217 protein-coding genes, 1 tRNA gene, 3 riboswitches and 2 other annotated features (2 of these 223 only partly in view) are annotated in these 230686 nt (G+C 30.7%); of the genes, 50 read left to right on the plus strand and 168 right to left on the minus strand.

The window, feature by feature from the left end; translation table 11 throughout:
* Window positions 1-807, minus strand: the 5' portion of a protein-coding gene (locus bsdtw1_RS10665; protein ID WP_183277556.1) for a glycoside hydrolase family 1 protein. 594 nt of this gene lie to the left of the window's left edge; the window shows 807 of its 1401 coding nt (coding positions 1-807); it begins with the start codon at window positions 805-807; its stop codon lies beyond the left edge, outside the window.
* A gap of 354 nt (window positions 808-1161) precedes the next feature.
* Here bsdtw1_RS10665 and bsdtw1_RS10670 point away from each other — a divergent pair, with 354 nt between their 5' ends.
* Window positions 1162-1851: a GntR family transcriptional regulator gene (locus bsdtw1_RS10670; RefSeq protein WP_183277557.1), complete on the plus strand. Its 690-nt coding sequence runs from the start codon at window positions 1162-1164 to the stop codon at window positions 1849-1851.
* 111 nt (window positions 1852-1962) lie between these two features.
* On the opposite strand, the gene bsdtw1_RS10675 is transcribed toward bsdtw1_RS10670, so the two are convergent.
* The 4 genes from bsdtw1_RS10675 to bsdtw1_RS10690 all read right to left on the minus strand — a co-directional run bounded on the left by bsdtw1_RS10675 (window position 1963) and on the right by bsdtw1_RS10690 (window position 5269).
* Entirely contained in the window at window positions 1963-2469 is a 507-nt protein-coding gene (locus tag bsdtw1_RS10675) for a hypothetical protein (RefSeq protein WP_183277558.1), read from the minus strand.
* 507 nt (window positions 2470-2976) lie between these two features.
* Entirely contained in the window at window positions 2977-3534 is a 558-nt protein-coding gene (locus tag bsdtw1_RS10680; protein WP_183277559.1) for a beta-class carbonic anhydrase, read from the minus strand.
* 169 nt (window positions 3535-3703) lie between these two features.
* Entirely contained in the window at window positions 3704-4354 is a 651-nt protein-coding gene (locus bsdtw1_RS23410) for a CPBP family intramembrane glutamic endopeptidase (RefSeq protein WP_205245280.1), read from the minus strand.
* 474 nt (window positions 4355-4828) lie between these two features.
* Complete coding sequence (locus tag bsdtw1_RS10690) at window positions 4829-5269, minus strand: YiiD C-terminal domain-containing protein (RefSeq protein ID WP_183277560.1); 441 nt, start codon at window positions 5267-5269, stop codon at window positions 4829-4831.
* 618 nt (window positions 5270-5887) lie between these two features.
* Here bsdtw1_RS10690 and bsdtw1_RS10695 point away from each other — a divergent pair.
* From bsdtw1_RS10695 to hflX, 3 genes are all read left to right on the plus strand, one after another.
* On the plus strand, window positions 5888-6814 hold the full coding sequence (locus tag bsdtw1_RS10695) for an AEC family transporter (protein WP_183277561.1): 927 nt from the start codon (window positions 5888-5890) through the stop codon (window positions 6812-6814).
* 200 nt (window positions 6815-7014) lie between these two features.
* Entirely contained in the window at window positions 7015-7443 is a 429-nt protein-coding gene (locus bsdtw1_RS10700) for a hypothetical protein (RefSeq protein ID WP_183277562.1), read from the plus strand.
* A gap of 788 nt (window positions 7444-8231) precedes the next feature.
* Window positions 8232-10028 (plus strand): GTPase HflX, encoded by a 1797-nt coding sequence (gene hflX, locus bsdtw1_RS10705; RefSeq protein ID WP_183277563.1) that lies wholly within the window; start codon window positions 8232-8234, stop codon window positions 10026-10028.
* 158 nt (window positions 10029-10186) lie between these two features.
* Here the strand turns inward: hflX and bsdtw1_RS10710 are convergent, their stop codons facing one another.
* Window positions 10187-10399, minus strand: a complete 213-nt coding sequence (locus bsdtw1_RS10710; RefSeq protein WP_183277564.1) for a hypothetical protein — start codon at window positions 10397-10399, stop codon at window positions 10187-10189.
* A 157-nt stretch (window positions 10400-10556) separates the two neighbouring features.
* On the minus strand, window positions 10557-11108 hold the full coding sequence (locus bsdtw1_RS10715; protein WP_183277565.1) for a GNAT family N-acetyltransferase: 552 nt from the start codon (window positions 11106-11108) through the stop codon (window positions 10557-10559).
* 421 nt (window positions 11109-11529) lie between these two features.
* Between bsdtw1_RS10715 and guaC the strand changes: the two genes are divergently transcribed.
* Both guaC and bsdtw1_RS10725 read left to right on the plus strand, forming a co-directional pair.
* Window positions 11530-12513, plus strand: coding sequence for a GMP reductase (gene guaC / locus bsdtw1_RS10720; protein WP_183277566.1), 984 nt, complete (start codon window positions 11530-11532; stop codon window positions 12511-12513).
* Window positions 12514-12746: 233 nt separating this feature from the next.
* The gene (locus bsdtw1_RS10725; RefSeq protein WP_183277567.1) at window positions 12747-14066 is read left to right on the plus strand and encodes an FAD-binding oxidoreductase; all 1320 of its coding nucleotides are present in this window, start codon (window positions 12747-12749) and stop codon (window positions 14064-14066) included.
* Window positions 14067-14283: 217 nt separating this feature from the next.
* On the opposite strand, the gene bsdtw1_RS10730 is transcribed toward bsdtw1_RS10725, so the two are convergent.
* From bsdtw1_RS10730 to bsdtw1_RS10790, 11 genes are all read right to left on the minus strand, one after another.
* Window positions 14284-15132 (minus strand): (Fe-S)-binding protein, encoded by an 849-nt coding sequence (locus bsdtw1_RS10730; protein ID WP_183277568.1) that lies wholly within the window; start codon window positions 15130-15132, stop codon window positions 14284-14286.
* Window positions 15133-15226: 94 nt separating this feature from the next.
* Window positions 15227-15664, minus strand: a complete 438-nt coding sequence (locus bsdtw1_RS10735; protein ID WP_183277569.1) for a MarR family winged helix-turn-helix transcriptional regulator — start codon at window positions 15662-15664, stop codon at window positions 15227-15229.
* Between the two features lie 180 nt (window positions 15665-15844).
* The gene (locus bsdtw1_RS10740; RefSeq protein ID WP_183277570.1) at window positions 15845-17590 is read right to left on the minus strand and encodes a sensor histidine kinase; all 1746 of its coding nucleotides are present in this window, start codon (window positions 17588-17590) and stop codon (window positions 15845-15847) included.
* Between the two features lie 299 nt (window positions 17591-17889).
* Window positions 17890-19167, minus strand: coding sequence for a serine--tRNA ligase (gene serS / locus bsdtw1_RS10745; RefSeq protein WP_183277571.1), 1278 nt, complete (start codon window positions 19165-19167; stop codon window positions 17890-17892).
* Between the two features lie 342 nt (window positions 19168-19509).
* Window positions 19510-19716 (minus strand) — a binding site (T-box leader).
* Between the two features lie 155 nt (window positions 19717-19871).
* On the minus strand, window positions 19872-20480 hold the full coding sequence (locus bsdtw1_RS10750) for a YkgJ family cysteine cluster protein (RefSeq protein WP_183277572.1): 609 nt from the start codon (window positions 20478-20480) through the stop codon (window positions 19872-19874).
* 134 nt (window positions 20481-20614) lie between these two features.
* Window positions 20615-21889, minus strand: coding sequence for an MFS transporter (locus bsdtw1_RS10755; protein ID WP_183277573.1), 1275 nt, complete (start codon window positions 21887-21889; stop codon window positions 20615-20617).
* 446 nt (window positions 21890-22335) lie between these two features.
* Window positions 22336-24588, minus strand: coding sequence for a glycoside hydrolase family 3 protein (locus tag bsdtw1_RS10760; RefSeq protein WP_183277574.1), 2253 nt, complete (start codon window positions 24586-24588; stop codon window positions 22336-22338).
* A gap of 29 nt (window positions 24589-24617) precedes the next feature.
* The gene (locus bsdtw1_RS10765) at window positions 24618-25247 is read right to left on the minus strand and encodes a non-canonical purine NTP pyrophosphatase (protein ID WP_183277575.1); all 630 of its coding nucleotides are present in this window, start codon (window positions 25245-25247) and stop codon (window positions 24618-24620) included.
* Between the two features lie 386 nt (window positions 25248-25633).
* The gene (locus bsdtw1_RS23505) at window positions 25634-27796 is read right to left on the minus strand and encodes a chitobiase/beta-hexosaminidase C-terminal domain-containing protein (RefSeq protein ID WP_244638148.1); all 2163 of its coding nucleotides are present in this window, start codon (window positions 27794-27796) and stop codon (window positions 25634-25636) included.
* Between the two features lie 489 nt (window positions 27797-28285).
* Entirely contained in the window at window positions 28286-29800 is a 1515-nt protein-coding gene (locus bsdtw1_RS10785) for an ABC transporter permease/substrate-binding protein (RefSeq protein WP_183277576.1), read from the minus strand.
* A complete protein-coding gene (locus bsdtw1_RS10790) occupies window positions 29800-30777 on the minus strand; it encodes an ABC transporter ATP-binding protein (RefSeq protein WP_183277577.1) in 978 nt (325 codons plus the stop codon). The genes bsdtw1_RS10785 and bsdtw1_RS10790 overlap by 1 nt, the downstream gene beginning before the upstream one ends.
* Window positions 30778-31097: 320 nt before the next feature.
* Between bsdtw1_RS10790 and bsdtw1_RS10795 the strand changes: the two genes are divergently transcribed.
* Window positions 31098-31277 (plus strand): H-type small acid-soluble spore protein, encoded by a 180-nt coding sequence (locus tag bsdtw1_RS10795; protein WP_183277578.1) that lies wholly within the window; start codon window positions 31098-31100, stop codon window positions 31275-31277.
* Between the two features lie 391 nt (window positions 31278-31668).
* Window positions 31669-32601 carry a DMT family transporter gene (locus tag bsdtw1_RS10800; RefSeq protein ID WP_183279786.1) on the plus strand — a complete coding sequence of 311 codons (933 nt, stop codon included), beginning with the start codon at window positions 31669-31671 and terminating at the stop codon, window positions 32599-32601.
* Window positions 32602-32845: 244 nt separating this feature from the next.
* Here bsdtw1_RS10800 and bsdtw1_RS10805 read toward each other — a convergent pair whose 3' ends face one another.
* The gene (locus bsdtw1_RS10805; protein ID WP_183277579.1) at window positions 32846-33160 is read right to left on the minus strand and encodes a nucleotide pyrophosphohydrolase; all 315 of its coding nucleotides are present in this window, start codon (window positions 33158-33160) and stop codon (window positions 32846-32848) included.
* Window positions 33161-33233: 73 nt separating this feature from the next.
* Window positions 33234-33419, minus strand: coding sequence for a PspC domain-containing protein (locus tag bsdtw1_RS10810; RefSeq protein ID WP_183277580.1), 186 nt, complete (start codon window positions 33417-33419; stop codon window positions 33234-33236).
* 383 nt (window positions 33420-33802) lie between these two features.
* On the opposite strand from bsdtw1_RS10810, the gene bsdtw1_RS10815 reads away from it, so the two are divergent.
* Window positions 33803-34354 (plus strand): hypothetical protein, encoded by a 552-nt coding sequence (locus bsdtw1_RS10815; protein WP_183277581.1) that lies wholly within the window; start codon window positions 33803-33805, stop codon window positions 34352-34354.
* Between the two features lie 80 nt (window positions 34355-34434).
* Here bsdtw1_RS10815 and bsdtw1_RS10820 read toward each other — a convergent pair whose 3' ends face one another.
* A complete protein-coding gene (locus bsdtw1_RS10820) occupies window positions 34435-35076 on the minus strand; it encodes a TetR/AcrR family transcriptional regulator (protein ID WP_183277582.1) in 642 nt (213 codons plus the stop codon).
* Complete coding sequence (locus bsdtw1_RS10825; RefSeq protein WP_244638149.1) at window positions 35069-36271, minus strand: MFS transporter; 1203 nt, start codon at window positions 36269-36271, stop codon at window positions 35069-35071. The genes bsdtw1_RS10820 and bsdtw1_RS10825 overlap by 8 nt, the downstream gene beginning before the upstream one ends.
* 342 nt (window positions 36272-36613) lie before the next feature.
* Here bsdtw1_RS10825 and bsdtw1_RS10830 point away from each other — a divergent pair, with 342 nt between their 5' ends.
* From bsdtw1_RS10830 to bsdtw1_RS10840, 3 genes are all read left to right on the plus strand, one after another.
* Complete coding sequence (locus bsdtw1_RS10830; protein ID WP_183277583.1) at window positions 36614-37096, plus strand: YsnF/AvaK domain-containing protein; 483 nt, start codon at window positions 36614-36616, stop codon at window positions 37094-37096.
* Between the two features lie 151 nt (window positions 37097-37247).
* Window positions 37248-37946 (plus strand): YsnF/AvaK domain-containing protein, encoded by a 699-nt coding sequence (locus bsdtw1_RS23510; protein ID WP_244638150.1) that lies wholly within the window; start codon window positions 37248-37250, stop codon window positions 37944-37946.
* A 157-nt stretch (window positions 37947-38103) separates the two neighbouring features.
* On the plus strand, window positions 38104-38265 hold the full coding sequence (locus bsdtw1_RS10840) for a hypothetical protein (protein WP_183277584.1): 162 nt from the start codon (window positions 38104-38106) through the stop codon (window positions 38263-38265).
* Here bsdtw1_RS10840 and bsdtw1_RS10845 read toward each other — a convergent pair whose 3' ends face one another.
* The 5 genes from bsdtw1_RS10845 to bsdtw1_RS10865 form a co-directional block, all read right to left on the minus strand.
* Window positions 38266-39354: a GerAB/ArcD/ProY family transporter gene (locus tag bsdtw1_RS10845; RefSeq protein WP_183277585.1), complete on the minus strand. Its 1089-nt coding sequence runs from the start codon at window positions 39352-39354 to the stop codon at window positions 38266-38268.
* Window positions 39355-39377: 23 nt separating this feature from the next.
* Entirely contained in the window at window positions 39378-39596 is a 219-nt protein-coding gene (locus bsdtw1_RS10850) for a hypothetical protein (RefSeq protein ID WP_183277586.1), read from the minus strand.
* Complete coding sequence (locus bsdtw1_RS10855) at window positions 39593-40789, minus strand: Ger(x)C family spore germination protein (RefSeq protein ID WP_183277587.1); 1197 nt, start codon at window positions 40787-40789, stop codon at window positions 39593-39595. The genes bsdtw1_RS10850 and bsdtw1_RS10855 overlap by 4 nt, the downstream gene beginning before the upstream one ends.
* A gap of 9 nt (window positions 40790-40798) precedes the next feature.
* Window positions 40799-42385, minus strand: a complete 1587-nt coding sequence (locus tag bsdtw1_RS10860) for a spore germination protein (protein WP_183277588.1) — start codon at window positions 42383-42385, stop codon at window positions 40799-40801.
* Window positions 42386-42849: 464 nt separating this feature from the next.
* Window positions 42850-44820: a hypothetical protein gene (locus bsdtw1_RS10865; RefSeq protein ID WP_183277589.1), complete on the minus strand. Its 1971-nt coding sequence runs from the start codon at window positions 44818-44820 to the stop codon at window positions 42850-42852.
* 145 nt (window positions 44821-44965) lie between these two features.
* A riboswitch (cyclic di-GMP riboswitch) is annotated at window positions 44966-45049 on the minus strand.
* A gap of 477 nt (window positions 45050-45526) precedes the next feature.
* Here bsdtw1_RS10865 and bsdtw1_RS10870 point away from each other — a divergent pair.
* On the plus strand, window positions 45527-45763 hold the full coding sequence (locus tag bsdtw1_RS10870) for a TIGR04540 family protein (protein ID WP_183277590.1): 237 nt from the start codon (window positions 45527-45529) through the stop codon (window positions 45761-45763).
* Between the two features lie 77 nt (window positions 45764-45840).
* Here the strand turns inward: bsdtw1_RS10870 and bsdtw1_RS10875 are convergent, their stop codons facing one another.
* The 3 genes from bsdtw1_RS10875 to bsdtw1_RS10885 form a co-directional block, all read right to left on the minus strand.
* Window positions 45841-47325 carry a carboxylesterase/lipase family protein gene (locus bsdtw1_RS10875; RefSeq protein ID WP_183277591.1) on the minus strand — a complete coding sequence of 495 codons (1485 nt, stop codon included), beginning with the start codon at window positions 47323-47325 and terminating at the stop codon, window positions 45841-45843.
* Window positions 47326-47626: 301 nt separating this feature from the next.
* Window positions 47627-48613, minus strand: coding sequence for an HD-GYP domain-containing protein (locus bsdtw1_RS10880; protein ID WP_183277592.1), 987 nt, complete (start codon window positions 48611-48613; stop codon window positions 47627-47629).
* Between the two features lie 109 nt (window positions 48614-48722).
* A complete protein-coding gene (locus bsdtw1_RS10885) occupies window positions 48723-49595 on the minus strand; it encodes an SDR family NAD(P)-dependent oxidoreductase (RefSeq protein WP_183277593.1) in 873 nt (290 codons plus the stop codon).
* A 122-nt stretch (window positions 49596-49717) separates the two neighbouring features.
* Between bsdtw1_RS10885 and bsdtw1_RS10890 the strand changes: the two genes are divergently transcribed.
* The gene (locus bsdtw1_RS10890) at window positions 49718-50176 is read left to right on the plus strand and encodes a MarR family winged helix-turn-helix transcriptional regulator (RefSeq protein WP_183277594.1); all 459 of its coding nucleotides are present in this window, start codon (window positions 49718-49720) and stop codon (window positions 50174-50176) included.
* Window positions 50177-50426: 250 nt separating this feature from the next.
* Here the strand turns inward: bsdtw1_RS10890 and bsdtw1_RS10895 are convergent, their stop codons facing one another.
* The 6 genes from bsdtw1_RS10895 to bsdtw1_RS10920 all read right to left on the minus strand — a co-directional run bounded on the left by bsdtw1_RS10895 (window position 50427) and on the right by bsdtw1_RS10920 (window position 55795).
* Complete coding sequence (locus tag bsdtw1_RS10895) at window positions 50427-50819, minus strand: iron chaperone (RefSeq protein WP_183277595.1); 393 nt, start codon at window positions 50817-50819, stop codon at window positions 50427-50429.
* 172 nt (window positions 50820-50991) lie between these two features.
* Window positions 50992-52014 carry a spore photoproduct lyase gene (gene splB, locus bsdtw1_RS10900; RefSeq protein ID WP_183277596.1) on the minus strand — a complete coding sequence of 341 codons (1023 nt, stop codon included), beginning with the start codon at window positions 52012-52014 and terminating at the stop codon, window positions 50992-50994.
* Window positions 52015-52398: 384 nt separating this feature from the next.
* Window positions 52399-53301, minus strand: coding sequence for an AraC family transcriptional regulator (locus bsdtw1_RS10905; protein WP_183277597.1), 903 nt, complete (start codon window positions 53299-53301; stop codon window positions 52399-52401).
* Window positions 53302-53380: 79 nt separating this feature from the next.
* The gene (locus bsdtw1_RS10910; protein WP_183277598.1) at window positions 53381-54364 is read right to left on the minus strand and encodes a D-isomer specific 2-hydroxyacid dehydrogenase family protein; all 984 of its coding nucleotides are present in this window, start codon (window positions 54362-54364) and stop codon (window positions 53381-53383) included.
* Between the two features lie 354 nt (window positions 54365-54718).
* Window positions 54719-55207 carry a GNAT family N-acetyltransferase gene (locus bsdtw1_RS10915; RefSeq protein ID WP_183277599.1) on the minus strand — a complete coding sequence of 163 codons (489 nt, stop codon included), beginning with the start codon at window positions 55205-55207 and terminating at the stop codon, window positions 54719-54721.
* A 93-nt stretch (window positions 55208-55300) separates the two neighbouring features.
* Window positions 55301-55795, minus strand: a complete 495-nt coding sequence (locus tag bsdtw1_RS10920; protein WP_183279789.1) for a prolyl-tRNA synthetase associated domain-containing protein — start codon at window positions 55793-55795, stop codon at window positions 55301-55303.
* Between the two features lie 568 nt (window positions 55796-56363).
* Here bsdtw1_RS10920 and bsdtw1_RS10925 point away from each other — a divergent pair.
* Complete coding sequence (locus bsdtw1_RS10925; protein WP_183277600.1) at window positions 56364-56768, plus strand: hypothetical protein; 405 nt, start codon at window positions 56364-56366, stop codon at window positions 56766-56768.
* A 114-nt stretch (window positions 56769-56882) separates the two neighbouring features.
* Here the strand turns inward: bsdtw1_RS10925 and bsdtw1_RS10930 are convergent, their stop codons facing one another.
* From bsdtw1_RS10930 to bsdtw1_RS10940, 3 genes are all read right to left on the minus strand, one after another.
* Window positions 56883-57830 (minus strand): glycoside hydrolase family 43 protein, encoded by a 948-nt coding sequence (locus bsdtw1_RS10930; protein WP_183277601.1) that lies wholly within the window; start codon window positions 57828-57830, stop codon window positions 56883-56885.
* Window positions 57831-58234: 404 nt separating this feature from the next.
* Entirely contained in the window at window positions 58235-59497 is a 1263-nt protein-coding gene (locus bsdtw1_RS10935; RefSeq protein ID WP_183277602.1) for a dicarboxylate/amino acid:cation symporter, read from the minus strand.
* 15 nt (window positions 59498-59512) lie between these two features.
* Window positions 59513-60976, minus strand: a complete 1464-nt coding sequence (locus tag bsdtw1_RS10940; protein ID WP_183277603.1) for a UDP-N-acetylmuramoyl-L-alanyl-D-glutamate--2,6-diaminopimelate ligase — start codon at window positions 60974-60976, stop codon at window positions 59513-59515.
* A gap of 229 nt (window positions 60977-61205) precedes the next feature.
* Between bsdtw1_RS10940 and bsdtw1_RS10945 the strand changes: the two genes are divergently transcribed.
* Window positions 61206-62069: an AraC family transcriptional regulator gene (locus bsdtw1_RS10945; RefSeq protein ID WP_183277604.1), complete on the plus strand. Its 864-nt coding sequence runs from the start codon at window positions 61206-61208 to the stop codon at window positions 62067-62069.
* A gap of 174 nt (window positions 62070-62243) precedes the next feature.
* On the opposite strand, the gene bsdtw1_RS10950 is transcribed toward bsdtw1_RS10945, so the two are convergent.
* Window positions 62244-62528, minus strand: coding sequence for a ribosomal protein L7/L12 (locus bsdtw1_RS10950; RefSeq protein ID WP_183277605.1), 285 nt, complete (start codon window positions 62526-62528; stop codon window positions 62244-62246).
* A gap of 722 nt (window positions 62529-63250) precedes the next feature.
* Between bsdtw1_RS10950 and bsdtw1_RS10955 the strand changes: the two genes are divergently transcribed.
* Together bsdtw1_RS10955 and bsdtw1_RS10960 are read left to right on the plus strand one after the other, a co-directional pair.
* On the plus strand, window positions 63251-65158 hold the full coding sequence (locus tag bsdtw1_RS10955) for an acyl-CoA dehydrogenase family protein (protein WP_183277606.1): 1908 nt from the start codon (window positions 63251-63253) through the stop codon (window positions 65156-65158).
* 70 nt (window positions 65159-65228) lie between these two features.
* The gene (locus tag bsdtw1_RS10960) at window positions 65229-66428 is read left to right on the plus strand and encodes an FprA family A-type flavoprotein (protein ID WP_183277607.1); all 1200 of its coding nucleotides are present in this window, start codon (window positions 65229-65231) and stop codon (window positions 66426-66428) included.
* Window positions 66429-66559: 131 nt separating this feature from the next.
* On the opposite strand, the gene bsdtw1_RS10965 is transcribed toward bsdtw1_RS10960, so the two are convergent.
* Complete coding sequence (locus tag bsdtw1_RS10965) at window positions 66560-68494, minus strand: Cache 3/Cache 2 fusion domain-containing protein (RefSeq protein ID WP_183277608.1); 1935 nt, start codon at window positions 68492-68494, stop codon at window positions 66560-66562.
* Window positions 68495-68920: 426 nt separating this feature from the next.
* Here bsdtw1_RS10965 and bsdtw1_RS10970 point away from each other — a divergent pair, with 426 nt between their 5' ends.
* Complete coding sequence (locus tag bsdtw1_RS10970) at window positions 68921-69454, plus strand: biotin transporter BioY (RefSeq protein WP_183277609.1); 534 nt, start codon at window positions 68921-68923, stop codon at window positions 69452-69454.
* Window positions 69455-69549: 95 nt separating this feature from the next.
* Here bsdtw1_RS10970 and bsdtw1_RS10975 read toward each other — a convergent pair whose 3' ends face one another.
* From bsdtw1_RS10975 to bsdtw1_RS10990, 4 genes are all read right to left on the minus strand, one after another.
* Window positions 69550-70050 carry a peptide deformylase gene (locus tag bsdtw1_RS10975; RefSeq protein WP_183277610.1) on the minus strand — a complete coding sequence of 167 codons (501 nt, stop codon included), beginning with the start codon at window positions 70048-70050 and terminating at the stop codon, window positions 69550-69552.
* Window positions 70051-70301: 251 nt separating this feature from the next.
* Entirely contained in the window at window positions 70302-71171 is an 870-nt protein-coding gene (locus tag bsdtw1_RS10980; protein WP_183277611.1) for a PHP domain-containing protein, read from the minus strand.
* Between the two features lie 158 nt (window positions 71172-71329).
* A complete protein-coding gene (locus tag bsdtw1_RS10985; RefSeq protein WP_183277612.1) occupies window positions 71330-71923 on the minus strand; it encodes a hypothetical protein in 594 nt (197 codons plus the stop codon).
* A 213-nt stretch (window positions 71924-72136) separates the two neighbouring features.
* Window positions 72137-74128, minus strand: coding sequence for a methionine--tRNA ligase (locus tag bsdtw1_RS10990; protein ID WP_183277613.1), 1992 nt, complete (start codon window positions 74126-74128; stop codon window positions 72137-72139).
* Window positions 74129-74349: 221 nt separating this feature from the next.
* Window positions 74350-74595: a binding site (T-box leader), on the minus strand.
* Between the two features lie 348 nt (window positions 74596-74943).
* Here bsdtw1_RS10990 and bsdtw1_RS10995 point away from each other — a divergent pair.
* The 3 genes from bsdtw1_RS10995 (at window position 74944) to bsdtw1_RS11005 (ending at window position 76798) form a co-directional block, all read left to right on the plus strand.
* A complete protein-coding gene (locus bsdtw1_RS10995) occupies window positions 74944-75123 on the plus strand; it encodes a hypothetical protein (RefSeq protein ID WP_183277614.1) in 180 nt (59 codons plus the stop codon).
* A 630-nt stretch (window positions 75124-75753) separates the two neighbouring features.
* On the plus strand, window positions 75754-76473 hold the full coding sequence (locus tag bsdtw1_RS11000) for an AzlC family ABC transporter permease (protein ID WP_183277615.1): 720 nt from the start codon (window positions 75754-75756) through the stop codon (window positions 76471-76473).
* Window positions 76463-76798: a branched-chain amino acid transporter permease gene (locus bsdtw1_RS11005; RefSeq protein WP_183277616.1), complete on the plus strand. Its 336-nt coding sequence runs from the start codon at window positions 76463-76465 to the stop codon at window positions 76796-76798. The genes bsdtw1_RS11000 and bsdtw1_RS11005 overlap by 11 nt, the downstream gene beginning before the upstream one ends.
* Before the next feature lie 123 nt (window positions 76799-76921).
* Here the strand turns inward: bsdtw1_RS11005 and bsdtw1_RS11010 are convergent, their stop codons facing one another.
* Window positions 76922-77677 (minus strand): AIM24 family protein, encoded by a 756-nt coding sequence (locus bsdtw1_RS11010; RefSeq protein WP_183277617.1) that lies wholly within the window; start codon window positions 77675-77677, stop codon window positions 76922-76924.
* Window positions 77678-78056: 379 nt separating this feature from the next.
* Between bsdtw1_RS11010 and bsdtw1_RS11015 the strand changes: the two genes are divergently transcribed.
* Window positions 78057-78908: an aldo/keto reductase gene (locus bsdtw1_RS11015; protein WP_183277618.1), complete on the plus strand. Its 852-nt coding sequence runs from the start codon at window positions 78057-78059 to the stop codon at window positions 78906-78908.
* A 228-nt stretch (window positions 78909-79136) separates the two neighbouring features.
* Here the strand turns inward: bsdtw1_RS11015 and bsdtw1_RS11020 are convergent, their stop codons facing one another.
* From bsdtw1_RS11020 to bsdtw1_RS11030, 3 genes are all read right to left on the minus strand, one after another.
* A complete protein-coding gene (locus bsdtw1_RS11020; protein ID WP_183277619.1) occupies window positions 79137-79826 on the minus strand; it encodes a YjjG family noncanonical pyrimidine nucleotidase in 690 nt (229 codons plus the stop codon).
* Window positions 79827-79970: 144 nt separating this feature from the next.
* Entirely contained in the window at window positions 79971-80453 is a 483-nt protein-coding gene (locus tag bsdtw1_RS11025) for a DMT family transporter (RefSeq protein WP_183277620.1), read from the minus strand.
* Window positions 80454-80595: 142 nt separating this feature from the next.
* Window positions 80596-81018, minus strand: coding sequence for a DMT family transporter (locus bsdtw1_RS11030; protein WP_183277621.1), 423 nt, complete (start codon window positions 81016-81018; stop codon window positions 80596-80598).
* A 104-nt stretch (window positions 81019-81122) separates the two neighbouring features.
* On the opposite strand from bsdtw1_RS11030, the gene bsdtw1_RS11035 reads away from it, so the two are divergent.
* The 3 genes from bsdtw1_RS11035 to bsdtw1_RS11045 all read left to right on the plus strand — a co-directional run bounded on the left by bsdtw1_RS11035 (window position 81123) and on the right by bsdtw1_RS11045 (window position 84559).
* Complete coding sequence (locus tag bsdtw1_RS11035; RefSeq protein WP_183277622.1) at window positions 81123-81812, plus strand: Crp/Fnr family transcriptional regulator; 690 nt, start codon at window positions 81123-81125, stop codon at window positions 81810-81812.
* 423 nt (window positions 81813-82235) lie between these two features.
* Window positions 82236-82886 carry a pentapeptide repeat-containing protein gene (locus bsdtw1_RS11040; RefSeq protein ID WP_183277623.1) on the plus strand — a complete coding sequence of 217 codons (651 nt, stop codon included), beginning with the start codon at window positions 82236-82238 and terminating at the stop codon, window positions 82884-82886.
* A gap of 329 nt (window positions 82887-83215) precedes the next feature.
* Complete coding sequence (locus tag bsdtw1_RS11045; RefSeq protein ID WP_183277624.1) at window positions 83216-84559, plus strand: ABC transporter permease family protein; 1344 nt, start codon at window positions 83216-83218, stop codon at window positions 84557-84559.
* A gap of 141 nt (window positions 84560-84700) precedes the next feature.
* On the opposite strand, the gene bsdtw1_RS11050 is transcribed toward bsdtw1_RS11045, so the two are convergent.
* Window positions 84701-85858 (minus strand): DUF362 domain-containing protein, encoded by a 1158-nt coding sequence (locus bsdtw1_RS11050; RefSeq protein ID WP_183277625.1) that lies wholly within the window; start codon window positions 85856-85858, stop codon window positions 84701-84703.
* Window positions 85859-86765: 907 nt separating this feature from the next.
* Between bsdtw1_RS11050 and bsdtw1_RS11055 the strand changes: the two genes are divergently transcribed.
* Window positions 86766-87770, plus strand: coding sequence for an RICIN domain-containing protein (locus tag bsdtw1_RS11055; RefSeq protein ID WP_183277626.1), 1005 nt, complete (start codon window positions 86766-86768; stop codon window positions 87768-87770).
* A 266-nt stretch (window positions 87771-88036) separates the two neighbouring features.
* Here the strand turns inward: bsdtw1_RS11055 and bsdtw1_RS11060 are convergent, their stop codons facing one another.
* The 19 genes from bsdtw1_RS11060 to bsdtw1_RS11150 all read right to left on the minus strand — a co-directional run bounded on the left by bsdtw1_RS11060 (window position 88037) and on the right by bsdtw1_RS11150 (window position 111063).
* Window positions 88037-88915 carry an aldo/keto reductase gene (locus bsdtw1_RS11060; protein ID WP_183277627.1) on the minus strand — a complete coding sequence of 293 codons (879 nt, stop codon included), beginning with the start codon at window positions 88913-88915 and terminating at the stop codon, window positions 88037-88039.
* A gap of 116 nt (window positions 88916-89031) precedes the next feature.
* Window positions 89032-90816: a cache domain-containing sensor histidine kinase gene (locus bsdtw1_RS11065; RefSeq protein ID WP_183277628.1), complete on the minus strand. Its 1785-nt coding sequence runs from the start codon at window positions 90814-90816 to the stop codon at window positions 89032-89034.
* A 396-nt stretch (window positions 90817-91212) separates the two neighbouring features.
* Window positions 91213-92217: a galactofuranose ABC transporter, permease protein YjfF gene (yjfF, locus tag bsdtw1_RS11070; RefSeq protein ID WP_183277629.1), complete on the minus strand. Its 1005-nt coding sequence runs from the start codon at window positions 92215-92217 to the stop codon at window positions 91213-91215.
* The gene (locus tag bsdtw1_RS11075; RefSeq protein WP_205245281.1) at window positions 92198-93241 is read right to left on the minus strand and encodes an ABC transporter permease; all 1044 of its coding nucleotides are present in this window, start codon (window positions 93239-93241) and stop codon (window positions 92198-92200) included. Before bsdtw1_RS11075 ends, yjfF begins: the two co-directional genes overlap by 20 nt.
* A complete protein-coding gene (locus bsdtw1_RS11080) occupies window positions 93228-94763 on the minus strand; it encodes a sugar ABC transporter ATP-binding protein (RefSeq protein ID WP_183277630.1) in 1536 nt (511 codons plus the stop codon). The genes bsdtw1_RS11075 and bsdtw1_RS11080 overlap by 14 nt, the downstream gene beginning before the upstream one ends.
* A 292-nt stretch (window positions 94764-95055) precedes the next feature.
* Window positions 95056-96060 (minus strand): ABC transporter substrate-binding protein, encoded by a 1005-nt coding sequence (locus bsdtw1_RS11085; protein ID WP_183277631.1) that lies wholly within the window; start codon window positions 96058-96060, stop codon window positions 95056-95058.
* Window positions 96061-96412: 352 nt separating this feature from the next.
* Window positions 96413-97390: a substrate-binding domain-containing protein gene (locus bsdtw1_RS11090; protein ID WP_244638151.1), complete on the minus strand. Its 978-nt coding sequence runs from the start codon at window positions 97388-97390 to the stop codon at window positions 96413-96415.
* Entirely contained in the window at window positions 97383-98594 is a 1212-nt protein-coding gene (locus bsdtw1_RS11095; protein WP_183277632.1) for a response regulator transcription factor, read from the minus strand. The genes bsdtw1_RS11090 and bsdtw1_RS11095 overlap by 8 nt, the downstream gene beginning before the upstream one ends.
* A gap of 23 nt (window positions 98595-98617) precedes the next feature.
* Window positions 98618-98758, minus strand: coding sequence for a hypothetical protein (locus bsdtw1_RS11100; RefSeq protein WP_183277633.1), 141 nt, complete (start codon window positions 98756-98758; stop codon window positions 98618-98620).
* 83 nt (window positions 98759-98841) lie between these two features.
* Window positions 98842-100485, minus strand: coding sequence for a hypothetical protein (locus tag bsdtw1_RS11105; RefSeq protein ID WP_183277634.1), 1644 nt, complete (start codon window positions 100483-100485; stop codon window positions 98842-98844).
* Window positions 100486-100488: 3 nt separating this feature from the next.
* The gene (locus tag bsdtw1_RS11110; protein ID WP_183277635.1) at window positions 100489-101271 is read right to left on the minus strand and encodes an ABC transporter ATP-binding protein; all 783 of its coding nucleotides are present in this window, start codon (window positions 101269-101271) and stop codon (window positions 100489-100491) included.
* 561 nt (window positions 101272-101832) lie between these two features.
* A complete protein-coding gene (locus bsdtw1_RS11115; protein ID WP_183277636.1) occupies window positions 101833-102819 on the minus strand; it encodes a methyl-accepting chemotaxis protein in 987 nt (328 codons plus the stop codon).
* A gap of 12 nt (window positions 102820-102831) precedes the next feature.
* Window positions 102832-103932 (minus strand): FIST signal transduction protein, encoded by a 1101-nt coding sequence (locus bsdtw1_RS11120; RefSeq protein WP_183277637.1) that lies wholly within the window; start codon window positions 103930-103932, stop codon window positions 102832-102834.
* Window positions 103933-104140: 208 nt separating this feature from the next.
* Window positions 104141-104596: a PIN domain-containing protein gene (locus bsdtw1_RS11125; protein ID WP_244638152.1), complete on the minus strand. Its 456-nt coding sequence runs from the start codon at window positions 104594-104596 to the stop codon at window positions 104141-104143.
* Window positions 104597-104704: 108 nt separating this feature from the next.
* Window positions 104705-106084 carry a sensor histidine kinase gene (locus bsdtw1_RS11130; RefSeq protein ID WP_183277638.1) on the minus strand — a complete coding sequence of 460 codons (1380 nt, stop codon included), beginning with the start codon at window positions 106082-106084 and terminating at the stop codon, window positions 104705-104707.
* 52 nt (window positions 106085-106136) lie between these two features.
* A complete protein-coding gene (locus tag bsdtw1_RS11135; protein WP_183277639.1) occupies window positions 106137-106823 on the minus strand; it encodes a response regulator transcription factor in 687 nt (228 codons plus the stop codon).
* A 216-nt stretch (window positions 106824-107039) separates the two neighbouring features.
* Entirely contained in the window at window positions 107040-107798 is a 759-nt protein-coding gene (locus tag bsdtw1_RS11140; protein ID WP_183277640.1) for an ABC transporter ATP-binding protein, read from the minus strand.
* A 134-nt stretch (window positions 107799-107932) separates the two neighbouring features.
* Window positions 107933-110248, minus strand: a complete 2316-nt coding sequence (locus bsdtw1_RS11145) for an ABC transporter permease (RefSeq protein WP_183277641.1) — start codon at window positions 110246-110248, stop codon at window positions 107933-107935.
* A 443-nt stretch (window positions 110249-110691) separates the two neighbouring features.
* Window positions 110692-111063, minus strand: a complete 372-nt coding sequence (locus bsdtw1_RS11150; protein ID WP_183277642.1) for a zinc-ribbon domain-containing protein — start codon at window positions 111061-111063, stop codon at window positions 110692-110694.
* A gap of 281 nt (window positions 111064-111344) precedes the next feature.
* Here bsdtw1_RS11150 and bsdtw1_RS11155 point away from each other — a divergent pair, with 281 nt between their 5' ends.
* A complete protein-coding gene (locus bsdtw1_RS11155) occupies window positions 111345-111680 on the plus strand; it encodes a hypothetical protein (RefSeq protein ID WP_183277643.1) in 336 nt (111 codons plus the stop codon).
* A gap of 169 nt (window positions 111681-111849) precedes the next feature.
* On the opposite strand, the gene bsdtw1_RS11160 is transcribed toward bsdtw1_RS11155, so the two are convergent.
* The 4 genes from bsdtw1_RS11160 to bsdtw1_RS11175 form a co-directional block, all read right to left on the minus strand.
* Window positions 111850-112476: a DUF2812 domain-containing protein gene (locus bsdtw1_RS11160; protein ID WP_183277644.1), complete on the minus strand. Its 627-nt coding sequence runs from the start codon at window positions 112474-112476 to the stop codon at window positions 111850-111852.
* Between the two features lie 195 nt (window positions 112477-112671).
* A complete protein-coding gene (locus bsdtw1_RS11165) occupies window positions 112672-113925 on the minus strand; it encodes an Nramp family divalent metal transporter (RefSeq protein WP_183277645.1) in 1254 nt (417 codons plus the stop codon).
* The gene (locus bsdtw1_RS11170) at window positions 113922-115178 is read right to left on the minus strand and encodes a magnesium transporter (protein WP_183277646.1); all 1257 of its coding nucleotides are present in this window, start codon (window positions 115176-115178) and stop codon (window positions 113922-113924) included. Before bsdtw1_RS11170 ends, bsdtw1_RS11165 begins: the two co-directional genes overlap by 4 nt.
* Before the next feature lie 134 nt (window positions 115179-115312).
* On the minus strand, window positions 115313-115453 hold the full coding sequence (locus bsdtw1_RS11175; protein WP_183277647.1) for a hypothetical protein: 141 nt from the start codon (window positions 115451-115453) through the stop codon (window positions 115313-115315).
* A 263-nt stretch (window positions 115454-115716) separates the two neighbouring features.
* A riboswitch (M-box (ykoK) riboswitch) is annotated at window positions 115717-115903 on the minus strand.
* A gap of 215 nt (window positions 115904-116118) precedes the next feature.
* On the opposite strand from bsdtw1_RS11175, the gene bsdtw1_RS11180 reads away from it, so the two are divergent.
* Window positions 116119-116194 (plus strand) — tRNA-Met (locus tag bsdtw1_RS11180).
* Between the two features lie 179 nt (window positions 116195-116373).
* On the opposite strand, the gene bsdtw1_RS11185 is transcribed toward bsdtw1_RS11180, so the two are convergent.
* The 3 genes from bsdtw1_RS11185 to bsdtw1_RS11195 form a co-directional block, all read right to left on the minus strand.
* Window positions 116374-116961 (minus strand): GNAT family N-acetyltransferase, encoded by a 588-nt coding sequence (locus bsdtw1_RS11185; RefSeq protein WP_183277648.1) that lies wholly within the window; start codon window positions 116959-116961, stop codon window positions 116374-116376.
* A gap of 459 nt (window positions 116962-117420) precedes the next feature.
* Complete coding sequence (locus bsdtw1_RS11190; protein ID WP_183277649.1) at window positions 117421-118047, minus strand: HAD family hydrolase; 627 nt, start codon at window positions 118045-118047, stop codon at window positions 117421-117423.
* Between the two features lie 347 nt (window positions 118048-118394).
* Complete coding sequence (locus bsdtw1_RS11195; protein WP_183277650.1) at window positions 118395-118874, minus strand: hypothetical protein; 480 nt, start codon at window positions 118872-118874, stop codon at window positions 118395-118397.
* Window positions 118875-119152: 278 nt separating this feature from the next.
* Here bsdtw1_RS11195 and bsdtw1_RS11200 point away from each other — a divergent pair, with 278 nt between their 5' ends.
* Window positions 119153-119779: an HAD family hydrolase gene (locus bsdtw1_RS11200; protein WP_183277651.1), complete on the plus strand. Its 627-nt coding sequence runs from the start codon at window positions 119153-119155 to the stop codon at window positions 119777-119779.
* 276 nt (window positions 119780-120055) lie between these two features.
* On the opposite strand, the gene bsdtw1_RS11205 is transcribed toward bsdtw1_RS11200, so the two are convergent.
* The 7 genes from bsdtw1_RS11205 to bsdtw1_RS11235 form a co-directional block, all read right to left on the minus strand.
* A complete protein-coding gene (locus bsdtw1_RS11205; protein WP_183277652.1) occupies window positions 120056-120577 on the minus strand; it encodes a hypothetical protein in 522 nt (173 codons plus the stop codon).
* 72 nt (window positions 120578-120649) lie between these two features.
* A complete protein-coding gene (locus bsdtw1_RS11210; RefSeq protein ID WP_183277653.1) occupies window positions 120650-121615 on the minus strand; it encodes a phosphatidate cytidylyltransferase in 966 nt (321 codons plus the stop codon).
* The gene (locus bsdtw1_RS11215; RefSeq protein WP_183277654.1) at window positions 121608-122258 is read right to left on the minus strand and encodes a hypothetical protein; all 651 of its coding nucleotides are present in this window, start codon (window positions 122256-122258) and stop codon (window positions 121608-121610) included. The genes bsdtw1_RS11210 and bsdtw1_RS11215 overlap by 8 nt, the downstream gene beginning before the upstream one ends.
* Window positions 122259-122310: 52 nt before the next feature.
* Window positions 122311-123102 carry a gluzincin family metallopeptidase gene (locus bsdtw1_RS11220; RefSeq protein WP_244638153.1) on the minus strand — a complete coding sequence of 264 codons (792 nt, stop codon included), beginning with the start codon at window positions 123100-123102 and terminating at the stop codon, window positions 122311-122313.
* Between the two features lie 97 nt (window positions 123103-123199).
* Window positions 123200-123373: a DUF1646 family protein gene (locus tag bsdtw1_RS23615; protein WP_183279794.1), complete on the minus strand. Its 174-nt coding sequence runs from the start codon at window positions 123371-123373 to the stop codon at window positions 123200-123202.
* Window positions 123374-123454: 81 nt separating this feature from the next.
* Entirely contained in the window at window positions 123455-123832 is a 378-nt protein-coding gene (locus tag bsdtw1_RS11230; RefSeq protein ID WP_183277655.1) for an MmcQ/YjbR family DNA-binding protein, read from the minus strand.
* Window positions 123833-123847: 15 nt separating this feature from the next.
* A complete protein-coding gene (locus bsdtw1_RS11235) occupies window positions 123848-124321 on the minus strand; it encodes an HD domain-containing protein (RefSeq protein WP_183277656.1) in 474 nt (157 codons plus the stop codon).
* A gap of 396 nt (window positions 124322-124717) precedes the next feature.
* Between bsdtw1_RS11235 and bsdtw1_RS11240 the strand changes: the two genes are divergently transcribed.
* Window positions 124718-124897, plus strand: coding sequence for a hypothetical protein (locus bsdtw1_RS11240; RefSeq protein ID WP_183277657.1), 180 nt, complete (start codon window positions 124718-124720; stop codon window positions 124895-124897).
* A gap of 177 nt (window positions 124898-125074) precedes the next feature.
* Here bsdtw1_RS11240 and bsdtw1_RS11245 read toward each other — a convergent pair whose 3' ends face one another.
* The 3 genes from bsdtw1_RS11245 to bsdtw1_RS11255 all read right to left on the minus strand — a co-directional run bounded on the left by bsdtw1_RS11245 (window position 125075) and on the right by bsdtw1_RS11255 (window position 127264).
* Entirely contained in the window at window positions 125075-125470 is a 396-nt protein-coding gene (locus tag bsdtw1_RS11245; protein ID WP_183277658.1) for a hypothetical protein, read from the minus strand.
* A 46-nt stretch (window positions 125471-125516) separates the two neighbouring features.
* Window positions 125517-126566: a hypothetical protein gene (locus tag bsdtw1_RS11250; RefSeq protein ID WP_183277659.1), complete on the minus strand. Its 1050-nt coding sequence runs from the start codon at window positions 126564-126566 to the stop codon at window positions 125517-125519.
* 167 nt (window positions 126567-126733) lie between these two features.
* On the minus strand, window positions 126734-127264 hold the full coding sequence (locus bsdtw1_RS11255) for a hypothetical protein (RefSeq protein ID WP_183277660.1): 531 nt from the start codon (window positions 127262-127264) through the stop codon (window positions 126734-126736).
* Between the two features lie 427 nt (window positions 127265-127691).
* Between bsdtw1_RS11255 and bsdtw1_RS11260 the strand changes: the two genes are divergently transcribed.
* Window positions 127692-128381 (plus strand): hypothetical protein, encoded by a 690-nt coding sequence (locus bsdtw1_RS11260; RefSeq protein WP_183277661.1) that lies wholly within the window; start codon window positions 127692-127694, stop codon window positions 128379-128381.
* Window positions 128382-128546: 165 nt separating this feature from the next.
* On the opposite strand, the gene bsdtw1_RS11265 is transcribed toward bsdtw1_RS11260, so the two are convergent.
* The 5 genes from bsdtw1_RS11265 to bsdtw1_RS11285 form a co-directional block, all read right to left on the minus strand.
* Complete coding sequence (locus bsdtw1_RS11265; RefSeq protein ID WP_183277662.1) at window positions 128547-129170, minus strand: hypothetical protein; 624 nt, start codon at window positions 129168-129170, stop codon at window positions 128547-128549.
* 276 nt (window positions 129171-129446) lie between these two features.
* The gene (locus bsdtw1_RS11270) at window positions 129447-130634 is read right to left on the minus strand and encodes an Acg family FMN-binding oxidoreductase (protein WP_183277663.1); all 1188 of its coding nucleotides are present in this window, start codon (window positions 130632-130634) and stop codon (window positions 129447-129449) included.
* A gap of 145 nt (window positions 130635-130779) precedes the next feature.
* On the minus strand, window positions 130780-131427 hold the full coding sequence (locus bsdtw1_RS11275; protein WP_183277664.1) for a TetR/AcrR family transcriptional regulator: 648 nt from the start codon (window positions 131425-131427) through the stop codon (window positions 130780-130782).
* 301 nt (window positions 131428-131728) lie between these two features.
* A complete protein-coding gene (locus bsdtw1_RS11280) occupies window positions 131729-132286 on the minus strand; it encodes a DUF1697 domain-containing protein (protein ID WP_183277665.1) in 558 nt (185 codons plus the stop codon).
* Between the two features lie 51 nt (window positions 132287-132337).
* Window positions 132338-132877: a nitroreductase family protein gene (locus bsdtw1_RS11285; RefSeq protein ID WP_183277666.1), complete on the minus strand. Its 540-nt coding sequence runs from the start codon at window positions 132875-132877 to the stop codon at window positions 132338-132340.
* 549 nt (window positions 132878-133426) lie between these two features.
* Here bsdtw1_RS11285 and bsdtw1_RS11290 point away from each other — a divergent pair.
* The 5 genes from bsdtw1_RS11290 to bsdtw1_RS11310 all read left to right on the plus strand — a co-directional run bounded on the left by bsdtw1_RS11290 (window position 133427) and on the right by bsdtw1_RS11310 (window position 139642).
* Window positions 133427-134047 carry a TetR/AcrR family transcriptional regulator gene (locus tag bsdtw1_RS11290; protein ID WP_183277667.1) on the plus strand — a complete coding sequence of 207 codons (621 nt, stop codon included), beginning with the start codon at window positions 133427-133429 and terminating at the stop codon, window positions 134045-134047.
* A gap of 598 nt (window positions 134048-134645) precedes the next feature.
* A complete protein-coding gene (locus bsdtw1_RS11295) occupies window positions 134646-136205 on the plus strand; it encodes a DHA2 family efflux MFS transporter permease subunit (protein WP_183277668.1) in 1560 nt (519 codons plus the stop codon).
* A gap of 24 nt (window positions 136206-136229) precedes the next feature.
* Window positions 136230-137456, plus strand: a complete 1227-nt coding sequence (locus bsdtw1_RS11300; RefSeq protein WP_183277669.1) for an HlyD family secretion protein — start codon at window positions 136230-136232, stop codon at window positions 137454-137456.
* Window positions 137457-138018: 562 nt separating this feature from the next.
* Window positions 138019-138522 carry a hypothetical protein gene (locus bsdtw1_RS11305; RefSeq protein WP_183277670.1) on the plus strand — a complete coding sequence of 168 codons (504 nt, stop codon included), beginning with the start codon at window positions 138019-138021 and terminating at the stop codon, window positions 138520-138522.
* Window positions 138523-138553: 31 nt separating this feature from the next.
* Window positions 138554-139642 (plus strand): metallophosphoesterase family protein, encoded by a 1089-nt coding sequence (locus tag bsdtw1_RS11310; RefSeq protein WP_183277671.1) that lies wholly within the window; start codon window positions 138554-138556, stop codon window positions 139640-139642.
* A 103-nt stretch (window positions 139643-139745) separates the two neighbouring features.
* On the opposite strand, the gene bsdtw1_RS11315 is transcribed toward bsdtw1_RS11310, so the two are convergent.
* Both bsdtw1_RS11315 and bsdtw1_RS11320 read right to left on the minus strand, forming a co-directional pair.
* Complete coding sequence (locus bsdtw1_RS11315; protein ID WP_183277672.1) at window positions 139746-140384, minus strand: hypothetical protein; 639 nt, start codon at window positions 140382-140384, stop codon at window positions 139746-139748.
* A gap of 214 nt (window positions 140385-140598) precedes the next feature.
* The gene (locus bsdtw1_RS11320) at window positions 140599-141264 is read right to left on the minus strand and encodes a hypothetical protein (RefSeq protein ID WP_183277673.1); all 666 of its coding nucleotides are present in this window, start codon (window positions 141262-141264) and stop codon (window positions 140599-140601) included.
* Window positions 141265-141743: 479 nt separating this feature from the next.
* On the opposite strand from bsdtw1_RS11320, the gene bsdtw1_RS11325 reads away from it, so the two are divergent.
* Entirely contained in the window at window positions 141744-142226 is a 483-nt protein-coding gene (locus tag bsdtw1_RS11325) for a hypothetical protein (protein ID WP_183277674.1), read from the plus strand.
* Window positions 142227-142372: 146 nt separating this feature from the next.
* Here the strand turns inward: bsdtw1_RS11325 and bsdtw1_RS11330 are convergent, their stop codons facing one another.
* The 11 genes from bsdtw1_RS11330 to bsdtw1_RS11380 form a co-directional block, all read right to left on the minus strand.
* Window positions 142373-142717 (minus strand): hypothetical protein, encoded by a 345-nt coding sequence (locus tag bsdtw1_RS11330; protein ID WP_183277675.1) that lies wholly within the window; start codon window positions 142715-142717, stop codon window positions 142373-142375.
* A gap of 447 nt (window positions 142718-143164) precedes the next feature.
* Entirely contained in the window at window positions 143165-143941 is a 777-nt protein-coding gene (locus bsdtw1_RS11335) for a helix-turn-helix domain-containing protein (RefSeq protein WP_183277676.1), read from the minus strand.
* A 135-nt stretch (window positions 143942-144076) separates the two neighbouring features.
* Window positions 144077-144847 carry an ABC transporter ATP-binding protein gene (locus bsdtw1_RS11340; RefSeq protein WP_183277677.1) on the minus strand — a complete coding sequence of 257 codons (771 nt, stop codon included), beginning with the start codon at window positions 144845-144847 and terminating at the stop codon, window positions 144077-144079.
* A gap of 29 nt (window positions 144848-144876) precedes the next feature.
* Entirely contained in the window at window positions 144877-146199 is a 1323-nt protein-coding gene (locus bsdtw1_RS11345; RefSeq protein ID WP_183277678.1) for an FtsX-like permease family protein, read from the minus strand.
* 484 nt (window positions 146200-146683) lie between these two features.
* Entirely contained in the window at window positions 146684-147709 is a 1026-nt protein-coding gene (locus bsdtw1_RS11350) for an LTA glycolipid anchor biosynthesis glycosyltransferase, IagA/BgsA family (RefSeq protein WP_183277679.1), read from the minus strand.
* Between the two features lie 100 nt (window positions 147710-147809).
* Window positions 147810-148418 carry a TVP38/TMEM64 family protein gene (locus bsdtw1_RS11355; protein WP_183277680.1) on the minus strand — a complete coding sequence of 203 codons (609 nt, stop codon included), beginning with the start codon at window positions 148416-148418 and terminating at the stop codon, window positions 147810-147812.
* A gap of 335 nt (window positions 148419-148753) precedes the next feature.
* A complete protein-coding gene (locus tag bsdtw1_RS11360) occupies window positions 148754-149443 on the minus strand; it encodes a response regulator transcription factor (protein WP_183277681.1) in 690 nt (229 codons plus the stop codon).
* A gap of 12 nt (window positions 149444-149455) precedes the next feature.
* Window positions 149456-150838 carry a sensor histidine kinase gene (locus bsdtw1_RS11365; protein ID WP_244638154.1) on the minus strand — a complete coding sequence of 461 codons (1383 nt, stop codon included), beginning with the start codon at window positions 150836-150838 and terminating at the stop codon, window positions 149456-149458.
* Window positions 150839-151003: 165 nt separating this feature from the next.
* Complete coding sequence (locus tag bsdtw1_RS11370) at window positions 151004-151621, minus strand: zinc dependent phospholipase C family protein (RefSeq protein WP_183277682.1); 618 nt, start codon at window positions 151619-151621, stop codon at window positions 151004-151006.
* Between the two features lie 168 nt (window positions 151622-151789).
* Entirely contained in the window at window positions 151790-152974 is a 1185-nt protein-coding gene (locus bsdtw1_RS11375) for a glycosyltransferase family 4 protein (RefSeq protein ID WP_183277683.1), read from the minus strand.
* A 530-nt stretch (window positions 152975-153504) separates the two neighbouring features.
* Window positions 153505-154305: an HAD family hydrolase gene (locus bsdtw1_RS11380; RefSeq protein ID WP_183277684.1), complete on the minus strand. Its 801-nt coding sequence runs from the start codon at window positions 154303-154305 to the stop codon at window positions 153505-153507.
* A gap of 431 nt (window positions 154306-154736) precedes the next feature.
* Between bsdtw1_RS11380 and bsdtw1_RS11385 the strand changes: the two genes are divergently transcribed.
* Window positions 154737-156284: a histidine kinase N-terminal 7TM domain-containing diguanylate cyclase gene (locus bsdtw1_RS11385; RefSeq protein ID WP_183277685.1), complete on the plus strand. Its 1548-nt coding sequence runs from the start codon at window positions 154737-154739 to the stop codon at window positions 156282-156284.
* A gap of 400 nt (window positions 156285-156684) precedes the next feature.
* Complete coding sequence (locus bsdtw1_RS11390; protein ID WP_183277686.1) at window positions 156685-158232, plus strand: histidine kinase N-terminal 7TM domain-containing diguanylate cyclase; 1548 nt, start codon at window positions 156685-156687, stop codon at window positions 158230-158232.
* A 141-nt stretch (window positions 158233-158373) separates the two neighbouring features.
* On the opposite strand, the gene bsdtw1_RS11395 is transcribed toward bsdtw1_RS11390, so the two are convergent.
* The 9 genes from bsdtw1_RS11395 to bsdtw1_RS11435 all read right to left on the minus strand — a co-directional run bounded on the left by bsdtw1_RS11395 (window position 158374) and on the right by bsdtw1_RS11435 (window position 168107).
* Window positions 158374-159543: a collagenase gene (locus bsdtw1_RS11395; RefSeq protein WP_183277687.1), complete on the minus strand. Its 1170-nt coding sequence runs from the start codon at window positions 159541-159543 to the stop codon at window positions 158374-158376.
* Window positions 159544-159741: 198 nt separating this feature from the next.
* The gene (locus bsdtw1_RS11400) at window positions 159742-161502 is read right to left on the minus strand and encodes a diguanylate cyclase (RefSeq protein ID WP_244638222.1); all 1761 of its coding nucleotides are present in this window, start codon (window positions 161500-161502) and stop codon (window positions 159742-159744) included.
* Window positions 161503-162151: 649 nt separating this feature from the next.
* On the minus strand, window positions 162152-162799 hold the full coding sequence (locus tag bsdtw1_RS11405) for a hypothetical protein (RefSeq protein ID WP_183277689.1): 648 nt from the start codon (window positions 162797-162799) through the stop codon (window positions 162152-162154).
* A 541-nt stretch (window positions 162800-163340) separates the two neighbouring features.
* Window positions 163341-164468 carry a glycerate kinase family protein gene (locus tag bsdtw1_RS11410; RefSeq protein WP_183277690.1) on the minus strand — a complete coding sequence of 376 codons (1128 nt, stop codon included), beginning with the start codon at window positions 164466-164468 and terminating at the stop codon, window positions 163341-163343.
* Between the two features lie 114 nt (window positions 164469-164582).
* A complete protein-coding gene (locus tag bsdtw1_RS11415) occupies window positions 164583-164870 on the minus strand; it encodes a hypothetical protein (RefSeq protein ID WP_183277691.1) in 288 nt (95 codons plus the stop codon).
* A gap of 236 nt (window positions 164871-165106) precedes the next feature.
* The gene (locus bsdtw1_RS11420; protein WP_183277692.1) at window positions 165107-166606 is read right to left on the minus strand and encodes a hypothetical protein; all 1500 of its coding nucleotides are present in this window, start codon (window positions 166604-166606) and stop codon (window positions 165107-165109) included.
* A gap of 5 nt (window positions 166607-166611) precedes the next feature.
* Window positions 166612-167445 (minus strand): hypothetical protein, encoded by an 834-nt coding sequence (locus tag bsdtw1_RS11425; protein ID WP_183277693.1) that lies wholly within the window; start codon window positions 167443-167445, stop codon window positions 166612-166614.
* A 1-nt stretch (window position 167446) separates the two neighbouring features.
* Window positions 167447-167710 carry a YkgJ family cysteine cluster protein gene (locus bsdtw1_RS11430; RefSeq protein ID WP_183277694.1) on the minus strand — a complete coding sequence of 88 codons (264 nt, stop codon included), beginning with the start codon at window positions 167708-167710 and terminating at the stop codon, window positions 167447-167449.
* Window positions 167703-168107, minus strand: a complete 405-nt coding sequence (locus tag bsdtw1_RS11435; RefSeq protein WP_183277695.1) for a hypothetical protein — start codon at window positions 168105-168107, stop codon at window positions 167703-167705. Before bsdtw1_RS11435 ends, bsdtw1_RS11430 begins: the two co-directional genes overlap by 8 nt.
* 356 nt (window positions 168108-168463) lie before the next feature.
* On the opposite strand from bsdtw1_RS11435, the gene bsdtw1_RS11440 reads away from it, so the two are divergent.
* Window positions 168464-169135 carry a hypothetical protein gene (locus bsdtw1_RS11440; RefSeq protein WP_183277696.1) on the plus strand — a complete coding sequence of 224 codons (672 nt, stop codon included), beginning with the start codon at window positions 168464-168466 and terminating at the stop codon, window positions 169133-169135.
* A 182-nt stretch (window positions 169136-169317) separates the two neighbouring features.
* Here bsdtw1_RS11440 and bsdtw1_RS11445 read toward each other — a convergent pair whose 3' ends face one another.
* The 33 genes from bsdtw1_RS11445 to bsdtw1_RS11605 all read right to left on the minus strand — a co-directional run bounded on the left by bsdtw1_RS11445 (window position 169318) and on the right by bsdtw1_RS11605 (window position 194306).
* The gene (locus bsdtw1_RS11445; RefSeq protein ID WP_183277697.1) at window positions 169318-170067 is read right to left on the minus strand and encodes a MerR family transcriptional regulator; all 750 of its coding nucleotides are present in this window, start codon (window positions 170065-170067) and stop codon (window positions 169318-169320) included.
* A gap of 144 nt (window positions 170068-170211) precedes the next feature.
* The gene (locus tag bsdtw1_RS11450; RefSeq protein ID WP_183277698.1) at window positions 170212-171087 is read right to left on the minus strand and encodes an NAD-dependent epimerase/dehydratase family protein; all 876 of its coding nucleotides are present in this window, start codon (window positions 171085-171087) and stop codon (window positions 170212-170214) included.
* Window positions 171088-171177: 90 nt separating this feature from the next.
* Window positions 171178-172425, minus strand: a complete 1248-nt coding sequence (locus tag bsdtw1_RS11455; RefSeq protein ID WP_183277699.1) for an MFS transporter — start codon at window positions 172423-172425, stop codon at window positions 171178-171180.
* Window positions 172426-172770: 345 nt separating this feature from the next.
* Window positions 172771-172977: a hypothetical protein gene (locus tag bsdtw1_RS11460; RefSeq protein WP_183277700.1), complete on the minus strand. Its 207-nt coding sequence runs from the start codon at window positions 172975-172977 to the stop codon at window positions 172771-172773.
* A gap of 156 nt (window positions 172978-173133) precedes the next feature.
* Window positions 173134-173460 carry an SdpI family protein gene (locus bsdtw1_RS11465; protein ID WP_183277701.1) on the minus strand — a complete coding sequence of 109 codons (327 nt, stop codon included), beginning with the start codon at window positions 173458-173460 and terminating at the stop codon, window positions 173134-173136.
* A gap of 51 nt (window positions 173461-173511) precedes the next feature.
* Window positions 173512-173949: a GTP pyrophosphokinase gene (locus tag bsdtw1_RS11470; protein WP_244638155.1), complete on the minus strand. Its 438-nt coding sequence runs from the start codon at window positions 173947-173949 to the stop codon at window positions 173512-173514.
* 305 nt (window positions 173950-174254) lie between these two features.
* A complete protein-coding gene (locus bsdtw1_RS11475) occupies window positions 174255-175139 on the minus strand; it encodes a GNAT family N-acetyltransferase (RefSeq protein ID WP_183277702.1) in 885 nt (294 codons plus the stop codon).
* 88 nt (window positions 175140-175227) lie between these two features.
* A complete protein-coding gene (locus tag bsdtw1_RS11480) occupies window positions 175228-175422 on the minus strand; it encodes a DUF4177 domain-containing protein (RefSeq protein WP_183277703.1) in 195 nt (64 codons plus the stop codon).
* Window positions 175415-176104 (minus strand): HD domain-containing protein, encoded by a 690-nt coding sequence (locus bsdtw1_RS11485; RefSeq protein WP_183277704.1) that lies wholly within the window; start codon window positions 176102-176104, stop codon window positions 175415-175417. The genes bsdtw1_RS11480 and bsdtw1_RS11485 overlap by 8 nt, the downstream gene beginning before the upstream one ends.
* 97 nt (window positions 176105-176201) lie before the next feature.
* Entirely contained in the window at window positions 176202-176777 is a 576-nt protein-coding gene (locus tag bsdtw1_RS11490) for an HAD family hydrolase (protein ID WP_244638156.1), read from the minus strand.
* A 182-nt stretch (window positions 176778-176959) separates the two neighbouring features.
* Window positions 176960-177739, minus strand: a complete 780-nt coding sequence (locus bsdtw1_RS11495) for a GNAT family N-acetyltransferase (RefSeq protein WP_183277705.1) — start codon at window positions 177737-177739, stop codon at window positions 176960-176962.
* Window positions 177740-177804: 65 nt separating this feature from the next.
* Window positions 177805-178710: a phosphotransferase enzyme family protein gene (locus tag bsdtw1_RS11500; protein WP_183277706.1), complete on the minus strand. Its 906-nt coding sequence runs from the start codon at window positions 178708-178710 to the stop codon at window positions 177805-177807.
* Between the two features lie 105 nt (window positions 178711-178815).
* Window positions 178816-179322, minus strand: coding sequence for an HAD family hydrolase (locus bsdtw1_RS11505; RefSeq protein WP_183277707.1), 507 nt, complete (start codon window positions 179320-179322; stop codon window positions 178816-178818).
* A 378-nt stretch (window positions 179323-179700) separates the two neighbouring features.
* Window positions 179701-180105, minus strand: coding sequence for a hypothetical protein (locus bsdtw1_RS11510; RefSeq protein ID WP_183277708.1), 405 nt, complete (start codon window positions 180103-180105; stop codon window positions 179701-179703).
* 88 nt (window positions 180106-180193) lie between these two features.
* The gene (locus bsdtw1_RS11515; protein ID WP_183277709.1) at window positions 180194-180718 is read right to left on the minus strand and encodes a GNAT family N-acetyltransferase; all 525 of its coding nucleotides are present in this window, start codon (window positions 180716-180718) and stop codon (window positions 180194-180196) included.
* Window positions 180719-180845: 127 nt separating this feature from the next.
* Window positions 180846-181547 carry a 5'-methylthioadenosine/adenosylhomocysteine nucleosidase gene (locus tag bsdtw1_RS11520; protein WP_244638157.1) on the minus strand — a complete coding sequence of 234 codons (702 nt, stop codon included), beginning with the start codon at window positions 181545-181547 and terminating at the stop codon, window positions 180846-180848.
* A gap of 189 nt (window positions 181548-181736) precedes the next feature.
* Complete coding sequence (locus bsdtw1_RS11525; RefSeq protein WP_183277710.1) at window positions 181737-182342, minus strand: Type 1 glutamine amidotransferase-like domain-containing protein; 606 nt, start codon at window positions 182340-182342, stop codon at window positions 181737-181739.
* A 37-nt stretch (window positions 182343-182379) separates the two neighbouring features.
* Entirely contained in the window at window positions 182380-183222 is an 843-nt protein-coding gene (locus tag bsdtw1_RS11530) for an MBL fold metallo-hydrolase (RefSeq protein ID WP_183277711.1), read from the minus strand.
* Between the two features lie 135 nt (window positions 183223-183357).
* Window positions 183358-183882 carry a GNAT family N-acetyltransferase gene (locus tag bsdtw1_RS11535; RefSeq protein ID WP_183277712.1) on the minus strand — a complete coding sequence of 175 codons (525 nt, stop codon included), beginning with the start codon at window positions 183880-183882 and terminating at the stop codon, window positions 183358-183360.
* Window positions 183883-184204: 322 nt separating this feature from the next.
* Entirely contained in the window at window positions 184205-184723 is a 519-nt protein-coding gene (locus tag bsdtw1_RS11540) for a GNAT family N-acetyltransferase (protein ID WP_183277713.1), read from the minus strand.
* A 16-nt stretch (window positions 184724-184739) separates the two neighbouring features.
* Entirely contained in the window at window positions 184740-185447 is a 708-nt protein-coding gene (locus bsdtw1_RS11545; RefSeq protein WP_183277714.1) for a B3/B4 domain-containing protein, read from the minus strand.
* A 152-nt stretch (window positions 185448-185599) separates the two neighbouring features.
* A complete protein-coding gene (locus tag bsdtw1_RS11550) occupies window positions 185600-186028 on the minus strand; it encodes an EamA family transporter (protein ID WP_183277715.1) in 429 nt (142 codons plus the stop codon).
* A gap of 86 nt (window positions 186029-186114) precedes the next feature.
* A riboswitch (guanidine-I (ykkC/yxkD leader) is annotated at window positions 186115-186209 on the minus strand.
* Between the two features lie 208 nt (window positions 186210-186417).
* The gene (locus tag bsdtw1_RS11555) at window positions 186418-186843 is read right to left on the minus strand and encodes a hypothetical protein (protein ID WP_183277716.1); all 426 of its coding nucleotides are present in this window, start codon (window positions 186841-186843) and stop codon (window positions 186418-186420) included.
* A gap of 141 nt (window positions 186844-186984) precedes the next feature.
* Entirely contained in the window at window positions 186985-187782 is a 798-nt protein-coding gene (locus tag bsdtw1_RS11560) for a class I SAM-dependent methyltransferase (protein ID WP_183277717.1), read from the minus strand.
* A gap of 33 nt (window positions 187783-187815) precedes the next feature.
* Window positions 187816-188031: a DUF4177 domain-containing protein gene (locus bsdtw1_RS11565; RefSeq protein WP_183277718.1), complete on the minus strand. Its 216-nt coding sequence runs from the start codon at window positions 188029-188031 to the stop codon at window positions 187816-187818.
* Between the two features lie 361 nt (window positions 188032-188392).
* Entirely contained in the window at window positions 188393-188893 is a 501-nt protein-coding gene (locus tag bsdtw1_RS11570; RefSeq protein WP_183277719.1) for a hypothetical protein, read from the minus strand.
* A gap of 65 nt (window positions 188894-188958) precedes the next feature.
* Window positions 188959-189537 carry a DJ-1/PfpI family protein gene (locus tag bsdtw1_RS11575; protein ID WP_183277720.1) on the minus strand — a complete coding sequence of 193 codons (579 nt, stop codon included), beginning with the start codon at window positions 189535-189537 and terminating at the stop codon, window positions 188959-188961.
* 227 nt (window positions 189538-189764) lie between these two features.
* Window positions 189765-190601 carry a class I SAM-dependent methyltransferase gene (locus bsdtw1_RS11580; protein WP_183277721.1) on the minus strand — a complete coding sequence of 279 codons (837 nt, stop codon included), beginning with the start codon at window positions 190599-190601 and terminating at the stop codon, window positions 189765-189767.
* Window positions 190602-190712: 111 nt separating this feature from the next.
* Entirely contained in the window at window positions 190713-191324 is a 612-nt protein-coding gene (locus tag bsdtw1_RS11585) for a GNAT family N-acetyltransferase (protein WP_183277722.1), read from the minus strand.
* Window positions 191325-191432: 108 nt separating this feature from the next.
* Window positions 191433-191960, minus strand: coding sequence for a GNAT family N-acetyltransferase (locus bsdtw1_RS11590; RefSeq protein WP_183277723.1), 528 nt, complete (start codon window positions 191958-191960; stop codon window positions 191433-191435).
* Between the two features lie 81 nt (window positions 191961-192041).
* Window positions 192042-192422, minus strand: coding sequence for a hypothetical protein (locus bsdtw1_RS11595; RefSeq protein ID WP_244638158.1), 381 nt, complete (start codon window positions 192420-192422; stop codon window positions 192042-192044).
* A gap of 113 nt (window positions 192423-192535) precedes the next feature.
* On the minus strand, window positions 192536-193615 hold the full coding sequence (locus bsdtw1_RS11600) for a hypothetical protein (protein ID WP_183277724.1): 1080 nt from the start codon (window positions 193613-193615) through the stop codon (window positions 192536-192538).
* 76 nt (window positions 193616-193691) lie between these two features.
* Window positions 193692-194306, minus strand: coding sequence for a hypothetical protein (locus tag bsdtw1_RS11605; RefSeq protein ID WP_183277725.1), 615 nt, complete (start codon window positions 194304-194306; stop codon window positions 193692-193694).
* Window positions 194307-194604: 298 nt separating this feature from the next.
* Between bsdtw1_RS11605 and bsdtw1_RS23620 the strand changes: the two genes are divergently transcribed.
* Window positions 194605-195756 carry a collagen-like domain-containing protein gene (locus bsdtw1_RS23620; RefSeq protein ID WP_183277726.1) on the plus strand — a complete coding sequence of 384 codons (1152 nt, stop codon included), beginning with the start codon at window positions 194605-194607 and terminating at the stop codon, window positions 195754-195756.
* 333 nt (window positions 195757-196089) lie between these two features.
* Here the strand turns inward: bsdtw1_RS23620 and bsdtw1_RS11615 are convergent, their stop codons facing one another.
* The 5 genes from bsdtw1_RS11615 to bsdtw1_RS11635 form a co-directional block, all read right to left on the minus strand.
* The gene (locus tag bsdtw1_RS11615; protein ID WP_183277727.1) at window positions 196090-200139 is read right to left on the minus strand and encodes a hypothetical protein; all 4050 of its coding nucleotides are present in this window, start codon (window positions 200137-200139) and stop codon (window positions 196090-196092) included.
* Between the two features lie 265 nt (window positions 200140-200404).
* The gene (locus bsdtw1_RS11620; RefSeq protein ID WP_183277728.1) at window positions 200405-200896 is read right to left on the minus strand and encodes an NUDIX hydrolase; all 492 of its coding nucleotides are present in this window, start codon (window positions 200894-200896) and stop codon (window positions 200405-200407) included.
* A 164-nt stretch (window positions 200897-201060) separates the two neighbouring features.
* Entirely contained in the window at window positions 201061-201375 is a 315-nt protein-coding gene (locus bsdtw1_RS11625) for a hypothetical protein (RefSeq protein ID WP_183277729.1), read from the minus strand.
* 35 nt (window positions 201376-201410) lie between these two features.
* Complete coding sequence (locus bsdtw1_RS11630; protein WP_183277730.1) at window positions 201411-202082, minus strand: Type 1 glutamine amidotransferase-like domain-containing protein; 672 nt, start codon at window positions 202080-202082, stop codon at window positions 201411-201413.
* Between the two features lie 23 nt (window positions 202083-202105).
* Window positions 202106-202825, minus strand: coding sequence for an HAD-IA family hydrolase (locus bsdtw1_RS11635; protein ID WP_183277731.1), 720 nt, complete (start codon window positions 202823-202825; stop codon window positions 202106-202108).
* Between the two features lie 430 nt (window positions 202826-203255).
* Here bsdtw1_RS11635 and bsdtw1_RS11640 point away from each other — a divergent pair, with 430 nt between their 5' ends.
* Window positions 203256-204272 (plus strand): acyltransferase, encoded by a 1017-nt coding sequence (locus bsdtw1_RS11640; RefSeq protein WP_183277732.1) that lies wholly within the window; start codon window positions 203256-203258, stop codon window positions 204270-204272.
* Between the two features lie 159 nt (window positions 204273-204431).
* Here bsdtw1_RS11640 and bsdtw1_RS11645 read toward each other — a convergent pair whose 3' ends face one another.
* Window positions 204432-205055: a GyrI-like domain-containing protein gene (locus bsdtw1_RS11645; RefSeq protein ID WP_183277733.1), complete on the minus strand. Its 624-nt coding sequence runs from the start codon at window positions 205053-205055 to the stop codon at window positions 204432-204434.
* Window positions 205056-205327: 272 nt separating this feature from the next.
* Here bsdtw1_RS11645 and bsdtw1_RS11650 point away from each other — a divergent pair, with 272 nt between their 5' ends.
* The 3 genes from bsdtw1_RS11650 to bsdtw1_RS11660 all read left to right on the plus strand — a co-directional run bounded on the left by bsdtw1_RS11650 (window position 205328) and on the right by bsdtw1_RS11660 (window position 207345).
* The gene (locus bsdtw1_RS11650; RefSeq protein ID WP_183277734.1) at window positions 205328-206206 is read left to right on the plus strand and encodes a CPBP family intramembrane glutamic endopeptidase; all 879 of its coding nucleotides are present in this window, start codon (window positions 205328-205330) and stop codon (window positions 206204-206206) included.
* 65 nt (window positions 206207-206271) lie between these two features.
* Window positions 206272-206658 (plus strand): YhfM domain-containing protein, encoded by a 387-nt coding sequence (locus bsdtw1_RS11655; protein WP_183277735.1) that lies wholly within the window; start codon window positions 206272-206274, stop codon window positions 206656-206658.
* 162 nt (window positions 206659-206820) lie between these two features.
* The gene (locus bsdtw1_RS11660; RefSeq protein WP_183277736.1) at window positions 206821-207345 is read left to right on the plus strand and encodes a GNAT family N-acetyltransferase; all 525 of its coding nucleotides are present in this window, start codon (window positions 206821-206823) and stop codon (window positions 207343-207345) included.
* A gap of 200 nt (window positions 207346-207545) precedes the next feature.
* Here the strand turns inward: bsdtw1_RS11660 and bsdtw1_RS11665 are convergent, their stop codons facing one another.
* Both bsdtw1_RS11665 and bsdtw1_RS11670 read right to left on the minus strand, forming a co-directional pair.
* Window positions 207546-207911 carry a DUF4180 domain-containing protein gene (locus bsdtw1_RS11665; RefSeq protein ID WP_183277737.1) on the minus strand — a complete coding sequence of 122 codons (366 nt, stop codon included), beginning with the start codon at window positions 207909-207911 and terminating at the stop codon, window positions 207546-207548.
* Between the two features lie 38 nt (window positions 207912-207949).
* Complete coding sequence (locus bsdtw1_RS11670) at window positions 207950-208723, minus strand: hypothetical protein (RefSeq protein WP_183277738.1); 774 nt, start codon at window positions 208721-208723, stop codon at window positions 207950-207952.
* A 663-nt stretch (window positions 208724-209386) separates the two neighbouring features.
* On the opposite strand from bsdtw1_RS11670, the gene bsdtw1_RS11675 reads away from it, so the two are divergent.
* Window positions 209387-209830: a MarR family winged helix-turn-helix transcriptional regulator gene (locus tag bsdtw1_RS11675; RefSeq protein ID WP_183277739.1), complete on the plus strand. Its 444-nt coding sequence runs from the start codon at window positions 209387-209389 to the stop codon at window positions 209828-209830.
* A gap of 122 nt (window positions 209831-209952) precedes the next feature.
* Here bsdtw1_RS11675 and bsdtw1_RS11680 read toward each other — a convergent pair whose 3' ends face one another.
* The 5 genes from bsdtw1_RS11680 to bsdtw1_RS11700 form a co-directional block, all read right to left on the minus strand.
* Entirely contained in the window at window positions 209953-211002 is a 1050-nt protein-coding gene (locus bsdtw1_RS11680; protein WP_183277740.1) for an ATP-binding protein, read from the minus strand.
* A 326-nt stretch (window positions 211003-211328) separates the two neighbouring features.
* Window positions 211329-211595: a hypothetical protein gene (locus bsdtw1_RS11685; RefSeq protein ID WP_183277741.1), complete on the minus strand. Its 267-nt coding sequence runs from the start codon at window positions 211593-211595 to the stop codon at window positions 211329-211331.
* Window positions 211596-211685: 90 nt separating this feature from the next.
* Window positions 211686-216155: a coiled-coil domain-containing protein gene (locus tag bsdtw1_RS11690; protein WP_183277742.1), complete on the minus strand. Its 4470-nt coding sequence runs from the start codon at window positions 216153-216155 to the stop codon at window positions 211686-211688.
* Entirely contained in the window at window positions 216155-216895 is a 741-nt protein-coding gene (locus tag bsdtw1_RS11695; protein ID WP_183277743.1) for a DUF6063 family protein, read from the minus strand. The genes bsdtw1_RS11690 and bsdtw1_RS11695 overlap by 1 nt, the downstream gene beginning before the upstream one ends.
* A complete protein-coding gene (locus tag bsdtw1_RS11700) occupies window positions 216895-218394 on the minus strand; it encodes a replicative DNA helicase (protein ID WP_183277744.1) in 1500 nt (499 codons plus the stop codon). The genes bsdtw1_RS11695 and bsdtw1_RS11700 overlap by 1 nt, the downstream gene beginning before the upstream one ends.
* A 576-nt stretch (window positions 218395-218970) precedes the next feature.
* On the opposite strand from bsdtw1_RS11700, the gene bsdtw1_RS11705 reads away from it, so the two are divergent.
* Complete coding sequence (locus tag bsdtw1_RS11705; RefSeq protein ID WP_183277745.1) at window positions 218971-221079, plus strand: methyl-accepting chemotaxis protein; 2109 nt, start codon at window positions 218971-218973, stop codon at window positions 221077-221079.
* Window positions 221080-221192: 113 nt separating this feature from the next.
* Here bsdtw1_RS11705 and bsdtw1_RS11710 read toward each other — a convergent pair whose 3' ends face one another.
* The 8 genes from bsdtw1_RS11710 to bsdtw1_RS11745 all read right to left on the minus strand — a co-directional run bounded on the left by bsdtw1_RS11710 (window position 221193) and on the right by bsdtw1_RS11745 (window position 228729).
* Window positions 221193-221684, minus strand: coding sequence for a PTS sugar transporter subunit IIA (locus bsdtw1_RS11710; RefSeq protein WP_183277746.1), 492 nt, complete (start codon window positions 221682-221684; stop codon window positions 221193-221195).
* An 11-nt stretch (window positions 221685-221695) separates the two neighbouring features.
* Window positions 221696-223024, minus strand: a complete 1329-nt coding sequence (locus bsdtw1_RS11715; protein WP_183277747.1) for a 6-phospho-alpha-glucosidase — start codon at window positions 223022-223024, stop codon at window positions 221696-221698.
* 26 nt (window positions 223025-223050) lie between these two features.
* Window positions 223051-224652: a PTS transporter subunit EIIC gene (locus bsdtw1_RS11720; RefSeq protein ID WP_183277748.1), complete on the minus strand. Its 1602-nt coding sequence runs from the start codon at window positions 224650-224652 to the stop codon at window positions 223051-223053.
* Between the two features lie 351 nt (window positions 224653-225003).
* Window positions 225004-225624: a hemerythrin domain-containing protein gene (locus bsdtw1_RS11725; RefSeq protein ID WP_183277749.1), complete on the minus strand. Its 621-nt coding sequence runs from the start codon at window positions 225622-225624 to the stop codon at window positions 225004-225006.
* A gap of 239 nt (window positions 225625-225863) precedes the next feature.
* On the minus strand, window positions 225864-226595 hold the full coding sequence (locus bsdtw1_RS11730; protein WP_183277750.1) for a MurR/RpiR family transcriptional regulator: 732 nt from the start codon (window positions 226593-226595) through the stop codon (window positions 225864-225866).
* A 279-nt stretch (window positions 226596-226874) separates the two neighbouring features.
* Entirely contained in the window at window positions 226875-227306 is a 432-nt protein-coding gene (locus tag bsdtw1_RS11735; RefSeq protein ID WP_183277751.1) for a hypothetical protein, read from the minus strand.
* Between the two features lie 31 nt (window positions 227307-227337).
* Window positions 227338-227937 carry a DUF3137 domain-containing protein gene (locus bsdtw1_RS11740; RefSeq protein ID WP_183277752.1) on the minus strand — a complete coding sequence of 200 codons (600 nt, stop codon included), beginning with the start codon at window positions 227935-227937 and terminating at the stop codon, window positions 227338-227340.
* A 111-nt stretch (window positions 227938-228048) separates the two neighbouring features.
* Window positions 228049-228729: an epoxyqueuosine reductase gene (locus tag bsdtw1_RS11745; RefSeq protein WP_183277753.1), complete on the minus strand. Its 681-nt coding sequence runs from the start codon at window positions 228727-228729 to the stop codon at window positions 228049-228051.
* A 369-nt stretch (window positions 228730-229098) separates the two neighbouring features.
* Between bsdtw1_RS11745 and bsdtw1_RS11750 the strand changes: the two genes are divergently transcribed.
* Window positions 229099-229476: a hypothetical protein gene (locus bsdtw1_RS11750; protein WP_183277754.1), complete on the plus strand. Its 378-nt coding sequence runs from the start codon at window positions 229099-229101 to the stop codon at window positions 229474-229476.
* 218 nt (window positions 229477-229694) lie between these two features.
* Here the strand turns inward: bsdtw1_RS11750 and bsdtw1_RS11755 are convergent, their stop codons facing one another.
* Complete coding sequence (locus bsdtw1_RS11755; protein WP_183277755.1) at window positions 229695-230036, minus strand: winged helix-turn-helix transcriptional regulator; 342 nt, start codon at window positions 230034-230036, stop codon at window positions 229695-229697.
* A gap of 249 nt (window positions 230037-230285) precedes the next feature.
* On the opposite strand from bsdtw1_RS11755, the gene bsdtw1_RS11760 reads away from it, so the two are divergent.
* Window positions 230286-230686, plus strand: partial view of an SDR family oxidoreductase gene (locus bsdtw1_RS11760; protein ID WP_183277756.1) — the 5' end (the start) only. Its footprint extends 463 nt past the window's final position; the window shows 401 of its 864 coding nt (coding positions 1-401); it begins with the start codon at window positions 230286-230288; its stop codon lies off the right edge, out of view.

Here is a 230686-nt window from a genome sequence, read left to right on the forward strand (position 1 = left end):
ATCCTTAGGTAGTGTTCCTTTGCTGCATACATCAAGCCACCATCTATTATGTATACCATCAGTCATTCTAACTGCTTCTAAATCTTCCTTCGAAGGGTTTTCTTTAGTATAAGGTGGTGCAAAATTATTAATTAGTCCTATATCACAGCTATCAGGAATAGCTCCTTCTGCCTTTAATTTATTAAATTCTCTTACAGCTAAACAGTGTGCCAACGTAATATGATATTGTACAGTCATACCTTTTTTGTGATTTACTTCATATGGATACCAAGCTCCATTCATGTACATTTGCATTGGAACAACTATTGGTTCATTGAATGTGAACCAATGCTTAACCTTTGAACCAAATTCTTTAAATGCTAGTGTTGCAAAATTTGAATACGCCTCTACCACTTCCCTGTTTAACCATCCACCTCTATCTTCAAGATACTGAGGTAAATCGAAATGGTGTAAGTTCATAAATACATCAATACCATTTTCTATTGAACAATCTATAACCTTATGGTAAAATTCCACGCCTTTTGGATTCAAACTTCCATCTTTATCAAGAAGCCTTGACCATTGAATGGATGTTCTATATGATTTAAAATTCAAACTCTTTAATATCTTTATATCTTCTTCATATTTATTGTAGAAATCATTACCTACATAAGAACCTACATTATTGTGGAATGCATTAATTTCTAAGTCAGACCAATGATCCCAAACTGATGGTAATTTTCCATCTTTATTATGTGCTCCTTCTGTTTGTGGACCTGACATAGCTGCTCCGAAAAAGAAATCCTTTGGTAGTTTATAATTTGCCATATTAAATCTGCACCTCTCTCCTCAACCTTCATACATATGTTTATTAATTAAATGTTCAAAATGTCCTAAGTTCATTTTATCAACTGATATTATTCTCTTGATTAGTTGTCTATACAAGAATTTTTTTCTTTAAGTTTAAATTATGTTATAATTTATTTATTAATATAATCATACTCAGTACGTTGACTTTATTTAACAATATCCAGCATAGCAACTAAATAGTTCCTATATTGAAACTTTATTTATACTTGTACGTAAGTCTCGGTTTATGGAGATTTTGAGACATGTATAAATTAATAGTTGAGCTAGGAACTCTATAATTACATTAGATAAACATAGACTAGGGGGATTAGCTTGAAAAGTAAGGAAATTATTGATGACTTAATTAGTAAGATTATATCAGGTGAAATGCCTGCTTCTTCTAAAATTCCTTCTGAAACACAATTATCAATTAAATACGACTGCAATAGACATACGATTAGGAAGGTTATTGATCATCTTATTGAAAGAAATTATCTAACCAAAAATTCTAGTGGACTCACTTACGTTATGGATTTCACAGCATATGATAATAACAATCTTTTTATAACTTCATTGTCTGATCATCATATAGCTAAAAATATAAAATCTGATGTACACAAATTTGAACTAGTTACAGCTCCTGATGATATTTGTGAGCATCTTAATATAGAAAGTGGCTCTAAAGCTTGGTATATTATAAGGGTTCGTTATGTTAATTCTAATTTACATCATTTAGAAGAAATTTATATGCCATATTCAATCTTTTCTAATCTTACAGTAAAAGATTGTGAGTCAAGCCTACTAACTTACATAGAATCTCAGTATGACTTTAGAATAAGTCATAGTATAAGAAATATTAGTTGTGTAAAACTGAATAATGAGGAGAATAGTCTGTTAGATCTTCCAAAAGATACTTTAGTTATGCAAGTTACCAACACAGGCTACTTAACTAATGGACGAGTATATGAATACTCTTTAACAAAAACAAGAGAAAATAGACTTACCTATTATTGTCGAAGATAAGTTATTTAGCATAAAAAAACTTATTATTAATATTTTTTCTCATATATGAAATTAAGGCTTATACGCAAAGAATCGCAAATGCAATTCACATTTGCGATTTTTTATTTTTAATTAATATTTTCCTGCAAACATACTCGCGCCATTATCACCATTATATGGTTGAGCACCTTCCACTGTAACATGATATATTACAAGTTTGTACTGCTCCCCTTTAGGGATATTATTTTTAAATGTAAGTATATATACACTTCCTAGTCCATTCTTGGACTCTATTTTAACTATATCTCTTGTAAGAGAATTATTTTTATCAACTTCGCAATTTTGCCCAACAGTGGCTATTCCTTCTGGCTCTTCATTTTTTAAATCTTTTATCCAATAATTTGTAGGTTGTTCGGCCAAATTTTTATCTACATCTCTATCGTATGTTATCTTGATTTGATTAGCTGAAATTTGTTCAGACTTTAATAATCTTGGAATTGAATTTTGATCATAAGTCTGAAAAGTTGAGCGTATTGTTGGGTTTTCCTCTGTAGGTCTAGCGCTTACATCATCATGGAAGCAAGGCTGAGTGATCATAAGTGTACAGAAAATTAGAAAACTACTAATAAACTTCTTCATGTTTCCCTCCTATTATATCCAATTCTTATAGCCTAGAGTTATATTTCCCAAAAAACTTAAACTTATTACTTTTTTAACTATTTTCCTTGATTTATAAAATTAGGCTGTTAAGGACGGTGTTAAAATTAAGTGATTATCCATCCGATGTTTAACCACCAAATTTCAATAACATTCTTAAACACTTCACCTGGGACAAAATGATTCAATCTAGTAATCTAGAGCCAGTTGCTTTTGATAAAACTAATACTCCTATATACAAATATCAATTTAATCCTAAAAATCCATCTGAAATTCATTCAGATGAGTTAAAATGGTATCCTGTTAATAACCAATGACTTCAGGATTTCACATACTTTTATAACTGTGAAATTGTAAAGATATAGTTAAGTAAAATATAAACATAACTTATTCAGGAATCGTACTATTTCACATATTTTATAGATAAAAGAAAAAGTCCCAGCCCTCTTAAATTAAGAGAGCTGGGACTTTTTTTACTATTATATTGTATTAATATCCGTTCACAACCACATCAAGCTTGCCAGTTTCAGGATCTATAATCAACCCATGTACTTTTATATCCTTTGGAATTAAAGGATGATTTTTTATTAGTTCAACACTTTCCTTAACTGATTCTTCTACAGAATTAAAGCCGTGAAGCCACTTCTTTACATCAATGCCCGCATTGCATAAGGTGCTTATTACATCTTTTGAAATGCCTCTTTCCATTGCCTTTTCTAAAGTGCTATCCACATTTAAGTTGCTCATCCCGCAACCATGGTGTCCAATTACTAAAACCTCATCAGTTTGAAATTCATATACTGCAACAACAATACTTCTTACTATACTTCCAAATGGATGCATTATCGAAGCACCTGCATTTTTAATTAGCTTAACATCACCATTTTTCAGATTAAGCGCCTTAGGAAGAAGTTCTGTAAGCCTGGTATCCATACAAGATAAGATTACCAGCTTCTTATTAGGATTTTTAGTTGCTCTGTATTTATCATATTCTTTGTTTTCTACGAATTCCTTATTAAATTCAAGTATTTCTTGTAGTTTACTCAAAACCACACCCCCAAGTCTTAAAAATCAATTAGCTAATTATAACATAAATACTATACTCATATCCAATAAGGAATTTTATTTGTATAATATTTATTATTCTCCACTACTTTATCTTACGAAACAATTATATTCTAATAGGTTAAGTTTTAAAATCCACAAGTTTTTTTACTTATTTTAATATTAACCTTGCCATTATTGTGATAACACCAAAACCATTAACTAGCAAATTACAAATAAAATGCGCAGTCATCGGAACATATATATTTTTAGTTTTTATATAAGATAAAGTAAGCGGAACTGCCCAAATCGCTGCTGTTAATAATCCTAATGGCTTTAATGAATGCTCCAATGCAAACAATAATACTCCTAAAATAGAGGATATAATTAAAAGTTTTCTATTCTCAAAGTTCACTATTGCTTTCCTATAAAAAGCCTCTTCTGCTATAGGAGGAAGAAGAATTGTTGTACATATAAAAGCTAATAATGATGGAATATTGGTTACCCTAAACACTCCCATTCCATCATCAACATTTGGAAACAACAATGAAACTACTATTCCTACTCCAAATGCTAATGCCAGTGATATTGCCGTTCCTAATACCTGAATCCAAAAGCTTTTCCCACTTTTCCACTGTTCAAATAACTTTTTAAAACTTATATAGCCTATGAACATAAAATAAACTGCTAAGACAAAATAAAAAATCAAATCACAATACACCCTATTTTCTTTAGTAAATCCAGCACTAACAAATAAGTAAATGACCTGCCATATGATAGGAGCTACTAAAAATTTTATTTGTGTTCTTGTCTCTTTTGACAATTCTTGAATCCCCCTTTTTAATTATATATTACCAATTTTCTTTGCATACTTTTGCTGCTTTTAATATCTTCTTCACCTTTTAACTCCATCTAAATATTAAGCTGATTTTATTTACTAAACTCTTTCTAAATAATATTCTTTATTTTAGTAATATATATCTTTGTATGGGAATTTTAACAAAATGTCTTATTAAATGATATTTCATTTTATCATCAAAATTTGAAAAACTTTTTATTACATGTACATTGCTATGAAGTTTTTGTTGCATATAAGCCTGTATTAAAAAATGTTGGCAAACAAGCTTAATCCCACCAACATTTTTTTAATACATCTTTATAGCTTTTTTATAAACATATTCCAGACCGAACCGGAATCTATTTTATCTCCTTTTAACCATAAAAATTATTTATGTCTATAATAATATCTATTGTTGTAGCAGTGCATCTCAAATTTACTTCTAAATACTTACAATCACTACTTAAACGCAACATACTGACCTTCATATTCAGCCAGTAATTTAGAGACATTACTGCACGTAACCTTAAGACTTAATCTGCCTTTTTTATGTTTTCTATACATTTCGAAAAACTTATTTCTGTCTTTTTCCTCTAAAAGCTCACACTCAGCAATGAAATCACAATCGATTGGAGCTAAATATTCTATATTACTTTTTCTGATAACAATATGCGCTTCTGGATCCACTTCCTTTATATTGATAAACACCATGGCCCAACCGCAAACAGTCATCAAAGAATTTATACTTCCGCCAAAAGCTGTGTGCTTGTGATTTATATTTGGTTCAAGTTTTGCAGCAACTTTTACTTTATTTTTCGTGAATTCAACTATAGTAAATCCCATCTTTTCAGTGATTGGAATATGATCATATAAAAATTGTTCAAATTCGTGTTTTTCCATAAGTTCCTCCATATCCTTTAATGCAAATCTTGTATATTTATCATATCAATCTCTTTTTTCACATTGTATTTATCCCTGCAAATAATATAAATTAACACAAATATAATTGTAGGGATATTAGCTAAAATTAGCGATATTATGAGCCCTGATATAACTTCTATTGGCATTTAACATCACACTCAATTTTATTTATTGTAATTTAAATAATAGCTTCAATAATATTAAGCCTACACTTCAACATTATTAAAATCAAGTACTCTCTTACAAATAATTCAAATACCATTACTACTGCTTTCATAAATGAAATTCTGCATTTTCATTTTTATATTCTTTCATTTTCATTCAATATTAAAGCTATAAATTTATTAGAAATATTGTTTCAAAAATAGAAATATATTAGAAATATCTCAAAAAAAATGATACTATAACCATTGTGGTATTTATTTATTATGAAGCTTAATAAAAAAGAAAATTCAAATAATTTTAGTTTCAGTAAAATATGTTTTAAAATATATATTAAATAATCTTATATATATTTCCTTTTTATAAAGTAAATTTACTTATAAATAAACATGAAAGTATAAAAAAATCAACGTTATTTTGGATAAGAGGGGTACTATGGATATAAATGTTGTTATTAATCAAATGCTACAGTTATTTATTATTTTAGGTCTGGGCTATTTTTTAAATAAGATAAAAATCTTCGATGACACTTTGAATCAAAAACTAAATAAGTTACTACTCAATGTTACAACACCTGCTTTGGTGTTGGCATCTGTAAGTTCAATTAAACAAAGCAATAATACTAAAGAAGCTCTGTTTGTATTTTTAGTCGCTATAATCATTTTCACTTTATTACCATTGTTAAGTTATATGCTAGTTAGAATCATTAGGATTCCAAGACATCAGCGAGGAATTTATATGTTTATGACAGTTTTCTCTAACATAGGCTTTATGGGATTCCCAGTTATGAAAGCAATTTTTGGCAACGAAGCTGTATTTTATACTTCTATCTTCAATATGATTTTCAATATTTGGGTATTTACTTTAGGTATAGTTCTAATAAATTATGGCACTAATAATAAAGTTAATTTAAGCTTCAAAAGCCTTTTATCTCCTGGAATAATATCATCATTACTTGCTATAGCTATTTACTTTTTAAGAATACCTGTACATCCTGTATTAAAATCTACTTTTGATATGGTTGGTAATATAACTACCCCAGTAGCGATGATGCTTATTGGTTCTACTTTAGCTAATTTAAACATTAAAGAAGTTTTTACAGAACTTAGAATTTATCCTTACACAATAATCAAACAGATTTTGATTCCTTTTATCGCATACCCACTTTTAAAATATTTTATAACAAGTCCATTAGTTTTAGGTGTTGCTTTAATTAACTTAGCTATGCCTGTTGGTAATAGTGCCGTATTGTTCGCAAATCAGTATGATGGCGATGTAGAACTGGCTGCAAAATCTGTTTTTATTACTACTTTGATTTCTGTATTTACAATTCCACTGATTGTAGCTTTATTCTTAACTTAATATATATTTCAAACATAAAAATAAAACTTAAGCTTATCCGATAATTCTTTAAATGTAGAATTACGAATAAGCTTAATTTATTTTAAATAATTCTTACATTTTTAACTCTATTCTTATTATCGAAACATTTAACTAATAAAACCGAACATTAACTCACTATATTAAATATAATAAATTATAGCATTTTTTAGGGAGAACTTATGGAAAATAATTTTTCTGTGCGTCGTGCCGGAAATGATAAACTAGATTTAGCATTAATACAAAAAGAGAAATCTGCATCACTTATTGTTATATTAGCATATATAATCCTTATTACTTCAGCAAATAAAGAAAGAGAAATCATACTAAAAAAACAAAGAGGAATAAGTACTTCCAATGACCTAGAGCCAACGCAACTTGTAGTACTTTCAAGCAGTTTAACTTTAATAGGCAATATTTTTCTAGGCGAAATAGCTTTTGTTAGACTTAGAGAACTACAAAAGAATATCCAATCTGGAGAAAGTAATTTTTCATTAACGCCTAATCTAAATATAACTACAGGATTTATGTTTTCTATTATAGGAAGTATATTCAAGACTGTAGGTGTTATACAAAGAGCAAATGAACAGGCACAAACGACTATCCTATAGCTTAGTTCAACCTTTTCCAATTCATATTATGAACATAGACCTTCTAATACATTCTTCCACAAATCTAATAGACTTAACTTCAATAAAGTTCAACTATTATACTTTAAATTCCAAAAAGTTATTTACTTTTAGCAATATATGATTTACAATGAAGTTACCAAATGTATGAAAGGAGACTGTAAAATGTTAATTTTAAAGCTAAGATTAAATGAAAACCTAATATTAAAATATACAGTCTGCTGTCAGTAATTAAAAATATTATCTATCCCATAAATATTTTTGATATTTAATACGAATCTTTTGACCGCGGACTTCATATCTGCGGTTTTATTATATTGTATTACTAAAGTTATAAAATATCTTGCTTATATGCATGAGCAATTAAATTATTGAGCTTTGGTATAATAAATCATTGATGATACCGCAGAGAAAATCTGTGGTTTTTTATTTTGCTAATATTATAGCCGCAGTGCAATGCTCTAACAGTTAGGGTTCATTGTTTTGCGGCTTTTATTTATGTATAGTACTTTCTTTAAGACACTTATTGATGTGGCGAAATTAATTTTATTGACTAATGTCACTCATAAACCTTATGAAATAATAATATTGAAAAGTTCCTAGGAGGAGTTAGAAATGAGCTTAATCAGGTAAATTGCCAACAAAACTCGAAGTTAAAATTGTGATCAGGAGGCAAAAAATGAGGTTACGACTTTCAAAGTAGTTCATCTTTTAATACAAATTAATAAATGAATATAAGCATATTCATTATCTTGATTGGAGGAAATTATATGATAACAGGAAATATAGATGGAATAAAAAAATTGATACTGGAAAGACTTGAGGCACTCTATGATTTAAATATAGATAATAGCAGTATTTTCTCTTATGAATTGGTTTCAGAAATGAATGATATTAGTAGAATTATAAAAAAAGAATTGTGTGTGGTTATAAATAGAAGAGGAAAAATAACTGATATTTCAATCGGAAGCTTAAATAATGCAGAGATCCCTTATATAGACGGAGCAACGAAAAGACTAAGCGGTTATAGAGTAATCCATACTCACCCTTCTGGAGATAGTACGCTATCCTCAATGGATACTTCTGCATTAATGGAGCTTAAATTAGATGCTATGGTTGCTATTGGCGTTAAGGAAAATATAGAAGAGGTAAAAGTAAACATCGCCTTATGTGATATTTATGATAATAGCCTGGCTTTTAAAGAAATGAGAAATTTAACTTTATCCTCTGCTCTACATTTAAATCTCAGAGAAAAAATATCTTATGTTGAAAAAATTATTACTGAAATAAAACAGCAAGATGATGATATTGAAAGAGCCATTTTATTTGGAAATGACAGCGAAGAAAGTCTTGAAGAACTTTGTGGTCTTGCTGAAGCCTGCGATGTAGTTCCAGTATTTAAGGTTTTCCAAAAGAAAAATAAAATTAATACTGCTTATTATGCAGGACAAGGAAAAATTGAAGAACTAAGTTATTTAAAACAGATAAAAAATGCCAATGTAGTAATATTTGATGACGAATTATCAGGGTCTCAGCTTAGAAACCTTGAGGAAACTTTAAAATGTAAAGTTATAGATAGAACTACCCTTATACTTGATATCTTTGCTAGACGTGCAAAAAGTAAAGAAGGAATGCTTCAAGTTGAGCTAGCAATGCTTAATCATAAAATACCAAGACTTAGAAATGCAAATGCTAATCTTTCTAGAATTAGAGGTGGTGTTGGTTCAAAAGGTCCTGGCGAGAAAAAACTTGAAACAGATAGAAGACATATTGAACGTAGAATCGAAGAAATAAGAAATGAACTTACTAGAGCTGCAGAGCAAAGATCTATTCAAAAAGTGAAAAGAAATAAAAGTAGTATAAGCCAGGTTGCTATAGTTGGATACACAAACGCTGGTAAGTCGACCCTTAGAAATAAGTTATGTGAAATTTCAGCTACCAATAAAATTGATAAAGATGGAGTTTTGGAAGCAGATATGCTTTTTGCTACCTTAGATACTACTGTAAGAGCTGTTACCCTAAGTGATAATAGAAGAATAGCTTTATCAGATACCGTTGGTTTTATAAGTAAACTCCCTCATGATCTAGTTGAAGCCTTCAAATCAACCTTAGAAGAAGTAATTGACGCCGATTTACTATTACATGTAATAGATGCTTCAAATGAAGAAGTCTTAACCCAAATTAAATCTGTGAACTTAGTTCTAGAGGAGCTAAATGCACTTGATAAAAACACTATTGTTGTTCTAAATAAAGTAGATAAGGCTTCAGAAGAAAACTTAAAGCAAGTACGAGATTTTTTAAAAAACCAGAAAGCAATAGAAGTCAGTGCTGTAAAAGAAATAAACCTATCATTGCTACTTGATTATATAGGTAAAGAAATCCCAGTAAAACTGATGGAAAAACAGTTTTTAATTCCATATACTGAACAAAAATTTGTATCAATACTTCACGATAATTCTAAGATTCTTCATGAAGACCATCTAGAAGAAGGCACTAAAATAAAAGCTTTAGTTCATGAAGAAATTTATAAAAAGTGCCTAGCTTTCGAAGTTTTAGCAATATCTTAACCATAATAAAGCTATGTTTAAAAGTAGTATTTAAATATTTTAAATGGGGAACCACATGTTGGTTACCCTTTAATTTTATTGAAAACTTATAGCATTTATAATTCTTTAATTTTAATCAAAAACACATTTAGAATTTTATTAAGCTCTATAATTATCATTTATCTACTACTTAATATTGCTATAAATGCAACTATTATCATCATCATAATTGCAGGTATCATAAGAAATAGAAACAATCTCCTTCCCTCTTTACTTGCAAAATTTATAGTTACTCCTTTACCATTTTTTCTATCAACAGTACTAGATGGATCTTTAGGATTAAAATAGAAGAAAAAGAACTTCCTATTTTCGTCCTTATTATCATTATTCATTTATATCACCTCTCTACTTTAATTTATGGATGCACCACTTCGTAATAAAACTTATTATTTTTAAATTCTCTCACCATAACCCGTGAGAGTTTTAAAAATAGATTTCTGATCTAAGTGGTACATCTTTAACATTATTTCTTATATAAAGATTTAATTATCAAACTTTATCATTCAGTAGGACCATATGAATATGATCTTCCCATCTACCATTGATCTTAAGATATTTATATGCTAGACCTTCATTATAAAACCCTAATTTTTCAACGACTCTTAAAGATCTCTTATTCTTAGGCATTATATTGGCCTCAATTCTATGAAGCTTAAATTCACTGAACATTATATGAACACCTTTACTTAGAGCTTCTGTCATGTATCCTTTGTTTATTTCTGCACCATCAAGTTTATAACCTAAAAAACAAGACCAAAATGCTCCTCTCACTATGTTACTAAAGGCTAATGTCCCTATAACTTTATTTTCATCTTCTTTCTTATAAATCCAAAGCCTTAACATATTTTCCTTTAATATATTTTCAAGATCATTCATTAATTGTATCTCATGGGTTTCTTTTTTATAATACTCTTCATCTTTAGTTGGTTCCCATTCTTCAAGAAAACCTCTATTTCTCATATAATAATTTAATACTTGTCCAGCATCTGCTTCGTCTAAAACCTTTAAAATTAATCTATCAGTTTCATAAGTTTTTTGCATATTATCCACCTCAGCCTATTACCTTATTAATTAAATATAATAGTTTTATAATAAATACTATTTTAAACTGCTTTATATTTTTAAACACTCACTTACATTAAGTATTTAATTTGTAATTTACGAATATTATTACTTTATAATATTTGCTTAATAGGATACCTTTTTTATTTTTATTGAATCTATATAAATATATAATATTTTGATAATACTAACGATGTACTGCTAAATTTTTAATTTTAATTTAGAAAATGCATTATACTTATAAAATTATAACAAATATTATTCTAAAAAAGCAACTAACTCTCTAATATGTTAAACTAATACAGTTTTTTTGACATATTTATAAAAACATTGTAAACTACATTTAGACAAACATTTTTGTTTAATTAAATAACAATATTCGTATTTAGAGGTGTAACTAATGGAAAATGTTTTTGATTATGAAGATATTCAATTAATCCCTGCAAAGTGTATAGTAAACAGTAGATCTGAATGTGATACTACTGTGGAATTAGGCGGTCGTTCATTTAAGTTACCTGTGGTTCCTGCAAATATGCAAACCATAATAGATGAAAAAATTTCAATATATTTAGCTGAAAATGGTTATTTCTATATAATGCATCGTTTTGAACCTGAAAAGAGAATCGCTTTCATTAAAGATATGACTTCACGCGGATTATTCTCCTCAATCAGTGTTGGTGTAAAAGAAGATGAATATAGATTCATCGAACAATTAGCGTCAGAAAATCTTGTACCTGAGTACATAACTATAGATATCGCACATGGGCATTCAAATGCAGTTATCTCAATGATTCAACATATAAAGAAGCACTTACCAAATAGTTTTGTTATTGCTGGAAATGTTGGTACTCCAGAAGCAGTAAGAGAACTTGAAAACGCTGGTGCAGATGCTACAAAGGTTGGTATAGGACCAGGTAAGGTTTGCATAACTAAAATTAAAACTGGATTCGGTACTGGTGGATGGCAATTAGCAGCACTTCGTTGGTGCGCTAAGGCAGCAAGCAAACCAGTTATAGCTGATGGTGGTATCCGTACTCATGGTGATATCGCTAAATCAATTAGATTTGGCGCAACAATGGTAATGATAGGCTCATTATTTGCAGGTCATGAAGAATCACCTGGAATAACTATCGAGAAAGATGGTAAACTCTATAAAGAATATTTTGGCTCAGCTTCAGAATACCAAAAAGGTGAGAGAAAAAATGTTGAAGGCAAGAAAATGTTCGTTGATTACAAAGGACCTTTAAAAGATACTTTAATAGAAATGGAACAAGATCTTCAATCTTCTATCTCTTATGCAGGTGGAAACAAGTTAGATGCAATTAGAAACGTTGATTATGTGATAGTCAAAAACTCAATATTTAATGGTGATAAAGTTTACTAGAAAAATTAGATTTATTAGACTATTTCTTAAACTCAAGTCTTTAAATTAGAACTTATGTATTTTGCAATGCAGAATGCATAAGTTCTTTTTGTTCTTTCATTCATCTATTAGTCTCCTTATATTATTCTTTTCATTTTCAGTATTTATTTCAAAACTTGACACTTAGTGTTATACATTTTCATATTTTATATAAAGATGTCTAATATAGTTACTAATTTTTTCGAGGTGAGAATGTGGACTTTCAAGGGTTAACAGGTAAAGTAATAACCCCTTTAGATAAAGAATATCAAATTTTGAGACTTGAATATAATCGTGACATTAATAAATTTCCACTTGCTATTGTTTATTGCTATAACAATATTGATGTGTCAAATGCAATAAAATGGTGCAGAAAAAATGATATCTCTCTTCGTATTCGTACTGGTGGTCACAATTACGAAGGATATTCCACAAGTAATGGTGCTTTAATACTGGATACAACTTATATGAATAATGTTGAAATTGATGAGAAAAATGATATTGTAAAAATCCAAGCTGGCGCTAGATTAGGTAAAGTATATTCAGAACTTGCTAAAAAAGGTTATGCCTTCGCAGGAGGGACATGCCCAACTGTTGGTATCTCTGGTTTAACTCTTGGCGGAGGAATAGGATTATCCTGCAGAAACTTTGGTCTAACTGCTGACAATCTTGTAGAACTCGAAATTATAAATGCCAATGGAGCTTCAATCACCGCTAACAATCAGGAAAACCCAAAGCTATTCTGGGCTTGTCGTGGAGCTGGTGGTGGAAACTTTGGTGTTGCAACTTCATATATTTTTAAAACTCAAAAAGTGAATAAGATAACAGCTATAGAGCTCAGATGGGATAATGAATCAAGAGAAGACTTTCTAGAGTTATGGCAATATTGGCTTAAAACAGCTGATAAGAGGATCAGCTGTTTTGCTGGCTTTAACAAAGAAGGCATCTATTTAAATGGCTTTTTTTATGGAACCAAAACTGAAGCTAAGTTGATACTAAAGGATTTTTTATCACTACCAAATTTATTAGAGAATTCTTCAATTGAATATGTTGCTTTTATTGATGCCATAAAGAACATCGGCGCCTTCTATGATCCACCAAATAAGTTTAAAGCAACAGGTAGATTTGTATATAAACCTTTATCTAGAAAAGATATTAGGAAGTTAGTTCAATATATAGACAACAGCCCTGGTACAGTTGAATGTTTCATAAGATTATACTCACTAGGTGGTGCTATTGATGATATCCCCAATAACCATACAGCATATTACTATAGAAAAGCAGAATATATACTAGGTATTACCACAGGTTGGGAAGAAGACGAAGATGCATATGAGTATAAAAATTGGGTTGAAAAAGTCTTTAAATTTGTTAAACCTCTTACTAATGGTTCTTATGTAAACTTCCCATATGCTGAATTAGCTGATTACGGTTATGAATACTATGGCAAAAATTATTATCTTCTCAAAGAAGTAAAAAAATTATATGATCCAACTAACTTCTTTAAATTTCAGCAATCAATAAGCCCCCATTAAGTATTAACTTAAATAGAAACATTTATAAAAACAGTGTTAAAATCAAACAAGTTTTAAACACAAAATTCTTACTTTTATTAATTTTTCTATTTATAAAAGGTTCCTAGGTCAAAACATAATTTGTACTTGTTCCAAAATCGCCGCTTGTTTTGATTTTTTTGCATGTATAAATTAATAGTTGAGCTAGGAACCCTATATATATTAGTATTTTAGTTTTCTATCTACTTATTGCCATAGGATTTCTTCCCTCACACGGTACACCACTTTGACATAATCCACAACCAGAACCAGCCTTAGCACTAGCACCAATTGTTTCAGCTTTCTTTCTTGATTCTTCTCCGTAAACATACTTCATACATTTCACCTTGTCATGCCCTTCTCTTGTTATAGCATTTACAGGACATCGCTTTATACATGCTCCACATATCCCCATGCTGCATAGCAAACAATTTTCAGTATGATTTTTATATTTTCTCACATCTGGTGCAAGCTTTAAATCAGTAACTAAGGATATCAATTTAATTGCAATTCCCTTATCTGTAATAAAAGCATCATTTATTGAAAAAGTTCCTAAGCCTGAAACATAAGCCACGTGACGTTCTGACCAGTTCGAAGTAGGTCCATTGTGCGATCCTGTAATTTGAAACCACTGAGAATGATATGGTGCTATCGATCTATATCCAAAGTCTTTAAAATAGTTCTCCATGTGAGTTGATAAAGCTCTTATAAATACTTCATCACCAAAGGTACGAGTTAATGTCCATTCTCTTGATGGCCAATCTTGCAATCCCCTGTTGCTTTTCCTTGTCTTTTCGTTTATAGGAAGTACTATACTAATAACTGTACCACCATTAAAACTACCTTCGCCGAAAGCTAATTCAAAAATTTCTTTAGGTGTGTAATGGTGCTCACCTATGATTTTTTTATAATCTTTAAATAAATCATCTTTTGTATCAGCAAAGCCTATAATCGGCTCTTCAAAATAATAACCATCAATTTCTTCAAACCAGTTTTCTTTACTTTCTTTAAAAAATCTCTTAATTTCTTCTCTTATTTTATTTTCCATTGTGACCCCTCCACACTTTTTATATTTTACAAACTTTAATATCAAATAAAAACTTTTCCTCTATCGTGCATATACACGATAATAATTAAAAAAATTAAGGCACCAATGCCTCAATTTTTGAAAGTAATGTTGTAAAAATATCAATGTTATCTTTACCTAAATAATCGTCTAAATAGTTTTGCGCCTTGAACCAAAGCACCTCTGCTGATTTATAAACCTCTTTCCCTTTAGCTGTTAATTTTAATTGTCTATTTCTAGTTCCTTCTATTGCTATATCATCGATGTATCCTCTTTCTTCAAGAGGTTTAAGATTTCTCACAAGAGTAGTTCTATCCAATCTTATGCTAATTGCCAAATTACTCACACTTACAGGTTCTAAAGCATCAATATGCTTGAGTAACGAAAACTGTCCTATTTTCAATCCACTGGGAGCAAGAAACTTATCATAAACTTCAGTTATAGCATGAGATGCTCTTCGTAAATTAAGACAATTACATTGGGATGGCTTTTTATTATAAATTTTTATATCCATATTGTCACCTTCTCATTTTAGTGTATCTACACTATCTTTATAATATACATTCGTTATGTTTTTGTCAATATTAATATGTACTTTAGTAAAATTAAAGCACCCATCTCTTTAAGATAAGTGCTTAATCATATTATGTATCCAATAATCCTTATATTATTTTTTAATATTCTAATTCTGATATTATTTATATATATCCGAAAACTCAATTTTAATTCTCTCAACATAGTTTTCCTTAGAACTTGCTTTATTCTCATCCCATTGCCCTAAACTTCCATCATTCAGCACTTTAACTGGCAATTTCACTGAAAACTTAGTCCCTATGCCATATTTACTTTCTACATAGATAGTTCCATTATGCATCTCAACTAATGATTTTACTAGAGATAACCCAATTCCACTTCCTTCATGTCTTCTTATAAATGTTTTATCTACTTGCCTAAACCTATCAAATATTACATTTAGTTTTTGACTTGGTATCCCTATTCCAGTATCTTCTACTGTAATGGTTATGTATTCTTCACCATCAATAATATTTACGAAGATTTTTCCTCCATCAGGTGTAAATTTTACTGCATTTGATAAAAGGTTAAGCATTATTCTTTCGATCTTATCTAAATCACAAGCCATTATCTTTTCTTCTATTTCAGTATCAAAAATAAGATCTAGATTATTATTATTAATATAATCTGCTACTGATAAAGTAATTTCTTCAACAATATTTACAATGTTACAATTGACCATATTTAATTCAAAATATCCTGAATCAAGTTTAGTAGAGTCAATTAAATTATTTATAAGCCTTAATAATCTAAAACAATTTTGCTTTTCAACACTTAAATTATTTAGTATTTTTGCCTTATCAATAGTTTTTTCCTTATTTTCAATTTCTACTCCAATTACTTGTATAGCACCAAATATTATGTTTAGTGGCGTTCTCAATTCATGTGAAATATTTGCAAAGAATTCAGTTCTTAAATTTTCTAATTCATAGGCTTCTTCTTGCAGAGCTAGTTCACTTAACTTTCTATCTGTAATATCACGAATACTTACTACAATTTCTTCTTTCTTCTCAAACTTAATTGCACTGATATTGAATTCAGCCCAAAATTCATCATTATTCTTAGTCTTACAAATACACTCCAATACTATAGGTCTAGTATTTGTAGCTTTATTAAAAGTCTTAAGCATTTTTTCCTTTGTTATACCCGACTTAGAAGAAATCATATCTATTATATTCATTTTTTTAAGTTGATCTTCAGGGTAGTTAAACATAAAATAAGATCTACGGTTTGCATCTACAATGTTTCCATTAAAGTCATTAATAAATATGGCGTCATTTACTGAATTAAAGATAGTATCGAGGTACTTTTGATTTTTAGCAAGCTCTTTTTGGGAACTTTCATACTCTAACTGCCTTACTCCACTTTCAGCTAAAGTAGTTACAAGTGCTAAATAATAATCTAAGATACTTTTAACCTTTTTTCTTGACCATCTTGGAACTTTACTTAGTGCAGCAATGTACTGTTCCTCATCAAAATTGAATTCACGAGCTTGTCTTTTAAAAAACTCAACATCAACTTCCTCATCCTTATAAAAAAATTGGCCCATAAAAATCGTAGCCACATGTTGTCCATATATTATTATAGGCACACCTATATCCCACATATTATTTAAACATTTGTACTCTATGTATCTGCCATCTTTTAAATGATCATTTATATACTTATCGCTAACCAAGCATCGGCTACAAGCAGTTGGATGGACTCTGTGAAATTTTGTGCAAATATCCTGCCATCCAGTTTTTATATATATTGTCCCATCTACATCAATAAGTCCCACAGGAATTCCAGATGCCTCATAAAGGCTTTCTGACATTTTTTTAAAGGAATCAATATTAAATACCTCAGAAAAATTAATCTTCCCCATACCTTACCCCTTTATAAATATATTAAATATAAGCGATATTAAATCAAGAAAATAAATACAATATAACTATTATTGTACAAATTATAATACGTCTTCCAATATTCTGTAAACACACATTCATAGTGCAAATATCGATTAAAATGTAAAATTAAGGTTATTATTTATGTAAAAAAACGCAGCATATCAAATTTTCCATTGAACATGCTGCATCTATAGATGTAATTTGATTAAATCTTTTTTAAAAAGTTATTCAAGGCATTTTATTAGCGTAATACCTAATTACATCTTACCTACTTATATTATTTAATTACTGACATTCCACCCATATAAGGTTGTAATGCTACTGGAATGTTTATAGATCCATCTTCATTTAAGTTGTTCTCTAAGAAAGCAATTAACATTCTTGGAGGAGCTACAACTGTATTATTTAATGTATGTGCAAAATACTTACCATTCTCGCCATCTACACGTATCTTTAAACGACGTGCTTGAGCATCGCCTAAGTTTGAGCAGCTTCCTACTTCAAAGTATTTCTTTTGTCTTGGAGACCAAGCTTCTACGTCTACTGACTTTACTTTAAGATCTGCTAAGTCACCTGAGCAACATTCTAAGGTTCTCACTGGTATATCTAGTGAACGGAATAAATCTACTGTGTCTTTCCATAGTTTATTGTACCAAACCATACTTTCTTCTGGTTTACATACAACAATCATTTCTTGTTTTTCAAATTGGTGAATTCTATAAACTCCTCTTTCCTCTATCCCATGAGCTCCTTTTTCTTTTCTGAAGCATGGTGAGTAACTAGTTAAAGTGTGAGGAAGTGAAGCTTCTGGCAATATTGTATCTATATACTTACCTATCATAGAATGTTCACTTGTTCCTATAAGATATAAATCTTCACCTTCTATTTTATACATCATTGCATCCATTTCAGCAAAACTCATAACACCAGTTACAACTTCACTACGAATCATGAAAGGTGGTATGCAATATGTAAATCCACGATTTATCATAAAATCTCTAGCATATGATATAACTGCTGAATGAAGTCTAGCTATATTACCCATTAGATAATAAAAACCATTTCCAGCAACCTTTCTAGCACTATCTAAATCAATACCGCTAAGTTTTTCCATGATTTCAGTATGGTATGGAATCTCAAAGTCAGGAACTACTGGTTCACCAAAACGTTCAACTTCCACATTTTCGCTATCGTCCTTACCTATTGGAACACTTGGATCGATGATATTTGGAATTATCATCATTATATCCTTAACTTTTTTCTCAAGTTCGCCTTCTTTAACTTCTAATTCTGCCAAACGTGCAGAGTTTGCAGCAACTTGTTTTTTCATATCTTCTGCTTCTTCTTTTTTCCCTTGAGCCATTAATGCACCAATGCTCTTTGAGATCTTATTTCTATTTGCCCTTAAAGAATCAGCTTCCTGCTTTGCATTTCTAAGTTCAGCATCTAAAGCTATAACTTCATCAACTAAACCTAACTTATTATCTTGAAACTTATTTTTTATGTTTTGTTTTACTATTTCAGGGTTTTCCCTTACAAATCTTAAATCTAACATAATTTACCCTCCTGATACATTTATCTATTTATAATATTTTAAAAGCATAATTATATAAGCAATTACCTAAATGGTTACTTTTACATTGTAAGATAATAATTAATAATTTACAATGGTATCTTTAAATACTATATCCATTATAGTAACTTATGTCTAAAGTTATTTAAATTTAAGTTACTATTAAAGTACTGTTTTGAAATTAAGTGATTATCAATCCGATTATTTAACGGTCTTAAGCAAAGAATTAATATTATATTTTAATCTGTTGCATATACTCATCCACAAATCTCATTGAATTATAATTCCCTAAAGAATAAAAAAACTCCCATCCCAAATATAAAAAAATGGGACGGAAGTACTCCGCGTTGCCACCCAAATTGCTGAAATAGTTAAAAATCAGCCACTCGAAAAAGTAGGATAAAGGTTACTAGCCTTTCGATTTATCATCGACAGCTCCAAAAGTGGAAAGATTTAGACTTTCACCGATTTGCACCAACCATCGGCTCTCTGAAGAAATTCAAAAATCGTAGCTTTTATAATCACTGTTTTTGTATATGTTACTATTATGTATCAATTATATATAATATTATACAGATTTTCAAGTGAGAATAAGTATTTTTCACGTAAATCGTTAATAAAATTGTTTTTATCTCTATAAACCACATGATTTTTACAGTTTTAAGTACCTAAAAATGCAATTGTTACTATAATTCATCTATTTCATCATCATATAGCCATCCTTCTTCTTCTGCATAATTAAATATATCTTTCAAAGCTATATCATAACCCTTTGCAAATACAGCAGGATTTCTATTATACACTTTAATCAAATCTTCCGTAAGCACTTTATTTCTAATCTCATCTTCAAATATTAATGCCTGCAAATAAGTGCTCCCAATAAGTTCTCTAACTACATTATATCTGAAGCTTTTATCAATACATATATACAATCTGCATATTATTGGTCTTTGCTCGTAAATTGTGCAGTAGTTCTCATTTGTAATAAAGTGGCAATTATTTTCTTTATCTAATACAAATTGATCGAACTCTCTATAGTAATTTCTCTTTTTTACAAGCCTCTGTCTTACAAAGTCAGAAGCAGCTTCGTCGTTCCAGTTACTTATTCTGTTAACACAGATATTATCCATTTCAACTGACCAAGCCTTTTTACAGCAGCTTTCCTCACAATCATCACAAGGTAGAGGGTTGCTATTTAAAAATATATCAATTGCTTTTAACATATCCTCCACAGTTGTATCTTTATCAATCTTGTCATAATTCACTTTGCCTTCTGAGTCAAATAATAATTTCATGTCATTTCTCCTTAAGTTTTTATGCCTTAGCTACAAATTCAATACAACACTTCATTTTTCCTTCTTCATTTCAAAAACAATTATCTTAATAACATACCTAATATTTATGTCATTAAATAATCAATTGTCTATTGCTAAGACTTTTCTTCTAAATATTTTATATTTGGAATTCTACGAACTATTAAAGTAACTATTAGTATTAGCGCACCAGTTACAACAAGTATAAGCCCTATTCCTGAACCAGGTTTACTTCCTAGAAAATATCCTATCACCTTCCAATTTGGCCCCGCAACTGCTGGTTCTAAAATATTGTCTATCAAAAAACCGGTTATTACAAAAGATAACGGAACAATAGCGTTTGAAATCTGAGCTATAGCTGAAAAAGCCCTCCCTTGCATACTAGCTGTAACCTTTGTTTGAATGATAGATTTAAACATTGCATTTATTATTGGTAAAGGTATCATAAGAATAAATAAGGATCCCCCTAAAAATAGTGGTGTTCGCGCTATACCAAAGATTAAAAACATCACAGAACTTATATTTATTCCAAGAATAATTGTATTTATTCTAGTAAGTTTTATCTCGTAAACAGCAATTATTATTGCTCCCATAAAAGCACCTAAATTCATTATTGCTAAAATTGTAGCTAATACAAATGAGTTTCCGTTTATCTTAGTAATATACGGTATTACTAACTCCAACGGCCCATTGAGCATAAAGTTAATAAAAGTTATATATAATGTCAACCCAAACAAGCCTTTAACCTTCAATAAACACATAAAACCAGTACTCATATCTTTTATAAAATTATTATCTTCGCTACTATGGTATTCTTGTATTTCTGGCTCCGGTATTTTTATAAATATAAGAATAACTACTGATATAATGAAAGTTACAAAGTCTATTAAGAGTATTCCTTCTATTCCTATTATCACGTACAAAAACCCTGATATTACTGGGGCTATTATTCCAGCCATAGGAAAAGTCATCTCTTTTATTGCATTTGCTCTATCTATATGACTTTCAGTCACCATCATAGTGGTGGCTGCATCAGCTGCAATACTTTCAAACAAGGTAAATATTCCTTGTATAATTACGGCTATATATATAAGATAAATATTTAAATTATTTCCAAAGGTACATACAAATAAAAGTACTGTTCCTACTGCCTGGCCTAAGTCTCCAAGCATCATTGCATACTTTCTCTTCCACCTGTCAACCACAATCCCAGCTATTCCTCCGAAGATTACAGCTGTTATCTCATTAAAGAATGGTATAAGAAGTAAGTACATGGTAGTTCCTTTTGTTTGATATAACCATAATCCAATGGCTATCCCTGACATTCGACTTCCTACTAAAGAAAGCCCTTGGGTAATTATTAAAATATATAAACTATATAGTTTTTTCATTAATATATCCTCCTGTTAAAAAAATTGCTAACATGCTCATTATCATTTTTTTGAGCAGCTGCCTTTTTTGAACAAATATAATGAAGTTATGTAAATAAAGGCCGCAAACAAGCGTACTCATTTGCGACCTCTAAAACAAAAGCATAAGAACTAAGCCTAATGACTCAATTCTCTAATACCATCATATAAAGTTCAAAATGTACTCATGTTCTTAATAATTCAAGCTAACAGCACAACAAATAAACCTAAAACATAGGCAAAAATGCAAATAGCTCTAGTATTTAATTTCTACTATTTATTAAGAACAGTGATAATGATTAACATTCGGATAGATTCCCCTTTGCTTTCAATATAAAACCATTATATATTGCCTAAATTCAGCAGTCAATTAATTAGTAGGATAAGCGAAAAACAATATAGCTTGCTTTATCTATATTTGTACTCTATTATATCCTTTTATACTTCCTTACTCTTTCGTCGTTTATAACACCGTTGAAGTTAAGTCCATAAGCAAAACTATACTCATTACCTAGTTCATCTTTATAGCATTTCATATCATGAGGCACATCCTCAAACTGTTCTTCAACAGTATCCATGTTTTTTGGCATATTAAATGGTAATAGTCCACTTGGACTATGCTTTCCACTTATAATATCAAGTATGACTTGAGCTTGCACACCAAAATCAACCACTATTGCATCAGCCTTTTCCTCAAACTCACTAAGCACTGTTGGATTTGCCATGTTTATAGACACTACTATTGGTTTTTGCCCCATTAGGTTCTTAGTTTCTAAAATTATATCTAAATCTTCTTCGTTTGTAGCATAGTTTGTTTTACCAAAGTAAGATCTGTTATTTGATTCTTCTAATGGGTCTCCGCCTGCTAGACTAACTTTTCTACTGCTTGTAGCCTTATATGGTCTGTATTGTAAGCTTATAGGTACGTATCCATCTTTCTTAGAATATCCTACAGTCTTAGGCGATTCTATAAAAACTATAGAAAAATCAGCTTCCTCTGCTTTCTCCACTACATTAAAATATTTTTCAATAATAGCTTTATTTACAGGTTCTACTACTCTTTCAGGAATTATGTTTCCGAACCAATCTATACTTTCCTTTAATCTTCTCTTTGGTATATACACATTTTTTCTTTCTCTAATTGGAAGTATTTGATTTTTATTTTTTAACATCACTAGAGATTTAAGCTGACATTCATATCCAGTTTTCATATATTCAGCATTGCCAACTAATTTGTCAGATTCTTCTGGATCTACATATGGATTTTCAAATAAACCAGTTCTAAAAATATTAAGTAATAATCTTACAGCTGATTTTTCAAATCGTTCTCTCATATATTTTTCACCTAATTCTTTTACTCCCATCTCGTAGGCTTCAAGAATTGGTAAAACCTCATTATTCCCACCAAACTGATCCACTCCAGCCATCAATACTTTATAGTGTCTTTCACTTTCAGATAATTTTTCAACTCCCCAGCTCTTACCTGATATGAATCCATCTATGATATGATTCTCCTTTGTTATCCCCCAATCAGTACAAACAACCCCATCATAATCATACTTTTCTCTAAGTAAGTCCTTAATTATATATTTACTAAAAGAATTTCCTACGTTTTCGCCATACTTTTTATCAATATCATAAGATATAGTATAATAAGGCATAACTGCTGATGCTTTCTTAGTCTTACCAGATAACTTAAAGGCTCCTTCTGTAAAAGGAATTAAGTGATCATTAAAATTATTTCCTGGATAAACAGCATATTTACCATAAGCAAAATGAGCATCTCTACCGCTTTCACAGCTTCCTCCACCTGGCCAATGTTTAACCATGGCATTTACACTCTCATATCCCCAACCATCTTCAGTCTCACTTTCTCCAACAGAAGTTTGAAATCCATTACAATATGCTTCAGCTAAATCTCGTGCCAAAATTGGATCTTCCCCTAAAGTCCCACTAAACCTCATCCACCTAGGATCTGTTGCTATATCTACTTGAGGTGATAAAGCAGTTGAAATTCCAAGTGCTCTGTATTCCTTAGATGCAATAAATCCAAACTTACTAACTTCTTCACTACTAAAAGTTGCTGCAAGCCCTAACGGCTCTGGCCATTTAGAGATATCTCCTCCTGCACCAGCATTAAACTCAGCATTAGCACTAGTTGTATGTCTTGGATCACTGCTTATATTTACAGGTATTCCAAAACCAACTCCTTCTACAAATGTTTGTAGATTATTATTCCAAAGTGCTGCTGTTTTAGCATCATCCACCGCCGTTACAAGTACGTGCCTTAAATTATCATCTGTAAGAAACCTTCTTTGTTGATCTGTTAAATCGGTAATCTTTGCATCAGCCTCATCAAAAGTTTTACCATTATAAGTTCCATCAAAAGCTTTTGAAAAACTATCTTTTTTACTAAAAACCGCTTGATGTCCACTGTATAGCATAAGACCTGCTATTTGCTTTATACTAAGTTTACTTGCTAAATCCTTAGCTCTTTCTTTAGCTGGAAGTCTCCAATCCTCATATTTTTCAAGTTTTCCACTTTTGCTCAAATTCTTAAAAGCAAAGCCATCCTGCTCTATTATTTTAATACCTGAATTCTTTGAATAGGCAACATTTTTTCCACTTTCATTTATAATAATTACATAGTCGCCTTTATCAATTTGTCTCCAATTTCTCATAAATCCCCCTCCATTGACTTTGTTAAATACTATATATTTTTTCTATGTAAATAATCATCAAGACTTCTAATAAAAAACTCTCTAAATCCAAAAATAACTCCTAAACTTTCACTTTTTTCATCTTCTAAATCATAATAATATTTCATAGTTTCTATATCTACAGATAAAGTATCTAATGGAAACCCTTCTCTATATCTTTCATGAGGCTTGTCTACAATATAAAACTTCTCAGAACAAATATCTTCACCGTCATACTTATAAATATGATCCTTATCTATATATAAACATATGCCATTTTTATAATATGCAGTTAGTTTGCCTCCATACTTTGCTGCCAAATCACTGTAATAATCAACCATTTCTCTGTAGGATAAATCCTCACCATGAATCCTCTTCACTAATACACCAGGTTGATCTTCTTCCTCTACACCATCAAAGAATAAACCAGTATCACATGAAAATACAGGTATCTTAAGCTGTTCGTAGTAAGTAGTGGCTTTTTCTATAGCATTATCTAAAGGATCTTTCCCAGTTTCATCAGATCCTTTCAGATTTAAATCAATACTGCCAATGCCTGTAACTTCGATATTGAGGCCATCAAGCATTTTAATCATACTTGTCAGCTTTGATGGATTATATGTACCATATATTAACCTCATAAAACTATCCCTTCATTCTTATAATCTATTAATTATTTGTAATTATATCATATAATTCCAAGTCATTCTTTGAATTATAAAATGATAATTTTCTATTTTTGAAAACATTACTGTTTAATTTATTTTCACAGCAACCAAGTTTTTACCGTATAGTCCTAAAAGACCTCAAGAATCATTAAAATATCTAGGTTTAACCGACATAAAAGTTTTGTATTTTTCTATGAAGTAAGAAAGATAAGCCAATGATAGTTATTTAATCATCGGCTTATCTTTTTATTATCACTAATTACCTCTTAATATGCTATGGTGTCATAACCTGTCCACATTGTAATCTCAGGTCCAGATATGGAAACTAAATTGCTTTGTTAGATTTTAATGCAACTGGCCTATTTATAGCTTCCAATAATAATATAAAAAGAAGTAGTTATATATGAAGTATTTCCTGTAGTATCAACCGCAATTGCTTTAAGAACCGCTGTCTTACTTATAGTTATAGCACCTTTATAAACAGAACTATTTGTTGTAGGTTTAGATCCATCAAGAGTATAGTAAATTTTTACTCCTGGTGTACTATCGCTTAATGTAATAGTCTGAGGTTTGTTATATATACCACTTCGAACGCTTACTATTGGATCTGATGGAGGTTTAATTATAGTATATTGATTACTCAATACTCCTGATACATTTCCATTGTAATCTACAGCTATAACCTTAAGAGTACAAGAGGCAGTTATATTAATATATCCCATGTATGGTAAACTCTTAATTGTTGGAGTACTTCCATCTAATGTATAAAAAGCTTTAAGTGGCTTTGGATACATATCGTAAAGTTTAATAAACAAAGGTGCCTTATATGTGCCTGAAGGAACATTTGCTGTAGGTGTAGGTATAACTACTGGTCCATTTATAACATAAGTGTTACTCATAACCTCAGAAGAATTACCGCTAGCATCAATGGCAATTGCTTTAAGTGTCTTTGTTGAACTTATAGTTATAGCCCCAGAATATAAAGTGCTTTTTGAAGTAGGTATTGTTCCATCAAGAGTATAGTATATTGCTACTCCAGCTGTTTTATCGCTTAAAGTTATTGTTTGGCTTGTGCTATAGTTTCCAGCTGGCACATTAGCTATTGGTTTAGCAGGCAATACAACTGGTGAAGTTATAGTATATGTATTGCTAAGCACTTCTGAAGAATTACCACTTGAATCTATTGCTACAGCCTTTAGTGTTGAGGTTGAACTTATTGTTATAGGTGTAGTATATAAATTACTTTGTGCAGTTGGGGTTGTCCCATCAATAGTATAGTATATTGACGCACCTGATGTTGCATCACTTAATGCTATTACCTGACTTGAAGTATAAGATCCTCCTGGAATATTTGCCACTGGCTTACTTGGTGCAGTAACTGCTGCGGTATTAATTGGTGCTTGTATCAAACCAAATCCATATGAGGAATCTCTTCCACTAACACCTAAATCAACTATATTACTATCTAATAAATTTCTCAATTGAATATTAGTATAGCTTGGATATTTTTGTTTAAGTAATGCTAAATCTCCTGCCACAAAAGGTGTAGCCATGGATGTACCACTCATTTGAGCATAGCTTCCATTTAAGTAAGTGCTAGTTATGTTAACTCCTGGTGCACTTACCTCTACCTTGCTTCCTGTAGAAGAAAAATAAGCTCTCGTATTTGTAGAATCAACCGCTCCAACTGCAATCACTGAAGAGTAGTTTGCTGGATATTCAACATTTGTTCCAGTACCATCAGCATTTCCATCATTTCCCGCAGCTGCGACAACTAATATTCCGCTATTATATGCTGTATCCACAGCATTCTGCAGTGAACTATCTGATTGACTTGATCCAAGGCTCATGGATATAATATCCATCTTATTTTCAATAGCCCAATCTATACCTGAAATTATGTCTGATGTATATCCACTACCTGATGAATCAAGAGCTTTTACTGCATAAATCGAAGCATCCGGAGCAACTCCTTTAACGCCTCCATTTACACCCTGTGCTCCTATTATTCCAGCAACATGAGTTCCATGACCATTGTCATCAGAAAAAGATGTCGTTGTTGAACCACTAATTACATTGGTACCACCAGTTATAGATAAGTCTGAATGTGTTGCAACTCCTGTATCAATAACAGCAACCTTTACACCTTTTCCAGTGAATCCAGATTGCCATGAAGTAGGCGCATTTATATCGCTTACTCCCCAGTTTGAAAATGTAGTATCCGCTGCCTTTACTACATTATCTACTTCGACGTAGGCTACGCTTGAGTCCTTTAAAAGCTTTGCTGCATTTTGTGGTGTTATTTCAGCCACAGCTGCATCCACATGCTTAAACTGACGTTTAACTTTTCCACTATAACTTGAGATTAGCTTACCTCTGTCGACGCCTTTAGTTTTGAATTTAACTATATACCGCTTAGATGTCGTATCTGAGGTAGTTGTACTTGCATAGGTTGTCCAACTAAAAGATGAAGCAATAACTATAGTTGCAATGAAAAAGCTACTGATTTTTCTTGATTTCATTTCCCTATCCTCCTTACTTTTGTTTTTTTATATAGTTAGAAATGAACAGATCCTGCATTAAAACTTAAGCAGAGCCTCTCATTCTCCATTTAAATAGTGAAACTGAATTTTCTTTCAATTTGATTATACCCTAATCTACCAGCCTATTCTACATCATTTGACCACATGAAGTGATTTTTAATGTAATTTTAATCTATTTTTTGAATTTAAATAACTTTTGCATTAAACTCTATTTATTTTTAGTAAAATTAGCAAATACGTTTTATTTTTTACTGTATAGGCATAAAAAACATCTAAACCCATTAAAATACCTAGGTTTATCAAACATAAAAATATAACCCTTTCTTTACAGTAAAAAAGGATCCACTTTAATAAGTGAATCCTTTTAAGGTCTATAATTCAAAAAACATTTTAGGTCATAAAATAGTAGAAAATCATATTAATTCCTCGCTTAAACTCATTAAATATAAATAACTCTAAACATAAAACTTATTTAAGCAATCCTTCTTTTTGTAGGTAGTTCTTTGCAACTTCTTGAGCTGTTTTTCCTTCTACATTTACTTCATAATTCATTTTAGCCATCTCATCATCAGTTATCTTACCTGATAATTTATTAAGAACAGTACTTATCTCAGGATGCCTTTTAAGTGTACTTTCAAGCATAAGTGGTGCCCCTTGATATGGAGGGAAGAATTGCTTATCATCTTCTAAAACCTTTAGATTATACTGAACAATTTCACTATCAGTAGAATATGCATCTAAAAGATTAATGTCTCCTGATTTTATAGCACTATATCTTAATTTAGGTTCCATTGTTTTTAAATTATTAAAGTTTACTGAATATACTTTTTGAAGTCCTTTATATCCATCATCTCTATCAGAAAATTCAAGAGTAAATCCCACCTTAATCTGCTTTTCAATATCTTTTAAGTCAGATATTTTATTTAGTTTATACTCTTTTGCAAGCTCTGGAGATACTGCAATAGCATAAGTATTATTGTACTTCATAGGTTTTAGAAGTTCCATATTAAAGTTCTTTGCCATGCCAACACGTGCCTGCTCATAAACCTCTTCAGGATCATGACTTTTTGTATTTTCTTTAACAAAGGTTTCAAGAGCTGTACCTGTAAATTCAGGGTATATATCAATATCGCCTGATTTAAGTGCATTAAATAAAAAGCTAGTTTTTCCCATACCAGGCTTTAGGGTAACATGTAAATTGGTTTCATCTTCAAGCATTAGTTTGTACATATTAATTAAAATCTCAGGCTCTGACCCTAGCTTCCCAGCAATTATAATCTCATTTTTTTGTGTACTTAGGTATGGAACTAAAATTATAGTTAATGTCATAATAATAGCCACTCCAACTGCTACAATGGATTTTTTCAGTGTAGCTTTTTCAAGATAACGCAATACCACATCAAACAAAATAGCAAGCAAGGCTGCTGGAATTGCTCCAATTAGAATAAGACTATTATTGTTACGATCTATTCCAAGAAGAATCAAATCTCCAAGACCACCTGCTCCAATTAATGCAGCCAGTGTGGCAGTTCCTATTATCATCACCATTGAAGTTCTTATACCTGCCATTATAATCGGCATTGCCAATGGTATTTGAACTTTAAAGAGTTTTTTACTGCTATTCATCCCCATTGCATCCGCAGCTTCAATCAACGCAGAATTAATTTCCTTAATCCCAGTATAAGTATTTCTTAGTATAGGTAAGATGGCATAAATTACTAGAGCAATTACTGCTGGTACCTTTCCAATACCTACTAGTGGAATTAAAACTCCAAGCAAAGCAAGAGATGGTATTGTTTGAAAGACTGCTGCTATCTGTATCGTAATCTCACCAAGACGCTTATGTTTTGTTATATATATCCCGAGCGGCACCGCTATGATTACCGCAATAAATATAGCTATAAATGAAATTTGCATATGTTGAAGTAATGCTGTACCTAACTGTCCCTTGCGTTCTAAAAGCGTTGAAAAAAATGTATTCATTATATTTCACCATCCTTTTCAAGCTTATTAGCTACAAACTTAACTAAATGTTCCATATTTAAAGTTCCTATAATTTTTTCATTCTGCTTAATTTTAATATTTTCTTCTTTTGTAAGTATAGAAAATAATTTTTCAAGTGACTCCTCAGCATTGACGTAACCAACACCTTCCTTGTCCCCAATCTCCCCAATAAATCCTTCGTCTACTAAATCCTTCACACTGTAATCTGATTCAAAAAGTGACGCTCGATATACATTTGCAGATTTAAAGAAGTTTCTTACAAAATCATTTTTAGGATTATTAATGATTGCTTCTGGAGTATCACATTGAACTATCTTTCCTTCTTGCATTATGCAAATTCTATCTCCGAGCTCTAAAGCCTCTTGCATATCATGAGTTACAAACACAATGGTTTTATTTATTTTCTTTTTAAGCTTTACCATATCCTGCTGCAACTTTTTGCGACTAATTGGATCTAATGCACTGAAAGGTTCGTCCATCAATATGATATTTGGATCAGCAGCTAATGCACGAACTACTCCTACTCTCTGTTGCTCACCACCTGAAAGCTCTGATGGTTTTCTGTGTCGATATTTTTCTGGTTCTAGGCCCACACTTTCTAAAAGATCAGTTATTCTATCTTTGATTTTTTTCTTGTCCCATTTCTTCAATTCTGGAACTATTGCTATGTTTTCTTCAATAGTCATATGTGGAAAAAGTGCTATTTGTTGCAATACATATCCTATATTCCATCTAAGTTCATGAATATTGTATTCACTTATCTTCTTGTCATCTAAATAAATCGTGCCTTCACTTAAATCTATCAAACGATTAATCATCTTGAGTGTAGTTGTTTTCCCGCATCCACTTGGCCCGATAATAACAAAAAACTCCCCTTTTTCAATTGTTAGATTTAAAGAATCAACTGCTTTATTTACATTATCGTAGCACTTAGATACATTTTCAAATTTAATCATCTAATTTACTCCTTATACTTTCACTTACTATATAAATTCTTCTGATTAATCTATAAATTATATTTTAATTTCTTTATAATCTATACCATTATCTATAAAAAATAAAATTAAAAAATAATATTTTGAATACTCTTCTATTAAATTTTTAAAAGAACTTATATTTATATAATAGATTAGCGAACATACATTTGCAATAATGAACTTTTAAGTTTGTTAGTTACTTAAAGGTAACTAAGGTGATTTTTCAATAAGGTACAGAATATTTAATCATTCATAAGCAAATGCTACCTTTGTAATTTATTTTTAAAGGAGGCTTTAAAATGGATAGAAAACGAGCAGAAGAAATTCTTTCCTCACCAGATGTAATAAATGTTACATATAAAGGTGAACAGATTTATATTGAAAAATTAGACAGCGCCAAAGATATAGCTTATGTACATCCACTTAATCAACCAACGGGATCACAAGAAGTACCTTTAGGTTCACTTCAAGAACAATAAAATCAAGCAAATGATGTTATCATTATAACCTCTTAAAGGATAGCACCATTTGCTTGATTAATTTTTTAGCTTCTTTCAACTTTTAATTTTCTCAAAGCGATACTTCAATAAAATATTAATTTGAGTAAAGCATTATATTTGTGTATACTTGTTATTTGAAGGCATTTTTCTGCCTTTAACTTAATTTATATTTATCTAGAAATAATTTAACTTGTGATTTGGACAACCTTTAAAATTCGAAATAACTTTTTAATAATATATTTAGTAATATAGAGTTCCTAACTCAACTATTAATTTACACATGCCCGAAAATCCCAATAAGCCTGGATTTTCGAACAAGTATAAATTAACTTTCCATATAGGAACTCTTTACATAAGGAGTGAAAATATGATGAAATCTCAACCTAGGATAAAAGGATTTGCGCTTGTAATTTTTTCAACAATGATGTGGGGAGTATCAGGTACTGTGGCACAATACCTGTTTCAGCAGAGAGGTTTTAGTCCGGAATGGCTTGTAGTTATCCGTCTATTAGTCTCTGGAATTGTTTTATTGTCATTTGCAACTTTAAGAGGCAACAAGAATGTACGTAAAATCTGGAGTTCAAAATATACGATATTTAATCTTATATGTTTTGCACTTTTGGGTATGTTAGGTGTACAGTATACCTATTTTGCAGCAATAAAATATGGTAATGCCGCTACAGCTACAATACTTCAGTATTTGTATCCAGTTATAATAACCTTCTATATGACTATAAGAACCAAACGAGCTCCAAGCTTAAGAGAAGTTATAGTAATTACTTTAACCATAGTTGGTACATTTCTCATAATAACAAAAGGGAATGTTAGTACTTTATCTATTTCTAAACTAGCATTATTCTGGGGTGTAACTTCAGCTTTTGCTGCTGCATTTTATACTTTGCAACCGGCTTATCTTCTCACTAGATTTGATTCAATAACAGTAGTTGGTTGGGGAATGCTAATTGGAGGATTAGGCTTTAGCTTTATTCAGAAGCCTTGGATATGTACAGGCCAATGGTCTATTAGTTCAATTTTAGCTGTTATATTTGTGGTCCTTTTTGGTACTCTTATTGCTTTTTGCTGCTATTTAGAAAGTTTAAAATATATTAAGCCAATTGAAGTAAGCATACTTTCCTCAATTGAACCATTGTCTGCAGCTGTATTATCTATATTTTGGTTACATGTTAATTTAGGATTTGTACAATGGATTGGGACTGGATGTATTATATTTGGAATAATATATTTATCTCTTACTAAAAAAACTCCAGAACAGAAAAAAGGATGTAGTGAGATTTCCTCATAAACTTGTCTATAATCACCAATATATTTAATAACAAATTACAATTTTTTTAATATAACAATAACTCTGTAAAAAACTTAATTTACAGAGTTCTTTTATGTATCAACGATATATTTTGAGCACTATACATATGTATTAAAGAAATGTAGTTATATACTATGAACAAACTGTACAATAGTTTATTTCAGAAGTTATTTCTGACTCTTTGCAACGCCAAATTTAAACATAATTCAAACATAATATTTCTTTATAGTTCAGTGTATTTTTTACTATTACCTTTAGCCTTCTCAACTGGATACTTCTTCTCATTTTTATTCATTTTATTATTTATTATTTCTTCAATATTTACATCTAAAGCATCCGCCATATGTAAGCAATAAACAAGGACATCTGCAAGTTCATCACATACCTCTTCTTTATTATAATTATTATCCCAAAGAAAATGTTCTAAAAGCTCACCTGCTTCTATGTTTATAGCTTTAGCCAAATTTTCAGGGGTATGAAACTTCGACCAATCTCTATCGTTTCTAAACTTTCTTATTCTTTCAATTACATCATTCATTGGTTTTTCTCCTTAATCTTATATAATAGAAAAGTCTTCTGAGATTTATATGGCTCAAAAGACCTTTTGTAAATTAATCTCCACTTGGAATTATAAATGCGCAAAGTATATATGCTAAAATTCCACTTCCTGCTGCTAATCCAAATATTACCCATAGCACACGTACAATTGTTGCATCGATATCAAAGAATTCAGCTATTCCGCCACAAACCCCTGCAAGCATACGATTAGAATTTGATTTGTATAACTTTTTATTCATATACTCCCCCTAGTTTTAATTATGATTATTATTATGAGATAACATGTAAAATTAGTAAATAATCTCAAAATATTTTTCCTAATATTAACAAATAACTTATTTATCTAATCATATTTTTATGATAATCTTGTATTAAGATTCTATTACAAAAACTCAATTAATGTATTTTCGAAAATAATATCCTATATCTTTAAAATTCGCAATTTAATGTTCAGAGTTTACACATCGTAAATATACAGTTATATTTCTTATTAAATAATTATATATCACAACAATTCAACATTATATAAAAAAATACAAATATATATTATTATGTTTATTTCACGAAGTATTTGAATTTATATAAGTGATTAAAACAAAGTTATTTCTCAAAGGAGTGAATTATGAGAAAGATATTTTTCATTTTAATGTCAATGCTAATTGTATGTTCACTAATTGGTTTTGTTACTATAAAAAATCAAAGTTCATCAACTGCAGTAAGTGCTATTGAAAGATATGGTTCTAAGGTTAATGAAATTGTAAGTGAAAAAGATTATTACGACGGCAAAGTAATTGTATTCACACAAGATAGTATTAGTCAAAAAGGTTTTACATTATCTCATGCATATGTTAAAAAGACTTTGTTCGGATGGAAGTGTATTAATACAACTTTTGGCGGACATGGAGGTAGTGTTCTGTTGTCCAGTGGGTACTATAAGCTTAATAATAACATTAAGCTAATCACAGGATATATTGCGGATAATAATATATCGAAAGTAGAAATTAAAGTAAATGATGAAATTATTAATCCTGAACTTATCTCTATAAACGGTGTGCGATTATGGACACTTTATCTTGATAATGATTTAGACTTACAGTCAATTAATGTATATGGAAAAACTGAAAAAGATGCTGTAATTAGAGATATTAACTTATCAGAGTTTATTTCCATTTGAATAATTGATTTTGCTTATAGTATGCTTAAACTATAAATTAAATGACTCATCTTTGAGTCATTTAATTTATATGCTTTCAATTATTTTTCTTCACTTTTTACAGAATTTACAATCATATCAACAATTGATAACACTATATCATCTGACGTTATTCCTTCGCATGCAACCGGTATTTTTGTATAACTCACTCTCTGTAATACTCCCATCATTGTCTGGAATATATAGAATCCTGTTTTCATTATATTTATATCTTCTTTAAAAGACCTATCTTCAATACCACTACGTATAATATTGTCTAAAAAATTGTTATCTTCTAATTTAGTAAAGTTTTCATATTTCATTTTCAATTCTTCATTTGAATCATAAGCTTCATAATAAAGATCGAATAAGGTTATAAACTTCATTTGATCTTTATTTTCCCTTGCAAAGTCTGTCCAAGCATAAAGCATGTTTTTAAGTTTTTCTAATCCATTAATTCCAACCCTACCAGCCTCTGATATACTGTCAGTCATATACTCTAAAATATCTATTTGAACTTCAAATATTAACTCATCTATTGACTTAAAATGTTTATAAAAAGTTACTCTACTCACTCCTGCTTGCATACATACATCTTTTATATTTACATTTATAAAATTATTCTTTAGAAAAAGCTCTCTACCTGCTGTTATTATTTCAGCACGATTCTTATTTTTTAAATTTTTGTGCCAGGACTCACTCATCTTTAACTACCTCATTTATATTAATTTTGTTATTATTTTTAGTCAAAAATATGGCTCCTATAAGAATGAAACTACCCACAGTATATGGTAAACTTATATGACTGTCAAATAAGTTTCCAGCCATTATTGGTCCAACAACATTTCCTATACTTGTGTAGGTCGTATTAAGTCCAGAAACAAATCCTTGCTGATCACCTGCTTCATTAGCTAACAACGTATTTACCGTTGGTCTCAAGAAAGAATTAAAGGCGAAAAATATTGAAGAAATCCCTAATAAGTATACAAAATTGACTTTTATAAGCATTAATAGCAATGCTACCGATGATATAAATAACGAGAATCTTATAAGTCTATACTCTCCAAAAAACTTAATAGCTTTATCAATTAGTCCAACTTGAGTAATAATTCCAATAACAGCTCCTAAAGTTATCAAAATAGATATTCTATCAGCTGCAAAGCCGTATCTCTGTTGTACATATAATGAATATACAGTTTCGTAGTTTACCAATCCAAAAGTCATCACAAATATTAATAATAGATATTTAAAATATGGAGTATGTACAGATTGTTTAAGCTGTTTAACAATATTCTCCTGTTTTTCTTTTGATTTTAAAGAATCTCTCTTTTCTATGGAAAGTGTTTCAGGAAGCAGAATTGTTAAAAGTGTTGCTACAAGTCCTAATCCTGATGCAAAAAAGTACGGAACTCTTATTCCAAATTGTGCAATAATACCACCTATCCCAGGCCCAATTACCATCCCAAGATTCATTGATGCACTTAAGTATCCCATGCCTTTAGCTCTAGTTTCTTTTGTTGTTACATCTGCCACATAAGCAAGAACTGAAGGAACCATTATTCCTAGTCCTATTCCACCAATAAATCTTGCTATATATAACTCAACTAACTTATGAGAAATTGCGAATATAAAGTCTGAAATCACAGTAAGAAAAAGACCAGATAATATAAGTTTTCTTCTACCATACATATCTGAAAGTCTTCCTCCTATAGGAGAAAACAAAAATTGTGCAGCTCCAAAGGCTGCCACTAGGTATCCAGCTGCAGAGCCAGCAGCATTAAATTGTTTCAGATAATCAGGCAGTATAGGAATTACCATACCTTGTCCTAGCAAGGCTATAAAAAGATTGATCATAAGTATAAATAAAGGAAACTTTTTATAACCATACTCTTTTTTCAATGTTGCACCTCCAAAAATTTTTTAAAAAATTATTTACGCCAAGTAAATAGTTTACTCACAGTAAACTATTATACAATCCTTACATTTATCTGTAAATGATAAATATAAAGTTTCTATATAAAACTTTTAGCTTTGTGAGGAACACACATTTTTTGAACAACAAAAAAGCATATTATTTATTGTTAATATACTCAATAAGTTTTTAAGTAATAATAATTCGTTTATACATAATCTTCTTAAACTATTTCTTTCTGATTTTCCAACATTCCAATAGGATAATAAATTTACTACGAGGAAAATATATTAACGTATAAAATATAAAAATTTATGGAGGTGTCTATCATGGGAATATTTAGCGGATTATTTGGAGATGACGACAATACCTCAAGCAATGCCACAAGAAGTGCTACTGGTAATGGAAAACACGGCAAAAACGACGCAAGAGTTGAACTCCGTAAAGAAGAACTTAATGTATCAAAAAACAAAGTACAAAAAGGCGAAGTTGAACTTGGTAAAGAGATTGTTGAAGAGCATAAATGCATGGATGTTCCAGTATCACACGAAGAAGTTGTTATTGACAGAAAATCTTTAAACAATCAAGCATGTAATACTCCTATTAAAGAACAAGAATCAATTAGAATTCCTGTAAGTGAAGAAAGAGTGGATGTTACTAAAAATACAGTAGTGACAGGAGAAGTTACTGCTCATAAACGTGAAGTACAGCAAACTCAACATATAGACCAAACTCTTAAGCACGAAGAACCTACTATAAATAAGGTAGGAAATCCTACTATAGTAGACAATGTAAACAATCAACAAGAATAATTTATGAGGCACCTTCAAATTGTACTTATGATTGAGGGTGCTTTTATAGAAATTCAGCTTTAACTATTAAGTTATGTATACTTATAAAAGTCATAGATGTGTAATTTGAGCTTCCATAATGGATTTCGATAAATAAATTGGAGGTGAAGGTATGGAAAAGAAGTCTTCAGCAGAACAAGGGAACGTACGAGTATATAATGGAATTACTATAGGTATGGTAGTTGGAGGTTTATTTGGAACAATACTTGGCTTTTTAGATACGTCAGGACTTTTAATTATATCAGCTTTAAATTCCACCTTTGCATTTATTCCGCTAAACGAGATTATTGCAGGTTTATTATTAGGAGTTATTCTTGGTGGCCTCACAGGAGACTTTATTGAATTTCTTTCAATACAAAGAGTAGGGTCATACAATGACGGAATAACACTATCCAAAAATATGACCTATAAAGATATAGAAACTGAAACTCTAGAACTTAAGGAAGAGCAGCTTAATATCGCTAAAACATGGCTAAAAACAGGTGATGTAAAAACTCATAGAGAAACTATAACTGTAGAAAAAACCTTCACAGTTCCTATTGAACGTGAAGAGCTTGTGATTGAAAAAAGAACATTTGATTCCTCTTCAGGAAAGATAAAAAATACGCCATCAGAAATCATCAGAATTCCTTTAAATGAAGAAAGAGTTGATTTCACTAAGCACAAGGTTGCACTTGAAGATGTTTCAATACACAGAGAACATATTAAAGAAATCAAGCACTTTGAGGAGACCCTAAAAAAAGAAAAACCTAAAGTAAAAATAACTGGTTCACCAAAAGTTGTAAACAAATCACATTCTAAACATTCTTAAATACTAAAGTTTCCAAAAAATTAATAGTTCAAATTTTAATTTGAAATAAGCAGGCTAATAATTGAAACTTTCTAGACTGCTTATTTTCTTAATAATAAAAATAGTATTTAACGGACATCATAACATTATATTACTTAACTATTCTAGGAGGATTTATATGAATAAAATAGGGCTACTTAATTTACTCTCTCTGATTGTTGGTATAGCATTAATTGTATCAGGATGTGTAACTGCCTATCTGTTTCAAAAACATCTTTTTAATAAATATAAAAATGAAGTTAAAAATACAATAAATAAAGATACTTCTTCTAATCAATAGCTACCCTCTTTTTTTTAATATTAATGCACAAAAGAACAAAAACATTTCTAATCCTGTTTCAACAAACATTGCAATTATTGGATAACTGAAGTTTATAAAATCAAACAGATCTATACTGTTTCTGAAGGAAGTAGCTGATAAAACAAAAGAAAGCAATATTGATGGTAAAATGAGAGGTTTATAGCTTTTTAGTCCTATCACTTGAGCAGTTTGCAGGGAAAATGCCCATATCATCTCAGCTGCAGATATAATTAATGCACCAATTGCGATCATTAACCAAATCACTTCTAATCTTTCAATAAATACAGTTATATGTACATACCTCGCTAGTCTAAGACTTGGGCTAAACATATTCTTAGCTTGTGATATACTAAAAACTCCTATACTAGCAACAATTATTAGAAATATTGTAATCCCTCCCATACTCACCGCTGAAAACTTTGCAAAAAATCCATTCTCAGGATGATCACAAATTGGTATATACAACCCCATGATGATACATATTCCAATAAATGATATTATTAATATGGCGCCAGAAATAGTGGGATAAAACCCATGTTCTAGTTGTGGTTTAAGATTTTCTAAATGTAAGTCTGGAATAACCAATACAAACAATAGTATTAAGCTTATTAAAAAGATTGGACCAAAAAACTCGCATACTCTTCCCATGACCTCAACTCCTTTAAGAACAGCATATGCTACTGTAATTGAAGAGCAAAGAAGAATCATTTCTACAGGAGTCTTTGGAAAAAAAGCAGCATGAAGAAGTACAGCAAAACCACTCTGTAATAAAACTGCTACTATAAAAAAGAAAAGAGGGAACATCATACCTACAACTTTTCCCAACTTTTTGCCTAATATAGTCATACTATATTGTGCCATATTCTGACCAGGAAATCTAATCCCCATATATGCATATACTACTGCTAAAAGCACATCTAATATCCATGCTAAGATAATAGAAAGGACAGCATCCCTTCCTGATTGAACAATCAATATTCCAGGTGTATGTAAAACCGTAAAAGATGTTATTATACAAAAAAGTAACCAGATAAATTGATTGGTATTTATAATTCCTTTTTCCTCCAACCTTATACAACTCCATTCTATATTTACATTGCCTTAAAAAATGCTCTCCCAATTGGTTCAAGAACGCTCTCTATTAAATCTTTTAATATAAGAATTTTATTTTTACTTAAGATTTGAATACTCACAGCAAATAATAACAAAAATGCTACTACATACATTTCTTTTTTTAATCCTCTTTTAATTAAAGGTATGCATTCAATAATGCCTATTATAATAGCTAAAATAACAACAAACCCCGTCACTTAACTTGCCCCTCCTCAATACTATTTATAGGAGAATCTTTTATCATTCCTACCTTTCTGAAAGTTACATCAAAACTAACTTTATACCTCATTGTAGGAAATATCTCATCCCAGTTTTTTTTCATACTAGCCCATTTTTCAGGGTTATTATTATATATAATTTCAGCAAATCCAATTACATCAGCATTAAGATTAGTTTGACATCTATTTATTAGTTCACTTAACTTTTCTTCTAATATTTGCTCAGTGTTATTTTCTATTCTGCTCATTACCGAAGAGTCTAATTTAAGATTACTAAGTTCCTTTATTTCAGCGGTTGCGATACACTTAATTTCAAAACTAATATTGTCCTTATTCATTTTTGTTTCAATTTTTGTATCTTCCTTAAAAATTTGAACAATGATATCTTCTTTATTTGAATTTGATGTGATAGGAGAAACAACTAAATTTCCCTTTATTCTTCTATGAAACCATGATAAATATTTAGATTCTTCTGTTGTCAACACACCTACTAATCGGTCATTTTTAAACACAGCAGTTTTCTCAATCTTTATCCTTCCTTGTGGTTCCTCCTTTGTTTTTTCTACTCGTACCACTGGTGCTATACTTGCTTTCGCTTGGCTTTGAAAGCCAATTATAAACCTGTTTAAATCGATAGGGATTATGGATCCTTTCTTTCTTAATTTATTCATCATATTTGCTAATCCTAATGAAGTAATGTCATCATTAGGTATCTTAGTTTTTAAAATTTCTCTAGCACTATCCTCTGCCATGAAAATCCAGTTTAAATTTCTAAATTGGCGATCTCTTGCTACATAATCTACAACTCCCGAAACTCCTTCAGCACACAGATCCTTAGACATAACAATAACTTGAATATGAGTAAAGTCTATGGCTAATGAACTAACTTGAGTAAAGTTTTGCAAAGCATCAGAAAAATTTATTCCTTTGCTTGTTTGTAAAATTGAACTATTTGTTTTCCCTGTTGAATCTCCAGATTGTCTATTTGTAGTACTGGGATTAGCAAGTTCCAATGTCACAAGAACAGAATTATCATCTTTATCCTTATCAATTGCAATTCCAATAACAAGTGCAATTTCATTTAGCTCAGTTTTATCTACGCAACCGGTTAACACAGTAGAGAACATAAAAATTAATGTATTAACTAATATAAACTTATTTCTGATTTTCATCTTATTTACTCACCCCTCATCGTCATTATTAGACGGTTCCGGTTTTAGACCCTCACTTTGCCTTTGACGATTTTTTTCTTTTGCAGAAGCCGGTCTCTTTATCATTGCCCACTTAGGAAACCTAATAAACGAGTCTTTAAGCTCATTTAAATTTACCGGTGCGATTGGTGAAAGATAATTTACTCCAAATGATCTTAAGCCTACTAGATGAATAAATATTATAAGAAGTCCAAGCAAAATTCCGTATAACCCAAACAACCCTCCAAGTAATATTAATATAAATCTTAAAACTCTAATGGAATATCCCATATCATAAGAAGGAATACCGAATGAGGCTACAGCAGTTATAGAAACAATAATGACCATAATAGAAGAAATAACACCTGCTTTAACAGCTGCATCTCCAATTACAAGTGCTCCAACTATTCCCACCGTTTGATTTGCAGGTATAGGAAGTCTTATTCCTGCTTCTCTTAACGCCTCAAATGTACCTTCCATTATTAACGCTTCAACAATCACTGGGAATGGAACCCTTTTAGCGGATTCCATTATACTAATGAGTAATGCAGTAGGAACCATTTCTTTATGATAAGAAACTATTGCTACATACAAGCCAGGTAGTAATAATGAAACAATAAAAAATATAAACCTTACTATTCTTATAAACGATGCAATAATATATCTTTCTGAATAATCTTCGCTAGTTTGTAAAAAAAGAACCATTGTCGTTGGAACAATCAAAACAAAGGGTGTTCCATCTATTAATATAGCTATTCTACCTTCCAAAATTGCTCCTGCTACTCTGTCTGGTCTTTCAGTATGAAGAATTTGTGGAAATATGCTCTTTGTAGTATCTTGTATTAATTGTTCTATATATCCACTCTCAAGAATAGCATCAACGTCTATTTTACCCAGCCTACTTCTAAGTTCTTTAAGCACCTTTTCATCAACAACACCTTCTAAATATGCAATATGAATGTTTGTCTTTGTCTGTCTTCCAATAACCGAATTCTCAAACTTTAGTTTAGAAGATTTTATCTTTTTTCTAAGCATCGCAGTATTTACACTAATATTCTCTGTAAACCCCTCTTTTGGTCCTCTTATTACCTTTTCAATAGTTGGTTCAGATATATCTCTCCCCCTAAACCCAGGAATGGCTATTTTTAAAGCCTTATCTTCTTTGTCTACTAATAATACTGCACTACCGTTGAGTAAGCTTTCTTCTACTTCATGAACATTTACTATTTCACTTACATTTGCAGTATTTAAAAAACGAGTTTTAATTGTATCCACTATGTTAACAAAGGGTGTATATAACGATGTCGTAGGTCTCATATTCATAATTGGAGGTATTGTAGTTTCATTAATTAACTGAGTATCCACAAGCTCATTTATAAAAATTAGCACTACATTAAGCTTAATTGAATCTATAACAAATTCTCTATATACAACGTCGCTGCAATTTGAAAACAACTGTCTTACTGCATTTAAATTATCTGAAAGAGACTTACTCAATGGATTTTTCTCTATTTTTTCTTCTTTATTTTCATCACACTGAGGTTTTGGATTCTCATTATCTTTTGAAAAAGTGCTCACATCAAAAACACCTCGATATTTTAAATTTAAATATATTTTGTGTATTATTGATAATAATATTCTAATATCAATCTAGCATGTTATAGGTACATATTGTGAAGCAAAACAACGACTTTAATACACATCAATACTAATAGACTTTAGTGAATTTATATGTCCCATCCCCCCTACAAATAGTTCGTAATGTATCTTACATAAACATTACTTATCAAAAAATAACTATCAGTTAGATAAGTTAATGAAATCTAAGCACTTTGCTATTTAAACATAGTCACACTACAATACAAAAAAGCACTGGAGACAAAGAGCTCCAGTGCTTAAAGCTAACTCACATTTATTTTAATTACTTTAAAACTAATTCTTATACATTCACCTAATCCTTCAAACATTAGTTAAACACTGTGTTGTGTAAAACAATGAGAGTATTTTGAATACTCTCATTGTTAGATACCTAACCAGATGTTTTATCTGTGCGATGTTTTTATCTTAGATATGTTTCTTTTCATTAAAACAGTACTTCCCATTAATATAAGTATTAATGCAGCTAGCATTATACTGGTAGAGTCTATTATTGCACCAGTTTGAGGGAGTGTACCATTTATTTGAGCTATAGTATATTTACTAAAGTGACTAGTTTGAAAAGTAAATGTCATAGTTTCTTTATTATAACTTCCTCCTACATTCTCCCATGATTTAGTATTCTCATTATAATAGAAAGCAGAAAGTTTATTTATATCTAAATTTTTAATTTCATCATTTGTAAGCTTTACTGATATAGTTGCTTTTCCACTCTTAAAGATATGAATGTCTTTTACCTTTGTTCCATCATTTTTATACATTTCAAGACTAAAATCAAATAACTTCCCAATATCCTTAATTGAATTTAAGGAATCATCATTTTTTACAATTGCCTCTCTTAACTTAATATAGTCCCCGTTGTTTACCCCATTATAGTCTATAGTTGAAAAAGGAAGTACTAAACTAACATTATTTGCAGTAACCTTTACACTACCTTTTCCCCCATTGGTAGTTGCAGCATCAAACTTTGTTTCTACAGTTTGTACACTATTTGATAGTGTTGGAACTACTGTATTTTCAGTGTCTTTTGATATTTGCTTAGAATCTAATGTCAATACAGCATTTGCACCACTAACATCCACATTGAACTTTTCCTTATTAGTATATTGTGGAGTTGAACTATTGTTCGTAGTTGTACCACTGTTACTAGAACCTGTACTATTTGCTGAATTTGTTCCACTATTTGTAGTAGTATTTGTATTTTGATTATTAGTGCCACTGCTATTATCTACAGAATTTCCAGAAGTTTCTGGAATAGATATTGGTGTATATCCAAACCCTACTATGCCACAAGCAACTAAGTTTTTATCATCATAAACCTCTAGAGCTTTTAATCCACTATCAACGATATACTTTTTTATAAATTCATTACCTTCCAACTTGTAAATAACTCCATCTTGATTTATCCACACGTTTCCGTTAACATCACGCGATGAATAGGTATAGGTATCTGGAAACTTGAATTCCTTTTCTAATTCAAGAGTATCGCTATTAATTTTATACTTCTGGACTATTGCTTCTCCTTCAATAGTACTCCCATTAGAGCCAGTTACTAATTGCCTACCAACTAAAATTATTGAACTCTCAGTACTAGGATATACATTATATATAACCATAGGCTTAGTATTATTAATTGCATATTCTTTTACCAAACCATCTTTCGAAATCTTATAAACCTTATTATCTGTACCTGACTTAATTGATTTATTAAACCACAGGCTACCATCTATACTTTCCTTAAGATGCCCAAAACTATCATAGGTTTGTTCATCTTTTTGTAGCCTGATATCTTCATATGAAAATCCTTTATCATTATATATTATATTTTTTGTATTATTATATAATATTCTCCCATTAGAATCATATGTTGGAATATTGTGCTCATCAGCTTCATACCAAAATACACCATTTGAATCTATGACTATCTTATCTACATAAGCCTGTCCATCCCCGTACTTTGGAACTTCTTTTACATATTCCATTTTGTAAGTATTTAAATCAACTTTATATATTGAGCTTTTCTCATCTTTATCTGAAACTACATAAGCATTATCGTTATAAACGCCTATAAAGCTTAGATACCTTAAAAGATTAAAGTCATCTGATATTATATGCTTTTGTCCATTTTCTTCAACAAAAAATTTTATATTATTGTCAATGATAACTGCATTGTTAACAATAGTTTTATCTTTATATTGATAAACAAAATCTACAGTTTCTTTTCTCCTATCTAAAAATTGAGGAACAGATGAATTAACCTCTTCTGCCATCGCAACCTTTGGTACCCCAATACCAAAACTCAATTGCACTAAAAACATAACTAAGATAGCTATGCTTATGTTCTTTCTTTTTTTCATTTCAAACTCCCCTTACATTAAAAATAAGCTAAAAAAATCTATGGTATTAGTTTTTGAAGTTAAACACCCCCAAACAATTCCATAGATATAGACCGCTTACTTAATAAAAAAGTGAGTTTTTAGTAAAAGCATATCACTATACAATTTAGGTAACCCGGCTGCCATAGTCAATAACCTTAGGCCCGTAGCTTTGCGTCTCTACCTTTCAGTAGATTTGCCTTTATCTATGGTATATTTTATGTAGTATGTAAAATTATATCATAATATGACAAAATTGTGAAGAAAATATTACAATACTGTTAACTTTTTTGGATTGAAAAATTAATTCAATTTAATATATCACCTAACTACATATCACCTCATTTTAGCTTTCATCACTTTAGCATGGCTTGTTAATAATATTTATTTATATTTTCACTTTTATATTTTGTTTAATAAAATATAAAAGTGAAAATATCATATTAATTCTTTGTGTAAACTAATTAAGTCATCGGAAAATTAAATATTTAATTTCGACACCATGTTTTAACAGCTCCTAACTTTTTTAAATTTCACTAAATTAATCTTGATTTTTATTTGCAATAAACAGATAAACAATGTATCATATTTATGTAATATTTAAGGATATGTGGTGCGATAATAATCTTGTATTTATTATAGGTCTATTATTAGCAAATACATAATCTATATAAGAAGGAGTATAACAATGAAAGCAGTATACAAAAACCCTAAGGAATTAGCAACAAAGTTATTAGATGTAGTTGATTCATACAGAGAGGGCTTAACTACTTATGAAAAGTTTGAAAGTACTATTCTTACTCTAATAGAAAAGAACGAGGACAGAATATACAAGAATGGATTTATGCCTACAAAACTAATTAATGTTATAGGTGAAGATAGAAAAGCACTTATCGATGAAGTGGCAAGCAAATTAGATAAGTAGGATTTTTTCAAGGGAAGTAAGTTTAAAATTAAATTTTGAATTTACTTCCCTTTATTTACTACATAGGAAAATATATTTTATTCAGTGTATAGGTTAATATCTTTCCATACCTCATAATTTTTGTTGCTAGGATCCATAAGAATTCTATTATCTTCATTGAATATAAAAGTAGGCCGACTTTCAGCATTGTATTTAGGCCAGAAAACTTCTAAAGCTCTATTAGGATCACCACTTTTTGCAAAGTTTACCCAAGCAGTATGCATATCATCTCTAAGTTTATACATAATATCTTTTGACGTACCTTTCCAAAACCTACGTATAATTCCCCTTCCTAAATTATCCAATGCAATAGGAACCTCTACACCATGTACAGACTTTAATCCAAGTAATCTAGTTAACCTAGGAGCATAATCAAATCTATACATCCAAGTGTCATTGTAACCACTCTGCCAATCAGCCACTTTAATTGAATCAACTAAAAAAGCTCTATCTTTAGCCAATTCCTTCATTTGTTCATTTTGGGAAATTCCATCATATAACTGATGTAAGCTTTCAAGTTTATCAACACAGCGATTAATTTCAAGCATTTTTTCAACCTGTCCCCAGCTACTCGGAAACATTGTGTTCTCCAATTTTACAAACAAAGCTCCATCATCATGATTTGTTCCTATAATAAGCTTAGTTGCTTTTGCACATCCCTTTGAAATAGCATCTATTGGATGCTCAGGGATTAAATCGTCAATAACTGGTCCTGGCAAGAATATTCCTGGGTACAAGTTACAATTATTAAAAAGTAAATATTCTGCAGCGTATTTCATTTCATCTGCATGAAGAGTTTTTAATTTATACACTTCACCTGGAGCTATTTTCATTACATTCAAAAATAAATCCATATTAAGTTTTGTGGAATTGCGATTATGAACGCATCCAGGTATAGGACTTTCAGCAATGGCTTTATTAAACAACCCTTTTGCTTTTGGCGCTGCTAACATATTTATTACTGATGCAGCACCTGCTGATTCCCCAGCTATTGTAATGTTATTTGAATCTCCTCCAAAGGCAGCAATGTTTTCTTTAATCCAAGTAAGAGCTTCTATTTGATCAGCCACTCCGCAATTGGAATCAAAACTATCATCATATATACTAAAATCATAGAAACCTAAAACACCAAGTCTATAATTAAAGGAAGCATAAATCACTCCATCTTTCGCAAAATTAGTTCCATCATAGTTAGGATCTGAACATTCACCAATGCTATATGCCCCACCATAAATCCAGACAAATACCGGTAGATTATTTGCTTCTTGCGGTGCCCATATATTCAAGAACAAACAATCTTCACTGGCAGGAATATCTGTTAATTTTGTATCTAGAAATTGATGTGGTTTATTACCATGTTTTTTAGTTTTTTTTACTCCATCCCAAGGAACACATTTTTCGGTTCTTTTAAATCTTAATTTCCCAATAGGAGGTTTCGCATAAGGAATTCCAAACCATTTATTAATTCCCTCTTCATTAAAACCTTCTACTTTTCCGCATTTAGTCTCAACTACCAATCCCATTATACACACCACCTAAGCTTTTCTGTATTTGGATAATGCTTATAGGGTTAATCTTTCAATGTTAATATACACTGTCTGTTCAAAATATATTAATTTATATTTTTATAATCGCTATAAATTTAAAGGAAGGAACTTTTACACTATCTTAAAAGCTCCTTCCCATAATCATCCTAATGATTTTTATCTTTTCTTTATTTAATTTATACAGATGTACCTTTGCAACGAAATTTACATTTTTAAATTCTCCTCTAAGAACCCAGAATAGTTTTAAAAATGGATTTCATATTAATGTTGTACATCTTTATATAATAACTTCTTCGATAAAAAGCGTAAGATTTTCTGCTTCAATTAAATTGCAAAATTTATATCCTTCAGAATTTTTCACTACCAGCACCGGTCTAGTGGTTGCCCCCTTATTTTGCATAACTACTAATCCTGTAAGTCCATTATTAAGCCTAACTTGTAGTCCATTTGGATAACAGTATATTGAATGTAAAAAATCCTTATAAATCTCCTCGCTATATTTAGTTACTGCTTCTGTTGTAATTCTTTCTATAGCTACATGCGGTAGCATTGGGTTTTCTCCACTTATATAGTTAATATAGTCATTACATATACCAAGTATCTTAGCAAACTCATGTATTTTCTCACCAATAGCTCCAAACAGACCTGACCCATCTTCTCTTTCGTACATATAATATACAGCCATATATGTTGTTGACATTATTGATGGGTTTCTTTTTAATATCTCTTGTGCTTTTTTAACATGATGCTTATCATCTGTAAATAACTTACCTATATCATGAAGTAAAGCTGCAATACCAAGCTTTAATATTTTTTTCTGATCATATTTTTTTCTAATCCCAACCATTAGGCATAAAGTTGCAACATCTAAGGAATGGATTGCTAATCTAGAAATTTCATCATTTGGTACTAAATTACTTATCAACGCAGCATTTTCAGATAAGTTCATATTTTCCATAATTTCTTTAACAACTTGAGATACCTTAATTTCATTTATGTACTCTCTGCTCTTTGCGTCATCATATATTACCTTTAAAGCCTTTACTGCTTCAAACTTGGCCGGAGTAGCCAGTACTTCCTGTAAATCAAACTCATCATTTCCATCTTCTATATATACTGTAGCAACCCCTGTTTTTTTCAGCATAGAAATAGCACGAGAAGTTATCTTATTCCCTTTATTTAAATACATTATACCGCTTTCGGTATATATAGGATTCGCTAAAACCTCACCTATCAATTTATCACTGGCTAAAACTAGCTTCATATTATCACCTCTTTAAATACATCCATGTATTTATTAAGATACCATAAAATTCAGTGCATTTGTGAATTATATTAAATTTTTTTCTTGGTCAATATGTAAAATTTTACTTTTACAATAATCCTCTGGATTTAAATATCTCTTTTGTATAAGCCCAGAGCTTATTTTCCATCTCTTCATCTCCACATGGATGGATAGCATTAATTTCTTTTCCCGTACCTACATTAAAATACCCTCCAGTAACCTCTTTATATTTAGATTCTGTAGCTAATCTAACAATTATGTCTGCTCCTCTACGTGGATCCCCTATATGTAACAAATTTAAAATGCGTTCAAGAACTGAGGAGAAAGCTAACTCTCTGCCTAGTCCTGTAACATTAAAGCCTGGATTAAGCGCATTTACTGTGACTCCAGTTCCTGAAAATAAACGTGCAAGTTCTCCAGTAAACATAATATCAAGTAGTTTTGTTTTTCCATAAAGTTTAGAGGATTCTCTTGCCGTAAAGGTAGATGTATCAAATAAATCTTCTGGCAGCTTAAGTTTTCCATGATTACGTGATGCCTCTGAAGCTACATTTACCACGGTAGCCTCTCCTAATTTTATCAACGTCTTTTGTAATGTGTAGGTCAACAGCCAAGGAGCTAGGTAATTAACTGCTATCATCTCTGAAAAACCATCTTCAGTTATTCTTTGCTCAAAGGCATGTAATCCAGCGTTATTTATAAGCACATCAATTTTTGAATATGTATTGCTAATCTCATCTCCTATTCTTTTTACGTCTTTCATTGATGATAAGTCTCCATAAAAGAAATCAACCTTTGCTTCTGGATTGATACTTTTTAACATACTCTTAGTTTCTTCCGCTTTACTTTTACTCCTAGCAGTTAAAACAAGGTAAACTCCTCTCTTTGCTAATTCAGCTGCAACCAGTTGTCCAAGACCACTTGTAGCGCCAGTTAATACAACTATAGATTGTTTTTTCATAATAATTTCCTCCATATTCTCCTTAGTTTAAAAATTAAGGCCTTATCCACTTGACTTACAGAATCCAAAGAATTATATTTGATATATGTCAACTAATTTCATTAACTTATATGAGGTGAATTATGGACAAAAACACTACGCCACAAAATGATAAAAGATTAGATTTAGAATCAAAGTTAGGCAGACAATTAAATATGCTCCTAAGTGCCTCTCATGCACTGAATGTGAGAACTGCAGCATGTTTTGATGACTCTTTGCAACCTGCAGCTTTTCTTCTTATACGATGGCTGTTCACCTATGGTCCAACCAGCGCTACCGTTCTAGCAGAATCAACAGCTATGGATCGTAGCTCAGTGAGTCGTCTTGTTAATCAATTAAAAAAATTAGGATATGTAGTTAGTGAATCTTCACCTGAAGATCGCAGAGGTGTATTACTATCTTTAACTGAACTCGGAAGACAAAAAACCATAAACGCTCTTAAAGAAAAAGAGTCTGCTTTTTATGAACGAATCTCTAAGTGGGATGATTCCAAACTTGCAAGCTTTGTTGATCTACTTAAAGATTTTAATAAAGATGAGTAGAATTATTTTTTACAACATATAAAAGCTAACAATAAAAACGAAACTTTTAAGTCCCATTACCCTAATGACTTTTTATTTTCCTATACAACAAAAAAAGAGATTACTTATTAATCTCTTTTTTGTGCAGGAAGTCATAAAGTTTTCAAGCTAGCTTAATCTTTAAATTTCAATGGTATTAGAAGTTTTTTCTGATTGTTCAATAAAAAATCAAAACTTATTTGCTACAATTTTTAAAAAACACTTTCATTTATTATTTCTTTTTCCTAGTTGCTTTTTCTTCAGCTTTTTTTATGTTCTCAACTACTCGATATTTAACAATCTTACTTACTAATTCATAAGGTAAAGGCTCGCTCTTTGGGAATTGCACTGCTCCTTTAGAACTTTTGTATTGAGTTAACTCGTGCTTAAAAGCTTCGATTCCACTAGAAGTAGGATAAAAACCTATATGATTTTTAAAAGCTGCAAAATGAACCAAATTACCATAAAGAAAAAAAGTTGGCATCTGATAACTTATCTTTTCAGTTGCTTCTGGTGCTGCTTCTTTTATTACTTTCCTTAAGTTTTCAAGAACTTCTTGAACCTCTGATGGACAACTTGAAATATATTCATCAATTGATTCTATAGTTTTTTTGCTTTCTTCCATTTTCTCACCTTTCACTACAATTATTTATATATAATAAGGATATAGAAATAAATAGTTTTACAACTCTATATTCATATAGATGACACCCTCTCTATAAACGTTATCTTTACGAAGGCTCATTAAAGAGATGGCTAACCACTTAATTTGAACACTGTGCTTTAACACTTTCAAATTATATAATATACTTAACTTCTTTGTTAGTAAATAATTCATCTATTTCTTTCTTAAAGAAATCTTTTATTTCACTTAAACTTTCTTTAGGGTAAACATATTTTCCATAACCAAATTGTCCATATTTAAAACTTCTATCTTCATTGTTCATAGGAAGTTCACTGGTTGGAAAAACTTGCAATATTATATTCTTAGCTGTAGTTGTGTAGCGATGTGATATAATCTCAAAGGTTATTGGGTATTTTAGATCTTCTGGAAGCTTACTTCTTAATTCTACTAATAAATCATGGTATTCTTCTTTCCAATTTTCATATATGAAGACAGGTGCAATTAAAAATCCTGTAGGATATCCTGCTTCAGCCACCTTCATACTAGCTTCTATCCTTTTATCTCTAGATGCTGTCATATGCTCAAATTTATTTATAATTGAGTTTGTATTAATACTAAATCTTATCTCTGTATGTCCATTATGTTCTAAGTTAAGCAGAGAATCCACATCATTATATTTTGTTACAAATCTAAATCTAGCATTTTCATTCTTTCCAAAGTAGGATATAGCCTTCTCTAAAGAATGAGTGTATGGCTCTACAGCAACAGGATCAGATGTAGCCGATCCTTCAAAGATAGTGACTTCAGGTAATCTCTCATCGATGTATTTCTGGGCTTGATTTAAAATTTCATCAATATTTGTATGAACCTTTACAAATGGTTTATCACCAAGCTTTGTATTTAAATAGCAATATTCACATTGTCCCATGCATCCAGACACCAATGGAAGTTGATAATGAGCTGAAGGTTTACAAGATTGGAACTTTAAGCTTTTTTTAGTTCCTATAACTAAAGTTCTTTTACCTTCAGTATACTGAGATGAAATGTCTTCCCCTGGAATATGTTGTTTTACTTTGTTAGACGTTAAATTTATAATTTCCACATGAGTATTGTGCTTAAACTTATCAAGAATTTGTCTCCCCATTTCGTATTCTAGTGAATCTTTCTCAAATATTATTCTCTTAGGCTTAAACATATCTTTACCTAATAAATAAGCTAAAAAGCTGTATTTATTTACTCCTCTCTTGATTCTAAAGAAATTTTTTTCTATATTTGCAACACAATATATAAATCACGACTCATATCCACCTTATACCATATTGCTCTTTTTTTAATTATTATTCGCTTAAATCTAAGATTTATATGCATCTAATAGGTCAAAATTCATATAAAGATATGCCACTTTGATCCTAAATTCATTCTTATAACTCCCTGTACCTTTTGTGAGAGTTTTAAAATAATATTAAAGATTCCTTAATTAAAGACAGTCTTAATATTAGGAAATGATTCAAATAAAAATAGAAGATGACCAAGCATCTTCTATTTTTATTTCACACTATATTAAATTTCAATCTTCAAATTAATCTTGCTTCTTAACTACTGGTATCCACACTTCCGAGTAGTTCCTGTCACCTTTTGCAGTATAGTATACTTCAAGCTCAGGTCCTTCTGCATGTTCATACCCTGAGCTTGGGAACCACTCTGAAAAAATCCTTTCCCATATTGCTTGAATCTTTTCTACAACCTCTGATTTTTTGTGTTCATCAGTTCTAAAAACAACCCATGTTAATGCAGGTACAGAGATAACCGAAAATTCATCTGGCACCTCAGCATTACCATCCATATCAAATACACCTATCATGTACGGGAAAGTCTCCTCACCAGTTTCTCTATAACACATAATTCCATTTACGTCAGTAACAAAGTCATCTTCCACAAGTTCTTTTGGCTGAGCCTTTACTAAACGTTCGATTGTTCCGTCTTTAAAGCATTCTTGCCACAACTGAGGTATCCTAACTAAGTTATTCCCATTAGTTGTATCCATAACTTCCTCTACTCCAAAAAAGCTAAATGAATTCTTTTCTACTATTTTATAATTCATCTCTACATCTCCTTTTATCGATATACTAAAAGAAATAGGTGGATATGCTTTTAGCTGTGTTCCCATTTCTCTAGCAAAGGTTGGTGAAACTCCATGTAAGTTTCTAAAAGCTCTGGTAAAGGCTTCTGGAGATTCATATCCATACTTTAGTGCCACATCAATTACTTTGATACTTGAGCCCTGAAGCTCCAATGCAGCTAAGGTAAGTCTTCTTCTCCTTATATACTCTGCTAAAGTCACATCAGTTATAAATGAGAACATTCTTTGAAAATGATATTCTGAACAACATGCTATTTTGGCAACATCAATATACGCAATATTGTTAGTCAAGTTTTCTTCAATATACTTAATAGCACCATTCATCTTTTCTAGCCAATCCATATCCATCTCCCCCTTCCTTTTCTATCATAACAAGATATAACATATATTACCTTGCATTTTCTGCACTATTTAGCAAGGCTTATCTAATCTCGTAATCACTTTCACCAGTATTAATAAAGGAGACTAAGCTAGTAATTGCGCTATTTACCATGCTTCTTACTGCTGCATCGGTGTAAAAAGCCATGTGCTGAGTCATTATAACGTTTGGAAATTGTCTTAAATAAGCCATATCTCTGTTACTTATAATATCTGTACGTCTATCTATGTGATATATACCTTCTTCATTTTCAAATACATCTAAACCTAGTGCACCTATTTTTCTAGTCTCAATCCCATTAATCAAGGCAGGAATATTCATTAATTCCCCTCTTGCACAGTTAATTAAAACCACATTGTCTTTCATCTTCTTTATAGACTCATCATTTATCATGTGATATGTACTTTCCAATAAAGGAGTATGAAGAGTAATAACATCACATTCCTTGTACAACGTATCTAAGTCCACATAAGTAGCTTTTTCTTTTACTTTATCATTTTCAAATTTATCGTAAGCCAGTATTCTAGAACCGAAGCCCTTTAGTCCGTCAATTACTGTTGCTCCTATTTTTCCTGTGCCTATGACTCCAATAGTCAAATCCTTCATTTCTTTTCCTTGAAGTCCTACCAAGGAGTAATCATTGACATTCCCTCTAAACATAGCTTGTTTGTAATGTCTTATACACATAAGTATAAGCATTATAGTATAATCTGCTACTCCGTTTGGCGCATAGTAAGCATTACTTACTCTTATGTTTTTACTTTTTGCATATTCAATATCGATATTGTTATATCCAACTGTTCTTGTTGCAAGATATTTTATATTTAATTTATCTAGTTTATCTAAAACCGCTGGAGTTACATGACTGTGTCCTAAGATAGTCACACCATCAAATCCCTTAGCTAATTCTGCAGTTTTCTCATTCAACTTCTCATCTACTAAAGTGATCTCTACATTAAGCTTTTTTGATATTGCTTCAAAATCATTTCTTTCATCATCTCTTGTATCATAGGATATTAGTTTCATAAAATAACCTCTCTTTTGCACTATTTTTAATTTGTTTAAATCTATATATAATAATATTTATTATCTTAACTACTAAGTTTAAATTTTAACCAAAATAATTATACTATATATCTTACTAGCATACTATTAACCTTTCAGATTTTCTGATATATTTCATTAAATATAACCACTAAAATGTTAATCTAATAATAAAACATGTGAATTTTTGGACAAACAAAAAAAGGTTCACTTTATGAGCCTTTTTACAATTGTGTATATAATTATATTTTAACTGTAATCAAACTATCATATGTTTAGATCATTCTTAATCATTGAATATATTGCTAAGTCATAGAACTCTCCATACTTGTTCACTTAAGCCTGCCTCAATATGCCTTCAAACTTCATTCCAGCTTTTTGCATCACCCTGCCTGAAGCAATGTTAATTGTATTATGCCTGGCTTCTATTCTGTTAATCCCGATCTCTTTAAACAAATAGTCAATAACCACACTTAATGCTTCTGTCATAATACCCTTTCCCCAAAATAATCTTCCTATATTATATCCAGTAGTACAAGAAAGACATCTCTCATCCAAATTCATCAAAGATATTTGACCGATTACTTCACCATTAGACTTCAACTCAATTGCCCAATTATAATAATCATTACTATATGAATTCACCAAATCTTCAACTATCTGCTTTGTGTCACTTAAATCCTTATGTGGATTCCAACTTAAGAATTTACACACTTCACTATCGGTTGCCCAGTTTTTAAACATACATTCCGCATCACTTGGTTTAAATCTACGTAACAAAAGCCTCTCAGTTTCTAAAGACTGAGTCCCCTTGTGTGTTAACATTTCCCCCCTCCTCTCGCAAGCTCTCTAACGCATCAAATATCTAACTTTAACAAAATTTCATAGGCTTATATAAAGAAACTATAAGTGATTTTTCTAATCTATATCTACATAAAAAAGTTTATTCTTCTTCCACTTAATGAACTTCTCAAAATCTAGGTATGAAATACCTATGGTAACCGTATTAATGTTAGGATGAAATGCCACAACTGCAGCATTAGTTATATCTCTATCTATTAAAACTATAACTTCACTTTCGTTATCGTTTATTATTCCAAATGGGCTTACAGATCCAGGCTTAAGTCCTAGATATTTAAATAATCTTTCCTCTGAAGCAAAAGACAAGCTACTACTTCCAATCTGTTTTGCTAAGGATTTTAAACCTACTTGCTTAGTTTCATCAAGTACAACAAGATAGTGAGTATCACCTTTTCTATTTCTAATAAATAGATTTTTGCAAAGTTGTCCTGGTATATGTATATCTAATTTATTTGCTTCTTCAATGGTGTACACAGCAGCATGCTCATATCTATCATATTTAATCTCTAGTGAATCTAAAATATCGTAAACCTTTTGTTCAGCTTCCGTAATCATAATCTTCTCCTTATATAAAATATCAGGTTATTTATTGTTATCTAAATTTGCATTTTTTTAACCAAGCCAAGTTTTATCATTAATATTAACTTCCGAATTGATTTCAAAAAGTATTCTTAATATTAAACCAGTTAATGCTGAATAAATAATTCCTCCAATATAAGTTGAAATGTTTAAATACTGTTCTTTAATATTCATAATTTATTTATTGATCCTTCTTTTATTCAAACTTATTTCTACCCTTTAAAAATAACACAAATATCACTAGAGAACTTTTCGCAAAGTTAAAAATCAGCTTTTTATTTTCTTATGTATTAACTTCATCATTTATACAATTATAACATTTTTTATTAGAAGTTATGATATAAAATAATAACTTTACCTTTAGATCCTTTACAGGTGTTCAATTAAATAGCTACAGCGTCTTAATGCCTAAACTACAGTTACTTAAACCAAGTATATCTCAATAAAGTTAAATATTTGAATATGGCATTCGTATCCAGTATAATTATATCAAATAAAATATTTGTACATTTCAGATTCTATATTTTTAGGAGGATATATCATGAAAAAACTAATTCTTATAATAGGATTTATTTTCATATTATTTATAGGGTGTAGTAATACTAGTGATAAAGTTACTATAACCACAGACAGAACTACATATAATCCTTCAATGTCATCAATACAAGGGATTAGAATATCACCTAATTTCGAAACAAAAAAGAGTTATGAAGATTTAATTTATCATTGGGAAACCTCAGATGGTGAATTCATAGGCAAAGGAAAAGAAGTAAAAAATCAAGGTGAGGCAGTGATATGGAGTTCTGTAGTAAACGAAAAAATAGCAGAAATAAAAGACCCCTTCGATATAAAGGTGGAAGTTATAGGTAGCGAAAGTAAAAAAGTATTAGCAACAGCAAAATTAACAATAACACCCAATAACGGTTCTTATGAAATAAAAAAGTGATACTAAATACTAATCTTGAACAAATCCTCAAATAAAAACACAGCATGAAAATCCTAAAAACTTGTCTATGCAAATTATTAGGGTAATCATGCTGCTATAATTTTTTGAAATACCTTATTCTAATTCAAAAACTGGTCTTCCAAGAGCATCCCATTTTAATTTCATTACCATGGCATGACGATTGTAATCGTATAAAGGATTTCCTACAATTTTTTCATATGGACGAGCATGATAAATAACTAAATCCTCTCCATCTTCTGAAACTGTAAAGCTATTGTGACCTGGACCATATATATTTTTCTCTGGGCAAGTTGCAAAAACAGGATATCTTGACTTGCTCCAACACTGAGGATCTAATAAGTCTGATGTATCTGAAGCTTCTAATATTCCCATACAGTATGCAGCTCCTGTTGAGCTTGCTGAAAATGTTATAAATACCTTTCCATTTCTTTTGATTACTGCTGGGCCTTCATTTACCCAATAGTCAACTCTTTCCCAATCATAATCAGGAGTAGTTAAAAGTACTTGTACAGTTTTTAATTTTATTGGAGATTCCATTTCCGCTATATATAAATTAGATATACCGCCTTCTCCACCTACTTTTTGTGCCCAAACATAATATTTTCTATTATTATGTTCAAACACTGTGCCATCTAAAGAAAAGTCTGTAAATGAATATGGATCTTCATCTGCTTTCTGAATCATTCCTCTTTCAATCCAAAAATCCTTCATTGGATCATCTCCAGTGCATTCTAAAACAAAAGGTCGTATCTTCCATACATCTTCTTTTTCACCAGCTGCAAAATATACGAACCATTTTCCATCTAAATAATGAAGTTCTGGTGCCCAAATATGCTCACTCATAACTCCACTTTCGTGTTTCATCCAAATCCTTCTTGTTTCTGCCCCAACTAATCCCTCTATAGTTTTCGCTCTTCTAAGCTCAATATAATCATAAGTCGGTACAGAAGCTGTAAAATAGTAATATCCATCTGTATGTTTGTATACATAAGGATCTGCCCTCTGCTCAATTAAAGGTTTTACAAAACAATTTGTGACCATCAGTTCATTCCCCCTAGTTAACACGCTAAAAAATAAAATATTTTATATTTATCTAAAATAATCTTCCATAAAATCATTATATATCATATTTTCATGAATTAACACCCTTTGATTTAAATTTTATTAAAATGAACAAAACTATAGCATTAGTTTTGTTTTAATATATATGATAGCGTTCTATTTTATTTTTTAGTTTTAGAAGATATAAAGCAAAAAACATTTTTTAATATCATCAACTTAAAACCTTGGAATTTGCCTATTTCAACATACATAGGTAAACAAAAAAATAATCATCTGCTGCAATTAGATACTATTCGTAGCAGATAATTATTAAAAAACCATAAATTAAAATTTTGTAATCATTCTTTTACAACACACTATATTTTACACTTTTCTAAATAAGTTTACAATTTCAACAAATCCTCCCTTAACCACTTCTTTCCGTCAACAAATCTTGAAACTAACATAGCACATACTGTATTTCCTGTTGAGTTTAATACTGTTGCTGGAGCATCAATAATTGTGCTTATAACTGCAATTATAGGAAGTGCTTCTATAGGGAATCCATATATACTTATTATAAGCATTTCTCCAATCAGTCCACCGCCAGGTATTGCTCCCATAACCGCTCCTACTAAAAAACCAACTGCTAATATAGATAATAAGATTGGTAAACTATTAATGTCTTTCCCAAATAATCCGAATAGAAATACTATCTTCAAAACGCCTCCAATGACAGATCCATCTTTATGAGTGTTGACCCCAAGAGGTATAACAGTTTCTGCTATATCCTTAGGCACACCTATCTTCTTTGTAGCCTCAAGATTAATTGGTATAGATGCTGCACTTGAACAAGTAGCTAGGGCAGTTACTGTTGGTGATATTACATTTTTCCAGTAAGCTTTAAATCCTTCTTTTCCTGAAGAAATATACGCATATATACTAAAAAACATAAAATAGTTTATTATTGTTAAACCCAAATATAATAAAAACACTTTCAAATACCCTTGTAAGATTTGCGTTCCTAATTGCCCTATCACAGAAGCAAAATAACATGCAAGCCCTATTGGAGCATAATACATAATAATATTAACTATCTTCATGATTATAGCTGTTACTGCATCTATAAACTTTTTTACTACTTCCCCTTTTTCTCCCACTAAAGCTGTAGATGCTCCAAAAAGTACAGAAAAGATTATAATTTGGAGCATATTATTCTTTGAAAACAATTCTGAGAAGTCACCAACTGTAAAGGTCTTTACTAGCTGCCGTGATAAGGAAATGTTCTCAGTGCCTTTACTAATGTCAGTAGCTCCTTGGGACAATATATTTTTAATTGTGCCCGAGTCTAATCCTTTAGTTGGATTAAATAGAAAAGAGCCTATAATAGCCAATATACCAGAGATAACTGCAGTAGATATAAACACTAAAATTATAGTTATCATTATTTTGCCTAATCTATTTACGCCGCTCATATTTGCTATAGCAGATGCTACACTAAAAAATACTAACGGAACGATTATCGTAAACATTAGATTTAAAAATATTTGCCCGAAAGGTTCTAAAACTTTAGCTTTGGGTCCTAATATTGCTCCTATTGCACCTCCTAATACTATTGATAATATAAGCATTAAGGACATCTTATAATTCTTAAAAAGATTTCTCATAATCTATAACTCCTTTTAATTTACTATATTTAAGAAATATTTCTTCACCACTTCTTCATCACTAAAATGTATAGTTTCATTCTTTAATATTTGGTAGTTTTCATGGCCTTTACCAGCAATTATTACTGCGTCGTTAGGGTTTGCAATATTAAGTGCTTTGAAAATTGCTTGAGTTCTATCTTCTATCTTTTCATACATGCATCCAGTCTTAAGCATTCCTTTCTCAATATCATTGATTATTAAAGCTGTTTTTTCACTTCTAGGATTGTCAGATGTGATTATGCAGTAGTCACTTAGTTTCCCTGCAACTTCTCCCATAAGTGGTCTTTTACTAGCATCTCTATCCCCACCACAACCAAACACTGTAATTATTTTACCTTTAGTTATTTCTTTCACTGAGGTTAGTATATTTTCAATAGCATCTGGTGAATGTGCATAGTCTACTACAGCTAAAATACCTTTACTATTTTCAATTGCTTGAAATCTTCCTGGCACACCTTTTATTTCTTTAACTGCATTTACAATTTCATCAATACTTAGCTTTAGACAATAACAACTTGCTATTGATGCCAACGCATTATAAACACTAAACCTTCCTGGTACATTAAGCTCCACTTTTTTAATCTCACAATTATATTTAAGATTAAACTTTACACCAATATTTGTGTACTCTATATCTGTAGCTCTAAAATCACAATCATTATCAATACCATAAGTTATGGTTTTACAATTTGAAGTAGCTATTATATCCTTAGAAAACGAATCATCTATATTTATCACTGCCTTCTTGCACATACTGAATAGTTTCAATTTTGCATTTTTATAATTATCCATAGTAACATGCTCTTCCAGATGATCTTGAGTTAGATTTGTGAATACAGCAACATCAAATTCACATCCATAGACTCTATCTTGTGATAAAGCTGAAGAAGTAACTTCAACGGCTGCATGGGTCGCTCCATACTCTAACATCTCAGCAAAGGTTCCTTGAAGTTCTATTGCATCTGGCGTAGTTGGATTTAACTTTTTTGTGGTCATTTTTTGTTCACCAAGGGTGTTTTGTATAGTGCCAATCACTCCACATTTTAATTCTAAAACTTCAAGTATCTTTGAAATAAAATAACTTACAGAAGTTTTTCCGTTTGTGCCTGTAATACCAACGGTCTTTAAATTACTAATTGGAATATTATAAAAGTTTTGTGCTGCTATGGACATTGCCTTTCTAGCATCTTTAACTTTTATTACTGAAACATTCTTTTTAAGACCACTAATCTCACGTTCTACCATCAATGCTATAGCACCGCTGCTTACTGCATCAAATACAAAATCATGTCTATCTACATTTCTATTTCTTACGGCTATAAATAGCGAATTTTCACCTACCTCCCTTGAATCCCAAGTTAGACTTTCTATGTCCAAATCATCTCTGCCATTTAACATCTCATAATCTATTCCTTTTAAAACTTCATATAATTTCATATAGTTTCCTCCAATTTATTTCAAGTACTATTTATCATCAAGATTTAAATGCCACTTCAGCGCCTTTTCTCTTGTTATATTTATATTATATTCTCAATTTTTGCAGATTTTCTTGAAATAAATGCTTAATATATTGCATAAAGTGCTATAATTTATAGATAGACACGTTCCAAATAAGATCAATAATAAAAGATGAAAAACTATTTTAATAAAATCCGAGGTGGGTATATTGGATGAAAATATTTCAAGAGAAAAAATAAAGAGAGGTTATCTTAATGATGATTTCCTTTTCTTCAATCTTAAAGATCAGAAAAAAACTGACTTTGAGGTCCATTACCACGACTTTGATAAAATAATCATTTTTATCTCAGGAAATGTCACATATATCATTGAAGGAAAATCTTATAAACTTAGACCTTGGGACGTATTATTGGTTGGCAAAAACGACCTTCACCTTCCGATAATAAGCGATAGTGAACCATATGAGAGAATAATCCTTTGGTTAAACCCTTTATTTCTGGAAAAGCATAATATGGATAGTTGTGATCTTTTGAGCTGCTTTCAAATAGCTTCCGAAAGAAAACTTAACTTGATTAGATTAAATATAAAACAAATAGAACTGCTAAAAAAAAATTTACAGGAGCTTAAAGAAGAAATACAAGACAAATCCTTTGGAAGCACCATACTAAAAAACGCTTTATTTATACAGTTCATGGTTAAAATCAATAGATTTTTCCTAGATATGAATACAGATAAAACTATTGAGGATATTAAATACGATCCAAGAATAGAAGCTATTTTAAGTTTTATAAACTCAAATTTAGAGAAGGATATCTCTATAGAAATGCTATCAAATACTTTTTATCTTAATAAATATTACCTCATGCACTTATTTAAAAAAGAAACTGGTTACACCCTATATGGCTATATACAAAAAAAGAGAACTAAAAGAGCTGCTGATCTTTTGAGAACTGGGATGCAAGCTGGAGAGGTCTGTTCACTATGTGGTTTTATAGATTATTCTAGTTTCGTGAGAGCTTTCAAAAAAGAATTTCAATTATCACCAAAGCAGTATTATAAGGCTAGTTTATAAATATAAGTCTATTAAGATAGACCTGTTTTAAATACGATTTAACTATAGTAGCATCTATCTCACTAGTTTTTTGTCTCTACAGAGTGAAATCATAAGAAGTATTCAAAATCAAAACAAACTTTAAGGCAAGCCATTATGGCTTGCCTTATTGAACTTTTAAAAACTTTGTACTTCTTAGCTATTAAATTTTTCACACAATAAATCGATATATTCTTTGGCTTCCTTCAAGCCCGCTCCAGTGGCTTGTCTGTATATTTTGATTGCTTTAATCTTCTTCCCTTCTGCAATAAGCCTTTCAACTTCATCATCAACAGATGTCTCAGGCACTCCAATTTGTTTAGCAATTTTTGTTAAAATTTCATTTGTTCTTTTTACATCGTTTTGTAATCGATTAATGCTAGATAATATAATAGATAACAATAAAGTTCCAATAATTATCCACATAAAGTTATCGTCCATATTTCCCTCCAAGTAATTTCTAATAATTAAAAATATAATATATTTTTAATTATTTTAATAAACAGGCATTTCACAACAGTATAAGAAAATTTACTCTTGCCTAATTAAGTTACTTTTTATTTTAATTAGTCTTTATAACCAAAAAATAAACAAGTCAATTTAATACTATTTCTTTTAATGTTTATAATAAGTAATTATATCTTATTCTTACATAAAATTGCACACAAAATTAAGTTATGGGTGAATCTCTTCAATTTTAAATTTATATTTTCAATCTGTTTCTTCAGCCCCACATGAGTTTTGAAAATAGATTTGCGATTGAAGTGTTTAATCTTAAATGCACTTTTATAAATATAATATAAAATTTTAACTGTTCTATTGTAAACCTTTAGTTTATATATTTAGTATGGGAGGTTAATATATACATTAAATAGGTATACTTTTGATAATGTATATTATGTAATATATGTATTAATTATAGGATTCTTAATTCAACTATTAAGTTATACGTGCCCGATAATTCCTAGAAATCGGAATTATGGAACAAGAATAACTAAAGTTTCGATACAGGAACCCTTTATAGGATTCAAACTTCAATTTTTAATTTATGCACGTCCGAAAATCCTCAGAAACATGGGTTTTCAAGCAAGTATAAATTAAATTTCCGTAGAGGAACCCTATACCTCCGTACACTAATATATTGATTTGAGGGAGGGAAATATATGTCTTTCAAAACCACTGAGCAACATGAAACTTTGAGAAAAATAATCAGAAAATTTGCTGAGGAAGAGGTAAAACCTATCGCATTCATGCTAGATCAGGAAAATAAATTTCCAACAGAAGCAGTTCATAAACTAGCTGAAATAGGCATGCTTGGTATACCCTATCCGAAAGAATATGGTGGAGCTGGTTTAGATGTAATTAGTTATGCCATAGCAGTGGAAGAATTATCAAGAGTTGATGGCGGTACTGGAGTTATTCTTTCTGCTCATACATCTTTAGGCACATACCCAATAGCTGCTTACGGCACCGAAGAGCAAAAACAAAAGTATTTAATCCCACTTACTAAGGGAGAAAAACTTGGTGCCTTTGGTCTAACTGAAGAAAATGCCGGAAGTGATGCTGGTGGTACAGAAACTACAGCTGTATTAGAAGGTGATTACTATATTTTAAATGGTTCAAAGATTTTTATTACTAACGCTGGACAGGCAGATATATACGTTGTTTTCGCTGTCACTACACCAAATATAGGTACAAAAGGTATTAGCGCTTTCATTGTTGAAAAAGGCTGGGATGGCTTTAGTTTTGGAAAGCATTATGACAAAATGGGAATCCGCTCTTCTGCTACTGCAGAACTTATCTTCAATGACGTAAAAGTTCCTAAAGAAAACCTACTTGGCAAAGAAGGTGAAGGCTTCAAAATAGCTATGGCTACATTAGATGGTGGTCGTATTGGTATAGCAGCTCAAGCTCTCGGAATCGCTCAGGGAGCTTATGAAAATGCACTTGAATATTCAAAAGAAAGAATTCAATTTGGTAAACCTATCTGCCAACAGCAAATCATAGCCTTTAAGCTATCGGATATGGCAACAAAACTAAGAGCTGCTAGATTGCTTATTTATAGTGCTGCAGAGCTTAAGGAGAATCATGAGCACTATAGTATGGAAGCAGCTATGGCAAAGCAGTATGCTTCAGATGTTTGCCTTGAAATTGTTAATGATGCTCTTCAGATTTTTGGTGGTAGTGGTTATCTTAAAGGCATGGAGGTTGAACGCGCTTACAGAGATGCCAAGATCTGCACTATATATGAAGGTACTAACGAAATTCAAAGACTAGTTATCTCCTCTCATATCATCGGTAAGATGCCAAAAAATGAACGTGTTAGCAAAGCTTCTCATCATGAACCTGCAACAGGATATAGAAAGAAAGTAATCTTTAAACAAGGTACCGCTGAAGAAAAGGTTGCCTCACTTGTTAAAGCCTTAAAAGAAGACGGATATGATTTCACTATAGGAATACCTTTGGATACTCCTATAAATAAAGCTGAAAGAGTAGTTAGTGCAGGTATGGGTATAGGAAATAAAGAAAATATGCAATTAATAGAAGCTCTCGCTGTGCAAGCAGGTGCTGCTATAGGTTCTTCTCGTCCTGTAGCTGAAACCCTTAAATACGTTCCTTTAAATCGCTATGTTGGCATGTCTGGACAAAAATTTAACGGTAATCTTTATATTGCCTGTGGTATCTCCGGTGCTGGTCAACATCTAAAAGGTATAAAGGATGCTACAACTATTGTAGCTATAAATATAGATTCTAATGCAAAAATTTTCAAAAATGCTGACTATGGAATAGTTGGCGACCTAAAAGAAATACTTCCAATTTTAACTACAGCTTTAGACAATGGAGAGCCTAAAAAAGATGCTCCTCCAATGAAAAAGATGAAGAAAGTTATTCAAAAGAAAATAGCTCATGCATGGAAACATTTTGTCTGCAACGGATGTGGTTACGAGTACGATCCTGCTGTGGGTGATACTGAGGGAGAAGTAGCTCCAGGAACAATATTCGAAAACATACCAGAAGAATGGGCTTGTCCCGCTTGTGGTGAAGAAAAGACAATGTTTATTGAAGTGTAAAAATTCATTAGAAAGATAACTAGCTTTCTATCAAATTTTACAATTAGATTATACAAGGAGGATTAAATTCATGTATTGTGTTAGAGAAATAACTGAGGACTTATATTGGATTGGAGGTAACGACCGCCGCCTTGCTCTATTTGAAAACATTCACCCAATTCCAAGTGGTGTTTCCTATAATTCTTACCTACTATTAGATGATAAAACTGTACTATTTGATACTGTAGATTGGTCAATCTGCAGACAGTTTCTAGAGAATATTAATGCAGTTTTAGGAAAGAGACCTCTTGATTACATGGTAATAAATCATGTTGAACCAGACCATGCTGCATGTATAGAAGAGATTATTCTTCGATATCCTGAAGCTAAAATTATATGTACTGAAAAAGCATCATTGTTTATGCATCAATTCGGATTTCATATAGATGACAAAACAATTGTAGTTAAAGAAGGCGATAAGATGTCTTTTGGGAAACATGAAGTTGTATTTGTGTCTGCTCCAATGGTACATTGGCCAGAAGCAATGGTAACCTATGACATTACAAGTGGCACATTATTTTCCGCTGACGCCTTTGGATCCTTTGGTTCTTTAGACGGTAAGTTGTTTAATGATGAAGTTAATTATGACCGAAACTGGATTGAAGATGCTAGGAGATACTACACTAATATCGTAGGGAAATACGGACCACATGTCCAATCGTTACTAAAAAAAGCTGGTGGTTTAGATATAAAGCTTATCTGCCCACTCCATGGACTAGTATGGCGAAATGATTTTGGATACTTACTTGATAAATATGACAGATGGAGTCGTTATGAACCTGAAGAAAAGGGTGTTATGATAGTCTATGGAACAATGTACGGTAATACTGAAGCAGTCGCCAACGATCTTGCAACAAGGCTAGTAAAAAAAGGATTGAAAAATGTAGTCATGTATGACGTTTCAAGCACTCATGTATCCTACTTGATTTCAGAAACCTTCAAATATAGTCATATAGTTTTAGCTTGTGTAACTTATAACCTAAACATTTACCCACCAATGCATAACTATTTAATGGATATGAAAGCATTAAATCTTCAAAAACGTACTTTCGGTCTTATAGAAAATGGTTCTTGGGCTCCTCAATCTGGAAGACTAATCAGAGAGCATCTAGAAGGCATGAAAGAAATGACTATCTTAGATAATAGCATGACATTAAATTCTGCTATGAAAGAAAATGATTCGGACTCATTGGAGGATCTTGCAAGCAGCCTTATTGAATCATTAAATTAATCCAAACTAAAAATAATAATAAACCATTACTATTCCATAAAAAAATAGGCTAAGGATACAATTCATATCCTTAGCCTATTTTTAAATTTACTAGTATCTATAAACTAGCACTATTTAAATACCTTTATTTGTTAGTTATATATATCTGAAAACTCAATATGTATATTTTCAACCTTAGATTGATTTGTAAAATTGCTATTAACTTTTATATGTTCTTTCTCTGCAACGATTTTGACAGGCAATGTTATTATGAACTCTGTGCCTTTTCCAAACTCACTCTTTACTTCAATTGTTCCATCATGCATCTCCACCAAAGCCTTAACAATTGACAATCCTATGCCACTACCTTCATGACTTCTGCTAAGCAATGGGTCTACTTGCTTAAACCTTTGAAAAAGCTGTGAAACTTTATCTTCTGGAATTCCTCTCCCAGTATCTTTTACACTAATTATTATATACTCCTCACAATCGAACAAAGTAACATTAATTTCATCTCCAGGTTCAGTGAATTTAGTTGCATTTGAAATTAAATTAAGCAGAATTCTTTCTAATTTCTCTGCATCAAAAGCCATAATTTTTTCTTCCTGATTAGTATCAAATATAATTGTTCTATCCATTTGGCCTACATACGCAGCGGTTGATTGTGTTATTTCTTCTGCAACCTGTACTATATTATCGTTTCTTAACTCCAGCTTCATAAAACCAGAATCAATCTTAGTCATATCAATTAAATTATTCACAAGTCTTAATAGTCTATAGCAATTTTGTCTTATACTAGATGTATAATTTCTTATTTTGTCAGTATTTAAATCTTCACCATTACTAATTAGAACATTAAATAGCTGTGCTGTTGAAAAAATAATATTTAAAGGAGTTCTTAATTCATGAGACATATTTGCAATAAACTCAGTTTTTAATTTATCGTATTCCAAAGTCTCCTCGACCAATCTTCTATTCTCAGCCAACATATGATTAAAGCTATTGGCTAAGATTCCAATCTCATCTTTACTTTCTATGTCACAATGAACAGTTAAGTCACCTTTTCCTGCTATCTCCATACATGATTTTAATTTATCTAAAGGTTTTACTAAAGTATTAGCTAAAAACAATCCTATAATTCCACTTAAGATAATTATTATAGAACCAGTAATAACTGTAGTGCTGAAAATTGATTTAGCTGAAGAGTTTAGTTCTTCGTAATTAGCTGTTGTTACTACATATACATGCCAAGCCTCGAAGAATTGATAGTATCCTACTTTTTTTACTCCGTTATAGGTGTATTCTATTCTTCCACCACTGCCTTGATGCATCTTTTGAACGAAATCATAATTATTTACATTCTTACCTTTTTCAGTTGGATGAATAACTACATTTCCTTTAGAATCAAGTATATATGCATAACCAGTCTTTCCCAACTTAACATTACTTATGGTTTCTTCCAAATAACTATTAATAGTCTTATTTCCTATTCCAATTGCCCCAATAACTTTATTATCTTTGTCCAATAAAGGCTTCATTCTTGTAACATATCCAACGCCTTCTATTAAAATATCACCAATATATTCTTGATTACTAATTATTCTATTATAAGCAACTGAATCATCGGTTATATACGTACCTAATACTCGCTGGTTATCTTTGAAAATTGTACTGGAAACCCTTATTAATTTATTATCATGTAATAAAAATATTGTAGCCACAGTACCAGTAGACTGTTTAAGCTTATCCACAATAGTGTTATCAAGTGATAGCCTTTGATTTCCTGCGTATAAAACAGGTAAATTAAACTGGCCAATCTTTACACTTTCATTATAATTCACTCTCAAATCAGAAAAATTATTTAATAAAGTATTTGCGAAATTCAGATCTCCATAGGATTTTTCTGTCAGAAGATCATTTCTTACACTAAGGGTAGTAATAATTGATTCTGTTAAACGCTGACTTTTCTCATCTAATTCTTTAAAAACTGCGTCATTTGATTTTTTACCAATTAAAAAGCCTAAAACGCTTACGGCAAATACGATTAAAACCAAATAACTGATGATAAGTTTATATTTTACTCTCATTCAAAAACACTTCTCCTTAGTTATGTATTCATAACTTCTTAATAACGCTTACATCTTAAGTTCTCTCATCACAAGCTATTACAAATAGAAACAACTTTCCGATTATTGTTCAAACTATTCAACATATTCATCCAATTGCTACCTGATATTTCTTGTATATGTATATTTTATTTTAAGACATTCTGTCTAATTATATCATGTGTTCAGCATTTTTTCATCGATTAATTTTAATCTTATTAAACTTTATTTTCGTTTTACTATTATATAAATCCGGTTGCTATGAATTAAAAATTTTCCAACAACTTATTGTCAACCATTTTTAATATTTAGGTTGACAATGCATTCTTAGTATTTTATACTAAATTGGACAAATTGGTTAAGAAATGAAATCCTAAGAATTACATTAAATAAATTGGAGGGCTTTACATGAGAAAAAAAATAAAAATAAACGATATGATTTATGCAGCTCTTTTTGCCACCTTAATTTCTGTTTTTGGTTATATTTCAATTCCACTTCCCTTTAGTCCAGTTCCTCTAACAGGACAAACTTTGATGATAATGCTTGTTGGGTGTGTACTTACTCCACTTCAAGCTGGATTAAGCCTAATTACATTTATATTTATGGGGATTATTGGGCTTCCAGTATTTTCTGGAGGTGCTTCAGGTATAGGAGTTATTATAGGTTCTAACGGAGGGTATCTAATGGGATTTCTTATTGGTTCCGTAGTTATTAGTTTAATAAAGAATAAGAATAGTTCTATTCTTTCCATGATATCAGCCAACATTATTGGCGGAATTGTTGTGGTCTATATTTTAGGAGTTTTATGGCTATCTTATATTACAGGAATGGGAGTATATAGAGCCTTTATTGTAGGAGCACTTCCTTTTATTATCGGAGATTTAATTAAAGCAGTGGTTGCTGCAATAGTTGCTAAAAGAATTAATACTTTAAGAAGATAAAATAAATTTTAAAGGGAACCTTCAAATATAGGCTCCCCTTTATTTCACTCTAAGTAATTGTAATTAATAAGATATTTATTTTGCTTAGAATTTTGTTACGTATTCTTTATTATTTTAGTTTTTATACTAAAAGATCTATCATCTATAGCCTTTTGCACTGCTAAAATTCCATCTAAGTGATCATATTCATGTTGTATCAATTCAGATATATCACCTTCTAACTCTATCAAATTATCTTTCCAAGCTAAATCTTTATAATATACTACGCACCTTTTAAATCTTTTTACTTTTACCAAAAGTTCAGGGAAGCACATACAATCATCCCAAACTGTAATCATTTCATCATCAACATATTCTAGCTTAGGATTTATCAATACAACTTCCTTATCTATATTCATATAAATAAGTCTTTTAAAATATCCAATTTGAGGAGCAGCAATAGCTCTTCCTGCGCCGTATTCTTTTCTAAAATTCATTAAGGTATCATGCAAATCTTTTACAACTTCTTCAACTTCAACTAATTCCTCTTGTTTTATCTCTTCTGAAACATTGTATAATTTTTCATTTCCTAATAAAAAAATTTCTTTAACAGCCATAAATGCCCCTCCTATTTTAAATCTATCTAGTTATTTCCTCGCCTTCTAGCATATCCATCTTTTTTATCATAATGTCTATAACCTTAACAGAAACATATCTTTCTCTTATATTACTTCTTAAAAGTAGCTCTTTATAAGGAACTTCTAAATAAATCTTATTTTGGCTCTATATGATGCACATAATCTTATTAGCTTTTGTCTGTTTTCCCTTCTCAAATTAGTAGCATTCCAAACAAAACTTTCTTTTCTTCTTAGAACTTCCTTTGCTCTAATATCTTAATTATATTCGTATAAACTTCATAAGGTATTATAAGATTATTATCTTTTCCACTTCCAATTTTTATATCTAGTCTATTTTTACCGTGGTAATCTGTACCACCAGATATCATTAAATTATATTTATTAATCAGGTAATCTAAAAATTTATAATCTTCTTCACTGTGGAAAGGATAGTATCTTTCAACTCCATCTAATCCCAAACTAACTAAGTATCTTATCTCTTCTTCTATCTTTTCATTATTCAGTCCTGCGAATCCCATATGTTTATTATAATGTGCTAGAAAAGATATTCCTCCAGCTTCTTTTATTACTCTTATGGCATCTTCCACTTTAAATAATTCTTTTTCACCATATGGAATTGGATCTAAATATTTATCCCAAATTCCTTGAGCAGTTTCACATATTTTGTTTTCAATAAAGTACTTATAAACATCGTATCTGTCTAAATATTTTCTAAATGACTTTTCTTTTAATTGCTCTATATCAATACTTATCCCTTGTTTATTTATTATTGATAAGATATTACTTACACTTTCGTGTCTTGCTTCCTTCATTTCAATATAAGCCTTCAAGAATTGCGCATTATCTAAATCAATTCCTATGCCTAAAATATGAATAATTCTTCCATCCTTGTATAGTGCACTTATCTCTATGCCATTAAGAAAATCTATATTATTTTCCTTAGCCAGCCTGGACACTTCATAAATTCCTTCTATATTATCATGATCTGTGAGAGCTAGTGCTTTAACCTCTCCTACTACAGCATCATCGATCAGTTCTTCTGGAGTACTTCCTCCATCAGAAAAAATTGTATGTGTATGAAAATCAACTTTATAATCCATAATAACTCCTTCATACCAAAATAAAGATGTACCACTCAGGTTCGAAATCTATTTTTAAAACTTCTTCTGTTTCAAAAAGAATAATTTAAAAATATAAATTCCATTAAAAAGTTGTAAACAAATATATTTAAAAATTAAAATTATATATTATCATTAAATTAAATATATAAATCTAAACCAAAATATCTTTTGTTTTCATTATCAATAAACTTAAAGTTACCATTATAGAGGATTGTTCCTGCATATTTTCCCTTTGTTATTATTAAAAAACTCTTTAAATTATGGTCTGGAGATTTTAGACTGAATTGAAGGGTTTTTAATTCTTTTTGATAAATATCTGTTCTAAATCTCATTATACCTAGTTCTGAAATTTCTGCAGCATCTATCTTATGATTACTGTTTATATCTGCAATATTAATCAAGGTTGCTGATAAATCCTTCGATATATCCTTTGAATTTATTAACTTTCCATCGGTGCCGAATTGATCCACCTCTAAATATTTGCCGTATACTCTCTCAGTCTCAATTACATTAGCAGTCTCAGTGAGCATCGTAATATCATTTTTTAAATCTGCAACTAAAAAACTTTTACTGTCCCTATATTCCACTGACTCGGTAAGATTTCTAATAAATACACCACAAATTGACATTAATAACAATATAATCAATACCTTAATTAAATTAATTTTTTTATTGAATTTCACTTCGGCCCTTGAATTGCAACTATAAGCTAGTAAGTTTTTAGTATACATTCCTTCACCTATCCTTTAGAATTTTTTTATATTCTAAAGGTACTAAAGAATTATTAAATATAGCTTATAGCGTTGTAAAATACAAGTTAAACTTTTGAAACTGCTAAAGCACCGTATTGCAATTAATTGGTTAGCTATACGATGCTTTAATTAAATTACTAAAAGAAGTAATATACTTTTATATAAACTTCCATTTAACTTTTTACTTAAATGTTAACCAGAAATTTGACTCTCATGTTTTGCAAAGAAATCTACTCTTGGTTCCAAGTATTTTAGTTTATGAGTAGCTGGATCACCTAAAAGATCATAAATTGGTTTAAATATATAATCCCAGCTCCAAAGCCTTTCATCTACATTTAAATATTCTCTTACCATCTCACAGCCATTTGGTGCAATAGGATGTATTAAGGTTATAGCCGTTCTTACGGCATGGAATGAATCTATTAGCACTTGTCTTCTTAATTCATTATCTTCCTTACTTTCTGCTTGCTTCATATTATTTACCCAATATTTATTCATATTACGGATATAACTATCCAAGACATAAGTTACAATATGAAACTCGTGATTGTACATGTGTTTTTCATAAGTTAAAATAGCTTCCTTTGATTCATCTAGAATTTCCTTACTTATCTCTCCTACTGGTATAGTTCCATCAAAATACTTTTGTGCTGTATAGAAACAAGAACGAACAAGTCTATTAAATACATTTGTAAGCAGATTGCCGTCTTTCAAAACAGTGTCAGGACCTTGTTTATCCTTATCATCCATAAAGGCTTGTGGTGCAAAGCTAACGCTCTTTTTAACTAAACCAAGGCTTAAAAAATGCATACGTAATTGTTCTGCAGTATAGTATTCTAATAGTTCCCTTGCCATAGGTGGTTTTATAGCGCCACTGCTACTAGCTTTTTTATCCATAAAAAGAAGATGATTATTTGCAATTAAGTGAGGAATATTCAAACTTTCCCAGTCTACTTTATCATCTTTATCTATTCCTAATAAAGCCATAAGCATTGCCATCTCAGCAACTCCATAGAAATAGATGTTGTCTTCACCAATAAATTGATATACTTTCGAATCTTTTCCAGTCCAAAACTCTTTCCATGCTTCTGAATCTTTTCCGATGCTTTCTAAATAAGCTTTAGTAAAAGATACTGGAGCCCAAAGAGATTCTGGCCAAACCCAGAAAGTTAAATCCTTAAGCTCTTCCTTTTCAGGTACTTCTATCCCCCACTCAACATTACCTGATAATCTAAAAGGCACTAGAGTCTTACCAGTTCTAAAACGGATACCCATCTTATCAAAAACTTCTCTTGCCTTATCTCTATCCTCTAGATTTTCAAAGACAAAAGAAACAGATGGCTTCTTTGGTTCATCTATAATGGTGTGTTTTGGTAACTTTTCCTCTAAATCTGTTACCTCTTCTAACTGCTTACGTTTAACATATATAATTGGTTGCTTTAAAAATTCTTCGATTGTATTTAATAAATACTTACGCCAATTTGTATTCTTTCTTAAATAATCTACTTCTTCATTTAAAAGCCTATTATATTGGTCTAATTTAAAGTACCAATTTGTAACATCTCTAAGTTCAGGTACTTTACCTGATAAGGTACTCTTTGGATCTATTAATTCAATTGGCATGAATTGATGACCTAAATCACATTCATCTGCATAAGCTTTTTCAGATGTACATCCTTCTATTGGGCATTTACCTATTACTTGACGACCGTTTAATAGTACTTTCTTATCTGGATCATAAAATTGTGGAGATGATAATTTTTGTAAAAACCCACCTTCATATAATTTATTAAAAACATTAGCAGATACTTCTTTGTGTATTTCACCAGCTCTATCCAGCGCTGATGCAGCATAAAGATTTAAATCCATTTCATATTTACTTAGTACTTCTTTTTGCTTCTCATGATTCTCGCGAACATAATCCTCAATAGTTCCTTTATAATTGTTTTCATCTACCATTTTTCTATAGCTTGCGGAAATTGGCGAGCCATAACAATCTGTTCCTGATACAAATATAACATTTTCTTTTCCAATTCTATCTCTTAAGAATCTTGCAAAGGTATCTGCATGAACAAACACTCCACCAACGTGTCCAAAGTGTAGTTCTTTATTTCCATAAGGCATACCTGAAGTTATAACAGCTTTCTTTGGGAATACCGGACGTTCTATTTTTCTTTCTTCCATGTTTACACACTCCTTAAATGTAATAACATCTGCTTATTAATTTATTTAAATCCACAAAAGAGTCGCTAAACGACCTTCTTCAGTGAGCTTTTTTAACGCATCCAAACTACTGACGATAAATGCAAACCAATATATTACTTAAGTTATCCAAAACTAACTTTTTTTATTTTAAGTTCTTAGACAGTAAAAAAGGGTATAAAAAAACACCTCCTACAATAATCTGTAGGGGCGACTTAACCGCGGTACCACCCTGCTTCATTAGCATGTTGCCATGCTAATCTTATCAAGTACTAACACATACTCTAGTTCCGTAACGTGAACAAACGTCATAGTATCACCTATTCTTCAGAATAAGATCCGTATGCAGCTCCAAGCCTTGTTTCATTAAAATATCCACTGTTCCATCTCAGCAAAAGGAACTCTCTGTAAGTTTCAAAAATAACTACTCTTCTTTTCATTGCCTTTATTTTAATATATAAAATCAATATGTTAATGTCAAGAATTATTATATTTATTATTTACAAAATTAAAAATTTTATAATTACATTTTCTGGCAATTCTCAGCTATTTTTAAGCTTCAGTCTATATTATTATACTATTGCAATTATTGAGTAAGTTTTAATAACATATTTCATCAATAATTCTATAGATAAACTACTTCATATTTGAATCTATCAAAATAAAAATTCGTGGTTCATCGAAATCATTTTTAACCAACCATGTTCATTAGAGAGTTTTTATATTTTACTAATTTATTAATCTATATATTTCTTATATAGATATATTTTAAAACTGTGAAAGAAGGTAATTAACAAATGAATATATCAAAATTATTTCAAGCAGCATCTTTAAATAATATTTATTCCAGTAGACAGACTCAAATCGTTGATACTGTTTCAAGTGCAACAAAGACTCCAAAGATACAGAAACCAGATGCAATTTCAAGTGCAACCAAATCAAAGGGTGGAGATCACTACTTCGAAGCAAGGGCTTAATTAAAGATGAGCCACTTCGATCCGAAATCTATTTTTAAAACTCTCACGGGTTTTGGTGAGAGGATTTAAAAACAATAAATTTTATTACGAAGTGGTTCATCTATACACATAAATAAACAATTAATCTTAATCACAAAATTCAACCCTATTTCTAGAAGCTAATAGAAATTTGGAATATACTTTTATATCAATATAAAAACTCTCTTTTGTATAGATAAACCTATTCATAATATACTAAAATCTAGAATTAGAAAAAGATATTTCGTAATATTTCCATATAAATACTATAGCCAATGTTAATCATTTATAAAAGCCATTATCATAAAAGTTTCATCAAATCGTTTTTTTTAATATGTCTTATCAATTATGCTTTCTGCATAAAACATCATCCTTATTTCATAAATAAATATAAAGCAATTTTATAAAACCAAGTGATATTGCAAAATCCTACCCTTTATACTATAATTTCGGATAGTACATTTTTATGAATATACTATTTTCATTTCATCTTAATATGTACCATTTCGATTCGAAATCTATTTTAAAAACTCCTATGGATTCTGAGAGGAGTTTTTAAAAATATAAATTTTATTATGAAGTGGTACACCAATAAATTAAGGGGGCATCTATATGAAAAATGCAATTAAAGCAGCCTTTCCAGTTACCATACCTGTAATGTTAGGATATGTATCAGTAGGCATAGCCTTCGGACTGCTGCTAGAAAAGTCTGGTTACAATTTTTCATGGGCAATTTTAATGAGCATATTTATCTATGCAGGCTCAATGCAGTTTATAGCTATTAATCTTTTAACCAGTGGGGCTGGTTTAATTGAAGTAGCACTGATGACATTGTTTGTAAACATAAGACATGTCTTTTACGGTTTATCATTTATTGATAGTTTTAAAGAAATGGGGAAGAAAAAGAATTATATGATTTTTTCTCTTACCGATGAAACTTACTCACTGCTTTGCGCTTCAAAAGCTCCTGAAGGAGTTAATAAAGACCAATTCATGTTCTTCATATCACTATTTAACCAAATATACTGGATTATTGGCAGTGCAATTGGTTCTATAGCAGGTTCACTTATAACTTTTAATACAAAAGGAATCGATTTTGCAATGACCGCTTTATTTGTAGTAATTTTCATCGAACAGTGGTCAACCTATAAAAATCATACGCCCGTTTTAATCGGCGCATGCTCCACAATTTTATCTCTATTATTATTTGGTCCAAGCAATTTAATTCTACCATCAATGATATTTATATCTATAACATTGATATCATTAAAAAAACAGATAGAGGGAAAAAACTACGGTGTTGATAAAGGAGAGGTAAGTAATGAATATTAATATTAGTTCTACGATAATTTCTATAATAATTATTGCTCTAGTTACTTTCGGTACAAGAGTTGCTCCTTTTATCCTTTTTGGAAAAGGAAAGTCTACACCAAAGTATATATTATATCTAGGCAATTTTTTACCTCCAGCGGTCATGGCAATGCTGATAATTTACTGTCTAAAAAATGTGAGCCTAATTACTTTTCCTTTTGGAATTCCTGAACTTATTGGTATATCCTCAGTAGCGCTGCTACATATATGGAAAAGAAATAATTTACTTAGTATAATTGGTGGAACAGCCATCTATATGATAGCAATTCAATTTATATTTGTATAAGATTAAAAGCCATGAACTTTTAGGAATTGCCTAATTTTTTCATGGCTTCAATTTTCTAAAAACTTTTGTACATATAGATAAAATAGTTTGTGTTTATATTAATACTTCTTTATTTTCAGTAACTTATTGAATAGGCGCCATAAGTATTCTTCCTGTTCCACGATATACATTTACTAAACCTTCTCCTGAAACAGCAGAACCAATCAAACTTTTACTAGATTTCTCAACTCGAAAATCTAATGTATCAGACCATGCAATAGCGTAGTTTCCATCAATTTTAACTTCATCATTTTCAATAATAAACTCTATTAATTCAGCTCTTGGCACAGGGCTCTCTAGCACAGCAACTCCTTGACCTCTTAGACATAAATTAAACAATCCTTCTTTTCCAAGCATCGCAGAAGACAAATTTGTTCTTGCCACTACTTTTTGCTGGACCCTTGATTCACAAGCAAGGAATAACCCATCATCCAGTACTAGACCTCCCCATTCAGACACCTCTTCAAGCAATATATGCTTATATGTTGGTTCTAGCATTAATAAACCATTACCTTGATATTTAGGTTTAATTGTAGATTCTTTTGTCACTTTTGAAGATAAAGCCTTACCAAATAAATCTCCAAGTCCCTTAACATCAGCAGCCATAGTTACGGCTCCCGAAGTCCACTGCATTGCTCCAGCACTTATTGTATATGCGTTCCCTTTTAGCTCAATCAAAACTTGTCGCTTTCTAATATTCATTTCAGATGCAAAGTAAGCAGCCATTGCCGTAGCAGCATTTACACTTAGATCTTTTTTGTACTCAAGTACTTTTACATCTCCTTTCCCCTCTACCACCTCAATATTTTTATTCTCAAAAATATTTTTACACGTTACCATTTATACCTCTCCTCCAAAAGCAAATTTAGATTTTAATACACCCTTTATACACTTACATTAAAACTTTTATATTTTATGTCTATGTTTAATAAAATTGTTGAAATTAGTTGATTATACAAGAGACACAATATGAGCAAGCTATTAAAATTAAATGACTTTTTCAGATGAACGTGTTTCATTTAATAATGAATGAGCCCTCGCAATCACGAATTTACTATTACATTTTAGGGGCTACGCTTTTGAATTTTATTGACTTACAGTAAACTCTAAGGTGTACAATTTATGTATATTCTTATTAAAGGATATAAATTAATAAAACAGAAAATTAAGCCATAGTGCTTAAAATAATACTACATAAAGATTGGAGTGTGTATTAAAAATGAATTCTTTGAAGGATTGTTACAAGTTATCTAACGGCGTTGAAATCCCATGTGTTGGGCTAGGTACATGGCAAGCAGAAAATGGAAAAATCGCAATATCTTCTGTTAAGGATGCTCTAGTAGCTGGATATCGTCATATTGATACTGCTGCTGGATATAAAAACGAAGAAAGTGTTGGTATAGCAATAAAGGAAAGCGGAATACCTAGAGAAGAAATTTTCATAACCAGTAAGCTTCACAATAATGATCATGGTTATGAAAATACTATGAAGGCATTCGAAGAAACTCTAAAGAAGCTTGATACTGATTATCTGGACCTTTATCTAATTCATTGGCCAAATCCCATAAAGTATAGGGACTGTTGGGAAGAAGCAAATGCAGGCTCATGGAAGGCCTTTGAAGAACTTTATACTGCCGGCCGCATCCGTTCAATTGGAGTAAGCAACTTCCATCCTCATCATATAGAAGCCTTACTTAAAACAGCAACTATAGTTCCTATGGTTAATCAGATTAGACTTTGTCCTGGAGATACACAAGATGAACTTGTAGGGTACTGCAAGGCTCATAATATTCTATTAGAGGCATACAGTCCATTAGGAACCGGTTTGATTTTTGAATCAAAGGAAATGCAAGCTTTAGCAGAAAAGTACGAAAAATCAATTGCTCAAATATGCATACGTTGGAGTTTGCAAATTGGATTTTTACCACTTCCTAAATCAGTAACAAAATCACGTATTGTTGAGAATGGAGAAGTTTTTGATTTTGAGCTTTCACATGAAGATATCAAACTTATTGCCGATTTAAAAGGTGTTTGTGGATTTTCTAAAGATCCAGATAAAATTACATTCTAATATTTTATATCATATAACTAAGGGCATACTAGATACTTCTGTATGCCCCTATTTATTTTGCAAATCCAATGTTTAAAGATACACTTTTATGCATGGTTTTAAATTTATTTACATCAAAAAAGTAGATATAAAAAGAAACTTATCTTTATATCTACCTCTCTTAAAAATGTATCACTTTTCTAAAAACTTTTTTCAAAACTTCTCTTAGAGAAGATGTAATTCTTTAAACTACCCGTTAATTATATTCTTAAGCTCATTAAGACTACTTATTTCATAGGTTGGCTTTATCTCTGATGTATTTGGAGTTTTACTTGGGTTGTACCAACAGGTATCAATTCCAGCGTTTACTCCACCCTTAATATCAGAACTTAAGCTATCTCCTACCATAAGAACCTTGCTCTTATCAGTTTGCTTTATATTCTTTAATGTCATCTCAAATATCCTTGGATCTGGTTTAGCTACCTTAACTTCTTCTGATATTACTACATCTTGAAAATATTTGGCTATAATAGATTTTTTTATTCTGCCATTCTGAACATCTGTTAGTCCATTTGTCACTATTGTCAATTTATAATCTTTATATAAACTTTCTACAAGTGCCTCACTATCATCAAATAAGAATGATGCATTAGCTAGGTGCTTCATATATGCCTTTGCAAATTCAAATTCGTCAAAAGCTACTTCTAATTTATTTGCTAATCTCTTGAATCTTTCAACCTTTAATTTTTCTTGAGTGATAAGCCCCTGTTCGAACTCTTTCCATATAGCTGTATTTATTTCACTATATATTTTCAAATGGTGATTTTCATCATATTCAATATCAAATTCAATCATAGCATTTTTAAAAGCTTCTCTTTCAGATTTCTTAAAATCAAAAAGAGTTTCATCTGCATCAAATATTATAACTTCGTATTTCATAGTAATCCCCCTTGAATATGTGATTTATTGTAGTAAATCATATTTTATTTTTATCTATCGTAGTTTTTCTTTATGTTAATTATATCATTAATTCCAATATAACACATAATTAAACAAATATCGTTTCACATTCTTTAGACATATTTAAATATTAGTAATAGCAATATCCTTACTTAAATCAGCTTGCTGATTTTTTATTTTATTGTCAGCTCTCGCATTTAAACTTAAGCCTACAAGAAATAATATCCCTCCTATTACTTTTCCTTTAGAAAAGACGTCTAAATATATATAATCAATGATAGCACTTGCAAACATTTGTCCTATAAACCTCAGTATAACAACATAAACTGCTGGCACCTTGGGAACCAAAACATTAAAGATATAAGTTGTCAAAACTCCTATAAACCCACCTATAAAATATGGTAACGGAACTTTCCGTATTACCTCATAAGAAGGAATGGAATTTATCATAAATGCACATAGAACAACAGAAGAGACCGCTGCCATAAAATAATTTATAATAACTCCATTAATCATCCCTTCCTTTTGTGATAGCTTTCCATTAATCATCATGCTAATAACTATATTTACACCTACTAAAAATGCTAAGAAAATATATAATATCATTTCAATCCTCCAATATAATAAATTTTTTAGTGCCCTTTTTTCTGAAAAAATCATTTAATTCTAATAGTTCGCTTAAATAGCAGCTCTTGTATAATCACTTAATTTAAACACTAATCTTAGCAATATCCTAAACAAAATATCTTTATATAGTAATCATAACAATTGCTCCAAGAGAGATTATTGAAAACCCAAGAATTCTCTCTTTTCTGAACTTATTTACAGGCATTCCAAAAAGCCCAAAGTGTTCTACTATAATAGACATTACTAGTTGTCCATATAAACTTATACTGCTGGTCAAAGTTACTCCTATAACTGGTATACATAAGTTATTTAAAAGTATGGTTATAACGCCAAGAACACCAGGCAATAAAAAAATCAACTTCATTCCTATAAGCTTCGGCAATTTATTTTTTCTAACAATGGCTATAAGAACAATTGTTATTAGTCCGATTGTATGAAATATCAAGGTACTCATATACGGCCCTGTTTTCTTAGAAATCATTCCATTAAAGAACACCATAATAGCAAGTAATACTCCATTGATAACTGCTAAATTTTTATACATAACTAAATCCCCCTTAACTTTACAATACTTTATAAATGCTTTATAAATAATTTATAACATTTGTATAGATTCAAATAGGACATTTGTCCTGCACAGGAGGATTTATGAAAAGATTATTAGATAGAGAGCTGCTAAATGATTTTTTTTCAAAAAATCATATTGAAGATATATTTGATAAAGATATAATACACCACTGCGAGCTGCACTTTTACAAAAAAGATGAATTTGTATTACATTCAGAATCAGAACTAGAATATTTATATATGCTTGTGGATGGAAAATTAAAAATCTTTTACCTATTTGAAAATGGTAAATCAATGCTTTTAAAATTTTATAAGGATTTTATCTTTATAGGTGATATAGAAATCTTAAAAAACAAACCAATTCGGTGCAATGTGGAGGCAGTTGAAGATACTTATCTTATTGCAGTACCAGCCAATATAATCAGAAAATATTATATAAACAATACTAAGTTTCTCCATCACCTTATTGATTCCTTAAGTGAAAAACTTGACTCAACAATTAATAATAGCTCCTATAATTTTGTATATCCACTTAGTAATAGATTAGCGAGTTATTTAATAGAGCATTTGTCGGATGAAAATTATATAATTTTAGATTCAAGCTTTATAGAAATTGCTCAATTTTTAGGAACTACCACTAGACATCTAGGGAGAACCTTTAAAGAATTAGAAGCTAAAAATATTATAAGGCTAGATAATAAAACTGTTCATATCCTAGATAGAGCTGAATTAAAAGAGCTATCTAAAAATACTTTTTTAAAATCTCTTTAAAATTTTCATTCGATGGTTCTACGAATCTTTATATTAGATACATTCTAGTATGAAGTGTTTATCCATAGCAATAATAAAAAACTAATAGACAAATTATTATGATTTATGCAACAATAAATAAGTAAAATTTAGCAAACAAGCCTATAAAATTAGGCAAAAGTGACATGATCAAATTAAGTGGTTATCCATCCAATGCTTTAATGAGCTTACGCAAAGAATTAATATAATTTTTTCATATTCCATGGCTAAAACTGTAAACTCACTACGTTCGAACAGTACAGTTTATTAACGCCATTCCATCTGAAAAAATCATTTAATTCTAATAGCTCGCTCATATAGCATCTCCTGTATAACCACTTAATTTTAAAAATACTATTAAGCTTAGCATGAAATTAAAATATAGAATATAAGGATGAATTTATTATGGAGAAAAAGACAGAAATAAAAATAATAAAACCTAAATTACCAAAGGATTTATCACCTTTTGAGCTTTCTGAGGATAGTATAACAGACTATGATTCAATATCAGAATCACATATAAAAGAATGTTTCTTAAGATATCATGATGCAAACAAAGTTTCATTTAATGAAGTGGTATTTGAAAATACTACTATTAACAATGTTTCCTTCCAAAAATCTGATTTAGTGGATGTTAGATTCGAAAATTGTGATTTATGTAATGTAGATTTTTCAGAATCCTCTTTCCTTAGAGTTGAGTTTATAAACTGCAAAGTGGTTGGTATTAATTTTACTGAATCAACTTTAAAAAACGTGTTTTTTAAAGACTGTTATGGACAGTACTCGCTCTTCAGATTTGTAAATTGTAATTCAGTGCTTTTTGATCACTGTCATTTACGATATTCAGACTTTCAAGAAAGTAAGTTTTCTAAGTTAGAATTTAAAGAATCAGATCTTACTGAAAGCCAATTCTTTAACACTAAACTAAAAGGACTTGATTTTAGAAGCTCAGAGATTGACGGTATAGCAGCTAGAATTCCTGACTTAGAAGGAATGATTGTATCAACTGCTCAAACAATAACTCTTGCTGCATTAATTGGTGTAGAAGTTAGATAGAGTAGCAAAATTAGCCTCCCTGATGGGAGGTTTTTTATTCTTTAGAAATTTAGAGCTTAATTAAATTTCTAAACAAGTATATATATAAAGTTTGAAATTTAATATAAGTTAAAGAATAAAGAGAAGAAAAACAGCTATAAAATAGATACCACGATAAATATTCAGTAAATTCCATATTTGTATATACTTCCACTTAGACGTATAATGATATTGTCACTATATAGTGACAATCATATTTTGTTCTTTGATTTTTACATTGTTGTATTATTTTCAGCTTAATGTATACGTAAACAAACATTCAATTAACTCACATACTACAGGAGGGGAATATGGGAACTTATAAATTCGCTTTAAAGATGCTTAAAACAGATTTTAAACAAACCTTACTTTATCTTCTATTTGTAATCTTTTCAGTAGCTACTTTATTTATTGGCTATGCAATGATGGATGACAACAACTACACTTCACTTAGAGGAAGTACATCTGAGCTTTGCCAAGTACTTTTGTTTGGTCTAACTATATTATTACTATTTATGGTATTCTTCGCGAACTCCTACTTTATCACTTGTAAAACAAAGGAATTTGCAATTGCAGAATTAAATGGAGTATGTTCCACTAAACTCATGGGCCTTTTGAGTTTTCAAACTTTTTTGCTTGGAATTACAGGAAGTATACTTGGTATATTATTAGGAATGATTTCATTGCCTGTAGTTTCAGCAGTTATGTATAAATTACTAGGTGCTCAGCAAAATATATATTCAACTACTTCAGACAGTTTAATAATCACTTTTATAATTGTTATGCTTATAATGTGTCCTTATATAGTAGGCGGTGACTATGGGTATCTTTTTCATAGAGAAATACAGGATTTGATTTATGGACAAAGACAACTTTATACACCTCATGCAAAGAAAATCACAATTCCAGAAATCGAAAATATAAAGAAACTGTTTCCTTTTTTAGAAAATTCCAAACCAAAAACACCTCACAAAACTAAGTCCGTAAAACCACACAATATATTATCTATATTACTTTATTTTCTTCCTTTAACAGTACTTCTTTTAAATTCAAAAAACTTTTATGCTTTAATGGTTTTTTATTTACTTTTTTCAGTTATAGGAATACACAAATTATTAACAATTAATTTTCCAGATAAGATATTAAGTCTTAAAAAGAATGTATTTGCTGGTGATGAAATTAAATTAATTTCACTAAGCAATCTCCATTACTCTTTAAGAAAGATGAACTTTCTTATTGTAACCTTAGCAATATCCACAGTATCCCTTGTGTTTATAATTGGATCCTATGGTGAATCATATCAAGTTAAGGTTATGGGTATTTTCGTATATATTTGTGCCATTGTATCACTTGGCATTAGCATTTTGTACAAGTTTATAATTGAAGCTTCATATAGAAAGCATATATTCATGCAATTACAATTACTTGGATATCATACTAAGCAAATAAAAAAAATTATAAAGCAAGAAATAATATTGCTATACGGTATAGCTATAATAATACCTTTAATCCATATTGTAATTTATCTTGCAAAGTTCATAAACTTAGGCATTATAACCCTACAGTTGTCTTTGATTCTTTTGTCTACTTTTATAATTATTTTTGTTATCATGATTCCTATATCCTATTTTGTTTATAAGAAATCAGTATTGTAAAGAAACAAAAGAGTCTATTAAATACTGAACAAAATAAAAGAATCCAACTACTATTAGATACTTTACATAGAAGACTTTCAAATAGTAATCTTCTCTATAATCATCTTTTAGTTAGATGGATTCTTTTATTTTTAATGATAACTATCTTAAACCTAACATCTTGCTTAATTGCTTTTCTTTTGTTTCTATTGCCCCCATCGGACAAAGTTCTTGACAACAGAAACAGCGGATACATTTACTATAGTTCCACTTTGGAATTAATTTATCATTATGCTTTTTAAAAGTAATGACATTAGGCTTTTCAGGACATACCTCAGCACATCTTTTGCAACTTACGCATTTTTCTGCAATTACAATTGGATCAGGAGCTGCTAAAGATACCGCTAATTTATTTACAGATGGAGTAATAAAGTTAACTACCCTTGCGCTACGGGATAATTTGAAATCTTTACACTTCATATCCTCGATTTTTTCACCAAGAACCTCTATTTCTTCAGGAAGTACAGCGCCCCACTTTGTTTCATGGGCAACCTTTAAGAACGGTACGGCTAGTACATTATCATAACCAATCAGCCTAACCGCTGTTGAATCAACCGCTGTGAGACATTTCCCCATTATTATAGTGTCCATCTTTTTAGCAGTTCCATTTCTAGGACCATTGCCTTCCATTGCAAGTATACCATCAAGTATAGCAAAGCTTGTCTTTACAACAGAGTTTAAATCTAAAAGCATTTTACTGAAATTAATAGCATTTGGTGATTTTGTATGCCATTGAGCTTTTTTAGAACCAGGTACACATCCAAATTGGTTTTTTACAGCTCCAGTATAATACATCATCGCATGAGTCTTTAGTTTTGGAAGAGTTATAACTACATCAGCCTCATAAGGCGCCCTAGCAATGTTCCAGAACTTATACATTATAGGATTATCCAGCTCTACATGGACTTCATCACTAAAATCAACGAACTTAACTCCATATCTTTCAGCAACCTCCATAAGCCCTGATTGTTCAGCAGCCTTTCTATTATTATCAGAGGCCGGTGAATCTCCAAAAGCTATATCATCAGTATATTCCTTAACAATTCTTATAACTGCTTCAAACACGGCATAATGAGTTATTACGATAGAACCTTTTTCAACCACACTTAGAAAATTAGGTTTCAATAAGACTTTACTGTTTTTAGGTATTAGTTTTCTCAAAAAAGAACTTCCACCTAATAATTCAAAACCTTCTCTTAATGTTTTTTCAATGGCATCAACGTTATATTCTGTACATTTTAATAAAGCAACCTTTTCCATAACATCACCCTTTTATAATTATTCTAGAATATGTTTAAGAGTATTGATTTCCTTAATTTCCTCATCTTTACATTATATCATATATTTTTTATACCATATAAACAATTTATATTAAATAACAAATTTCCACATCTCACATCACCATAAAGAACTGCCATTTAATATAGTTGTATTCTATTGTCATTACTAGTTATTGCTTTACAATTCTTAAATTACATAGTTTATATTAAATTAAAGTAGTGCTTTATCTATAAATTAAATAGAACTTATATGAAACCTACTGTTAACAATTATATTAACAAGCAGAACTTCTCATTATTACACTACTAGAATAATCTGTATACATAATTGTTTGCGATTGACATTTTAACACTATTTTACATTAATTAAATTGACATATATTAATATTTTTGTTACAATAATACATATAATCAATACTTAAATCCTATAACAACTTAAGGAAGAATACTTAGTTAATTTCAAATAATACCAATTTCTTTAAAACATTTCCCCAAAGAGAATTTAGCTTTAATAAACCACTCAAGTAGTAAATCTTATTTCTTATTCTTTACCATTATATAAATCGTTTTCTCTTAATGACTTATATATTTCAATTATAAAATCCATCTAAAGCTGTTTCGGCTACAAAACCTCTAAGCTTATTGTCAACTCAAAATAAGTTGATAATATAGACATTAATCTATTTGGTTCCCGATAAATAAAACATCTATAAAAAAGTAACAGTTTCAATTCTATAGTTTACATTCTAATATTTATAACATTACCTAATATCCATGAATATTCTCTCTTCAGTAAAATCCATTTTTTAAATCAAAACATTGCCTACCCTAGTAAATAAAATTATTCACAAATCTACTATTAATAAAATAATAAGGATGTGTTAAAAATGATTAAAAAGACCTTTATAAAAAAGGCTGCAACCTTTATAGCTATGGCAGCAGTAACCGTTACTACTCTTGCAGTAGCACAGCCACTTAAAGCATCAGCTGCAGTCGTTTCTGGACAAACCTATAAAATCATTAATGTAGGTAGTGGTAAAGCACTTGATGTATATGCTGCTGGAACTGCTAATTATACTAATGTTGATATTTACACTGATAATGGAACCGCAGCTCAACAGTGGAATATAGTAGCTAATTCAGATGGAACATATAAGATAATTAATAAGAATAGCTGGAAGGCACTAGATGTATACGCTGCCGGAACTGCTGATTATACTAATGTTGATATATATGATGACAACGGTACTGGTGCACAAAAATGGAGACTTGTATCAAACAGTGATGGATCCTATAAGATTATCAATGCTAATAGCAATAAGGCACTTGATGTTTATGCTGCTGGTAATGCTGATTATACTAATGTTGATATATATACAGACAACGGAACTGCAGCACAAAAGTGGAATATAGTTCAAGTTGGAGGTAGTACTTCTACTGTAACAAAGCCAGGTGAGGTTCCAAATGATATTTGGACATACACAATTAATGCTGACAAAGTATATGGTAATACTGGTGATTTTGCTTTATTATTATGTGCTGTTATTAAAAAGGAAAGTGCTTTTGGAGCAGGCTTAAGTGGTAGTCCCTCTTCAGGTGATGGGTTAATGCAAGTAGAACCAAATACTAGAAATGCTTATGCTTCACAATTCCAAGCAAAATTTGGCCATGCTTATGATCATGGTAGTTACCAAGATCAAGTATACTTAGGCGCATTGATTTTAAACGCTAATATAGTTCAATTTGGTAGTGTATATAGCGGTTTATTACACTATAATGGAGGACCAAACTGGTATCCAGGTGCAACAGATTCTTATGGTCGTCCAATTTTAGCCGATCAATATGCAAATGCAGTTTATGCAACTTATCAAAGCTATGGTGGAAAAAACTAATAAAATTACTTTCATAAATATCCACAGATATAATTGTGGTACAAATTCCCAAAGAATAAAAACAACTTACTGATTTAAGAGTATAATGATATTTTAGGTGTGCTGTTATAAATCTTGGAAATGACTTTAAGCGGGCTTCGAGTTTTCATATCGAAGTCCGCCTTTTTATAGTAAGGTTGCTTTAGTGATTTTTTCTTTCAATCTATATATCTTATTTTAGATAGTCAACTACTTAATTTCAGAACTTAACTTTAACAGGTATAAGTTTAAATTTGCACTTTAAAAAATGGATAATCTTTTACCTTTTCATAATGTTGTCTTAAAAATGTTAAATCTTCATCAGTTAAAGGATTTTTTAAACACTCATCAATATTTTCAACAACAAACGAAAAATTCACAAAATCCCCTGGTGGAACTAAGGCATCAACTCCAAGTGAAAGTGTATATTTCATTGCAGCAAGTCGCAGTTTTTTGTCTTCAAAATCTATTGGTTTACACCAAGACTTTGGAAATGGTGAACTTTCTCTTTCATCCCCATTAAGCCATGCACGTTCTATAAGCTGCTTCATACCAACTAGCCCCATACCTTTTTCTTTCGCCGTCTTACATAACTTTGTTCCCATATCGTGTCCTAGGTTCATATGCCAGTTTAAAGGAAATAGTACTGTATCAAAATCATAAAGTGACATTGCTTTTAAGGCAACAGCTTCATTATGACAGGTAATGCCTAATTTTCTAACCAAACCCTTTTCTTTGGCTTTCACCATCATTTCCATAACTCCACCACTACCAAACGCTTTTTCCACATCTTCTTCCTTACTTAAAGCATGCATTTGATAAACATCAAGATAATCAGTGTGTAGCATACGGAAAGATTCTTCGAATTCTTTTTGTGCATCTACTTTCATTCTGCATGTGGTTTTACAAGCAAGATATATATTTTTGCGATATGGTATAAGGGATTTACCTAACTTTTCTTGTGCATCTTCATAGGATGGAGCCACATCAAAATAGTTAATTCCTCTATCGATTGCCCATGATACATAGTTATCAGAAGCCTCTTGCCCATCTCTCATTGACACTATACCACCGTATATAACTGGAGTAATCTCAAAACCTGTATTACCAAACTTTCTTTTAATCATAAATTCAATACCTCCAACTCTCACTTAAGACCATTAATCCTTTACCTATATATAAAATATACTCCATAGAGTACACTGTAAGTCAATAAAATTTCAGCATGCATTTCGAAAAAAATCTACATTCCAGTAATTAGAGGATGCCACACCTTCACTATAGTTCCAACATTTTCAGTGCTTTGATACTCAAGTCCAAATTCCTCTCCATATGATAATCTTATTCTTTCATTTACATTATAAACTCCAAAACCTAGTTTAATCTCTCCGGGATTTTTACCGTGTAGTACTTTATTTAGTTTTTTCATTCTGTCCTCGCTCATGCCTGCTCCATTATCAATTATTGTGAAACAAAGCTTCTTATCAATTATCTCGCCTTTAATTATTATCTTTCCCTTTCCCCTTTTTTCTTTTATACCATGATATATTGCATTTTCTACTATAGGCTGCAATATAAGCTTGGTCACTTCAAAATTCATCATGTCCTCTTGTATTTTTATCTCATAGTCCAGCTTATCTTCATATCTAACCTTCTGAATAATAAGGTAACTTTCTATATGCATTATTTCATCTCTAACAGTAACTATTTCATTTCCCTTACTAAGCCCTATTCTTAAGAGCGTGGTAAGTGCATTTACTACATCGATAATATCCTGAGCATCATGCTCTTCAGCCATCCATTGAATGGTATCTAAAGTATTATATAAGAAATGTGGTTTTATCTGAGCTTGGAGTATGCTAATTTCTGCTTTTCTTTTACTCTTTTCCTCAGCTTGCACCAAGTGAATTAAATTCTTTATCTCATCAATCATATTATTAAAGGAATTTCCAAGTTCACCTATTTCATCACCGTATTTACTTCTAAAAAATACATTAAGATCTCCTTCCTCAGTTCTTTTCATAAGCTTTCTTAATTTAGTAATAGGATTCACTATGGAACGAGTAAATATCATTGCCAGTATTGCTGCAAGTACAATGGTTAGTATCGCAACTGACAAAGAGTAATATTTAATATACCTCAATGTTTTTGTGCTCTCATCTAAAGGAAATACTCCTACAGTCTTCCACTGAGTATATTCAGATCCCTTGCACATAATCTTATAGTCTTTATTATTTATGTTCTTAACAATTATATTATTTTTTAAATTTCTTACCCACTGATCCTTTATTCTATATACAACTTCATTCACAGGAGTATAAACTATCTCATTATTAGAATCCACTATATACACAAAACCAGTTTTACCAGGCTTAACACTTTCAATTACACTTTTAATTATGTCCAGCTTAATATCAATTAGTATAACCCCTAAACATTTCCCTGTTTTATCATCAATAATGGCCTTACTCATTGATACAACATCATCAGCACAATATTGAAATACATTATTTACATTTCTTCCTACAGGTTTGCTAAAAAGTTGAATTTTATTTGGGTGATCTGCTGCTTCTATATACCATCTTTCATTTATAAGTGGGTCTCTGGATATTCTATACATTATGTCACTTATGTAGAGGTCATTTTTATTCACAACCATAATACCAACAATTTCAGGATGAAAAGGAGTAAAGCCCATTATTGCTTTTGTAACATCATACTCCATTGCTTCAGTGTTTTTCCCATTACTTAGTTCCTTACTATTTAAAAAACTTACTACTCTTGGATCTAAGGACAAAGTATTAATGATATTCTCCATATTTTTCATATAAAAATCTACATTAGTGCTTATTTGCTGAATCATCTGATCAGTATTAACATTTTGAACATCACTTATTGAGTTATTATATATCAAATTACTTACAGTAGTTATTGTTACAACAGGCAATAAGATAACTAGAAGAAAATAAAGCATTAGCTTGTTTCCTATGCTGCTATTAAAAAAAGTAGATACAGAATTTTTCAACATAAATCACCCAATTCAAAATAATATGAATTCCATTTCAAAATTAATAACTATAGATAAACCAGTTCCAAATACAATAAAAATAGACAGTTAAGTTGCAATTAATAGTTAATATAGCTGTTAAACTTACTTTGTTAAATAGAACTGGGATATCTATTCCGCTTAAGCAGATAAACTACTTCAATCCTTAGACTCAAAATAAAGATTTCGATGTTTCTACGAATCTTTATTTTGATAAGTTTCAATAGGAAGTAGTTTATCTATATTGTTCATGCCTAATATAATCATATCCAATTTCACATCATCTTACAATATTTCCCAAGCAATATAAAAAAGTCAGGCCTACTTTTTAAAATAAGCCTGATGTAAATATTAAACACTTCAATCCTAAATCTATTTTCATGTAACAACGGTTTTTCTTTTCTCATTTCTTATCACTATAAACCTTTGAAGAGCTATAAATATGAATAACAGCATTCCAACGGCTATTTTAGTCCACCAAGAATTTAAAGTACCATCAAAAATTATAAGATTTTGAATTACTCCAGTAGTTAAAACACCAAACAATGGACCTATTGCAGAACCAAAACCTCCAGTTAAGATTACTCCTCCTATAACACTGGCAGCAATTGCATCCATCTCAGTTCCATTGCAGTGGAGTCCATAGCCTGAAGAAGTGTAAATAGTATATAATAAGCCTCCAAGAGCCGAGCAGAAACCTGAGAAAGTGTATACCAAAATCTTTGTTTTAGCTACAGGAAGTCCCATAAGTATAGCAGAATTTTCACTTCCTCCTATAGCATATATATTTCTCCCAAACTTGGTATACTTTAATATATATATTGCAGCAATAACCAGAAGTAAACTCACAATAACATTTATAGAAACGAAAGCATTTTGTCCAAGATGTATTCTAAACGAAGCAATATTTGAAAACATAGGATTGTTTATACTTATAGAATCAACACTTATTAGATAAGCTGCACCTCTGGCAAAGAACATACCAGCTAAAGTTATGATCCAAGGATGAAGCTTAAATCTCTGTATTAAATATCCTTGAGTAGTCCCTATCACAATTCCAACAAATAAAACAAATATCATTACTATAATTGGATTAACTCCCTTTTGAAGCAGAGATCCAGTGATCATGCTTACAAAAGCAACCATTGCACCTACAGAAAGATCTATTCCTCCTGTTAATATTGTAAAAGTCTCTCCAATTGTTAGTGCAATCAAATATGAATTATCAATTAAAAGGTTTGAAAAAACTTGGACACTAAAGAAATTATCATACTTTATACCGCCAGCTACAAAAAGCAAGATAAACAACGCAATAGTTGCATAAATAGAGGCATTCCCTTGATTTGGTTTCATACCTGATAAATTAACAGCTTTCATTTTCATATGCCTTTAGCCTCCTTCCTTTGCTGCTAGTAAACTTCATAATTAGTTTCCTAAATTCTTCATTTTGAATAAGACATACTACTATAACTACTATTGCTTTTACCACAAGCGTTGTTTCAGGTGGCACACCCATACTGTATATTGTAGTGGTCAAGGTCTGTATAAACAGTGCTCCAACTACAGTTCCACCGAGATAAAATCTTCCACCATTCATCGAAGTGCCACCAATAACTGTAGCTAATATAGCGTCAAGCTCCATCCAAAGCCCTGCATTATTGGCATCTGCACTCTTTATATTTGAGCATATAATTATTCCAGCTAATCCCGCTAATGCGCCAGTTATTACATAAAGAATAAACTTTACTTTCTTTGCATTTATACCTGAATACCTGCTGGAGGTGCTGTTAATACCTACAGCTTCTACAAATAGACCTAAGGCAGTTCTTCTCATAAGCAGATATATAATTAATATCACTGCTATGGTGATATAAACTGATACTGGAATGAACAAATACCCTGTACCTATAAAAGTAAAAGACTTGTTAGTAAATGTTAATATCTGTCCCTTAGTTATTAATTGAGCAATACCTCTACCTACGATGTATAGTATAAGGGTACCTACCATTGGCTGAACCCCTATATAGGACACAAGCATTCCATTCCACATTCCACAAATTAAACCAGCAGCAATTCCAACTACAACAGCAAGAAAAGTATTACCGCTATAAACAATAATTGTAGCTGCAACTGCTCCGCTTATAGCAATTATAGATCCTACGGAGATATCAATACCTTGTGTCGCAATAACTATTGTCATTCCCAAAGACAAAAGAATTAGTGGTGTAGCTCTATTCAGTATATCAACAAGACTTCCGAAAAGGTGTCCATCTTTTACCTCCAAGCCAAGAAATCCAGGTCTCATTATTAGATTGAAAAGAAGAATTCCTATAAGACATACGAGTGGCCAAAAAATAGAAGAATGATAGATTTTTTTCAACAGATTACTTTGTTTATACTTCTCCACCGCTTAATCCTCCCTTTGCTATTGTCGTCATTATATTGGCTTCCTCTAATTCTTCTCCTTTTAGTTCTCCTATAATATTTCTATCTCTTAAAATCAGTATTCTATCACAGCATTTTACTATTTCAGAAAGCTCTGAAGATATAAATATTATGGTTACTCCTTCACTAGCTAAATCAAGCACGAGCTTCATTATTTCACTTTTAGCACCAACATCAATTCCTCTAGTAGGTTCATCTAGAATTAATAACTCAGGATTAGTTGCAAGCCATCTAGCTAAGATAACTTTTTGTTGATTTCCACCACTAAGGTTATCAATCCTTTGTTCCATACTTGGTGTTTTTATACCTAACATATCGATATACTTCTGTGCAATTTCCTGCTGCTGCTTCATTGGAATATACTTGAAAACTCCACGTTTTGATTGAAGTGCTAAAATTATATTTTCCCGTATGGTGAGCTGTGCAACTATGCCTTCAACCTTTCTGTCTTCTGGACAAAAACCGAAACCTTCTTCAATAGCTCTTTGAGGATATATATATGAATATTCTTTCCCTCTTATTTTGATTTTTCCATGATCAGCCTTATCTATTCCAAATATTAGCCTTGCACTTTCACTTCTACCTGCTCCTAAGAGTCCAGCAAGTCCCAAAACTTCGCCTCTTTTAATCTCAATATTAAAAGGTTGTATACTTCCAACACGTCCAAATGCAGAGGTACTTATTAGATTACCATCAGCGAACTTCTTCTCTTCCTTTTTATTTGAGCTATTCAAAGCTTTAACTTCTTCTATATTTTTTCCAATCATTTTAGATACAAGCTCTAGTCTAGAAAGCTTATCAGCATCATAACTTCCTACCATGTGACCGTTTCTAAGTACAGTTATTCTATCTGATATTCCATATACCTGATCTAAGAAATGAGTAACAAATATAATAGACATTCCTTCATTCTTTAACTTTCTCATAATACTAAACAGTCTCTCAACTTCACTATTATCAAGGCTTGAGGTAGGTTCATCAAGTATAAGTATTCCCCTTGATATATCTACCGCCCTGGCTATGGCAATCATTTGTTGCACTGCCACCGAATAAGATGAGAGCATTCTTTTGACATCTATATTTAGGTTAAGCCTTTCGCTTAACAATTTTTCTGCATTTTTATTTATTTCCTTCCAATCAATACTGCCTGCCTTCATGGGCTGCCTACCAATATAAATATTTTCTGCTACAGTTAGATTTGGACAGAGATTGATTTCTTGATAAACAGTACTTATTCCATGCTGCTGTGCATCATAAGTTGATGCAATCTTAATATCGTCACCGTTTAAAGTTATACTTCCTTCATCTATCTCATAAACTCCTGTAAGAACCTTTATTAGTGTAGACTTCCCAGCACCGTTTTCACCCATCAGTGCATGAATCTCGCCCTTTCTAAGCTGAAAATCAACCTTTGAAAGAGCTTTAACTCCAGGAAAGGATTTACTTATTCCCTTCATACTTAGAACTACACCATCTTCTGCCATATATCTCCCCTCCTTTAAAATAATTAATATAAATACCAAATTTATTAACTTACAATTTTCTGAAATATATCAATGCTACTTAAACAAAATACTATAATTACCTATATATTATTGAAATTGAGGTGTTCTCATCAAAATACCAAGTATTATCTGGAACCATCCTCAATTTCAAGGGGGGCACTTTTAAATTGCTCTATGTTTAATATTATTGTTGAAATTAAAGTATCAAACACGCGATACCTTAATTTCAACTCATTTCCTATGCTTAAACTTAACTTAAGCTTTAAAAGTCCTAATACTTTCTATTTGGAAGTTCTTTCTTAGCTTGATCGCCTACAAAAACACCTTCATTGGATTTTATCCATTTATCTACTGTTTTACCTGCAGCTAAATCTTTTGCAGCTTGTAATATTTGAGGCCCTAGAAGCGGATTACACTCAACAACGCCTGTACTCTTTCCATCTGCTACAGCTTGGAAGGCATCCTTAATACCATCTATAGAAACTATAGCAACGTCTACGCCTGGTTTAAGTCCATATTCTTCTATAGCTTGAATAGCTCCCATTGCCATATCGTCATTATGTGCATAAACTGCTTGAATATTTTTACCTTCTGACTTTAAGAAAGCTTCCATAACTTCTTTACCTTTAGCACGGCTAAAATCACCAGATTGTGATTTTATAACTTTATATCCTGGGTAGTCTTTAATATAATCTGCAAAACCTTTTTGTCTATCATTTGCAGCACTTGCTCCAACAGTTCCTTGAAGCTCAACTATATTTAACTTTGCATCTTTGCCAAACTTGTCAGTCAATATTTTACCTGCACTCTTACCTTCTGCAATAAAGTCTGAACCTATAAAAGTTGAATATAAGGAATCATCACTAACTTTAACACCTCTATCAACCAATATGATTGGAATCTTTGCATCTTTTGCTTCTTTAAAAACAGTATCCCAGCCAGTTTCAACTACTGGTGCAAGGGCAATTACATCAACCTTTTGAGCTATAAAGGATCTTAAAGCTTTTATCTGGTTTTCTTGCTTTTGCTGAGCATCAGAAAATTTAAGTTCAACATTTGAGTCAAGATTAGGTATTTCCTTGATTGAATTAGTTTCAGCAGTTCTCCATCCACTTTCAGCACCTATTTGTGAAAATCCCAAAACTAATTTCTTGCTTGTTGTATTTGCACTTTTGTCTCCACCTGAATTATTTGTACTAGAGCTTCCACAACCAATTGCAACTGTTGCAGTCAAAGCTAAAGTTAATGCTAGTGCTACTAATTTTTTTAATTTCATATCTATTCCCCCATTACTTTGTAATCATTTACAAATTTATTATATAATGTCTCCTATTTTTTGTATTTGTATTAATCAGTAATTTTGTATACTATTTGTACTGAATAAAAAAGTTGATATATCGACTTACTTCAGTGAATTTTTTACGCATCTGCTTTTCTGTATGCATAAAAATCTACCAAAGTAATTGAAATATCTAGATTTAGCCTACTTGGAAATCATATATTTTCTTAAGCGGTAAAAATCACCATAAAATCAAAGACCCTGCATAAATAGAGAGCTTTTCTCTTAAATGCTTGGTCTTTATTATTTAAATATATTTCAAATTGTTGTAACGATACTTAGTGCTTTCTTAATTCAGAAATTCCATTTTGCTGAGATATTTATCTAAGTTCTCCTTTGTTATCTTGTCACTGCCTAGTATAATTTCTTTAGGGATATTTTGTTTTTTATTCAATATTTCAATTGCGTATTTTACAGCATCTTTACCACCAGTCTCGCAAGTAAAGGTTCCTTGAAGAATCCCTTTATCCACTAAGTCGAGGCCGCCATTGGCACCTAGAAGTCCATCTACTCCGATAACTTTAATATTTTTAAGTCCTAATTTATAAGCTGCCCTATACGCACCAAGAGCCATATAATCATTGTGGGCAAAAATAACATCAATATCTTTTTCTTCTGCAAGTATTTCAGAAACCTTATCTTCTGTTTCATCTCTTTGCCATTCACCTATAACAGTCCTGGAAATTTCTATGTTTTTATGATCCTTCAATACTTCTTTGAATCCCTTACTTCTCTCAACCACGGGAGGGGAATTAAGCATACCTTGTACTTCTATAACTTTACCTTGTTTATTACCAATTAGATCTGCTACAAGTTTACCAGCTTGTATACCTATTGATTCATTATCTGGACCAATATACAAAGTATAGTTTGCCCCCTCCACTGGCCTATCTAAAACTATGACAGGAATTCGCTTATATGTTTCTGAAACTAAAGGTGTCAACTTCTTTGAATCATCTATTGCCACTATTAATAAATCAACTCCATAATCCGAAAGCTCTTGTATATCTTTTTTCTGTCTTTCTGAATCGCCTCCGGCATCCTTATAGATTATCTTTAAATTGCTATACTTTTTAGCTTCGTTTATTATTTCCTCATTCATAGATATCCGCCAAGGCTCGGTTAAATTTGCTTGAGACATACCTATTACAAACTCTACTCCTTCAGATTTCTTTGTTCTTCCTACTAAAACAGAAACAAAACATAATATAATTATAAAAATTAATACCATGATTATCTTTTTAGGTATTACTATTTTTCTATCCAATTCCGCTTCCTCCCCTATATTCTGTTGGAGAGATTCCCATTACCTTTTTAAAGGCTTTGCAAAAATAGTGCTGATTACTATAGCCTACCATCTCTGCCACCTGATAAATCTTTATAGTTGGGTCATCCATTATAAATATTGCCTTTTTGATTCTTAGATTAGTTAAATAATCGATGAATGACGACCCTGTTTCTTGCTTTATAATTCTGCTTAAGTAAGATGGATTTGCATTAAATTGCTCTGCAACAACTTCCAGGCTTAAGTCATTAGAAAAATAATTACCTTCTATATACTTTATAGCTAAAAGCACTACAGGCTTAAGCATGGCTTTTTCATTGATAACGTTTACTATAGATTTATAGGCTTGTTTAATTCCAACAATACCATTTGAAATTCTTCTCTGTTCCAGAAGAATATTAAACTTAAGGTGTTTTAATATTTTCTCTTCTATACTAGTACCAATGTTTATCCATTCATAAGGATTATCTATGTTGAAAACTATCATAATATTATCTTCATTATCAACATAATTAAAAATAGGTTCAAAATCTCCCAGTACCTCATAGCATATATTTATTATGGCAAAACTCAGAAGTCTATTATCCCACTTTTTTGATACTACTTCAGTATTAAATCTATCCAAAACCTTTATTATCAATATTCCAACATTATTATCTATATTTATTCTAAGAAATTTTAATTCATTAACAACAGCTTCGAAGGGCATATTTCCACTTAACCAGCTATTTACAAAGCTATGTCTTAAAGTATTTATATTATTATCAAACTGCTTATTAACCCAGTCTAAATAATTTCTCCTATCTCTTACCTTTTTTAATTCCTCAATTGCTCTGGCAATAGCATCCTTAAGACTTTCTTTATTTACAGGCTTAAGAATATAATCAAAAATCTTAAGCTTTATAGCTTGCTGCATATATTCAAACTCATCGTGTCCTGTAATAATTATAATCATACATTCTTTATCAGAAGCTTTTAATTTAGTGATAAGCTCTAACCCATTTAAGAAAGGCATACATATATCTAAGAGAATTATATCTGGACATGTCTTTTGCGCTAAGCTTAAAGCCATTTCTCCATCCTCTGCCTCTCCAACAACTTCAATTTCAAACTGTTCCCATGCTACAGCCTTTCTAATTCCTCTTCTTATTCTTGCCTCATCATCTGCTATCATTAATTTAAACATCTTCTATCTCTTCCTCCATTATTTTATAATTTTGACGTAAGACATAGACTGCTTAATGCAAAAGATTCAGTAATATCAGCAAGTCCTTTACCAACTCTATATATATGGCTTAATTTGTGATTATATTCATACTCCATTTTATTAAACTTATCAAATATAATCATCTGTTTTAAACCCCAAAGAAGCTTCTCTTATGCTGCAGAGCTATTTTTCTTTAGGGTTTTAATTGTACTAAATTAATATCTCTTTAGTTTTTATTGATTTTATCAGGTGGTATCTTAAAAGCATATTTCCAAAGTATGAAGTTAGCTATAGCTGCCAAAACAATATATACATACACACCGTAATTTATATTGGTACTCAAAAAATGAATTCCTGCTAAAACTGCTAGGCCTAAGGCTAACATCAAATTTAACATCCCATTTTCTTTCGTACTTCCAAATGCTTCTGAAAAAGGCAGTGTTTTTTTATTAGCCACAAAACATAATATGTTAAAAATCATTGTATTTAAAAGTACTATGATCATATCAGGCAATATTCTTAATCCAAAAATAAATACAAAAATTATAGTGTCTACTAAAAATAAAGGTAAAAATAATTTTGCTATATATGCCTTTATTGCACCTTTGAATACTGGTACAAAACTATTTATAGGCACAGTTTTATAAATCCACGCTCCTTTATATCTTTCAGAATACTTTATCATCATCATTACAGTGGGAAGCATCATTCCACAGAAGTATATGTAGAAATAAGATCTTCCTTCCGCTACTTCCCTAAAGCTTGAAAAGCCTATCTGCTGAAATAAGAATATGAATGGAAATATTATAGAGAATCCTAAGGTAGGGTATACTTTTAGCTTAAATTCTCTTTCATTCTTCATCATATCAGAAGCAAACCTAAAAAATACCCTCTCCTCTTTACTTCTACAAAGAAGTAGTGAAAGAAATTGATGCTGCTTCTTATTCTTTCTTTTACCGTTCTCAGAATTATTATTTAATTTTTGAAGGTTCTTTTCAAAAGCAGGCATGGACTTTATATAGATAGCCATGGCTATAATTGGAATTAATATTGCCATTATAGTAAAAATTATAAATGTGTTATTTATCTCTGATTTTTTCAACATCTGAAAAGGTGCTGAGAACCAAATTGGTATTATAAAATATTGCCACCACTTTGGCACAAATTGAATCTGTAAATCCACTATACTAAATAATCTTCCAAGCAGTTGATAACCTATCATAAGTACCATAGTTAAAGCTATTTGGATGTAGTTTATAATATCTTTTAACTTTTCTCCGTCAAAGAACCTTAAAACTAAGAAATAAACTAAAGAAGTAAGAACAATTATTAGCATATCAATTAATATCAATAAAACTAAGAAAATAAGAAAGAAAATAATTCCCTGCTTATATAAGCTAACCAAGAGCGCTGGTCCAACCAAAGCAGCAGTAATGTAGAACATATAAAGTGAAACATGAATAGTTTTTGCAAACCTTAAGGTTTTAGGATTAACAGGCTTTGTGCCCACTATACTCTTATCTTTAATATCCAAAAGTACTGAAGAAAAATCAGAAATCAAGGAGGTCATTACAAAGAATGTAATTATGACAAATACAAAACTCATTTGATAAATGTAATTAGTATCCATTATTACAAAAGGAATCAGTATTAGTCCCATTAAAAGATAAATTCCTAAAGATTTAAAGAATTTATTGCTGCTAGTTTCATCATCTTTCTTGTTGTTATTGGAAAAAACAGTAGGAATTCTTCTTCCATCCATTATCAATTTTATCTGAAGAATTTTCCTCATAGCTTTATAGTCTACGCCTAATTTTTCAAATAAAGTTCTAAATCTGTCTAAAAACTTTAAAAACTTAAAATCTTTCATAGACTACACCTCTTCAACTATAGATACAAATTCTTCTGCAATAGCTTCATAACCATTGAAACCAGTGATTTGGTTAAAGATTTGTTCTAAGGACCCCTCCTTAGAATTTTCCTTTAGTTGTTCAAAGCTACCATCTGCAACAATTTGACCATTGTTAAGAAGTATTATCCTATTACTTATCTTTTCAACCACATCCATTATATGAGAGGAATAAAATATAGTTTTCCCCTGTTTAGCCAGATGAGACAGAATTTCCTTCACAACCATCACACTATTTGCATCTAAGCCACTAAGCGGCTCATCCAAAAATAATATTTCAGGATTATGAAGCATACTTGAGATTAGAAGCACCTTCTGCTTCATCCCTTTAGAATATGAGTTCACTCTAGAATCGTAAGAATCTTTTATACCAAATATGTCCATCAATCTTTCAGCTTTACTATCCGCTTTCTCATAGGACATTCCGTATAATTCTCCGATAAAAGTAAGATACTCTCTTGCAGTGAGATTGTCATATATTTCAGCTATCTCAGGAACGTACCCTATTTTTCTTTTATATTCAAGCCTATCTTTTGTGATATCTTCTCCTAATACCTTAACCTCTCCAGTGTAACCTTCAACGATACCTAGAATTATTTTTATTGTGGTACTCTTTCCCGCTCCATTGGTTCCTATATAACCTATAATCTCACCCTTATGTACCTCTAGATTTATTCCTTTTAAGACCTCTTTATATCCATAACTCATACAAAGATTTTTAAGTTCAACTGTAATATTATCACTCATAATAACTCCCCTTTTGTGGTAAATATGTCAATATCACCATAACACTACCAGGAAAATTTTTCAATTACAAAAAGGTGGCAATTTGTCTTTAGACATCTTTTTGTTAAAAGTAATAAATTATATAGTGAATTTCAGCTATACTTTAATTAAAATTTCTTAAATTTTTATCCAGAAGACTATTTTAGTTGTTACGTTTTTAAAAATTTAAAATTATAACTTTTTAAAAATTTACTCTTAAAATCATGGTTTGAATAGATTTTAGTATTATTTATTTACACATTAAAAATGTACCGCTTCGGTATCAAACTCATTTTTTTATTCTCCCCATTTGGTAAAAGAATTTTAAAATATGAGTTCCATTACTAAGTGGTACTTATTTGTAGTATATGGTAAGCTTATACAGCGTGTCCCTAAAATATATCAAATTTTATCAACATTTATTTAATACATATTATCAGTGTTTTGATCTTGTTAATGTTATCATAGTTCCAAATACATTTTTACATACAAATTAAAATATAATTAATAGTCAAAATACTATTAATTATATATTTATTGCTATTAACTCTTCTTCTTTTTAGAATCTGTGAGCAGGTTTTCAATTTGCTGTAAGAAGTCAGTTATATTGCAAATTATAATAGATCTTTTACTCATTCTCAAATTTAACTTTTCTAATTTATCTCCTAGTGAGGATACTAGCTCTGCTATAGATCCAACACCAGATGCAGCTCCGTTTATCTCGGAACTAGCATGCTCTATTCCTGTAACTATATGCTTACTAAAGTCTTTTACTTCTCTTGTACAATCTGTAACCTGCTTAAAATCATTTTGAACATCTTGTGCATATTCAAAATTACTTCTAATTGCTAATTTAGTATTATCTATCTCTCCTCTTAGAGAATCTATGCTTTTATATAAGGTTTTAACACTTTCGTCAATTCCACTTACTAAGCCAGCTGTTGATGAGGATAATTTTCTTATCTCATCTGCCACAACGGAGAATCCTCTTCCAGCTTCTCCTGCCCTTGCTGCTTCTATGGATGCATTTAAAGCTAATAGGTTTGTACTACTTGCTATATTGGTTATGTTGCTTGACATTTCTTTAATAACTTCAAAATTATATTCTAATTTATTAAAAGCTTCTGTTATAGAACTAAGTTGATCGCAAGTTCCATTTAGTTTATCAGAAAGCTCGCTCATCTTTATATCAGCTTGCTTTACTGCAGAGTCTGAACGATTCATTACGCCATCGATTTTATTTACATATTTGCTAAACTCATTAAAGTTATTATCAAGACTGTTTAGCATTTCTTGTATACTTCCAATTTGTGAATATGTATTTCCTATATCTTGGACAGATTGGGTTACCTTAACTTCTTCGTCCATAAATTCTTCAAACTTTTTTTCTATATGTAGAACACCATAATTTATATAAGCTAATTCATCCAAGTTTTCTTCTTTCTTTGGTTCTATATTGTTCTCAATGACTGAACTTATATTTTCATTAATATCTATTGCCTTGTTTTTCTTCCATTTAAATAAACTCATATCTATCCCCCATTATTCAAAAACAGCAAGAACCATTGTCTGATTAAAATGTTGTTCATTAAGCTGTTCCCCATAACCTGCAAACCCTATATAGTTACCTAAGGCTGTGCTCATTTCTTTGGCAAATTCATTTAAGTACCCATCATTTTCAAATAACATGGATCTTGCCAAACAATTAATCATTATTGCTAAAGATGGTTTCGGAACTTCATTTTTTACAGTCTGTATTGTTTCTTTAATAACATTTCTATAATCATCTGGCTCTAGAAGCACCATTTTAGAATTATTATATACTCTTGCATGGTATGCCATTCCATTATTGGCAGTAACCATTTGATTAGCAGTTATGTACATATCGCTTCCAATTATTCTACCTAATGGGTAGCTATCTAAATATTTATCTAAGTTTTGAACAGTTGTATTCAAAGCATTTGCTGTTACCTTAGCAGCTGGCATATTATCGTATTCATACACAATACGATTTCTCACATCCACCTTAGTGGCAGTAAAGTAATGCTTTGTTGGTTTATAAATATTTTCTCTGTATAATCTAATTTTTCCACCTAAATTCTTAATCATAACAAAAGCACAACCATTAGTGTATACTTGTCCATTAAAAGAAATCATAGTTTTTTCTGCTCTTCCACGATCACCTGCTGAACCACCAAAAAGCGGTATATCCTTTTCTTTAAGCACAGAATTAAGAGTTGACAGAACCAATTCCTCACAACTAATCAAAGCTGTAGATATCTGAAAACATACAGTATTTGTGGTATCTTTGAACTTACTTACGCATTGAGTAACCCTATCTACATATTTTAATGGATATCTATCAACCTCTTCTAAAATATCTGCGTAACACTCAATACCATCTTCAATTCCCATTACTAATAAAGAATCCTTATATGCTCCTTCTTTGCAAAATCCTGCAAATGTAGTAGAACCTATAATAATACTATCTTTAAATCTGTCACTAATCTTCTTCGAAAATTCTTCAAAGTGTTCTACCCCTGAAAAGAATAATATTAATTTAGGCGACTTGAGTCCCGATATTGATTCCAAAACTGCTTCATCTAAATTATTTTTCGAGCTTTTTCCAACTTTAAAATTCATGTCTGACACCTTCTACTTTATGATTTTAAATAAATTATATTTATTAGCCAATATATACCTTCCATATTTTACATCAATCGACAATATAATTATAATTTACCTATAATTTAAAATCAACCAAGCATTAGAAAAACTTAACATAAGGTAATAAATTTAACATTTTAGTTTTTTCTCATTAATTTTATAATAAATCGTCAATAAAAACAGCCTAAACTTCTACCTGAACTTTTTCAACTAATTTATCTAACGTAATCACTCTATCTTCTCCTAAAATGCCTATTGCGGCATTGAACAAATACCTATCCTCAGTTACCAAAATTAAATTACTATCTAAATGACAGGTATACAATAGCGACAGATCATTTTGCGATAATTTATTTTTATTATCAACATAGGTATTACCATTCTTAGTATGCTTTATATCCAAGGTAGAGTAGAACTTATTTATTTCATGTCTATCAGTTTCTATAATAAAAAATATTAATTTGCAAAATCTATCTGATAATACTTGTTGACCTTTATATAGACGCATCTCTTTTACAACAAGTTCTTCACTTACTTCTCTTGAGATTCTAAGCTTTTTTTCTTCTATGAGCTTATCAATGACAAAAGGATACTGCTTCCAAAGTCCTATTACAACATTTGTATCTAATAAGTACTCCATAATAATTACTACTCCTTTAATATCAACATTACTCTTTCTTATATAACTTATTATTCATCTAATTATAATATTGATACAATCTAGGGATATTTTTAGTTATGAAAATCTTTATCCTAATGAGAATCCAAATTCACAACCTTTATTATGCCTACTTTTACAGTATATTTCACCACCATGTTCCTCTATTATATATTTACATATAGATAAACCTAGACCAGAACCTGGTATACTTGAGCTTCTAGACTTTTCCGCCCTATAAAACTTATCAAAAACATAGGGAATATCATCAGGGCTTATGCCGATACCATTGTCTTTAACTTTTATAAGAACTTTTCCATTTTGCCTCTCTGCTTCAATAATGATAATACCTCTACTATCTTTCATATACTTTATACTGTTCTCTACTAGATTATATAGAACTTCTGTTATCCGTCTCTTATCAATATTTACTAACATGTCCGCTGTGTTTACTTCGTAGTCAAAATCAATATTCTTCTGTTTTACAAATACCTCCAACTCTTCCATTAAAGGAATGAAATACTCATAAAAATAAACCTCTTTTATATTTATATCAAGTTGATTTAGTTCAGCATTTGAGTACTCTAATAATTCATTTATCATATCTATAAGTAAATCTGTCTTACTTATGATTATATTTACATAATCCTCTTGAGCTTTAGGAGTTCTAGCTATGCCATCCCTTAATCCTTCACTATAAGCTTTAATTGTAGATATTGGAGTCTTAAGATCATGAGAAATACAGGAAATTAGCTCTTGTTGAGATTTCTTAAGAACTTCTTCTCTTATCTGCTTTGATTTTAATTCGTCTCTCATAAGTTCAAAGGAATATGTAAGATCACCAATCTCATTTTCTCCTATTTGTTTTTCATAAGTTCTAATAACCTCTAAATCATAATTACCAGCAATGATTCCTTTAGTGGAACTACTGATTTCTTTTAAAGGAGTTAAAATTCTTCTGTTAAAGTATAATGTCCTAGCTACTACTATAGAGATACATATAAAAATGCCAAGGATCATTGGAAAAAATATATTTATTACTCTAGTTAAATTTGATTCTATTAAAACATCTTTTTCAGGTATTAAGAAAACTACAAATCCATTTACCTTTCCATTCTGTTCTAGTACAAAACTTTCTTTTATCTTATTTTTATTGTTAATACTAAAGCTCTTGTCTGTTTGAAGCATTTCTTGAGTATTTAACATTTCCCCAACCTTATATTCAAAGACACCACCATTATATAGAACTCTTCCATCTAGTCCAAAAACAAGGTATGGATAATGCCCCTTATTGTATATTTGTTTTTCTATTTCATTTTTTTGCCTTGAAACTATCAACCTAATGTCATTATCATATATTTTAAAATTCATATTTAGAAATCTATACACACTCAAGATAACTGATACAAAAAGAACGACTACTATACTAGTAGCCGTTATTATATTTCTTTTATAAAGAATATTATTCATAGAAAACTCCCATTGCTAAGTTTCAACACAGTCCCTAAAAAGAATTAAAATTTTATGAACTGAATTTATAACCTGCTCCCCATACAGTTTTTATATATTCTAAATTATATTTTCCTAACTTCTCTCTTATTCTATTAACATACACAGTTATGCTGTTGTCATCACAGATACCGTTATATCCCCATACTCCTTCATATATTTGTTCTTTTGAAAAAACCTGATTAGGATTTTTAGCAAAAAAGAATAACATATCGAATTCTTTAGTAGTTAGATTCAATTGTTCTCCCTTTACCATTGCTGAATAAGAGGATTTATTGAGTACTAGTTCCCCTATCCTCACTTCATTGTTATCTGTAGGGTTCATAACTTTTATTTTGTCATATCTTCTAAGCTGCGCTTTCACTCTTGCTACTAACTCCAATGGACTAAAAGGCTTTGTTACATAGTCGTCAGCGCCAATTCCAAGTGCTATGACTTTGTCCATTTCTCCACTTTTAGCAGAAATCATAATAATAGGAACTTCTGATTTTTCTCTTATATCTTTACATACACTTATTCCATCAATCTTTGGTAGCATTATATCTAAAAGTACGAGGCTAGGCTTTCTTTCATAAAAACTTTTTAAACCTTCTTGTCCATCATGTGTCACCACAGGTTCAAAACCTTCCACTTCCAAATATGCCCCTAAAATATTTGCTAGCTCTTTTTCATCCTCTACTATCAGTATCTTATGCCCCATTTTACACCCCATTTAAAAATGATCATTTATGTGATAACAATGTAACTTATAAATATAAATAAACTATATTTATTCTAATCTGGATTTATCACATTATACAAAAATCTATAAGTTTAAATCAAAATCGGATATATATACTCATAAAATTCTTTTAATCTTTGATTTTACATTTATATCCACAGAAATTATATCTTATATTAACCATTCTTACAAGTTCTACCAACCTCTTTCTTTAAGGAACTTATATAATACCTCTTCTCTATCTGAAGCTGTTATTTTATCATACTGCTCTAAGTTTAATTCGCCATCTATACGTCCATCTTTAAGATAAATAATGCGATTGCCTCTTAAAGCAGCTTTTAGATCGTGAGTTACCATTACCACAGACTGTCCTTCATTATTAATAGTTGTAAATATATCTAAAACATTTTCTCCCTGAGAAGAATTAAGAGCACCTGTTGGTTCATCTGCAAATAATATTTTAGGATTATTAATCAAAGCTCTACATATAGCCGCTCTTTGTTTTTGTCCACCAGACATCTGATTTGGAAACTTCTTCCGATGAGAAGTAAGTTCCATTCTTTCTAATAAGGAATCTATCTTTCCCTCTATTTCTCTACGTTGAGCTTTTGTCTTATAAGTTGGACTTAAAATATTCTCGTATACATTAAGGTTAGGAATTAAGTTGATTCCTTGAAATACAAAACCTAATCTCTCTTTGCGAAGCCGTGAGATTTCTTTTTCTTTCATTCTTGTAATATCTATTCCTTCAAAATAAACCTTTCCCGTAGTCACGTCATCCATTCCACTTAAATTATAAAGGAGAGTAGATTTTCCTGAACCAGAGCTTCCCATAATAACAGTAAAATCTCCTTCATAAATCTCTAAATCTAAGTTTTTAATAACATTGTTTACTTCACCATCACTTATAAAACTCTTACATAATAACTCCGTTTTTATAACAACATTTTTCATAAACTTAAAACTCCTTTCTATAGCTAAGGTATCCTATTAAAATTGAGTGTTTAACCACGCGATGACTTAGTGTACTTACGCAAAAATTTAATTTCTACCCAATCATTAAACATATATAAAATTAATATTAGCCTCTACTCCTGTACTAAATCTCTAACATTGACTTTTTTAAGTGATCGTGAAGATATAAGTGTACTTATAATAAAAGCAATAAGTACTGCTATATTTGCCAAGGCTATGTGAAAATAATTATAGGTTACAGGGTATTTTATAAATCCAAACATAGACAAACATACCTTCATAATGCTTGGATAAAGTAAGATAATCATTGGCACTGCAATTATTATAGATATTACCGCAAGTATCCCAACATAATATAGATTTGAGCATATTAGATGCCAAGTTGAATATCCGAGGCATTTATAAATACCATTTGTTTTCTCATTACTTGTGTTTCTTAAGATTACTATACAGAAAATATTAATACCACCTAATAAAAGCATTAGCGCAACTACTGGAGGAATAGCTCCCTTTTGAGGAGTTACAATCATGTCCATAATGCTACTGAAGGCTTCTGTCCTCGCAGTTATATTTCCATTTCCTCCTATCTTTTTCTTCATGTCCTCTATAAAAAAATTCATTTGCTTTTTATCCTTTAAATAAATTGAAAAATAGTTATAATTGAAATCATAATTATTGTCTGTATATACAGAGGTAGTTAACCTACAACAATCTCCAAGTTCAAGATAAGTTTGGAATATACCTGTTATAAGTAAATTTACTTTTTTTTCTCCACCTAGATATATTTCAATATAATCGCCAATTGATTTATTAAGACTCTTAGATATTTTACTACTAATAGCAATCTCGTTTCCGTTTTCAGGGTTTCTTCCTTCTGTAATTGGAAGTTTAGCTTTTGAATAATCATCAAAAACAAAGCCCTTCATGGTTGTTAATTTCGTTCCTTTCTTCCATTTCATAGTAACTTGAGTTGCTATATTGCTATTTAAAACATACGACACTCTTGAATCATTTTTTATAATATCTTCGACTTCTCTATTTTTATTACTATCTATTACGTTAATCATAACATCGCATTTGTCTACACCAAGCCAATAGTCATTGTTATCTTTCAAGGTATTTGCCACATCCAGAGATATTACCCCAAAATTTATACCAAAAACTGTCACGATAGAAGTTATGAGTATCACAATGGAGTTTTTTCTATTTCTCATTACCCCTCTTAAGGCAATTCCTATAGCTGAAAACTGAAATTTCAAATTACCTTTATAATATTTTTTCTTTTTAGTACTGGAATTTGTCATTCCATTTAAGGCATAAACCGGCTTAACCTTTTTTGTCTTACTTATGATTCTATATATCATACCTATTACTAAAGTTACAATCGCTGAATAACATATAGCTCCAGGAACAAGTAAATTATTAGTAACAACTTTCCCCATATTCTTAAATACCGAGATTAATATAATATTTGATATACTTGCAGAAGCTACTCCACCTAATAAACAGGCTATGGAAGTTATAAAAAAATAGAACTTTAGGTACAAACTCAAAATATCACCGGAATTATATCCCATGGTCTTATATATGGCAATTACTTTGGCATCGGTAATCATCAGATTTTGTATCATAAAATTAATTATTATACAATTAACAACTAGCATGATAATACCTATGGCAAGAAAAATTGCTCCGATTATATTACCAGAAATTTTATTTACATTAATAGTGTCTTCCAAAGTTATTATGTGTCCATTCATTTGTCCATCATTTTTTTCTCTGTAAGCCTGTTCAATATCCTCTCCTGTTACACCAGGCTTTCCGTAAAGCCTAATGTTTAGATTTCCGTACACCCCTTTTGGTAGTTGCTTTATTAATATTTCACTATCATATGAAGTAGTCATGTCATAAATTTCTGAATATATCCCTCTTACTGTGTAAAAGAGATTTCCATTAGAAAACTTTATTTTAATTTTATCTCCAACTTTAACGTTATTTTTATTGCTTAAACATGCTGGAATTATACATTCGTTATCTTTCAACTCCCTTATCGTATCCTTGCTTCCTGTAAGAAATCGAATATCTCCATAAATCGAGTCTTTATATTCTGCTAGTCTAAAAAAACCTTCTAACTTTTTATCATTGGAGGTAATTTCCTCATCAATATAATGCACCTTACTATATTCAATCTTATTAACATTTGGTAGCTTTGCAAATGCTTCTCCTAATGCAATTACATCCGTCTCTTTTTGAGAGTAGGGATATAAGATTCCAGAAGCTGAATTACACTCCTTCACAAAATCCTTAAAGGGCTTATCTAAAGATATCAGAATACTTATAGACGCACTTATCAGCATAGAACATAACATTATAATTATAAACATGAGTGTAGTTTGCAATTTTTTATGTCTAAAATTTTTGATCCACATACTCTTATCCCCTCTTACTACATACTATTTAGCAGACGCATAAACTGCCAACTACTTACTGGCACTTTATTATGGATGAACCACTTCATAATTAAACTTATATTTTCGAATTCTCCTCTCAAAACCCAGAGGAGTTTTGAAAATAGATTTCGGATTGAAGTGGTTCATCTTTATATCTGCATCCTATATATTTATAATAATTGGTAAATATAAAATAAAAATATATTAAATATTAATAATTATTAATAGCTCTATGGACCGTATATTGAAATTAGGGTGTCTCTACATCCGACACTTCAATGAGTTTCTACTGTAGAAACGCCCTAATTTCTATTATCATATCCCATAAGATTATTAATAAATGAATTATATAAGCGATAGAAATCAAAAAAGTGGCTGTTATACATGAATTAAGTTAATTCACTGTACGACAGCCACAGCAATTATTCACTATCAGCTTTGGTTTTATTATATTCTTCCATTTGCTTTAAGTAATTTATCTGAGTTTCAGTTTTACCTGAGTATTTTAAACTTTCATCAATAGCTTCAACTGTGGCCTTACCAGAAGCCCCCTCCTGCATTTCAACCTTTAATTTTTCAAATTGCTCTCTTGTTAGCCCGATATAACTTCCACAGCTTGGACAAGCAATTTGATATGTTTTCTTATATGGTATTATAGGTATAAAAAACAAGGTAAACCATGTTGTTGCAATACACAATCTCCAAACATTAGTCTGGTTGCAATAATTGCAGGTACGTTCAAAAACTCCACCAATAAACTTTCTGGTTACCTTACCCCATCCCCAAATTATCATAATATCACTCCTTATATATAATCCAAATAATTATAACATTTACCTGTATATTCCACAACTAAGGCTTATTATAATTAAATTTGGTGATGTTAAAGCAACCTGTTGAAATTAATTGGTTATTCATCCGATGCTATAATGAGCTTATAATTTAACTTTATAAATATTATTAAGGGTGCATATTTGATTATCAATGTATAATATATTTGAATAACATTATAACAAACATAAAAATGCTCAGTAACTTTTACATATATACTTTAAAATAGAGTGGAGGTCTTGTAATGGAAACATCAAAGTTTAGAAAATTATATCTTTTAATTAATATTCCGATAATGCTTCTATTTTTTATCCTATTAATTACTCCAATTTTCATAACTGATAGATTGGCTATATATTATGTTGGTATAGCTGCTCGAATACTCTTGGGCATTTGGTGTATTTTTAATGGGTTATGGAATAGTTGTACTGATTATTATTCTTTTTTAAAGAATAATAGGTTTCAAAAAAACAATAAAACTCCTAGATGGGCATGGTTTTTACTTCTTATAGTGGGTGTTGAATGTATTATAACTGCTTTTATGGGTTATGGATTTAATGGGGTTAAGAAACCTATATAATTGTTAGGATAGCCTATCACTTAATCTTCTAATTAAAAGCAATTTAAAGGAAGTCGTATCGACTTCCTTAAAAAATAAATAATTATATGCTTTATCTTACTCAAATCATCTATTATATAAACTTATTTGCTTCTAAACCTTTAAAATCACTTATATGGCCATTTCTTTTCTACAAGCTCTTTAATTTAATAAAATATGCAATAGATCCATGTAAAAAACAAAATGCTGAAAATGCAAGTAATGCGATTAAGGTGTTAATTCCTATATAAAACATATCAACAAGATATGGACTCTTATAAACTGTAGCCACCATATTTACAAAAAAGTAAAACGCAATTAAGAAATTTACTAGGTTGGAGGTTATAACCTTTAACATATTTTTAGTAAGTCTTTTATTGCTATTTAAAAAGTCTTTCTCACAACAAATATCACTTTTGTTTTCTGATTTTACCCATAACACCATTTTGCCCCCTAGCATTCTGGTGTTATACATAGGTTTCCACCCAAGTTTTATATAGGTTCTAAAATACTCTTTATCAATTATATCAGGCAAATCAACAAAACATTTTGTTTTTCTCTTTTCGCCTCTTGAAAAAGAGAATACATTTCCACTTCTATTTATTTCATCTAAAAGAAATCCCTGTTCTTCCATCTCTTCAATCCATTTTTCAACCTTACTTGGATAATAAATAAAGAAACGGTTCTTTTTTATCTTAATTAATTCATTAGGTCCTTTACCACCATTAATCACTTTGATATAACTGGTATTTCTTTGTTCCTCTTCATTTTCACTCATAATATCATCCCTTTTATTTTTCTTAACAAACCCTTAAAAATATTATTCTACTAACCATATCTTAACTATACAGTAAAAGCTGCTCTAAATCTATAAAATAAAAAAGTTATGCATGTGGCGAAAATCTTCAAAGCTCAAGATTTTCGAACATACATAACTTAATTTCTATAAAGGATTAATTTGTCTTCTTTTTAGTTATTTAAAGATTAAATCTATTAAAGGTGAAACAAAAAGTATTATTGAAAGAATTACTATAAATATTACTGTAATCCAAATCACTACATTTTGCACCTTGTTATTTACATACTCACCCATAAGCTCCTTCTTATTGATTAGTACTACCATAAATATCAATATAACTGGGCTTAACATACCAGCTATCTCTTGAGTTGCAAGCATAACACCCACCAAAGATATATGTGGTATCAATACTAATACTGAACTAAATATTATCATAAAGGTAAATATACCATAAAAAGTAGGAGCTTCTTTGTATTTATGATTTAATCCGCTTTCAAAACCAAAGGATTCACAAATAGCATAAGACGTTGATAGTGGGATTATCATTGTTGCAAGAACCGATGCTCCAAAAAGTCCTGCTCCAAATAGAATTGAAGCATAATTTCCTGCTAAAGGTCTAAGAGCTGAAGCAGCCTGCTCAGCACTATCTATTTGTATTCCAGCTTTATATAAAGTAACTGCAGTACACACTATAATAAAGAAGGATACCAAGTCGCCCCAGATTGCTCCTAAATAAACATCTAATTTTTCGTACTTGTAATCTTTGAGCTTTATTCCTTTGTCAACTACAGAAGACTGAAGATAAAATTGCATATATGGAGTAATTGTAGTTCCTATCATACCTATAAAGGTCAATATAAAGGCTTTATCAAATTTAAGTGTAGGTGTCACTGTAGCTGTTAAAACTTCATGCCAGTTTGGCTTTACTATAAAGCAAGTTATTATATACGAAAAGAAAACAAAAGTGAACGCTAAAAATAACTTTTCTGTTTTTGAATACGACCCTTTCGTAATTAAAAACCAAACTGCAAAAGCCATTACAGGCACTGAAATATATTTAGTTACACCAAACAGCTCCATACTTGCTGCAATCCCTGCAAAATCACCTATACACACACCAAAGTTAGCTATAAATAAGGTGAGCATTGCAAAAAGCGCAAGTTTTACACCAAACTTTTCTCTTATTAGATCTGCTAGGCCTTTTCCTGTTACTATAGCCATACGCGCATTCATTTCTTGAATTACAGCTAAACTGAAGGTAATAAGAAGAAGTCCCCAAAGCATTTTATATCCATAACTTGCTCCTACAGAAGCATAAGTTGCTATTCCACCAGCATCATTTCCTGCATTTACAGTTATAAGTCCTGGACCGATAATTGTCATGATAAAGAGTATCTTTTTGAATCGGCTATTTTTTACTTCACTCATAGTGCCACCCTCCTTAATGGAGCATACTCTTTAACACTGTCATTTAATGATATTGTACCCACTAATTCATTAACTTCATCTATAACTGGCAAAGAATTTACGCTGTATTTTTCCATTGTTTCAATTGCTTCTTCTATAGTATCTTCATCCCTCAATATCTGTGGTTGTGTCGCCATAATGTTATAAAGCTTAGTATCTTTATCTGATGTTATCAGTCTTAATATAGGAATAACACCTAGAAGATTACTTTTGTTGTTAATAACATAAATATAATAAGTTTCCTCTTCATCAGGAACATTTATTTTTATCCACTCTGCTACTTCCGCAACAGTTATATCTGGAAGGAAAGCAATAAAGTCCTTAGACATAATACTTCCAACTGTATTTCTTTCATATTCCATAAGTTCTCTAATCTCTTCTTGACTTTCCTCATCCATTTGAGTAAGAAGTTTTTCAACTCTATCATCTTCTATTTCTTCAAGAATATCTGCTACTTCATCCGATGGCATTATCTCAAAAATATCAGAAGCCTTCTTATCAGACATAGAATTAAGCAAATTAACCTGAACCTCTGTCTCTATCTCTTCAAGAACTTCAGCAGCTTTTTGGTTATTAAGGCTATTAAAAAGAATATGACGACTTTTATTATCAAGTTCTTCAATTATATCTGCTATTTCAGCTGCATGAAGAGTTTCAATTTTGTTTGCTGGTGAGTAAAGCTGCAAATTATTGCTACCAGTTGATAGTGGCTGTACATTATCCCAAATTATAAGTTTGTTTCTTAGCTGAAAATTTAGAGCTCCTGTCAATAATATAAATGGATATTCCACTCCCAGACGCCTTAAAAGACCTCTAGTTCCAATATCAACTGCAATAAGCTGCCACTTTCCATTTATATTTCCAAGTCTTACATCATTTACTCGCTCTACTCTTTTTCCATTAGTATCTACTATTTGTTTATCTAAAAAATCTTTTGCTAAATATATACCCTTACTATCTGGTAAACTTATTAATAAACTCTTTGTATTTATTTCTATATAATATCTTTCTTTGCTATCTTTAAAAATATCAAGCTTTTCTAATGAAACATAGAAAGACTTTGGTCCATTTTTAATTTGAACATAAGTTGCTGTAGGTTTTTCCTGATTAAAATCTAGTACAAAATCGCTAAGTTTGCCTATTAATTGCCCTGATTTATTGTGAATTTCTTTCTTTAAGATCTTGCTAAAGAAAAAACTAGTTGCTTTATCCATTTGTTTCACCCCTTCTGTTTACGGCATCATAAATATTTCATGATCCTCATAACTTATTCTTACAATGTTTCAAATTGCAATACATGCAAAAATGAAATTTTTAGTTATTAGAGGGGTTCGTCAAATAATTTACATTAAAACCATGAATACCTGTTTTTAGTTTCATAACAATAACCTCCAAAGCTATCGTTACTCAAACGGCAGTTACCCGTGTAAATAACGATCCATATTCTATATTTAGTTGTATTCGTCTTATCCTCAGGGTCGTCTTCCATTAGTAACCACCTCCTAATTCAATATATAAAAAATTTGCTTAAACAATCTTCTTTAGTAATTTTTTTTGCGCATCTGCCTTTTCTGAACGTATGTGAAGAAATTCTGGCAGGCGACATATTGTTCTTTTTTATTCTTTAACTTATACTATGTCTTAAGTCTGTTCGCATAATTATCCACAGATATAATTGAGATATAATTTTCTAAAGAATAAAAAACTCTCCATCCCTACGGATGAAGAGTTATATGCTCGACAAAAAAACACTTACTTTCTCCATCCGTTGAGCTTTAGCACTACAAGGCTTTGAGCATAAGCATTCATATTTATGAATGTTGTCAGCTACATTAAGTAAAACCTTAATTCGGCAGTACCTGCTGACCCATTGGCGTCTCTCGACATTTCTGGGCAGTAGCGTGTATCCTTGTAGGAACCTCACCTAACGAGATATTTAATTTTATTACCTTTTATATCATATTCCCTTTAGCATGATTTGTAAACATAATTTCACATAAATTTGCGATTAAAATTTTTTAATAGCCTTTTTTGCTTTTTTTTGTAAGTTTTTTTAACTCCATTATAATTTTTCTAAACTTTTTTTCAAAACTTCTTGACTTTTCAATTCCTTTACTGTATATTAAGTGAGTAGGCAAGTTTAAAACATAATATCGCGGGGTGGAGCAGTTGGCAGCTCGTCGGGCTCATAACCCGAAGGTCGTAGGTTCAAGTCCTGCCCCCGCAACCAAAAAGCAGTTATACTTAAGTATAACTGCTTATTTTTATTTATTATTTAAGTTCACTTTGCTCATACTCTTAAATGTTCTCAATGAGATTTCTTCGTAAGATATTATGTATTTTTAAAGTTACTGTACTTTTACAATAACTAAGTTTAGTTCTAAATTTAACCATACATAATAATTTAAGTTATATTATGTAATCTCTTCTTATTAACGCAAGAATAACATCATCTACTAGCTCACCTTTAATCATGGTTCTTTCTCTTAGAATCCCTTCTTGCAAAAAACCTGACCTTATTAAAGCCTTTACTGATGCATCATTACCAAAGGTTACCGTAGCTTCTATCCTATTTACTTTAACTTTTTCAAAAGCAAACTTTGTTATTGTTTTTATAGCTTCAGTCCCATAACCTTTATTCCAAACATCCCTATTTAGACCATACCCAATTTCACACCTTTTAGCATCTTCATCAAAGTTTCCCAGACTAAAGTATCCAATTAACTTATTGTCATCTTTTCTAATAATTCCCCATGTTATTTCTTCCTTAGATATAAATTCATCTTGATAGTTATCTATTATTAACAAAGCTTTTTCCTTTGTATTTATATGAGTAAAAAAGTCATATTTAGCCACCTCTGGGTCACTAAATATAGCAAAAACATCCTCCACATCACTCGCTTCCATTTTTCTGAATAGCAATCTCTCTGATTCTAAATTTGGAAACACATCAAAGAGACTTTTATCAATACCTCGATCAATCCAGTGATTTTGCATACTACACCTCTCATAAAAATTATTTAATATCCTCAGGCTATACTTTGATTTTGTATTATAAACACTTTAGCTTTTAATACTCAAGTAATAGGTTCTATCTTAGTTTAAGTGATTTTTGTCTTTACTAATGATATTTAACAAATTAATCTTCAAACCTTAATATATACGTACAAACACAAAAAAATAACTACCAAAGGCAGTTATTAATAAATTACCCCCATTAAGTTCCAACTAATAGTAAATATTACTAGTATTATTAAATAAATAAGGATTGTGTTTCTTGTTTTATGTTCCTTGGCATTTTAAAAAAATCTATTAATTAATGAAGAATATATTGGCGATAAAATAAGTGCTGTTACAACTAAAGTTATTAATATTAGTTAATTTCATAATATAAAAAAAGATATACAAAAATACTATATATCTTTATATACCTCAAAGCTTTATATAATTAATTTTCTAGTTATTATCTAAACCTAATAACTGATCTATGCAATCAATCTTATAATCAAAATCATCTACTTGTCCAAAGCCATAACTTGCAAATACAAAGGGAATGCCAGCAAATCTTGTTGCTTCCATATCCCATTGAGTATCTCCTACGTAAATTGGATTCTTTAAGTTATTTCTTTCTACTACAAGCTTTATATTTTCACCCTTAGTAAGTCCTGTTCTTTCTGCATTTTCATAGTCAATAAAGTACTCACTAAGATTATGAGCTTTAAGAAAAGCTTCAATATAACCAACTTGGCAGTTACTAACTATAAACAATTTGTACTTTTTTGCTAATTTCTGAATGGTATCCTCTAATTTATCAAACAAACTACCACCATGTTCCTCTAAGTACTTACACTCATTTGCCCAACATGCAGTTATTAAAGTTGTTCTCTGCTCATGTTCTAGATGAGGAAATAATCTTAATGGTATTTCAAGTACTGATAATCCCATTATTGCTTTTATATCTTCTACTGTTATTTTGTGAGTAATTTTTGTATTACTTATTATTTCATTAAAGGCATCTGTAACTCCTTGTGTTGAATCCCATAGTGTTCCATCCAAATCAAAAATAATGCTATCTATCTTCATGCTTTCCTCCAAATTAAAATGCTATATTTCTTTAGTTATTTACTTATCTAAACAAAATCTATTAAAGTTGCTGCCAAATTAAACTTCCAACTAACTTTCATTTACTCCGCTCTATTCTAGGATTGTAAATATCTACTATTCTATTGTAATAAAATTTTATTGCTTTTACAAATTAGTTTTGTATTTATCCAATCTTTTTTGTTATATAAATCTCATTAATTATTAATTATAAAAATCTTTTTCATACAATTACTACCCAAAACTTAAGTAATATGTATTATATTTGTATACATATAATAACTGCTTCTCTATTTTAAAGAACAATGCGTATATACAATTTTTTATTACTATTTTGAATTAAGTACACTATAAGTCAATTCATCTAATGCTTTACAAGCCTCTTCATCATTGGGATTACTAATAATCCTTACCAAGTACTGATTCACTTCTTTGTTATATATAGTAAAAATAATTCTACTTGAATTCGAATTAGTCATACATAGATAAAGATTATTTATTGCACCGAACAAATTATTTCTATTATCATTATTGTTATAAGAGCTAAACCTCATCAAATTTAAGCTTGAATATAAACTTCCAGCAGCAGTTGTTCTTAAAAAAGTTTTTCCCTCGTCATCATTCTTATTATAATCATTATTTAGCATTCCGTTAGCTAGAACTAACTGATTTGTAAAGGACTCATCTATTTCCTTTTGATCCTGTTCTCTTTGATTATTCATAATTATACTATATAAAATAACTATAATTAAGGCAAAAGGTACTGCCTTTTTTATAATAGTTCTGGCAATCTTTAATAGTTTTTTCACTACATTATTTCCCCTTTCTCCCTAAATTAAGTATGTAATGTTAAACTCATATATTACAATTTTGTACTTAAGAATTTTTCTACAAACTCTATCTCATTTTCAAATGTACTTTTAGATGTATCTACTTCTGCTAATTTCGTTGATACATTCTTAGCCATATAATGCATATAATAATAGTCTAAAATAAAGATTTGTGTTATTTTCACATAGTTTATATGCACTAAACCTTTATATCTATTTTCTGTTATGATAATCAAATAACTATTGGAGGTTCACTTATGTATAGCACTGTTATTTTTGATATTGATGGAACTATTTTAGATACAGAATTTGCAGTACTTTCTTCTCTACAGAAGTTAGTATATGAAGAGACTAATAAAAAACTAAGCTTTGAAGATTTAATCTTCTCTTTTGGAATCACAGGTGAAGCTGCACTTACACAGCTTGGGATAAAAGATCCTAAGAAAGGCTGTATCAAGTGGAACAAATACTTAAGAGATTACTTTCATCATGTGAAAGTTTTTGATGATATGGAAGAAACTTTAGCAAAACTTCATGAAATGTATATTTCTATTGGTATTGTTACCTCCAAAACCAAACTAGAATATGAAGCGGATTTTATACCATTTGGACTATCTAATTTTTTTAATATAGTTGTTTGTGCAGACGACACTGAAAAGCATAAACCTAATCCTGAACCTATTTTAAAATTTATTGAACTTTCAGGCTCAGATACATCAAATACTATATATATAGGGGATACGATATATGACTTCAGATGTGCACAGGACTCTCATATTGACTTTGCCTTAGCATCCTGGGGATGCAAATCTCAAGATGGTATCAATGCAACTTATATATTAAAGAATCCAAAAGAGTTGTTAGATATAGTTACGGTAGCGTAATATTATGTACATCCATAAATTCTACCTGCTGCTAATATTAGAGATTCACTTATTTAGACTGTTTTTTCTGTCTGATACACACAACAATCAATATCGTATCAGTTTCTATAAGGTCCTTAATCCAACTATTAAGTTATACCTGTGCGATAATTATTGGAAACTTTAATTATAGAACAAGTATAACTTAAGCTTTTATCAAAGAATCCTTTAATGCTATAACTTTGAAAATCGATTTATACATGCATACTGGTAAACCTCTTTATGGTAATTTGAGCCTCAATATTTATACATACTTACCACATAATTGGTATTAGGTAGAACCTGTACATGATATTTCTTTCCTTTTGTAAGAAAGTTTTTAGAATATTGTCCATTAAACTCAAAGTCCTTATCTCCTACCGTGAGTCTTGTAATAGTAGCTCTACCTTTTATAACTTTGAAATCTCTTAATTGTCCATCATAAGCTTCGTATTGTGAGTTAATCATATTTGGTAGATCTTTATAGTAAGGAATCTCTATAGAAGCAATAGCAATTGAAAATATTATGGATACTGCACATATAATTTTCGCTCTTATTTTCACAGAGGGCTTTTCTCCCTTATCGTTTATAATACTTATATTAGAAATACCTAATCCGAATATAACTATGGCAAAAAAACTAATACCTATTATATGTCCTACAAATACTATTTTGAAGTTTTTAGATGATTCCATTATCAAAGGCACTATCAGTCCTATAAAAAATACTGGAATTGCAGAAATCCACATTATTTTTTTAGCCTTATTCTTAAACTTCATTACTCTCACTCCTAAAAATGTATTAATAGCTTAATATGTGCTGAAGAATATATAATCAAACAGAACTTAGCTCTATATCTTTAGTATAATTTTTATGAAATAGTAAACAAATGGCGCCGCTAATATGATACTATCAAATCTATCTAGGATTCCACCATGCCCAGGAATTATATTTCCAAAATCCTTAATTTCATTGAATCTTTTTATTAAGGAAGCAATTAAATCCCCACATTGTGATATCACTGATCCTATAACTCCCATTACTAAACAAAAATATACGAAATTATATTCATGAAATCCTGTAAATTTTAAAATTATTATCCCATATAAACATGACATCAATGTTGCACCTATTACTCCACCAACAAATCCCTCAATAGATTTATTAGGACTTAGTTCTGGAGTTAATTTATTCTTGCCAAAGGTCTTACCGATTGCATATGCAAAGGTATCAGCACTCCAAGCTATTATAAATACAAACCAAACAAGAATATCTCCATAATCATTGAGCCTAACTATTTGAAGTATAAATGAAAACATAAAAGTAACATAGAAAAATCCTATAAAAGTTATAGCTATATTTTTTGCATTTTGCTTACTATAAAAAAGCACTGAGTAAAAGACTAAAAAAATAGAGAATAAACTTATAAACAATCCTAGATTTGAGCTAAGCTTAGGTAAGACAAATATGTAGTATAACACTGAGAATCCCATTCCGATCAACTTATAATTAATGCTAAAACCTTTAAAGGATTTATAAAATTCATTAAGTCCAATTGTTATAATTAAAAGAAGTGCAACATTTAAGAGTATTAGATTTTTGCTAAGCAGTATTCCGATTAAAATTGGTAAGCCTATAAATGAACTTATTATTCTTTGTTTCACCATACTCCTCCTTTTACTCGCAAAGGTTTCTCCTCTTCTTCGTAGGCTTTTTAATGCATTTTCAGAGTGTTCCTCTGATAAATCTGATAAAGTTTTAAAAGGACCAACTTCAGCTTCATAGTAATGATAAAGATGTTTTGGTATGCTATTCAATTATTTCAACCTTTCTCGTATTTAAATCTACAATCCTAGTTCTAGTATCTGACTTTGAAATAAATATTGGCTCCCCATTATTTTCTATACAATAGGAAATAGGAATTGATACCCCACAGTTTCTATAAGAACCATCTGCGTGGCTCGTTCCAATAACAATGGTTTTATAAGTTTGAGCAATAGCCTTTGCTTCCCTCACCCATTGCTCAAACTGTTCCTCACTAAACATTCCTACTCCAATTGGATGTACGATAAAGTCAATTTTTTCTTCTACTCTTTTTAAATCTCTCCTAGCCTTTAGTATTTCCATACATAATATGTATCCAATTGTATTATTATTATAATTAACAGTTAAAGGATCATATAATTCTACATTTTCATCAGGAATAGTTTTAGCTCTTTCTATGATTTTTTTACCGTCACAGCTTATTATTACAGCTCTATCTTTGTTATCTTTTCTGTAAGATGATACTATTGTAACTTTATAGTCTTTAGCAACTTTGCATGCTTCTTCCAATGCTTTTTCGTCTGATAAATATCCTTCAGGATAAAGAACTAAATCAATTCTATCGTTAGCTTTTATAGCTTCTTTCATCTGTTCAATTTGCTTTTCATGTATTGGTTGTCCAATTAAAATTCTCATAATAATTCCCCTACCATAAAACTTTCCCCTCTTTTTATTTAAATCTAAAATGCTATTTTTCAGTGCTTAGTGTAATTTTATTAAAGGAATAGAATACATTAATAAAATCAACATATTTCTTATAAAGATCAGCCTCACTTATATTGAGAACTTCATCAAATTTATTCGGTGACTTTACTAGTTTTCTTAATTTATCATAACCAAACAAATTCACAATAGCTTCAACCATGGTATACGAGTATTGATAGCCATTACGATCAAAAAACGTTTTAAAATCTTCCCCAGTGTCTAAGTCTTTGAAAGTAGGGATTTCCCCATTACTAATCCCTTCACTAACCGTTTGTCTTATCCAGTTTTCATTATTATCCTTGGCTTCATAGCAAGCAATTCCTTCATTTAACCACCTTGGAGTATTGCTGTTTATTTTATTAACTAGAATATGTACAAATTCATGAATTGCAGTATTTAGTACATTATCGAAATTGGATCCAGGTGGTGGATTTAGAGGTGATGCTATTATAATCTTTCCAGCTCCAAGCCCTCCTCTTATCCAATCTGGAGCATCTTGTAGCCCTAAAGCAGTATGAAGTGATTTGATGTTAGAATGAATTTCTATAATTAGTTTATTTTCAAGTTTCTGCTCTAAATTAATTGTTATTCTACTATAATTATTTTCTAGTGCATCTATAACTTTATCTATACACTTACTATCGTTTTCTCTGAAACAGATTATAAAATGCTCTGTCTCTGATCTTAAGTTAAGCTTAATTTCATCCTTGTCATTGCAATCATTAAGTTCTTCATACAAATATTTGTTTTCTTCTTTATTATTTGCAGCATTCATCCTATCATCTCCTTAATAGAAGTACGTTAACTCTTTCTCAAAATATTCTCCCTAATAACTAAACAATTAACGCTTTGCCTCTTACCATAATATTCTATTAATGTAGATAATTATAACTTAATTCACTTGTTGCTACAACTTTCAATTTAATGGCAATAATTGTAGCTAGTGTTTCATATATTGGCGTCAATATTGACCCTAAGCCAATAGAAAAGCAAGATATTATATTTAATATTCTCCTAAATATTTTTAATGTTTTATTCTTTTGAATATAAAAAAAGAGAGAAACCTATTTTTTAAGTCTCTCTCTTTTCTTTGATATTATTCCATATTTAACCAGATTCTATGTAAGCTATCCGATATATCGATCACTTTGTTGAAGAATTTCTTTCTGAAGCTTCTTACTCAAAGAATCAAGCACTATCCTATAGGACATATCTATCATCTGCTTTACCACATTGTCTGGTACATTGCCATCAAAATATACTGAATTCCAATGTAGTTTGTTCATGTGATACCCTGGAATTATATGTTCATATTCGTCTCTCAGCATCTGCCCAAAGAAAGGCTCACACTTTATTGTAATAATAGGCTTATTATATTTATCTTCTCCTATCATAAGAAAAATTTTTCCTCCAATAAAGTATCTAGTAGCATTCCACTCTTCCTTAAAGTCTTTTATAGCTCCATGCTTTGAAAGGCAATACTCATCTAGCCATTCATAGTTCATAAAAACACTCCTTTTCTAACGTACCTTCTCAATACCTAGTTCCTTAAACAGTTTTGCTAATCGTTCATTCTCATGGTTAGCAACAGGAAATCCTGTATTATACGAATAATGCTGTAGTACATCAGCATCCTTAAGAATTTCTTCATAGCTTCCGCCTATATCATTTTTATTACTATGATTATAAATAGCGTTGCAAACAATATTTATTTCTTCTTCAGTAAACAACTTAAGCTCATTTAAAATTTTCCTTGCCTCTATAGATCCTAATTTTGCATGTTCATAGCTGTCTCCTGCTTTATAGGTATAAATATCATGCAACATTCCTGAAATTGCACTTAACTCTGCACTTGCTCCCCGTCTTAATGCAAGAAGACTGCAATGAGAAGATACTCCATATAGGTGTACATACCCATGACGTCTTATTTCTGCATTTGATTGCTTTATTAAAACTCTATCTACTACCTCATGAACTTTTTCTAATCTATTCATAAATTTACTTAGTGCTCAACTTAAAACTTTTACCTGAAAGCACTAATCTCCCTCCATTTCTTATCTATTACTATGCTAGCTAAATCATAACTTTTATATATATATTCACAATAAATTTATATAATGTTATAATCAAAACTTTGTAAAAGTATGTCTTCGCTACATTATATAATGTAGGTTGTTTTTTATATAGCAGCTTCATTTAAATTTATAAATCTTTCACTTAACAAATTACTAGATATATTTCTATTAGAATATCCATTTTAAATTACATCATTTATTTTCTGTTTATGTAAAAATAATGAAACCAAGCTGTAACCTATGCCTCTTTATTGCATGCTAAAATCTTTACATAATATTATATAATCAATACATATAATCAATGGAGGTAATGACATGAGTTCGTCATTAAAAGAAATTATAATAAAGTTCATCTTTGTATTCATTGTACTTTTCTTATTAGGTAACTTCATTCCATGGCTTCATATAGATGCAGTTAAGGCAGTTGCCATAACAGCTGGCGTATCTATAGTTGATACATTCGCACTCATGTTTAAAAAAACTAAAAAAACTTAAATTAGTAAAGCTCTAAAATCTTATGATTACAATTTTAATCTCTACCTCGTAATAGTTTAATTTACAGTAGCAAGAGTTTAAAATCTTCAAAAGCAAAGCACTTCTACCATTAAGAAGTGCTTTTTAACTTTAAAAGAAAGTGTGAAATTACAAACATATATTCTTTTAAATATAAATTTACTTTAGCTCGCTTAATACTAGTAGTTCAGTCTTTCCATCCCATTCTACCTTAACATTTATACCTCTATCAGTATCATTAGGCATTCCTCCAGTGTTTTTCATTTTACCACTGTATTCATTGTTATCCTTAAGCAAAAACTGGTCACTTTCTCCTTCTTTAGGTCCATCAATAGAATATTGAACTTCAGCTTTTGGTTTTTCATCTGTTCCAATATATTTAAAAGTATAATAGCTATCATGTTTCTTTTCGTTTCCTTCTATTTTATAAGTTACTTCCCAATTCTGGCTTTTCCCTTCATAATTGATAATAGTATTACTCACCGTGTTTTCTTTATTCTTACAACCAACTAAAAGTAGCGATAAAATAACCAGTACATAAATAATTTTCTTCATTTGCTCTCCTACCTTCTTTTTCTGTATTATTAGCACCTATTCAAAATTAAATTCCAAGATAATTGTCTCCTACCATCTTGCTTAGTGCCTGTCTAAATGACCCCTCAAAGTTGTTATTATCTGGATCTACAGCAAGCTCACAGCGAGCTGTATATGCAATTATATAAGTGGAACATGCAGATATCTTCATAAGCTCCTCCTTGGTAAATTTTTTACTACGGAATTTTTCATATTCTCTTACAAATTCATAAGCTTCATGTTGTGAAGGAGTTATCTTAACTGGAATATCCCAAGTGGTAGTAAAAGTACTTGCAGCTATACCAAGTAAATGATATTCGTCCTGTAGACACAAACTGTCCCAATCATAAATCATTACTATTTCATCATTAACAAAACGGAAATGCTTCAAAGACCAATCACAATGTCCTAATACTAAATTATCTGGAATTGAATTTATAATTTTCTTTGATTTTGCAGCAATATCATCAATCCAAGTGGCAGCTGTTCCTGCTTTATTAAAATCAAATAGTGCATTATGAGGGGCTGGAAAAAGCTTCTCATTTTTATAGAAATTGAAGTATTTAAATCCATCCATGTTTATATAAGAATCTGTAAGCTTTATCAACTCCGCATACTTTTCTGCAATAGCTTTTCTGATACTTGGATTATGTGCATCTTTTTGTACTCCAATATCTTCGTAACTATTTACCGTTACAATAACATCCCTGTATTCAACAGGTGATATTATAACCTTAGGACACGGAAACTTAAATTCTGACAGCTTCTCCTGTACTTTGGAAATAGCCTTCATTCCTTCAAATGAACATTGTGCAATGGAATCGTCACTATTTAGTTTATTAATTTTTAAGAATATTTCTTGTCCATTCTTTAATTTTAATCCAAAAGACACTCCCACACTAAGGCCTGCATATAAACATTCACTAACCTCACTTTTAAGATAAGTCTTACAAAAATCATCAACAAACTCTGTTAAGCTTACAGCATCCGTTGTACCAACAATGGACTTGGAAAGTATTGTATTTGCTTCATTTTCAAATAACTTTGTCAACCTTTCATACAAACTTCTTTCAACCATAAATTTCTAACCTCTCTTTTATTATCGTTGTTACCATAACTCTTATACACCAAATTATTAATTATTTTTCTCAGTAAATACACCAGCTTGCTGCAAAAATCTAATAATTCATGATGAAATGACTTTAAAATATCAGTATTTCATTTATCTATAATTTAGTGTATTTTTTAATATTGTTTTCCCAACACCCAAATTAACCCGAAAAACATGACTGGAATCGTAATAAAAATAGAAACACATACAATCTTCAAATAAAAATCTGAATAGTCTTTACTTTTTTTTGCTAATGTATGATCTATAACATCAATGAAAATAGCCACTGCAAATAGTCCAGCCCCCACTAATATTGCATTTAAAGCCGATAATTTTATTCCAAGTGATTTATAATTGAAGGCAGCCTGTAGTATGATAATAAGACCAAAAAGCACTTGGGTATTAAAATATTTATTAACTTTACTATTTAAATTTATCCCTTGATCTTTGTAAAACTTTTCTTTGTCTGGAAATCCTAATTCCACTGGTTTACCTAATTTACTATATATTAAATTCTCATATTTTTTACTTTTAAGCATAAATACTTCATGTATAATACTTAATAATCCACCAACAATAAAAGCTTGCCCAATACCAATAGTCGAAGCTACAACTGAAAGTACTATTACTGCAACTAATATCAACAAGTATTTTCTTATATTCATAATCCGCCTCCCCTTTTCTTCTAACTTTATTAGTTATCCAAGAATTTCATTTTATTTATATTTATTTCTTATTTAACTCTTAACTTAACTCCGACCGATATTCTAACATTTATTATACCATCACTTACCATTATGTGTAAAAACAAACTATTTTAAAATATAGTTCTATTTGATTAAACCAAGTTACAATTAAGGGTATACCCCTTCAATCCTAACCCTATTTTCAAAACTTCTCTGGGTCCTGAGAGGAGCATCTGAAAATATAAATTTCATTATGAAGTGTTTAATCTATGTACATATACTTTTTTCATGTATTTTTATAGATTCTTGAATACATCTACTTGTAAAATACCATACTTATATAAGGATATATAATTAATAGAAGCTTTTGAAAAGAATTCAATACATTTGATAAGGAGAATCTTAATTGTTAGTAGATTATTTATCTAAACTATTTCTAAAACTAGTATTTTATTCAAAACCTAATATAGAATTCTCTGAGGAAGAGATACATGATTATGAAAGGATTATTTCTGAACCTAAAAGCTTTCTTATACGATATAATAGTAGATTTCCTAAATATAGATTTATTCAGTATCTTTCTTTGAAAGAAGATTTCATACTTCATGGTACTAACAATAAAAACATTGATGAATTTGAACCTAGGATACAAACACTTTTTAATGGAAAAATCACTGAAGCTGTATTCGCTTCTAAGGATGGGATATGGCCAGTTTTTTATGCCGTATTAGATAGAACTAAGCTCGAACATAGTATAAGGAATGGCTGTGTTCAAATAAAAACAAGTCCTAAATTTTACTTTTTTTCTCTTTCAAAAGATGATTTAAGAAAAAAACCTTGGACATCAGGAATGATATATCTGCTTCCATCTAACTGTTTTCATAAAGTCAGTAGTGGCTCAATACAATTTGACGAGTGGATTTGTGAAAAACCAGTAAAACCAATTGCAAAGTTAGAGGTAAATCCTAGAGATTTTTACTTTTGGACTAAAACTTCAGCACATAAGGAAAATGAACATATTCCTACTACTATAATAAAATATAAACTTAGAAACCTCGTAGGAATTAAAAAAAGCTCCTTAATAAAGAGCAAATAATTGCTTATCTATTAACCAAAACCGTGCATAGAGGGGTTTAATCACAGATATGCATGGTTTGTTTTATGATATTCATTTCACAATATATGTAATAAAGTACTCCATAGTTTTTTTTATAAATAACATCATTTACTAGAGATATGCTCTATTGAACCTTATATGAAATTACTTAACAATCTCAGATTTCTTTAAACTTATTAAAGTTGCGCAGCCGTCATTTTCGCTATCATTAGAACATATTCCATACCATAAATACTCATTATAATCTCTCTTAACTATTTTGTCTTCATAAGTAGCTGGTGATTTTATAAATCTCTTTGGATCGCTATAAGTATCATATACTTCAATCTTAATTATCAAACCGTTATATTCTAAATCACAAAGCTTATTTACCCATGTATTCCCATATTCTCTTGCATATTTTACAATACGAATTCTATCACTAATCTTATTATTTATATTATCCATAAAGACATCTAGTCTCCTAATGTTGTATACAAATAGATTATCATTGTTAACATTTATATTAAAATCTTGTTCTGGAATCTCAACAATATAACCACTATTTATAGCTTTCTCTAGGGTCAAAGTTTCATTATTTAATGCCTCTTCCGACTTATTGCTAAAAATCACTTTCCCATGAATTTTACTGTCTAGGCCATCACTAGTATTAAAAAAATCTTCAATTCCACTAAATTGCTTAATATCATAAAACTTTTTATGTTCAAAATCTATAGGACTTGTAATTAAAATTGAAGTTGTTAATGTAGTTATAATTAAGTTTTTCATGATATCACTCCTTTTAATTTTTCAACCAAAAACTATATTATATCTTGACTATAGTTTTATACCTTAACTCTCTTTTATTTTGCTTTACAAAATATATTGCTATCCCAATTATATGACTTAGAAATATACCAACAATCGTTCCAATGCTTCTTAAATTGATACGTCTTTATAATGAAATACATAAAAAGTGCACCTCTAAATAATAGTCAAATAATATTTAGAAATGCACTTTTTTACTATTTTTCATATATAAGTCTAAACTTTAATTTAAACAAATCACTTATTAATAAACTCCATAACATCTCTTCTCATGCTCTTAGGTACCTCTTTTGTTGGCTTTCCAATTCTAAAAAACATCTGAATTGTATCCCCTTTTTCAGCATAATCTTTATAAAAATTCTCGTACTGATCTTTCATCTCAGAATATTCTTCTAACACCTGACTTAGAGGTTGCATAACTAATCCTAAATCATGTGCATTCAGCACTAAACTGCTGTATACCATGCCACTTTTTACTTGTTCAATCCGGCTATTATTTTTTGTAATAACCATACCGTATGCAGGGGTATTTTCTACTGCTGTTTTTGTAGAATTAATATAGATATCACTTGAGGCTTTTTCATTATTTATTGAAGGAATAAGAGTTATAAGCCCTTGCATCAAGTACTTTTTCATACCTGTTATATTCTGTCCCTCAAAAGAGTAACCATATCTATATTTATTTTTCTCATACTCGTTAACACGAAATACTTTGTCTGATTCTTCATTCATTCTATGGATGTTTGCTTCAATTTCAGCACCTTTTATGGCATATTCACCTAACCTTTTCAAGTTGTTTTCGTCATCAAAGGTTTCTATTTTTACATCTTCTTCACTTAAGCTTATCAATGTATCTAACTGGCTTTTTGTTAAATTAGTTTTTTCATAAATCTCTCTATTTGTGTCAGGCAAGAACATAAAATCATATAACTTACTATCTTTAGCTTTAGCCTCTGAAATAGTTACTTTAGCCACTGGTTTTTCTTTCATACTACTAGCTAAGTTTTGTTCATCATATTGGCCTTTTGGGAAAAAATCTATATTTACCTTATACCCAAAATGCTCTCCTGAAACCACAAGATATTCTAAAAATGTTCCTTGTGTTATCATTGTTTGCCTTGCGAAAGGGTCAACTTCTGTGGTTAGCAAATCGCTATTTGCATATAAATAAAAAACATCCTTGTCTTGGTCTAACTTAATAATCCACGGTTGCATGTTATGCCCACTGGCAGCTAAAATACCATTTGATATCAGTTTTATTCTTTTATCATCAAACTTATCTGAATAACTCTTCCCCCATGGTTCCAAATATTTTTCTTTTACAAATGCCCCACCAGCTGTAAGTACTATTAATAATAGCGTAATCAATACTAAAAACATTGCTAACAGTACCCTTTTAACATTTTTCATCCCCCAATGCTTCATCACAGCTCCCCCTTTTATTTTTTAGGTTTTAAAATATTATTAAGTTCTTATCACTTATATCAAGATTTTCAAAAACTTTTCTACATAAACCCTTAGAGCATTAAATTAAGTTTATTCTGATATGGAATGAAGCTACTTTATATCATTATGCCCTAATTGCTTTTGTAAGCATGTCAAAAGCTTCTTCCAAAAGCTCCTCAGAGTTTTTCTTGTGATACTCCATAATATAACGTTTCTTTGTCCTTAAAGTATTAAATACTCCTATGGTACACGACCATAATACTAAAGCAGTGTTTGTAATATCTATGCTATTATTAATAGTTCCATCCTCAATTCCCTGCGTTAATGAACTTGTAAGATAATCAAATATCTTTTCTCCAAGCTCATAACATTCTTCTTTAGCACTATCTGTTACCCCAGTTGAAAAGTCCATGTCACCATTTTCATAGTTCATTATTGCACTAAAATAATCAGCATATTGTTTACTGAATTCAAATAGAATTAGCCCCAGTTTTCTTATCTTATATATTCCAGTATCCTTACATATCTTTTTGTCATAATCATCTATCATTTGTATTAGGATTTTATAGCCTCTAATCATTATTTCAAAATAAATCTGTTCCTTGCTCTTAAAATATACATATACTGTTCTCTTACTAAATTCTGCAGTTCTTGCTACATCGTCCATTGTAGCTACATCATAGCCTTTAGAAAAAAATACTATCTCCGCTGCATCAATAATATCTTTTCGCCTTAATTCTTTTTCCTTTTCTTTACGCTCTTCTGCTCCCATAATTCAAAATCTCCATAACTGCAAATCTCTAAATATTTAAATATAACCTATTCTAAATACGTTTAATGTAAACTCATAGTTTACTTAATTGCATTATAGTGTACTTATCCATTTTTTTCAATATTAATTTACGGGTATTTCAACTTTTAACAAAAAGAAAGCTAGAATGAGAGTTTTAACTTGCTTAATACCTTCATTCTAGCTTTCTTTATTTATATTATTTATACTGCTATTTAGCTTATCAAAAGATTTCAATTAACTTTGTTTATAGACTATGTTTAAGAATATTGTAGAAATTAACTTATTTGTCATCTAACATTGATACTAACTTATTTATTGTATTCCAATTTCTAACTGTGCTGGGTACGTCTAATTTACCAAGATTGTTAGCAAGTTTAGAATTTCTTATGCTTTTGCTAAAAAGTAAAAATACATCTCTGCTAATGATTTTATATTTATTACCTTCGTCTTTATACTTATCTATAAGCTTAACTTTATCTTCTGAAGGTGCGTACTTCATTAGGGATACATAGAAACACTCCCCTTCAGCCGTCGCTTTAGCTTCTTCTATTTCAGTTTCTAAAAATGGGCAGTTACTTATTATATCCCTTAGTTCTTCTCCTGATCTCAAAATAATACTGCTACTAAACCCAAATTTCTCTTCAAATGCATCTTCAATTTTATTTATTATTACTTCTTCTTTTTCTTCTTCTGCTTTAAAAATCACATTTCCACTTTGAATATATGTCTTAACATCAACGTAACCTAACGACTCAAAAAGCTGCTTCAAATCCGCCATCTTAATTCTATTTTTTGTACCAACATTAATTCCTCTTAATAAAGCTACATATGTATTCATATACCCCACCTTATTCTTAATCTAATTTCAAGCTTCAAAAAATTCCGCTTATTACCAGCTTTCATAGTGTATTATTTCTTCTAAACTTTTTCTTGGACGTGGTTTTGGTTCCTCATCAGCATATCCTAAGGTGATTATTCCTAATAAATATTTATCCTCAGGAACATTAAGTATTGGTCTGATTTCTTCTTGTGTAAACCAAGCTACCCAACATGTACCTAACCCTAAATTTTCGGCTTGAAGAAGCATATGACCTACTGCAATTGAAGTATCTCTAATAATTTGTTTAACCTCTTCTTGAGAGCTTTGTTCATCTATTTTTATTTCTACAGATTCATCGATTCTTGATCTTATGTCTCCAACACAGGCTATGAAAACCGGAGCCGTCATCATCCATTTTTGGTTATGCGACGTGTATGCAAGTTTTTCTCTCATCTCTTGTGATTTTATAACTATAAAATGCCATGGTTGTGTGTTACTGCCCGATGGCGCAAGCCTTCCACTTTCTAGAATCTCAACTATCTTCTCATCTTCTACTACTTCATTTTTATATTTTCTAATACTTCTACGACTTAAAATTTCATTCAACAAAACAATCCTCTCCCATCTTATTGTCTATATTATACAACTTCTAAATACACTATGGAAATGTATTAAATAAATGTTGTTAAAAATAGTTGTACAAGCTATTATATATAAATTTAGAATCATTTATTTAATACATAACAATAAGCACTTTTTTTATTGACTCTTCTATCATAGTTTCTACTATTAATCGGCTTAGCCCTACCAACATTTTTTAATACATATGATAAGTGTTTATAAGTATTTCTACCTACCGCTCCCCTATTGTCATAAGATATAGTTAATCACAAGAACCTATATCTATAAAATTGCTGCAATGCAACAATGAAATTTTAACTATTTGTTCCCTTTCACAATAATGGAGGAATGCCTACCTTGAATTTAAACTCTAATTATGCTATATTAACTAAGTAGTTAGTTAGTATTTTTTCTTTAACTAAAATAATCTTATACAAATTGTTTTATCACTCTATTTCTAACTAGACAACTTATATAAGTTATTTGTTGAAGTAAAATTTTATTTTTAACAACAAATTTATGAGAGGCGGTGTCTATTTGGAAAAGAATAAATCGCAAGATACTAAACAAAAACTTTTGGATTCTGCTATCGAGGTTTTTTCTGAAAAAGGATTTGATGGCGCTAGAGTAGATGAAATTGCAGCTAGAGCGAAAGTAAATAAGGCAATGCTCTACTATTACTTCAGTAGCAAAGAAAAATTATTTGAAGAAATAATTATACAATATAAAAAAGACTTTAAGGAAATAAAGGATAGCTTCATCGATAATGTTGATATAGATGATGATTGTAAGATAGAATCTCTGTTCCAACTATTATATAACTTTATGGTAAAAAAGAAAGATGTGCTTAGAGTCATGATGATAGAATCAATAAAAGCTACTTCAAGTACTGAGACTATTTTTAGTTCTGCTCTTCCATCATTAGAGATTAAAGTATCAAATCTAAAAAATAAGGGTGTAGCGGTAGAAGATCCAGTAACAGTTATGATAAACTCATTTTTTTACATGATGGTACCTGCAGCAGCTTTCATCGTTATGGGTGAAAAATGGGGAGAGTTTTATGGTTTTAATGAAGAAGATGTTAAGAAAAAGTTCTTAGAAACCTATAAACGTATCAGAAAAGAATATGTTCAAAATAAGCCATATGAATGTAAATAGCAAATATTAATATGTATTTGCTTTATATTTTGTATTATGTTAACCAAATAGTTAGTTATTAATAAAATGGAAATACTTTGTTAGTGACTTTTAAATTTAAAGTATTATAATGTTACTATTGAGACAAGATATTTGAGCTTTTTTATTTTTCTTACTTGTTAACTAAATAGTTAGTTATTCAAATTTAAGTAGTTTATTGTATCTCAAAACTGCATTTTGATTATTTAATTTAATAGTCACCAAAGACCTTGTTATTATAAGATTTTAGTTAATAACTAATTAATTATCAATATACAAAGAATAGTCTTAATAATTACAAGCATATTAATTTACAAATGCATTTTAACAATCCTTTTATGGGTTAAAAATTTTTAATTTTAATTAACTAAATAGTTAGTTGTAATTATCAGCTTATATGGTTATTTATATTTTTTTTAACTAGTGTTAACTAAATAGTTAGTTATGCCATTTTAGATGTTTAACTCTACATTTGAAGTTATTTTCAAATTCTCTCACTGCACTTTAACAAGGGCTTTGAAAATGACTTTAGTTTAGAAATGTACATCTTTAAATAATCAACTTAGAAAGGAAGTGCGAAATGGATAAACATGATGAACGTTATATGTGGCTTTGTCTATCGGTAATAGTAGTTGGAACTTTCATGGCTATACTTGACTCCAGTATAGTTAACGTTGCAATTCCTAAGATGATGACTATTTTCGGTGCTGCAGAGACACAAATACAATGGGTTCTCACAGGGTACATGCTAACAATGAGTATTGTTATCCCACTAACAGGTTATTTGACTGATAGGTTTGGTGGTAAAAATATTTATGTATTTGCATTAGTTGTATTCACAATTGGATCTGCCCTTTGCGGTCTTGCTACAAGTACAAACACTATGATTGCTGCAAGAGTAGTTCAAGCAATTGGTGGAGGTATGATAATGCCTGTTGGTATGACTATGTTATTTCAAACAGTACCACTTGAAAAACGTGGTGTAGCTTTAGGTTTCTGGGGTATCGCTGCAATGGCAGCACCAGCAATTGGACCAACTTTAAGTGGTTACATAGTTCAATATATGGATTGGAGATTGATTTTTACAATTAACATTCCCGTTGGAATAATAGGTGTTACTTTGGCTATCTTACTTTTAAAAGATTCTCCAAAACATTACGGTAAGAAATTCGATATATGGGGAGCGGTAACTTCTGCTTTGGGACTTTATGCTTTACTATTAGGCCTAGATAAGGTTTCTGAAAATGGATGGATGTCACCATATACTATTACACTTTTGGCAATAGCTTTATTTTCATTAACTGCCTTTGTCTTTATTGAACTTAATCACCCTGAACCTTTATTGGACTTAAGAGTAACAAAAAACTTTCCTTTTACTTTAAGTTTAATAATTAATACTGTAACAACTATAGCTATGTTTGGAGCAATCTTCTTAATGCCTATTTACATGCAGAGCTTAAGAGGTTATAGCGCGATGCAAAGTGGTATGATGATGCTTCCACAGGCTATTATAACAGGTATAATGATGCCAATTAGCGGTAAGTTATTTGATAGATACGGTGCAAAGTGGCTTACTATAATTGGTTTAACCATAGTAACAGGTTGCACATTTATGCTTAGCAGATTAACCTTAGATACTCCATATAATACTGTAATGTTAATTATGGCAGTAAGAGGTTTTGGTAACGGACTTGCAATGATGCCAATGCAGACTGAAGGTATGAATTCAGTGCCTCAGCATATGACTGCAAGAGCTACAGCTCTTAACACTACCCTTCGTCAGGTGTCTGGTTCTCTTGGTATTGCTATCTTAACTACAATATTGCAAAGCAGACAGGCATTCCACAATGGTATATTTGCACAGTCATTAAATACAAGCTCACCTGCATTTACTAAAGCTCAAGCTTTAATTCAAGGAGCTGTTACAGTAAAAGGTATCAGCCCTACTGCTGGACAAGGTTTATTATTTATGCAGATATATGGCAGCGTTGTAAAGTCAGCCACTGTAACTGCTATGAACGATACATTTATTGTAGCAACCGGAATATGTGTTGTTGGAGTATTAATAGCATTTTTAATTAAAAAGAAAAGCCCTAAAATAGACACTATATACGAAGAACAAGTAAGCATGGAAATGTAGTACTTAATTATAAGGAGGATAACTATGGAAAAGTCAGTAAAATCAAATAAATCTAAAGGTAAAATAATATTAGCAGTTGGAGCAGTACTTGTTATTGCACTTGGCGGTTTTGGAGTAAAATATTATGTGGACCAAAAGAATTACGTTAGCACAGATGATGCTAAAATAACTGGAGATATACTAAATGTTGGTTCAAAGCTTCCTGGAAAGGTATTAAAAATAAATACCACAGTTGGAGCTAATGTTAAAAAAGGTGATGTATTATTTACACTAGAAGCCGATCAACTTCAATATCAATTAAATCAGGCTCAAGCAGCTCTTGATGTAGCAAAAGCACAACTTACAAAGGTTGAAAGTGGAGCTAGAGCTCAAGAAGTTGCTGGTGCTCAATCAATGGTTGACCAAGCTACTGCATCATTAAACGGAGCTAACACTTCAAAATCAAACTTACAAGGTACATTAAATACTCTTCAATCAGAATACAATAAGTTAGTATCACAAATGGATAGTTTCAAAGATCCATCTACTGGAGACTATGACGCAAGCTATGCAATGAAGCAATTAGATACAGCTAGAGCAAAAAATTTACTTACTGAAGCTCAATACACAGTAAAAGCTCAAGCAGTTGAACAATTATTCTCAAGCAAGACTCAACTTGAAAATCAAATAAGCCAGCTTCAAGGACAAATCAAAGCTATAGATGCTCAAATCTCTGCTGCAAAGGCAGGACTTGAAGGTGCAAACAGTAAGTTAAGCCTTACAAACTCAGGTGCTTCTGATAAAGATGTTGCCATAGTTGAAGCTCAAGTAAGAGCTGCACAAGCTGCATTCGATTTAGCAAAATTAAACTTCGAAAACTCAGAAATTAAAGCAGCTCAAGATGGTACAGTTGTTCAAGTTAATATTCACGAAGGTGATATGATAGCTGCTGGTCAAGCTGCAATATCAGTAGTTGACTTAGGAAAACTTCAAGTTACTGCTAATGTTCTTGAAAGTGATTTAGAACGTATAAGTGCAAATGAAAAAGTAACTATGTCAGTTGACGCTTACCCAGGAGTTACATTTACAGGTACAGTTAAAGAAACTGGACTTGCAACAACTTCTACTTTCAGCCTATTTAGTACTGAAAATGCATCAGGAAACTTCACAAAAGTTAGCCAAAGAGTTCCAGTTAAGATAACTTTAGATTCTAACGGAAAAGCTGTTATCCCTGGAATGTCTGTAGAAACTAAAATAAAAACTACTAAATAGTTTTTAATTACAATAGATTTCTTATAAATACATGAGTACTAAGCTTTACAGAAAGTTATGTACTATTTAAACGCCCCAAATTTTTTAATATAAATCTCTCAACAAAAACGAAAATCCAGTGAAGGAGTACCCTCCTCACTGGATTTTTACTTTTATAAGTTATTTTCCTTCCAGTTTTATTTAAATCTTAAACTACGCGTAATTTATATTTTACATCTATTAGACTATAGAAATAGCAAAATGGTTTTACTATTTTACAAAATAAAGTATCCTGCAATGATTAATTTTTTCTTTGAAAATATTACATTTATCTCTATTCTTTCATAAATCAATAAAATTGTATATCCTCCCTAAGTTCAGAACCTTTTTAGATTATATTAATATAATAATAAGATGTAGACAATAGATAGACCAGTTTCAAATAAGATTTAATTATGAAGTAGTTTATCTAAGAGAATACATCTTCAATGTAATGGTTAGAAAAATATTCATTCTCTCAATAGTTAATAAATGGATGAGAATTGCTATTTTCACAAAAGATTAATTATGGAAGGTATAAGATATGGATAGTGAATTACTAATTGAAACAAATATGAATAATAATCATAACAAATACTTTCAACCAATAATAAAAAGTGTTAATGGTACCTTTATAGATTTAGAAAATAATAACTTTGATAATGCTATAGTTGGTATTGATTTAGATCTTAGAAATAGAAAAAACTCAACAGCTAAAATAGATTTTATTGCAAATTTATATTATGAATTAGCTATTTATGACTGGATGGAACTTGTATTTTCATTATATCGTTATGATGAAAGAGGTAACATGCAGCTTTTATCAACTTTACCATACAAAATATTACTAAATGAAGAACTGGAAGAAGATGCAGAAGACGAACCTACTAATATAACTGTAGAGAAAAATGAATTTATAGCTTTAAGCTATAGTGATAGTGGAATATTACCTGGAGTTTATAGATATGTAGTAAAAGCTGAAATCAATTATATTAATATAAATTCAGCTCAAATTCAGACAAGCACTCTTAGTGTTATTGCTCAATAATACTATAAGTAGCTTGATATAAATTTATTTTATGGCTTATAACCAAGATCAATCTAATTTTAACTATACAAAAAAAACTCAGGGAATAATACTCCACTTAAGCGATCTGCATTTTACACCAGAAATAAATGAAGAAAATGAAGTTTATCTACTAGTAAGCGACTTGAAAAAAGTGTATTTCGATAACCCAAAAGATACTTTAAAACCAGATGATATAGACTATATAGTTATAAGTGGTGATTTTATACGACGTGGCGGATCAAAGAGCTCATTTGATAAGGCATATAATTTTATACGACTGTTAAGTGATCGCCTTGGTATTCCTTTCCAAAGAATCGTTATCGTTCCAGGAAACCATGATTTAAGCTGGGATATAACTATGGCAAGCTATCATCTAACTCAAGGAAATCCAGGACCAAATGATCAAGTTGTTACAAATGTACGATCAGATATATTTTATCTAAAACGTAATGATGAAGAATGGTACAAGAAGTTTATGTACTACAGTCAATATCTATTTGAAAGGCTATACGGTATCCCTTATCCTACTGATCCTAAAAAGCAGCTAAAGGTTATATTTGGTGACTTTTTTGATAATAGGAAAATAGCCTTTTTTATGATAAATACTTCAGCTGAAATTGACCAATTTCATAGAGACACAACTTATTTTGATACTGAGGGTTTAATATCCGCCTCTAAGGAACTCCCTGGTAAAAATATTATAAAGATAGTTGTTGGTCATCACCCTGTATGTCCTACAAACGGATATGGTACAGATATCCAGTTCTCAAATGCTATGCAAAACGAAGACTTTAAATTTTATCTGCATGGTCATGTTCACAGAACCATAAGCCTTGATTATATGAATCCACAAAATATTAATCCTAATATGCTAATGATAGGCGCTGGTGCTTTAAGTGCAAGATCAGATGCATTATGGCCTGGTGTTCCTGAACGATATAATGTAATAAGAGTAGCCAACACTGACAAACATGATAAACTTTTAGTTTCAGTTAATACAAGACAAAGGGAATATATCGACACCTTCTGGCAACCAGCTTATATTTATTATGAAACATTCGGGAAAAAGCTCACTAATATATGGAGCAATATAATCTAAAACCTAAAGCCACTTCATTTTAGAATTTTATTTTCTAACGAAGTGGCTTTTCTTTTAATATGATTCTCTACATTTTAAATATTTTCATAACTAATAGTACTTCTTACTTAAATGGTATTTCACCAAAATGTTGTATTTTTATTGCTTTAGCTTTCTCATATTGAAGAAATGTTTTATGAGTTTTAGAATCATAGCCCTCAACATAATGATAATACACTATTTCCTGGACTGCACTAGGTTTATATCTATAACTTAGAAACAAATCATAGTTAGTGCTTGTAACTAACTTTTTAGCATCATTAATATATTTAAAGGAATGAAATACTCCATTATGAGTATCAAATTTGTTAGCACCTTCTCTTCTACCATAGTAGCAAAATGCTTTTTGAGTATCCCTGATTCCAATATTGACAAATGCATAAGCGTTGCTCTTATTGATTTTATTTTTATGGTCATTAAAATAATTTTCATTATAAAAATAGAAGGTGTCAAATTTAAATGGGTACCCTTTGCTTGCATTTGAGCAGTGCTTTACTATATAACCCGCTCCGTCACAACCTATTATCCTTCCATTGTGAATTTTTATATCACCTTTTTGTTGATATAAAACACCTACAGCTTTACCATAATCCAGATTATTGCAAGTACTAGTATAACTTCCTTTCCCTACTATAAGATCTTGAGTATCATCTGAAATATCTTGAGCCAGTTCATCAAAAATATCTTTTGTTAAATTATCCATAGTATTTCCTCTCTTCTAAAGATGTTGTAAAAATCAATAGCAATTATAAATATACTAATTTTTCTAATATAACACATATAAATCGCTTTTTTTATTAATTTACTACATCTTAATTTATTGTCCTACTATGATAATATTCAAGAATAATTATAGTGGTGCAATGATTACTTATGTGATTTGCAAGATTCCAAAAATCAATATTAGAATCAAATTTTTACTTTGAATACTTCTGCAATATCCAATTAGTTACTAAAGGTCCGGCTTTCACTACATTGTCTTCATTTCCCTCTGATAAATACACCTTTTTATCATCATCAATTAAAACATTGATGTCGTACGAAATCCCTTTGTAAGCATCAAAAAGTATTTGAAGTGACATTATATTCTCAGAAGTAATCTGCTGTTTAATTTTAGACTTACTTAAACTTTCACTAAGCTCCTCAAGTATGTCTTTCTCTTCTGTGGATGCAACAGCTGTACCAATTGCTTGCTTCAAGCCTTTATTTTCAATTAATCTAATCTGTTTAATATTCTTATTGCCTATAGAGAAATCATTAACCCCTTTTTTATGGTAAATCTGAGTGATTGCCATTTCATCAGTTATGTTCACTGCAATCCAATCTAAATTAGGCTGATCCTTTAGTGAATATACTGATCCTGAATCATTTATTTTCCCTATCTGTTTGTCCGTTGCTATTGCCTCTAGCCATAAATCGCTATTGTCGTGTACATATTGCTGTCCGTTCTTACTAATTATGGTGTTCCCATCCTCTGAAATTGTATAATTATTTGCAGAATAGTATTTAACTACCCTGTATCCTACAAAAATACTAATTAAAAGTACTAAAGTGCCACTAATTATAATTGCTGTTTTTCTCATTGTTGTCTCCTTTTGAATTTCAGTTCTTTAAGTGGTATGTAAAGATTTAGCAGTTCGAACCCAAATCTATTTTAAAAACATTAATTCTATTATGAAATGGTGACTCTACAAACAATCTAATATTATATCACCCTATTTTCTAAGTCATTATACTAAATAACCTTCACACTTTCAAATTATACCCATAATTTCCTGAACCTTTTCAATAAAATATAAGTTAACAAAAATTTAAAAATGAAATGCTTGTAAAACAACATACAAGATATAAATAAGTTTTACAAACTTTTTCTTTTTCTATATAGCTTGATATGAACCACTTTTAGATATATCCTATAAATACAACACTTTACAGATGCACCACTTACTATTGATTCTTTTCAAATTTTCCTCACAGTAACTAGAATAGTTTTTAGATTGAAGTGTTTCATCTTTATATACAATTTTAGAAATTTCACTAACACTTTCTTAGGAGGTGCCCAATGAATAAACTAGGAAAATATACTTGGTTTGCTTTTGAAAAATCATTGCTAGTTGTAATAATCTTATGCCTGATCTTTGCCTTCTTTTCATGTACTTTTATATTTGTAGGTTTATTGTCAAATAGACCAGACCATATCAATAATAAAAGTGCTGTTGAGTTTAAAAATCAAATCAAAGCCTCCAACACTATTATAAAAACGGTGGATATTTATAAACAAAATGCTAGTCTTAATATTGATTATAAACTAAAAAGCTCTCCAAAACCTGAAGAGCTAAGCGACATTTTTAATTCAACCAATAAATTTATCACAACAGATGAAGATATAAAAAATCAACTATCTAAAGCTAATGAACAGATATTTATAAGATTGAAATATGGCGATAAAGTATATTCTTATTGGGGAAGTCAACATATTCGCAATATTACTAACACAAATGGCACTGTCACCACAGAATACTATACTACCTGGGAGTCCCATTAAAAAAGATAACAAAATAACCTAATTTTATTTCAGTTTTAGATTTTCTATATCAAAAAAACTATTAGAAAATCAATATACCTTAATAATAGAAACCCATAAATATGATGTACAAATGATAAAAAATCCAGCATCACTGAATATTTTTATTACTTATTTATATCCTTAATAATAGTCAACTTTTTAGAAGGCCCATCATTTAAATCCCTATAATTAGGCGCTTTATATATTTCATAACCATACTCAGTTCCTTCTGCCACGTATCTATTCCACCTAATAACTTGATATCCAAGTCCCCTATATTCAGTGGTTCCACCATCTTTAATCACACCTTTACTAATTGCAAATATAGGTCTCATATCCATAGAAACTAGCTTTGAATCTACACTATAAGTTATCTTAGGCAAAAATGGAGAAAGTACTAGAATTAATACAACTAATGATACAATTATGTATTTCTTTTTTGATTTCTTTGTTTTCTCATTTACTTTCATTTTAATCCCCCTTATATCAGTACTATTTAATTAAAGGACAATAAAAATATTGTTTGATTTCTTTTTACACATCAATATATCCATTATATTACAAAATCTATTATTAACATACCATTATTCAAAAGGTCTTGTATTAAATTTCATAAGTATTTAAAGACACATTTTCTGTAATTTAAGTTAAAATCATCATTATTAAAACCACAATGTTTAAGTAAATCAACGCCACTTAAGATTTAACCTATATGGTTATGTTATCCGAATGGTTATAGTTAACAGTATCTCCATTAGAAGGGCAAATAGTTGCTGGCTTAATACAAATATTTATAGAGTTAAATGAATAAAAGCCATGCATATAAGGACATTTGCCTTCCTTAATTATACACAGCTTTAATTTTTATAAGAGTTTTTATCAATTTAGCAACAGCTTTTTATTAAATAATACAGATACTATATTTTCTTAAGATCTTCCAAAAGTTGTTTATTTCGTTGTTCAGTCATGAAATTTCTTCTACTGAACAATTCAATAAATACGATAAGCTCTCTTTCAGTATTTATGACTTGCTTGGTTTTATTACTACGCTTACTCTTTATTATTACTTTGTTGCCTTTTTTTATTGTAACCAAAGCACTTTTGAGAATTGTTTTTATATCATTGTATAAAAGCTCATTTTCTTTCAAATGTCTTTCTCGTACATTTTCCCTTAGATAATCTCTTTGCACATCCTTAAGAAAAAGTCTATATAAATTGCTTTCAAAATCATCATAAATAATTAATTCATTCTCTTCATTTTTAATCTTTCCGAATACTCGTTCCATGGCATCATAGGTTGTAATCCATATGTCTCCAGCTTGTTTTATTTCATGTTTTTCAAACTTTCCTCTTTCAATGGCTTTTCTAATAGTAGAACCATCAGAAAATCCCCATTTCTTTGCAGCTTCAGACAAAGTCATCACAGCACTTAGATTATTATTAACTTCATCTTCATTTACGTAAAACAGCGTTTTTATATCCTCAGAACCTATATACCCATAAAAATTATCTAATTCACGTCCATATTGATCATATTGATTTGATATAAAGAATATTTTTTTCCTTCTATTTAATAAATCATTAACACTATCAATATCAATAATTGGTGTTATTTCGTTATTTTCTTCAGTATCATAAGCCTTAACTGGATAAAGCCTTCTATTTTCTACTGTAATGATACTAATACCACTCATAACATCTTCCTTCCGCGAATCTTATCAAAAAGCAAACTATATTATAAAAATGAACTAGCTCCTATAAAAATATAACCTTGCCAGTTTTAGTTTATAAAGGTAATTTTCAGCTATTAATTTTCTCAAAGATTTCTATTAGTCTTCCATTACATCAAATAGACCTTGCGACTCTTTAGATGTAACATCAACAATTTTATAGAAAAATTCCTTCTGAGTCAATTCCCCTCTATCAATAGAATCATCTATTTTACCGTCTCTTAAAAATAGAAGTCTTTTTGCATAGCTTGCCACCATTGAATCGTGAGTAACCATAACTATAGCAATTCCATCATTAACATTACGCTCTTTGAGTAATTTAAGCATATCATGAGAATTTTTTGTATCTAAATTCCCTGTTGGTTCGTCTGCAACTATCATCCTTGGTTCTGAAACTAAAGCTCTTGCTGCAGCGGCTCTTTGCCTCTGGCCTCCTGAACATTCTACAGGGAACTTGTCTAAAAACTCGAAAATATTAAGTTTCTTTGCTATATTTTCAACTCTTTCCTTTATCTCAGCCTTTGATTTATTTGCTAAAACCAATGGTACATTTATATTTTCTCTTATTGTCAACGTATCGATTAAGTTAAAATCCTGAAAAATATATCCTATATTATCTCTTCTAAACTCGCCAACTTTTCTTTCAGACATCTTATAGATACTTTCTCCATTGAAAAGCACTGCGCCTTTTGTGGGATTATCTATATTAGCTAATATATTTAAGAAGGTTGATTTTCCTGAACCAGATGGACCCATTATACATATAAAATCTCCTTCATTTACTGTTAAGCTAACTCCATTTAGAGCCTTTACTTGACTTTCTCCTCCATATATTTTTACTAAATCTTTTACAGTTATTATTTCTTTCATCTCAATACCTCCATATTTGCCGTTTAAATTTACATCACGAGCTTCTTATATATTAGATAAGAAGCTAAGGTCATCAGAATAAATATTCCAAGGAATATACCTAACAAGATCATAGCAAGCTGAGCAGTTACAATTCCCAATGTTGCGAACTTAAATAGATAAACAATTATGTGTACTAATGGTATGATTATTGCGATACCATAAAGCATCATTATTTCTTCTTTTATAATCCTTTTTATGAGCTTTTTATAATAACCAATTAACCCCAACTGCCTAAATATGTGTTTTCTATAGGAAGCTTCTATGATAAATTTATATAGAATACTTACCCCCAAGGACACTAAAGCACAAACATACACAAATATTCCAGCAGCCTTTATTTGATATATTTTTTCATTCATTCCTATCATATATATAAGAACAACTGTAGAAACTGCCAATGTCACAATTAAAAAATTTACTTTTCTTAATGAATAATGAAGATTGCTTAAGGAAATCATTTTAATTTTATCATTGGAGTACTTATCCCTCTTTAGCTCCATAATCTTTTCTGGAAAGTAATAACGTAGTAATCTTTGTATTCCTGCCACTGAAATAAACATATATAAAAATAGCAGTGAGTGAAATGCCTTAGAGTTTAAGAATATGGCCGTTAATGGAATGAAATATAATATTGTAGATGTAAGATGAAATTTCTTTCCTTCTCTTTTCTTAGAGTTTCCTCCAAAGAGATTTTTCAAATCATCCGGAATATCGAGATTTCCAAAGTTCTTAGGTTTTGGGGTATAAAGCTGTCTTTTTCCATAAATTAAATCTTTTATCTCTTTATTGAATACAAAGGTGTAATCTCCAATAATCAAGTAGGGACATACTATGAATGCAATTATTATTATAGTAAGTACCAAACTATCTTTCGAATAATGATATGAACCGACATTCATTCCTAAAAGTTTAAATAATACTTCTGACAAGATTGGCATTGTAGCTATACCAAAAGCTATTCCAAGCACACTGCCAACTAGACCAATTAAAAGATTTTGAAAACTTATTAATCCAATCATTTTATAAGAACAAACCCCATTTAATTCTGCAATGGCAAGCTCCTTAGATTTTTCAGTCATAAAATAAGAATTAGTAAAAAACACTACAAACATCAACAGAAGAGTCAAAAAGAACAACAACATCTGAAATGTTTCCCAAATTGTACTTCCAGCCGCCACATTCTTACTATCATCCATTAAATTATAGGCATAAAATAACGCTGATGAAGAAAAAGAGATTGATAATAGATATGAAATAGTCTGCCTTAAATCAGTCTTTAGCATCTTAATTGCAAACTTATATGTGCCCATATTCTCCCCCCAATTTGCTTGCATTTTTTCATATGAAAATTTCAACTTTATAGCATATTAAAAAATTACATTGTCACTATATAGTGACAATATAATTATATCCCTGAAAACATTTACTTACAAATCCAAATTAGCTGATTTTCTAATATATTTGCCTACTTTATTTCCATATCCTTCATTTCACTAGGTCGTGAATATGACAGGCAATTTATTTATTATACTTAGGTTTAAATTAGAAAAAGTTTAATCTCTCGCTATTAAGATTAAACTCTTTTCAATAATATAACTGACCATTTTAATTTTTCAACTTGATTCTAATGTTTTTTTAACCACTCTACAGTTTTGTATTTTCGTTTGTTTAAGTTAGATAGTTATTTTATAGACCATTTTGTTAAAATATCCACGGTCAATAATATTGTTTAGTACAATTTATAATTAAATCTTTTGGAAAAACTTATATCCTTAATTAATCAATTATTTAAACTTACAACTCTAAGTCTAATCCATCATATGATTTAACCATTGAATTATAAATAACCTGTAGTTTATTTCCAATGGCTTTTATGTCTTTTTCCTTAACTAGTTCATAAGCCGTATCCTTCAAGGAAGGTAATGATCCATCAAGTATTTTTTCTATTTTCTCCTGAAACTCGTCTAATGTAGTAGCTTTATAAATGTCTTTTCCATCAGAAAAATCATCACTATAGATTGGAATATCTCTCACCAGCACTGCAATCTTCATTGCCAATGCTTCAAGTAAAACAATACCTTCTGTTTCCTCGTGAGTGAGAAATAAAAACAAATCACTACCACTATAAGCATCTCTAAGCTCATCAGCAGAAATATATCCTGGAAAAATTACGTTCTTAGGTGCTTCTGCAATAGCTTTTTGTATATATGATGGTACGAGCTTTAAATTAGTGTAACCAAACCAAATAAACTTTACATGAGGCATTTGCTTAGCCAATTTTATAAAATCGCTGATTCCTTTTCTTTCAATATAATGACCTACTGAAATAACCACTTTTTCACTTGGTTTCAACTTATACTTTTCTCTGAACCGTTTAGCTCCTTCGAGGCTTGGTCTAAAATAAGAAAGATCAACTCCATTTGATAAAGCGAATATTGGCTTTTTAATACCATAACCGCTCAATAACTTTTTTGAGTATTCTGTTGGAGTTATTATAATATCTCCGAGGCCATAACAAAGCATAATCCATTTTTTAAAAAATGGTGCAAAGAAGTTGGATCCCTTAAAAGAATTTTTAAAATCTTCCATTGTAGAATGTCCATAGTATACTACTTTCTTACTTTTCATTTTTGCAACTATCGCAGCAAACACAGAATCAGGGAAAATCGTATTAAGCTGAATTATGTCATAATAATTTTTTTTATTTGATGTATAAGCAATATTATTTTCTTCCATGGCTTTTTGCTGATGATGAATTGCTTTGCCAACTCCACTCTTTTCCACAACTTTTAGCGATCCTTTAAATAAAAATATTTTCATAACAACTTCCTCCAGATTTAAACTCACATTAACTATATAAATTTTTTCATAGTTAAATATATAGGTTTTTCATATTAATTCTTTTAAAAGGACTTTTACTCTATTTTAATAATGGCAATAAGTATTGCATTATTAAATTAAGACCAAAGCTATAGGCAGCAATGGCAAATGGTTTGCCTAAGATTATAATAAAAACAAATTTTCTCAAGGTTATTTTACTAACACCTGCTAAATAGCACAGAAGATCGTCTGGCGCTACTGGCATAAATATAGCTATAGCAAATAACTTTTCAAAATTTGGTTTTTCAAGCCATCCAACATACTTATTAAAAGTTTTCTTCTTTGCTATACTTTGAACAAAAGAAAGTCCATACCTTCTAGATATGAGAAACGCTATAATTGAGCCAATGCATATCCCTATATAGTTATAAATAAACCCTTTAACTGGACCAAAAGCTATGATTCCGCCTAGACATCCTATTCCTCCTGGTGCAATAGGCAATATAGCTTGAACTGCTTGAAACACCATAAAGATCACTGGCGAAAATACTCCAAAGTTATGCAAAAACCCTTCTAAAGCAGCCTGCGAAGTAAATAAGTGTTTTTGTATACCATAGATTATGAATAACCCCACTAAGGCCATCCCTAAAAATGTAATACAATTGATTGCAATATTTATTTTCCATTTTTCACGTCCAGTATACTCCATTCTTAATCTCCTTATCTAACTTCCTTATATTTATTCTCATTTTTCTATAGTTATATATCCTTGTTTTATACTGCAAAACTAAGCTGATATTTCTATTATCTATCTATGTTATTTTAAATTTAAATTTTTAAGTTTTCTCAATTTGATTACTTTTTAATAATTATATCAAGTATTTGTAAACTACAAATGCTGAAAAGTTAAACTAAAATTAAACTAGATTTTAATTGCGGATAAAATTCATTTTATTATAGAAAATAAAAACACCACCTTTGCTTCACACAAAAGTGGTAATTATCCCATTCGTATTAAAATTCATTGAGTAATAATTTTCTTAGCTATACCTTGAATCTATATCCAGCTCCCCAAACAGTTTCTATATGAGTTGGGTTTGATGGATCTTTTTCAATTTTTTCCCTTAATCTATTAATATGAACCGCAACGGTTTTAACGTCTCCATAAGCGTCTATCCCCCAGATTCGCTCATACAACATCTCTTTACTAAAGACAACATCAGAATTTGTAACAAGGTACAGAAGCAATTCATATTCCTTATTTTTAAACTCTATCTCTTCTCCATTAACATAAACCCTATGAGTCTTTGAGTTTATCCTTATATTCCCAACATGTATCTCTTCATTTTTATAGGATTGTCCTGCAGTAAGTCTTTCATATTGAGCAATGTTGGACTTTACTCTTGCAACTAACTCTGTTGGAGAAAAAGGTTTTGATATATAGTCATCGGCTCCTATTCCAAGGCCTCTTATCTTATCAGCATCCTCAATCTTAGCAGTTACCATGATTATTGGAATATCAATAATTCCTCTGATTCTCTTACAGATTTCATAGCCATCCATTCCTGGAAGCATTAAGTCCAGAAGAATTAGATTATACTCCCCAGAAGTAGCCTGCTTTAATCCATCTTCTCCATTTGTAGCTATAAAAACTTCAAATCCATTTATCTCCAAAAAATCACGTTCAATTTCTGCTATCGCTTTATCATCTTCAATTATTAAAACTCTGGTCATCTCTGTTACCTCCTACGTTTTATATATAGGGAGTTTCATAATAATAGCTAATCCACCATCCGTAACATTTTCTGCTAATATTGCTCCACCTAAACGTTCAAGAATCTTTGTTGTAATAGATAATCCTAATCCGCTACCTTTACTTGGATTACTTCTTGAAGAATCCCCTCTATAGAATACATCAAATAACTTTTCAATTGCATCATTTGAAACTCCTGGGCCATTATCCTCTAGTCTAATTTTTATATACCCATTTTCTTTGGTACAAGAAATTTTCATTATTGCCTCTGATTTTTCCTTATATTTAACACTATTCTCCAAGATATTAATTAAAGCATTTCGAAGTTGAACCTTATCCACATTTACCCAAGTATTTTCGACGTTTTCTGTTAATGTGATAATAAGACCCTTATTTTTATACTCATAAGATAAATTTGATACCATCTCCGATAGATATTTTCCGATATCAACCTTCTCCAAGTAGAATGGGAATTCTCCAATATCTAGCTTAGAAAATAAAAACAGTTGATTTACAATATGCTCTAAGTCATTGGACTTACTTTTTATTGTATCCAAATAATGTTTTTGTGTCTCTGGAGTAGATGCAACCCCCATCTCAAGTCCCTCTACGTAGGCTTTTATTGAAGTAAGTGGTGTTCTCAAATCATGAGAAATTCCAGCAATTAATTCTTTACGATTAGCCTCATCCTTTTGTCTTGCCTTTACTGAATCTGAAAGTCTCTGTGCCATCTCATTAAAATCAGAGCAAACTCCCGCAAACTCATCATTCTCAGTATATTCAATATTATAGTCTAAATTTCCATCACGTATTTGATGTACTCCATAAACCAAAGTCTCTATTGGTGTAATTATTCTCTTAAATACAAACTTTGTTAAAAATCTATTTGTAAGAAGTATTATAGCTATAATGAATAAAAACATTATTATACCTTCATTAATTATCCTTGTACGATAATCTTTATAATTCTCATTATCATGACTATTAAAGTTTGTATCTGTCAATAGGATAGTATACTTTCCTACATTAGCTCTATAAATAGCAATATTGTCCATAGAAAAAGTATGATTATTATTCTGTGCTAAAGCAATATCCATTATTGAACTATCTAAGTACGAAGAAGATGGATACAATAGTTTTTTACCTTCATAAATGGATAATGAGACTTTCATAACACTATGTTTTCTATTAAACTCATCTACTACATCCTTTATTTGCTCTACTTCTATAGGCTTTGGTAGATTAGATATAATCTGATCTATTTTTTTTATTGAATCATAAAATGGTTGTCCATCACCATCAAACAATTTCTCATCGTGAGTTTTAGTTACCTCCATAACAACAAACATCATTCCAAAAAACATAACAAAACTCAAAAGTATTGGCACCACTAGTGCTAATATATTTGAAATAAATAGCCTTCTCTTTATATTCAGGTGAATCACCTCTCTTTTTATTAACAGAATATATTCTATCATAAATAATCAATATTTTCTGCTAGCATGTCTTTTGTGCATAAAGGGTTCATATTTAATAATTCTTTATAGTATCTCTCCTGGTGTAATTTGAACTTTTCTAGTATTATACTGATAATTTTCTTGAACACAGTTTTTTAATTCAAATATTCTAGAGCAAACTAGTGATACAATTTCAGTACTTTTAGTTATGTCCCATAAAAAAGATGCTTCTCCTTGTACATACTCAGTTAATTTACCATGAAGCATTTCTTTTAATGAATTCATTTGCCTCTTTTTTTCTTCTAATTTCTCTGATATTTGACTTATATGATCATTTAGAAAATCATAGTTTTCAAGTAAATACTTTTGAAGATCACGTTCATATTTGAGATGGATAGGTATATTACCAACTCCTCCTGATATGTGTGCATTACAGCAAAAATCACATAAATAGTGTACAACTATTCCTAACTGCATTGAAGTATAAAGATTGAATCTTCTTATTGCGATGAGCTTCTCAATTTTATCATTTATATATCCAAGAGACTTTTGCATGTAGTGAGGATGAGTTTTTACATGCCAACACTGATCAATCATCACAAGACCAAAATTAAACATAAATTTAGAAAACCCTCTAGGTGTAACATTTATATTGTTTCTAAAAGCCAATTCTGCTAATTTTACATGGGTCTTTATTTTCATATTAAGCTCTCCTATCCATAATTAATTATTAGTTTATAATTTTATATATCTTTAAGGAAAAACTTTTAATTGTCTAGTGTTGCTATATAGACAAACTACTTCATATTAGAATCTATCAAAATAAAGATTCGTAGAATCATCGAAATCTATAAATACGATAATTTCAAATTAAATTTGTATAGAAACCTCTTCATACCCCTTGTAAATATCCATAGTTTTATACAATTGTTCTACAGATGCTGCAAAGCTTTCTGCTGAAAATCTTCTTGCAGTTTTTATTGCTTCTAAAGACAATTGCTTCTTCTTTAAATCATTAAATATAATTAAATTCAAAGCTTCAATAAAGTCTTCAGCATCATTAAAAAGATACCCATTTACATAATCTTCAATAACCCCATCTAAACACTTATCTGCTTTTGCTATAACTGGTAGTCCAGCAGCAAGCGCTTCGATATATGTAAGTCCTTGAGTCTCACTTTGAGAGGCACTTACAAAAACATCTCCAATTTGATAATACTTTCCTATCTCATCCCATGGTCTTTCTCCTGCGAACACTACTTGCTCATTTATCTCTAAATCACTTGCTATAGTTTCTAACCTATGTTTATCAGGACCATCACCTATAAGCACGAATTTTACACATTTTGTAGATTTCAAATACTCTTTTAAATTAATCATTATTTCTTCAATGTTTTTTTCTTTAGATATTCTACCTACATAAAGTAAAACTTTATCTTCTGTATTTATTCCGAGACTTTTACGCAAGCTTTGTGCCATATCAAAATTATAATTAATTCTAGAAAATTTATTTATCTCAATTCCTGTAGGTATAATTGAAATGTCTTTTTCAACATTGTAGGATTCTAGCATGTCTAGAACCTTTCTTGTTGGAACAATTACCTGATCCGCAGAATTACAGAAATTAACACTTAATTTCCTTGCTGCTATCTTTGCTATTGGATCAAAAATTTTAAGTTTTACAATATAATGTGTGTAATCCTCGTATATGGTGTGATACGTGTGAATAAAAGGAATATTAAGTTCTCTAGCCATGGCTCTTCCAAAAATACCAAGGGAAAATTCTGTATGAGTATGGATTAAATCTAAGTTCAATCTCTTTATAGCCTTTGCCAGTCTTGGATTATAGAACAATCCAACCCTTCTTGCACTTGCGAAAGGTATACTAGGTACTCTGTAGACATTTTTCTCCCATCCTACTACCTTTGGATCTGTTGTTGTAAACACATATACCCTGTGACCTAGGTTTTCAAGGTATTCTTTAAGCATTAGTACCGAAGTGGCTACCCCATTTATTTGTGGATAGTAGGTATCAGTAAAAAGTCCTATATTCATTATCCTTACTCCTTTTAACTCTCAATCAAGCTACATATAAAAATTTATCAATTCAACATATAAATGATTTTCAAATTGTTTATTAAAACATCTTTTACATTTCCAACTACAGTATAAATTAAACAGGTTAAATCTAAAGTATTAATTGTTAAACTATTTATAAACTAACTTTAAAAGTTTGTTAAAATTACACTGTAAATCTAAAAGATACCCTGATGCAGGATTATAAATATATAATGAAACATTATCATGACCACACATAAAATAGTGTAAATAGATCTCGAATTAAAGTAGTTTATCTGTCCAGTTGAATAGATATATTAACTATTATTGGCAACTTAACTATCAATTTTAATTGTATTTGGAACTGGCCTATCTATGTAAACTCCATGTGTTTATGTATAAAAAAATGTTGTTGGTTATTTGTCTATAACCAACAACATTTTTTTAATACATAATTATATTGTAGTGTTTCATCTTTATTTAAGGAATTGCTATATTAAAATTTAATTTATACATAATGAAAACGGCTATATCACTCTGAATTTCTTTAATGCATTTGCAATTCCATCTTTGTCAACTTCATCAGTAACATAATATGCAATAGATTTAATCTCTTCTGTACCATTTCCCATCGCTATACCATGTTTCACGAGCTTCAACATTTCAATATCATTTTGAGCATCACCAAAAGCAAAGGTGTCCTCTTTGTCTATTCCCAATTTTTTAAATAAGAACTCAACTGCTGATCCTTTAGAAAAACCAGGCAAGTGTATATCCAATCTTATATTAGCTTCTACATAAGCATGTACTACCCAACTTTTCGGAAGTCTTTCTTTAAACTTAGCCATATCTTCTTCACTCTTGAATAGTATTGTCCCCATATTAGCATGTACATCTTCTACTTTCCATATTTCTATAGAATCCTTTGGCTTTTCTGGTCCACCTAAAAACAATTCCCTTTGCCTAACACAAAGTGGGTGATCAAGATCGCTGCACCATACACCGTAATGCCCGCTTAATAGATATTGAGCATCACATTGGTCTGACAAATTCATTATATATTGGATATCTTCTATTGAAAAATAGTTGTCATGTAACACTTCATCTTTAAAAACTATGTAATTTCCATTACAAAATATATACCCATCAAAGTCTAATTTTGAGATAGTTTTAGGAACTACTGATCTTGCTGTAGCTACTACAGTATAATTACCATTTTCTCTGAATTTTTTTAGAGCTTCAATAGTACTTTGTGCTGGTTCAATCATTCCAGAAGGCACATCCACTAAGGTTCCATCGATATCCAAAAAAGTTATTTTATTTCCCATATAAGTCCTCTCCCTTGTAAATAATACTCCGTTTTATAATATTAAAGCTTAATTTAGGTATAATTAATGAACTTTAAGTACTTAAATCTTGAACGAAATTCAAATGAAACATAATATAACTAACAAATTACTGAATTAATTAATAATTAAATCCTTAAATAGTGTTACAGATATACATGTCCAGTTACTACATATTTAAAATTCTATCATAAAATGAAATCAATGAATTTTCTTGTTTTGAAAACATATACATCAAATTTATTTATTATAAAATCTTAGTCAATTCAAAACATATTATTACATAATTACTACAACGTTATTTTAGTACACAAAGACTATTTTCCAACATACTAACTTTTCATATGTTGCTTGTAATCCCCTAAAATGATAAAATTAAGAAAAGTTTATAAATTAAGAAAGAGGGATTGCATATGCCATTGACACTTGAATTAATTAGTATATACTTTTTCTTCGCGGCATTTCTAGCATTATTTTTTGCTGCATATGCGCTTTCTAAGAGCTCAACTACTTTAGTAAATATTTTCTCAGCTTTATGTGTATCTGTAAGTATTTATCTATTCGGTTATCTACTTGAGCTTAATAGTAGCTCATTGCCACAAATGATATTTTGGAATCAAATTCAATATATAGGTGTCCCTTTTTATCCAGCACTTTGGTTACTGCTATCAATGCTTTATACTAAAACAATTAAAATCCTAAGCAAAGGTATTTTCTTAATGATTTTTACGATACCTATGTTAACATTTATAATAAGATTTACAAATGAAATACATCATTTCTATTATAAATCTTTTAAGCTTAAAGAGCTTTGGGGATTAAAATTTTTATCCTTAGAAAAAGGACCTTGGTATATATTCTATAGTGTCTATCTTATATTTTACTTTGTACTTGCAGTTTTCTTTTATCTCAGGAATTATAGGAAAGCTCCTAATTTTCAGCGTTTAGGGTATAGAATTATGATTTCGGCTTCGTTTTTACCTTTCATTGGCCTAAATCTAATTTTATTAAATCCATTGAATTTTAGTGTTAATTATATAGCATTCGTACTGCCATTTTCTTTATTTCTAGTACTTTTAGCTTTATTTAAATACGATTTTTTAGAATTTAAAACTTTAGCTAGAGATGTTCTTTTTGACAAAAGTGCTGACGCAATGATTTTAATAAATAGTACAAGCAGTATAATAGACTTTAATCCTGCAGCAGCACAGCTTTTCCCTGAGCTCACTGCTTCAGTAAAAGGACGATTTATAGAATCAGTATTAGGAAATTATAAGGGTTTTCTTGATTCATTAAAAAATAAAGATTTAAAAGACTTGCTACTTAATTTTGGTGATGATTATGGATATTTTGAAGTAAAATCAGTTACTATAAAAAATGACTTTGAAAATATAGTTGGATATCTTATAAGTTTAGTGAATGTTACTGAAAGAAAACATGCTCAAGAAGCACTTAATATTCTAGCAACCACTGATTCTCTAACTGGTCTTTATAATAGAAATAGATTTATGCAGCTAGCTAACCTTCAAATGGAAATTTCCCAAAGATACAACAATAAATTTTCTCTTATTATGATTGATGTAGACCATTTCAAGGAAATTAACGACACAAAAGGTCATGCAGCTGGAGATGCTGTTTTAAATCATTTAGGCAGACTTATGAGAGAATATTTTAGAAAAACCGATATAATTGGACGCTTAGGCGGTGAGGAATTTGCAATATTGCTTCCAGATACAAGTCTCATAGATGCACAAAACATAACCGAGGTTTTTAGAAATGTACTTTTAAAACAACCAGCATTCTACGAAGATGAATACATTCATTTTACATTGAGTATGGGAATTTCGGTATATGATAAAAGATTCAGCTGCTTTGACCAAATACTAAAACTTTCAGATGAAGCATTATATCAGTCAAAAGAAAATGGTAGAAATAGATCAACAACAAGAATTCTAAATTAATATTACAAAAGCCGTATCTCTTATATTCATATTTGAGGTGCGGCTTTTTTCTTTATATATTAGCTTAGTCTTATGATTCAATTAACATATCTTATGATATATTTCATTGATTTCATATTGCTTTTTTACACTTTTTTCATTATTTTAATTAAGTTTTGTAGTTTTATGTCGAATATTGATATATAAAGTCTTTTTTCGCTTTGCTTGAATACTATCAATCATACCCATATATATTCTGGTATTCTTATATTGATAAGCATAGCCATGATATATTTTGTTTATAATATTTCATTTTTAATTACTTACTATTATTTTGTGATAGTATTTTAAGTCATTGCCTGCAAAGGATTAACAACAATAAATTCAGGTGAATCAATAATCTTAAAGAGAGGTTTATTATATGTCATTTACACTTGCGTTCCTTAGTATATACTTTTTTCTATCCGCATTACTGGCGGTATTTTTTGCAGCATATGCTATATCAAAGGGAACAACCACGTTAGTAAAAGTTTTCTTTTCCCTTTGCTTGCTTGTTAGTGTTTATTTATTTGGCTATCTTCTGGAACTTAACAGCAGTTCATTACCTCAGATGATGTTTTGGAACCAAATTCAATATATAGGGATACCATTTTATCCAGCATTGTGGCTTTTATTATCTTTAATTTATACAAAAACAATTAAAAACTTTAGCCGAAATACTTTTTTCGCTATTTTTACAGTACCTATTTTGACTTTTTTGATGCAGTTGACAAACCCTATGCATCACTTTTATTATAAGTCACTTATGCTAAAGAAAGCGTTTGGCCTAAATTTTCTTACATTTGATAAAGAACCTTGGTATTTGTTTTACTGTATTTATATAACGCTGTATTTTCTTATAGCTATATCATGTTATATTAAGAGCTATCGAAGAGTTGCAGACTTTGAACGTTCAGGCTATAAGATTATGATTTTAGCTTCTCTACTTCCTTTTATAAGTTTTGAACTGGTTCTAATGAATCCCGGTAACCTGAGTATTAATTATGTAGCCCTAATACTTCCATTTTCTTTTTCTTTAATACTTATAGCTATATTTAAATATGATTTCTTGGCACTTAAAACCTTAGCTAGAGACGTTCTATTTGAGAAAAGTTCTGATGCTATGATTTTGATAGACAATACAAGTCGTCTTATGGATTATAATCCTGCTGCTGCGGAGCTTTTTCAAGAACTTAACAATTCTATGAAAGGCAGAACCATTGAATTCATATTAGGGAATCAAATAGATCTTCTTAAGATATTAAATACCAACGATATTAGTGATATAAAAATTTCTAATGGTGTAAGTTATGGATATTTTGAAGTAAAAACAGTGACTATAAAAAATGATTTTGGTAATATTGTTGGTAGGCTTATAAATCTTATAAATATTACTGAAAGAAAACATGATCAGGAAGCACTAAAAATACTTGCTTCAACTGATGCTCTTACTAGCCTTTATAATAGGAATAGATTTATGCAGCTAGCTAAACTTCAAATGGAATGCGCATTTGATTATAATACAAGTTTTACACTTCTTATGATTGATATAGATCATTTTAAACATATAAACGATACTAATGGTCATGCTGCCGGAGATGCTGTTTTAGCTTATTTAGGTTGTGAGATGAAACAGTATTTTAGAAAAACTGATATAATAGGCCGTTTAGGAGGGGAAGAATTTGCTGTAATACTGCCTTCTACCAGCCTAGATGCAGCTAAAAACATAACTGAATTCTTCTGTGATATGGTTTCTAAAGAACCAATTATTTGCGGAAATAAGCCAATCTATTTTACTTTGAGTATTGGAATTTCAGTTTACGATAGAAGACTTAAGACCTTTGGGGAAGTCTTAAAGCTTGCTGACGAAGCACTTTATGAGTCTAAAAAAAATGGCAGAAATAGAGTAACGGTTAAAGTTTTGAACTAATAAGAAGATCTCTGAGGTGACCTTCTGGAAGTACTGAAATATCTAGGGAGAGCTACTTTTAAATATTTATAGTTTCCAATATAGTAAAAAAGCATTAGCAGACTATATTAATAATATATCTGTTAATGCTTTTGTTATAACTTATTTTATAACTTTATTTTGAAGCTCGTCTAATGTTAATCCTACATTATTCTTAATGGTTTTCTCAAAGTTACTTTGATAATCAACGTCAGGTACCTTATTGTTGTTGGACTGAGCTAAAATATTCTTTAGTATTTCATTTCCTTTAGAATCGAATATGTAGTTTATAGCCAGTACTGATTCAGTGTAAATCTTTTCTATACTATCTCTATCTTTCCACTGGCTTTCCCATTGTCCTAGTGTTGATAAATCCCTTAGAGGGATTATTTTTCCCTTTATTGGCTTTGTTTCTAATTGAAAGTCTTTATTATAAAGCTCATACTCCATATACTGTGCAAAACCTTCATCGAGCCAAGGTGGCAAAGTGCTAGATAAGTTATTCTCCTTTAAGTAAGCTCTTATATAGTAATGAGTATATTCATGAGTTACTGTCCTAAAAAAACTATCTTCACTACCTTCATCAATACCATTTTCACTATTTATCTCTTTAATGGTTTTTAAATTATGAAGGTTTATTACACCATTATTATAAAGTCCAAGAGTATCTGCACTATTAGGTGAGTTACTATATTTATTATATTCTTGCTTATCTTTATAAATTATAATTTTTAAAGGCTCTGAATCTTTAACGTTAATGACAGAATTAAGTTTTTTGTTTAAATCTGGTATCTTATTTACTATTTCTTCAGCCGATTTCTTATCTTCTTCATAATAATATACCTCTATATTATTATACTTTACAACATTCATACCTTTTGTAAGTTCATTCCTAGATTTTGCAGTATTGAGATTGGCATACACCTCTTTTATAAATTGAACCTTTTCCTTATTAGTCAATTCATGCATTCCATTAATTTGTATATAACCAGCCCTAACGCCCATTTGTAGCACACTTACAATTACAAATATACTTATCATAGATAAAAAGAGTATACTTCTATAAATCAGCCTTTTTCTACTATATATCCTAAAAATCTTAAGCTTTCCTCTTATCATACCTATTATAAAAAACAGAATAAATAGTACAATCGATATTACAACTGTATATGTTACTACATTAGTTAAATCATAACTAAAAGGAATAACAAAAAATACAACACCTGCCGAAATTACTGCAAAAACTATTACCCATAATAAATAAGCAAACACTAATTTAAAGAATTTTTTCATATTTCATGTAGCAGTTAACCTCACTGCCTTCCCCCTTTATTTTCTACTTTTTGGTTATCGTTTAAATTTAAGAAAACTTAAATTGGCTTAATGATAAACATAAGAAAAATCCCTTTGAAAGTAATCTCAGCTTTGCTGTTATTGTATACCTCCAAAGGGATTTCAAATTTTCAAATTCACCTATTATCCACACCAAAGCTATCTACCTTCAATTAATGTTTTAGCGTCGTAAAGCATAATATCAGCCTCATGTATCATGTTCTCAAAGGTTGTTTTAACATTTGGTTTATATATAGAGTATCCCATACTTATGGATAATGAATAAGTCTTGTCTGAATATTGATTATATTTATTAAAGTTATGATTAACAAAATCTATAATTACTTTAGCATCTACTTTTGAAGCTTTGTTAACAGCTATGGCTATAAATTCATCTCCACTTATATGTGCTACTATATCATCTTTTCCAAAGGACATTCTTAGAAGATTTGCAGCAGTTCTAATGGCTTCGTCACCTTCTTTATGACCATTAAAATCATTTATTTTCTTTAACCCATTTAAGTCTCCATAAAATAATGTAAATTTCCCACCAGTAATCTGAGCAGCTCTAAAGAGGGATCTGCCTTGTTCATAAAGACCTCTCCTATTTAGAAGTCCTGTTAATTCATCTATATACACAGCTTTATTTTCTTCAACGAGCTTTTCAACCTTTTCAAAGGCATCTGAGAACTTTGCAGCCAGTATATAGGACTGTGAAAATATAAAAATAAATAGACCTATTGGAGTAAGTGATTTAGTGTACATCATACCTGCCTGCAATAATATATCATGAATTACTGCAGTAAGGAACACCAAAAATCCAAGTAAAATTATTATAGCGCCTTTATTCTTATTGATTATATCTTTAACAATAATATACAAAATATAGCTAAATAACAAAACACCCCATATTTCAAAATACAATAAAAAAGTGTCATAAACTTCAATGCTTGTACATATCGTTATTACACTTACAAGTATTGATATAATATTCATTGCTTTTACTACTTTTGCTGAGAATTCATTTTCAAAAATCTCTTTAAAAAACATAACTATAAATGGTAGTGATATATATACTGTAAGATAAGCTAGTTTATTAAATAAAGCAAAAGAAATATTAGGAACGATATCAAATATAATTCTTTCACTAACTATTGCATTTCTTAGTGAAATACATAAACAAAATATACCGAAGTATAACGGAGCTTTATTTTTAGGCCTCCTATAATATAAAGCGAAATGATAGATTCCCATTATAACAAGCGCACCTATTACAAAGGCGTCAGAAGCCACACCGCTCACATATTCCTTCTTTATCTGTTTAGCATCTCCTATATAAATACTTTGAACTTTTCCTACTACATTATTAAAGTTTGACATTTGAATTACAATTTCAACTTCACTTTTATCATTATTAAAAAATGCAATTTGATGCTCAAAGCTTCCTGCCGCACCATACTCATCTTTGCTTACCTGCCCCGAAGAAGCTAATAGTTTGCCGTTAACCCATATCTTTGAAGCGGATAAAATGTATTGAGTCTTTATTCCATAAAGTCTATCATCATTAGGCTTCATCTTAATGGCAAGTCTCATGGTACCATAACCGTATTTAGGAAGTGGTTTATTATATACAGAGGTTTTTACTGTACTTGGAACTTGTAAATAATCATCAGCCTTATTTATACCATTATTAAAATCCTTTGGCTCCAGTAACTGCCCCCAGTATAATTCCCATTGCCCGTCCAACTTAGCTATTCCACTACTATCAAAATCAATATCACTTAAATCTACTTTTCCTTGGAAGGCTCTTGGTATATTATCTTTTTGAACATCACATCCAAATAAAAAAAGTGTTGTGAAAATGAAGAATATAAGAATTAAATTTTGCTTTTTTAAAATTGAAGTATTTTTCTTAAACATCACTCAATGGCCCTTCTTTAAGTTTTCCTGCAATATTCGACTCTATTTCTTTTATTGTTTTGAATTTTACTAAATTTCATATTTTATCTGTATTATTTTTACTATTACATACTGGCTAATATTTGTCAAGAATATTACGGTTTCCCATTAATTAGTTGAACTCGTTAATTAAATAATCATCTTTATTTTGGTTATTAAAATATTTAATAACTATATTCCTGATTTTAATCTACTTACGTAATACTTTTATTATTTGAATAATTTCAACTGTTAAATTAATGCATAAATCAATTATACATTAAAACGCCACAATTTTTAACCATTAATGTATATACTTTGAAAAAGTATTTATTTATATAATATGCAAAGTAAACTTTTTATTAAAAAAAAGATAAGTTCAATTACATATTCTGGATAATATTATGTTTTTTTTATACTTTTCGTAACGTTAAATCTATACATTTTTATATTTTTCTATCAAATACAAAATCTTCTTCGTTATGCTTTGTAATGCTTTGTCTTAATGGACAGTTCCTATACATTTTTTACAACGCCAATATATAGACATTCATTTATTCTAAATGAAATTTTAAAAAACTCTACATAATAAATTATTTTATAATCTATTACGTAGAGTTTTTTATATGAATTATTGTCCTACTACATCAATTAACGGACCATCAATAAGTTGTCCTTTTTTAATAAAAGGTAAAACATTATCACTTGAAAAATCCTTTGGTGCGTAACTATTAGGTGCATATCTTCTTGTTAAAAGTCCCATATGTATAAAAGTGTCTGCAATTAATTCGCTGCAAAAATAACTGTCGTTTATAATCTCCTTGTGAAGAACTCTGGCTTCAAAAAATTCTTTACTTAAGTTAAATTCTGATTCGGGAAAAGTATCCATATGTACTTTTCCAACAAATGTCTTGAGCTTTTCCAACATATCTTCAGTTATTTCACAACCATTGTAACGAATTTGAAATCTATTATCTTTCTTATCTTCAACATCAGTTATAAGTCTCTTCTCCAAATCAACAAGCATTGGTCCAACCTTTGACTCCTTTAGTTCAACATCTGGTAGATTTAATAATATGTTTGATTCCCAAAGTAGTAGTCTGTCGCTTCTAGTTATTCCTATATCCTCCGGTCTTACTACCATTCCCACATGAGACCAGCGACTTCTAGTAATTACTTCATTTAGTTGACTACTTAAAAGCAATCCGTGAAAAAGAATAAGGTCCCCTGTCTTTAACTCATTTTTTACTTCATCATAAAAAACAGTGTTACGTTGCATAAAGTATCCCCCTCTTACATGACTAACTTCTACTAAATATTTGTTTATTCTACAATATTTTTACTATTCCATAAATAATGGTATCTGTCAAGACATTATTTATGTTGTTAGCTTTACCTTATTAATTGCATATTTCCTTCATTCCAAAGGTTTATAACAATAAAATTGCAGAATGACGAAACCATAAGTTTAAGCTCCACTGTGGACCTTATGTCAATTTGTGAAACTATAGAAGTTTATTATATTAAAGATTAAAAATTGATATAAATTAAGAAAATCAAATCTTAAACAAAAAAACCAGACTTAAATTTTTAAGTCTGATTTTTCTTCGTGGGCATTAGCAAATATTTTAGCTATTCTTCGAATTAAATTATAGCTTGTAAACCTTTAAGTTTTAATATCCATTGTTGTAAAAAAAATTATCCTCTCTTGCACATCTTTAGATGAACCACTTCATAATTAAATTTATATTTTCAAATCCTCCTCTTAGAACCCAGAGGAATTTTGAAAATAATTTACGTATTGAAGTGTTTCATCTTTATCAAAGCAATCTAAATACCTGCTCTACAGCATCCATCATATTTTCCTTCGCAGTTTCAAGGTTCATTGCTTCCTCTAAAGTTGTAACTCCTCTTACAATTGGAAAGAACGCATCAATTCCTGCATTATTACATTCCTTGGCTTCTTTAGTAACACTTCCCGCAAAAGCTATAACCTTTTTATTATATTTCTTTGCGAGTTTTGCAAGTCCTACAGGAACTTTCCCCATAGCAGTTTGAAAATCCAACCGACCTTCTCCAGTTATTACATAATCAGCATCAATTATCTCTTTTTCAAGTTCAATGGTCTTTAGTATAAGCTCAATGCCAGGGGTTAAATCTGCATTTAAAAATTCTAAAAACCCGAACCCAAGTCCTCCTGCAGCCCCTGCTCCCTTTACTTCAGAGCATTTCTTTCCTGTGAATTCTTCTGAAACCTTTGCATAATTTCTCATAGCTTCATCTAAATGTTTTTTCATCTGCTCAGTTACGCCTTTTTGAGGACCAAACACAAAGGTAGCACCTTTAGGCCCACATAAAGGATTATTAACATCGCAGGCTACCTGAAACTTACACTCTTTTAGTTGGTTCATTATGTTTTCATCTGAAATACGTGCTATTTTATCTAAGTCCTGTGCCCCTTCTCTAACCTTTTGACCATTCTCATCTAAGAACTCATAACCTAAAGCCATAAGCATACCAATCCCACCATCATTGGTTGCACTACCTCCAATTCCAATAATAAAATGTCGTGATCCTTTTAAAATTGCATGTTTTATCATTTCTCCTAATCCAAGAGTTGTTGCAACCATGGGATTTTTCTCTGAGTCATTAACTAAGGTTATACCTGCCGCTGAAGCCATTTCCATTATTGCAACCTTCTTTTCAGGAAGATAACCATAATAGGTTTCTATAGACTTGCCCATAGGGCCAGTGACTGTAACACTAACTTTTTCTCCTCCGAGGCCTTCCAGTAGTGCATCAGTAGTTCCCTCTCCTCCATCTGCCAGTGGTTTTACTACAATCTCAGCATCTGGTTTTACTCTCAAAATGCCTTCCTTTATAGCGTTTCCTGCTTCCATTGAAGAAAGACTTCCCTTCATAGAATCTATAGCTACTACAACTTTCATAAATTGCCTCCAATTGCTGTTTATTAAATTTAAGTATACAGTTTAAACTTATTGTTTATCTTTTTTAACAACTTTAATATCTAATTATATTACTTCGTTTTTTTATGAACGTTACTAATTTACCTTTTTGTCTTTTGATACGTTGGACATCCCAAAAGTTATCGGAATTATAATAGTTGAAAGTAATATTCCCCTCAAAACAGTGTTAAAGTTACCAGTAATATTAACTCTGTCTATGATTATACAACCAACCATATATATTACAAAGGATATTATAAAGGCAATGACCTTTCTTGTATTGTTTTTGCTAAACCATTTTTTCCAGTTCAATTTAGATCCCAAAAAAACAAGTATGCAGCATGAAATAATATACGAAAATGAAAATATTATTACAGTACTCACAATATTCCCTCACTTCTTTATAACTTTAATATTATGCTCTTCCATATTATAAATTGTAAATTTTTCCTTTACAAGTTTTTTATATAAAATCTCTTAGAAATTATCTGTACTGGTTCCATCATAAACAAAAACGTTAAATAAGCCAATTAGAGTAGAAAACTGCTACCCTAATTGGCTGTTATTATTTTTACTGATGGATATACATATCATAGTATTCAGTGCAATAGTAAATTCACTTACTTATTAGTTATCAATACTCCAGTACGCTTACCTAATCTTAAGCTCTTTGAATCGTCTAACATAAAATCATCAAATTCATCCTGTGTTTCAAATGCTAATTGCACTTCAAAGCATTTACATATTTCAGCTAATGAGTTATTTACAGCATCGTAATTGTTTTCAAGTATTGCTGTGTGCATATTGGTAAATCCGTTCATTATTTGCTGCTGCTGCTGAAGATGTACTTGTTTTAGATTTTGTTCAAGAGCTAAGCGTGATTCATGGATTTCATCTGCTAATTTAGAATATAATGCATCCATTCTTCTTGCTTTCTCTGGATCAAAGGAATGAGAAGCTATATAATTCTTCACAACATTATAAAGCTCAGTTCCTAACATGTAGCCCACCATATTTCCAACTATTTCACCTGTTAGTGCACCAACTTTGCCACCTATTGCAGCTCCTGCAACTGTACCTGCTCCAGGTATAATTGAACCTAATATACCACCAATTAAAGCACCAGCCGCCGCTCCACCAAGAGCCCCTTGAGCGCCCAATACAAAAGATGCTGCAAGACCTGTCCCTTTTTCTCCTAGCTCAATTACTAATTCTGTTTCGTTTATATCTCCGTCTAAATAACTTTTTAAAGAGCTTCCAGCTTCAGTTATAACAACAATGGCTTTTCCTGGTCCTCCTGATGCAGTAAACTTTTTAAGGCCCTCTGCTAATAATTTGTTAGTAGTTTTCTGAGCAACTTGAGTTGCGGTACTCTCTACAATCCTTGTTGCCACACCAGTACCAAAAGATCTAGCTCCAGCCTTGACTGAATCCATTCCAACTTCTATAACAGCTTCTTTTATATCCGATTCTCCTGAGGCTACCTTCTTTATATTTCTTACTGAAGAAATTGCTGCTTCAAATTTTGCTCCATCCACAGCAGCTTTTCCACCAACTTTAGCTACATTTTTAATAGTCTTTCCTGTAAGAACAGTGTTTACTGCAATATTAGCTTTAATCTCTTCAGTTTTCATTTTACTTTTTTGAGTTTTAGAAATATTCCCTTTGTTATCTTTAGCATATTGACTATTACTTTTTGATCCTTTGCCACGATTAGTTTTAGCATTGATAACCTTATAATTCTGCTTTATATTTGCAGCTTCTTTAATATCATCAACTGACAGAAACGGATTGTACTGTGCTTTTTTATACACTGTTTCAAGAGGAACAGTATGATCTACATCTGCAATATGCTTCGTATAGTTTTTGTCACCGTATTTAGCTTTTGCGGCACTTTTATCAGAATGAAGCTTAGCTCCTGTGTAAACATCATCTGTGGTTTTCTTTCCATCGAAGGTTTGATCCTTATACTTATTTCTTTTATTTACATTATCTATTTTACTTCTTACATTTTTATTATAATCACCTTTTATTTCAGCTTTAGGAGTTGTTTCACCAACCTTTTTACCGATTATGACTCTTTCGGCACCTTCTTCTTTTTCTCTCTCATTCTCCTCCATGGATATTACGCTCCTTGTTGTTTTAATTCCTGTACTCCATCTATGTACTTTTTAAATTGTGGGTTAATATTGCCTTGATTATCAAATATTTCGGTATTTGCAATATCATTTAATGCCATTGCAAAGTTACAGCCCATACGAATCTTCTGTCTTTGTTCTAAAGAATAAGTTTTATAATCAGTACCTGCTTCATCGATGATCTTTGTAACCTGTTTGACTGATAAATCAGTAAGCATTTTTAATGAAGAGATAGTATCATACGCTGTTTTACAATACTGAGTAAGACTGTCTATTTGTAAGCACTTCTTTTCAGCAGTTTCGCAGGCAGCTCTTAGTTTAGAGCGCTCAGCTTTTGCTTCATCTATCTTATATGAAAGCTTCATACTTTTAATAAATCCACCTGCAAACATGATTCCACCACCCGCTACTCCAAATAGTAACGATGTTACAACAGATGTGGATGTTTTACTCCAAAGCTCACTTTTATAAGAAGAATTATCGTTAAACTCTAATATATTTTGCCTAAATTTTGTAATGTCTGTTTGAACTGTGGTATCTTTTTCAAACTCTACATTCTTTAACTGCGAAAAAACTTCTGAAAACTTAGTTAAAGTTGTATTATATATTCTTTGTCTCTGAACAGATAATGTATTTATTCTTGATTCAAAGTTATCTTTTGAACGTATTATCCTAACATTTGTCTCTTCCTTCATTTTTTCCATTGAACGATTTATGCTGTTTAATTCAGCTTCATAATCATTTGCTACTTCCTGTGCTGCGTGTCCAACTATTCCTGTAGCAGCTACTGCAAGTCCTGCTATTATAAAAGGTAATGGCATTCTAATAATCCTCCTTTAGCTTTTTACATGCATTTATATTTAGTTCTATATATTCATCAAATTTTAGTGTATCTTCGAAATGCTTATACGATGCTATGATGTTGCATTTTCCAGGTCTCCTATCATATATGGTACATAGATTAGTTTCTGTATCTAAGTGGTTACAGATGCCTGATCCATCATGCAGATCTTCATATACAGGAGACTTATCTAAGTTTCTACAACACAATCCACATTTATCGCAAGGAAACTTTTCATTACTCATTTACAACTGCGCTAATTTTTTTATAAACTAAATTTAATTCATTTACACATGTCTCTAATTCCTTTTGAGTATCATCACTAATCTCAAATTTAGCCTTAATTTCATCCATGATTTCCTTCTCTTTTTTGTCATAATCCCCATCACAGAAGGCCAATGCATATAATTCCATGTATACCTTACGTTTCTTGTCTGTAGTCATTCCAGCTAAAGTATGTTTTGCTTCATTTACTTCAATTTTTAAATCTCTAATATCATCTTCAATTAAATTCATTTCAATTTTATAGCTGTTTAATAAATCCTCTTCAGATTTTTCAATTTTATCATCAGATTCAATAATCTCTTTTGCCACAACCATGAAAGCTTCTTTTTCCTTTATTATTAATTCGCTTAAAAACATGTGTTTATCCCCCGTTCTTCGTTTGAATTCTTTTTATCAATTCTGATTATACATAATTCTGTACAACTTTCTATATTTTCTACAAAACTAGCCATTTTTCGCTATATAAAAGTTTCAAACTATATAAAATAAATTTCACAAGATTAAGATTTATGAATTATTTAAATTTTAGCAGACAACTTAAATTCACGTTGATTTTTTATACTAATCATCATTTACGAGTAAATCATTTAAGTTAATTTTCCTTAATTTATTATCACTTAAATTTAATTAATTGATATTTTTAACACCTCAAACAACATTTAGGAATATTGATAAAGTGTAGAACATACAAATAATAGTTTTAGGAGATATTTATGTACAATAAAACTTTAAAATTTTATAGTGAAGATTCAAATTTATCAGTGCAATATATTAAAAACATATTACCTCTGCTTGGCAATTTAAAAGAATTTGAAATATTTAGATATGAAAAAGATTCTCCATACAAGTCAGCTGAAGAAAATAAAATTTACACTCTAATATTAAAAGATGATAGGGATAATGAGGTATGGCTAGGTAATGCATGTAGTTGGTATGAAGGATCTGGTCCACTTGCCTCAATAAAGATTTTAAAAATATTCGGTGTTTATAATCATTTCGATATAACGAAAAAGGACCATGTTAAAGTTGTTAATCCGAAAATTATTCATAAGTTTAATATATTAGTAGACACCATATCGCAAGAAACTAAAAGGAATGTTCAGCATTTTTGGATAGCAACAAGCTTTAAATATCCTTATGAGCTATTGAAAGTTAAAGAAGCCCTATCCTATATGGGGTTATGGTGTTGTGTTAAACAAAAGAAACTATCTATTCCGAAAACTTTAAAGAAATATGAGCAAAAAAAGGATTGGGATGAATTTTTCATAAATACTGAATATGTTTTAAACCTACACTATGAAGAGAATGATCTTCCTGCATTGAAAAAAATCATTATAGATATTATTGTGAAAAACAATGGTTATTACGAGATTATAGATTTGTAAATAGTCGCTTGTTAATACAATAGAAAGAAAGCCATGGGGAATATAAGCTTTCTCTATTTACCCATGACTTTCGTATCATTTAGGATTTCTATTCATTATATTGCAGTACCAACAATATTTAGTTTTCTTTGTTTGAATATCATAAAAACTTAAATATTCTTTTGCAATTCAACTGAAATCATTTATTGCTTTGAATTTGCATACATATCGGTTGCTATACATAGGTAATAAGATAATCCTACCTGCTGACCTTCAAGCATATTTCTATGAAAATCGTCTTCTAAAAAGAATTTTGTCTGTGCTGCAAGTGCCTTTGAATCAATATTGTGACCATGATTATTTAAAAACAAGATATGATTATTCAATAATTGTATCACCTTTTCATCATTGACCTTTAATCCACTTTTAAGTGCATCACTCATGCTTACAATGAACTGCTGTGCTTCCATGGCTTGTTCATTCATCTGAGGTACATCAGCTTCCTGTACCTCTGGTAAATCATAGCCATATTTATCTTTAATATATTCGCTCTGTTCAGAAAGTGCATCCTTCCATTGATCTTTGTTAAATCCCTTAAACATATCCGTTGTATTCATAATTTCTCCTTCCTTACTGAGGACGATTGATTCATTTATAGTCTTTAACAAACACTCAAGTCTCTGCTTGCGCGCAAGTAGCAGTTCCTGTTGTTTAGTTAAACAGTTTAAACGACTTGGTTCATCCTCCAATGCCTTTTTGATATCTTCGAGAGAGAAATCTAGCTCACGATAAAATAATATCTGTTGCAAAACTTCAAGTTCTTTTGTCCCATAGAGACGATAGCCGGCATCAGTTATCTCGCAGGGCTGTAGTAATCCTATTTTGTGATAATGGTGGAGCGCTTTTATAGTTACTCCAGTTAATTCTGCAACTTCTTTTACTGTATATAGCATAATTACTCCCCTCGTTAATAATCTTAAGGTCTCCTCTAAGGTCAGAGTCAATAGTTTTAAATCTATTTTATCATATATTTTCATAAATATATTTTATACAAAGATGTACTACTCCAATTTTAAATATTCTTTTAATTAAATGTACTAAAGTGTGGAACTAGACATATTTATATATTTATCTAACAATTCATATATCCATGAATTCAGTTCAGTAAAGCAATACCCTAAATTGCTTGCACGACTCACGTCAAGACTAAATGATTCTTGTCCATTATATGAGCCTTCTAATCCATAAGATGAATATATTGCTTTTATTTTTGTTTTATGTTCTACATAATCAATTATTTGCTTCAAAGAAATTGTACCAATACTATTACCATTAATAGGGCCAACAAACTTTTGCTCTGCTATCCATGTTAAAAACTCTCCTGCTTCCGCTGAATTTATAAATCCAATCTGCTCATTTAGATTATCTAAATTCATTGGATTTCCTTTGATAATTTGTTCAACATAAAAATAAAGTCTCTCAGTATAATCGTCTTCTCCAATTACATATGGAAGTCGAACAGCCACAGATTGAAACTTAGGATATTCTTGAAACAACGCACTTTCTGCTTGACGTTTTACTTCAGCGTATGGATACTCTTCCCTTGAACACCATTTAAGATTATGTGAATCAGGTTCAAACTCATCTTCCAATGTTGATAGATGCTGATTTTCATAAACCGAAGCAGAAGACGTCATTACATACCTTCCACATTTCAGCGAATCCAGCAATGCCTTCACATCATTTGAACAATATGCAATATTATCACAAACAACATCATAATAGTGTTTACCAATAGTTTCTCTTAAACTATTTGGGTTAGTTCGTTCAATAATTATTCTCTCAACTTTATCCCCAAAATCATCTTTTGCTTTACCTCTAGTAGCAATTGTCACTTCATGGCCTTTACTTAATAATGAATTAACTAAATGTTTACCAAAAAAGCGAGTACCGCCTAATACTAATACTTTCATACTTTACTCCCCCAATTATATGATCTTTTTATCATTGAGATTTAACCAAGAAATAAACATCCATTTTGCCAATCTTATATTACAAAGCTTCTAAGCATTTTTTAGTTTCATAGGTTTTGGAAGAAGAAAACATACAATGGATGCCAATATACAGAAAACTATAGCTGCATAAATTGAAACCTCATATCCTCCAGATACATCATATAAAAGCCCTGGAACATAAGCCCCTAAGGCCGAGCCAATTTGATGACTGAGAAATACCCATCCTAATATAAGGCCTATAGAATAATTTTTAAAGTATCTTGTTGCAAGCAATTGAGTAGGTGCTACCGTAGCAAAATCCACTAATCCAAACACTACCGCAAAAACTAATAGCATAAATGGTTTATGACTATGTATTAAAATTATCAGCGATAAAGCACGTACAGCATATAACACACCAAGCATAATCCTATTATCTAATTTATCTGCAAGTATCCCAGATAATAAAATACCTAAAATATTAAATCCTGCCAAAAGACTAACTGCTGCGCCAGTTACCTCATTTGAAAATCCACAATCATGAGACAATGGAATAAGATGAGTATCCATCAAGCCTGTTGTGGTTATGCCACAAACGAAAAACTGGAAAAGCAAAAACCAGAACTGTCTATATTTTGCTACCTCCCAAAAAGATACCTTAGTTTCATTTGTTACTTCATCATCTTTTATTTCTATATCATTCTCAGCTTCTCCTATTGCCTTAAGCCCTTTTTCTGAAGGATGATCTTTTAAAAACTTAAGTAATATAGGAAATACAATGAGTATAAGAAATCCCCCTGTATAAACTACAGTATTTCTCCAACCAGAATTATTAATCAAAGCTAGACTAGCAGGAACTATAAGCATCTGTCCTGCTCCTCCACCAGCTTCCATAATGCCGAATGCCAGTCCCCTTTTCGCATTAAACCAATCTGATATTATGACTGTTGTGGCTACGTTGGATAACCCTCCAAATCCAATGGATGCCAAAATACCATATAGTATAAATACTTGCCAAGCTTCAGTTGCAAAGTGTATTAATAAGATATTAATTCCTATAAAAAAAGCACTGAAAGACATAACTTTGCGAACACCGAATTTATCAATTATTTTACCAAATATAGGTTGAGAGATACCGTAAATCACAAAGCTTAAGGTAGAAATCAATGATATGGTACCACGATCTAAAGAAAAGCTCTTCTCAAAGGGCTGTATGAATGCTCCAAAAGAAAGTCTTACACCTTGTGCTGCTAATAGTCCCAAAAAAGATAGAAAAAGAATAACCCAAGCATAATGAATATTATTTTTATATTTCATATTACCTCCACTGAGCAGTCTGAAATGCTTCAAATATTACAACGTTTTTAATAATCGCCGATCACAGTATCAAAATTAAATCTATGTTTAAGAGTATAATGTACATATATAAATTTGTAAAATTGAATTTTTTGAATTGATAATTCAAAATTTCAGATAAGTCCTTGCATTTACGGAAACTTAATTTAGCTCCTTAACTTGAAGTTAAAGTTATACTCACAGTTATAGCTTAATATTAAGAAAAGTACTAATTGAAGTTTTATTATACCTCAATTAGTACCTTCATCAACTTTTCTTTTACACAATAAATACTGTTAATCAAGTACTATAATCATGATACATTTATTACAATAACGCTTTTAATTCAATACATTTCTTATACAAAGGGTCAAATTCGCAACCGCAACTTCCACATTCTTTGTCTGCTTGTTCTACTGCTTTGATTAAGTCTATTTTATCTCCATTTCCATCAAGATATGCTTTTGAAGGAATAGCAATTAAGTCCCATCCTGATTCTACGAATTTTTCTAAAATGCTTTTTAATTCTTCCATAATAAATCTCCTTTCATTATAATTACTTCATTGACTCACTCATAATTAGGAATCTCACATAAGAAGATACCACCACAACGAGTAGTATCATGTTCCTCAACTAAACAATCCTACTGCTACCTTCCATATCTTACTCTATAGAGCTTGTTCAATATATTATTTGGGGCTTCCATTCTTATTAAATAGCTTTCTTAAATGAAGTTCTGTAAATAGGCTAGCTATTAACAGAACAGCAATATTAATATAAAAAGCAATCGATACATTGCTTGCATTACTATAATTTATAATGAAACCTAAAAGAATTGATAGTAAACTTCCAACAATAATAAAATTAGAAACATATCTATTTCCTTCATTCCAAGTAGTCAAATTCTGCATTGAAAGCTTCGATTTATATCCAAATCCAGTAATTTGCTTTTGTTTTACAAATCTTAATATTAGAAAAAAGATTAATATTACCCCACACATTAATATATAGTTCATAAAAATTACTCCTGCCTCCCACAAATCTTTTTAATACATAAAACTTCAATATTATGTGCTGCTTTTTAGTTCATCCCATGCTTGCTTATATTTTCTTGTACGCTTAATTATATCTTCATCAGTTATATCCTTAATTCTTCTAAAGTCCATATTATGCTCAAGATCCGCTAATTTCACCTTGATTGCTAAAGGTTTTGTTTTAATTCTATCAATATAATCAAAATAGTCTTCAGATTCTCTTCTAGTTAAACAATCTAAGACATTTACAATCTCGTCTGAAAATCCCATATTTCTAAGATCCTCAAAAGTTGTATCTGTATCTTCAACTACATCATGTAAAATTGCCACTATTTTTTCTATTTCATTTTCCATCTTACTCATCACATATATTGGATGTAATATGTATGGCATCCCACCCTTATCGGTTTGACCTTTATGCTTATCTACTGCTAGGCATATTGCTTTTTCTAAATAACTAATTTTAATCACCTTTTTCTTAGTTTTTATAATCACTGCTACTGGGTTACTAGCTTAATTTTTAATTCGTACATGCTAAAAGTTATAGGTGTATGATTTTCAAACACGTATAAATTAATTTCCAACATAGGTACCCTTTATAGATTGATAATTCTATATCTAAACTTGTATTTTTAAAGACTATGGTCAGAACTTAGTACAGTCTTAAAAATAGTGTTAAGTTTAGAGATAGCCCTACTTAACTAGACTTATATTAATATAATAGACATAAAAATTATACATTAATCTTTTGCCCAATATTTCAATGTATGTTAAGCTTAAACTTTCTTTGTCATATAACCTTTTTCTGCTAAGCTAACAAATCCTAATTTATCATAAAAAACTTCTGCATTATTACCTACAGTAACATTTAACCTTATTGCAGAATATTTTTGGGATAATAAGTTCAATGTTCTTTGTAGCATCTTTGCTCCTATCCCTTTGCGTTGAAATTCTGGATGTACTACAAAATCAAGTATATATGGTAATCCATTAACATATCCAACCATACATGCTCCAACAAATTGGTTTGAAATTGTATCAAAAATCAATGTAGACCAATCATTAGTAATATTCATTGCTTTAATATGATTAAAATACGATTGAACATTTAAAAGTTGAAAATCATATGATTGAGATGATATATACTGAAACTTATTATTACCATAAGAATCAAAATATAGTTTCGCCATAGCTTCAACATGCTCAATTTCAGGGGCTACTATCTTATATCGATCTTCCCAAATCACATTAAATTCATCAGTAGCACACACCATAAGTTTATCAATTCTATTCAATTGAAAACCCGCATTAATATAAGAGTCTATTACTCTTAAATCAGCATCTGGAATTATAATTTCCTCAGTTTCATCAGATATTGTATTAACATGTAAAGTTAATACCTCAATTAATTTGCTAATATCATCAAATGGAGGTATAACAAATATACATTTAAGAATATTGGTTTTAATAAGTGCCCCACCTATCCTTTTACCTTCTTTTTCTATCCAGTAACAAATATCTAAGTTTTTATACCGATCAATATCACTTTGAAAGCTTAATGACATCCATTCATTAAAGTTACTCAATCTATAAATAGCATGATATTTAGCCCATTGTTCTGAGTTGGCCTTATAAATTCTATATTCATTTAAATTTTCCAAAAGCTTAGCTCCTTTATATTAATTAATTCGTTTCTAATAATTTTGCATTAATCATGCAAGACATCTTATAATACAATTAATGTAATCATTACACTTCCTTCTCAAAAATCAACTCATAATGTGTTGCAGAGCCGTATATACCTGTTGGAGGAGTTAAAATTTGCACTAACCTCCATCCTGCTTTTGCGTATTGCTCAATTATGGCATGATGATCCTGCTTTGGTTTTAATTCCTTTAGTGAGAATTTTTTCAACTCTATCCTTACAAATTCATATTTATACATCTAACACCTCATTTACACCGTCAATTTCTGATCTTAGTGTTTTAAAATATTCATCCATAAATTCCAGTCTTTTTTCACCGATTTCTTTTGCAGTTTTTGTATATAATTTATTAGGGATTTTCTTGAATTTTATTTCATATTCGATAAAAGGTGTGTGTTTTGATACTTCTTTTATTCTTCCATTTTCAACGGTATTTGATTTCAGATAATGGTTTAGATCTGTGTTTGTTGTTAATCTCTGTCCAAATTGTCCTGCTAACATAAAGGAACGAGCAATGCCAGTTGCTCCTATAATATCAAGTTTGTCTGAGTCGAAAAGTATTTTTGCCTCTATTGTTTTAGGTTCATTTCCTGTCCTAAATCTATGAGCACTGATGCAATGTTTTATCTTATCAATCTTTTCTTCTTCATATCCTAATTGTTTTAATATATCTTCGGCAATGTAACAGCCTAAGACAGCATGATCAATTTGTCCAGTGTTATCTTGGCTTTCTTCCACTCTTGCAATATCGTGCAATAATGCTGCTGGGATGAGAATTTCTAAATCTACATTTTGCTCATTCTTTGCAATCAATAAGCAAAGATTATAAACCCTAAGTACATGATCTAAATTATGGGCTGAGCAGGTTAATCTTTCCTTAACAATTTCTAAAATCTTTTTATGGTTCATTTCAATATCCATATATTCCTCCACTAGTTACAAAATACTTGTATTTTCCAAATCATCTTATCATATTTCATAGTAGTTTTTTTAATATTCTTCTGATTAATATGCACCCTTAATCACATAATATGAATTTTAGTATATCAGTCAAATTATCAGTATCAACTGCATGTCTTGCACTCAGCTTTACTTCTTCAGAAGCATTTATTGCTATAGATTTTCCGCAGTATTTAAAAATAGGTATATCTGTTGAACCATCACCAACAGCAATGCATTCCTCAGGTTTTATATTGTTATTTTCACAAAAATGTTGTAAACACTGTATTTTTTGTTCTGCTCCAATATAATCAAGAATCTTTCCTGTAAATACGCCTTCAATCACTTCATAATTACTACCATAATAAGAATCAAAGCCCCAAATATCACATGCAGCTTTTGCTACTTGTTTTGGTCCTACAGTAACCACAATGCACTTAATATTTTTTTCATGTATTATTTCAACTACTTTTTTTATATTTTTCAATGGTTTCGTTCTCTCCAAAAAAGACTGAGAAATTTTATACTCTTCAAGACCTAAAAGTAGTTCTGCCCTAAGATAATCTGCTGCTTTGTAGTCAAGTAGCCCCTTTTCCTCTTGTTCTTGGATAAAAGAGTGCTCTCTTTCTCTACCATTCAAAATGCACGGTAACATAACTTAATGAATTTCTCTAATTAAAGTATCATCTAGATCAAAACAAATGAGTTTAAACCGCTCCATTCCTATACTCCTTATCCTAATTTAATAATCTGACATTCTTAACATATTGCAAATATGTTGCAACTTAGTCATACCGATTACATTTTAAATCAAACGATTGTAATTATAGATATACTTTACTCACCAATCATTTTCATAGCATCTTCTATATCAATTGCAGTCATTTCTACCCATGCAGTTTTATATCCACACTTAACAGCATTACCTTTTGATGCAATGTTAGACCATGCAGTACAATAAAATGGTACCTTACCTAGTTTAATAATTTCATCCGTCAAAATCTTTGTAAGTGTTGATGCAACACCCATTCGTCTATATTCTGGTAATACATCAATACCTATCTGCCACATTTTATTACAGTCATTGCTTGCACCTGCCACACCAGCTATCTTTCCATTTACATATCCCACTACTGCTAACACGTCTTTTTTATCACTATCAGAATTATAGCCTAATGCCATATGAAATCTATCATCTTCATACAATGCTAGAACTTCATCTTCAGAAAATATTTTCACCTCAATATTTTCATTAATTAATACTTGCTTTTCTAAATCAGGGAGAAAGAACTCTGCGATAAAACATACACATTTGCCGTATTTTTCAAACTCTCTATTTAATACAATTAACTGTGGTGTATCAAAGCATCTATATTCTGAATGTCTACTAACAAAACCTTCCATAAACTCTTTTATTCTTTCGTCCACTGAGGCAACTAACCCTTCCCCATAATAAGCTAATCCGCAAAACATTGGTTTTGTGTAACACTTTTTTCTTCCTTCATTTAGTTTTGATGTTACAACAGTGCTTCCTTTATTCATGAAATCAGTAACTTTGCAGTTTAAATCTATTGCCGATTGTTCCATAGCAATCTTCCATATATCTTTATTATTCATACAGTATTTCCTTTCTAAATATTTTGCATCAATTTTACTTATGCAATTAAGTTATAGTAGACTCATTATAATTTCACTTGAAAGCTGATTTTTTCTTTATTGTCCCATAGCCATAACAAGGTTTTTGCAGCTCCTTTAGTACCAGATATGTTATTGTTGTTAGCAAAATATGCAACAAAAAGCATTTCGATAGCAACCATCATAACTGGGATAGCTTTTATCTCGTCAGAGCTTAGCGGGGTTATTGAGCTGTAACCCTTAACTATTCTATTTAATATTTCAAACCATTTCGTTGTTTTCTTGCTGTCAACAGTGTTATCAATTAAAAAACTCAATGACATATAGCATAGATCAAAAACACGTGCATTGATTTGACTTAAATCAAAATCTATATAACCTGTTAGAATGTTATTCTTAAACAACATATTTCCTGGATGTATGTCTCTATGTATTAACTGACGAGTCAAATTTGGATATACTTCTTTTAATTCCGAAACACATTTCCTTAAAATATCATCAGGTATTAAAGTGATATTTTTATCCTCGAAGGTCTTCGATACCCAACCAACTATCTCATCATAAAAGTTATTATCATAACAAGAAATCTTAGCTTGACATGCTTTAAATGCTATATGAAGTGTACCAATTACTTGTCCAATTAGATATGCTAATTCAGAATAATTCTGCTGGTAAATATCAGTTAAATGCTCTCCATCAATTTTTTCGCTTATAAAAAAATATGCATTATCCTCGAATATATATTCTAATCCATCCATAGTCTTTATCACTGTAGCCACTGGTATATTTTGCTCTGATAGAGCATTAATCATCAATAAATTTTTATGCATTTCATCAATATTTTTCCCGGTTTTTAAGATATATTTATCACCAATTTGCCAAGCAGAACTATAAATTTGCTTAAAAGGCTCATTTGAAAGATTCCAGCGCTTTAAAACCCGATTTATGTCCATATATTCATCCTCTTTTACCTATAATATTACTCTTGATTTCAAATTGTTATTTTATGGAAAATTAAAACAACTAATTTTAAGTTCACAACCTTCTACTGAGATTCATTATATTTTTACTTCTGTATGATCATTTAAATATTTTTTAAACTCTGCAAAACCGTCTTTAGTTGTGCTCCAATGTATGAATTTCATATTTAACTTTTCAGTTTCTTCTGGAAATCCAAAGCTGTCATCCATATATATAACCTCACTTGGCTCTACACATATTCTTTTACATGCAATTTTATATATTTCTGGTTGTGGCTTCTCTACACCCTCCATTTCTGAATTAACAAAATCCATAAATTCAGAGTAACCATAATATTGATCCCAATACTTAAAGGTTGCTTTTGGCCCATTGTTAACAACACACATTTTAAAGTACTTCTTTAATTCAGGTAACACTTCCCACAACGGTTCATACTTTTTATATGATGTAACTATTTCTATAATCTCATCTTCTGTAGCAGTATTTTGTAAAAGCTTATTGTATATACTTTTTACTCTTTCACCGTTACTGCTATCATTTTCAACTAACACACCATGCCAGTCAAATAGTATACCCTTTATCATAGATGTCCCCCTAATATGTAAATTCGTGATAATTTGCAGCTATTAATTTCCCACTTGTAATTATATCATTATTTTCCAGTTGCACCCACATAATTACAAGACATTTTAATCTTTTTCACTGGTTTTTTAATTTTCAAATATCCTAATTCTCAATCTTAAATTTAATACGTATATCCATAAACTGCTCAGTCATAAAACTCAAAATAAAATTTTGATTATTCTACGAATCCTTATTTGGATAAATTCTAATATAAATCAGTTTACCTATATTTTTATATAACAACTTAAAAACACCCCATAATCCAGATTTGAACAATGGGGTGTTTCAAAGAAATATTCAATTTCATCTATTGTGTGGTTTTATAAGAATGTTACGATTTAGCTATTTTCCTTATTTAACGATATAAATTCTTGGGCTTTTATTAAAATATAGATAGCAAAAAATCTAATTAGCAAGCTTCCTATAGCCAATATATCTCCAAGTAAAATTGCGATAACGCAGCCCAAGGCATTAATAGACATTGTTATTATAGAAAACTTTATCGCAATCCTTTTTTTAGTCAACAATAATATAGAAGATACTATTTCAAGCATCGCCATCAAAATTCCATATACCACAGCATAGTTAGGTATATTATCACCATTAAACGTGCCACCCATTCCTAATAAATGACGAAAACTGAACCATGTCATTTTTGGTACTAACCCTTTTACAATTCCCATGATTCCACCAACGAGCATGGCGAATGTTAAAACATAAAATAATATTTTATTTATTTTCACTAATCTTCCCCCTACTATTATTCTAAACATTATATAAATAAATTTTCTATTCTTTAACTTGCTGCTTACATAATCATGTTGTGTATCACTAAATTAAAAATTTTATAAAATATAGTGTTAAACCATCATCATTTACACATTCTGAATATGGCTCTAATTGCTTTCCATTATACCAAACCCCTGTACCATCTGGGATATAGCCTCGCTTTACATACATTCGTTGTGCAGAACCATATCCGCTATGAAGACCTACTGATAGAGAAACATATTCATTTTTCTCTTTTGCTAAATTCTCTGCAATTTCCATAATCTTAGTACCTATACCTCTTTTTTGATACTTAATAAGTACATTAAAATCAACGATCTCAGGTATATTTTTATGCGCAAAAGGTCCACCTTTAGCATAAGGAAGTAGGGTCACATATCCTGCAACTTCTCCACTAAATTCAGCAATGATAACTAACTTTTCGTTATTTTCCTGTTGGCTATAATATTCACCGAATTGTTCATATGGCTTATGCCAGCCTTGCTCTATAAATCCGTTAACAAGTTTCTCTATATCGCTTTTCACCATAGATCTTATCATTAAAACATCATTTTTATAATAAATCATTTTACTATCTCCTTATAATTCAAATAAAAGATATAGCGCTTACTATCATTAATTTCTTAATTGGTTAAGGAATCTCTAATTTCATCATTTATATATATTTTTTTAGTTACTCTATATCAAATCATTCTTATACTAAAGATAAACTTAGCTTAATTATTAATCCCTCAACTACTTTTATAGAATTTTGTGCTGCTGTCTCAGCATTGATCTTAAATTGCTCTGAGCTTTTTTCATCTGCATTATCTGACATTGAGCGAATGACTACAAAAGGTATTCTATTAACGTAGCATGTATGAGCTACACTAGCACTTTCCATATCAACGCATAAAGGATTAAATTGCTGTACTAAATACTCTCTTTCTTTATGTGTTATAAATGTTTCGCCTGTAATTATTCTTCCTGTATAAAACTTGCTTGTAGCTACCAGAGAGCTCGCAGCCTCCATACTCAACTCTATTAATTTACCATCTGCTTTAAAATATATATCTTCCATCCAAGGATGATATTCTGTTAAAATTCCACTTGCAACATCATGGTATGCAACTTCACTTGAAATAACTATATCCCCCACTTCAAGCTGACTACTTAATGCTCCTGCAACCCCTATCAATATAATATGGGTAACATCGAACTTATCTATCAATACTTGTGTAGCAATTGATGCATTAACCTTACATACTCCACAAACTACTGAAACGACTTCGATTTCCCCATAAATTCCTGAATAAAATTTAAGCATGGCATGTTCAATTTGTTTTTTCTCTGTTATTTTATTTATAAATTCCGCTATTTCTTTCTCACTTGGTCCTATTACCCCAATTCTCAACATTCGCATCCCCTTATTTTCTATGGATAATTTTCAATCATTTCATCATAACTTATCATTCTGGCTTAATTACTTGAGATTATAGTGTTCTAAATCATACTATATTTTTTACTATTGTATTTATCTGTTATATCATTTTAATCTATGTGGTTTTATCTTGTGGTATTCTTATGTACCTATTTTTTACTATATTTAAATCATCCAATAATCCCTGGAATCCACTATAACTGCTTGTCCATCATCAATCCTTATTACCTTGCAATTGTTAGTAGTCTCGTATTCTTTCGCTATCTCCTCAAATCTCTCAAACTTTGTTATAAACCTACTATAATGAGGTAATAATTCGATAGGAGAAAATCCAAACCCTGATAAATCCGTTAGATTAACATTATAATTTAATTCTGGACTATACTGAGCAATTAAATTTATATTATTTTGCAATACGATAGAACCGGCACTTACGCCAACAACTATCTTCTCTCGAATCAATTTTCCCATGATATCCTCACAGTTTGCTTTTTTCATAGAATTCAACAAATAAAATGGATTACCACCGTTTATTTCAATAACATCATAATTCAATAATAACTGTGGATTTTGACAATCAAAATCAAAGTAATCTACAAGTAAACCTAGTGACTTTAATTCTTCAGTCAACCGTGGAACATGCCAATCATTTTCCTTATATTCAGCAGATGCAGTTGTAACTATCACTGCCTTAGATAGAGAAACACAGTATTCCTTCATTTTTTTAATAATGTTGTCTGATGACAATCCATTAGAAGTTAAAATCAGCATACTATCATCCCCTATTATTTATCTCAAAATAATGTAGCTATATATTAAACTCCATTCCTGTTCTTATGTATGTGACATTGCTACACAGAGCACTTTCTAGTTTCTTAAATGCCTTTTCTCCGGTACAATGACCCGTATAAACTTCCTTTATATCTTCCTCTTGTATTTTCTTTAAAAGTAAATTGATTTCTTCTTCCGATGGGGTTAATGAATTTACTAAGGGAAATCTAACTAAGTGAAACCCACCAACTATTGCTTTAATTTTTAAGTCTGGAAATCTATTTCTCACAGCATCGATCATATTAACAGTACCATTGTGTGAGCAACCAGTAAAAATAGTTAAATCATCTTTTTCTCTAATAACCATAATTAGTTCATGCTCAAATTTATCATTAATTAATCTATCTCCATCTTTAACGAATAGATATTTGTTGCCTTTCGGGATCTTATGTCTTTTTTCTATATCAGTAATGATATATACGTTATCTATTATTTCAGTAAATTCATCAATGTAATTGATTCTATCTAGGTACTCATTAAACATTTTTTTATTGATTCCAATACTACTGCTAAATAACATTGTACGAAAATAGAAATCTCTGTCCACTGCTCTTTTAGCGTATACTCTTGACTTATTATTTATCTGTAAAAATGATAAAAGCCCTCCACCATGGTCATGGTGCCCATGTGAAAGTATTGCAGCATCAATGTGCTTTAAATCAATACCCATATTATTTGCATTTGATATAAAATTGCCACTTTTCCCTGTATCAAAAAGTATGCGTTTACCATTTGTCTCTATATAAATAGATAAACCGCGTTCACAAATTAAATCTTTTGTATTATTTTTTGTGTTTTCTATTAATATACTAATCTTCATAGTTTTCTCCTTGTGGTAATAGTTTATTACCTTTTCAATAGAACTCTATATCCTTATAAAATATTTATTTTATAATGTAATAAAAATTGACTATTTCTATTTAAAACTTAGCTTTTATTCATGAAGGTAAGTACTTTATTCAAAACAATTCAGTTCGGTAACTTCATTTTTTAGAATTGACATTACTATTAAAGACTCATAGTTTTGATTATATAAGATACATTCTCTTAATATTCCTTCCTCCACAAATCCCTCTGATTTATAGATCCTTTGCGCTCTTTGATTTTTATATCTAACATCAAGCCATAACCTATGGGCATTTAATTTTTCGAAAGCAACTTTTTTAATTAATTTTAGTGTTTCTCTTCCTAATCCTTTGCCTTTACTTGCTATTACAATTCTTCTTAACTCGATACTTTGATTTGAATTTATAATACCTGCTAAAATTGCATAACCGATAGGTTTATTTGTAGATTTTTCTTCAACTATTAAATGCAGAATATCTTCCTGATATAATGAATCCCTATGCTGCTCTTTTGTGCATTGCCCGATATATTGAGCATTATCGGGATTACGTTCACAATCTATTACAAAGTCTAAATCGCTTTCCTTGGTATTTCTTAACATTACAAAATCTGATTTTTCATTTACTTCTTTCATATGTATCTCCAATACTTAATTCTTTATATGTCCAATTTGAGATTTGCTTCGCTTCATCGACTTAATTACTTGTAATTATATCATTTAAAACCAATTTATTCCACAAGCTCTATAGCTTATTGACACTTATAATTCTACTTTTTTCCACACTCCTCAATTTTCAAAAACATTGTTCTTATAGCTTATCTTATATAATTTATACAGCATTTTTTAATCTTGCAACGCAAAAACACCACATAATTCAACTCTGAATAAATGTGGTGTTCAAAAATAAGTGTCTCCTATATATAAATTGCCTTTGTATCTTATTTATAGATTAACCTTATAATACTAATTTCATTAAATTATCTGTCTGCTCATCATCACCTAATACGAAAATATGGGTATCAAACTTTTCAAATCCTAGTTTCTCATAAAATCTTATTGCATTTACATTATGTTCCCATACCCCTAGCCAAACATAATTTAGGTTAATTTCACTTCCAAGCTCTATAGCTTTTTGTATTAATCTCTTACCAATCTGCTTACCTTTGCACTGCTGCAATACATAGATTCTTTGCACTTCTAAGCTATTTTCGTGCCCTTCCTCTGTTTGTGCCTTGTCAAAATTAACTTTCATGTATGCAACTACTTCTTCATTATTTTCAACTATGTAAAATCTTGAAGAACTATTTTTCACTTCACTTTCAACTTGCTCATAAGAGAAATTTTCTCTTAAATAGTTCTCCATATCTTCTTCTGTATTTTCATTTGCGAAGGTTTCATAAAAGGTTTTTTCACCTATATATTTAATTTTTTCTACTTCTTTTAAACCACATTCTTTAATCAAAAAGTTTTCCATAAGATTTATCCCTCCACTACTCTATTGTCACTTGTTTATTATCTATATCAAGAATTGATGCTTTACATGTTCCGCCTAATTCCTCCTGCACAGTTTTTGCTAAATCATTTAGAGCATTTTCAAACTCTTCTTCTCTTTTTTCATCAGTGAGTTCAATGCACAAAAAAGCATTTCTTGTATCTTCAGTAAGCATGGTTCTTACTGATTCACGCCAGTTCCAGCACCTGCAGATAGCACCGTCGTTATCTTTATATATTATTTCACCTTCATATGGTGGTTCGCTTTTATCTGTTCCTAAGGTAATAAAATCTTCATCTCCAACTGCTTTAGTAAGTCTTATATCACCAGCAAAAGTGTCAATATCTTCGCCACCACAAGGCAATGCATACCTTAAGGAAATACCGTTATAAATATCAACTAAGGGATTAATAGTACCTAGATGGTTCCCATTGTTCACTCTCTTAAGTAAAGCCTCAATAGATGATCTTGCCCCTTTTTTTGTTTTAAACTTTTGGAAGGCTTCTCTCCATACCTTTATAACTTCATTACTGCTAAACTCTGGATTTTGCAAATATTTTAAAGCTTCCTTTTCGGAATTAAAAATCATATCCTTATATTTGTCTTTATCTTTTATAGAGTTATCTATATCATTACATACAACAACTCCTATCCTAGCATTGGGAAATAAGCTCCAAAAATCATCTTCAACTACAAATTTTTTCATAGTTTTGTTCCTCCTCGTATCATTTGATTATTAATATTTATAAAACAGTTTGAACAACTGATTCTTACTAACTGCAAGCTTAAAAGCCATAGAATTATTATACCTAGAAACTTTTAGCTAATTCCTACAATAAAAGTTTACTGACACAATTATTATTTTTTTGATATAAGTATTAATCCACTTATGCATAATATAACGCCTGCAATGGTTGTTAGGGAAATCTTCTCCTTATAAAATAGCAAACCTATTGGGATAAGTAAAATTGCCACAAAGGTATTTGACAAAAGACTTGCAGAACCTATATTCCATCCCGATCTATAAACCAATAAAAATCCTAGTTCTATGCCGACAATAGCTAGTCCTAAGAAAAAACTTGCCCAATTTGCATCCCCAAGTGATTGAATTAAGTTTGTCTTAGGTGCAAGGATAAAGAAAGCTACAATAGATACAACTAATGCACATGCATATGTGATAATTAATGCAGCAATAGGATTTATATTTGCCGGTGTTGATTTTTGAAATAAATGATAACATAAGCTAGATAAAATCACTAAAAAAATCGGGGTATACTGAAATCTCATCTATATCACTCCTATCTTTTCTAACTTTTCAGTGTTGTTCTAAAATAAATAAAAATAAAAAAAGCCTAAGGAAATATTTTAAAAATATCTCCCAGGCTTTTGTCCTTCCGTGTACACATTTAACTGTGCGTTTTCTCTCGGACCAGCCAGCTATAACTGCGGAACCCTAGAAAACTAAAATATATAAAGTTTTATAATTCGTAATTTGCAACTTACTTAATTCAATTTAGCATAATAGCAGGGCTACGTCAACTGAATATTTTCTCACTTAAAAATAAAAACACTGCAAAACTCAATTTATTCACATGTGTTGTTCTAAAGCGTTTTTGTCCGATTGATTTAAATTTTAAATAGCATTATTAACGAATTTATTTCAAATAATTTTATATCTATTTACTCTGCACTTTGGCTAAACGCAAAATCTTCCATAAATTAAGTCCTAATACAGTGGCAATTGATACATTGAGTATAATTGGTATGAAAATTCTCATAGCCACAATTATATTTAAGTCATGAGTATACTGGATCGTCGGCAAAACAACCCCAACTGCAGCTATAGAAAAGAAAAAAATCAAAATATAGCTATTTAAGTATTCTAATTTTAACTTATTTAAAATTAAGATGTATCCTATGATAATCGCTAGTTTTATAATGCATAAAATCAGCATAACTCTTAAATCCCCAACTTGATTTTCTTCAAAGCCTGGATCAACTGGAGAGGTGAAAACATAGTAAAAAAAGAATTCCAAGAAATAAAATATGCTGCATAAACTTAAAAATAGCGCTTTAACAAGGGCATTTGTTACCTTTTTCATAAATCCTCCTAAGATCCAATTACTCTTAACTTAAATTAAAACCTTCTTCTTTACAAAAACATTCCATAGAATCTCACATCTTTCCTAACTATAATCTTATGAACCCTAATATATCTAGATTTTTTTGAATTTCGTACAAGCTTATAACTTAGTGGATATGAACAGTCCTGCTTCTTTATGAATATTGATAGCCCCCTCTTTTTGTCTTATTGCTTCAAAATAATCATAAAAGCCATTCAAATCATTCTTAGAATAAGTTGCTATCGTTACTGTAGATTCTAACCAGTCTATTAAATCCTGTGTTTCTGTGATAGATAGTGAATCTTCGTAATCGTGTCTTTGGACATCATCAAAATACTTTTCTAACAAATCCTGTCCATTTTGTAGAGTAAAAGAGAGTTCCTTTGTAAAAGAATTTAGATTTTGGTTAACCTTCTTAAAAGCATCACGTAGATAGGTTCTCATGCCGCCGTCACCGTTGGTTGCCGCATAGAATTTACCGCCATTTTTTAATACCCTTTTTACTTCAGAAAGAGCCTTAGGTAAATTTGGAACATGATACAACATGTGATTAGCTATTATGATATCAAAACAATTATCAGGAAAAGGGATATTCTGAATATCTAACTTCTGCGCCAACATATTCTTCTGACCAGAATACTTATCCCAAACTACTTTCACCATTCCTTCTGAGAAGTCCGATAAAACCAAGGTACAGTCCTCTGGCAGTATATGAATTCTATTCTCCCATTGTGTTCCGTTTCCACAGCCTAATTCAAGTATGCGATAGCCCTTGGAAAATTCATATTTTTCAAAAAGCCAAGGTACAAAGCCTTGCTTATTTGTACTATGTTTAACATGTAGATTAGTTCTTTTGGCCAGATTATTACCGTCTTTATACTGTTCTTTCACATTTTCAACCTTATCCATTATTGACATGATCACACCTCCAATAATAATAGAACTTCATTCTTAACTCTTTAGTCTTTTAAAAATCCATTTCTCCTCAGTAGTTGCTCCAGAATTATTCTCTCCCCATGCTGAGCATTCTGCTACTACATTTACTAGTTCCCATCCCTCTTCTCCAAGTGCTGGTAGAAGTGATGGCATGTCTTTATCCCACTTATAATCTGAAAAAAAACCTATATTTCTTTTACAAGTGATTATCTTATATTCCCACTTTTGCATACCCTTCCTCCTAATTACCTTTATCATATAATTAATAACATTCATACTTTGTTAACTTGAATTATTTTACTTAAATATTATAATATACAAAATTATAGCATATAGTCTGTCCAAAATAATACAATTTAGTTACATAAAAACATCCTTCATAGAATTGTTAAAATTTATATTAAATAATCGGATTATCTTATCCACTGAGCAGATAGTTTACTTAATTGTTTATCATCAAATAAAGTTTTTTGTGAATATTTCACTTTCTAAATTGTCTTTTATTGCGACGAAAAAACACCACATAGTTCAATTGTGAATAATGCAGTGTTTTTGATGGACATCAAATTTTATTTGTTTTAAAAAGCTTCTTTTACTCTTTAGGTTGAAGCTCTTCCTTTGGAAAATACCCTGCTTGCGTAAAATGATTTAATGTAGTAACTTCATTTAAATACCCTTTTATTTCATACTGAAGCCTAGTAACATCTATATTTTTATTGTCTTTATAACTTTCCAAAGGGATAAAACAAAATAGTAGCACCTCTTCATTTGGCTTAATATCTAATTTATTTCCTGTTGTTTCGAATTTAGCTTCACTTGCTCTTGCACTATTACCCTCAGTAATTGTATATCTAACATATAATGAATTTTGTTTTATGACATAGTCGCTATTATTTTTTAGAGTTATTGAGCAAGCAATACCTGATGGCATATGTTGTATAGTTTTTATATGGATACTTGCCCATGTGGTATTAGAATAATCAATTAACTTACTATCTTTTTTGATATTATTACCTATGGCGAATCCAACATAGGCTGATATGATAACACATAAGATAAATAAGCAACTTAATATAATATTTATTCTTTTCATCTTAACCCTCAATCGTTTTTTAATATTTTTTATCTGAATTACATATTATTTTTATAAGATTTTCTTTATAATCCTTTAATATCTTTAGTAAAGCTATCTCTTTCTTCTTGATTTTCAAAAATATTGAACCAATCACATATTTCAATGGCAAAATCAATAAAGGCTATTCCTTGGGCGGTTATAATATTTCCGTCTCTTACAACTCTTTCTTCAACGAAGTTTTCTCTTGGAAAAGGATCTTTTTCTCCAAAAACTTCAATATGTTTTTCAGTCCATTCAACAGCAGGGGTAGTGTACTTCACATTATCAAGAATGCCTGCTTTTGCTAGAAAAATTGTACCTGCACCACAAATACCAGCTATTAATTTTCCTTTTGAATTCAAATTGTTAATTAATTGTATTAGTTCATGCCTTGTGTCTCCATACCAGCCTCCACAAATAATTAACCCTTCTACATCTTCGTTTAATACATCCTTTACCAATGCTGTTGGTTTGTACAAAAATCCAGAACGGCTTTTAATTATTTTATCTTCATATGCAATTGTAATTATCTCTTTGCCTTCGCCTGCACCCAATATGTGAGTAATAAAGGTTATTTCATAATCTGTCATTCTATCAAAAATAAACACTAATATTTTCTTCATGCCATACCCCTCTCAGCTTAGATTTCTTATATGCAATCTAACAATTTCTGTTTTTTAAATGATTTATTAAACTCTTTGTATGTATATATTTTTATACTATTAGCTTCTGTATTAAATAAATGTTGATATTTTAAAGCTTGTACTTTTAGGTGGTAGCACCAACATTTATTTAATACATAACACTAGGCTTTTTTTTTTAGTAAGTACCACTCTATATATAAGTATAATTAAGACTTTATAGCCAAATACAAATCTATTGTATCGGAAAGGCCAAACTTTCCTCCGTTGCTGTCGATTGCTTCCTTTATTTCTTTCGCAAATTGTATTCTTATGCTCTCTGGCAATGCAATCTGGTCGCAGTAAGTACTGATTAGTTCTACGTATCTTTCAGAGTCATATGTTAATGTTTGATGATAGCACTTATATATTACATCTGAAAATCCATATTGCTTAATCCAATTAGCATGGTCTAGGCATCTTTCTTTGTTGTGTGGTGAAGGCGGATTCATAGAAGTTAACACCTTTTTATAGCCTTCATGTACCTTATCTAAACTTATCCTTGGATCAGTGTAAAAATCATTTCTGTATTTATAGTAAACCTTGTCCATTGCAGCGGCTACAGCTGCAAATTCCTCTTCTTGATAAAGTGAATGACTAAACTTTGCAAACACTCCTCCGCTTTTTAATAGTTGACAAACTTTTGGATATCCTATTTGTGGATTTATCCACTGAAAAGCACTAGCAGAATATATTAAGTCATAAGCATTATTTTCAAGTATAATACTTTCAAAATCATCATTTATCACATCAAAATTTTTAAACTCAGAGAATTTCCTTTTTGTAAACTCTGCCATTTTGCTACCTAGTTCTATAGCAGTCACCCTGCAACCACTCTTCAAAAAAGGTAATGTAGCTTGCCCCGTACCGATACCGATTTCAAGTGCCTTTTTGCTGCTGTCTAAGTCTGTATATTTTATTACATCATCAAACAACTCCTTAACATACAATGGTCGCATTCTATCATACTCAGACGCAACTTCGTTAAATGTAAGTCTTAAATCCATTTTTACGCCTCCACAAAAGATAAATTATAGATAATATGCAATTAACTACCATCAAAACAATCTACCGGTAATTATATCATATAATTCGAATTTATTCCTACAAACTAAATTTTACCTGAATGCTTTATCAAACTCCTTAACCGCTTCACGATTTTTACTATCGTCATAAATATCTGATTCATAGTACTTGCCACCCTTTACATCAGCAAGGTATCCTTTGATTAATTCCATTGCCATAAATGCTGAGTAGTTCTCCCCATTACAGTCTGTTACACCATATTCAGCCGCTTCGATAAATCCAAACTGTGGATAGTATTCTGGACGTCCAAAAAACATTATCGCACCATAGTCACGGCTTTTTGCTTTATCAATCATCGAGTATATTAGGGCTTTTCCCACTCCCAGACGCTGATATTTGGGCAGTACACTGATTGGTCCAAAATTAAGTACATGTATAATCCTTCCGTCAGGTGTTTCAATACTGGCTTTGCTACAAATAATATGCCCAACTAGCTGCCCATCTGCTTCAGCTACAAGGCTTAACTCTTTGATACCATCTCGTTTACGCAATTCATTAACCATCCAATGCTCATATGGAGAACCAATTCCTCCACGTTCAATTCTTCCAGCATAGGAAAATGCCTCTCTTGTAATTTCTTCCACTCTATGATAATCCTTTTTTTCTTCATTTCTTACTACTATATCCATTGTAAAAGCCCCCATTATACTTCTATATTTCTAATTATTTTTTGATTAGGTATTAGTTGACCACATATTATCATTATAATAGCCCGAATAATTCCCATATAGATTTCCATTTTCTATAATTTTCTACAACTCTAAAATATACTCTCTACCATCATATATATTTTTACCTCTGTTACATTCATATGGTATGTCTTTAATATACTTAAAGCCTAACTTTTCCAATACTATTCCTGAGGCAGCATTTTCTTTTGCATGTCTTCCCATTATTTCCTTTACTCTTAATTCTTCTTTAGCAAATTTTATAACTTCTAGCATTGCCTCTACAGTGTATCCGGATCCCCATGCCTTTTTTCCTAAATTATACGCTATTTCAAATTTTGAATATTCTTTATCAACATATATCAATCCAGTTCCTACTAGCTCTCCAGTTTCCTTTAATATAATTGCCCACCTATACCAATCATCAGCATCTATTTTACTTAATTCTTCTCTTACCCAATCAATAGTTTTATTTATATCATTATGGCTTTCCCAAAACATGTACTTTGCTACATCAGGGTCGCTTTCCCAACACTCAAATACATCTTGTGCATCTTCCATATAAAATGGTCGTAATATTAATCTATCAGTTTCTAATATAGGTGTTTTCATGAGTATCCCCTTTCATCGCTTTTAACTTCAATGGTCTTTATATACAAAACGTTTGATCTCATCCAATCCTTGATTTTTATATCATTTTCTAATCCGTGTATTTATCAATACACCTAAACCGCCAAGTACTGATAATATGCAGCCCAATGTTCGATATTTTATTATAGTCTGTTCCAAATAAATCAAATAATAGCTAGTGTCCATACTTCCTCCATGAGCCTTCATAATGATTGCCATTTCTGTATCGGCTAAACCTGTGCTACTGATTAAAATTATTATTCCTATAACAAATACAGCCCCGAAGGTTAATGATCTTCTATCTAATCTGATTATCTCTTGTGTCCTTTTAGCAGGTACATTTTCATAAGTAGCCTCAGGTACACGAACTAACTCACAGTTACAATCATTGCAAACTGTATAACCCTCTTCGTATTCACATTTACATTTTGGACATACTAACATAATCACATCCCCTTAAGCTTATATACTTCTAACTAGAACTTTATTCTAAAATACTTTTCGGGCTTCTTAAATAATTGATGGTAGAGATATTCTATAAAGTAGTTTATTTACTATTAGTTAGCTAAACTTTGTTCATAGCAATTAACAAAGCCTGGAGCTATTTCTTCAACTTGTTTTTCGATACTATTACCATTTAAACAGCCAGAATTGAACTTTTGTGAAAGCCAAAGATTGTAGTTTATAGGTGCTGATTTCTCCTGAATTAGCAATTTAAAAATAATCAATGAAAGGGGCATGCAGCCTCCATATCTTTGTTTAGCTGTTTCAATTATCTCGTCATATGTAGACAATCCATTTATTACAGCTAAATAATACTCAGCTGCTACTACAAATTGCTCCTCTTCAGCTCCAGAATACTTTTCAACTAAGGTATTGTAGGTCTTCTTAAGAAAATCATCTTTATTAATAAGTTCTCTTAAGATATTAATTCTTTCATTATTTGAAAAGCCGTGCATTAATTCATGGGCAATAATCTGAACAAACATTTTACCATCTACAAAGTCTGATAGACAGCTGCTTAAAAAGCTCTTATTGTATAAACTGAAACATACTGGATGACTGAAGAAAGATACAAATATATTAACATCATCAATCCTATCTTCATTCCTTAACTTGAGTATGTCTCCAAAAATATTATCTAAATTATATTGGCCTATCTTATTATTTAGTTTTACACACTCTTCTTTAGCTCTAGGCAATGCCTCATCTATCCAGGTCTCATAGAAATTAATTTTATCTAATGCTTCCAGAAGTTTAACATACCCAGCAGATCCTCCTTCTTCAAGCCATTTTATCGTGTATTTAACATCCTTAAGTAAAAAATCATTATCCTTTAATCGTTCATTTACCACTGGTGATAAATTTTCTGGATGGTTTATAATTTCTATAAGATCTTTTATGGTTAACTTTTCTATATCTTTATTGTCAGTAAGACAACTAAGTACCATGCACATTGACGACATGCTAGGTCCATTGCGATTAAAGTCTTCTATACTATACTTTTCTAGCTCTTTATTGGTTTTATAAATTAGGTCTTTTTGCTCCTCTAAGTAATATTCACCAAGCTCGAAAAATCTTTGTCCAGCATAACATAACATATCATAGATAAAGCATGGCTTAATTAAAACCGCCATTGTATACACCTCTTTTTTTATTTCTATTTAATCAAATTCCCACTTATATAAATAGTTTACTTTACAGTGAAAATAACTAATTCTCTTCTTTATTATCTTTGAAATATTGATAAGACAATACACATATAGGAATAAAATAAGCACACCAAAATTCTAATGCTATAACTCCGCTGGTATTCCCAGATCCAGTACTTCCACTAAAAACACCAAGTATTGGCATTACCACACAAGACACTGCAAAAACTCCATGAGCTAACAGAAGTATTTTTAGCCATTTGTCTTTTTTGTTCTTAGTTTCTATGGTGAAAGATATAAAAAATGTTGATAGAGCCATGAAGGCATAGCCAAATAAATCATAGTTAAAAAATAAACTACCAAGGTTCTTATAATTTAATATAGCAAGAGCTTGTTCATTCAATTTAGTTAATCTAATAGTTGTTAACTGTGCAAAATAGACTATTCCAACTAGTACTGCATATACAGAAGAAAAGGCAATGGCCGTATATCCTGCAGCTTTATTTGCTTTAGCACCTATTGCAGAAAAGGAACATATCATAGGAACAAATCCCCATGAAATAAAAAGACTGAAAAGATAACCTCCTCCATCGTTTCCTAAAATCATTGATACTGCAAATCCAACCACTCCAATTAATGTGACAATAGCTGAATACATTCCTATTTTTTTATTCATAATTCTCTCCTACACCTCAAGTATCTAATATCCATTTGTATTTATTTTACAACTGTAATTATATTACACTTTATACTGTAATATCTATACCATATAAATGATTTCCCAGTATCTTCAGATAATTATCCAATATATAAAGACATTTACGTATTTTAAACTATATTTATTAAGCAGGATTTTACTTCTAAAGTCTAAAAACAGAATATACTCATTTTAGATTGCAAAAAATTTGTCTAAAACACACAATTCTTGCGAATAAATCATACTATGTACTAAAGTTAAATTTAGGAGGCATATTATGTCTGATCATATAGATTGTTTTCATGATGAGGATTGTAGCTCCTCATCAAATAAAAAATGTTGTTGCTGTATTCCTGGACCTGTAGGTCCTCAAGGAATCCAAGGCCCTAAAGGTGATCCTGGAATACCAGGTCAGCAGGGAATTCAAGGTCCTAAAGGTGACAAAGGCGATCTTGGTCCAGTTGGCCCTAAAGGGGATTCTGGCCCTATGGGTCCTAAAGGCGATCCTGGAATACCAGGTCAGCAAGGAGTTCAAGGTCCTAAAGGTGACAAAGGTGACCCTGGCTCTGTAGGCCCTAAAGGTGATACTGGAATACCAGGTCAGCAAGGTATTCAAGGTCCTAAAGGTGACAAAGGTGATTCTGGTCCTATGGGCCCTAAAGGCGATCCTGGAATACCAGGTCAGCAAGGTATCCAAGGTCCTATGGGGCCTAAAGGTGATCCTGGTCCTATGGGTCCTCAAGGCCCTGCTGGATGTTGCTGTCAATGCGAAGGTCCAGTAGGACCTATGGGACCAACAGGACCTGCGGGGCCAGTTGGACCTATTGGACCAGTAGGTCCATGTTATGATAAGTGTTGTACTAAACCTTTGGAACGATTATTAAAAGACGTGTCAGTTAAGCAAAACCAAATATTAGGTTCTGGCGGAATAACTAGTCCTAATGCTCCTCAAGCCGTAATTGGCTTAGCTAGTGAAGCTATTGAAGACTCACAATTCAATAATGTATTTATACCTTTAGATCAACCTCATCCATCATTAATTAATATCATTGATAATATATTAGATCTTCCTAATAGCAAAAGTAATATAATTCCAATTCGCTATGTTTCAGGTATTTCTAGTGACTTAACAACAGAAATCGGTCAATTTCTGAATGACTACAAATTCCCTCCATTCTACGAAACAGAGTGTTGTGAAACAACAAAGGATCTTATGGATTTATTTGAAGATATTTTTTCAATACCTACTCCTATACAATTTAATTTGACTTTAACAGAAAATAATTTTGACAGCGAGCTTGTTAATTTAATATTAGTAGGGTATGGAAAAGGTCTTATTAAAGTAAAGACCCAAGGATCAACTCCAGCAAAAGTATATATTATATCTATTTGCAGCATTAGGAACGTATACTTTAATACAATAATTTAACAAACTCATTTCTGAAAATATAATATAAAATCTAATTCATTTAATATTAAGAGGGTGCATGTTGATTACAATGCACCCTTTCATTGCTTTTATATAGATGTACCACCTCATAATTGAACTTATATTTTCAAATTCAGCTTAGTTCTGATCAGAAGTTTTAAAAATTTGTCCGTCATTATAATTACACCTAAACTTTATATTACTCCAAAAGTTATTATTTGATTATATAAAAAGACAGTAGCTAAATTTGTTTCTGAGCAAATTTAGCCACCATCAAAGAGTAAAACTATATTAGTAGTTTATAAGATATACTAGAATATAGAATCAATAATTCTATCTAACTTGCAAACCTATCCACCATGAATCTGGCATATCTACATGCAACATTTTATCTGTTTTATTTTCTATAGCAATTTGAAGAATTATAGTCTTATCTGAGAAACCAGTATTTTTGTAAATTAGACCTGATGAAGGAACTTCATCAACATTACTGTCTGATGAATAAATAATATTACCTAATGGAGTAGTACTCCTTATTTCAGTAGCATATACTCTTAGAACTAGGCTATGATCTGGACAGTAGAAATCTAAAGAACATCTTATTCTATCTACATGAAGAGATTCTCCCCTATTTATCTTTACAGGGATGTTCTGCATTATAACTGGACATTTTGGCGATACTTGATTAGAATTTGGACATCCTGTAATCCAGAAGTTTCTTCTTGTATCTATATTAAGAGCAGTATCTGCTACACTTGCATGATTTGAATTACAAGATTCTTCTGCTTTATTTGCATAGTTAGCAAATTCAGCTTTCTCAGCCTTGCAAGCAAATTCAGATTTTTCTGAGTGCTCGGATTTCTTTGCGCATTCAGCTTTTTCTGCACACTCAGCTTTTAACGCATTTTCAGCTTTACATGCAAACTCAGCATGCTCAGATAACTTACTACATTCAGCTTTTTCAGCAAATTCAGCCTTCTCTGCACACTCAGCCTTAAGCGAAATCTCAGCTTTACATGCAAACTCTGCTTTTTCAGCTATTTCAGCCTTATATGCAAATTCAGCTTTTTCTGCACATTGAGCTTTTTCAGCCATTTCTGCTTTGCATGCAAATTCAGCATGTTCAGCTTCTTTAGCTTTTTCAGCTTTCTCTGCACATTTCGCAAATTCAGCTTTTTCTGCCATTCTAGCCTTTAATGCAAACTCTGCTTTTTCAGCTTCTTTAGCTTTCTCAGTTCTTTCTGCACACTTTGCAAATTCAGCTTTTTCTGCACATTCAGCTTTTTCTGCCATTTCAGCCCTGCATGCAAACTCTGCTTTTTCAGTTTCTCTAGCTTTTTCAGCTTTTTCTGCACACTTTGCAAATTCAGCTTTTTCTGCACATTCAGCTTTTTCTGCTAGTCCTGCCTTGCATGCAAATTCTGCTTTTTCTGCCTCTCTAGCTTTTTCAGATTCTTCTGCACACTTCGCAAATTCAGCTTTTTCTGCACATTCAGCTTTTTCTGCTAGTCCTGCCTTGCATGCAAACTCTGCATGTTCAGCCTCTCTAGCTTTTTCAGATTCTTCTGCACACTTCGCAAATTCAGCTTTTTCTGCACATTCAGCTTTTTCTGCTAGTCCTGCCTTGCATGCAAACTCTGCATGTTCAGCCTCTCTAGCTTTTTCAGATTCTTCTGCACACTTCGCAAATTCAGCTTTTTCTGCACATTCAGCTTTTTCAGCCATTTCAGCCTTACATGCAAACTCTGCATGTTCAGTTTCTCTAGCTTTTTCAGATTCTTCTGCACACTTTGCAAATTCAGCTTTTTCTGCACATTCAGCTTTTTCAGCCATTTCAGCCTTACATGCAAACTCTGCTTTTTCTGCTTCTCTAGCTTTCTCTGCGCACTTTGCGAATTCAGCTTTTTCTGCACATTCAGCTTTTTCAGCTACTCCAGCCTTGCGTGCAAATTCAGCATGTTCAGCTTCTCTAGCTTTTTCAGTTTTTTCTGCACACTTTGCAAATTCAGCTTTTTCTGCACATTCAGCTTTTTCAGCCATTTCAGCTTTGCATGCAAATTTAGCATGTTCGGCTTCTCTAGCTTTTTCAGTTTTTTCTGCACATTTTGCGAATTCAGCTTTTTCTGCACATTCAGCTTTTTCTGCACATTCAGCTTTTTCAGCTGCTCCAGCTTTGCATGCAAATTCAGCATGTTCAGCTTCTTTAGCTTTTTCAGTTCTTTCTGAGCACTTTGCGAATTCAGCTTTTTCTGCACATACTGCCTTTTCAGCTATTTCAGCCTTTTTTGCAAACTCTGCTTTTTCAGCTTCTTTAGCTTTTTCAGTTCTTTCTGCAAACTTAGCAAATTCAGCTTTCTCTGCACATACTGCCTTTTCTGCTATTTCTGCCTTGCATGCAAATTCTGCTTTTTCTGCTTTTTCTGCTTCTCTAGCTTTTTCAGTTCTTTCTGCACATTTAGCAAATTCAGCTTTTTCAGCCATTTCTGCCTTGCATGCAAACTCTGCATGTTCAGCTTCCCTAGCTTTTTCAGATTCTTCTGCACACTTTGCAAATTCAGCTTTTTCTGCACATTCAGCTTTTTCAGCCATTTCAGCCTTACATGCAAACTCTGCATGTTCAGTTTCTCTAGCTTTTTCAGATTCTTCTGCACACTTCGCAAATTCTGCTTTTTCTGCACATTCAGCTTTTTCTGCCATCTCAGCCTTACATGCAAACTCTGCTTTTTCTGCTTCTCTAGCTTTTTCTGCGCACTTTGCGAATTCAGCTTTTTCTGCACATTGAGCTTTTTCAGCTACTTCAGCCTTGCATGCAAATTCAGCATGTTCAGCTTCTTTAGCTTTTTCAGCTTTTTCTGCACATTTTGCGAATTCAGCTTTTTCTGCACATTCAGCTTTTTCTGCCATTCCAGCTTTGCATGCAAATTTAGCATGTTCAGCTTCTCTAGCTTTTTCAGATTCTTCTGCACAATTTGCGAATTCAGCTTTTTCTGCACATTCAGCTTTTTCTGCACATTCAGCTTTTTCTGCTGCTCCAGCTTTGCATGCAAATTCAGCATGTTCAGCTTCTTTGGCTTTTTCAGTTCTTTCTGAGCACTTTGCGAATTCAGCTTTTTCAGCACATACTGCCTTTTCAGCTATTTCTGCCTTGTGAGCAAACTCTGCTTTTTCAGCTTCTTTAGCTTTTTCAGTTCTTTCTGCACACTTAGCAAATTCAGCTTTTTCTGCACATTCAGCTTTTTCAGCCATTTCAGCCTTGCATGCAAATTCAGCATGTTCAGCATGTCTAGCTTTCTCAGTTATTTCTGCACATTTTGCAAATTCAGCTTTTTCTGCGCATTGGGACTTTTCAGCTATTTCAGCCTTGCATGCAAACTCTGCATGTTCAGCTTTTTCAGCTTTTTCTGCACATTGAGCGAATTCAGCTTTTATTGCAAACTCTGCTTTTTCAGCATATTCTGATCTACAAGCAAATTCAGCACACTCAGCATTCTTAGCCTTTTCAGCACATTCTGCCTTGTTTGCAAATTCAGCCTTAGAAGCAAATTCAGCAATCTGAGATTTTTCCGAATTTTTTGCACTTTCTGATTTTTTCGAAAATCCAGCTTTTTCAGCTATCTCTGCATGCTCAGCACATAAAGCAGCATTAGACTTTTCAGCACATTCTGCTTTAAGCGCAAACTCGGCCTTTTTGCTATAATTAGCTTTTTCAGCTATCTCTGCATGCTCTGTGCACTTTGAAAACTCCGCATTCCATGCATAATCAGATTTTTCAGCGTGTTCAGCATTTTTTGCACATTTTGCTTCATTTGCCAATTCAGCCTTACAAGCAAATTCAGCTTTTTCTGCATGCTCAGAATTTTTACTATGCTCAGAGAGCATTGTTTTTTCAGCATACTCAGCTTTTTTTGCACAATCTGCTTTTTTAGAATAATCTGCACACTTTGAGTTCTCAGAATAACATGCTTTTGTTGCATTTTCTGAATACTTTGCATTGATTGAAATATCTGCTGATGAAGCATGCGCTGCATCAGTTGCACTATCTGAACATAAAGAATGAGTTGCTTCATCGGCTGTTGTTGAATGCTCTGAATTTTTAGCATTAGTTGAGAATTTCGATTTATCTGAACACTCTGAATGCCCTGATTTTAATGCGTAATCCGCTTTTTCTGCATGTTCACTTTCATCAGAACTTGTAGCGTGTTTTGAGTTTTCAGAGTAATTTGAAGTTAATGACTTTTGAGATACATCTGCCTTTTGTGCTACCTTAGAAGTATCTGATGTTATTGCATGATTAGCTGTATCTGAATGCCTTGCATGTTCAACTAAACAGCTTTTACTTGTGCAACAATCATCTTTTTCACAGTTTTTGTTTTCAAAACTCATATTAATTGCCCCCACAATATTTTATTAAATTTTTACAAAAAGGTATTCCTTTTGTATATATTATGTTTCATTCGAATTTTTGGTGATTTCAAAACTGTACTTTTATAAATAAAAAACACCACAAAATCCAGTTTTGAATAATGTAGTGTTTAAAATAAATGCTTTGTTTTAGTTTGCAACTTTTTAACAATCCTTAGATTAATCATTTTTCCGCCCAATTTTTATAGTTATTCAAGGATAAATCTATATTTACAACTAACAGTCATTACTTCTCTTTATATACAAAATGTTTTACTTCATTTAATCCCTCATAAAGATACTGTTTTGCTTCAATAGGATATAATTCTATAGTTTCTATCTCCTTAATATCAACCCATGAAAATTCTAATTTGAATGATTCTCCCTCCAATTGTTCAGTACCAAAGAATGTTCCTTCAAGAGGTATGTTGATATCTCCTGTTAAAGATACATCATAAAATAGGCATATTTGATGACAAGGTTTGTCTCCCCATGGAAAGAATATTTCTCCTACCCATCTTAGTTTGTCTACCTTAATGTCTACATCTATTTCCTCTTTAAATTCACGAATTAATGTTTCTTCATTGGTCTCCCCAAGTGCAACATGTCCTCCAGGAATTGCATAGCCAGTGTCTCCTACTGGCCTTTGCAGCAGGACCTTTCCATTTTGCACTAGCAATCCTGCAACTCTATAGCTGAACACATATTCCTCTGTTTTAAATATGATATCTTTACTCATTTAACGACTCCTTGTTTTTTATATTATTTAATCCTATAGATACTTCATTTAAAATGTAATTACACACTTATTTTTCAAAACTTAATCACCATATGTACATGTAATATAACGCATATTGAATGATTATAATCCTTATACTTTCTTCACCACTTCGAGTTCTATTTCTATTCTTTGACTTGAGATAGTTTATTTGGATATATTTTTATTAATAAAAAGGTTGCACCAAATGCAAATACCCCTTCTATTAATGTACAAATAATATATTTAATCACCTTTTCTTTATCTGGCAATAAATGCGTAGCAATTATAGCACCTGTTATTGAAAAAATTACTACTGTAAATATTGGAATAATGATCAAAAGACTCTTGAAAAATTTAGACATTTCAAGCTTTGACTTACAATTTATACATTCGTATTTATTCCTTATTCCTTTGTCTACCCATTTATTTTTACAAACTGGACATGTAACTTTAACCATACTTTTACCTCTCATCAATTTAAATTTCTATTGCCTTAGTTCCTATTTAAACTTTCATCTACTTTTTTAATTTTACCTTTTGAAATCAAATATAGCTCACCGTAAAAAAACTGTTCTTTTCCTCTGCATACAATAGCTCCATTATCGCACATTGCATATATATCATGTTCCTCAGATATTCTTAATAGTTCGTTAAGGTTAGTTTCATTTCCTCTACCTTTAAAGTGCGGCTCTATAGATATATCAAGTAGGTTAAGCCCCTCATATATCTCTGTTTTATCCTCTTCACTTTCTGCCGTACAAATAGCTACTTTAGCCATATTTATAGCTCCAGCGCTTAGTCCTAAAACACAGCCTTCATATTCTCTTAATGCCTTATGAAGTTCATTTTGCTTAAGAAAATCAAATTGAATCATTGTAGGTCCACCCATAAGAAAAACTACTGAAGCATATCGTATGTGTTCTAGCATTTCTTCTTTCTTCATTCTATTGTCAATTACTTTGCTAGATTTAAAATTAATCCCAAGGTCTGAAAACCAGCCTAAATATCTCTTAGCATATTTATCAGTAATCTCAAAGAAATCAGGACTAGAAGCTATGAAAACTATCTTGAGATCACTCTTTATATCACTAAGCAAATTATCTCTTACTTCAGCGGTAAATCCTTTGTCCATATCAAAATCACTAAACAAATAATAAGCACTCATAATAATTTCCCTCCTGCTAAACTCTAGCTATTTAACAATCCTAACAAACTTAAAAGCTCCTTTAAGTTTCTAATGGTTTTATACTCTGTGTCAACCTTACAATTTTCATCTCTTATCATCAAGATGCCTTGCATCCCCAATTTAATAGCCACTTCAACATTCTTTATATTATCATCAATAAATATTGCTTCTTCTGGCTTTATATTTAACTCAGTTAAAGCAGTATTAAACATTAACTCATTTGGCTTTATAACTCCTATTTTTGATGACATAACAAAGGTTGAAAAATATTCTCTTAATCCAGCATTCCTGAACACTCTCTCAAGTGAAGGCCAGGTATCTGATACTACTCCAAGCTTATAGCTTTTACTTAACTGTGGTATAACCTCAAACACATCCTCATAAAACAAAAACTTTTCATCATTAAAAACTGTATCTCTAGCTACTTCAATGATGTGTGTTTCATTAAGCTCTAAATCTGGTAGTTCATTTGATAGTATTGTATAAAATTCTATAAAGTGTTCAAACTCCTCTTCCTCTGTTAAGATAATGCTCTTCGCTTCTAAAAACTTCATAGCTTTGTAAAAAGCCACTTGTATCAGCTTTTCATCTAACAAATCGAATTTATTTTTATCTACATACCTATGAAAATTTGGAGGTACGAACCAGTTTCCTGTTCTCGGATCATTAAGAACTCGTCCAGAATCAAATAAAATTGCTTTTAAATTCTTGTGTTGTAGCATTTTTCTCCTCCTTAAGCCTAATACTTGAAATTATAACACTATACTCCATTTAATCCCATACTATTTAAGTATGAACAACTCTATATCTGAAACTATTTATATAACGGTGGTAGGTAATAGATAAATACAAATGATTTTCCCTTTTAAAAATTATAAAATCGAAAATACTCTTCTTATTTATATCTACTTAATCCTTATCTAATATTTCTGTATTAGTTTTCATATATACTTATCACTAATTTTGATAATAAACTTACTTCTACATCTAATTAAAATAAAATTAAATTTTTATACTAGTACAACGCCCTTTACCACCACTCACATTGTCGATATATTGAGCTAATAAAGGATTTTTGACGAAATTTGCAAATAACTGCGTAGATGATATAATTCTATAGGACTGTTATTTAGAAATAAGGGAGGACAACTTATGAAAGAAAATAGGAGTATAGGTCTTGATATTGTACGAGCCTCTGCCATAATATTCGTAGTATCCGTGCATTTTTTCTTGAATACCAAATACTACGAAACACCTATAGTTGGCGCTAGTATGTATATACAGACATATATAAGAATGGCTTGCATTATGTGTGTGCCGCTATTTTTAATTCTTACGGGGTATTTACAAAAAAATAAGCAGCCGAGTAAATCTTATTTCAAAAAGATATTACCAATACTTGTGATATACCTTTTTTATTCGCTTTTATGTATTATATTCAGGTCTACAATATTAAATGAAAGGCCTGGCATATTAAATTGGCTAGTTTCTATAGGAAACTTTTCTGCTGACTCTTATTCGTGGTATATACAAATGTACATAGGATTATTTTTATTAAGTCCTTTTCTTAATGTATGTTATAACAATCTTAAAGGCAAAAGACACAAAACTGCATTAGTAATTATTGCCCTGTTTATGACAGCATTTCCAGCTACTTTTAATGGAAAATTCGGGGGTTTTATTAACTTCCCTAGTTCTTGGCAAAGTATTTATCCTATAACATATTATTTTATCGGATGCTACATAAATGAATTTAAACCAAGAATAAAAAAAGTACAATCTCTATTATTACTGTTTGGAATCATACTCCTAGAAACCTTTATAGAGATTTACGGCTCACACTTGAATGGTCAAAAGTTTTCATCTTATGTTGGTGGCTATGACTCTTTAATTATTACCATAGAGGCAGTGGTATTTTTCCTTGTTTTCTATGATATAGCACTTGATAACGAACTTATAACAAAAGCAATATCCATTATCTCTTTACTTTCATTAGATATTTACCTTGTATCTAGGATTACGGACACTATTGTATACAACCAATTGTTTAAACATTACTTTGTTTCTCAAGAAAGAGTTATTTTGTTCTTTATGCCAACATTGTTGTGTACCTTTAGTCTTGCATTTATCATAGCCTCAATGAGAAATAAGATTATAAAAGTAAGATAAATATCTACTGTCTATCTTCAAATTGAAAAACACACAGAAGACCATTTCTATGTGTTTTCTATGGCCATGTATAAAAATGAATTTTTCCCTTTTTGTACATGACCTTTATTTGTTAGAATTCATAATGCTATCAAAAAAAATAGCTTAGTCAACATTGAGCTATCTATGATGAACCCTATATCTTAGAACGGTTTTCAATTTGGATTTTTCAGTTTTTCTTGCATCTGAAATATAGATCTCCCTATGTACTAGAGTTGTTATTTCTAGATCATTTTCCTTTATAAATCCTTTCATTTGTTCAAAGCTATGTGATTCATCATCATAAGAGCCAATATGCATCATTTGAACTGATAATCCATCCTCCATAGTTTCAAAAGTAACCTCCTCTAATAAAGGATTCGGCTTTTTCTTTCTAACATTTTCAAAGGCTTTACTTACCACTTCCTCAGTAACAAAATCAGGCTGTCTAATCATTATTGTATATAGCAATTCATTCTTATTTAAGGTATCAAGTTTTCTCCCCTCTTCTGTTAAATCCCATACACCTTCAAGTGGATATACAGTATACTCAAAATAACCCTCTGGTGTGTAACCTTGCTTAGGCATCATTCTAATAGCATAGGCCAAAGAATATAACACCCCTATTCTTTCTGCAAAATCTTCATCATTAGGATTTCCTTTTCCTCTTATCATGAAGAATTTTTGTTTCGGTACCGTAATTAATTCCGGCTTCTCTTTTGGTAAGTATAAGTTTTTTTCTTGCTTTTTCCACTCGTATTTCACAATTACTCTCCTTTATATCTAGTTTATAAATAAAATATATCACACCTAATATGTCATCATCCTGTCATATTACAATATCTTCCCATAAATATCTAGTGTTTATGAAGATGAACCACTTTGCAAACTAGCCTACTTCCGTAAAATAATATTTTTAGGATATCCTATTTGCAAGCACTTGTATCTATAGAAACTTTATAGGATAATAAATTCATATTATATCCAGTAATTTGAAATTTTGAACATTACTTCAATATAATAAGGAGGATTCATTAATGAAAAAATTCATGCAATATGCTAAAGAAATTCCGAGTAATATAGTTTTTCAGTCCATACTAGCCTTCATATTTAGTATTCCACTTATATCTACTTTAGGGCAATTCATAACCTCAGGCTTTATTAGCAAAAATACTTCTGTATTAATTTTATATTGGCCTGGAGTTACTTGGAACTTTTCTGTAAACTTACCTGTTTGGCTCATCTTTGGAATTATTGCAGCTTCATATGTAGTTGGTATAGCATATATGTTCAAAAATAGGATATTTGGCAAGATTGTAGTTATAGGTTTTATAGGACTTATCGTAGCACAAATAGTCGGCATCGCTTTTAGCACGATTACTAACTTCAAGGAATTACAACAAGTTAGTTCTGTTGCAAAAGCAGGTGTTGTGAATAGAATGTTATTTTCATTATGGCATAATCCAGCCTGGGAGGAAATTGTATTTAGAGGACTTCCATTAATATGTTTAATGGCTCTTAAGAAAAGATTATCTAAAAAAAGATATAATTTTGCAATAGCTTTATATTTCATTATACCTTCAATAGCTATGGCCTTGTATCACATTCCTAATCATGGTGCTTCAAGAATTGCTGACACATTAGTTTTATCATTAGTTTTTGCTTGGCTTGCATTTAAATACACTTTTTTTGCACCTTTGATAATGCACTATATTGCTGATTCAATCACGGTACTTTATTTAGGTGACATGAAGGGAATACCTAAGAACGAAGTACTTTGGTTATCTAATAATTCTGGACTTATTAATTCAGCTTTCAGTATAGGAATTATAGTATTGCTTATATCTATACCTTTTATCCTTATATACAATATTAAAAAAATGAAAAAAGCTGATACCCTTAACTATAATTTATAATATTGAACTAAATTATATATAACCTTTTATTGTATCTTTAAAATAAGATTATATAGGAGATATTTATGAAAAAAACAATTTCAGTTTTGCTAGTTTTCATTTTTGCAGCTGTATTATTTGCACTGTATTTCAATAACACTGCAGGTAAAAGTAAGAAAATCAGTTCAATTGAAGTAATTAGGCAGTCTGACAAGAAAAAATGGATACTTTCAGATAAGAATACTTTAGATAGATTTGCCAATGCAATAAATGATAAAAAGAAAACTAATGCAAAGATTGATATACGATCGTGTGATTACACTGTAACTATAAATTTTGAAGATACTTCCTCCGAAGATTATATGCTGTGGGTAGATAAAGATATAAATGTTCAAGGAGTCTTAATGAATAAAGATTCAACTTGGTTTATAAATAAAAAGTCAAATCCTGTTTTTAAAGAGATTTTAGAATAGCACTGAAGTATTCTATTTTCATGAATTCTAATAAGTTAGAACCTAATAGATTTTCACTGTGTGTAATTAATATCTTCATACCATGTGTTTTTCTTGCAAAAGATGCTATAATAAGGAATATTTAACCTGTTTAATATACTACATAAGGGATTGGAGGCAAAAATGAGTAAATTAAAGTTAGTTTTACCTACCCCAGAATACAAAGAAAAAATCATGGATTATAAAAGAGAATTTTTAGAAAATGGAGACAGCATGGATGGTACCGCAGGCTTAAAAGATGCTGAATCCTTTGAGAAGTGGTATACTGCATTTTGCAATAATCTAAAAGAAGAAACAGTTGCTAAGGGATTAGTTCCAGCAACAACATACTTAGCTATTTCTACTGAGGATGGTCGTTTGATTGGAATGATTGATATTAGGCATCGCCTAAATGATTATCTGCTAAGTTTTGGTGGACATATAGGTTATAGTGTTAGAAAATCAGAAAGACAAAAAGGTTATGCAACTGAGATGCTTGCCTTAGCCTTAAAGGAGTGCATAAAATTAGATATAAATAAGGTTTTAATCACTTGTAACAAGGAAAACATCGGTTCCGCAAAAACCATATTAAATAATAACGGAAAGTTTGAAAATGAAATCGTAGAAGGAAGTAGGATTACTCAAAGATACTGGATAACCTTGGATTAAGCTATCTTTGAGCGATGTGTTGAAAATACTACAATTTTTAAGGGATGTCAAAATGACCTCCCTTGTGATTTTATTAATATTATTCATTTATACACTGTCTTAAAAGTTTACTATAATATATCTTATAAAAATCAAATAAAGTTTTTGCGCTCACTATAAAGCACACTATTTTTCTATAAGCATGGTTAGATTACATTGAACTACAAAATTCCTAACTTTTCTAACGCTTCTTTTTCACTACTTAAAAAGAATATATTATTACCATTATTACTTTCATAAATAAAATCTCTAAGACTCTTACTTGTATAGCCTGAAAAATCTCCAACTATTGCAAGCTTCATACGATAGTTTATAAACTTTTGAAGCACTTCCCCTGCTAATTTTGTTTTTAAATCAAAGAACTCTTCTACTATTGTTGACTTATCTAGAATCATTGCATCACAACCTGTCTCATAGCTTACAGTTGCTATTAGATCCAAGGCAGATTGAACATCTGTTATCAATACTTCACTGCTTTTTACAACAGCTATTTCTACTTTATTTTCTATTATCTTATTAATTTCCATGGTTTCTCTCCTTTTACTTTACGATTAAATACCTAAAGCTAGTTCATCAAAATATCCAAAAATTCATTTTGCTCAACTTCATCATTTTTCCCATCTGGCAGGAGGTGAAATATAATCTCGTCTTCCCTCCAAAGGCCGCCAATAGAATCAAGCATGTAATTCGCACATTTACTGATCAATTCAAACTGTTTCTCTAAGCAATTTTCTGAATATAAGTTTGAAATTATATGGAATAATATAGGTTCCTGATCTTCAATAAGTTTTAAGTGTAATTTTGGTTTTCCCACTTCCCATCCATTTATACGAGCATAACAGGATAAAAACCAATCCATTGAGGAATAAATAAAGTATTTTGTATATAATTCATTATCATACAATCTATGTTCTAATTTATCAAGTACATGTTTAAAAGAAAATCTAAACATCATCTTTTCAAAATCTGATAAATCTCTTGAAGTCCCCCAAGTAGTTTGAACTCTTTTTGATAACTCTGAGATTGTATTGTCCTTATCATATATTATTTTGCAATTAAGATGAACCAACATAAATTCATCTTGAGGTATATCTGACATGAAATCCTCTTTAGATAAAAGCATACAATCAACAGGAATATCTTTGATGTGAAAATGTACTCCTGTAAAGTTTGTAGATATAGGTTTATCAAAAATTACAGTCAAATCATAATCTCCACCAATAGACATATCCTTATAAGTTCTTCCGCCGTATTCAACAATACCTATAATATTTTCATTTTTCTTTAGGTGTTCAATAAAGCTTTCAATATCATCAAATGAATTTTCCCTAATAATCAATTTTTCACCTTCCTATCGTAAAGCCATAATAAATCACACTATAATTTTTTGACACTTATCCATATGATACCATCATTGTATTTGCATGTAAACTCAAGTCATATACTTTGATGACGCTTATACATCATAGCGAAACAATTAAAGATATGCCAGTTAATAATAAGCTTTAGCTTATATTAAAGAATAGCTCTAAAAGTTATCTAAAGCCTTAATCTACTTCGAATCTTGCAGAAAATTAGGCAAGAGGTGTGCGCCAGATATTACTATAAAAAAAGCCTCCTATTATGTATTAAATAAATGTTGGTACTTCTACCTAAATGGACAAGCAGTAAAATAACAACATTTATTTAATACAGAAGCTAAGGATAAAAAATATATACATACAGATTGTATTGTATGAGCAGTGCATTTGAGTAATTATATTTAAAATCAGAATAGAAATTGTATTATATGAAGTTTAAGAATTTAAATAGTACAAATTTTAACTAACTATTTTATATTGTGGGGGATATTTGTTTTTCCATTATATAATTGCCAATAGCTAAGCTAGAGTGACGAAATATCACGCATTAAATAACTATATTGACATGGACAATTAAATAGCTTAATATAGTTCATATATGAACTGTTCAATTATGAACTATATTTAAAGGAGGTATTCTTATGGATTACAATGATTCCAAAGCAAAACAGGCTGCAGAGGTAGTTCAATCATTTATGATGATTAGCAAAACTCTAGCAAAATACACACAAAAAAATGCGGATAGTTTAGGTTTGACTTTGCAGCAATTAGGAGTTTTAAATACCATTTATTCTTCTCCGTTAATAACTCTTAAAGAAATAACAGAGAAATTATTAATTCCTAAAAGTACAGCAAGTGTTAGCGTCGAAGAACTTGTAAATTTGGGTTTGGTTGAACGTAAATCATCCGAAGAAGATAGACGTCAAATCAACTTAATTTCAACTGACAAAGGTAGGGAAATATCAAGAAAGTCAATTCAAACTCCTGCTTCATATATAGCCATGGTTTCTGCACTTGAAAAAATATCAACGGAAGATATAGACTCACTTCTTCGCATTCACAAGGAACTGTCTAAGTTTCTATAGTGGAATAACAAAAAAGATGTACTACTTTAATTAGAAATTATTTTAAAGCTCTTACCAATCTTGGAGAAGCATTAAAAGATAATCTCTATCAAAAAAGTAATACATCTATATTTTTATTTGTATTAGTTATCTGTCATTTTGCTGTGAAGATACTCTTCATATAACTTATCAAAGCCTTTGATACCTATAGCTTTTGCAGTATTTTCATCGTAGTATTCTTTAAGTTCTTCTACTTTTCCTATAGGCATTTCATATTGTATGATTATTGTACTGCTTAAGAAATACATTTTGTTTTCTTTAATAAACTTTATCACTTCCGTGAATAGCAAGTCTTTTTCTTCTAAAAATTTTGCTCTTTCTCCATGATAACTCACTTCTACTATACAATCTGAATAGGTGTGCTTTGGTTCATTCAATAGATTCCATTTAACCTCTTTGTTTTTTATTCTGTCATATTCAATAAAATCATTAATATACAAGTCTATGCCTGAAGCTTCTTCTTTTGTTCCCTTGTATAGAACAACCTCATAACCGCCTAAAATTTTGCAGGAGTTTAATTTCTTAGCCTTAATACCTTTTGCGGTTATCTCTTTTTCATTAACCATAATTATAAGTTCATCTTTTTCGATAAACTTTCCATAAATTCTTCCTAGTCTTGATAAAATGCTATCTATATAATAATTATTTTCTAACTGCTTCTTTATACTCTTTTCCAAGTCGCTAATTACTATAATAGTTCCTTCTACTATCTTTGAATTATAAGCTATGTTTTCGCTTTGGGATTGAAGCTCGTCACTACTTAAATTAAGATCTAAGGAAAACTTTCTAGAGCATCTTTTCTTGTTTGAAAATATCTCTATTTTATTCCCCAGCTTAAAGAAAGACTTTTTAATACCTAATCCAGAGATATGGTCTCCATTTTCAAAACCAATTCTAAAGATATCTTTGTCTGTGATCTTGCTATGGATTCCTCCACTATTATCACTAATTTTTATTGAATCATCGGTTATATTTATATTGATCTTACAGGGATTTTCGCTAGTTGTCACTTCTCTTCTAGCATTAATAGAGTTATCAATAAACCTACTTAGTGATTTAGATATATCTTCTTCCTCAACTAAATTTCTTCTTAGGAATTTCTTATCCACTATTACCCTATTTAAACTTACCATGATTCTCCTCTACTATTAAGTAATCTAGTATTACTATATGCTGAAGATTTTATTTTGCTACTAATGTAACCTTTACATAGTATAAAAAAAATCGCTTAAGTGACCTCCTTCAGTGAGTTTTTTCGCACATCTGTCTTTCCCAATGCCTATTAGAAAAACTTGGCATGTGAATAAGTTTTATTTTTTACTATGTAACCGTAAAAAACTTCTAAAGCCATCGAAATATGTAGGTTTAGCTAGCTTGAAATTTTTATATTTTTCTAGGAATCGAAAAATTGTAGCCTGACATAAGCAATTAACAGATGCCAGGCTACAATTTTCTTACTTTAAGCACTCATTTTATATAGATACCACTTACATGTATCCTTTATATATTTAAGCTCTATATTTTTTTGTACTTCATTAATAGTACTTATACATGTGAATATAATAGTTTCTATTCTATCAATTTTTATTTCATCAACCTTTAATATTTTACTTACAGTAAATACACTGTAGCTTTCATCTTCTGAAAATACCCGAAATCTTACCGGTACTATCTTCCCCTCTTTATTAAAGGCAGCTACCATTTCTATATTCTTGTTTAACACCATTTTCCTCACCTCAAAATCTTATCAATATCATTATATAAGAACATTTGTTCGCAAGTCAAGATGGTGTATAAAATTTTCCTGTTGACAAGTTTAAGCTTCGTTATTCTTAAACAAACTTTCAAGGTCAAAGCCTAATTGTTTAGCTTCACCAAGTCTTATTAAAGCATCAGGATCATTGTCTCTGAAATATGTATGCTTTATTTCCCTTTCCTTAGTCATTATTTGAGTACTATTGTCCTTAGAACTTCTAAGTCTTAAACTATACACAATAGGGAAATAGGTTCTTATGAACTTTCCTTCTGCATGCGCTGTAAGGGCTATTATTTGGAAGCCTAATTGCTCTGCTATGAAGAAAACCGGATCAAGAACGTGGTCACTGGAAGCTTTACCAAACGGGTTGTCCACAATCACTGTTCTGTAGTGCCTATTAGTTGGCATTATCTGTTTTCTTTTTTCAGCTAAGTAGTTTAATATACCTAAGAATAAGGACATATTCTTACTCCACTTCTCTCCTCCAGACCAAGAATTAGATACTTCCCAAGAGAAAGGCGCACTTCTCATTTTTCCGTCATTGGTTACTTTTCTACATTTAACTTTAATAGTATCTTGCTTCATTACTATTTGTAATAATTGCTTGGACTTAAGCCATTTTTCAATTTCTTTCTTTGCCTGGTCTGCTAGTTCCATTCCATTTTCATCTTTAAATTTGTCGCCTTCAAGTTGGTTCAGCATCCAATCAATATGCTTTGCCAGTTCTTCTTTTCCTTCTTTTTCATCCCACTCTGGGACATTGAAGATAAATACTTCTTTCCATTCCTCTTCAACCTTTATTCTTGTCTTTTTAGGAATAGCTTTTAGTTCTTGAACCATTGTAATTAGATAAGAATGTAATTGATTAATAAACTGCTGCACTTCCTTATCATGTTCACGAATATCATTTTGAGCAATATCTATGGTTCGTGATATTCTTTCATTCATCATCTTCTGCCACTCAATGATATCCTTATAGGTATTTTTAAATCTCACACCTGAAGTAGCCATCTCTTTAAGCTTTACATCAAGTATTTCGCTTTCACAGAATTTTACAAACACATCCTTTTGTGCTTCTGTTTCTAAGCTCTTTTTATCTAAGACTTTCTTTATATCTTCTAATTTCTTCTTTGCAGCCTCAACGATTCCTTTTCTATTATAAGGAAGATTCTGTGCTAGCTCCTCTGGAAGTTTACATAACTGAATCTCTTCACTTAAATAAGCATAGCTTGCATTGAAAAGTTCTAGATTTCTTAAGATATTCAAAGTACTTTTTTCTTCGTTATCTAATCTTTCTTTTTCACTGGATAAATAAGCTCTCTTTTTCTTTAAAACATCTTTTTCCTTTGATAGCTGCGGCTTTATAAGCTCAAGTTCCAAATTGAAATTGATTATTTCTTTATAGTATTTTAGATAATCTTCTTTTTTAACTTCGTAAAGAGTTTTACTCTTTTCAAATCTTGTTTTAGCTTCATCAGCTTCACCTTTTAATTTTCCTAACGGTTCTTTTAGTTCCTTTATTTCATCAAGCAAACTGGATATTTCTATATCACCATTAAGAGGAAATTCTAAATTTTCATCTGCAGTAACCTCTAGTTTTTTCATAAAGTCCTGCAGCTGCTTTTCATGATTTTTCTTTAAATTTATAGAGCCTTTTAATCTCTCTTCTATCTGTCCTCTATTTTGCTGCTTATTATCAAGCTGATCTTTAAGTATTTTTCTCTCCTCTTCCAATACTTCTTTACTTAAGTCAGAAAACATTGGAGATAAAGTTTTTACTTCTTCGTATAGTTTTTCAGCCTTTAAAGAACTTATATTGTTTTTTACATTACTTAAATCTCTATCTAACTGAGTTTTAACTTCTTCATTTTCCTTAAAAGTTCTTTCAGCTCTTAAAGTTTCTACTTCTATTAGCTCTAGATCTTTACTAATAAGGCTTATCTTAACTTCATTTTCTTCTTTTTCACTGGTCTTGCTTATGGATTCTTGTCCCTTTATTACCTTATCCTCTAGATTTCTCTGCTCTGTACTAAACTCTTTCACATCACTGTCTATCTTTTTAACTTCAATATCTATTTCACTTAGTCTAGCTTCACTAATCTTTATTGAATTAGAGACTTCTTCTGCTTTTTCCTTAAGGCCCTTTTCGACTTTTAAAAGCTCATTATAATGTTCATATGGATATTTATTATAAAATGTAGTTATATCTCTATGTAAATCTTGGCACTGACTTAGCTCTGCTTCTTTTTCTTCACGGAGCTTTGTAGTTTCGTCAGCCTTAAGCACAATATCTTTTTGCCAGTTTTCAAAATATGTTTGATTTATGTTATTAGACCAAATAGAAGGATATATTATGTTTTCTTTTATTGTAGCATTTTCTCCTAAAGCATTAGCCTTAGCTTCATTTTCACTAAGTATTATAATAGGATGTAGAATGTCTCCTATACTTTTACTAACCTTATCTTTAACCTTCTCTACCTCTTTGTCTGAAGTTATTAAGCTCAAGGCCCAATAAGGATAGTTTTTAAAAAGCTCCTGCTCAGACTTTCCTTCTTTTCTGCATATTCTTTGAATATACTTTGTACCACTTTCTAAATAATTAAATCCAGTTCTCCATTGGTCTATACTCTTCTCTAAGGCAGGATCTGCTGTATAATATTCACTTTCTTTGTACTCATCAGCATACCTATGAGCTAGTCTTTCATTAAATATAGATGTTTCTTTTTCTTCCTTTAATTTATAAAGCTTACTTTCTACCTGAGTAACTATTGTACTTTGCTTTGAATATATAGAATCAGCTTCAAAGCTTAGCCAACTGCTTCTAAATTCTTTTATATTACTTAATAGCTCAACCTTGTTATCATTTATACTCTTAATCTCGCTAGTTAAAGCATGCTTCTCCTCATTAACCCCTTCTAATTCTTTTCTAAAATTAGTCAAAGCTTCCTTGAGGTTTTGTTGTTCTTCATTAAGACTTCTTTTCTGGTTGTTAGCTTCAAAGATTTTATGTTCAAGCTCATTTATTCTATTTTTCCATATTAAGACTTCGTCTTTTATATTGCCTTCATTAGGATTGTCTAAGATTGCTTTATTGATCTTATTTATATCAGTAGTCAAATAAGAAATTATACCTTGAAGATTGCTTTTATTATCCAGTAAAGTCTTCTCTTTAGTCCTTATAGCCTTTAGTTCCATCTCACTAGTCTTAAGCTGCTGGACAACATTATTTATCTGACCTTCTAATAAATTCTTTTCTTTTTCTAAGCTTTCTTCCTTATCTAAATAGTAACCTCTTATTCTTTTACTATTTTCCTCTAGTTTCTCTTTTATATCTTCAACAGCTTCATCCTTATCTAATGCTTCTAGCTGTTTATTTATAAGTTCAATACTTTCTGCTTCTACTTTTATGTCTTTTTTATACTTTGAGATTTGAAGGCTTGAATACTTACTTTCCTTCTCAGCCTTTATATGTTTAAGTTTGTCATAGCTTTCAAGAGTTTGTTTGTAGTTTTTCTCTTCCTTAATCATGTCATTTTCATATTTTTTTATGTCATAGGATAAGTTTTTTTGTTTCCAAAGCTCTTCTTCCTCAGATAAAGCAAGGGTTTCCTTATTATTCTTTTCAAGCTTACCCTTTATATCCTCAGCTTCTATCTTTATGTAATTGTCCAAAGCTTTTAAAGCTTCTTTTGCCTTTATCTCTTCAGCTTTAGCTAAATCATACTCTTCAAAAACTCTTGAATATAACTCTATCTGCTCTTCAACCTTTTTGCTTTCTTCTATTCTTGCATTTAGCTGTTTATATTTTTTAAAGTGTTCTCTTTGTCTTTCAAAAATCTCAACAAAATCCTTAGTACCTTCTCCAGCCAAAGCTTCTTCCACAGTAGGTATAAGTAGATTGTCTACAAGCTGACCAGTGGTCTTGCAAGCATCAAAAAAGGCTTCTACTCCACCTTCTGCTCCATTTATTAAAGCGATTTTCCTCCACTCTGAAGGTATTATCTTAAAATTATCTTCTATGTAAGAATGGTATTCTCTTATGCTCTTAAAGGTTTTAGCATTCATTCTGTTTTGGCTCATATAACCATAGTATTCTGCCATTTCTTCCTTAGTGGACGGCCTCATGCTTCCATTGATGCTTTCTCTTACAAAAGGTATCTTATCGATGGAATTATCATCATTTTCTATGTATTCATAAACATACTTATGAGAATCTATATACTCCTTATTCATAAACAAGGTCACTGCTGTAACCGCATATCTTCTTGGTCTCTCATTTAATATCCACTCAATGGCAATATGTGCTGAGGTATTTTGCAATGCTAATGTATTTTTCACCTTTCTATCTGCTACTTCAATATTTGGAAGTATTGCTTGCAGCGCCGTTTGAACAAAAACAGTTTTTCCTCCGCCATTTTCAAGTAGTATAGCTCCGTTATAGCTGTCAAACTCAAAAATATCATCATTATATCTTTTTTCACCATTTTCATACACCACATTAGTAAAACGAATTTTTGAAATCGCCGGCATTACTTTTCGTCCCCCTTCATCTTGTCAATGTTGTACAGAAAATCTAGTATTCCTCTATTGTAATCATACTCCATGTAGTATCTCTGAATGATAGTCTTAGCCTTTTCCGTAAGCTCAAGCTCTTCATTTCCAATATCCTTTATAAGTTCTTGGTCCTCAAGAAACTTTTTAACAGTATTTAAAAAGCTCTTTCTACTTATAGTTCTACCATCCTGAGCCTTTACTTTTTCCTTAATTTCATCCATGTCAGTCCACTTTTGAATTATAGCAGACCAATTATACTCAAACTCCTGATCTAGAGCTTTAAGCTTTTCCTCTTCATGCTCTGTTAATATAAAAATTCTCTGATTTAAACTATCTAGCCAATCAGTTATGGTAATAAAATCTCTAGTTGCTTCATTAGTTTGATAACTATCATAAAAATCACCAAATAAAACGATAATTGATAAATACATAAGATATAAATCCAGATTCACAGCTTTACTTGGGAGATATGCTTTTCTTATAGCTTCATTTGAAACGTGGAAAATAGACTCTTTTGCTATGGGAATCATATAGATTACTTCCCCAGAAGAAAAGATAGTACAATCTACCTCTCTAGCAAACTGATCTACCAGTCCTCGTGTAACATCGTCTGAGGTATAAAGCTTTAAATCCTCTTTTTCTCCGTATCCGTTCATAGCTAGTGTAGAATATAGCTTGAAGCTTTGCATTACTTGCTCATTGCTATAAAGTGCCATTAATATTCCTCCAATCTAAAGCTCATATTCTTAATTTCAAATCTATCTGTAACTTTCAGTATAGTGTCAAGTTCCTCTACATAAAGCTTCTTGCCCTTTTTAATTAATAACTTATAAACTTGTCCAAATATACCCTCTTCTTGATCCTCCTGCACTTCCATAACCACAGGAGATTTTTGATGCAATATAATAAAGAAATCATAAAAACTACGGTGATTTAATATTTCAGCGTAAGCATTATCTTTCATAAACTCAACTATTCTTTCAAGAGTTATTTCATTTTCAGCCTTCATGGCCATAAGTATTATAGAACCAATTACCTTATAATTGTTGCTTTGAAGCTTAATATCAAGCTTCGCCTCTTCATCGCTAGTTACAGCTAAAAAGTCATTTATTCTTTCTTCTTTATCCAGCTTTTCTATCTTCTGATGAGAAAATACAGTTAAAGGAGACCACACCTTGCTTTTTTCTAAATACAGAAAAGGTTCAATAAGCGTTCTTGTCTCACCTAGTGGAATAGGTGATGAAAATACTCTGCTGGTTATTTCTTGATTGAAATTAAAAGAGTCTATCCCTACATAATATAAGGATTCCTGAGCTGCTTGAAGTGCTGAAGTCTTAAGAATAATGCTATCTTTAAAGAGTAGCCTATGGTTGTAATGAACCTCTCCTAGTTCTTTATCTATCTGTATGATAAGCTCATAAGCCTTTCTATCTTCGCTTTTACTTAAGTCACTGGCTATCTTTTCTCTAGTTTCTGTTACGAAGGTTTTTAATTCTTCAAACTCTTCATCTTCCATTTGCAATCTATTATTTATGTCTTCAATTATATTTTTATATCTTTCATAGGTTTCATTAGATACAATATTTCTATTGACCTCATGCTTAATCCTAACTATTCTATCCTGCAGGTTCTTAACATCCAGATTCATTTCATCTATCTGCCTTAAAGCTCCAGAAAACTCACCCTTCTCAAGCTGTTTTCTAAGTACCAGCTGATTTATAGAAAGTTGGAATTCATTAAAATATTCTTTTGTGGCAAAGATAAGCTCAAGCCCCTGCTCATCAAGAGTATAATACTGAGTGTTGGTCTCAAGATCTGCCTTTGCAGCCTTAAGCACTGAATACTGTACAGTTTCTTGCTTCTTAGTCTCCCAATTGAAAAAAGTCTTTGAATTTCTTTTTCCTGTAGGAGGTCTAAAGGTATCAATAATGGTTCTTGCAACCCTCTCAAAACCTATAATATCCATAGTTATTTCATCTTTACTTAACTCCTGTAAAAATGCAGCAAGCTCCTTCACCCCTGTTTTCTTATTTCTTATAAGCATATTCTCAAAAAAGAACAGTAAGGTTAAAAGGCCAAAACTAAAATAATCAACCTCTTTTCCTTTGTCATCCTTCATTCCTTTTCTTGATAATGCATATAAAGGATCAAATAGAGCCAGTCTTTGAATTCTTTCTCTGTAGTTCTCAACTACATTTCCTATGTTTATTTCCATACGCTGTTCCTCCATATGTGCTGAAGTTCTATTTTTCTTAAGCCAGGTTGTGGCAAGTATTGTTCATTTTTTCACCAATGTTTTTGTAGTTTGATTGTACATATATTTTACCATAAAAACAAGAAAAACACTAGCGTCCTACGAACTAGTGTTTCCATGTTCTTTTTAATTATCTTTTTAAAGCTAAATTTTATATGAATGTTGTTCACAGCGAATTAAAAGGTGGATTAATTTCAGATTTTAAAGAAAGACAACCGATTTGTTTAATTTTATACATGTATTTTATTTTAATGTTATAATTGGATGTGTTATAAAAATAGCCTGACATTATAATGTCGATGCCAGGCTATAATTTTATAATTTCAAGCAATGATTTTAAAAATCTCTACTAAATCAAAATTTCTATCCCTATAAATAGCTAACCTCTACACTTACTACTAATAAGTGGGATAATAGCCAGCATTTTCGCCTTAACTTAGCAATGGTTTATCTTTATACTATTCAGCCTTTATGCTATACTATTATGGTATAGTTTATTATTTAACAAATGAAGAAATTAAATTGGAGGTAAACATCATGCACAAACTATTTAGGCCGGCAATAAGAGTGATGAACAATTTAAAGTATCCTCAAAAATTTGGCATTATAATGGTTATATTTCTTATTCCACTGTCAATATTATTGTTCTTTCATATCCAAAATTTAGCTTCTAATGTAAACGTATCCAAGAGTCAACTCAATGGTCTATCCTATGGTTCTGAAATTAGCTCATTAATTCAAAAAGTTCAACAACATAGAGGGCTAATGTCTTTATTTTTAGGAGGTAAAACTGATACAAAAGACACAATAACTGAAAAAAACTCTGAAATCAATGCAATAATTAGTAAAATAGATAAATTAGATGCTAGTTATGGTAAAGCCTTCTCTACTTCTTCACAATGGAGCAAGATAAAAAGCGATTGGTCCAAATTAGAAAATGAAAGCTTTAATCTTTCAATGGTGGATTCTAGCAAACGACATACAGACTTAATATCTGATATTTTAAATTTAAAGATGGATGTTTCAGATGGCTCAAAATTATCTTTATTAGATAACATTGGAGAATATTATTTTTCTGATATGATTATAAATAAACTTCCTGAGATTACAGAACAAATTGGACAAGCAAGAGCCTTAGGTTCAGGCGTGGCGTCTAAAAAAAACATGACAGGTGACGAAAAATACAAACTGCTTGCCTTATCTCAGTCTATAATAAATTCAATCCAAGGTACTGAACGTGACATGAACATAATATATTCTAACAATCCAGAGGTAAAAGCTAAGCTAGGGGATGTTACTGGTGGAGTTTTAACTAAAGCAAACTCTCTGGTTAACACTATAAATACTGAACTCATAAACAAAGATTCGATAACATTGGACTCTACTAAATATTTTAATGATTCAACATCAGTTATAGATAGTGTATACGGTCTAATTAATCAATCCTCTGATATTTTATCTCAGTTATTACAAAATGATATTCAAAGGGAAACATCAAAAAGAGATATAACCATAGGAATTGTTGCTTTAGCACTTTTACTTATTCTTTATCTTTTCGTAGGTTTCTATTTAGCTATTAGAGAAACATTAAATATTATTGAGATAGCTTCAAATAAAATTGCTTCTGGAGATTTAAATGTACGGGTTGATCATTGTGTTAAAGATGAAACTAAATTAGTAATAAATTCATTAAACAATATTGCAAAAGCTTTTTCTTCAATTGTGTCTTCAGCTCAAGTAGTTACAGCTGAGGTTGCAACCTCCTCAAAAGAACTATTTGCTGTGACAACTCAATCAGCTTTGGCAGCTAATCAAGTAGCTGTAGCTATGCAGGAAGTGGCTTCAGGTGTTGAGCAGCAGCTTGAAAAAAATGATGAGATATCCACCTCTTTTAATGAAATTGTAAAGGCAATGCAGGCTATATCCGAAAACTCTTTAGAGGTGGCTGGTTCCTCTATTAATATGAAAGAAGAAGCAGAGCAAGGGTATGTTTCTGTAAAACAATCTATTTCACAGATGAATAATGTAAGTCGTTCCGTTAATGATACCAACACAATCATTCAAACCTTAGGTGCAAAATCTAAAAATATCAGCAGCATAATTGCTACTATTACAGAAATAGCTTCTCAGACTAATTTGCTTGCCTTAAATGCTGCCATAGAAGCAGCAAGAGCAGGTGAACAGGGAAGAGGTTTTGCAGTGGTTGCTGAAGAAGTAAGAGAACTTGCAGAAAAAAGTGCAGAGTCTGCTAGTGAGATATCAAAGATAATACTATCTATACAAAATGAAACAGAGTCCTCTGTTGTGAATATGAATAAAGTTATGGTATCAGTTCAAGAAGAGCTAAGGACGGTGCATGAGTTTGAAGATATTCTAACAAACATCGTAAACTCCGCCAAAAAAGTTAGTGAGCAAATACATGATGTTTCTGCAACAGTTGAAGAAATCTCAGCAAGCTCTCAAGAGGTTTCAGTGTTAGTATCTCAAGTAGATTCCATGGCTAAAAACTTCTCTGATAAAGCTCAAAATGTAGCTAGTTCTTCTGAGGAACAACTGGCAGGATTAGAAAGTATAGAGAGTGCTACTGGAGTAATTCATGAGCTGGCTGATTCATTAAAGGTTAAGATAGATACCTTTAAGGTTTAAATGATGGTAGTTAGTGTAGCATAAATACAGTTATTAAACTATATTATAACTCACAAATCCTTTTGTACATAAAAGACAAGCTTCACCTTAAAGTGAAGCTTGTCTTCTTTACATTATCTATATTCCAAAAGTATACTATCCTTTGCAACCATATTTTTATCAACATGAAAATTTAAAATCTCATGGTTATTTTGGTTTGCAAGTATTAGCATTATTGTATCATCTAGTTCTTTATCATTAAGCAACTTCTTGTCAAAACTTATTAGAAGTTCTCCCTTTTTAACTTTCTGTCCTTCTTCACAGTGTATATTAAAGCCCTCACCTTTTAAGCTTACTGTATCAATTCCAACATGTATAAGGATTTCCACTCCATCCTCTGTTTCTATGCCAACAGCATGCTTACTATCCTTCATAACAATAATTATCTTTCCATCGCATGGAGAATATACTTTGTTATCTGTTGGAGTAATGGCAATTCCTTCCCCCATCATCTTCTGTGAAAAAACCTCATCCTTAACCGCAGCTAAATCTATACTTGTACCATTTGTGAAGGCATATAAAACCTTTTTATTTCTATTTGAACTTTTAAACAAATTCTTAAACATATATACCTCTACTATTTTAATTCTGGCCAGTATTCTTTATTAGCTTCAATCATCTCATCTAAAATCTTCTTAGCTACAAAAGCAGAAGGTATTGGTTTGTTCATAGTAAATGCCATAAGAGCTTTTTCATAAGAGCCTTCAATTGCAGCTTCTACCACTAGTTTTTCACAAGCTTCTTGTTGTTCAATTAGACCTTTATAGAAGGTTGGAATTTCTCCAACTCTAACTGGTTCTGGACCATCTTTAGTGATGTAAGCTGGTATTTCTACCATTGCATCATCTGGTAAGTTTTTAACAGCACCATTATTCTCAACCATAACTAGATGCCTCTTTCTCATATCAAAAGCTAAACTCATAGCAACTTCCACAATAAATTCTCCATGTACACCTGTGAAGAATTGAGTAAGGTCTATTTCACCTGTTGCATTGTACTGGTCTACAGCATCAAATATCTTCTTCTCTCTTCCTTCCATTACTTCATTAGCTCTAGTGTGGTTCTTATCTGCATCTTTAACAATGCTGTCTCCTAGTAGATAATATTGCATATAAGTGTTTGGAAGATATTTAGGGAACATTCTCATTATATATTTAGCATTATCAAAGGTATGAAGCCAAGAAGCATCATTATGCCTTACTTCACTTCTTGAATCTGGAGGAATATATCCATGTTCAGCTACATAAGCTTTTAATTCTTCAGTTTTATCTTCTCCCTTTACTCTAATCTTAGTAAACCAACCAAAGTGATTTAACCCAAAGTAATCAGCTTCTATATCATGCCTATCACAATCTAAAATATTAGCCATATTTCTCATTATAGCTACTGGCATATCACATATATTAAGAATTCTAGCCTTTGGTCTTAATTTGTGCATAGCTTTAGCAACTATTGCAGCAGGGTTAGAATAGTTTACAATCCAATAATTTGGGCTTGCATACTTTTCACAGAAATCTATCATCTCAACCATTGGATATATAGTTCTTAAACCATACGCAAGTCCTCCTGGCCCACAGGTTTCTTGTCCTACAACATCGTATTTTAGTGGTATTTTTTCATCCTGCTCTCTTAATTTATATAAACCCACACGCATTTGGGCAAATACAAAGTCAGCATCCTTGAAACCTTCTTCAGGATCTGTTGTAAATACAAGTTTTACCTCAGGATCAAACATCTCAACAACCTTTTTAACTATTACCCCAACCTTGTTTTGACGTTCTTCATTTATATCATATAATCTTAATTCCGATATCTTAAAATCTTCTTTTCTTGAAAGCAAACTTTTTACGATTCCTGGAGTGTATGTGCTTCCACCGCCTACGATTACTAGTTTAAATGTTCTCATATTAATGCTTCCTCTCTAATTTAAATTTACTTTAATGTTTCCATTGTTTCTAAAGCTTCATCTACAATAGTTCTTATTTTATTTATTGTAAGTCCATAAACAACTTGGATATTGTTGCCTTTTCTCACAACTCCAGATGCTCCAGTTGTTTTTAAGGTTTTTTCATCGATTAAAGTATTATCTGCAACTTCAACCCTAAGTCTTGAGAAGCAATTATCTACAGTTAAAATATTCTTTTTACCACCTAAAGCTTTTATAATTGTTAAAGCCTTTTCTCTATCTTCAGCTTCTTCATCATTCTTACTAGCTGACTTCATTTGATTTTTTACTGCTGCTGCATTTTCATTTAAGTCCACTGCCATATCAGTATCATCATCTTCTCTTCCTGGAGTCTTTAAATCTAACTTTTCAATCATAATTTTAAATACAAAGAATAATACAACTATCTCAACAAGACCAACTAATACATATAAAGGCCAATGAGTTTTAGAAATTCCAGCTGGTAGATTAATAACAAGGAAATCTAAAATACCATTTGTTGCACAAACTCTTACGTTTAATAAGTAAACAAACATTTGGAACAATCCATCAATAACTGAATATACAAACCATAATAATGGTGCTGCAAATATAAAGGTAAATTCTAAAGGTTCAGTAATACCTGCGATAACAGCTGTTAAAGTTGATGGGATAAGTTGAGCCTTTAAGTTATTACGTTTACCTTTTTTAGCTGTGAAGTAGAATGCTAAAGCTACACCAATTACACCAAAGGTTTTAACTAATCCATAAGTCAAGAATCTTGCGGAATCTCTCATCATAGTTACACTAGGATCACCTAGTAAAGCTAAGAATACAGGTTTTGCACCAATTACATTTTGTCCGCCTATCATCATCTGATCTCCAACGGATGAATATAAGAATGGTGACCATATTAAGTGATGTAATCCTGTTGGTACTAAAAATCTATTTAAGAATCCATAAACAAATACTCCGATCGGTCCAGCAGTATTCATAAATCCTGTTAATGCTGAAATTCCACCTGCAATAGTTGGCCAAACATAAGTGATAACGATACTAAATACTGCAATTATTGGGATCATTACAATGAATACAAGCTTACTATTCCCATAAGGAGCCATGGCACTTTTAAATTCTTTAGTTACATATTTATTGTGAACCAAGGCAACTAGGACACCTAGAATCATTCCTAGAAATACTCCCATATCAGTTACATGGAATCCTAACTGTATCGTTTGTCCAGTTCCATATAATGCTCCTGCTGTATCTCCCTTTATAATTTTTCCTGATAGTTCTAACCATTTGCTGTTAGCACCTAAAAACAAAATATAGGACATTATAGAAACAAACGCTGCTTCTGCTTTTTTCTTTTTAGCCATCCCCATGGCTATTCCAACACAGAATAAAATACTTAAGTTACCCATGATAGGTGACAACATACCATTGAAAAACTTACCTATGGTCCAGATTACACCTTTTTCAGTAACAAAAGCTGTATTTGTAAAAACTGCAGTTAATGCAATAGACATACCTACTATTGGTAAAAATAAGACCGGTCCAATCATAGCTTTGGCAAACTTTTGCATACTATTTATAATCTTATCTTTCATTTAATATACCCCTCTACTATTTAATAAATTGTCTCTGGTAATTACCTGAACCTAGAATAACATGTTTAATAATCAATGTTAATAGCTTTGGCCCTTTCAGTAACATGTTGACCAAAAAGTGAACATGTTTACCTTTACATCGAAAATTAGGATGCTATTGAAATTAAATATTTAGTCATCCGATGCTTTAATTCTAATAGCTTGCGCATATAGCATCTCCTATATAACCAATTAATTTAAACTATAGTGTTGAAAATGTTCCAAATAAAAATACAAAAAAGACTACCATGAGAAAAACTCAAGATAGTCTTTACTAAAGATGATGGAATTCAAATATTTAACTATTAGATCTTACATTGGGGTAAATTGTGCTAAATTATAAATACCTAATACTTGCTCTATTTCGGCAATTTTATTTACTATATGTTCAAATCCGTCTTCACCAAATTTTTGTTCTTCTATTTCCTCAAAGCGCTCTCCTAATTCTTTAAATTCTTCTGGTGTTACCAATTCATGAAGTTCTGGAAATACAACTGTATCCTCACGAGCAGAATGAGGTTCATACATATTTATATAAAGTGTTAGTAATTGAATTAATTGAATAATGTTTTCAAAGCTATAGATATTTTTTATTGATGAAAAATATAGTATATTTTCTGTTAAGTTAGAAGCTGCGTCATGTTGCCTACGGAGGGTATTTATAAGTTCAATGTACTTAGGACTTCGTGAAAACTTAGGAAAAACATATTGTTCCTCTAACTTTTGATGATAATTTTCAATAAATTCATGTGCTATTGAAGCAGAATTATAAATAACAGCATAAATGTTTATCTGATTACTTAATTTTTCTCCTTTCAAGTATCTTAATGCATCGCTGTAAATTAATAGAATACGACGTAAAACTCCGTGCTCTCTCATTAGATCCTCCGTAGGAGAAACTTCTATTTCGTTTTCAATAGTATTTGTAATCACCGGTTATCACACCTTTTCCATATTAATTTTAAATAAGTTTCTTGCACAAAACTTCCTATATGTATAACTTAATAGTTGAAATAGAAATCCCATAGTTTATTTTTAGAGTAATAAACTAACAGTCCCCACAGTATATGCTCTTAAATATGCATTTGTGAAGAAATTCTTAAACTAAATAAATAGATATACATAATAGTTAATATGAATTTTGGTTGGTTCTGATTAGTATAATGGAATATCTATTCTTTCAAACTGTTCATAACCTTATCTAGTAAATATTCCATTACTATCATCACTCTTGCATAAAAATAGTTAGCTGTAATATTTCTATCATCTAGTTCTTTGTCGTCTAAAATAGAAAAATGAATTGTTGATTTCTTTGCCATATAACTTGCTTGATTTCCGGTGAAAGTGATAATATCTAATTCATTCTTTGATGCATAATCAATAACCTTTGTTACACTTTCAGTTTCACCACTCTTAGAAATTCCGATTACTAAAGCTCCGCCGATTTGATTACTATCATATACTCCATAGGAATTAGTCTTAATACACTTAAAGCCTAACACAAGCATTTTCCTACAAAAAAATTCAGCTATAGGTGTGGAAAAACCAGTGGCAGTTATGAAAATGATATTTTCTCTATGCTTAATAAGTGTAGACACAAAATCATCTATCTTAATCTTATCTATTTCTTCAATAAAGCTAGTAATATCAGAAGTTCTATCTTGATTCTTCTTTTGATTTTTTATGATAAAGTTTAAGCGATATATCATATCCGTATAACCTGTATAACCAAGTTTTTTCGATACCTTAATTATTGTAGCTGCAGAAGTATAATTGATATTAGCAACTTCCCTAACGCCTTTATTTAACACCAAATCTATATTATTTATTATGTATTCAAGTACCTGTCTCTCTACTTCAGTTAATTTATAATTATCAGCAAGCTTATAAATATCAAACTCCATGTTGTTTTCCTCCTAAGTTATATATAGATATCCCAGTTCTAATAAAATCTATTTATCAAATAAAACTCCATTAATAGTTAAATAAATTATTTTATATAAATGTATTTGATTTATTAAGCATTAAAAAAACTGCACTTAAAAAGGATTATACTATTCTTTTATAACAAGGAACATAGCCTAAACAAAAAATATCACAAGTACCAATTAGGCATCCGTGATATTTTCTTATAATCATACATTATACTATTCATAAGTTCACAAAGAATATATCTTAAGTTATTATAAATACTTCTCACACATTATCTCGACATATTCTATTGCATCTTTTAGCTTTGCTCCTGTTATATCTCTATATCTTTTAACAGCTTTAATCTTTTCACCATCTAAAATATATTGCTTTAGTTCAGCATCTTCCACCTCAGCCACTTCATACCCATGAAACTCTCTCATTTTCTTATCCCAGGTTTTTGAACCCATTACTATTGAAAAAAGCACCATAGCAATTATGTAAATTGAAAGCTTTAAAAATAATTCTGAAGTATTATAAGCTAGACCACCAAAGATATGATTTATAACTATAATTGGAATGGCTACAGCTAAAAGAACACTTCCACCGAATATTGCTGTCATAAAAGCTACATATTTACCTTTTCCCATTGCCTCATATTTGGCCCATTGCTCTCGTTGTTTATCTTTATCATATTTTTTCATAAATTCTCCACTTTCTATAATCTTATACTCCTTATATAACTACTCCTGGTTTTTCATTACTGGCTGAACCTATGTCGCACAATTCCTTTAGCACTTCTGAAAAAAGCTCGTACAACTCCTTAAGTCTTTCTACATCCTTTATAACACCAACCACATTAAAATAAAGCTCATCAACTCCATCAGGAAAATGTGATTTAAAATATCCTTCATCATCTTTGATTTCAAGACTTATACTAGGCTGATATTGTATTAATCGTCTTATATTATCACTTGCAAATAGCTGTTTTACTTTACTTTCATTGTTGCCCTTTATTATAAAAGCTTCATCAAACTGTGGATACCCAACATTAATATCTTCCATACCGAACATCTTTCCCAGTCCACTGAATACACCACTTCTATATATCTTAAAGTAGAAGTTATCAAGGTTTACAAAAGGTGCCCTCATTCTTGTATAGGTTATCGATGATTTCCCTGTTGAAACTACATATGTATCAAGCACAACAGTCCAATTATCTACATGTGCCTCAACCCTATCACCTTTCCAAATTCCATTGTTTACATAATCAGCATTAATTTCTGATGCAAGCTGCTGCCATATTTCTTTTTTACTTGGTCCAAATAGTCCCATAAATTCGCTTCTCCTTACCCCTAAATCATATTTGTATGTTATTAATATATACATTATATGGTGTAACCTACAATATATCAATTTGCACCTACATCTTATTTTAACTTAGTATTATTGTGAGTCTTCTAATTTTGAAAACGGACATACTTTTATGCAAGTATAACATGAAAATACGAATCCCCCTGCAGGTGTTGACCTGCCACAGATTTGCCTGCATTTCTTCTGATTTATTGTAATACCATCTAATGCAGACTGAGGGCATGATTTTAAACAAAGGTTACACCCTTCAATGCATAGTTCCTTTGCCACAGTATCTGGAGTTAATTCCATATTTGTAATTACAGCTCCAAGATAAAGTCTATTACCGTATTTTTCATTTATCAACAAAGTATTTTTGCCAATGTGTCCTAATCCACATGCTTGAGCCGCATGTTTTTGTGATAATATACCTCTTCCTTGCATATTATCAGGATCCCAATACTCATAAGGCTCATCTGAAGGAATAGGTATAGCCTTATAACCTTGTGATTCAATATAAAAAGTAAGTTTAACAGAAATATCATCCAATAGCTCAACTATCTTATTTTTCATCATTGTGTACGGTACTTTAGTATTGGCATCAAGTAGGCTTGGAGAATAGTGTTTTCCAATTGATATTACTGATCTCGCTTCAGGATAAATATCTACTGGGTGAAATCCTTTTGGTGCGTCCTTAAATCTTTCTATACTTCCTATCCCACATAAATCAGCACCTAATGAATATGATAAATTTTTAATTTGATTGTTATCCATAAGTTTTGCTTTGTAAGAGTGTTATAAGCAACATACTCTCACTTAACTTTACCTCCTTCTTTTTTAATTATGTTTTCTATTTCTAAAAGTACAACCTATATCAGTAAATACCGCGTTGAAATATCTAAATGATTATTCTTTTAATAACTTGATATAATTTTTTAGAACTATAATGACTTAATGCAATATATGCCCTGCTTATGAAAAATAGTTACCTTTTGAAAAAGTAGATTATTGCATATATAGATATACATTATTTTAAAATTAATGTTATAATTGGAATTATATTAATTATAACTTAATTGTAAAGTAATATACATTGAAATATTATAGTTTAATGCATTAGCTTAAGGAGATTATAGGAAGAACATGTGGGATGCTATTAAGAAAATCATATATATAATATTAATAATATGGACTGTTATAGTATTATTTATTGCATATAACAAAATAGAATTTACTTTTATGCTTCAATTCTTTTCAAGCTATGTAATATTCTTAATGTTGTCCGGCTTATATTTTATAATTAATATATTTTTAAATATGAAGAAACTAAACTGGGGTACAATGAAAAAAATGATGCTAAAGTTTATTATTACCGCTTTCGCATTTTGGGCTTGCAACGTTTTATTTATTTACTTTACTAAAGGCGAATTAATACTAGTTAATAAAATTTGGGGAGCTATACTTGCTTCTTTTGGTCTTACTTTCGGAGAATTAATATTTTTTAAAAAGACTACAGATTAACATTTATAATGGGTTGATACAAGATGAGGTACTTTGCTTCATCTGTATCAACCCATTTTTATTTTAGTTGGACATATTCTTTTATCCGATAGTATAAAGATTTAATTTCGACTTAGTGTTTTTCTGATTATCTCAATAGATTTAAAACTGAGCTTGTGAATAAATACAGATTTAAAGCCTACTAGCTATAAAATAACTTTACTACAACACACACACTTCTATTTATCTTTAGAATTGCAAAAAGCTATATACTTGTCACTCCAGACCTTAAGACTGTCCAAAACTTCTATAAATTCCTTTCCAATGTCGCTTAGATCATACTCTACCTTTGGAGGAATCTGAGCATAAACAGTTCTATTAACCACACCATACTCTTCTAAAGCACGTAATTGTTTAGTTAGTGTAGCCTGTGTTATCTCTGGCAAAAGTCTTTGTAACTCATTAAATCTAAGCTTTTTTTCACTTAGGTGGTGTAGTATAACCACAGCCCATTTTCCTGATAATATCCTTTGAGCAGTGGCATAAGGGCATTTTCCAAATAGTTCTTCCTGCGTTAACATATATCCTCCTTATATGGATGTACCACTTTGTAATAAAATTTATATTTTCAAACTCTCCTCTCAGAACCCAGAGGAGTTTTGAAAATAGATTCTGATCGAATTGGTACAGCCTTAGTATCTTTTTAGATACTATGTATTAAAAATAATTGTACTTGTTTAATTTTATGTAAGCAAATATAATTTGTGTATACTTAATTATATCACTGAAATTTTTGATAAACAAACAAAACCTATATGGAGGTATTAAATATGAAGATATTAGTAACAGGTGCTACAGGAAAATTAGGTTCAAAGGTGGTGGAAGCCTTATTGAAGGTTGTACCGGCAAGCGATCTTGCTGTTAGTGTTCGTAATCCTGAGAAAGCAGAAGGCTTAAAAAACAGAGGTGTTGAGGTTAGACAAGGTGACTTCGATCATCCTGAAACACTAAACACAGCCTTTGCTGAAGTTGACAGATTACTTATCATTTCAGCTGACGGTGACAACGAAACAAGAATAAGACAACACTCAAATGCAGTGGCTGCAGCTAAGGAAGCTAACGTGAAGTTTATTGCATATACTAGCGTAGGAAATGCAAGTGAAAGTTCCTTATTCCTGGCTCCAGTACATCGTGCTACAGAAGAAGCTATCTTAAAAACTGGCATTCCTTA

It is taken from the genome of Clostridium fungisolvens (assembly GCF_014193895.1).
Lineage (GTDB): Bacteria > Bacillota > Clostridia > Clostridiales > Clostridiaceae > Clostridium_AR > Clostridium_AR fungisolvens.

Bases quoted from the DNA above. Each gene is read 5' to 3' on its own strand.
- bsdtw1_RS10675 (WP_183277558.1), bottom strand. From the start codon at position 2,469: ATGAAGAAGTTTATTAGTAGTTTTCTAATTTTCTGTACACTTATGATC.
- bsdtw1_RS10690 (WP_183277560.1), bottom strand. From the start codon at position 5,269: ATGGAAAAACACGAATTTGAACAATTTTTATATGATCATATTCCAATC.
- bsdtw1_RS10695 (WP_183277561.1), top strand. From the start codon at position 5,888: ATGGATATAAATGTTGTTATTAATCAAATGCTACAGTTATTTATTATT.
- bsdtw1_RS10700 (WP_183277562.1), top strand. From the start codon at position 7,015: ATGGAAAATAATTTTTCTGTGCGTCGTGCCGGAAATGATAAACTAGAT.
- hflX (WP_183277563.1), top strand. From the start codon at position 8,232: ATGATAACAGGAAATATAGATGGAATAAAAAAATTGATACTGGAAAGA.
- bsdtw1_RS10710 (WP_183277564.1), bottom strand. From the start codon at position 10,399: ATGAATAATGATAATAAGGACGAAAATAGGAAGTTCTTTTTCTTCTAT.
- bsdtw1_RS10715 (WP_183277565.1), bottom strand. From the start codon at position 11,108: ATGCAAAAAACTTATGAAACTGATAGATTAATTTTAAAGGTTTTAGAC.
- guaC (WP_183277566.1), top strand. From the start codon at position 11,530: ATGGAAAATGTTTTTGATTATGAAGATATTCAATTAATCCCTGCAAAG.
- bsdtw1_RS10730 (WP_183277568.1), bottom strand. From the start codon at position 15,132: ATGGAAAATAAAATAAGAGAAGAAATTAAGAGATTTTTTAAAGAAAGT.
- bsdtw1_RS10735 (WP_183277569.1), bottom strand. From the start codon at position 15,664: ATGGATATAAAAATTTATAATAAAAAGCCATCCCAATGTAATTGTCTT.
- bsdtw1_RS10740 (WP_183277570.1), bottom strand. From the start codon at position 17,590: ATGGGGAAGATTAATTTTTCTGAGGTATTTAATATTGATTCCTTTAAA.
- serS (WP_183277571.1), bottom strand. From the start codon at position 19,167: ATGTTAGATTTAAGATTTGTAAGGGAAAACCCTGAAATAGTAAAACAA.
- bsdtw1_RS10750 (WP_183277572.1), bottom strand. From the start codon at position 20,480: ATGAAATTATTATTTGACTCAGAAGGCAAAGTGAATTATGACAAGATT.
- bsdtw1_RS10755 (WP_183277573.1), bottom strand. From the start codon at position 21,889: ATGAAAAAACTATATAGTTTATATATTTTAATAATTACCCAAGGGCTT.
- bsdtw1_RS10760 (WP_183277574.1), bottom strand. From the start codon at position 24,588: ATGAGAAATTGGAGACAAATTGATAAAGGCGACTATGTAATTATTATA.
- bsdtw1_RS10765 (WP_183277575.1), bottom strand. From the start codon at position 25,247: ATGAGGTTAATATATGGTACATATAATCCATCAAAGCTGACAAGTATG.
- bsdtw1_RS23505 (WP_244638148.1), bottom strand. From the start codon at position 27,796: ATGAAATCAAGAAAAATCAGTAGCTTTTTCATTGCAACTATAGTTATT.
- bsdtw1_RS10785 (WP_183277576.1), bottom strand. From the start codon at position 29,800: ATGAATACATTTTTTTCAACGCTTTTAGAACGCAAGGGACAGTTAGGT.
- bsdtw1_RS10790 (WP_183277577.1), bottom strand. From the start codon at position 30,777: ATGATTAAATTTGAAAATGTATCTAAGTGCTACGATAATGTAAATAAA.
- bsdtw1_RS10795 (WP_183277578.1), top strand. From the start codon at position 31,098: ATGGATAGAAAACGAGCAGAAGAAATTCTTTCCTCACCAGATGTAATA.
- bsdtw1_RS10800 (WP_183279786.1), top strand. From the start codon at position 31,669: ATGAAATCTCAACCTAGGATAAAAGGATTTGCGCTTGTAATTTTTTCA.
- bsdtw1_RS10805 (WP_183277579.1), bottom strand. From the start codon at position 33,160: ATGAATGATGTAATTGAAAGAATAAGAAAGTTTAGAAACGATAGAGAT.
- bsdtw1_RS10810 (WP_183277580.1), bottom strand. From the start codon at position 33,419: ATGAATAAAAAGTTATACAAATCAAATTCTAATCGTATGCTTGCAGGG.
- bsdtw1_RS10815 (WP_183277581.1), top strand. From the start codon at position 33,803: ATGAGAAAGATATTTTTCATTTTAATGTCAATGCTAATTGTATGTTCA.
- bsdtw1_RS10820 (WP_183277582.1), bottom strand. From the start codon at position 35,076: ATGAGTGAGTCCTGGCACAAAAATTTAAAAAATAAGAATCGTGCTGAA.
- bsdtw1_RS10830 (WP_183277583.1), top strand. From the start codon at position 36,614: ATGGGAATATTTAGCGGATTATTTGGAGATGACGACAATACCTCAAGC.
- bsdtw1_RS23510 (WP_244638150.1), top strand. From the start codon at position 37,248: ATGGAAAAGAAGTCTTCAGCAGAACAAGGGAACGTACGAGTATATAAT.
- bsdtw1_RS10840 (WP_183277584.1), top strand. From the start codon at position 38,104: ATGAATAAAATAGGGCTACTTAATTTACTCTCTCTGATTGTTGGTATA.
- bsdtw1_RS10855 (WP_183277587.1), bottom strand. From the start codon at position 40,789: ATGAAAATCAGAAATAAGTTTATATTAGTTAATACATTAATTTTTATG.
- bsdtw1_RS10865 (WP_183277589.1), bottom strand. From the start codon at position 44,820: ATGAAAAAAAGAAAGAACATAAGCATAGCTATCTTAGTTATGTTTTTA.
- bsdtw1_RS10870 (WP_183277590.1), top strand. From the start codon at position 45,527: ATGAAAGCAGTATACAAAAACCCTAAGGAATTAGCAACAAAGTTATTA.
- bsdtw1_RS10875 (WP_183277591.1), bottom strand. From the start codon at position 47,325: ATGGGATTGGTAGTTGAGACTAAATGCGGAAAAGTAGAAGGTTTTAAT.
- bsdtw1_RS10880 (WP_183277592.1), bottom strand. From the start codon at position 48,613: ATGAAGCTAGTTTTAGCCAGTGATAAATTGATAGGTGAGGTTTTAGCG.
- bsdtw1_RS10885 (WP_183277593.1), bottom strand. From the start codon at position 49,595: ATGAAAAAACAATCTATAGTTGTATTAACTGGCGCTACAAGTGGTCTT.
- bsdtw1_RS10890 (WP_183277594.1), top strand. From the start codon at position 49,718: ATGGACAAAAACACTACGCCACAAAATGATAAAAGATTAGATTTAGAA.
- bsdtw1_RS10895 (WP_183277595.1), bottom strand. From the start codon at position 50,819: ATGGAAGAAAGCAAAAAAACTATAGAATCAATTGATGAATATATTTCA.
- splB (WP_183277596.1), bottom strand. From the start codon at position 52,014: ATGTTTAAGCCTAAGAGAATAATATTTGAGAAAGATTCACTAGAATAC.
- bsdtw1_RS10905 (WP_183277597.1), bottom strand. From the start codon at position 53,301: ATGGATTGGCTAGAAAAGATGAATGGTGCTATTAAGTATATTGAAGAA.
- bsdtw1_RS10910 (WP_183277598.1), bottom strand. From the start codon at position 54,364: ATGAAACTAATATCCTATGATACAAGAGATGATGAAAGAAATGATTTT.
- bsdtw1_RS10915 (WP_183277599.1), bottom strand. From the start codon at position 55,207: ATGTTAACACACAAGGGGACTCAGTCTTTAGAAACTGAGAGGCTTTTG.
- bsdtw1_RS10925 (WP_183277600.1), top strand. From the start codon at position 56,364: ATGAAAAAACTAATTCTTATAATAGGATTTATTTTCATATTATTTATA.
- bsdtw1_RS10930 (WP_183277601.1), bottom strand. From the start codon at position 57,830: ATGGTCACAAATTGTTTTGTAAAACCTTTAATTGAGCAGAGGGCAGAT.
- bsdtw1_RS10935 (WP_183277602.1), bottom strand. From the start codon at position 59,497: ATGAGAAATCTTTTTAAGAATTATAAGATGTCCTTAATGCTTATATTA.
- bsdtw1_RS10940 (WP_183277603.1), bottom strand. From the start codon at position 60,976: ATGAAATTATATGAAGTTTTAAAAGGAATAGATTATGAGATGTTAAAT.
- bsdtw1_RS10950 (WP_183277605.1), bottom strand. From the start codon at position 62,528: ATGGACGATAACTTTATGTGGATAATTATTGGAACTTTATTGTTATCT.
- bsdtw1_RS10955 (WP_183277606.1), top strand. From the start codon at position 63,251: ATGTCTTTCAAAACCACTGAGCAACATGAAACTTTGAGAAAAATAATC.
- bsdtw1_RS10960 (WP_183277607.1), top strand. From the start codon at position 65,229: ATGTATTGTGTTAGAGAAATAACTGAGGACTTATATTGGATTGGAGGT.
- bsdtw1_RS10965 (WP_183277608.1), bottom strand. From the start codon at position 68,494: ATGAGAGTAAAATATAAACTTATCATCAGTTATTTGGTTTTAATCGTA.
- bsdtw1_RS10970 (WP_183277609.1), top strand. From the start codon at position 68,921: ATGAGAAAAAAAATAAAAATAAACGATATGATTTATGCAGCTCTTTTT.
- bsdtw1_RS10975 (WP_183277610.1), bottom strand. From the start codon at position 70,050: ATGGCTGTTAAAGAAATTTTTTTATTAGGAAATGAAAAATTATACAAT.
- bsdtw1_RS10980 (WP_183277611.1), bottom strand. From the start codon at position 71,171: ATGGATTATAAAGTTGATTTTCATACACATACAATTTTTTCTGATGGA.
- bsdtw1_RS10985 (WP_183277612.1), bottom strand. From the start codon at position 71,923: ATGTATACTAAAAACTTACTAGCTTATAGTTGCAATTCAAGGGCCGAA.
- bsdtw1_RS10990 (WP_183277613.1), bottom strand. From the start codon at position 74,128: ATGGAAGAAAGAAAAATAGAACGTCCGGTATTCCCAAAGAAAGCTGTT.
- bsdtw1_RS10995 (WP_183277614.1), top strand. From the start codon at position 74,944: ATGAATATATCAAAATTATTTCAAGCAGCATCTTTAAATAATATTTAT.
- bsdtw1_RS11000 (WP_183277615.1), top strand. From the start codon at position 75,754: ATGAAAAATGCAATTAAAGCAGCCTTTCCAGTTACCATACCTGTAATG.
- bsdtw1_RS11005 (WP_183277616.1), top strand. From the start codon at position 76,463: ATGAATATTAATATTAGTTCTACGATAATTTCTATAATAATTATTGCT.
- bsdtw1_RS11010 (WP_183277617.1), bottom strand. From the start codon at position 77,677: ATGGTAACGTGTAAAAATATTTTTGAGAATAAAAATATTGAGGTGGTA.
- bsdtw1_RS11015 (WP_183277618.1), top strand. From the start codon at position 78,057: ATGAATTCTTTGAAGGATTGTTACAAGTTATCTAACGGCGTTGAAATC.
- bsdtw1_RS11020 (WP_183277619.1), bottom strand. From the start codon at position 79,826: ATGAAATACGAAGTTATAATATTTGATGCAGATGAAACTCTTTTTGAT.
- bsdtw1_RS11025 (WP_183277620.1), bottom strand. From the start codon at position 80,453: ATGATATTATATATTTTCTTAGCATTTTTAGTAGGTGTAAATATAGTT.
- bsdtw1_RS11030 (WP_183277621.1), bottom strand. From the start codon at position 81,018: ATGTATAAAAATTTAGCAGTTATCAATGGAGTATTACTTGCTATTATG.
- bsdtw1_RS11035 (WP_183277622.1), top strand. From the start codon at position 81,123: ATGAAAAGATTATTAGATAGAGAGCTGCTAAATGATTTTTTTTCAAAA.
- bsdtw1_RS11040 (WP_183277623.1), top strand. From the start codon at position 82,236: ATGGAGAAAAAGACAGAAATAAAAATAATAAAACCTAAATTACCAAAG.
- bsdtw1_RS11045 (WP_183277624.1), top strand. From the start codon at position 83,216: ATGGGAACTTATAAATTCGCTTTAAAGATGCTTAAAACAGATTTTAAA.
- bsdtw1_RS11050 (WP_183277625.1), bottom strand. From the start codon at position 85,858: ATGGAAAAGGTTGCTTTATTAAAATGTACAGAATATAACGTTGATGCC.
- bsdtw1_RS11055 (WP_183277626.1), top strand. From the start codon at position 86,766: ATGATTAAAAAGACCTTTATAAAAAAGGCTGCAACCTTTATAGCTATG.
- bsdtw1_RS11060 (WP_183277627.1), bottom strand. From the start codon at position 88,915: ATGATTAAAAGAAAGTTTGGTAATACAGGTTTTGAGATTACTCCAGTT.
- bsdtw1_RS11065 (WP_183277628.1), bottom strand. From the start codon at position 90,816: ATGTTGAAAAATTCTGTATCTACTTTTTTTAATAGCAGCATAGGAAAC.
- yjfF (WP_183277629.1), bottom strand. From the start codon at position 92,217: ATGAAAATGAAAGCTGTTAATTTATCAGGTATGAAACCAAATCAAGGG.
- bsdtw1_RS11080 (WP_183277630.1), bottom strand. From the start codon at position 94,763: ATGGCAGAAGATGGTGTAGTTCTAAGTATGAAGGGAATAAGTAAATCC.
- bsdtw1_RS11085 (WP_183277631.1), bottom strand. From the start codon at position 96,060: ATGAAATTAAAAAAATTAGTAGCACTAGCATTAACTTTAGCTTTGACT.
- bsdtw1_RS11095 (WP_183277632.1), bottom strand. From the start codon at position 98,594: ATGTTTAAATTAATGATAGCAGATGATGAGGCAAGAATAAGAAGAGGA.
- bsdtw1_RS11100 (WP_183277633.1), bottom strand. From the start codon at position 98,758: ATGATTATATTTGATAAGTTTAATAAAATGGAGTATGAATATAATCAC.
- bsdtw1_RS11105 (WP_183277634.1), bottom strand. From the start codon at position 100,485: ATGAAAGATTTTAAGTTTTTAAAGTTTTTAGACAGATTTAGAACTTTA.
- bsdtw1_RS11110 (WP_183277635.1), bottom strand. From the start codon at position 101,271: ATGAGTGATAATATTACAGTTGAACTTAAAAATCTTTGTATGAGTTAT.
- bsdtw1_RS11115 (WP_183277636.1), bottom strand. From the start codon at position 102,819: ATGAGTTTATTTAAATGGAAGAAAAACAAGGCAATAGATATTAATGAA.
- bsdtw1_RS11120 (WP_183277637.1), bottom strand. From the start codon at position 103,932: ATGAATTTTAAAGTTGGAAAAAGCTCGAAAAATAATTTAGATGAAGCA.
- bsdtw1_RS11125 (WP_244638152.1), bottom strand. From the start codon at position 104,596: ATGGAGTACTTATTAGATACAAATGTTGTAATAGGACTTTGGAAGCAG.
- bsdtw1_RS11130 (WP_183277638.1), bottom strand. From the start codon at position 106,084: ATGAATAATATTCTTTATAAAAGAAATATAATAACGGCTACTAGTATA.
- bsdtw1_RS11135 (WP_183277639.1), bottom strand. From the start codon at position 106,823: ATGGGGCATAAGATACTGATAGTAGAGGATGAAAAAGAGCTAGCAAAT.
- bsdtw1_RS11140 (WP_183277640.1), bottom strand. From the start codon at position 107,798: ATGAAAAATGTTGTTATAAAAACGGAGTTATTATGTAAGAGTTTTATA.
- bsdtw1_RS11145 (WP_183277641.1), bottom strand. From the start codon at position 110,248: ATGTGGATCAAAAATTTTAGACATAAAAAATTGCAAACTACACTCATG.
- bsdtw1_RS11150 (WP_183277642.1), bottom strand. From the start codon at position 111,063: ATGATAATTTGGGGATGGGGTAAGGTAACCAGAAAGTTTATTGGTGGA.
- bsdtw1_RS11155 (WP_183277643.1), top strand. From the start codon at position 111,345: ATGGAAACATCAAAGTTTAGAAAATTATATCTTTTAATTAATATTCCG.
- bsdtw1_RS11160 (WP_183277644.1), bottom strand. From the start codon at position 112,476: ATGAGTGAAAATGAAGAGGAACAAAGAAATACCAGTTATATCAAAGTG.
- bsdtw1_RS11165 (WP_183277645.1), bottom strand. From the start codon at position 113,925: ATGAGTGAAGTAAAAAATAGCCGATTCAAAAAGATACTCTTTATCATG.
- bsdtw1_RS11170 (WP_183277646.1), bottom strand. From the start codon at position 115,178: ATGGATAAAGCAACTAGTTTTTTCTTTAGCAAGATCTTAAAGAAAGAA.
- bsdtw1_RS11175 (WP_183277647.1), bottom strand. From the start codon at position 115,453: ATGGAAGACGACCCTGAGGATAAGACGAATACAACTAAATATAGAATA.
- bsdtw1_RS11185 (WP_183277648.1), bottom strand. From the start codon at position 116,961: ATGCAAAATCACTGGATTGATCGAGGTATTGATAAAAGTCTCTTTGAT.
- bsdtw1_RS11190 (WP_183277649.1), bottom strand. From the start codon at position 118,047: ATGAAGATAGATAGCATTATTTTTGATTTGGATGGAACACTATGGGAT.
- bsdtw1_RS11200 (WP_183277651.1), top strand. From the start codon at position 119,153: ATGTATAGCACTGTTATTTTTGATATTGATGGAACTATTTTAGATACA.
- bsdtw1_RS11205 (WP_183277652.1), bottom strand. From the start codon at position 120,577: ATGAAGTTTAAGAATAAGGCTAAAAAAATAATGTGGATTTCTGCAATT.
- bsdtw1_RS11215 (WP_183277654.1), bottom strand. From the start codon at position 122,258: ATGAGAATTTTAATTGGACAACCAATACATGAAAAGCAAATTGAACAG.
- bsdtw1_RS11220 (WP_244638153.1), bottom strand. From the start codon at position 123,102: ATGAATGCTGCAAATAATAAAGAAGAAAACAAATATTTGTATGAAGAA.
- bsdtw1_RS11230 (WP_183277655.1), bottom strand. From the start codon at position 123,832: ATGAACTATGAATGGCTAGATGAGTATTGCCTTTCAAAGCATGGAGCT.
- bsdtw1_RS11235 (WP_183277656.1), bottom strand. From the start codon at position 124,321: ATGAATAGATTAGAAAAAGTTCATGAGGTAGTAGATAGAGTTTTAATA.
- bsdtw1_RS11240 (WP_183277657.1), top strand. From the start codon at position 124,718: ATGAGTTCGTCATTAAAAGAAATTATAATAAAGTTCATCTTTGTATTC.
- bsdtw1_RS11245 (WP_183277658.1), bottom strand. From the start codon at position 125,470: ATGAAGAAAATTATTTATGTACTGGTTATTTTATCGCTACTTTTAGTT.
- bsdtw1_RS11250 (WP_183277659.1), bottom strand. From the start codon at position 126,566: ATGGTTGAAAGAAGTTTGTATGAAAGGTTGACAAAGTTATTTGAAAAT.
- bsdtw1_RS11255 (WP_183277660.1), bottom strand. From the start codon at position 127,264: ATGAATATAAGAAAATACTTGTTGATATTAGTTGCAGTAATAGTACTT.
- bsdtw1_RS11265 (WP_183277662.1), bottom strand. From the start codon at position 129,170: ATGAAAAACTTAATTATAACTACATTAACAACTTCAATTTTAATTACA.
- bsdtw1_RS11270 (WP_183277663.1), bottom strand. From the start codon at position 130,634: ATGAAGCATTGGGGGATGAAAAATGTTAAAAGGGTACTGTTAGCAATG.
- bsdtw1_RS11275 (WP_183277664.1), bottom strand. From the start codon at position 131,427: ATGGGAGCAGAAGAGCGTAAAGAAAAGGAAAAAGAATTAAGGCGAAAA.
- bsdtw1_RS11280 (WP_183277665.1), bottom strand. From the start codon at position 132,286: ATGAATACATATGTAGCTTTATTAAGAGGAATTAATGTTGGTACAAAA.
- bsdtw1_RS11295 (WP_183277668.1), top strand. From the start codon at position 134,646: ATGGATAAACATGATGAACGTTATATGTGGCTTTGTCTATCGGTAATA.
- bsdtw1_RS11300 (WP_183277669.1), top strand. From the start codon at position 136,230: ATGGAAAAGTCAGTAAAATCAAATAAATCTAAAGGTAAAATAATATTA.
- bsdtw1_RS11305 (WP_183277670.1), top strand. From the start codon at position 138,019: ATGGATAGTGAATTACTAATTGAAACAAATATGAATAATAATCATAAC.
- bsdtw1_RS11310 (WP_183277671.1), top strand. From the start codon at position 138,554: ATGGCTTATAACCAAGATCAATCTAATTTTAACTATACAAAAAAAACT.
- bsdtw1_RS11315 (WP_183277672.1), bottom strand. From the start codon at position 140,384: ATGGATAATTTAACAAAAGATATTTTTGATGAACTGGCTCAAGATATT.
- bsdtw1_RS11320 (WP_183277673.1), bottom strand. From the start codon at position 141,264: ATGAGAAAAACAGCAATTATAATTAGTGGCACTTTAGTACTTTTAATT.
- bsdtw1_RS11325 (WP_183277674.1), top strand. From the start codon at position 141,744: ATGAATAAACTAGGAAAATATACTTGGTTTGCTTTTGAAAAATCATTG.
- bsdtw1_RS11330 (WP_183277675.1), bottom strand. From the start codon at position 142,717: ATGAAAGTAAATGAGAAAACAAAGAAATCAAAAAAGAAATACATAATT.
- bsdtw1_RS11335 (WP_183277676.1), bottom strand. From the start codon at position 143,941: ATGAGTGGTATTAGTATCATTACAGTAGAAAATAGAAGGCTTTATCCA.
- bsdtw1_RS11340 (WP_183277677.1), bottom strand. From the start codon at position 144,847: ATGAAAGAAATAATAACTGTAAAAGATTTAGTAAAAATATATGGAGGA.
- bsdtw1_RS11345 (WP_183277678.1), bottom strand. From the start codon at position 146,199: ATGGGCACATATAAGTTTGCAATTAAGATGCTAAAGACTGATTTAAGG.
- bsdtw1_RS11350 (WP_183277679.1), bottom strand. From the start codon at position 147,709: ATGAAAATATTTTTATTTAAAGGATCGCTAAAAGTTGTGGAAAAGAGT.
- bsdtw1_RS11355 (WP_183277680.1), bottom strand. From the start codon at position 148,418: ATGGAGTATACTGGACGTGAAAAATGGAAAATAAATATTGCAATCAAT.
- bsdtw1_RS11360 (WP_183277681.1), bottom strand. From the start codon at position 149,443: ATGACCAGAGTTTTAATAATTGAAGATGATAAAGCGATAGCAGAAATT.
- bsdtw1_RS11370 (WP_183277682.1), bottom strand. From the start codon at position 151,621: ATGAAAATAAAGACCCATGTAAAATTAGCAGAATTGGCTTTTAGAAAC.
- bsdtw1_RS11375 (WP_183277683.1), bottom strand. From the start codon at position 152,974: ATGAATATAGGACTTTTTACTGATACCTACTATCCACAAATAAATGGG.
- bsdtw1_RS11380 (WP_183277684.1), bottom strand. From the start codon at position 154,305: ATGGGAAATAAAATAACTTTTTTGGATATCGATGGAACCTTAGTGGAT.
- bsdtw1_RS11385 (WP_183277685.1), top strand. From the start codon at position 154,737: ATGCCATTGACACTTGAATTAATTAGTATATACTTTTTCTTCGCGGCA.
- bsdtw1_RS11390 (WP_183277686.1), top strand. From the start codon at position 156,685: ATGTCATTTACACTTGCGTTCCTTAGTATATACTTTTTTCTATCCGCA.
- bsdtw1_RS11395 (WP_183277687.1), bottom strand. From the start codon at position 159,543: ATGAAAAAATTCTTTAAATTAGTGTTTGCTTATTTATTATGGGTAATA.
- bsdtw1_RS11400 (WP_244638222.1), bottom strand. From the start codon at position 161,502: ATGTTTAAGAAAAATACTTCAATTTTAAAAAAGCAAAATTTAATTCTT.
- bsdtw1_RS11405 (WP_183277689.1), bottom strand. From the start codon at position 162,799: ATGCAACGTAACACTGTTTTTTATGATGAAGTAAAAAATGAGTTAAAG.
- bsdtw1_RS11410 (WP_183277690.1), bottom strand. From the start codon at position 164,468: ATGAAAGTTGTAGTAGCTATAGATTCTATGAAGGGAAGTCTTTCTTCA.
- bsdtw1_RS11420 (WP_183277692.1), bottom strand. From the start codon at position 166,606: ATGGAGGAGAATGAGAGAGAAAAAGAAGAAGGTGCCGAAAGAGTCATA.
- bsdtw1_RS11425 (WP_183277693.1), bottom strand. From the start codon at position 167,445: ATGCCATTACCTTTTATAATAGCAGGACTTGCAGTAGCTGCTACAGGA.
- bsdtw1_RS11430 (WP_183277694.1), bottom strand. From the start codon at position 167,710: ATGAGTAATGAAAAGTTTCCTTGCGATAAATGTGGATTGTGTTGTAGA.
- bsdtw1_RS11435 (WP_183277695.1), bottom strand. From the start codon at position 168,107: ATGTTTTTAAGCGAATTAATAATAAAGGAAAAAGAAGCTTTCATGGTT.
- bsdtw1_RS11440 (WP_183277696.1), top strand. From the start codon at position 168,464: ATGTACAATAAAACTTTAAAATTTTATAGTGAAGATTCAAATTTATCA.
- bsdtw1_RS11445 (WP_183277697.1), bottom strand. From the start codon at position 170,067: ATGCTATATACAGTAAAAGAAGTTGCAGAATTAACTGGAGTAACTATA.
- bsdtw1_RS11450 (WP_183277698.1), bottom strand. From the start codon at position 171,087: ATGAAAGTATTAGTATTAGGCGGTACTCGCTTTTTTGGTAAACATTTA.
- bsdtw1_RS11455 (WP_183277699.1), bottom strand. From the start codon at position 172,425: ATGAAATATAAAAATAATATTCATTATGCTTGGGTTATTCTTTTTCTA.
- bsdtw1_RS11460 (WP_183277700.1), bottom strand. From the start codon at position 172,977: ATGGAAGAATTAAAAAGCATTTTAGAAAAATTCGTAGAATCAGGATGG.
- bsdtw1_RS11465 (WP_183277701.1), bottom strand. From the start codon at position 173,460: ATGAACTATATATTAATGTGTGGGGTAATATTAATCTTTTTTCTAATA.
- bsdtw1_RS11480 (WP_183277703.1), bottom strand. From the start codon at position 175,422: ATGTATAAATATGAATTTGTAAGGATAGAGTTGAAAAAATTCTCACTA.
- bsdtw1_RS11485 (WP_183277704.1), bottom strand. From the start codon at position 176,104: ATGGATATTGAAATGAACCATAAAAAGATTTTAGAAATTGTTAAGGAA.
- bsdtw1_RS11490 (WP_244638156.1), bottom strand. From the start codon at position 176,777: ATGTTACCGTGCATTTTGAATGGTAGAGAAAGAGAGCACTCTTTTATC.
- bsdtw1_RS11495 (WP_183277705.1), bottom strand. From the start codon at position 177,739: ATGAATAATAAAGATATATGGAAGATTGCTATGGAACAATCGGCAATA.
- bsdtw1_RS11500 (WP_183277706.1), bottom strand. From the start codon at position 178,710: ATGGACATAAATCGGGTTTTAAAGCGCTGGAATCTTTCAAATGAGCCT.
- bsdtw1_RS11505 (WP_183277707.1), bottom strand. From the start codon at position 179,322: ATGATAAAGGGTATACTATTTGACTGGCATGGTGTGTTAGTTGAAAAT.
- bsdtw1_RS11515 (WP_183277709.1), bottom strand. From the start codon at position 180,718: ATGATTTATTATAAAAATGATGTTTTAATGATAAGATCTATGGTGAAA.
- bsdtw1_RS11520 (WP_244638157.1), bottom strand. From the start codon at position 181,547: ATGTTGAGAATTGGGGTAATAGGACCAAGTGAGAAAGAAATAGCGGAA.
- bsdtw1_RS11525 (WP_183277710.1), bottom strand. From the start codon at position 182,342: ATGCTGATTTTAACTTCTAATGGATTGTCATCAGACAACATTATTAAA.
- bsdtw1_RS11530 (WP_183277711.1), bottom strand. From the start codon at position 183,222: ATGAAGATTAGTATATTAATAGAAAACACAAAAAATAATACAAAAGAT.
- bsdtw1_RS11535 (WP_183277712.1), bottom strand. From the start codon at position 183,882: ATGAAAGAAGTAAATGAAAAATCAGATTTTGTAATGTTAAGAAATACC.
- bsdtw1_RS11540 (WP_183277713.1), bottom strand. From the start codon at position 184,723: ATGGAAAACTTTTTGATTAAAGAATGTGGTTTAAAAGAAGTAGAAAAA.
- bsdtw1_RS11545 (WP_183277714.1), bottom strand. From the start codon at position 185,447: ATGAAAAAATTTGTAGTTGAAGATGATTTTTGGAGCTTATTTCCCAAT.
- bsdtw1_RS11550 (WP_183277715.1), bottom strand. From the start codon at position 186,028: ATGAGATTTCAGTATACCCCGATTTTTTTAGTGATTTTATCTAGCTTA.
- bsdtw1_RS11555 (WP_183277716.1), bottom strand. From the start codon at position 186,843: ATGAAAAAGGTAACAAATGCCCTTGTTAAAGCGCTATTTTTAAGTTTA.
- bsdtw1_RS11560 (WP_183277717.1), bottom strand. From the start codon at position 187,782: ATGTCAATAATGGATAAGGTTGAAAATGTGAAAGAACAGTATAAAGAC.
- bsdtw1_RS11565 (WP_183277718.1), bottom strand. From the start codon at position 188,031: ATGCAAAAGTGGGAATATAAGATAATCACTTGTAAAAGAAATATAGGT.
- bsdtw1_RS11570 (WP_183277719.1), bottom strand. From the start codon at position 188,893: ATGAAAAGAATAAATATTATATTAAGTTGCTTATTTATCTTATGTGTT.
- bsdtw1_RS11575 (WP_183277720.1), bottom strand. From the start codon at position 189,537: ATGAAGAAAATATTAGTGTTTATTTTTGATAGAATGACAGATTATGAA.
- bsdtw1_RS11580 (WP_183277721.1), bottom strand. From the start codon at position 190,601: ATGGATTTAAGACTTACATTTAACGAAGTTGCGTCTGAGTATGATAGA.
- bsdtw1_RS11585 (WP_183277722.1), bottom strand. From the start codon at position 191,324: ATGGGGGCTTTTACAATGGATATAGTAGTAAGAAATGAAGAAAAAAAG.
- bsdtw1_RS11590 (WP_183277723.1), bottom strand. From the start codon at position 191,960: ATGAAAACACCTATATTAGAAACTGATAGATTAATATTACGACCATTT.
- bsdtw1_RS11595 (WP_244638158.1), bottom strand. From the start codon at position 192,422: ATGTTAGTATGTCCAAAATGTAAATGTGAATACGAAGAGGGTTATACA.
- bsdtw1_RS11600 (WP_183277724.1), bottom strand. From the start codon at position 193,615: ATGGCGGTTTTAATTAAGCCATGCTTTATCTATGATATGTTATGTTAT.
- bsdtw1_RS11605 (WP_183277725.1), bottom strand. From the start codon at position 194,306: ATGAATAAAAAAATAGGAATGTATTCAGCTATTGTCACATTAATTGGA.
- bsdtw1_RS23620 (WP_183277726.1), top strand. From the start codon at position 194,605: ATGTCTGATCATATAGATTGTTTTCATGATGAGGATTGTAGCTCCTCA.
- bsdtw1_RS11615 (WP_183277727.1), bottom strand. From the start codon at position 200,139: ATGAGTTTTGAAAACAAAAACTGTGAAAAAGATGATTGTTGCACAAGT.
- bsdtw1_RS11620 (WP_183277728.1), bottom strand. From the start codon at position 200,896: ATGAGTAAAGATATCATATTTAAAACAGAGGAATATGTGTTCAGCTAT.
- bsdtw1_RS11625 (WP_183277729.1), bottom strand. From the start codon at position 201,375: ATGGTTAAAGTTACATGTCCAGTTTGTAAAAATAAATGGGTAGACAAA.
- bsdtw1_RS11630 (WP_183277730.1), bottom strand. From the start codon at position 202,082: ATGAGTGCTTATTATTTGTTTAGTGATTTTGATATGGACAAAGGATTT.
- bsdtw1_RS11635 (WP_183277731.1), bottom strand. From the start codon at position 202,825: ATGCTACAACACAAGAATTTAAAAGCAATTTTATTTGATTCTGGACGA.
- bsdtw1_RS11640 (WP_183277732.1), top strand. From the start codon at position 203,256: ATGAAAGAAAATAGGAGTATAGGTCTTGATATTGTACGAGCCTCTGCC.
- bsdtw1_RS11650 (WP_183277734.1), top strand. From the start codon at position 205,328: ATGAAAAAATTCATGCAATATGCTAAAGAAATTCCGAGTAATATAGTT.
- bsdtw1_RS11655 (WP_183277735.1), top strand. From the start codon at position 206,272: ATGAAAAAAACAATTTCAGTTTTGCTAGTTTTCATTTTTGCAGCTGTA.
- bsdtw1_RS11660 (WP_183277736.1), top strand. From the start codon at position 206,821: ATGAGTAAATTAAAGTTAGTTTTACCTACCCCAGAATACAAAGAAAAA.
- bsdtw1_RS11665 (WP_183277737.1), bottom strand. From the start codon at position 207,911: ATGGAAATTAATAAGATAATAGAAAATAAAGTAGAAATAGCTGTTGTA.
- bsdtw1_RS11675 (WP_183277739.1), top strand. From the start codon at position 209,387: ATGGATTACAATGATTCCAAAGCAAAACAGGCTGCAGAGGTAGTTCAA.
- bsdtw1_RS11680 (WP_183277740.1), bottom strand. From the start codon at position 211,002: ATGGTAAGTTTAAATAGGGTAATAGTGGATAAGAAATTCCTAAGAAGA.
- bsdtw1_RS11685 (WP_183277741.1), bottom strand. From the start codon at position 211,595: ATGGTGTTAAACAAGAATATAGAAATGGTAGCTGCCTTTAATAAAGAG.
- bsdtw1_RS11690 (WP_183277742.1), bottom strand. From the start codon at position 216,155: ATGCCGGCGATTTCAAAAATTCGTTTTACTAATGTGGTGTATGAAAAT.
- bsdtw1_RS11695 (WP_183277743.1), bottom strand. From the start codon at position 216,895: ATGGCACTTTATAGCAATGAGCAAGTAATGCAAAGCTTCAAGCTATAT.
- bsdtw1_RS11700 (WP_183277744.1), bottom strand. From the start codon at position 218,394: ATGGAAATAAACATAGGAAATGTAGTTGAGAACTACAGAGAAAGAATT.
- bsdtw1_RS11705 (WP_183277745.1), top strand. From the start codon at position 218,971: ATGCACAAACTATTTAGGCCGGCAATAAGAGTGATGAACAATTTAAAG.
- bsdtw1_RS11710 (WP_183277746.1), bottom strand. From the start codon at position 221,684: ATGTTTAAGAATTTGTTTAAAAGTTCAAATAGAAATAAAAAGGTTTTA.
- bsdtw1_RS11715 (WP_183277747.1), bottom strand. From the start codon at position 223,024: ATGAGAACATTTAAACTAGTAATCGTAGGCGGTGGAAGCACATACACT.
- bsdtw1_RS11720 (WP_183277748.1), bottom strand. From the start codon at position 224,652: ATGAAAGATAAGATTATAAATAGTATGCAAAAGTTTGCCAAAGCTATG.
- bsdtw1_RS11730 (WP_183277750.1), bottom strand. From the start codon at position 226,595: ATGGAGTTTGATATTTATAAGCTTGCTGATAATTATAAATTAACTGAA.
- bsdtw1_RS11735 (WP_183277751.1), bottom strand. From the start codon at position 227,306: ATGAAAAAATATGATAAAGATAAACAACGAGAGCAATGGGCCAAATAT.
- bsdtw1_RS11740 (WP_183277752.1), bottom strand. From the start codon at position 227,937: ATGGGACTATTTGGACCAAGTAAAAAAGAAATATGGCAGCAGCTTGCA.
- bsdtw1_RS11745 (WP_183277753.1), bottom strand. From the start codon at position 228,729: ATGGATAACAATCAAATTAAAAATTTATCATATTCATTAGGTGCTGAT.
- bsdtw1_RS11750 (WP_183277754.1), top strand. From the start codon at position 229,099: ATGTGGGATGCTATTAAGAAAATCATATATATAATATTAATAATATGG.
- bsdtw1_RS11755 (WP_183277755.1), bottom strand. From the start codon at position 230,036: ATGTTAACGCAGGAAGAACTATTTGGAAAATGCCCTTATGCCACTGCT.